This window comes from Mycolicibacterium frederiksbergense (assembly GCF_012223425.1).
Lineage (GTDB): Bacteria > Actinomycetota > Actinomycetes > Mycobacteriales > Mycobacteriaceae > Mycobacterium > Mycobacterium frederiksbergense.
Map to the genome: position 1 here is coordinate 4051460 of NZ_CP038799.1, position 230686 is coordinate 4282145.

Below are 230686 nucleotides of genomic sequence, written 5' to 3' on the forward strand. Positions count from 1 at the left end.
GTGCAGGCGCTGGCCCAGGCGATCGTCGACGACTACGACGGTGATGTCACCGCACTGTGGACCGGCGGTGAGCCCGACGGCGCCGAGGTGCTGCGACGGCTCAAGCGGCTGCCGGGCTTCGGCGAGCAGAAGGCCAAGATCTTCCTGGCGCTGCTGGGCAAGCAGTACGGGGTGACGCCCAAGGGGTGGCGGGCCGCGGCGGGGGACTACGGCAAGGCCGGCACCCACATGTCGGTGGCCGATGTCGTCGACCCGGGATCGCTGCAGGAGGTCCGGGCCTACAAGAAAAAGATGAAGGCGGCAGCCAAGGCTGCGAAAGCCTAGAACGCCGGCCCGTCGAACCGTTCCCGGGTGACGAACTCCGAGACCGGTTTGCGGGTGAGCTTGGTGAACTGCTTGACCGGCTTGCCCAGCGGCACCACCGCGGCGATCGCGTAGTCCCCGGGGATCCCGAGCAGTTCTTTCACCTTCGGTTCCTCGGGCACCACCATCGTGGTGAGCACGCCACCGAAGCCCTCGCTACGCGCCGCCAGCAGGATGTTCCACACCAGCGGATACACCGACGCGCCCGCCACCAGGCCGATGCGATCGAGATCCTGATCGAACGCCGCCACCACACCGAGGTCGACGCAGATCACCAGCGCCACATCGGCGTCCAGCAGCTGGGCCGCCCGGGGGACGCGCACCGCGGCCAACTCGTCGGCCGACACACCCATGGGGTGCAGCGGGTTCCACGGGCTCTCCCCGTGGCGTTGCTGGGCGATATAGCGCCGGAACCCGGTATCGGTGAGATCGGCGAGGGCTTGCAGGGTGGCGGGATCGCGAACCGCCACGACATGGGTGCCCTGACGGTTCCCGCCGCTCGGCGCGAAGCGGGCGTTGTCGAGGATCCGGGTCAGCGTTTCGTCGGGCAGCGGTTCGCCGGTGAAGACACGGACCGCCCCAGTTGTGCGCATAACGTGGTAGATGTCCATGCCCACCATCATGCGTATGCGATTGTGGACATATGGCTAAGACACATCTGAACTGCCCGTGCGGCGAGGCGATTCAAGGTGAGAACGAAGACGATCTCGTCGAGAAGGCGCAGACCCACCTCTCGGAGTCTCATCCCGGCCGCGAATACGACCGCGAGATGATCCTCTTCATGGCGTACTAGCGCACCGTCACGACTGTGCGCTCAGATCGCGCATCCGAGCAGAACCGTGATCTGAGCGCACGCTCGCGCTGGGCGGGCGGGTTACGGCACCACCGTCGAACCGATGGTGGGCATGAACTGGCACTGCTTCTCGGTCGTGGAGACCTGACCGAAGATCGTCGACATGATGCTGCCCGAGCCGGTCTCGGCGATGGCGGTCAGCGTGGTCGGTCCTGCGGGGTTGATATCGGCCTGCGGTTTGAGCGTCGCGGTACCGGACTTGCCGGTGGTGAGGTTCACCCATGTCACGTTCAGCGGCAGCTTCTGCTCGGCCGCCGGGCCGGGTGTGCCGACCGCGGTGAACACGTAGGCGGTCTGTCCGGCGACCGGGCCGGGTGCGGGGATCTTCGCGGGGCCGGCGACCGAGATCGCCGTGGCCAGCACGTTGCCGCCGTCCACGCCGCAGCCATTGCTGATCGACGGGTACATGAAGTCCTGGGTGGTCGGCGCGTCGGGGCCGAAGTCGGGCATGGTGCCGGCCGCGGGAGCGGGTGCCGGCGCGGGACCGGGCGCGGGGGCGGCCTCCGGTGCGGGTACCGCCAGCGGCGCGGCCTCGGGAGCAGGAGCTGGTGCCGCTTCGGGAGCCGGTGCCGGTGCATCCACCGGCGGGACGACGGCCTCGGGTGCGGTGGGCACCGCCATGGGGATGGGCCCGACGGAGAAGGCCGGGTCCACCCCTGCGGGCAGATGGGCTTCCGCGCCCGCGCCGGCCGCAGGCACATGTGCCTGCGGCTCGGACACGAACTGGTTCACAGCGGACGCGACATTCAGCGAATCGGACGGCGCCGCCGCGTTTCCGGCGAACGCCGCGGCGGCGGCCATGAGCATCGATGCGGCATTGCCCGGATCAGCAGCGGCCTGCTGGATGGCCGGGCCGAGAGTCTCCATCGCCGGTAGCCCCGGTGCCTGCAGGCCGTTGATCGGCAGCGGCATGGGCGCGGCCGGTTCGGCGTTGGCAGGGATCGCGACTCCGCTGCCCAGCGCCACGAGCGCGCAGGCCGTGGTGCTGGTCAGCATTGTCCGGATCGATGGCATGACTTCCCCCTGGTGAGTTGTTCGGTGACGGTTACGGCCGGCGGTCAGGGCAGCGCGGAGACCGGCAGGAACATCGGCACCAGTGACTGGGCCGCTGCATCGGCCGGAGACGAGGCAGGCACGCCCGGCGCGGCCGGGACGCCCGGCGCGGCCGGCGCGGCAGCACCGGTCTGCGGCAGCAGACCCGCCAGCGGGGTGCCGGCCGGGATCAGGGACGCCAGGCCCTCCGGGACCATGTTCTGCACACCGGCGACTGCCGGAGCGGCAGCCGCCGCCGCGGGCAGCGCGGAGGCCACGCCCGGGGTCGGCGGCAGGTTCAGCGATGCGCTGGCGACCGGAGCGGACGGCGTGATCGGATCGACCGGCAGGGTCGACTGCCCGCCGCCTCCGGTGAACGCCGAGGCGAGCCCCTGGATCAGGCCGGGTGCGGCGGCAGGCAGGCCGGCGAGCTGGTTCATGAACGGAATATTCGGCATGGCGGGTGCCGGCGCAGGTGCGGGCGGCAGCGGGGCCGGTTCGGCGACCGCGGTCGGGCTGAGCATCAGGGCGGTGGCGACGGCGCCTGCTCCGGCAATCATGCTGGCGGCAAACGCTTTTCTGGCTGGTGACACGAGTCTCCCCATTTCGTTGACGGCACGTCTCAACCTGAAGGTACGGAGTTACTGGTGTTACTCAAGTGACAAGAGTGGCATTTATCCAACCGTTACGGAGGTGTACGCCGATGGTGACCGGGCGGGCGAGCAACCGGCAGGTCATTAGAGTCGGAGCCGTAGACACCATCCGCGCCACCGGTCCGACGGCACAGCTGTATCGCTGGGCGCCGCTGTTGATGGTGGTCAGCATCGCCGCGCGCCTCGCCTGGACCTATCTGGTACCCAACGGCGCCAACTTCGTCGACCTGCACGTCTACGTCGGTGGCGCCGAGACTCTGGAGCACCCCGGCGCGCTCTACGACTACGTCTACGCCGAGCAGACGCCGGACTTCCCGCTGCCGTTCACCTACCCGCCGTTCGCGGCTGTGGTGTTCTATCCGCTGAGCCTGCTGCCGTTCGGCATGGTGGCCTTCATCTGGCAGCTCGGCATCTTCGCCGCCCTCTACGGCGTGGTGCGGATCAGTCTGCGGCTGCTCGGTCGCACCGATCTGCGCCCGGCGATGTTGTGGACCGCCGTCGGCATCTGGACCGAGCCGCTGCGCAGCACCTTCGACTACGGCCAGATCAACGTGCTGCTGGTGCTCGCCGTGCTGTGCGCGGTGCAGAGCACCCGATGGTGGTGGTCGGGCCTGCTGGTGGGGCTGGCCGCCGGTGTCAAGCTCACCCCGGCCGTCGCGGGTCTGTACTTCGTCGGTGTGCGCCGGTGGGGCGTGGCGGTGTTCTCCGCGGCGGTCTTCCTGGCCACCATCGGCGTGTCGGCTCTGGTGGTCGGCGACCAGGCGCGCTACTACTTCACCGATCTGCTGGGTGATGCTCGTCGTGTCGGCCCGATCGGCACCTCGTTCAACCAGTCCTGGCGCGGCGCGATCTCACGGATTCTCGGCTACGACGCCGGCTACGGGCCCATCGTGCTCGCCGCGCTGGTGCTGACCGCGTTGCTGGCGTTGCTGGCGTGGCGGGCGATCGGTACCGCAGACCGTCTCGGCGGCATCGTCACGGTCCAGCTGTTCGGGCTGCTGCTCTCCCCGATCTCGTGGACGCATCACTGGGTCTGGCTGATCCCGTTGATGATCTGGCTGCTGCACGGCCCGCTGCGAGGACGGCTCGGCGCCCGCGTGCTGGGCTGGGGGTGGCTGGCGCTGACCCTGATCGGGGTGCCATGGCTGCTGAGCTTCGCGCAGCCGACGATCTGGGAGATCGAACGCCCGTGGCACCTTGCCTGGGCGGGCATGGTCTACCCGGTGGCCACGCTGGCCACCTTGGGGTGGCTTGCCGTTAGTCGCCGAGCAGCTGATCGATCGCCTTCGCCATCTCCAGATCCTGATCGGTGATACCGCCCGCGGAATGCGTGACGAGCGCGAAAGTCACCGTCCGCCAACGGATATCGATATCGGGGTGATGGTCCTTCTGTTCGGCCAGCTCGGCGACGCGGCCCACGGCGTCGACCCCTTCGAGGAACGCCGGAAACTCGATGGAGCGGCGCAGTGCGCCGTCGGATCGCTGCCAGCCGTTCAGATCGGGCAGTGCGGCGTCGACTTGGTCGTTGGTTAACACAGCCATGTCCTCGACGGTATACCGTCAACCGCGATGGCCGGGCAGATCGTCGTTGCGGGAGCGCTCATTTCACAGGGTGCATTGCTGGTCGCACAGCGAAAACGGCCACCCGAGCTGGCCGGCCTGTGGGAGTTGCCGGGCGGCAAGGTCGCCGCGGGAGAGAGCGACGCCGACGGGCTGGTTCGTGAGCTCCGTGAAGAACTCGGCATCGCGGTCACCGTCGGTGCGCGCGTCGGTGCGGACGTGGCACTGCCGAACGCGATGACATTGCGCGCCTACCTGGTCACCTGCGCCTCCGGCAGCCCGCTGCCACACGACCATCGTGCGTTGCGTTGGGTCCGCGCCCACGAATTGGACGACCTGGCATGGGTGCCGGCCGACCGCGGTTGGGTGCCGGATCTGGCTGCGGCACTGGCGTTCTGACTCCGTTTACCAGGCGCCGATGGGCGCGCCCTGGCGGAACTCTCCGTTGGCGCGGACGCCGAACGGGGCCGACGAGGTGCCCGGCACCGCGATCACGCTGTCGCGGACCTCGCCCTGGGCCATGACCCCGCCGCTGCCGGCGCGCCGGTTCTCGGCCCCGGCGCCGCGGGCGACACCCTGCCCCGACCGCCGGAGCGCGTTCTTGTCGACGAGGATCGCCTGGCGACTGGACACGTTGGGCCGGGGTGCGACCTCGGTGACCTCGGCGCTCGCGGTTGCTGCGCCGACGGTCACGAACGCCGCGGCGACGACGGCGGCCCCGATGCCGACAACGGTCAGCCTGGTGGCCATCCGGACAAGGCTCCGGCGGGCAGGAGCGTAGCGACCTGAGGAGTGGTTTCGGGTGGTCACAGGCATCGGCACAAACCCTTCGTCACAGCGGACCGCTCTGGTCGCTCGGTACATCGCGCAGGAGTGGCGAACGTTACCAATTGATTTCGGACGCAAGCGCTTTGGCGGCACCGTGCGCTGTGGAGGGTCATCCAAATCTATTGACGCATAGGTCAATTGAACGAAGCTGAGAGTTTTCGAAGACTTTGCGGGGCATGCGTGTCGGCAGCGGTCGGCGCGGTCCCACCCGTGCTGGTTATGGGCGGGGCTGCACGGATCGTGCTAGTACCGCAGGCGGTCGCCGACCACGCGCACCGGCTGGCCGCGGTGGCCCGCCGTGTAGATCGGGTGCAACAGCGCCGGATGCCGGCAGTGCGGGCAGGACGCCTGCGGGTCCTTGGCCGAAGACAGCGTCAGATGGTGACATGCGGCACACCGCACCACGTACGCGGCGCCGAACCAGTTCAGTAATCCGAGATAGATCGCCGCTGTCGCAGCCAGTGCCAGCACCACGATCACCGCCACTGTGAGTACCTGATAAACCGTCATGATCGATACCTCCAAGAACGTCCGACGGGTACCTCAACGGTACGCCCGCCACGGCGTCAGCGACAGGTATCGACCCAGGTCATTACGTCTTTCGGGCGAGTTTGTACACCTTCTCCAGGTCCTTGCCCCGCATTCCGTTGTGCGCGGCCTTCTGCACCTTGTGCAACACCAGCGGACACTTCTTGCAGCGCGGCTTGCTGCGGCAACACTTCTTCTTCGGCTTGGCCGACAGCAGCTTCTTCACTCACGCCTTCCGCAGAAATCGGTCGTTTTCGTGATCGGGTGCCCACACTGCGACAATGCCCTACGTGGATTCTCGCCCGAACTTTCGCAACGTAGCCATCGTCGCGCACGTCGATCACGGTAAGACAACCCTGGTCGATGCAATGCTGCGGCAGTCCGGTGCGTTGTCGCACCGCGGTGATGATGCCATCGAACGTCTGATGGACTCCGGTGACCTTGAGAAGGAAAAGGGCATCACCATCCTGGCCAAGAACACCGCGGTGCACCGCCGGAACCCCGACGGGTCCATGACCGTCATCAACGTCATCGACACCCCGGGCCACGCCGACTTCGGTGGCGAGGTGGAGCGCGGCCTGTCCATGGTCGATGGTGTCGTGCTGCTGGTCGACGCGTCTGAGGGCCCGCTGCCGCAGACCCGCTTCGTGCTGCGCAAGGCGCTCGCCGCGCACCTGCCGGTGATCGTGGTCGTCAACAAGACCGACCGCCCGGATGCGCGGATCGCCGAGGTCGTCTCCGAGAGCCATGACCTGCTGCTCGATGTCGCCTCCGACCTCGACGACGAAGCCCAGAACGCCGCAGAATTCGCTCTCGGACTGCCGGTCCTGTACGCCTCGGGGCGTGCGGGCATCGCCAGCACCACCGAGCCCGCCAACGGCGAGAACCCCGACGGGGAAAATCTCGACCCGCTGTTCGACGTCCTGCTGGAGCACATCCCGCCGCCGCAGGGCGATCCGGAGGCACCCCTGCAGGCGCTGGTGACCAACCTCGACGCGTCGGCGTTCCTGGGCCGTCTCGCGCTGGTCCGTATCTACAAGGGCAAGCTGAAGAAGGGCCAGCAGGTGGCCTGGATGCGTGAGGTGGACGGCCATCCCGTCATCACCAACGCCAAGATCACCGAACTGCTCGTCACCGTCGGCGTGGAGCGGACGAGCACCGACGAAGCCGTCGCCGGTGACATCGTGGCCGTCGCGGGCATGCCCGAGATCATGATCGGCGACACCCTGGCCGATATCGAGCACGCCCATGCACTCCCGCGTATCACCGTCGACGAGCCCGCGATCTCGGTCACCATCGGCACCAACACCTCGCCGCTGGCCGGCAAGGTGTCCGGGCACAAGCTGACCGCGCGCATGGTGAAGAGCCGCTTGGACGCCGAACTGGTCGGCAACGTGTCGATCAAGGTGGTCGACATCGGTCGTCCGGACGCCTGGGAAGTCCAGGGCCGTGGCGAGCTCGCGCTGGCCATCCTGGTCGAGCAGATGCGCCGCGAAGGCTTCGAGCTGACCGTCGGCAAGCCGCAGGTGGTCACCCAGACCATCGACGGCAAGCTGCACGAGCCGTTCGAGGCGATGACCATCGACACCCCGGAAGAGTTCGTCGGTGCCATCACCCAGCTGATGGCCGCCCGCAAGGGCCGCATGGAGGACATGACCAACCATGCCGCCGGGTGGGTCCGGATGGACTTCATCGTGCCCAGCCGTGGCCTGATCGGTTTCCGCACCGACTTCCTGACGATCACCCGCGGCACCGGCATAGCCAACGCGGTGTTCGAGGGGTACCGCCCCTGGGCGGGCGAGATCCGGGCCCGCCACACCGGCTCGCTGGTCTCGGACCGCTCCGGCAAGATCACGCCGTTCGCCATGACCCAGCTCGCCGATCGCGGGCAGTTCTTCGTCGAGCCCGGCCAGGACACCTACGAGGGTCAGGTCGTGGGCATCAACCCGCGTGCCGAGGACCTCGACATCAACGCCACCAAGGAAAAGAAGCTGACCAACATGCGGTCCTCGACCGCCGACGTCTTCGAGACGCTGGCTCGTCCGCTGGAGCTCGGCCTGGAGCAGGCCATGGAGTTCTGCGCCGAGGACGAGTGCGTCGAGGTCACCCCGGAGATCGTGCGGGTGCGCAAACTCGAGCTCACTGCCAGCCTGCGGGCCCGGGCGAAGTCGCGCGCCAAGCAGCAGAACTCCTGAGATTGCGCCGGCCCGATACCCTGAATCTCGTGCCGTCAGCCCGACACCGCTTCTTCGTGCCCGTGGCAGCGCTGTCGGCGCTGGTTCTGGCCGGTTGCACGGTCAGCCCGCCGCCCGCGCCGCAGAGCACCGAGACGGTGTCGACGCCGCCGCCCGCACCGGCCAAGGCCATGCAGATCATCATGGCCATCGACGCGATCGGTGCCGGGTTCAATCCGCATCTGCTGTCCGATCAGTCCCCGGTGAACGCCGCGATCTCGTCTCTGGTGCTGCCGAGTTCGTTCCGCCCGATCTCGGATGCGGCGACGCTGACCGGATCGCGGTGGGAGATGGACCCCACCCTGCTGGTATCGGCTGAGGTGACCGACGAGAACCCGTTCACCGTCACCTACAAGATCCGGCCGGAGGCGGCATGGACCGACAACGCGCCGATCGGCGCCGACGATTACTGGTACCTGTGGCGCCAGATGGTCAGTCACCCCGGGGTGGTCGACCCCGCCGGCTATGACCTCATCACCGGCGTGCAGTCGGTGGAGGGCGGTAAGACCGCGGTCGTCACCTTCTCCCAGCCCTACCCGGCGTGGCGGGAGCTGTTCAACGACATCCTGCCCGCCCATATCGTCAAGGACGTACCCGGCGGTTTCGGCGCCGGGCTGGCCCGGGCGCTGCCGGTCACCGGCGGCCAGTTCCGGGTGGACAACATCGACCCGCAGCGCGACGAGATCCTGCTCGCCCGCAACGACCGCTACTGGGGTGAGCCGGCGAAACCGGATCAGATCCTCTTCCGTCGCGCCGGATCGCCTGCCGCGCTGGCTGATTCGATCCGCAACGGGGACACCCAGGTGGCCCAGGTGCACGGCGGGCAGGCGGCCTTCGCGCAACTGTCGGCCATCCCGGATGTGCGCACCGACCGCATCGTCGGGCCGCGCGTCATGCAGTTGACGCTGCGCGCCCAGCAGCCGGCCCTGACCGATCTGCGGGTCCGCAAGGCGCTGTTCGGTCTGCTCGACGTCGATCTGCTGGCCGCCGTCGGCGCCGGATCCGACAACACGGTGACCCTGGCGCAGGCGCAGGTGCGCTCACCGTCGGATCCCGGGTACGTGCCGACCGCACCGCCGGCCATCACGTCGGAGGCGGCGCTCGGTCTGCTCGCCGATGCCGGCTACCAGGTGCAGCCGGTGGAGACACCGCAGACGACGACACCCGGAACCCCCGGGCCGGACGAGGCGCGCGGCCAGATCATCAAAGACGGTGAGTCACTGAAAATCGTCCTCGGGGTGGCCGCCAACGATCCGACGTCGATCGCGGTGGCCAACACCGCCGCCGACCAGCTGCGCAATGTCGGCATCACCGCGTCGGTGTCCGCGCTGGATCCGGTGACCCTGTACGGCGAGGCCATGATCGACAACTCCATCGACGCGGTGGTCGGATGGCACAGTGCCGGAGGCGATCTGGCGACCTCGCTGGCATCGCGCTACGGCTGTCCCGCGTTGGAGGCAACCCCGGTGTCCACCGTGACACCCGCACCCAGCGTCACCGCCACCACCTCGCCGCCGCGGACGTCGAGCACCGTCACGTCCGCGCCGCCGGCGTCGACTCCGACCACCACGGGCACCGAGGCCCCCGAATCCCCGGAGAGCACCGGGGAATTGGTGCAGGCGCCCAGTAACCTCACCGGGATCTGTGATCGCAGCATCCAACCGAGAATCGATGCGGCGCTGCGCGGCACCGAGGAGATCGACAAGGTGATCGACGTCGTCGAGCCCCGGCTATGGGATCTGTCCACGGTGCTGCCGATCCTGCAGGACACCACGATCGTCGCGGCCGCCCCGCGGGTGGCCGGGGTCAGCCTGACCGGTCCGGTACCGGTCGGGATCGTCGGCGATGCCGGGGCCTGGGTCAAGCAGCCCTGACGGTTCTGCGCCAGATCTCATGGGCGGCATAGGCGGCGATCGCGAACACCGCGAGTAGCCACACCGGGGGATGTGCGAGTTCCCAGACGAACAGCGCCGCAAACGCCGGCGCGCGCTGGGTGATCGCGAGAACCCCGGCGGCACAGGTGAGTGCGACCGCAGCGACGTTGACGTGCAGGTCGGTGAACTCGTTGAGCGCCAGTGCGGCAACCGATCCCGCCGCGGCGCCGGTCGCCAGGGCCGGGGTGAGCAACCCGCCCACCGCGCCGGCCCGCAGAAACAGTGCCGTCAGTACCGGCTTGAGCGCCAGGATGGCCAGCGCCGCGGTGATGGTCAGGTCACTGTCGACGCTGACCACCAGGATGCTATGGCCGTTGCCGGGCAGCTCCGGCCACCAGATGGAGCAGATCCCGGTGAGCAGGCCGGCCGCGGCGATCCCGGGGATCAGCACCCAGGAGGCGGACGGGGCCTTGCTGGTCGCGGTGATCCGGTTGAACGCGATGCCGACGCCGACCGCCAGCGGCGCGATGACCACAGCGAGTCCGACGAACAGATAGGACAGGCTCGCGTCCGGCCAGCGCAACGAGTTCTCCAGATGCGTGACCGGAGAGGCCACCGCGACACCGAGACTCGAGGTGATCAGGGCGGTGCCGACGACCCGCGGATGCCAGCTGTGCAGCAGGATGCTGATGCTGAACAGGGCGCCGCCCAGCGGCACGCCGTACACCGCCCCGAGCCCGGCACCGGCCGCGCAGCACAGCAGGATCTCCCGGTCGCGTGCCGTCAGGGCCCACCGCGATATCGCCGCATCGCCGAAGACCGCGGCCAGCTGCCGCGGTGCGCCCTCGCGCCCCAGCGATGCGCCGGCGCCCACGACGAGGACCTGCAGGCCGGCGTCGATCGCCATCGACACCCGGGGCAGCGGCCGGTGTGCGGCGATGGTGGCCGACAGTTTCGGGACGGCCGCGTGCCGGCGCAGCAGCCACCAGCCCAGACCGGCCAGCGCGCCACCGACCATCGGGCCGACGGCGCGACGGATGTGGCCGCTGTCATCGACGCCGTCCAGCAGACTGCCGAAACTGTAGTGATAGGTCAGGTGCTCGATGCCGTGCAGCAGCAGCGTCGTCGCGATACCGGCGACCCCGGCGAGCAGACCGATCGCGATCACCGCGCAGCCGAATTCCAGTGCTCGACGCCCGTTTCTCGCGTCCGCTGGCGACACACGGTAAACCTAGGGGAGTGGAGACACCGCGGCTACTTTTTGTCCATGCTCATCCCGACGACGAATCGCTGACCACCGGCGCGACCATCGCGCACTACGCCGCTCAGGGCGCCGAGGTGCGGGTGATCACCTGCACCATGGGCGAGGAAGGCGAGGTGATCGGCGAGCGCTGGGCCGGTCTCGCGGTCGACGCGGCCGACCAGCTCGGCGGGTACCGGGTCACCGAGCTCACCGCGGCGCTGGCCGAGCTCGGTGCGGGAGAACCGCACTATCTGGGCGGGGCCGGACGCTGGCGGGACTCCGGGATGCCGGGGACACCGGCGCGGCACCGCCAGCGTTTCGTGGACGCGCCGCTGGACGAGCCCGTCGCCGAACTGGTGACCGTCATCCAGGAGTTCCGGCCGCACGTGGTGGTCGGCTACGACCCCAACGGTGGGTACGGCCATCCCGACCACATCCGGGTCCACGAGCTCAGCACCGCCGCGGTGGCCGCCTGTTCCGAACTGTCCTGGCCGGTGCCGAAGTTCTACTGGACGGTGATGGCGGCGTCCGGGTTCGTCGATGGCTTCCGCAATATCGGCGACCCCCCACCGGACTGGGTCGTGATCAAGGCCGAGGACTTCTCGTTCGCGTTCCCCGATGACCGCGTCGACGCGGTCATCGACGCGTCGGCGCAGTTGCCGGCGAAGGCCGCCGCGCTGAGAGCGCACGCCACTCAGGTCACCGTGGCGCCCGACGGCCGGTCGATGGCGCTGTCCAACAAGATCGCGTTGCCGCTGTGGGGTGTCGAGCACTACGTGCTGGCCGCCGGGGAACGCGGCGTCGACGGTATCGAGACCGATCTATTGGCCGGGCTGAATCTGCGATAGTGGGGCGCGGAGGCGGTAAGGTCTGCGACATGGACCCGGATTTGGATCCCAACCTGCAGCATCAACAGGACCGCGCCGACAACCTTCAGTGGGTGATCGGCTCCTTGGTCGCGCTGCTCGACAGCATCCCGACCTGACAGCGGAACATCCCGACGGGCCGGCCTGGCTGCCGCCCGTCGTCCTTTCGGTGCTCGCCGTCGACGGCGTGTTGTCCGCTCTGGCGGCGGCCTTTCTGCTGCCGCTGCGGCTTGGTTCGGTTCCGTTTCCGATCAGCATGCTCATCAGCGGTGCGGTGAACGCCGCCCTGGTGTGGGCGGCATTGCACTGGACCACGTCGACGCGGGTCGCCGCGCTGCCGTTGTGGACCTGGTTGATCACCGTGCTCGCGTTGACCTTCGGCGGCCCGGGCAGTGACCTGGTGTTCGGCGGCGTCGGCGTGATGGCCTACGCGGTCCTGTTGCTCATCGTGGTCGGGGCGCTGCCCGCCGCCGCGGTGCTGCGATCGGCGCGACGCGGCGGGCTACTCGTCGGAGCCTGAGCCCGCGTCCTTCTTGGTGTCGGGCTTCGTATCGGGCTTGGTGTCAGGTTTCGTGTCGGGCTTGGTCTCTGGCTTGTCGTCCGGGTCGCTGTCGGCTTTCGGATCCGGCTTGAGGTCGTCGGTCTCGGTATCCGGCTTCTCGATCCCTGCCTCGGCGTCGACGTCGGCTTTGTCCTCGACGTCGGTCTTGTCCTCGAGGTCCACGTCCTGCTCGGCATCCTCGTCGGTGAGGCCTTCGTCGTCCTTCGGGTCTTCGACGTCCTGCAGGTCTTCGTCCTCTTTCGGGTCGACGTCGGCGGGCGGCGTCTCGAACGGCTGGGCAGGCTCGATGTCCTCGGGTGCGGTGTCGATGGGCGTCTGGACGGGCTCCTCGGCCGAGGGCGTCGACGTTTCTTCGGCGGTGCCCTCATCGGCCGGCGCGGTGCCGACCCCCGCGGCGACCTGTACCGCGGTGCGCGCGCCGGTCAGCTCCACAGCTGCGGTCTGGGTTGTCGTCAGCAGGCCGCCACCAATCGGCGGGATCGGTGGCAGTGGCGGCAGCCAGAACGCCAACTGATCGTTCGCGAAGTAGATGAACGAGTTGATGGTGTCCACGGCGACGTTACGCAGCCCTTGCGCGAAGGACACCGATCCGCCGATCCAGTCGGCGATGTTGAAGGTGATGCTGCGGACGATGCGCTCGCCCAGGTAGTAGAAGATCATGATCTGCGGGGAGAGCCAGCCCACCCAGGGAACCCAGCCCACCGCGTAGGCGGCCACCTCGAAGCCCCACTCCACCCAGGGCTCGACGGCGTTGTAGATGTTCTTGATACCGCTGCTCAGGGAGTTGCCGACAACGACCGGCGGAAACTGCGGGCTGGGAAACGATGCCGACGAACTCGGCGGCACGACGATGCGCTGTACGAAGTCGGTGAGAAGGCTCGGAAGGTCGGCCACCGATGCGGTGGCGAGCGGCGTGACCGCGGCGCTCAACTGCACGGGTTGCGCGACGACTCGCACCAGCGGGGATGCTGAGGTGGGGGCCGGGTGATGGCCGGGTTCGGCAACCGACGGGGCGGCGGCGATGGCTACGGCCGAAACGGCGGCAACGGCTGTGGTGAGGCTAGAGCGAACCGAAAATTCCATGGCACCAGCACCTCCGATTGAGATGTATCGGACATCAATTTACGGGACCGGCAGTTGTTTGAGGGCCTATTCGACAGCGGAAGGGACGTGGCTCGCGTCGCGCAGCTCGTGGACAGCTATCGTGACCCTTATGCCAGGCGCAGCTGTTTCAGATAGTGAGACGCGCGGATGATCCGCGTCCATGCCGGGGTTACACGGGAGTGGCTCTGAACCCCCAGCACGGCTCCGATCTGCCCAGCCCGGTGGTCCCGCCGAAGTCCAACCCGTCCGCCCTGCGGCGCGTACTGCGCCGCGCCCGCGACGGCGTCGCCCTGAACGTGGACGAAGCCGCCATCGCGATGACCGCACGCGGCGAGGATCTGGCCGACCTGTGCACCAGTGCGGCCCGGGTGCGTGACGCCGGTCTGGAATCCGCCGGCCGCCGCGGCGCCACCGGCAGGCTGCCGGTCAGCTACTCACGCAAGGTCTTCATCCCGGTGACCCACCTGTGCCGGGACACCTGCCATTACTGCACGTTCGTGACGGTGCCCGGCAAGTTGCGCGCCGAGGGCAAGGGCATGTTCATGGAGCCCGACGAGATCCTCGAGGTGGCCCGCCAGGGCGCCGAGCTGGGCTGCAAGGAAGCGCTTTTCACCCTCGGTGATCGTCCCGAGGCGCGCTGGCCGGAAGCCAAGCAGTGGCTCGATGAACGCGGGTACGATTCCACCCTCGATTACGTCCGCGCGATGGCCATCCGGGTGCTCGAGGAGACCGGGCTGCTGCCCCACCTCAACCCCGGTGTCATGAGCTGGACCGAGCTGTCGCGGCTGAAACCCGTTGCGCCGTCCATGGGCATGATGCTGGAGACGACATCGCGACGGCTGTTCGAGACCAAGGGCCTGGCTCACTACGGCAGCCCGGACAAGGATCCCGAAGTTCGGCTGCGCACCCTGGACGACGCGGGCCGGCTGTCGGTCCCGTTCACCACCGGCCTGCTGGTCGGTATCGGTGAGACGCTGGTCGAGCGTGCCGAGACCATGCATGCGATCCGCAAGTCGCACAAGGCGTTCGGTCATGTCCAGGAAGTCATTGTGCAGAACTTCCGGGCCAAGGATCACACCGCGATGGCCGCGGTGCCCGACGCCGGGATCGAGGACTTTCTGGCCACCATCGCGGTGACCCGGCTGGTGCTGGGTCCCAAGATGCGCATCCAGGCGCCGCCGAATCTGGTGTCCCGGCAGGAATGCCTGGCGCTGATCGGTGCCGGTGTGGACGACTGGGGTGGCGTGTCGCCGCTGACCCCCGACCATGTCAACCCGGAGCGGCCGTGGCCGAACCTCGACGACTTGGCCTCGGTGACCGCGGCCGCGGGATACGACCTGGTGCAGCGGCTCACCGCGCAACCGCAGTACGTCCAGGCCGGTGCGGCCTGGATCGATCCCCGGGTCCGGGGGCATGTCGATGCGCTGGCCGACCCCGACACCGGTTTGGCGCGCGATGTCAATCCGCAGGGCCGGCCGTGGCAGGAGCCCGACGAGGCATCCGAGTCCCTGGGCCGGACCGATCTGCATGAGGCGATCGATTCCGAGGGCCGTCTCACCGAGACCCGCAGCGATCTCGACAGCGCGTTCGGTGACTGGGAGTCCATCCGGGAGAAGGTGTCCGAGCTTGCGGCCCGTGCCCCCGAGCGGATCGACACCGATGTGCTGGCCGCCTTGCGCGCGGCCGAACGCAATCCCGGCGGGTGCAGCGACGACGAGTACCTGGCGCTGGCCACTGCCGACGGTCCCGCGCTGGATGCCGTTGCCGCACTGGCCGACTCGCTGCGCCGCGACGCCGTCGGCGACGACGTCACCTACGTGGTGAACCGCAACATCAACTTCACCAACATCTGCTACACCGGCTGCCGGTTCTGCGCGTTCGCGCAGCGCAAGGGCGATGCCGACGCGTTCTCCCTGTCCACCGAAGAGGTCGCCGAGCGGGCCTGGCAGGCCCATGTCGTCGGCGCCACCGAGGTCTGCATGCAGGGCGGGATCGATCCCGAGCTACCGGTCACCGGCTACGTCGACCTGGTGCGCGCGGTGAAGGCCCGGGTGCCCTCGATGCATGTGCACGCGTTCTCTCCGATGGAGATCTCCAACGGCGTCACCCGCAGCGGACTGTCATTGCGGGAGTGGCTGACCAGCCTGCGCGAGGCCGGGTTGGGCTCGATCCCGGGCACCGCGGCGGAGATCCTCGATGACGAGGTGCGCTGGGTGCTGACCAAGGGCAAGTTGCCCACCTCGGAATGGATCGACGTGATCAGCACCGCCCACGAGGTCGGGCTGCGATCGTCGTCGACGATGATGTACGGCCACGTCGACACCCCCAAGCACTGGGTGGGGCACATCAATGTGCTGCGCGGTATCCAGGACCGCACCGGCGGATTCACCGAGTTCGTGCCGCTGCCGTTCGTGCACCAGTCCAGCCCGCTGTACCTGGCCGGTGGCGCGCGTCCGGGCCCGACCCACCGCGACAACCGCGCGGTGCATGCGCTGGCGCGGATCATGCTGCACGGCAGGATCTCCCACATCCAGACCAGCTGGGTGAAGCTGGGTATCGAGCGCACTCGGGTGATGCTCAACGGTGGTGCCAACGATCTGGGCGGAACGCTGATGGAGGAGACCATCTCGCGGATGGCGGGCTCGGAAAACGGGTCATCGAAGTCGGTCGAGGAATTGACGGCGATCGCCGAGGGCATCGGCCGTCCGGCCCGGCAGCGCACCACCACCTACACGCCGCTGGCCGCCTGAGCTCGTCGGCCATGTCGACCGGGCTGCGCGGCCGAGACCGTGATCGCACAGTCCTGGACAACCTGACTGCGCAAGCACGTACCGGCAGCGGCCAGGTGCTGGTCCTGCGCGGTGAAGCCGGTGTCGGCAAAACCGCACTCCTGGAGTATGTTTCGGAGCAGGCGACTGGCTTCAGTGCGATGAGGGTGGCCGGCATCCAGGAAGACATGGAACTGGCATACGCCGGCCTGCAGCAGCTGTGTCTACCTCTGACGGGTTATCTCGACGTGTTGCCGCAACCGCAGCGCGAGGCGTTGGACGTCGCGTTCGGCTACGGCACCGGCCCGGCCCCCGATCGGTTCCTGGTGGGCCTGGCGGTGCTGAGCCTGATGGCCGCGGCCTCCGCGGAACGTCCGCTGCTGTGCATCGTCGACGACGCCCAGTGGCTGGACCAGGTGTCGGTGCAGACGCTGGCCTTTGTGGCGCGCCGACTGCTGGCCGAGAGGGTCGCCATGGTGTTCGCCGTCCGGGACGGCTACCCCGATGTGCTGGCCGGTCTGCCCGACCACAGCGTGGGCGTGTTGTCCGACCCAGCAGCGCGCGAACTTCTGGAATCGGTGCTGATCGGCGGGATCGATCCGCTGGTCCGCGATCGGATCGTCGCGGAGACCCGCGGCCTGCCACTGGCGATCCTGGATGTGCCGCGCAGCGTCTCGGCGGCCGAGTTGGCCGGCGGATTCTGGATCTCCGGCCGACGCTCCTCGACCACGGCGATCGAGGATGGTTTCGTCGCGCGGATCCAGGCGCTGCCGCCGGATACCCGGCAGCTGCTGCTGGTCGCCGCCGCCGAGCCGGTGGGCGACGCTGCGCTGTTTCTGCGCGCCGCTGCCCAGCTGGGTGTGCCGATCGACGCGCTTGCCCAGGCTGAGGCCGCCGGCCTCATCGAATTCGGGCCCCGCATGCGATTTCAGCATCCGCTGATGCGCTCGGCTGCCTACCGCGCGGCCGACCTCGCACAGCGCCGGGCCGTCCATCGGGCGCTTGCTGCGGCGACGGACGCGCACGCCGATCCCGACCGGCGGGCCTGGCATGCGGCCAACGCGGCGACGGGTCCCGACGACGCGGTGGCCGCCGAACTGGAGGTCTCCGCGGACCGGGCTCAGAATCGGGGCGGCATGGCCGCCGCGGCAGCATTTCTGGAGCGCGCAACCGTGCTCACGATGGATCCGCAACTACGGGGATCTCGGGCCATCGCGGCCGCGCAGGCCAAACGTGAGGCGGCCGCGCCGGACGCGGCCTATGCGCTGTTGTCGATCGCGGAGTCGGCGCCGCTCACCGCGCTGCAGCAGGCTCTGGTGGCCCGGATGCGGGCGCAGATGGACTTCGTACGCAGCAGGGCGGGAGCGGCGGGTGCCCCCACGGTCGGCGAGGCCAGTGCTCAGTTGCTCGGCGCGGCGCGGCGACTTGAGAACCTCGACGACGAGCTGGCCAGGGAGACCTACCTCGAGGCGTTGACGGCCGCGATGTATGCCGGACGCCTCGGTGCGCCGAGCCTGCTGTGGGAGGTGGCCTCGGCGGGTGCCGGCGCGGTCGGGCGGGTCACCGATGTGCAGCGGCCGATCGACTATTTGCTCCGGGGTATGGCGGCGCGCATCATCGACGGTCCCGGCGCCGGAGCCGGCGATCTGCGGGCGGCGCTGGAACTGTGGAATGCTGCAGCGCAGCAGAATCCGGGCGGATGGCTGTACTGGCCGTTCCCGATCGCGCAGGAATCCGCCGCCCACGAGATGTGGGATGACCAGGTGCTGGAACGCATCGCCACCGGCATCCTGCGCCGGGCCCGAGATGCCGGTGCACTGGCCGCGCTGCCACCGGCACTCGGTTATCGGGCCGGCGTTCACTTCTACCGCGGTGAGTTCGCTTCTGCGGCAAGACTGATCGATGAGTCGGCATCCATCACCGCGGCCATGGGCAGCGCGCCGGTGCGCTATCACTCGTTGACGCTGGCGGCCTGGAGCGGCGCGCCCGCGGCAGCGGTCGGCATCGTCGAGTCGGCCGAAGCCGACGGCGCGGCACGAGGTGAGGGGCGACTGCTCGGTCTGGCCGCGTTCTGCAGCGCCGTCCTCTACAACGGGCTGGGTCGTTACGAGGAGGCGCTGACGGCGGCGCGCCGCGGGTGTGAATACGAGGATCTCGGCTTTCACAGCTGGTGCCTGTACGAACTGATCGAAGCCGCCGCCCACACCGGTGACCGGGACAGCGCCGCCGACGCGCTGCCGAGGCTGCAGGAACGTGCGGGTGCCAGTGGGACGGACTGGGGGCTGGGGGCGGTGGCGGCGGCGCAGGCCCTGTTGGCCGATGACGCCGTGGCCGAGGCCAAGTTCGTGGAGGCGATCGAGCGGCTCGAACGGGCCGACATCGCGCTGCACCTGTCCCGGGCCCGGCTGTCCTACGGGGAGTGGCTGCGCCGGGCGAACCGCCGCAACGACGCCCGCACCCAGCTCGGTGCCGCCCACGACACCTTCACCAACATGGGTGCGCAGGGATTCGCCGAAAGGGCGCGCCGCGAACTGGTGGCGACGGGGGAAAAGGTGCGCAAGCAACCCCTGAAATCCGGTGACGGGCTGACGGCCCAGGAAGCGCAGATCGCCGGCCTGGCCCGCGACGGCCTGACCAATTCCGAGATCGGCGCGCAGTTGTTCATCAGCGCCCACACCGTGGAGTGGCATCTGCGCAAGGTGTTCGTGAAGCTGGGCATCACGTCGCGCCGGCAGCTGCGCACCCTGTCCTGGGCGGAATGACCCAGGAGGTCGACCGATTCGCCGGTGGCGTGGAACAGTGTAGGCTGGCCTAACTGTCTGGGCGTGAAATTGGTTGTGCCCTTTTGTCTTTCGCATGACTGCCACAGTCGGTATCTTGGGTTGTCGCCGAGCCCGGGAGTGTCATGAACACCATTGCAGGAATTCCTGCCCATCCCTGTTGGTGCACGGGTGGTGGCGCTGGCGCCGTTGACGGCGCTGCTCCTGATCCTTTGTGCGTTCTGGGCAGGGGCGCGCCGACGGCTGGTGTGGTTGGTGTTGGCGCTGGCGTGTGTGGTCGCGGCGCTCACGCCGATCACGGCGTCGGCGGGGCAGTGGCTCTACGACCGGGAAAGCGAGCACCGTCCGATCCTTGAGCTGCATCAGGAGCGCGGCGAATGGATGATCTACTTCGCGGTCGGACTGCTCGTCGTGGCGACCCTGCAGGTTGTCCAGCACCTGATGGAGTCGCGGACCGAGAAACCGGGCAGGGCGCTCCCGGTGGTCGCGGCGGTTCTCGCCGTGGTCGTCGGCGTGTCGTCATTGGTCGGCGTAGTGCTGATCGGGCATTCGGGAGCGGAAGCGAAGTGGGGCACCATCGCGGAATGAAATCGGACCATAGTCCGTTTACTCTTGGTGAGGGTGTCGGGAAGGCCGCACCCGCCGAGCAAGGAGATGTCATGACCGCAGCAGTAGCCACCGACCTGACCGTAGGCACCTGGGCGCTGGACCCAGTGCATTCCTCGGTCAATTTTTCGGTTCGCCACCTGGTGGTGAGCAAGGTCCGCGGTACGTTCGACACCTTCGAAGGCGCCATCACGGTGGCCGCGGACGGCACCCCGTCGGTGACCGCCACCATCGACATCAACTCGGTGAACACCCGCAACGAGCAGCGTGACGCCCACCTGAAGGCCGCCGACTTCTTCGACGCCGAGCAGTTCCCGACCGCGTCCTTCGTTTCCACCGCGGTGCGCGCCGACGGTGAGGACTATGTGCTCGACGGTGACTTCACCCTCAAGGGTGTCACCAAGCCGGTCTCGCTGAAGCTGGAGTTCCATGGCGTTAATCCCGGCATGGGGCATGGCGAGGTCGCCGGGTTTGAAGCCTCGGTGGTGTTGAACCGCAAGGACTTCGGCATCGACATCGACATGCCGCTGGAGACCGGAGGCGCCGTGGTCGGCGACAAGGTCACCATCACCCTGGAGATCGAGGCGCTCAAGCAGGCCTGAGCTACAGCTTGGCGGCCAGCTCGGTGCCCTGGCGGATCGCGCGCTTGGCATCGAGCTCGGCCGCCACGGCCGCCCCGCCGATGACGTGCGCGGTGATCCCGCGCGCCCGCAACTCGTCATCGAGCCCGCGCACCGACTCCTGGCCCGCGCAGATGACAACATTGTCGACGGCCAGCAGGCGCGCCCCGGTCCGGTCGGATCCGAAGCTGATGTGCAAGCCGTCGTCGTCGATGCGCTCGTAGTTGACTCCGGAAAGTTGCTGCACGCCTTTGGCTTTCAGCGACGCCCGATGCACCCAGCCGGAGGTCTTGCCGAGGCCGCGGCCCTGTGCGCCCTTGGTCCGCTGCAGCAGGAACACCTCGCGGACCGGCGGCAGCGGGATCGGCGTCGTCAGTGCACCGCGGACCGTCGGCGCATCCTGGGGGTCCAGCGCGCCCCATTCGGCCTGCCATTCCTTGCGGTTCAGGGTGGGGGACTGGCCGGTGACCAGGAACTCGCTGACATCGAACCCGATACCGCCCGCACCGATGACCGCCACCGAATCGCCGACGGCGGCACCGGAAAGTACCTGGGCGTAGGAGAGCACCTTCGGATGGTCGATACCGGGGATGGCCGGTATGCGTGGTGTCACACCGGTGGCGAGCACGACATCGTCGTAGCCGGCGAGATCGTCCACCGTGGCCCGGGTGCCCAGGCGTACGTCGACGCGGTTCACCTCCAGCATGCGCGTGTAGTAGCGGACCGTCTCGTTGAATTCCTCTTTGCCGGGAACCCGTCGGGCCAGGTCGAATTGGCCACCGATGGTGGCGCCCGCCTCGAAGAGGGTGACACGGTGCCCGCGCTGGGCGGCGGCCACCGCGGCCGACAGCCCGGCCGGGCCGGCGCCCACGACGGCCACCGATCGTGCGTGCCGGGTCGGGCCGAGCACCAGGGTCGTCTCGTGTCCCGCGCGTGGATTGAGCAGACACGACACCGTCTTGTGCACGAAGGCATGGTCCAGGCAGGCCTGGTTGCAGGCGATGCAGGTGTTGATCTGATCGGCGGCGTCCTCGGAGGCCTTGCGCACCCAGTCCGGGTCGCTCAGCAGCGGCCGGGCCATCGAGATCAACTGCACGCCGGTGTCGGTGAGGATCTGCTCGGCAGCTTCGGGCATGTTGATCCGGTTGGAGGCCACCACCGGAACGTCGACATGTTCGGCGAGTGCACCGCTGATATCGACGAAGGCGCTGTTGGGCACCGAGGTGACGATGGTCGGCACCCGGGCCTCGTGCCAGCCGATGCCGGTGTTGAGAATGGTGGCGCCGGCAGCCTCGATTTCTTTTGCCAGAGAGACGATTTCGTCCCAGGTCTGGCCGTCCTCGACATAGTCGGCCAGTGATATCCGGTAGACGATGATGAAATCCGCCCCGACGGCCTCGCGTACCCTACGCACGATCTCGACGGGGAAGCGCCGCCGCTTCTGCGGTGTGCCGCCCCAGCCGTCCGTGCGCTTGTTGGTGCGCGGCGCCAGGAACTGGTTGATCAGATACCCTTCGCTGCCCATAATCTCCACGCCGTCGTATCCGGCCGCGCGGGCCAGCAGCGCGGCACGCACGAAATCGTCGATGGTGCCCCCGACATCGCGCAACGCACGCGGCCGGAACGGGTTGATCGGCGCCTTGATCGAGGATGCGCTGACCGAAAGCGGATGGTAGGCATAGCGTCCGGCGTGCAGGATCTGCAGCGTGATCTTGCCGCCCTCGTCGTGGACGGCGGCGGTGATCCGGCGATGCCGTCGCGCATCGGCCGCGGAGAGCATCTCGGCGGCGAACGGCAGCAGCCAACCGGTCCGGTTCGGGGCGTACCCGCCGGTGATGATGAGGCCGACGCCGCCGCGGGCGCGCTCGGCGAAGTAGGCGGCCAGCTTGTCGGTGTCGCGAGCGCGATCCTCCAGGCCGGTGTGCATCGAGCCCATGATCACCCGATTGCGCAGGGTGGTGAAACCCAGATCCAACGGGGACAACAGATTCGGGTAATTCACAAGACCTCCAAGGCCGACCGGGCTTTGAGAACTCACAGTGCCTCCAGTACTTCGGAAAGCCACTCGATGGCGCCCTCTTCGGCGCGGATACCGCCGCGCAGCACCAGGTACTGATGCAGCTCGGAGCCGGCCAGGCCGGCGGGGTTGGGGAACTGCTCTTTCTCGAATCCGCGATAGGCGTCCAGCAGTGCGGCTCGTTCGGCCCGCAACTGAAGGGCCTGCGCCCGGATGGCGGCGGCATCGCCGTAGCCGGCGGCCCGGATCTTGACGGCCAGGTCGCGGGTGCGGTTGTCGGCCGTCGAACCAGGAGCGGCGCTGCCTCTGGTCTTGAGCGGTTCGGCGATCCAGCGGGCGAGTTCGGCCCGTCCGGCCGGTGTCACGGAGTGCACCTTCTTGTCGGGGCGACCATGCTGTTCGACCTCACGGACGCGTACCCAGCCGTCGTCCTCCATGGCACGCAGCGTGCGGTAGATCTGCTGATGGGTGGCGGACCAGAAATAGCCGATGGACCGGTCGAAGCGGCGGGCGAGCTCATAGCCCGAACTCGTCTGTTCGCACAGGGACACCAGGATGGCGTGCGGGAGTGCCATGGCCGCAGCGTATGCGGAACCGATGGTCCTATGCAACAAGGTGCACTGCAGTGTGCATAGTGCGTGGCTACTAGGCGGGTTGTATCTGCAACGGCTAGTATCAGCAAACGCGCCACCCATTGAGGGCGGCGCGCGAAGTTAGGGCACACTGAGACGCACGTCCAGTTACGGGCCATTCATACTGGCCCGCGGGACGCTCGCTCACGACTCCCGACCCAGAACTGAAAACCCGACCAGCAGCCCACTGGACAGGAGAGACATCAGTGACGTACACGATTGCCGAACCCTGCGTCGACGTGAAAGACAAGGCATGCATCGAGGAATGCCCTGTCGATTGCATCTATGAGGGTGCACGCATGCTGTACATCCACCCGGATGAATGCGTCGACTGCGGCGCATGCGAACCGGTGTGCCCGGTCGAGGCCATCTACTACGAAGATGACGTCCCCGATCAGTGGAGCAACTACACACAGATCAACGCGGACTTCTTCAGCGAGCTCGGCTCCCCGGGCGGCGCGTCGAAGGTCGGTCAGACCGACAACGATCCGCAGATCATCAAGGATCTCGAACCCAAGGGCGAGTGAACTCACCTAAATCGACGTCACTGCCAGTGTTCCCGTGGGACACCCTGGCAGACGTCACTGCCACCGCGCGCGCTCATCCCGAGGGCATCGTCGACCTGTCGGTCGGCACCCCCGTGGATGATGTCGCCCCGGTGATTCGTGCGGCGCTGGCGGACGCGAGCGCCACCCCGGGGTACCCGACCACCGCGGGCACACCCGAACTGCGCGCATCGATCCATGCTGCGCTGGAACGCCGATTCGGTATCACCGATGTGGCTCCGGCCGCGGTGCTGCCGGTCATCGGCACCAAGGAGCTCATCGCCTGGCTGCCGACGCTGTTGGGTCTGGGATCCGATGACACCGTGGTGATCCCGGAGTTGGCGTACCCCACCTATGACGTGGGTGCCCGGCTGGCCGGAGCCCGGGTGCTCGCCGCGGATTCGCTGACCCAGATAGGCCCGCAGACACCGGCGCTGGTGTTCCTGAACTCGCCGAGCAATCCCTCGGGCAAGGTGCTCGGTGTCGACCACCTGCGCAAGGTGGTGGGCTGGGCCCGCGAGCGTGGCGTACTGATCGCCTCCGACGAGTGCTATCTCGGGTTGGCCTGGGATGCCCAGCCGCTGTCGGTGCTGCATCCGTCGGTGTGCGACGGCGACCACACCGGTCTGCTGGCCATTCACTCGTTGTCCAAGACATCCTCGCTGGCGGGTTACCGGGCCGGCTTCGTGGCGGGTGATCCCGCCGTGGTGGCCGAACTGCTGGCGGTGCGCAAGCACGCCGGGATGATGGTGCCCGGGCCCATTCAGGCGGCCATGGTCGCGGCGCTGGACGATGACGACCACATCGCGGTGCAACGCGAGCGTTACGCCCAGCGGCGTGCGGTGCTGCTGCCCGCACTACGCGGCGCAGGCTTCACCGTCGACCACTCCGAGGCGGGGCTGTACCTGTGGGCGACCCGCGGCGAGCCCTGCCGGGACACCCTGGCCTGGCTGGCGCAGCGCGGAATCCTGGTGGCGCCCGGCGAGTTCTACGGCCCGGCCGGCGCCCAGCACGTGCGGGTGGCGCTCACGGCGACCGACGAACGGATCGCCGCCGCGGCGGCGCGGCTCTGAACCCTGCGCCGAGCGGCCGGCTATGGCACGTGGATCGGCCGTCTGGCGTGTGACAACTGGCCACCGGGCAGTGTGAGCTCAGGCCGTTGACATCACGCGGCTGGACTGGTTAGTTCTCGAAAGACCGTAATTCCGGTCAGCTCTGCCAACTTCGGTTCGATGAGGAGCCAGCTGCCGACATGTCTGCCAGCGCGCGCCAGATCGAGAACCTGCTGTACACCTACGCCGAGCGCATCGACGCCGGCGACCTGGATGGTGTGGCCGAACTTTTCGCGCACGGCCGGATCTGCGGAGTGGAGGACGGCCCGCCCGAGACGGTGTTCAGCGGAACCGAACGCGTCCGGCAGATGTATGACATGGCGACCCGGCTGTACGAGGACGGCACCCCGAAAACCAAGCATCTGACCAGCAATGCGCGCATCGAGGTCGACGAGGTGGCGGGAACCGCGCGGAGTCGGTCCAATTACCTGGTCACCCAGGCGACACCGGACCTGCCGCTGCAGGTCATCGTGACCGGCCACTACCGCGACACCTTCCACCGGGTCGACGGTCGATGGTGGTTCGACACCCGGACCATGTTCATCGATCAGGTCGGCGATGTCAGCCACCACCTGAAGTTCTGACCGCCGTGCCCCGAGGTTCACCGTTCGACGCGGCAGACCTCATGGCGGCCGCCCGGGGCAAGGAACGGCTGGACGATTGGGGGCCGCTGGCGTTCGAGACACCGCTCGCGGTGCTGGCCGGCAGTTACGCCGAAGCGGACCTCAACCAGATCGGGGAACACCTGCTGCGGTCGGGGCTGGTGCACGGCCTGCGGATGCGATTGCGTGCGCAGGAATGGATCCGGCGACATCCCGAGATTCTCTCCGAGACGATCCTCGCTCCGATCGTGGTGGTCGGGATGATGCGCAGTGGAACAACGCTGCTGCAACGATTGCTGGCCGCCGACCCGCGCTTTCACTGCGCCTACGGCTGGGAGGTGGTGGAGGTTGGCCCGAAGCTGGACTACCGGTGGTCGGGGCCCGAGGATCCCCGCATCCTGATCAGTGCGGCGCGCGAGGCGAAATCGCGGGAGATGGCACCGGAACTGTTCGCGATCCACCCCATGTACGCTCGCGAGCCCGAAGAGGAGATCGTCTTCCTGTCGGATGCTTTTCTGTCCCATGTGCCGGAGTCGGGCGCCCACCTGCCCACCTACCGGTCCTGGATCGACGGGCAGGACTTCACCCCCGCCTATGAGCACCTGTACCGGATGCTGCAGTTCCTGCAGTGGCAGAAGCGCCAGGCCGGCCGGGCGGATTCGGGCACCGCCCGGCGGTGGGTGCTGAAAACGCCCGCGCACCTGGGCTATCTCGATACGCTGCGGGCCCGGTTCCCCGATCTGCATCTGGTGCACATGCACCGTGATCCGCGCGACACCATCCCCTCCGGTGCGAGCCTGAACGCCACATTGCATGCCATGCACGCCGACCGCGTCGATCCGGCGCGGGTCGGAGCCCAATGGCTGGCCCGGATGGGCTGGACCAACGATCGCGCCATGGCGGTCCGGGACGGCTGGGTCGACGAGGACGTGCGTGTCACCGATGTCGACTTCGGCACCGCGGTGGCCGATCCGATCGGACAGGTGTCCCGGGTGTACGACGCGATCGGTGAACCGCTGACCGCCGACGCCGAGCGCGCGATGCGGCGCTGGTTGGCCGAACGCCCCCGCGAGACGGCGCGACCGTCATACACGGCCGCCGACTACGGACTCAGCGGCGCCGAGATCGACGAGCGGTTCACGGCCTACAACAGACGCTTCCGCGGCGCCGTCCCATCCACCCGAGGAGAATGAATGCCCGAACACCCGGTGGCCACGACGGCCCAACACGAACAGGAGCTCGCGGCGCTGAACCTGCTGGAGCATCCGACGGTGCAAGCCGCCTACCGCAGTGTCGCCGAGACCTGGCTCGGGCGGGCCAAGGCCTCCGAAGCGATGCGGGCACGCTTTGACGACGCGTTCGCAGAGGTGATGTTCTCGGCGGCGGTATGGTCGTCCAACCAGGACACGCTGCGACCGAAGGTCAGCTGCATCACCCGGCTGGCACACCCCGTGCAGGGTCGTGCGATACCCGGATCACGCTGGGGCATCGACAATCCCGACAGCGTGTACCGGGTGATCCCGATCTCCGGTGACGAGCGCTACGAGATCCACGGGCGCGTCGGGCACAACCGGATGACGGAGAACTACTTCACGCTGTGGGACGCGAACATGGGCACTGTCGCCGTGCTCAACGGCCGCACCATGGAGGTCGACCCCGACGGGTCGTTCACCATCACCGTCGACGCCGATCCTGCGGGCGGCCGGCCCAATCACGTGCAATCCACCCCCGAAGCGCACGAGTTCTACATCCGTGACGTCCTGCTGAACTGGGACCGCGACGATCCGAATCACCTTTCCGTGCAACGGCTCGGCGGGCCACCCGCACGACCGGCCCGCACGCTCGACGAGCAGGCCGACGCCACCGCCGACATGATGGCGCATTTCGCGAACTTCACCGGCAAGCTCAGCCACGGGATCTACAAGATGGCGCCCAACGAGTTCAACCTCGCCTGGTCGGCCGACAAGGTCGGCGCGATGCGCAATCAGGTGTATGTCATGGGCCGTTTCGATCTCGGCCCCGGCGAGGCGTTCGTCGTCGACGTCGGCGACGGTGGCGCCGAGTACTTCACCGTTCCGCTGAGCAACATCTGGGGGACCACGCTCGAACTCGTCGACCGGACGGGGAGTCTGAACAAGGCGCAGTCGACGCCCAACGACGACGGCTCCTACACCTACGTCATCGCCCCGACCGATCCCGGCGTCGCCAACTGGATCGACTCCGACGGCCTGGACGAGGGCATCCTGACGCTGCGGATGGCCGAGTTCGGCGAGGAAGGACCCAAAGAGGACCTCGGCGCGCGCGGGCGGGTGGTGAAGCTCGACCACCTCGAACGTGAAGTCCCGACGCTGCGCCGGGTGACCGCGCAGGAACGGGCCACCGAACTCGCCGAGCGCCGTGCGGCGTATCTGCGCCGCCTACCCGAGGGGACCGCCTGATGGCCCGCTGGCTGATCACCGGATGCTCCACCGGCATCGGTCGCGAGATCGCCCGCGCCGCACTGGAGGCCGGGCACTACGTGGTCGTCACCGCACGGCGCGCGGAGGCAGTCGCCGACCTGGTCGGCACGTTCGGTGATCGCGCCGTGGCCGTCGCCCTGGACGTCACCGACAAGGATCAGATCGCCGCGGCGGTCGCGGCGGCCGACGACGCATTCGGCGGTGTCGATGTCCTGGTCAACAACGCGGGCTACGGCTACATGTCGGCGGTCGAAGAAGGTGACGACGCCGAGGTGCGGAAACTGTTCGACACCAACTACTTCGGAGTGGTGGACACCATCAAGGCGGTGCTGCCGGCCATGCGGGCACGCAAATCCGGCCACATCGTCAACATCTCGTCGATGACCGGTCTGGTGGCCAACCCGCCCAACGCGTACTACTCCTCGACCAAGTTCGCCCTGGAGGCGCTCACCGAGGCACTCGCACAGGAGGTCGCGCCGCTGGGGATCAAGGTCACCGCCATCGAACCCGGTGCCTTCCGTACCGACTGGGCGCGGCGCTCCATGCAGGAATCCGGCACTCCGATCGGTGATTACGAAGAGGGCGTGGGAACACGCAAGACACTGATCAAGGAGTTCGCCGACCACCTGCCGGGTGACCCGCGCAAGGTCGCCGAGGCGGTGCTGACGGTGACGACGCTGGAGGAACCGCCGCTGCGCCTGCTGCTCGGGCGTGATGTGCTCAAGGCGGTGCGGCACAAGATCGCTGCGCTGTCTGCGTCCATCGACGAGTGGGAAGCCGTGACCAAGGACGTCGACTTCCCGAAGGGCACCTAGTGGCCCGGCACGCGGGCAAGGTGGCTTTCATCACCGGCGCGGCCCGGGGGATGGGCCGTGCGCACGCCGTGAAGCTCGCCGGGGAAGGGGCCGACATCATCGCGCTGGATGTCTGCGGGTCCTTCGAGTCGACCGATTACCCGGGATCCAGCGCCGATGACCTGGCGATGACGGTGCACCTCGTCGAGAACCAGGGACGCCGGATCATCGCCCGCCAAGCCGACGTCCGCGATCCCGACGCGGTGGCCCAGGTGGTCGCCGCGGGCGTCGCGGAGTTCGGGCGCATCGACATCGTCATCGCGAATGCCGGCATCATCCGGCTGACGGAGTCCGACAACCGCGCGCAGGTCTTCAAGGACGTCGTCGATGTGAACCTGACCGGCGCGTGGAACACGGTCGAGGCTGCGCTCCCGACGATGATCGCCGGTGAGCGGGGCGGGGCGATCGTGCTGGCGAGTTCGACAGCCGGTATCCGAGCCTCCGGTACCGACCGCCCCGGGCTGCAGGCCTACGCGGCATCCAAACGCGGGCTGGTGGCCCTGATGCAGGGCTGGGCCAGTGACCTTGCGCGGCATTCGATCCGGGTGAACACCATCCACCCCTCGGGTGTGGCGACCGACATGATCATCAACGAGACCACCATCGGCTTGGCGCAGGAGGCCGACCCGTGGTTGGGCACCCAGCGCAACGCGCTGCCCATAGCGTTGTTGCAGCCCGAGCAGATCGCCAACGCGGTGGCGTGGTTGGTGTCCGAGGAGGCCGAGTTCATCACCGGTGTGGCGTGGCCGCTGGACGCGGGGTTCGGCATCCGGACGTACTAACGGGTGGCGCGCAGGCTCAGCGTAAGCAGCAGGCGCAGTTCGGCATCGTCCAATGACGCGGCGATGAGCTTCTCGATGCGGCGCACCCGGTAGCGCACCGTGTTCGGATGGACGTGTAGGTGCTCGGCGACCGCAGCGATGTCGCCAAAGCAGTCCAGGTACGCCGCCAGCGTGTCCGCCAGCATCGGCTGGGTGTCACGCAGTTGCCGTATGCGGGGGTCCACCAGGCGCCCGTCGGCCTGGATCAACGACACGATCTCGTCGAGCAGAACGGTGGTGCGGGCGTCATCGAGTGAGGAGACCTGGGCGATGGCCCCCGGGTGGCGCTGTGCGCTGTGAAACACCCTGTCCACCTGGGTGCGGGCGGGCGCGATATCGGCGAGTCCGGTCAGCGGCGCCGCGATCACGGCGTGCACGGTCAGCCCCATCTCGCGCTGCAGCGCGGCCACCACGCCCCGCACCCAGGATGTCACCGATCCCGGCGCGCCGATCTTCGGGAACACCACATAGACCCGGCCGTCGTCGGCGGTCACCTGCGCGTCGGCGCGGAAAGCGCCGGCGCTCAGTGCCAGCACATCCGGCGGGGCGCCCGCGAATGCCACCAGTGCGGCGCGGGCGTCTGCGGTGATGCCCAGGCCTCCGGCGACGGCCGCCACGTCGACCTCGGTGCCGGCCATGCCGAGTAGTTCGCGCACCAGGACCGTGTGGGTGGAGGGTGTCGCCGCCAGCCGGGACATGATCCGGGCCGCCAGCACGGCTGCGCCGCGCAGCACGTCCTCGACGTCATCGGCCAACGGTTGCGAACCTTGTTGTAACCAAATGGTTCCGGCGAACTCGGCCGCCCGCCGGCCATCCGGTGACCGACGATGCACGCCGACGGCGAGTCGGGGGCGCAGGCCGAGTTCGGGCCGCGCGTCGACACGGACGACATCGGTGGACGCGCGTAGCGCATCGAATACACCCCACTGCCCGAGCCATTCGAGGTGCGCGGCGGGCCCGGCCCGGCCCATGATGGACAGTCGGCGCAATTCGTCGGCCTCGTCATTGGAGGCCGAGTAGGCCAGCACGTGGGATGCCGTGTCCTCGATGCTCACCATGCCGCGGGTGCGTTCGGCGATCGACTGGGCGAGCCCGAACAGATCGGTGCCCGAATCCGACAGTGGATCGGCGCGGTCCCCGTGGTGTTCGAAGACGTGATTGACCAATCGGAACAGCCGTTCCCAGCGAGCGCGGGGTTCGACGGCCACCACGGCGACCCCGGTTGCGGTGGCCCGGGCGACGACCGACGGGTGCGGTTCCTTGACGAAGATCGCGACCGGTTGACGCGCCTGCCCAGCGAGCCAGTCGATCGCATCCGCCGGGCTGATGCCGAGCAGGAAGAACACATCCGCTGCGCCGGCCGCGGCCGCCAGGCCCAAGCGCACGTCGTCGGTGTCGAGCAATGCTGCCGAGGCCACCGGCAGGTCCAGCCCGCGCGGGGCTTCGATGAGGTTGACCAGGGTGGTGTCCAACGCCAGCAGGAGCCGGCCGAGGCCGACACCGGTTTCCACCATGTTGTCGGATCCTACTAGCTCGCGCTTTGATGCCTGGCGAATCGCACAGTATATGAGGCGGTGGGATCAGTCATCGTTGCGGGTATGGACGCCATCACCGAGGTACCGCTGCCACAGAACGAGCCCATCCACGATTACGCGCCTGCCAGCCCCGAGCGGGCCCGACTCGCCGCCGCGCTCAGCGATCTCGCGAGCGCACCCATCGACCTGCCGCACGTGATCGGCGGCAAGCACACCATGGGTGCGGGCGACCGCATCGACGTCGTCCAGCCACATCGGCGCCACAGCGTGCTCGGCACGCTGACCAACGCCGGCCACGGTGAAGCCGGCGCCGCCGTCGACGCCGCCATCGCCGCCAAGGACGCCTGGGCGGACACCCCGTTCGACGAGCGGGCGGCGGTGTTCCTGCGCGCCGGGGACCTGATGTCGGGCCCGTGGCGCGAGAAGATCGCCGCGGCCACCATGCTCGGCCAGTCCAAGACCGCCTACCAGGCCGAGATCGACTCGCCCTGCGAGCTGGTCGACTTCTGGCGCTTCAACGTGGCGTTCGCCCGCCAGATCCTCGCGCAGCAACCGATCAGCAGCCGCGGCGTGTGGAACCGCACCGACTACCGCCCGCTCGAGGGTTTCGTCTACGCGATCACGCCGTTCAATTTCACCGCCATCGCGGGCAACCTGCCGACCGCACCCGCGCTGATGGGCAACACCGTGGTGTGGAAACCGTCCATCACCCAGACGTTTTCGGCCTATCTGACCATGCAGCTGCTCGAAGCCGCCGGCCTGCCGCCGGGGGTCATCAACCTGGTCGCCGGGGATGGGTTGGCGGTGTCCGATGTGGTGCTGGCCGATCCGCGGCTGGCCGGTATCCACTTCACCGGGTCCACCGCGACGTTCCAGCATCTGTGGCGCGAGGTCGGCACCAACATCGACCGCTACCGCACCTATCCGCGGCTGGTGGGGGAGACCGGCGGCAAGGACTTCGTCGTCGCACACCCGTCGGCGCGACCGGATGTGCTGCGCACCGCGCTGATTCGCGGCGCCTTCGACTATCAGGGGCAGAAATGTTCGGCGGCATCGCGGGCGTTCATCCCGCGCTCGGTGTGGTCGCAGATGGGCGACGACTTCCTGGGCGCCACCGAGGCGCTGAAATACGGCGACGTCACCGACCTGTCGAACTACGGTGGCGCCGTCATCGACGAGCGCGCCTATGCCAAGAGCGCGCGCGCCATCGAGCGGGCCAAGGGTGCGGCCGGCGTCACGATCGCCGTCGGCGGTGAATGCGAGGACAGCGAGGGCTATTTCGTGCGGCCCACCGTGCTGCTGTCCGACGACCCGACCGATGAGGCGTTCCGCGACGAGTACTTCGGGCCGATCCTGGCCGTGCACGTCTACGACGACGACAGGTGGGACGACGTCCTCGGCGTCGTCGACGGCGGTTCCACGTACGCGCTCACCGGTGCGGTGATCGCCGATGACCGCACCGCCGTGCTCGATGCGCAGCAGCGGCTGCGCCACGCGGCGGGCAACTTCTACGTCAACGACAAGCCCACCGGCGCCGTGGTGGGTCAACAGCCCTTCGGCGGGTCACGGGCCTCGGGGACCAACGACAAGGCGGGGTCGGCGCTGAACCTGCTGCGGTGGACCTCGGCGCGCTCCATCAAGGAGACCTTCGTCCCGCCGACCGACCACCACTACCCGCACATGGAGGTCTGACGATGAGCGTCTTCCAGAAGCTGGCACGGCCCGCGATCCTCGCGGCCAGTAGGTCCGACGCGCTGCGGCGCACCGCGGAGCGGATGCCCGTGACCCGCGATGTCGTGCACCGTTTCGTGCCCGGCGAGACGATCGACGATGCCATGGGTTCCGTTGCTGTGCTGCGGGATTCACGGCGTTTCGTCAGCATCGACTACCTGGGCGAGGATGTCACCGATGTCGAGGCGGCCAACGCGACCGTGCAGGCCTACCTCGACCTGCTGAACGCGCTGGAGCGACGGGGCGAGACCGGGCCGGAACCACGGTCTTTGGAGGTATCGCTGAAGCTGTCGGCGCTGGGCCAGGCGCTGCCGCGGGACGGTGAGAAGATCGCCATGGAGAACGCACACACCATCTGCACCAAGGCCCGTGACGTCGGTGCCTGGGTCACGGTGGACGCCGAGGACCACACGACGACCGATTCGACGCTGTCCATCGTGCGGGACCTGCGCACCGATTTCGACTGGCTCGGCACGGTGTTGCAGGCTTACCTCAAGCGCTGCGAGGGCGATTGCCGGGAATTTGCGGAGTCCGGGGCACGCATCCGGTTGTGCAAGGGCGCCTACGACGAGCCCGCGTCGGTGGCGTTCCGCGAGCGCGCCGAGGTCACCGACTCCTACCTGCGGTGCCTGCGTATCCTGATGGCTGGTGGCGGCTACCCGATGGTGGCATCGCACGACCCGGAGATCATCGACGAGGTCCCCGCGATGGTGCGCGAATTCGGCCGTGGTATCGCCGATTACGAGTACCAGATGCTGTACGGCATCCGCGATGCGGAGCAACGCCGGCTGGTCGACAGCAGCCACGTCCGGGTCTACGTGCCGTTCGGCACGCAGTGGTACGGCTACTTCGTGCGCCGCCTCGCCGAGCGTCCGGCCAACCTCGCGTTCTTCGTGCGGGCGCTCGTCGACTGAGCTAGGTCGTGTCGGGGAATGAGTGGTGTTCGTGGGCGATCAGCCATTCCCCGCCGATCCTGCGTAGGCCCATGGACAGGCGCAGCCGGTTGTCCGGATTCTCCGCAAACTCCTTCTCGCCACCGCAGCGCAACAGCCCGTAGGCAAAGGCGACGTCCTCGCCGGCGTCGACGTTCAGCTCGACAAGCTCGAAAGTGGCTCCGCTGCGGATGAATTCGAAGAACGGTGGCCAGCTCTCGCGGTAGGCCGGCTTGCCGCGGATCCCTTCGTAGGGCGGCGGCACGTCGAACATGACGATGTCATCGGAATGCGCGGCGGTCACGGCGTCGAGGTCACAGGCCCTGACGCCGTCAACCCAGCGGGCGATCAGCATTCGGATATCGGTTTCGGCACTCATGCCGGTACTGACCGCGGCCGACGGGACAACTCATCGGTCAGCCTCCGCGGGTGGAGAACCTGCCCTCGGTGACCTCGTCCCATTTCTGGCATACCGTGGCCACCTGCTCGTCGCCCTGGTCGCGGATCCACGCACACGTCTCCCGGTCCGTGGACGGGTTGGTGACGATGATGGTGCGCAGTTCGGGGCGGTCCTCGGCGAGTTGGCGCAGGCGCTGCGGCGGTGTCGACGGGTCGGCGGCGCGCAGTGCGTCCAACGGATCGGGCAGCGCACCCCGGGGAGCGTCGTGCGCGGACAGTTCGTCGGCGTCGGTGTCGGCGCCGCGGCTGTTCAGCAGCAGGTTCAGCAGGATCGCGGCCAGGGCGCCCGCCGATATCCCGGAATGGAAGATCGTCTGGAACCAGTCCGGGAACTGGTGGTACAGGTCCAGCGAGACGTTCACCGGGGTGTCGCCCAGCGTGCGGTCGGTGTAGTACAGCTTGGCCTCGGTCAGCATCGCCACCCCGACGGAGATCGCCACCACCAGGATGTTGGTGTTGGTGAACTTCACCCTGGTCAACGTCCGGACGCCGCTGGCGGCCACCATGCCGAACAGGGCCACCCCGGCGCCACCGAGCACCGGCAGCGGGATGCCCTCGACGACGGCGGCCATCTTGGGCAGCAGTCCGAGCAGGATCAAGATGATCCCGGCGACCGTCGCCACGTGCCGGGTCCGCACGCCGGTGATGGCGACCAGCCCGACGTTCTGGGCGAACGCGGTGTACGGGAACGTGTTGAAGATGCCGCCGATGACGGTGCCGAGGCCGTCGGCGCGCAGCCCGTCGGCGAGCTTGCGCGGGGTGATCTTCTCCTCGACGATCTCACCGACCGCGACGATATCGCCGGTGGTCTCGGTCATGATCACGATACCCACGATGAGCAGCGCGATGATCGAGCTGATCTCGAACGTCGGGGTACCGAACTGGAACGGGGTGACAAAGCCGACCCAGCTGTAGTCACCCATGTGCTCCCAGTCGGTGAGGCCGAACGGGACCGCCACGATCGTGCCGATGAGCAGACCGAGCAGGATCGACACCCGGCGCATCGCCTCGGGCGCGAACCGCTCGATGACGATGATCGTCGCCAGGGTGAAGAATCCCAGCCCGATCGCCGTCGGTGAGCCGAAGTCCGGGCCGGCGGCGTTGCCGCCGCCGAACCAGCCGGCAGCCACCCGCATCAGCGAGACGCCGATGATCAAGATGATGGTGCCGGTCACCAGGGGTGGGAAGAACCGGATCAGCTTCCCGAACACCGGGGCGAGCAGCATCATGAAGAGACCGCACGCGATCACCGAGCCGTAGATGGTGGTGATGCCGTGATTGATACCGATGGTGATCATCGGGCCGACCGCGGCGAACGTGACGCCCTGCATCAGCGGCAACCGAACACCGAAGCGCCAGAAACCCACTGACTGGATGATCGTCGCGATCCCGGCCACGAACAGGTCGGCCATGATCAGGTGCACGATGTCGGACTGCTCGAGTTGGCCGGCGCCGACCATCGCGCCACCGACGATCAGCGGTACCGCGACCGCGCCGGCATACATCGCCAGCACGTGCTGGATGCCAAGGGGCAGCAGTCGTTTCAGCGGCGGGACTTCGTCGACCGGACGGACGGTGGGCGTGGGTACTGCCATCCCGTCATCCTCGGAGAGTGACGTTTCGCAGGGTTTCCCCTGAGATGACCGACGTATTACGGCCCTACGGCGCGGGGAACGCCGCGGCCGGCATCAGCACGTTGCCACGGCAGGGCCCGCTGAGGATGTCGGTGTACCAGCTGCCCTGCAGGGTCCCGTCGGGCTGAGGTGTGTAGCTGACCCAGGACTGCGCCGGGCTGAACACCCGCGGAGTGCTGTCCCCGAGGTAACACTCCCACTGCCAGTTGTAGGCGAAGGTCCACTTCTCGCCGTTCCACTTGTAGCGCTGCGGCTGCGGAATCGTCGGGTTCGACGGCGCGGGCCCGTCCAGCACGGTGGCGACACAGGCGCTGCCGGCGCAGGCCGTGGAGAACGTGTAGACGGCACTGAGATCGCCCTCGGCCTGGCGGGCGGCGACGCTGGTGCCGTTCTTCTGCGATGCATAGGTCACGACGTTGTAGCGGCCGTTCCACCCCTGGCCGACTGCGGCGGCAGCGGGCATGGGTGCGAGGCCGGCCACCAGGACGGCTGCCAACGCAGTGCACAGTCGACGGACCAACATCCCTTTCCCTATTCAGTCAAAAAGATCAGCTGACCTCAAGGTAGCGGGGGGTGATGACAAAACCGCTGATCGTCATGTCTGCTGCGTCAATTAGAGACCACATTGTGACGGTGAACGAGTTTCAGCCGCGGCCGGCCAGCGTCACCATTGTCCACGCGGCGATCGTCTGTGCATCCGTGATGTCTCCGTCCCGGATCATCTGTTCGATCTGCGCGCCGGTGAACCAGGCGCTGTGCATGTCCTGCTCTTCGTGCTCGCGCTCATGCTCACCCTGGGTCAGCCCGGTCGCCAGGAAGACCCAGCCGCGCTGGCTGCTCATCCCCGGCGCGACATCGAGTTGCCCGAGCCGGATCAGCGAGTCCGCCCGCAGCCCCGTCTCCTCGCGAAGTTCGCGGGCCGCCAGTTCGAGCGGCTCCAGATCGGCCCGGTCCGGCGCGGTACCTTGTGGGAACTCCCAGCGCCGCAACCCGATCGGGTAGCGGTACTGCTCGACGAGATGGAACAGATCACCGTCGCGCGCGACCACCAGCGCGTAGGTGGGCTTGTCGATCACGCCGTAGATGCCGTGGCTGCCGTCGGGACGCCGGATCGCGTCCTCGCGCACCGTCATCCAGCTGTTGCGGTAGACCTCACGACTGGACATCCGCTCGATCGGTGACATGGCGCAAGGGTAGCCTCGCAAGAATGTCTACGGTGTTGCTGACCTCGCTGGACCCCGCCGCCGTGGCCGCCGGGCACGACCTGGCCGACGCGGTGCGTATCGACGGTGTGTCGCTGAGCCGCAGTGACCTGGTGGGGGCGGGCACGTCGGTGGCCGAACGTGTCGCGCGGGCGCAGCGGGTCGCGATCCTGGCCACACCCACCGCGACGACGGTGCTGGCGGTCATCGGATGCCTGATCGCCGGTGTGCCGTTCGTGCCGGTGCCAGCCGATGTGGGGGCCGCCGAGCGGGCACACCTGCTCGGCGATTCCGGCGTACAGGCCTGGCTCGGCGAGCTACCCGCCGAAAGTGAAGGGTTACCGCATATTCCGGTGCGTATGCACGCCCGGTCCTGGCACCGCTACGCCGAGCCGCGACCCGAAGCGACGGCCATGATCATGTACACCTCCGGCACCACCGGGCTGCCCAAGGGCGTCACGATCAGTCGGCGCGCCATCGCCGCCGATATCGACGCGTTGGCCCAGGCCTGGGACTGGACGGCCGCCGACACCCTGGTGCACGGTCTGCCGTTGTTCCATGTGCACGGGCTGGTGCTCGGATTGCTGGGTTCGCTGCGTATCGGAAACCGGTTCCTACACACCGGGAAGCCGACACCGCAGGCCTATGCCGAGGCGGCAGGCACGCTGTATTTCGGGGTGCCGACGGTGTGGTCACGCATCGCCGCCGACGCCGATGCCGCCCGTGCGTTGTCCTCGGCTCGGCTGCTGGTATCGGGCAGTGCGGCGCTGCCGACCCCCGTATTCGAGGATCTGGTGAAGCTGACCGGGCACGCGCCGGTGGAGAGATACGGCAGCACAGAGTCTCTGATCACCATCAGCACCCGGGTCGACGGGGAACGCCGACCGGGCTGGGTGGGTCTGCCGGTGGCCGGCGTGCAGACCCGGCTGGTCGACGACGAGGGTCGGCCCGTCCCGCACGACGGGGAAACCATCGGGCAGCTCCAGGTGAAGAGCCCGACGAACTTCAGCGGCTACCTCAACCGGCCCGACGCGACGGCCGAGGCGTTCGACGCCGAAGGCTGGTACCGCACAGGTGATGTCGCGGTGATCGACGCCGACGGTATGCACCGCATCGTCGGGCGCGCATCGGTCGACCTGATCAAATCGGGTGGGTTCCGGATCGGCGCCGGCGAGATCGAAGCCGTCCTGCTGGGTCATCCCGGGGTGGACGAGGCGGCGGTGGTCGGCGTGCCCGATGACGACCTGGGGCAGCGGATCGTGGCCTTCGTCGTCGGCGACGCGGATCCCGACCTGCTGATCCAGTTTGTCGCCGAACAACTTTCGGTGCACAAGAGGCCCAGGGAGGTGCGCATCGTGGAAAGCCTGCCGCGTAACGCGATGGGCAAGGTGCTCAAGAAGGAACTGGTGGCACGGGGAGTCGACCCGTGTTGAGGCTGACCCAGATCTGCATCGACGCCCACGATCCCGAGGCGCTCGGAGCATGGTGGGCCGAGGTGCTCGGCTGGCCGCACCACACCGATGCCGACGGCGATGTGGTGCTGACCCCGCCGCCGGGGCACGGCCCCGAATGGTTGTTCCTCGCCGTCCCCGACGACAAGGTGGTCAAGAACCGGCTGCACCTGGACTTCACGCCGCAGGACCAGCAGGCCGAGGTCGACCGGGTGATCGCCCGGGGCGCGCGCCGGGTGGACATCGGTCAGGGCAAGCAGAGCTGGGTGGTGCTCGCCGATCCCGAGGGCAACGAGTTCTGCATCCTTGCCCCGGAGTGAGCGCCCAACGTCGACTTGTCGTCGGCGATTCTGCGAGAGCCCACCGATAAGTCGACGTTGGGCACGGCCTCAGTTGGCGTGCAGCGCGTCGTTCAGGGTGATGCCGGTGCCGTCACGGTTGACCACCTCGACCGCCCCGGACAACGAGTTGCGGCGGAACAGCAGATTGTTCGAACCGGACAGATCCTTGGCCTTCACGGTCTGCCCGTCGGCGGTGGTGACCTTGGTGCCGCCGGTGACGTAGAGGCCCGCTTCGATGACGCAGTCGTCGCCCAGCGAGATGCCCAGCCCGGCGTTGGCGCCCAGCAGGCAGCGCTTGCCCACCGAGATGACCTCCTTGCCGCCACCGGACAACGTGCCCATGATCGACGCGCCGCCCCCGACGTCGGAGCCGTCACCGACCACCACACCGGCGGAGATACGGCCCTCCACCATGGAGGTGCCCAGCGTCCCGGCATTGAAGTTGACGAAGCCCTCGTGCATGACGGTGGTACCCGGCGCCAGGTGCGCGCCCAGACGGACACGGTCGGCGTCGGCGATGCGCACGCCGGTCGGGGTCACGTAGTCGACCATCCGTGGGAACTTGTCGATGCCGTACACCGTGACGGCCCCACGGCGGCGCAGCTTGGCGCGTACCAGCTCGAAGCCCTCGACCGCGGCGGGACCGAAGTTCGTCCACACCACGTTGGCCAGCAGCCCGAAGATGCCGTCCAGATTGGCCTCGTGGGGGACGGTCAGCCGATGCGACAGCAGGTGCAGTCGCAGGTAGGCATCGAAGGTGTCGACGGGTTTGTCCTCCAGCGAGGCGATGGTGGTGCGCACCGCGACGACCTCGACATCGCGGTCGGTGTCCGGGCCGGTGAGGTCGGCCAGGTTGTCCGTCAGCTCGGCGACCGACAGTCTCGTGGTCCCGGAGACCCCGTCGCCGGTCAGCTCGGGAGCGGGAAACCAGGTGTCCAGGACAGTTCCGTCGGCGGCGATGGTGGCCAGGCCGAAGCCAGATGCAGCAGTCACGTTGGGCAAGGTTACTGCACCAAATCCCCCGGTCGCTTCGCTCCTGCCCACCGGACTAGCCTCGATCACCATGGGGCTAGACCTGCGCGCCGATCCGATCGCACTGACCGCCGCGTTGGTGGACATCCCCAGTGAGTCGCGCCATGAGCAGCGCATCGCCGCCGAGATCGAGGCCGCGCTGCGCGAGCAGGCGCCGCATTTCGAGGTCATCCGCAACGGCGACGCGGTGCTGGCCCGCACCCACCTGGGCCGGGGATCGCGGGTGCTGCTGGCCGGGCACACCGACACGGTGCCCGCCGCCGACAACCTGCCCAGCCGCGTCGAAGACGGCCGGATGTACGGGTGCGGCACCTCGGACATGAAGTCCGGCGATGCGGTGTTCCTGCACCTCGCCGCCACCATCGCCGAGCCCGCCCACGACCTCACCCTGGTCATGTACGACTGTGAGGAGATCGAGGCCGGCGCCAACGGGTTGGGCCGTATCGAGCGCGAACTGCCGGACTGGCTGGCCGCCGACGTCGCGATCCTGGGCGAGCCATCCGGCGGGTTCATCGAGGCGGGCTGCCAGGGCACCATCCGGATCGTCGCGAGCGCGGCCGGCACCCGGGCTCACTCTGCGCGATCCTGGCTGGGCGACAATGCCATTCACAAACTGGGCGCCGTGCTCGATCGGCTGTCGCGGTACCAGGCCCGCAGCGTGGACATCGACGGGTGCGTGTACCGCGAGGGACTCTCGGCGGTGCGCATCGACGGCGGTATCGCGGGCAACGTCATCCCGGATGCGGCGACGGTGACGGTCAACTTCCGGTTCGCGCCCGACCGCAGCGTCGAGCAGGCGGTCGCGCACGTGCACGAGGTGTTGGCCGGGCTGGACGTGTCCCTGCAGGTCACCGATGCCGCCGCGGGAGCGCTGCCCGGGCTGGCCAACCCCGCGGCCGCCGCGCTGGTGGCCGCGGCCGGGGGACAGGTGCGCGCCAAGTACGGCTGGACCGATGTGTCGCGGTTCGCCGCACTGGGCATCGCCGCGGTCAACTACGGGCCGGGGGATCCGAACCTGGCGCACAAGGTCGACGAGCACGTCGACATTGCGGCGATCACCGCGACCACCGCGACGTTGCGGGCCTACTTAACCGCTTGACCGGATTCGGTAGCATGGTGCACGTGCTGGGAATCGACGACATCTCCGGGTAAGTCCCGAGATCTCCTCTGTCGTCCTAGAAAACCTCTCCTCACTGTGGAGTTCCCGCATGTCGATTGTCTGTTCCCATCTTTCGTTCCAGTGGCCCGATGACACCCCGGTATTCACGGATCTGTCCTGCTCATTCGGGCGCGGCCGGTACGGGCTGGTGGCCCCCAACGGCGCCGGTAAGAGCACGCTGCTGCGGCTGATCGCCGGCGACCTCACACCTTCGGCCGGTGCCGTGGTGGTCGACGGGGTGCTCGGGTATCTCCCGCAGAATCTGCCGTTCCTCGGCGAGCACACCGTGTCCGATGTGCTCGGGGTGGCTCCGGTGGTCGCCGCGCTGGACGCGCTGGCGGCCGGGGACGCCAGTGACGCCGTGTTCGCCGCCATCGGTGAGGACTGGGACATCCAGGAACGCTCCCGCGCAGAGCTGGATCGGCTCGGCCTGGACCTGGAGCTGGACCGCCCGTTGTCGACGCTCTCGGGTGGGCAGGTGGTATCGCTGGGGCTGACGGCGCAGCTGTTGCGCCGCCCCGACGTGCTGCTGCTCGACGAGCCCACCAACAATCTGGATACCGTTGCTCGACAACGGCTCTACGGCGCACTGGAGAGTTTTGGAGGATGCCTGCTGGTGGTCAGCCATGACCGGGTACTGCTGGACCGGATGGAGGCGATCGCCGAGTTGCGGGCCGGCGAGGTGTCGCTCTACGGCGGCGGATTCAGCGATTACCAGGTGGCGGTGCAGGCCGCCCAGGAAGTCGCGGCGAGCAATATCCGCAACGCCGAGCAGGAACTCAACCGGCACAAGCAGCAGATGCAGCAGGCGCGTGAGCGAGCCGACAAGCGGGCGTCGACCGCCAAGCGCAATCTGAAGGACGCAGGCCTGCCGAAAATCTTTGCCGGCAAGCTGAAACGGGACGCTCAGCAGTCGGCGGCCAAGGCCGACGATGTGCACGCCCGGCGGGTCGGCGACGCCCGCGACCGGCTCGCTGATGCCGAGCGGACGCTGCGGGATGACGATGTGCTGGCCCTGGACCTGCCCGATACCGAGGTGCCTGCCGGCCGGGTGGTGTTCACCGGATCCGGTTTGGGGTCAAGGGTGTTCACCGGTCTCGATATCGACATTCGCGGTCCGGAGCGGATCGCACTGACCGGTGCGAACGGGGTGGGCAAGTCGACGCTGCTCCGGATCATCTCCGGTGACCTGCAGCCCGACGCCGGGGAGGTGCAGCGCGGTGGCGGTCGTATCGCGTATCTGTCCCAGCGGCTGGATCTGCTCGACGAACAAGCGTCGGTGGCCGATTGCCTGGCGGCCTACGCGCCCGGGCTGTCGGTGACCCGGCGCCGGCATCTGTTGGCGCAGTTCCTGTTCCGGGGTGACCGCGTCGACCTCCCGATCGGTGCGCTCTCGGGTGGGGAACGTCTGCGCGCGACACTGGCGTGTGTGCTGTTCGCCGAGCCGGCGCCGCAACTGCTGCTGCTGGACGAGCCGACCAACAACCTGGACCTGTCCAGCGTCGCCCAGCTGGAGTCGGCCCTGAACGCCTATCGCGGAGCGTTCGTGGTGGTGAGCCACGATGAGAGCTTCCTGGCCGGCATCGGTGTCCAGCGCAGTCTGCTGCTGGCCGGCGGAGCGCTGGTGGCGACCTAGTCGACCTGCGGGCGGGTCGGCGCCGGCCGGACCGGCGGGGTCGTCTCGATGGGCGCGGGACCCGACGGGGAGCTCTGGGCTGCCTGTGCCTGCTGGACCGGGGCCGGTTCGGCCTTCTCGCGCTTGTCGGCTGTGTCTTCGCGCTCGGACTCGGCATCGCGTTCGCCCTCGGGCTTCTCGCCCTCGTCGGGCTCGGTCGCCTGGGCGGCCTGGGAAATGCCCTGCACGAGTTGTTGTGGCACCTGCTGCAGGCCCTGTGCCAGGCCTGCCAGCGGGGCGGTGACGGCCTGGACCAGCTGGGCGACCTGTTGGCCGACCTGGCCCATGATCTGGCCCATCTGCCCCGCCATGTCGGCGCCGCCACCGGCGGCGGGGACGCTCGATCCGGCCGCGCCGGCTGTCCCGGGGGTTCCGCCGCCCGGCCCGCCCCGGCCTTCCAGCGCCGCGGCCGCCGCGTGCAGGCGGGAGCCCCCATCCTCGTCGCCCGCGGCGTACGCGCGGGCCGCCTTCTGCAGCAGATCGGCGATGGTGGCGGCGGAGGTCGATGTGACACCCAGGGTGCTGCCGCGTCCGTCGAGGACATCGGTCAGCGCGCCGCTCACCGACGAGGCGATGGCACCGTGACTGTTCTGCACGCCGGTGCCTTCGGCGCCGGTCAGCCCGGCGAGCCCGGAGACCACCTGGGAGTGCCGTGCTGAGTGGTTTTGCACGCCATCGGTCTGGACGAAGAGTGGATCGGTCATGTGTCGGCCCCTGTCGCTCGCAGCCAATTCTATGGCCGGTGTGTGGGCCAGTCGGGCGGAACTTTCGGCGCGCGGGCAACCGCCCGGGTGACGATGCCGGGCTCGCACGAAAGACATTGGCCCAGCCCGTTCACGGATGCGGCAGAGCGGCATGTCGCCTATGCGTGTTGCGCAGCTTCAGGAACTCGAACGGGGCCCGTGATATTCGTGGGCACTCGGATCCCACGCGTAGCGGCGGGAGGCCCAGTCCTTCGGCCGATACGGTGTGACGAGTATGAGCGCGCCGATGGCGGTCACGACGGCCCCCGTCGTCATGGTTTTTCTCTTCAACGCCTGCCCCCAGGTCCACGTTGCTGCTGTGCGCGCCGCCCCGGCCGTCCCCTCGACCGTGCCGACCGCGTTCATGGCATCGCTGCCAGTCACAACCGTACCGCAGCGCGCTCGACGTGTCGGGCGAACAGGCGCCTACCCGGTGCCCGGGCGGTGTGCGTGCCGCACGCTGTGGGTCATGCCTCGGGGCGCCATGTGCGGGTCACGGTCCAGGTAGTGCAACTGGAACCGGTGGTGAATCACCTTGGTGCCGGACGTCTCCGACGTGGTGCCCGGTTCGTCGGCCTGGGCAGGTGCCGCGGTGAAGAGCACACCGGCTGTCACGGCGATCGTTGCTGCGGCCACTGCAATGCGTCTCATTGCCTGCTCCTTCTGCCAACGTTCACAGTAGGGCGGCAAACTTATGGCTCACTGCGGCCTGACGCCGGGTTGGCTGAACAATTCAGACATGTTGGGCGCGAGCCAATTACCTCAGTTGACGCCCACCGGCCGAAGCGGCGCGGGCCGGGTGCCCTTGAACATGGTGAGGATGTCCTGGCGCGGCGGCGCCGGGCCCGTCGCGGGCGGGCGCAGGTAGCTTTCCGCCGCGGCGATGAATGCGCCCGAGAGCACCCGACTCATCTCCGTCGTGATGTGACTGCCGTCCCGGTACACCAGTGTGTCGCCAATGACGCTGGGGCACATGGTGGCATTGCAGAACAATTCGGTGAAGTCGATATAGGACACGTTCTCGTACTTCTCCGCGACGGCGCGCTCCGCGGCCCGCAACTCGGAGTCCATGGCCTTGGTCCTGTCCAGTCCGCAGTAGTCGGCGTCATCGGTGAAGCGGGCCAGGCAGATCGAGGGTGTCGTTCCGGTGGACGGGGTGTCGGCGAGCAGGACCAGATGCGACCGGGCGGGCAGCCGTTCGATCGCCGCGGTGAGCGCTTCCCGCCAGCGCTGCCCGCGGTTCTCCCCGTCGGTGAAGTAGAGCTTGCCGAAATTGCCGAGTATCACCAGCGCCGGCGGGTCTGCGGTGAGCCGGCGCGCCACATTCTCGACCCAGTTCGGGCAGCTGGTCGAGGCGATATCGGGTGGCGGCGCGGCCGGGCAGCCGCTCTTGGTGTGCGCCTCCAGTCGCACCTCGCCGCTTTCGGCGAGCGGTCGCAGCGCCGGATACCACTGCGCGGCGTGGGAATCGCCGAACAGCACGACGCGTGGGGCGCCACGGTTGGGCCCGATGACGCAGTCGGCGAGGTCGGTCTCGCTCAGATTGCGGTGACATCCGTTGTCGTAGAGCACGGGATGGTCGTTGTCCGCCTCGGCCAGTGTGGGGACCAGATTGGCCGGAACGTACCCGGTGCCCGCGGGACTGGCGCTGAGCACGATCGGCTCGGCGGGCCGGCCGCTGTCCAGCCTGGCCTGGACGACCACACCGGCGGTCACGGCCGTCACGACGACAGTCGCCATCGCGGCTGCTGCCACACCGAAGGTGCGGCGCGGCCGCGATGTGGTGAGCCAGCCGATGCGCTGACCGGGTATCTCCACGTAGGTGTAGAGCAGCCACGCCAGCGGCACGCAGGCCATGGCGAGCGCGATGCGCGCCCACATCGGCAGGTGTTCCATGTAGGCGCCGGCGGCGACCGGCAGCATCAGCACCGGCCAGTGCACGAGGTACAGGGAGTAGGAGATGTCGCCGATCCAGGTGACCGGCCGCACGCTCAGCATGGCCGCCGGCCCGCCCGGCGCGGTGCCCGCCGCGATCAGCAGGGCGGCACCCAGGACGGGGATCGCCACCGCCGAGCCGGGATAGACGGTCATGGTGGTGAACACCACGGCGGCGCCGATGATCGCGAGCAGCCCGACCCACCCCAGGGCTGCGGCGATGCGGGGTGCGAACAACTTTCGTCCGTCGAGCAGGGCGAGTGCCACCAAGGCGCCGAGCCCGAACTCCCATACGCGAGCGGGTAGCAGGAAGAACGCGTCCGGCTGGGCGTAGGTGGTGGAGTACAGGCAGACCGCGAAGGACACGACGATGAGCGCCGACATCGCGATCGCCAGCGTCCAGCGCGCCGTGAAGAACCGGAACAGGATCGCCAACAGCACCGGCCACAGCAGATAGAACTGTTCCTCGACCCCCAGGGACCAGTAGTGCAGGAACAGCGACGGCGTCTTCTCCGCGAGGTAGTCGGTGGCGTTGTAGGCGAACCAGAGATTGGGGATGTAGAAGGTCGCGGCGATCGCGTCCTTGACCACGTAGCCGAACTGGATCGGTGACACCAGCAGTCGGGCGGCCAGCACGGTGGCGATGATGACGACGAAAGCGGCAGGCAGCAGGCGACGGGCCCGGCGGGCGTAGAACGCGCCGAACCCGACCCGGCCGTGATCACGCAGGGATTTGAGCAGATGCGTGCTGATGAGGAAGCCGGATATGACGAAGAAGACGTCGACGCCGACATAGCCGCCACCGAACCCGGGGATCTCGGCATGAAAGAGCACGACGAGCAGCACCGCGACAGCCCGCATGCCCTGGATATCGAGGCGTTTCTCGTTGATGCCGACCACCCCTCTCTGTGACCCTGAGCACTGGGAGGCGATCACTGTGACCCCCGACACATAATTGACGTTGCCGTCACAATAGCGTTGCTCCGGGGCGACCGGCACGCCGAGGTACCGATGCGCGCTCGGGGGCCGGCAGGCCGATGCGCGACGTGGCGCGTCCAACGGTGCCGACTTGCGGTCCGGCCCGGGGTCTGCGGTTGTCGCAGGCGAGTAGTTCGCAGGCCCGGTCGGGCGGTTTGCGGTGACCCGGGGCTCAGTGCCCGACGAACACTCGACCTTGCCGTCGGCAAACGATCACGCGCGCCCATCTGACCCCCGGTCGCCATCCTTGCTGCGTTGATCCTAGGCGAGCAGGCGTACCGGTGTGTGAGTTGGCCCGCCGCCAATCACCAAGTGAGCGGCGGCAATTGGGGTTGTGTGCGGGATGGCGTTCTCGAATAACCGCGCTCGGCGTAACTTTTGGCAACCGAGGCGAGCCCGGCCTCATCGCCGTCTGTCAGCGCTCGCGCATGCTCGAGCGTCAAACGAGCGAACACGCAATCCATTTCGAGTGCGGCGAGGGTATCGCCAGCGCGGGCATCGCCCAGACGAACCGCGTCGTGCAGTGCGCGCACCGCCACAGCGGATTGACCGCCGCGCGATGCGGCCCTGGCCGCCTCGCGCGCCGCCGCGACCGCTCCCACCGGATCGCGGCGCGCCGCGCAGGTCCAGGCCCGGGCCAGCGCCAACTCCGGGGCGAACAGCATCGACTTCAAGCCGTGCCGGGACTCGGCCCGCGACAGTGCTTTGGCCGCCTCGACCACCAGCCCCTGCTGCCCGAGTGCCTGAGCCAGCAGCATCCACGCCAGCGGCCCCCACGAGTATCCGGTCACCGCCAGCGCGGCCGCAGACTCCCGCAACAACGACACCGCCTCGTCGAGGGCGCCACGGATCAGCAGCACGTCTGCCACCAGCAGCTGCCCGATCGCCCGCGAAGGTGGCGCACCGGCCACGAGGTCACGGGCCAGCGCCTCGGCGCGATCCGGTGCGCCGTCGAGGACCAGCGCCGTGGTCTGCCCGAAGGCGGAGGTGAACCGCAGCAGCCCGGGATTGCCGGACTCGATGGCCTGCGCGGCCAGGGTGTCCACCGCGGAGAACAGGCCCATCCGGGCCGATGACAGTGCTGCCGCCGATGCCGCCCAACCGATCGCCCGGTGGTCGGCGTCCGGCGTCGAGAGCACGGAGCCGGCGAGGTCCAGCGCGCGCTGCAGGCTGCCGGCGTTCATGGCGAAGGTGCTCAGCAACGCGTCGACGGTCGTCGCGGAACGCAGCCGGGCGCGGGTCGCGCGCAGGAAGGCGGTGGCCTGCTCGGGTTCGTCGAGCATCCAGAACTGATTGGCTGCCCGGGGCAGCGCCCACGCGATCAGGTCGGCCTCGTCCAGCGAGCCGGGGTCAACCTCGGCGAGCACCGCGTCGGCTTCGTGGCCGCGGCCCTGCCAGGCCAGGGCCTGTGCCAACGTCAACCGGGCCGCCAGCGATCCGCTCTCGGCCAACGCCGCCCGGGCCAGCGCCTCGGCGGCGCCGAGATCCGCGCGGCCCAGCGCGTCCGCAGCAGCGTCGCTCGGCGGCTCAGGCACAGCCGCAGTGTAGGGCGGGCGGCCATCCGGCCACGGCGAAACCGGCGGTACGTTCTCCACTGTGTCCGAAACCAGCCCGTGGGCGGTCTGCGTGTACTGCGCGTCCGGCCCGACGCACCCTGAACTGCTCGAACTCGCCACCGAGGTGGGCCGCGCGATCGCCGACCGCGGCTGGACACTGGTCTCCGGAGGCGGCAACGTCTCAGCGATGGGTGCGGTGGCCGACGGGGCTCGGCAGCGCAACGGACGCACCATCGGCGTCATCCCCAAAGCCCTGGTGCACCGTGAACTCGCCGACATCGCCGCCGACGAACTGGTGGTCACCGACACCATGCGGGAACGCAAGCAGGTGATGGAGGACCGGGCCGACGCGTTCATCGCCCTGCCCGGGGGGATCGGCACCCTGGAGGAATTCTTCGAAGCCTGGACCGCGGGCTACCTCGGCATGCACGACAAACCGATCGTCATGCTGGACCCGTTCGGGCACTACGACGGCCTGCTGAGCTGGTTGCGGGGCCTGGTCGACACCGGTTACGTCGGTGAACGTGCGCTGGACCGGCTGGTGCTCGTCACCGATGTTGAGACGGCTCTCAGCGCTTGTAGCCCCAGTCACTAGGCTTGACGGCCATGAGTGACGACACAACGCGTACCAGCGTCGGCCTGCTCGATATCGCCACCAAGATCCCGGGGCTGCTGATGGACGCGCCGGCGATCGTGCGGGGTGTGGTCACCGGGATGGGTGCCCGGCCCACGGCCAAGACATCGATCGGCAAGGTCTTCCAGGACCGGGCCGCCCAGTACGGCGACCGGGTGTTCCTCAAGTTCGAGGACCAACGGATCACCTACCGGCAGGCAAACGAGACCGTCAACCGCTACGCCGCGGTGCTGGCCGCCAGGGGCGTGGGCCACGGTGACGTCGTCGGCATCATGTTGCGCAACTCCCCGGACTCGGTGTTGCTGATGCTGGCCACCGTCAAATGCGGGGCCACCGCCGGCATGCTCAACTACCACCAGCGGGGCAACGTGCTGGCGCACAGCATCGGCCTGCTGAACGCCAAGGCCGTCGTCGCCGAAGCAGACCTGGTGGAACCGATCACCGAGAGCGGCGTGGAAACCGAAGGCCTGGTCACCCTCGACGAATTGCGGCAGGCCGCCACCACCGCGCCCACCACCAACCCGGCCGCGACGGCGGCGGTGCTGGCCAAGGACAAGGCCTTCTACATCTTCACCTCGGGCACCACCGGAATGCCCAAGGCCAGTGTGATGACCCACTACCGCTGGCTGCGCGCGTTGGCCGGATTCGGCGGCCTCGGACTGCGCCTGAACAGCAACGACACCCTCTACTGCTGCCTGCCGCTCTATCACAACAATGCGCTGACGGTGTCGGTCGGTTCGGCGCTGAACGCGGGAGCGTCACTCGCCCTGGGCAAGTCGTTCTCCGCGTCGCGGTTCTGGGACGAGGTGATCGGCCACGAGGCCACCGCGTTCGTCTACATCGGCGAGATCTGCGGATACCTGCTCAACCAGCCGCCCAAGCCGACCGACCGCGCCCACAAGGTGCGGGTCATCGTCGGTAACGGGCTGCGCCCGGCCATCTGGGACCAGTTCACCAAACGCTTCGGCATCGGCCGGGTCTGCGAATTCTACGGCGCCAGTGAGGGAAACACGGCTTTCGTCAATGTGTTCAATGTTTCCAAGTCGACCGGCATCTGCCCGAGCCCGGTGGCGTTCGTCGAATACGACCTCGACACCGGGGAACCCGCACGCGCTGCGGACGGCCGGCTGCGCAAGGTCAAGCGCGGCCAGCCCGGCCTGCTGCTGAGCAAGGTCAGCAGCTTCCAGCCGTTCGACGGCTATACCGACAAGTCGGCATCCGAGAAGAAGCTCGTGCGGGACGCCTTCAAGGACGGCGACGTCTGGTTCAACACCGGGGACCTGATGCGGTCCCAGGGTTTCGGGCACGCCGCCTTCGCCGACCGGCTCGGCGACACCTTCCGGTGGAAGGGCGAGAACGTCGCGACCACCGAGGTGGAGGCCGGCCTGTCCGGCGATGCGCAGGTGGAGGAGGCGACCGTGTTCGGCGTCGAGGTGCCCGGTGCCGGTGGCCGCGCGGGCATGGTGGCGCTGCAGCTCAAGTCCGGCGCCGAGTTCGACGGGGCCGCCCTGGCACGAACCGCCTATGCGCACCTGCCGCCCTATGCGGTGCCGCTGTTCGTGCGGATCGTGCCGGAGCTGGCGCACACCTCCACGTTCAAGAGCCAGAAGGTCGAACTGCGCAAGCAGGGGTACGGCGAGGACATCGAGGACCCCCTGTACGTGCTGGCCGGCCGCGAGGAGGGTTACGTGCCCTTCTATCCGGAGTACGCCGACGAGGTCAAGGACGGGAAGCGCCCCGCGTCCTGAGCGCTAGCCTGGACAGCGTGCAGTCGACCTTCCTGGGCCGCCCGGTCGCCGGTGACCGGGCGATGATCATGGCGATCGTCAACCGCACGCCGGATTCCTTCTATGATCGTGGCGCGACGTTCACCGACGAGGCCGCCATGGAGGCCGCCCACCGCAAGATCGCCGACGGTGCCGACGTCATCGACATCGGCGGGGTGAAGGCCGGCCCAGGCAACACCGTGGACGCCGACGAGGAGATCGCGCGGGTGGTGCCGTTCATCGAATGGTTGCGCGGCGCCTACCCCGATCAGCTGATCAGCGTGGACACCTGGCGCGCGACGGTGGCCAAGCAGGCCTGTGCGGCGGGCGCGGACCTCATCAACGACACCTGGGCGGGCGCTGACCCCGGCCTGCCGGAGGTCGCCGCGGAGTTCGGCGCCGGGCTGGTCTGCTCACACACCGGCGGGGCGGTCCCGCGGACCCGGCCGTTCCGGGTGAATTACGGCACCAGCGAACGCGGTGTGGTCGACGATGTGATCGCCGAAGTGACCGCTGCCGCCGAACATGCCGTGTCGGTGGGGGTGTCGCGGGACGCGATCTTGATCGATCCGACCCACGATTTCGGCAAGAACACTTACCACGGTCTTAGTTTGTTGCGCCACGTGAAAGATCTTGTAAACACGGGATGGCCTGTCCTGATGGCCCTGAGTAACAAGGATTTTGTCGGGGAGACTCTGGGTGTGGGACTGACCGAACGCCTGGAGGGCACGCTGGCGGCGACGGCTCTGGCCGCCGCCGACGGAGCCGCCATGTTCCGGGTGCATGAGGTCGGACCCACTCGACGCGTACTGGAAATGGTCGCGTCGATCCACGGATCGCGTCCACCGACGCGCACGGTGAGGGGACTGGCATGACGGTGCTATCTGAGCTGACACCAGAACTGACCGCAATGAACGACACTGACGCTGTGTCAGGGCACCGCTGGATGGCAGACCACAGCTTTGGTCGGCCGTCCTGGACCGTGGAGGAGCTGATCGCCGCCAAGGCGGGCCGCACCATCTCGGTGGTGCTGCCGGCGCTCAACGAGGAGGAAACCGTCGCCTCGGTGGTGGAGACCATCACCCCGCTGCTGGGCGGGCTGGTCGACGAGCTGATCGTGCTGGACTCCGGCTCGACCGATGACACCGAGATCCGGGCGGTCGCCGCGGGCGCCCGCGTGGTGACCCGTGAGCAGGCCCTGCCCGAGGTGCCGCCCAACCCCGGCAAGGGTGAGGTGCTGTGGCGCTCGCTCGCCGCCACCACCGGCGATCTGGTCGTCTTCGTCGATTCGGACCTGATCGACCCCGATCCGATGTTCGTGCCCAAGCTGCTCGGCCCGCTGCTGACCACCGATGGTGTGCACCTGGTCAAGGGGTTCTACCGGCGGCCGCTCAAGGTCAGCGGCAGCGAGGACAAGAACGGCGGCGGGCGTGTCACCGAACTCGTCGCGCGGCCGCTGCTGGCGGCACTGCGACCGGAGCTGACCTGTCTGCTGCAGCCGCTGGGCGGCGAGTACGCGGGCACCCGCGAGCTGCTGACCTCGGTGCCGTTCGCGCCCGCCTACGGTGTCGAGATCGGTCTGCTGATCGACACCTACGACCGCCTCGGCCTGGACGGTATCGCTCAGGTCAACCTGGGCGTGCGCGAACATCGCAACCGCCCGCTGACCGAGCTGGCCGCGATGAGCCGGCAGGTGATCGCCACCCTGCTGAGCCGCTGCGGCGTTCCCGACTCGGGCGTGGGGCTGACGCAGTTCTTCGCCGACGGTGACGACTACACCCCGCGCACCTCCACGGTGTCGCTGGCCGACCGGCCGCCGATGAACACCTTGCGGCCGCGTTAGGCGGTTTCCTTGTCACACCGGTAGGGCAGTATCGAGGCGTGACGCTGATACTGATGTACCTGGTGGTGCTGATCCTGGTCGGCACGGTGTTGTTTGCCCTGGGCAGTGTGTTGTTCGGCCGCGGTGAGCAGTTGCCGCCGCTGCCGCGCGCCACCACAGCGACCGTGCTGCCGGCGTCGGGAGTGACCGGAGCCGACGTCGACGACGTCAAGTTCACCCAGACGCTGCGCGGGTACAAGACCAGCGAGGTGGACTGGGTGCTCGACCGCCTCGGCGCCGAACTCGATTCGCTGCGTGGTGAGTTGGCCGCGGTGCGGGCCGCCCACGGGCTCGAGGGCAGCGAGGACCGGCCGGCGGTCCACGAGGCCGCCCACGCCAGACCGGACGAGTCATGAGCGTGCCGGTCGCCGATGACGGACAGGTCCGATGTGGCTGGGTGCCAACCGATTCCAGCCCCAACGGGGTGCTCTACCGGCAGTATCACGACACCGAGTGGGGCAAGCGGCTACGCGGGACCGTGCCGCTGTTCGAGCGGGTCAGTCTGGAGGCCTTCCAGAGCGGTCTGTCCTGGCTGACGATCCTGCGCAAGCGCGATGGGTTTCGGCACGCGTTCGCGGGGTTCGACATCGAGAAGGTCGCGCGGTTCACCGACCGCGACATCGCCCGTCTGATGGAGGATGCCGCCATCGTGCGCAACCGCGCGAAGATCGAGGCGACCATCAACAACGCCCGCGCGATCGCGGAGCTCGATATCGACCTGTCCGATTTGCTGTGGTCGTTCGCGCCGCCGCCAAGGGCCCGCCCTGCGGAACTGTCCGAGGTGCCCGCGGTCACGCCGGAATCCACCGCCATGGCCAAGGAACTCAAGCGCCGGGGCTTTCGTTTCGTGGGCCCGACAACGGCCTATGCCCTGATGCAGGCGACCGGGATGGTCGACGATCACATCGCCTCGTGTTGGGTGCCCGCGGCGGCGTGAGCGTTATCTTTCCGGTCACGGTCCGCGCGTTTCGCCGGGTCTTTTCACATCGCAGCGGCGCTATAGGGAACAATAGGATTAGTTCAGTAGCAATTCTGTGCCGGTTGACGCCGGCTTGATCGGGTCCGTTCAGTGCGGGCCGGCTCATGCGGAGGGAGCACACGATGGCGGCGATGAAGCCCCGGACCGGTGACGGTCCATTGGAAGCGACCAAAGAGGGGCGCGGCATCGTGATGCGGGTACCACTGGAAGGCGGAGGTCGGCTCGTCGTCGAGCTCACCCCCGATGAGGCCGCCGCGCTCGGCGACGAACTCAAGAACGTGACGAGCTAGCTAGCTCGTCACCAGGTTGTAGATCTGAAGGGTCTCCTCGGCGATACGCGCCCAGGAGAACTCTTCGATACAGCGCTGCCGCCCGGCCTCGCCGTAGCGGCGTGCGCGGTCCGGTTCGGCGACCAGCGCGTTGACCGCATCGGCCAGCCGCGTCTCGAAGGACACCGTGTCGTTGGCGTCGTAGTGCACCAGCAGCCCGGTTTCGTCATCGGCGACCACCTCGGGAATGCCGCCCACATCGGAGGCGACGACGGCCGTCGAACAGGCCATCGCCTCGAGGTTCACGATGCCCAGCGGTTCATACACCGAAGGGCAGACGAAAACCGTTGATGCCGACAATATTTCGCGAATCTTGCCGACAGGCAGCATCTCTCGCACCCAGAACACGCCCGAACGCGCGGCCGCCAGCTCCTGGACCGCTGAGCCGATCTCCGCGGCGATCTCGGGAGTGTCGGGGGCGCCGGCGCACAGCACCAGCTGGATGTCGGGGTCGAACCGGTGCGCCGCGGCAACCAGATGCGCCACCCCCTTCTGCCGGGTGATCCGGCCCACGAACGCGACGATCGGGCGGCTGGGGTCGACACCCAGCTCGGCCAGCACCGAACCCTCGGCTTCGGGCGGGCTCGGGAACCAGACCGTCGTGTCGATCCCATTGCGCACCACATGCACCCGGGCCGGATCGAGGGCGGGGTAGGTGGCCAGCACGTCGCTGCGCATCCCGGAGCTGACGGCGATCACCGCATCGGCGGCTTCCACGGCCGTGCGTTCCACCCAGGACGACACCCGGTACCCACCGCCTAGCTGCTCGGCCTTCCACGGCCGCATCGGTTCCAGCGAATGCGCGGTCAGTACGTGCGGGATGCCGTGCAGCAGCGAGGCCAGATGCCCGGCCATCCCGGTGTACCAGGTGTGCGAGTGCGCGACGGTCGCCCCGGCCGCGGCATTGGCCATCACCAGGTCGGCCGACAGCGTGGACAGCGCCGGATTGGCGGCCGCCAGTGCCGGGTCGGGTGCGGCGACGATCGCGGTATCGCGCGGTGCGCCCATGCAGTGCACGTCGACCTCGCAGAGTTTTCGCAGCTGGGCGACGAGCTCCGTCACGTGCACGCCTGCTCCGCCGTAGACCTCCGGCGGATACTCCCGAGACATCATCGCCACCCGCATGGTGTGCACCGTAACCGGCGAGACTTCGCCGCGCACCCCTCATCCAGTTCCCGAATCATGATCATCGCCCCAACGCCTGCACGAGTGCCCAAACTCCTTGACTTGCAGCACTTCGATCGGGCGATTGGCTAGCCGCACTGCCGCAGGCCAGATAGGTTGGCAGCATGAGGGAAGCGCCACATGTGCTGGGAATCGTCCTGGCTGGGGGGGAGGGTAAGCGCCTTTACCCGTTGACGGCGGATCGCGCGAAGCCGGCGGTGCCCTTCGGCGGCGGTTACCGGTTGATCGATTTCGTGCTGTCCAATCTCGTCAACGCGCGATTCCTGCGGATCTGTGTTCTGACGCAATACAAATCGCATTCGCTGGACCGGCACATCTCGCAGAACTGGCGGCTGTCGGGTTTGGCGGGTGAGTACATCACCCCCGTCCCGGCGCAGCAGCGACTCGGTCCGCGTTGGTACACCGGCTCCGCCGATGCGATCTACCAGTCGATGAACCTGATCTACGACGAGGACCCGGACTACATCGTGATCTTCGGTGCCGATCACGTGTACCGGATGGATCCCGAGCAGATGCTGCAGCACCACATCGAGAGCGGCGCCGGTGCGACGGTGGCCGGCATCCGGGTGCCGCGGGCGGAGGCCTCGGCCTTCGGCTGCATCGACGCCGACGAGTCGGGCCGGATCCGTGGCTGGGTGGAGAAGCCCTCCGACCCGCCCGGCACCCCCGACGATCCCGAGTCGACATTCGCCTCGATGGGCAACTACATCTTCACCACCAAGGTGCTCATCGACGCCATCAAGGCCGACGCCGACGAGGACACCTCCGATCACGATATGGGCGGCGACATCATCCCGCGGCTGGTGGCCGACGGGATGGCCTCGGTCTACGACTTCAAGGACAACGAGGTGCCCGGCGCGACCGAGCGTGACCACGGGTACTGGCGCGATGTCGGCACCCTGGATGCGTTCTACGACGCGCACATGGACCTGGTGTCGGTGCATCCGGTGTTCAACCTCTACAACAAGCGCTGGCCGATCCGCGGCGGCTCGGAGAACCTGGCACCCGCCAAGTTCGTCAACGGCGGCTCCGCGCAGGAGTCCGTGGTGGGCGCGGGCAGCATCATCTCGGCGGCTTCGGTCCGTAATTCGGTGCTGTCGTCCAACGTGGCCATCGACGACGGAGCGATCGTCGAGGGCAGCGTGTTGATGCCCGGGGTCCGCATCGGCCGTGGTGCGGTGGTGCGCCGGGCGATCCTGGACAAGAACGTCGTCGTCGGCCCCGGGGAAATGGTCGGTGTCGACCTGGACAAGGACCGCGAACGGTTCTCCATCAGCTCCGGGGGCGTGGTCGCCGTCGGTAAGGGCGTGTGGATCTGACGGCCCACGCCGCACCCGTTCTTCGACGCGCTGTGCCGCCGGGTGCCCTGCTCGGCGATGAAGGCACATGAGCTGGTGGGCAAGCGCGCCAGTGAGAACATGCATCCCGATGGGTGTCGGTGCGCGACACCTCGCGGCGCAAGGAACTTGAAACAGAGTTGGTACACAACGCATCCCACGATGTGTTGACCGGACTGCCGCACCGGGCGCTGCGCTACGAACGGCTGGCAGCCGAGATCGAGCACGGCGGTGAGTTCGCGGTGCTTTGTGTCGACCTCGACGGGTTCAAACGGGTCAACGACGAGTTCGTCATCATCCACGTCACCGACGCGCCGCCGCTGGAATCGGCAGTGGCTTTGGCGCAGTGCGTGATCGAGGCCGCATCCGCCCCGATGGCCGTGGCCGAATGGTCCGGAAGTATCGGGATCGCCCTCGCGGCGGGTTCGCCCGCGCACGGCGAGGACATCCTGCGCGCTGCGGACAGGGCGATGTATGAGGCGAAGGCCTCGGGGCGCAACGCCTACCGGATCGCCGGGTCCGTGTGACGGCGCCTTCGCCACCGCCACACTCCGAACGCCGCGAACGCGACGGCCGCCAGCGCGACGAGGACCAGCAGTGGCAACAGCAGTGACACGAAGACCAGGCCCACACTGGTGATGTCCTCGGCGGTGCTCAATACCGGGGCGGCCATCCCCGCCGACCCGATGTTGGCGACGGGGCGCACCGCCGATTTGGTCAACGAGACGATCAGCGCGGTGACGATGCCGATGACGACCCCGATCCACTGACCCGATGAGGCGAATGCGCCCGGGTCGGCGACCACGGCGGTCTGCGCGGCGGTGCCGGACCCGAAAACGATGCCACCGGCGGTCGGCCGCACAAACGTCTGGACGGCGTCGTTCACCGAGTCCAGCGCCGGAATCTTGTCGGCAACGATCTCGACGGCCAGCAGCACTCCGACGATGAGCATCACCCAGCCGTTCTCCAGCCAGGCCCACCCCACGGGCAGCGATACCAACTCGGTGTATCGCGACAGCAGTCCCAGCGCCAGCAGCGGAATGTAGGCGTTCAGCCCCGCCGCTGTGGCCAGCCCGAAACCGGTCAGCAACTCCATGGATTCAGTATGTGGCCGACGCCGCCGGATCGGATCAATTCGGGCGGCGGGTGTTCCTGGTGGTGGTCCGGGACGGCTTCTCGTGCCGGGGCACCGCCGGCAGATCCCTGATCTTGCGGCCCTTTCCCGCCACGGTGGCCAGCGAGCGGCGGCATCGGGGGCAGATCGGTTTGCCCTCGATATCGACCGTCCAACTCTTCCCGCTGCCCGGGCATGCTTTGTCGGTCATGACCAGCACTGTATCCAGGGCAACGGGGTCACCTCAATCGGCGGTCGCTCACCACAGGTAGGGCACCAGCCGATACCGCACCCGCGTCCGGTATTCGGGGTAGCCGGTCAGTTCCTCGGTGAGCATCTGCTCCTCATCGCGAATGCGTGCCACGATCACCGGTGCCGACGCCGCCACACCGAGCAACCCCCACAGCGAGCCCAGGGCCAACGGGGTGCCGACCATCATGACGGCCGCGCCGGTGTACATCGGGTGACGCACCAACCCGTAGAGCCCGGTGGACACCAGTGGCTGGTCGGCCTCGACCCGGACCGTCGCCGCCGCATAGTGGTTCTGCATCACGACGAGCTGGGCGACACTGAGTCCGGCGGCGACCAGGACGTTGCCGGTGACGACGAGCCACATCGGCACCTGCGACCAGCCGAAGCGGTGATCGAGCGACGAGAGCACGAATGTCGCGACCACCAGGGCCACCGTGAGGGTCATGATGATCCGTTGCGCGGGACGGGTTTCGGCGGAGGGACCGGCCTTCAGCCGCCGGGTCAGTGCGTCCGGGTGGCGGACCGCCAGGTAGATGCTCGGCAGGATGGTCGTCGCGATGAACACCGCCAGGAAGACCCAGGCCTGCCAGTAGTCGAAGGTGCCTGCCGGCCAGAACAACACGGCGATGAAGAAGGCGAGCCCCAGGACGGTCTGCACGATCAGTTTCATACGGCGTCCCGCGTTCGATAGATCGAACCGGCGAGCAGCGTCCCGGCGGTCGCGACGGCCAGCATGGTCACCAGCGCGGTGACCGGGAAGTCGGTGGGTGCCGTGGTCTGCCCGACGGGCGAGGCGTCCAACAGCCACTGCGGCAGTCGCAGCAGCGCACCGAGATACAGGCTCAGCACGACGAATGTCACAGCCAGCCAGCCGATCCAGGGCTTGCGCAGGGCGACGGCAAGCGCAGCGACCGCGGAAAGGACCGCCATGGCCGGAAGGAAGGTCAGCCCGGCGAGAGTCAGTCGCCAGACGGCGGCCGGCTCGCCGACGGACAGGGCGGCGCCCAGACCGTTGCCCAGACCCGCGCAGAACAGCAGTGCGGCCGCACCGGTCAGCGCCGCGGCCACCGATGTCAGCAGCCACTGCCAACGCGACACCGCGGCGGCCAGCACCGGCTCGGACAGACCGGATTGCTCGTCGCTGAACGTGCGCAACACGGCGGACACCACGTAGGCGCCGACCACGGCGGCCAGGAACTGCGACATGGTGGTGTGCACACCGTCGGTGCCCGACACTGCGAGCATCCGGGCCAGCAACTCGTTCTGCTGCGCGGCATTCAGCAGTGATTTCGTCATGGACCCGAATGCCAGGCCGGCCAGGAACAACCCGGTGCCCCAGCCGATCAACTGGCCGCGCTGCAGGGTCAGATGCAGGACGAAGACGTTCGGGATCGGGTGCGCGTCCGGACGTTCACCGCTGGAGGCGATGATGCCCTCGTCGTACTGACGCCGGGATTCCAGCACCGCGGCGGTGACCACCAGCGTTGCGGTGAGTCCGATCAGCAGCAGCAGCGGCCACCAGCGCAGGTCCACGAAGGACCGCATCTGCTGAGCCCATGCGATGGGGGAGAACCAGCTCAGCACGCTGCCCGAGTTGTCGATGACATCACCGATGCCGCGAACCAGTGCGGCCAGCGCGAGGGCGCCCATCGCCGCACCCATCGCGGTGCGAGCCTGCCGCCACAGCTGGGCGGTGACGGCCGCCAGTGCACCAAAAACCGTTGCCGCACCGGTGATACCGAGGCTCATCGCGGCACTGTCGGTGACACTGAAGCCGTTGCCGACAAGCGCCACGGTCATGGTGACGGCGAGAACGGCATTGACGGCACCCACCAGGATCAGCGCGGCGCCCGTGCGGGCGTGGCGGCCGACCACCGAGGACAGCACGAGTTCGGCAGCACCGCTTTCCTCGTCACGGCGGGTGTGCCTGATGACGGTGAGGACGGCCAGGATCGAGCTGGCAACGATCATGGTCAGCATCAGTTCATTGGCGATCATGGCACCCAGCGCGGTCTCGTTGCCGCCGAACATCGGGCCGCTCATCATGATCCCGGCCGGGGTCTGCATCAGGCTGACGCGGGCCAGGCGCTGTTCCCCGGCCGGGTAGGCCATCTCGAGTGCACCCGGGGTGTACGCCATCAGCAGGGTGAGCAACGCGAGCCATACCGTGAGCCGGATACGGTCGCGGCGCAACGCCAACCGCAGCAGTGGGGCAGTGCCGGTCAGTGGTGACCCCGCCGCGCCGGCCCGGTGACTGGTCTGCGATGCGGCGGTGCTCACCTAACTCACCCCCTGGTACTCGCGCAGGAACAGGTCTTCCAGTGAGGCCGGCGCCACCGCGAGTTCGTCGATGCCGAGTCCGGCGAGACGGTCCATGGTGGTGCCGAGATCGGCACGGTCCACCGAGAAGCTGATCTGCCCGTCGTGTGCGGCGAAGTCGTGGACGAAGGGCAGCCGGTGCAACTGGGCGCCGTCGCCTCGGGTGCGGGCGGTGACGGTGGTGCGCATCAGATGGCGCAGTTCGGTGAGGGTCCCCGAACGCACGGTGCGCCCGGCCCGGATGATGGTGACGTTGTCGCAGAGCTTCTCGACCTCGGCGAGGATGTGACTGGACAACAGCACCGCCGCGCCGCGGTCGGCCACCTCGGCGACGCACTGTTGAAAGTTCTTCTCCATCAAGGGATCCAGGCCCGATGTCGGCTCGTCGAGGATGTACAACTCTGCATCGGTGCTGAAGGCGGCGACGATGGCGACCTTCTGCCGGTTGCCCTTGGAGTAGGTGCGGGCGGATTTGTGCGGGTCCAGTTCGAAACGCCGGATCAGTTCATCGCGACGCCGGATGTCGACACTGCCGCCGCGCAGCCGTGCCAGGAAGTCGATGGCCTGCGCGCCGGTGAGATTCGGCCACAGCGTGACATCGCCCGGCACGTAGGCGATCCGGCGGTGCAGCGCGACCGCGTCGCGCCAGGGATCGCCGCCCAGCAGTCGCACCGTCCCGGCGTCGGCGCGCAGCAGGCCGAGCAGGATCCGGATGGTCGTCGACTTTCCGGCGCCGTTGGGTCCGAGGAATCCGGTGACATCGCCGGGGGCGACGGTCAGGTCCAGACCGTCGAGTGCCGTGCTGCGGCCGAATCTCTTCGTGAGCCCGCTGATCTCGACTGCGTTGGTCATCACTGCTCTCCTTGTTCGGGTGCGCTGAATGCGACGCCCTGCTCGCGTTTGGCCACGAAGGCGTCGTACATCGTGGAGTCGGTCATCAGGCCGTTGGTGTAGACCTCAAGGGCCGGCAGCACCATGTCTTCGGCGTAGTCGCGCAGGACCGCCCGCACGTCGGTCGGGTTGTCGTGCAGCTGCAGATAGAGCAGGAACCCGCCGCCGCCCATCATCCCCAGGTATCTGGCCCGCGCCTTGGGATCTCGGCTCGGCTTGAGCGTCCCGGCTTGCACACCCGCCTCGAGGTATTGCTCGGTGTTCTCGATCATCCTGTGCCAAAGCGACTTTGCAAGATCGTTGCCGGACTGCATGCTGCGCACCAGGTAGGCCATCATCGGCGCGTAGTCCTCGATCTCGGCCATCTGGGCGAGCCATGTTGCCGGATCCGAGGACTGGATGGATTCGGATTTTGCGCTGCGGATCTGCTCGGCGATGTGGTCGTCACAGGCCTTGCGCAGGCCGTCCTTGGAGCCGAAGTGGTGGATGACCAACCCCGCGCTGACCCCGGCGGCGGTCGCGATCGCGCGGACGCCGGTGCTGAACCCGTGTTCGCCGAACTGCCGGATCGCCGCGTCGCGGATACGTGCGGTGGTCGTCAGATCATCGGCTGAACGCATGTTCAATAGGCTAAACGCGCGTTCAGTGCAGGGTCAAGGGGTGGCCGCGAGATTGCGGTTACCGCGTGAAAGTGCGAGTGGACCCCGCGAGAAGTGCAATCTCGCGGGGAACTGCGCGCGAAAAAGGGAAGCTAGTCGCGGGCGGCGGCGAGCAGCCCGTCGCCCAGCGGGATCAGCACCGGAATGAAGCGCTCGTCCTCGGCGATCAGGCGGGCGGCCTCACGCACCGCGGCGACCTCGGCGTCGTTGGCCGACGCATCACCGGCGCGCCCGCCGAGTGCGGCGCGGTGCACCACGATCGCCCCGCCGGGGCGCAGCAACCGCACACCCTCGGCGACATACTGCGGCTGATCGGCCGGGGCGGCGTCGACGAACACCAGGTCGTAGGACTCATCGGCCAGCCTGGTCAGGACGTCCTGGGCGCGTCCGCTGATCAGCCGGGTGCGCGACGCGCCGACGCCGGCCTCGGTGAATGCCTGCTTGGCCAGTCGCTGGTGCTCGGGTTCGACGTCGATCGTGGTCAGCACACCGTCCTCGCGCATACCGGCCAGCAGCCACAGCCCGCTCACACCGGCCCCGGTGCCCACCTCGACCACGGCTTTCGCGCCGGTCAGCCGGGCCAGCACGCTCAGCAGCGCGCCGACGGCCGGCGTCACCGCACCCGCGCCGCTGTCCACCGCACGTTCCCGTGCCGCGGCGGTCACCGCGTCCTCGGAGATCGACGCCTCCGCGTGCGAGACGATCGACTGGGCGGCGTCGTCGGTGCTGGCCATGCCCGCAGCGTAGAGCGAACAACGACCGGTGCGACCCCGACACGCCCGCCCCTGATACGAGAATCACACCGGATCTCACCTGGTTTTACCTGGTCGAACCGTGGGTAATCCGCATTCTCAGGAATTGTTCAGTTTGCTCATATGCCAGGCACACCCCGGTCGGAGACGGTACTTCCCATGGAACACGGCGAAAGCTTGCGATCACGGAATACGGACGGCCTCGGCCACGTTTCCAACGACAACGCGCAGACGCCGACCAAAACGGCCTGCCACCTTGATACGGAGGATCCGACGATCGCCAACGCTGCAGCTTCCGCAAGCGCGGGGAGCCCTGTTGCCAGCCCCGTCTCCATGCCCCATCTGGAGCAGTACACCGACGGCGATTGGGTCGAACCCTCCGACGAACTGACCGGTACCGCCGTGTTCGATGCCACCGGCGACAAGGCCGCCATGCCGTCCTGGGACGAGCTGGTCCGCCAGCACGCCGACCGGGTGTACCGGCTGGCCTACCGCCTCTCGGGCAACCCTCAAGACGCCGAGGACCTGACCCAGGAGACCTTCATCCGGGTCTTCCGCTCCGTGCAGAACTACCAGCCCGGCACCTTCGAGGGCTGGTTGCACCGCATCACCACGAACCTGTTCCTCGACATGGTGCGGCGCCGGACCCGGATCCGCATGGAGGCGCTGCCCGAGGACTACGACCGGGTGCCGGCCGAGGACCCCAACCCCGAGCAGATCTATCACGACTCGCGCCTGGGCCCCGACCTGCAGGCCGCCCTTGACTCGCTGCCGCCGGAGTTCCGCGCGGCCGTCGTCCTTTGCGATATCGAGGGTTTGTCCTACGAGGAGATCGGCGCCACCCTCGGTGTGAAGCTCGGCACCGTCCGTAGCCGCATCCACCGTGGTCGGCAGGCGCTGCGTGAGCATCTGGCCAAGCATTCGGATCAGCTGACCGCCTTCGCCTGAGCGTCACGGGTGTGAGGGGCGGGATACCGCGCTACATTCAAATGAGCAGTGTGTGTTCAAAGGCGCGGCGTTCCGAGAGGAGTCGGGTGATGGCTGACCCGGGCGATGTGTTCCGTCGCGCTTTCTCGTGGCTGCCTGCCCAGTTCGCCTCGCAGAGCAGCGAGCCGGTGGGGCCGCGCCGTTTCGGCTCCACCGAGCACCTCTCCACCGAGGCCATCGCGGCCTTCGTCGACGGAGAACTGCGGATGACCGCGCATCTGCGCGCCGGACATCACCTCTCGTTGTGCCCATTGTGCGCCGGCGAGGTCGATGCCCAGCGCCAGGCCCGCTCGGCGCTGCGCGACGCCTGTCCGATCGCGATGCCCAATTCTCTGTTGGGTCTGCTGTCTCAGATTCCGGACCGCAATCCCGAGACGCCAGTCCCCGAGGAAGCCACTCAGCAGGTGGCCGAAGGCGCAGGTCGCGCCCGGCGCAAGCGCCGGTAGGCTTGGTGCAAGAGATTCAGTCGCGGGTGCCGTCGGTGGCGCGCGCTTGAGCGGGGAGTGATGCACGGGTGACCAATCAGGACCAATCGGGCACTAACCCGCGTCTGGCGCCTCGTCCGGTTTCACGTCCGCCCGTCGACCCGGCGTCACAGCGCGCCTTCGGCCGGCCCGACGGTGTGTCCGGCTCGTTCCTGGGCGCGGACAAGCATCGCGATCAGGGCGACTACACCCCGAAGAACCAGTCGCCGGATCCCGTACTGGCCGAGGCCTTCGGTCGGCCCTACGCGGGCGGTGACTCCCTGCAGCGTCACCCGGCCGACGCCGGCGCGCTGGAGGCCGAACGCGATATCGACGCCGAAGACGTCGACGATCCCTGGCGCGACCCGTCCGCCGCCGCGGCACTCGGAGCGCCGGCGGCGGCGCCGAGCGCTCCCGTGGTGGTGCAGGCGCCGCAGGGCAAGCTTGGCGTGCGCGACGTGCTCTTCGGCCGCAAGGTGTCGATCACCGCGCTGGCGATCCTGGCTATCATGGCGCTGGTCATCGGCGCTCTCGGCGGCGTCGTCGGCCGCAGGACCGCCGAGGTGGTGGAGGCATTCACCACCTCCAAGGTCACCCTGGAGACCAGCGACCGGCCCGCTGAGCCGGCCGGACAGTTCGCCGACGTTGCCGCCGCCGTCGCCGATTCGGTGGTCACCATCGAAGCGACCAGCGACCAGGAGGGCTCGCAGGGCTCCGGTGTCGTGATCGACGGGCGCGGCTACATCGTGACCAACAACCACGTCATCTCCGAGGCCGCGATCAACCCGAGCAAGTACAAGATGACCGTCGTGTTCAACGACGGCAAGGAGGTCCCGGCCAACCTCGTCGGTCGTGACCCCAAGACCGACCTGGCGGTGATCAAGGTCGACAACGTCGACAACCTCAGCGTCGCGAAGCTGGGCGATTCGGAGAAGCTCCAGGTCGGCGAGCAGGTGATCGCGGCGGGCGCCCCGTTGGGGCTGCGCAGCACCGTCACCCACGGCATCATCAGCGCGCTGCACCGCCCGCTGCCGCTGTCCGGCGACGGCTCCGATACCGACACCGTCATCGACGGTGTGCAGACCGACGCCTCGATCAACCACGGCAACTCCGGCGGCCCGCTGATCAACATGGCCGCCGAGGTCATCGGCATCAACACCGCCGGCAAGTCACTGTCCGACAGCGCCAGCGGTCTGGGCTTCGCCATCCCGGTCAACGAGGTCAAGGATGTGGCGCAGAAGCTCATCGAGGCCGGCAAGATCTCGCACCCCACCCTGGGTCTGACCGCCCGTTCGGCCAGCAACGACCTGGCCTCCGGCGCACAGATCGCCGATGTCAAGGTCGGCGGTCCCGCGGAGCGGGGCGGGATCCTGGAGAACGACGTGGTCGTCAAGGTCGGGGACCGCGATGTCGCCGACGCCGACGAGTTCGTCGTCGCGGTGCGTCAGCTCAAGATCGGTGAGCCCGCCCCGATCGAGGTCGTCCGCGACGGTCGCCGCGTCACCCTGACCGTCACTCCGATCGGTGACGGCGCCGCCTGAGATGTTCGCGAATGTCGGCTGGGGCGAGATGCTGTTGTTGGTGGTGGCCGGGCTGGTCATCCTCGGCCCCGAACGACTGCCCGGAGCGATCCGCTGGACCTCCGGCGCGGTCCGCCAGGCCCGCGAGTACCTCAGCGGGGCGACCAGCCAGCTGCGACAGGACCTCGGGCCGGAATTCGAGGATCTGCGTGAGCCGCTGAGCGAGCTGCAGAAGCTGCGCGGGATGACACCGCGTGCGGCGCTGACCAAGCATCTGCTCGACGGCGACGACTCGTTCCTGACCGGCAACTTCGACAAGCCGGTCAAGCCGGTGTCCCCGGACGCACCTCAACCCGCGCCGGACCCGACGCCGCCGGTCGAGGGCGGCCCGCCGGTCACCGGTGCGCGCTTCGACAGCGACGCGACCTAACGTCCGGCGGGGTCCAGCCCCAGCGACATCCCGGCCAGGCCACGCTTGCGTGCCCCGAGCGCGTCGGCGACCTTGCGCAGCTCCTTGGCGGCCGGGGAGTCGGGAGTCGACAACACCAGCGGAATGCCGGAGTCGCCGGCGGATACCAGGCTGGGTTCCAGCGGAATCTGGCCCAGCAGCGGCACATCGGCGCCGATCGACCGGGTCAGTGACGCCGACACCTGCGCGCCGCCGCCCGACCCGAAGATGTCCATCACGGTGCCGTCCGGCAGGGTCAGCCCCGCCATGTTCTCCACCACGCCGACGATGCGCTGACGGGTCTGCAGGGCGATCGCGCCGGCGCGTTCGGCAACCTCGGCCGCTGCCGACTGCGGGGTGGTGACCACCAGGATCTCCGCACCCGGGATGAGCTGCGACACCGAGATGGCGATATCGCCGGTGCCCGGCGGCAGGTCCAGCAGCAGCACGTCCAGATCGCCCCAGTAGACATCGGCCAGGAACTGCTGCAGCGCCCGGTGCAGCATCGGTCCGCGCCACACCACCGGGGTGTTGCCCTGGGTGAACATCGCGATCGAGATGACCTTCACCTCATGCGCGATCGGAGGCAGGATCATCGAATCGACCTGGGTGGGCCGGTCCACCACGCCGAGCATCCGCGGCACCGAGTGGCCGTAGATGTCGGCATCGAGCACGCCGACCGACAGGCCGCGGGCGGCCATCGCCGCCGCCAGATTGACGGTGACACTGGACTTTCCGACGCCACCCTTGCCGGAGGCCACCGCGTAGACGCGGGTCAGCGAGTTGGGCTGGGCGAACGGGATCACCGGCTCACGCGAGTCGCCGCGCAGCAGCTTGCGCAGCTCGGCGCGCTGCTCGTCGTTCATCACGTCGAGGCTGACCTTGACCGCACCGGTGCCCGGGACGTCGGTGACGGCGGCGGTCACCTTGTCGGTGATCTCGTTCTTCTTCGGGCAGGCCGAGGTGGTCAGATAGATCTCGACGTGCACGCCGGCGTCGGCGTCGACGGTGACGCCTTTGACCATGCCCACTTCGGTGATCGGGCGCCGCAGTTCGGGATCGACGACCTTGCTCAGCGCAGCACGAACCGCGGCTTCCAGGTCGGTATGTGTCGATGACATCACCCGCGAGTCTAGACGGTATGAGGTGACCGTCGGCTGTTATCGGGGGTTGCGGGCCGGGGCCTCGCTCACCCATGTTCGTGGGTTACCGGGTGGGTAGTGGGCCCGCCCGGTCTATCCAACAGTGGTGGGAGGCCCCGGTGTTCACTGAGCGTACGAGTATTGGGCTGGACGTGCACGCACGTTCGGTCGCGGCGGCAGCAATCGATGGGATGACCGGTCAGGTGACCCAGACCCGGTTGACGCCGTCTTACGAGCACATCCAGGACTGGATCAAACAGGTGCCTGGTCCGGTGGCGGTTGCCTACGAGGCCGGCCCCACGGGTTTTGGACTGTATCGCGCACTGACCAGTGCAGGAATTCGGTGCGAGGTGGTCGCACCATCGAAGCTGCAGAAACCCGCCGGAGATCGGGTGAAGACCGATGCTCGCGACGCCTTGCACTTGGCCCGGCTGCTGCGCTTAGACGAGGTCACCTCGGTGGCGATCCCGAGCCTGAACCAGGAAGCATGCCGCGATTTGGTGCGCGCCCGCGAAGACTGCCGCGGTGATCTGATGCGGGCCCGTCATCGACTGTCCAAGCTGCTGCTGCGCCACGGCATCGTCTACTACGGCGGCCACGCCTGGACGGGTACCCATGATCGCTGGCTGCGCACTGATGCTGTGACCCGGCTGCAGATGCCAGCCACACGGATGGCCTTCGACGCCGATTACGAGCATGTACTGATGCTGCAGGCCCGACGCGACCGCTTGGACGCAGCGATCCACGAAGTCGCCGCCAACAGCGAGTTCACCCCCATCGTGCGTCGGGTGTCGTGTCTTCGCGGCGTAAGCACCTTGACCGGCTTCGCACTGGCGGTTGAGATCGGCGACTGGAACAGATTCACCGGCAACACGATCGGCTCCTTCGTCGGACTGGTGCCCTCGGAACACTCGTCGGGTTCGGCACGGGTGCAGGGACCGATCACCAAGACCGGCAACACCCACGTACGCCGCCTGCTCGTCGAAGCAGCCTGGCATCACCGACCTCGCTATCGTGTCGGACCGGTGATGCGGTCACGGTGGGAACTGGCCCCGGTCGCCGCCCGTGCCCGTGGTGACGAGGGCAACCGACGCTTGCATCACCGGTGGGTGGGCTTTCTGGCCCGCCGCAAGCGGTCCACGGTGGCCAATGTTGCGGTCGCCCGCGAACTGGCCGGCTGGTGCTGGTCGCTGGCGGTCATGGACGACTAACCGCCACCCAAGCTGCTTCCTTGGTCACGGTGGTGGCAGCGCGTGGATCGACCCGCGACCGGCCTATGAGCAGACCCCTGAAAGGGGGCCGACGCTCGATTCTAGACACGCGGATACGATCCAGCCGAAACACCGTCCTGCGGTGACCAATCCGCGAATATCAGTCTGACCGCGCGTCGCCAACCGACACGCTCACCACACGGACCCAGGAAGCAACGAGGCGCCGCCGGGGATAACTTTCCCGGCGGCGCCTCACCCTGCCTATTGACAAACTTCCCTACATATCAGGCCGCGACGACGGACCTTCGGTCCGCCGGGCCGACTACGCGGCGGGGCCGGGTGCGGGACCGAGCGCGGCTGGCACCGCGGGAGGCGCCGGAGCCGCGGGGGGAGGCGGGGCAAACGGGTTGAACGGCGCGGGCGGTGCGGCGGCCGGCGGTGGCGGTGCGAACGGGTTGAACGGCGCCGCCGGAGCGGCCGGGGGCGGCGGTGCGAACGGGTTGAACGGTGCGGCCGCCGGGGGTGGCGGTGCGAACGGGTTGAACGGCGCCGCCGGAGCTGGCGTGTTCTCACCGAGACAGAACACCGCACAGTTCGGGACGGCCGCAGGCTCACCGGGCCCCGGTGGCACCGGCAGGCGGTCGGCCACATCGGCGCGGCCCAGGTCGAAGAACGGCATGACGGCCATCGGGTCGGTCGACGGTAACCCCAGTGCGTTCAACGGCAACCCGGGTCCAAGGCCCTCTGCATTGGTGTCCAGGTGCACGTTGCCCATGCCCAGCGCGGGAACGGGTCCGGTGATGGGCGGCAAGTTCACCGGCACCACGCCGGTGGCGTACGCGGCGGCCCAGCCCAGCACATTGCGCGCGTAGGCAACCGAGTTGTTGTAGCGCAGGATCGACGTCATGACCTGACTCTGATCGCGCATGTTCAGGCCACCGCTGCACAGATACCGGGCCGCGGCCAGCGTCGCGTCGTACAGGTTCTGCACTTCGGCCTTGCCGTCACCGTTGCCGTCGGAGGCGTACCGCGACCAGGTGCCCGGCAGGAACTGCATCGGGCCCATCGCCCGGGCGTAGGTGACCCGGTCGTTGTTTCGGCTCTGCACGATGATCTCGTTGCCGGGCAGGGTTCCGTCCAGGGCGGGCCCGAGAATGGGTTTGACCGCGGTGCCGTTGACATCGGTGGCGCCACCATTGGCGTGCATGGACTCGATACGGCCGATGCCGGCGAGCAGGTTCCAGCTCATCCCGCAGGTCGGCGCCGCAGAGGCCATCATCCGCTCGGCGTTGCGGTAGGCGTTCAGGGCGACCGTCGGAATGCGGAGGTTGCCGGGGGCACTCACCACGGCGGCCGGTGGCGGCGCGGACAGCGCGGTGCCCGCGGTCTGGAACGGGCGCGGTGTCTTCATGGCGGCCACCACGCTGACACCGGAATCGCTTTCGGGGGTGGTGACGACGGCCGCGAGCGGGGTCACGGTGGTCTCCAGCACGGGCTTGAGCACGGGAGCCGAAGCGCCCACGCCCAGCGTCAGGACCAGTGGGGTGAGGATGGCAATACCCAGCAACCCGCGGGTGGACGGCGCCGAATCAGCCACCGTGCGCATCAGTCGCCCTGCTCCGTGCCGCGCTGCAGCGAGGGCGGAGGCTCCCCCTTTGACCACTCAACCGTCCTAGATTTGCGGTACCCGACCGTTTGTGAACCAGGTCACCATACCCAGTCGCATGTCTTCGTGGTGCGGCAATGGGTGGCAAGGATTTTCATGCGCCCGGAGTCGGCTCGGAATCCGCTTCCGGCTGATCGCTCGGTGCGACCGGTTCGGCCGCGCGTTTGCCCTTGTTCTTCTTCGGTTTGGGCGGCACCAACTCCACCAGCATCTCGCGCAGCTCCTCGAGTTCGCGGCGCAGATAGTCGCGCGTGGCCATCTCGCCCACCGCCAGCCGTAGCGCGGCAAGTTCGCGGGCCAGGTATTCGGTGTCCGCCTTGGTCTGTTCGGCGCGCCGGCGGTCTTCTTCCAGCGAGACCCGGTCGCGGTTCTCCTGGCGGTTCTGCGCCAGCAGGATCAGCGGCGCGGCGTAGGCGGCCTGAGTTGAGAAGGCCAGGTTGAGCAGGATGAACGGGTATGGGTCCCACTGCAGGGCGAGCGCCGAGACGTTCAGCAGGATCCAGATGATGACGAACACGGTCTGCATCGCCAGATAGCGACCCGTGCCCAGGAACCGCGCGAAGGACTCGCCGAAACGGCCGGCCGCCTCGACGTCGAAGCGCGGGGTGAAGCGCCTACGCGACGAGCGCGGGGTGTCGATCCTGTCGCTCACGTTGACTTCTCCGTGGTGACGATCAGTGGCTCGGCCTCACGTGCGCGCCAATCGTCGGGCAACAGGTGATCGAGCACATCGTCGACCGACACCGCGCCGAGCAGATGGTTCTCCTCATCGACCACCGGCCCGCAGACCAGGTTGTAGGCGGCGAAATAGCGGGTCAGCGCGCCGAGTGTCTCCTCGGGGCGCAGGCTGGGCAGGTCCTTGTCCACGATGCCGCTGACCAGCTCGGCCGGTGGCTCCCGCAGCAGCCGCTGCAGGTGCACACAGCCCAGGTAGCGCCCGGTCGGTGTCGCGGTCGGTGGTCGCACCACGAATACCAGCGAGGCCAGTGCAGGTGTCAGGTCGGGGTCGCGGACCCGGGCCAGCGCCTCGGCGACCGTGGTGTCCGGTGCCAGCACCACCGGCTCGGAGGTCATCAGGCCGCCGGCGGTGTTGGGGGAGTGGCTGAGCAGGCGCCGCACATCCTCGGAGTCCTCCGGGTCCATCCGGCGCAGGAACTGTTCGGCGTCGGCCGGCGCCATCGACCCCAGTAGGTCCGCGGCGTCGTCGGGATCCATCGCCTCCAGCACGTCGGCCGCGCGTTCGGTCTTGAGCTGACGCAGCAGCGCAGCCTGTTCGTCCTCGGGCAGCTCCTGCAGTACGTCGGCGAGGCGTTCGTCGTCGAGGGCGTTGACCACTTCGAAGCGCCGTTTGGCGGGCAGCTCCCGGATTGCGTCGGCGACCTCGATCGGACGCTGGCCCTGGAACTGCTCGAGCAGCTGCGCGACACCCTGGTCGGGCATGGCCAATCCGGACGGTGTCAGCCCGTGCACGTGCTTCCAGTCGACAGGATAGATATTGCTGCGGCGCCCCAGCCGGCGCTGCGGGCGGACCGCCACCTTGGTGACCACCCAGTCCCGGGTGCGGGTCTGCTCGATACCGAGATCCACCACGACCACATCGAGACCGGCGAGCTGTTCGAGGTCGGGATCGTCGACCCGCACGCGTGTCTCCAGCACCTGACCCAGGGCGAGCACCTCACCGGGGCGCTGGGAGAACCGGCGCAGCGACACGTTGCCGGTGGTCAGGGTGACGGCGCTGGGCTCGATCGCGGTCACCCGCAGGATCGGCACGAAAATCCTTCTGCGGGTAAGCAGTTCGACGACCAGTCCGAGAACTCGCGGTTGTTGGCGGACGATGCTGATGCTGACCACCACATCGCGGACACGCCCGATCGACTCGCCGTCCGGGCCGAGGACGACCATGCCCGCCAGGCGGGCCGCATATACCCGGGTAACCGCCGCCATGGGTCAAAGCGTAGAGACTAGGGGCGTGGACAACGTGTATCGCCCCCGCCGAACATGTCTTTCGGTTCCGGGCAGCAGCGAGAAGATGATCGAGAAGGCCAAGACGCTGGCCGCCGATCAGGTGTTCCTCGACCTGGAGGACGCGGTGGCCGCCGACGCGAAGGCCGAGGCCCGGACCCGGGTCGCCGCGGAGTTGGCCGGGCCGGGCTGGGCAGGCGGATCGCTGCGCGGGGTGCGGGTCAACGACTGGACGACACCGTGGACCCATGCCGATGTCATCGAGGTGGTGGCCCGCGCCGGGGCGCATCTCGACATCATCGTGCTGCCCAAGGTGTCCGATGCCACCCATGTGCACGCACTGGACATGCTGCTCACCCAGTTGGAGAAGACCCACGGTCTGCCGTTGGGCCGCATCGGGATCGAGGCGCAGATCGAAGATGCGCAAGGTCTGACGAATATCGACGCGATCGCCGCCGCGCCGCGGATGCAGGCATTGGTGTTGGGCCCCGGTGACATGGCGGCCAGCCTCAACATGCGCACCCTGGAGGTCGGCGGGCAGCCCGAGGGATATGACATCGGCGACGCCCACCATCACGTGCTGATGCGGATCCTGGTGGCCGCCCGGGCACGCGGCCTGAATGCGATCGACGGCCCCTATGTGAAGGTGCGCGATGTCGACGGGTTCCGGCGGGTGGCGGGCCGGTCGGCCGCGCTCGGGTATGACGGTAAGTGGGTGCTGCACCCGGACCAGATCACCGCAGGCAACGAACTGTTCAGCCCGCGGCAGGCCGATTACGATCGCGCCGAACTGATCCTGGAGGCCTACGAGTGGCACACCTCGGCGGCCGGCGGCGCGCGCGGAGCGGTGATGCTCGGCGACGAGATGATCGACGAGGCCAGCCGCAAGATGGCGTTGGTGGTCGCGGGGAAGGGACGCGCCGCGGGGATGACGCGCACCGGCGAGCCGTACCGGCCGCCCGCCTAGACCAGGCTGAAGCCGCTGGCGAAGACACCGATCCACAACAGGACCATCAGCACCAGGCCGGCGGTGACCAGACCGCCGATGATGGCCGCGGCCAGGGCAAGACCGTATCCGTCCTGGCCGGTGCGCCTGGTCTCGCGCATGGCGATGACGCCGAGCACCAGGCCCGCGACCGACGGGAGACCACAGAACAGCAGGCCGATCAGGGCGGCGATCAGTGCGCCGACGGCCTTGCCGTTGGTACCGATCGGCTTCGCCGGCCGGTACGGGTCGTAGCCGGGGTACGCGGGGTAACCGGGCGGCGGATAGCCGGGTGCGCCCGGATAACCCGGCGGCCCGGGGAAACCGGCGTGCGGTCCCGGATAGACCGGCGGCGGCAGACCCGGATCGGCCGGGTAGTCCCACGGTGCGTTCGGATCGCCGGCAGGCGGCTGCGCAGGGCCCTCGCTCACAGCACCGCGACGGCGACGATGAGGCTGAACACCAGCGTCAGCGCGCCGACCGCGATGCCCGCCACCGCGAGTCCATGACCGCCCTGCTGGTTCTGCTTGATCTGGTTCAGCGCGACGAAGCCGAGCACGATGCCGATGATCGAGCCGATCCCGCAGAGGACCCCGGCAAGGGAGGCAATCAGCGAGCCGATCGCCAGGGAGTTCGTCCCGGGCTGCGGCGCAGGCCCGTAACCCCCGTAGCCGGGCGCCGCGCCGTAGGGCGGCGCCGGCGGGTAACCCGGAGGCGGCCCGCCGTACGGGGCGGCCCCGTACGGCGGCGCCGGCGGGTAGCCCGAGGGCGGCGGTGCGCCCTGGGGTGCGCCGTACCCGGGAGGGGGCGGGGGATAGCCGGTGGACGAATAGTCCGGTGGGGTGAATCCGGGCGGGGGATAGCCGGCGGACGGGCCGGGCTGCGCATAACTCGGCGGGGCGTCATAGCCGCCGTACGCGGGCGGTGGGGAGTAATCGGGGTAGCTCGGCGGCGGTGCGGGCTCGCCGGGCGCCTGCTCGATCGGCGGCGCCTCGTAGCCACCGGAGGCCGGCTCGGAAGCACTGTCGGCGGCATTCGGTTCCGAGCCCGAACGTGCATCCGATGGTGGGGTTGACCCTGCGTTCTCACCCGGATTGGTCATCCTGCAAACCTAGCGTACGTGCTGGTACCCGGGGTGATTCGAGTGCGGGGCGGCGCCGCGTGCGCACCCGCCGGGGGTTAGGGTTGTGGCATCGAACCCGCAGGTTGCGTGCCCGTCTGCACAGGTCGTGCAGCGCTGACGCGAACGAAGGAGAACGAGTAGCTATGACCGGTCCCCTCCAGCCCGGCAAGGACCCCGTCGGCAGACCGGGTGTGCGTGGCCCGTCGGCATTGCCGACCCCACCCAAAGGGTGGCCGATCGGGGCCTACCCGACCTACGCCGAGGCGCAGCGCGCGGTGGATTACCTCTCCGATCAACAGTTTCCGGTGCAGCAGGTGACCATCGTGGGTGTGGACCTGATGCAGGTCGAGCGGGTCACCGGCAGGCTGTCATGGCCCAAGGTGATCGGCGGTGGCGTGCTCTCGGGCGCCTGGCTGGGCCTGTTCATCGGCCTGATTCTCGGGTTCTTCAGTCCGAGCCCGTGGGGCGCATTGGCCACCGGGCTGATCGCCGGTGTGTTCTTCGGCCTCATCACCTCGGCCATTCCGTATGCGATGGCCCGCGGCACAAGAGATTTCAGCTCGACCATGCAACTCGTCGCGGGCCGCTATGACGTGCTGTGTGACCCGCAGAGCGCGGAGCAGGGGCGGGATCTGCTGGCGCGCTTGACGATCTGATGGGCGACGCGCCCAGGAAACGGTTGCATATTACGCGCTTGTAGCCCTAGGTTTGCCCCGCGGGATGTTCTCGCCCGGAGCCGCTCCGGCGGTGCCATCAACGCAGACGGAGGCCGGAAGTGCTGAAGCGACGACTCTGCGCCGGGGTGATGGCCGCGCTGACGGTCGGTTCGGTGGTCACGGCGTGCGGCGAGGCCGAGGACGGCGTCGTCATCAGCTACTACACACCGGCCAACGAGATGGCAACGTTCACCGCGGTGGCCCAGAAGTGCAACGAGCAGCTCGGCGGCAGGTTCACCATCAAACAGGTTTCGTTGCCCAAGGGCGCCGATGATCAACGTCTGCAGCTGGCCCGCCGACTCACCGGCAACGACAAATCCCTGGACGTGATGGCCCTCGACGTGGTGTGGACGGCCGAATTCGCCGAAGCCGGTTGGGCGTTGCCGTTGTCCGACGATCCCGCGGGCCAGGCCGAATCCGATGCAGCAGCCAATACGCTGCCCGGGCCGCTGGAGACTGCCAAGTGGCAGGACAAACTGTATGCGGCGCCGATCACCACCAATACTCAATTGCTCTGGTACCGCGCAGATTTGATGTCCGCACCGCCGTCGAACTGGGATGCCATGGTGGCTGAGGCGAAGCGTCAGTACGCCGCGGGGGGCCCCAGTTGGATCGCTGTACAGGGCAAGCAGTACGAAGGTCTGGTCGTGTGGTTCAACACGCTGCTGGAAAGTGCCGGGGGCCAGGTGCTCTCCGATGACGGCAAGACCGTCACGCTGACCGACACCCCCGAGCACCGGGCGGCCACCGTCAAGGCACTGCAGATCATCAAAGACGTTGCCACCGCGCCGGGTGCGGACCCGTCGATCACCCAGACCGATGAGGGCACCGCACGCCTGGCGCTGGAACAGGGCAAAGCCGCGCTCGAGGTGAACTGGCCGTTCGTGCTGCCATCCATGCTGGAGAATGCCGTCAAGGGCGGCGTCGCGTTCCTGCCGCTCAACGAGGACCCCGCCCTGGCCGGCGCGATCAACGATTCCGGCAGCTTCTCGCCGACCGACGAGCAGTTCGACATCGCCTACGAGGCCAGCAAGAAGGTCTTCGGTTTCGCGCCGTTCCCGGGGGTGCGCGACGGTGAGCCGGCCCGGGTGACCCTGGGTGGTCTGAACCTGGCCGTCGGCAAGAACACCCAGCACAAGGCCGAGGCGTTCGAGGCCATCCGCTGCCTGCGCAATGTCGACAACCAGCGCTATACGTCGGTCGAGGGCGGTCTGCCCGCGGTGCGGGCGTCGCTGTATGACGACCCGGCGTTCCAGGAGAAGTACCCGCAGTACGAGATCATCCGTCAGCAGCTCACCAATGCCGCGGTGCGCCCGGCGACACCGGTGTACCAGGCAGTGTCGACCCGGATCTCCGCCGCGCTGGCGCCGATCACCGATATCGACCCCGAACGCACCGCTGATGAACTCGCCGTGCAGGTACAGAAGGCCATCGACGGCAAGGGGCTCATTCCGTGACGACCCAGACCCAGGGCAGCGATGACACGCGCGCCGAACGGCGGTTGGCCTTCTGGCTGATCAGCCCGGCCGTCTTCCTGATGCTCGCGGTGACGGCCTACCCGATCGTCTACGCCGTCTGGCTCAGCCTGCAGCGCTACAACCTGGCCGCGCCCGATGACGTCGAGTTCATCGGGCTGGAGAACTACCAGACGATTCTCACCGACCAGTACTGGTGGACGGCGTTCGCCGTGACGCTGGGCATCACCATCGTGTCGGTGGCCATCGAGTTCGCGCTCGGTATGGCCCTTGCACTGGTCATGCACCGCACCATCTTCGGCCGGGGAACGGTGCGCACCGCAATCCTGGTGCCCTACGGCATCGTGACCGTGGCGGCGTCCTACAGCTGGTACTACGCCTGGACGCCCGGCACCGGATACCTGGCCAACCTGCTGCCGACCGGCAGCGCGCCGCTGACCGAACAGCTTCCGTCGCTGGCGATCGTGGTGCTCGCCGAAGTGTGGAAGACCACGCCGTTCATGGCGCTGCTGCTGCTGGCCGGTCTGGCGCTGGTTCCGCAGGATCTGCTGAACGCGGCACAGGTCGACGGGGCCGGCGCCTGGAAGCGATTGACCAAGATCATCATTCCGCTGATCAAACCCGCCATCCTGGTGGCGCTGTTGTTCCGCACCCTGGACGCGTTCCGCATCTTCGACAACATCTATGTGCTGACCGGCGGCGCGAACGACACCGGGTCGGTGTCGATCCTCGGTTACGACAACCTGTTCAAGGCGTTCAACCTCGGCTTGGGTTCGGCCATCAGCGTGCTGATATTCCTCTGCGTCGCGGTGATCGCCTTCATCTTCATCAAGATCTTCGGTGCCTCAGCACCCGGCGCGGACGAGGAGGGCCGCTAGATGGCGGAGAACGTGGGTGCCCGCCGCGCGACCGGTTGGGCTGTCATCAATGTCATCGTCGTGCTGTACGCCTTGTTCCCGGTGCTCTGGATCCTGTCCCTGTCGCTGAAGCCGACCTCAACGGTCAAGGACGGCAAGCTCATTCCGTCGGAGATCACCTTCGAGAACTACAAGGCCATCTTCGAGGGCAACATCTTCACCTCGGCGCTGGTCAACTCGATCGGCATCGGCCTGATCACCACGTTGATCGCGGTCGTCATCGGCGGCATGGCCGCCTATGCGATCGCGCGGCTGGCCTTCCCCGGCAAGAAGGTTCTGGTCGGGGTGGCCCTGCTGATCGCGATGTTCCCCCAGATCTCCCTGGTGACACCGATCTTCAACATCGAGCGCCGGCTCGGACTGTTCGACACCTGGCCGGGCCTCATCATTCCCTACATCACCTTCGCATTGCCGCTGGCGATCTACACCATGTCCGCGTTCTTCAAGGAGATCCCCTGGGATCTGGAGAAGGCCGCCAAGATGGACGGCGCCACGCCGGGGCAGGCCTTCCGCAAGGTGATCGCACCGCTGGCGGCGCCCGGCATCGTCACCGCGGGCATTCTGGTGTTCATCTTCGCGTGGAATGACCTGCTGCTCGCGCTGTCGTTGACGGCGACCGAGCGGGCGATCACCGCGCCGGTGGCGATCGCGAACTTCACCGGCAGCTCGCAGTTCGAGGAGCCGACCGGCTCGATCGCGGCGGGCGCGATGGTCATCACCGTGCCGATCATCATCTTTGTGCTCATATTTCAGCGACGGATCGTGGCCGGGTTGACCTCCGGCGCGGTGAAGGGGTAATTCATGGCCGAGATCGTGCTGGAGAACGTGTCCAAGAGTTACGCCGGCGGCGCGGCGGCGGTGAAGGACCTGTCGCTGACCATCGCCGACGGCGAATTCATCATCCTGGTCGGACCGTCCGGGTGCGGTAAGTCGACCACCCTGAACATGATCGCGGGCCTGGAGGACATCAGCTCCGGAGACCTGCGCATCGGCGGTGAGCGGGTCAACGACAAGGCGCCCAAGGATCGCGACATCGCGATGGTGTTCCAGTCCTATGCGCTGTACCCACACATGACGGTTCGGCAGAACATCGCGTTCCCGTTGACCCTGGCCAAGCTCGGCAAGGATGAGATCGCCCGCAAGGTCGAAGAGACCGCGGGCATTCTCGATCTGGCCGAGCTGCTGGATCGCAAGCCCGGGCAGCTGTCCGGTGGGCAGCGTCAGCGCGTGGCGATGGGGCGGGCGATCGTCCGTAACCCCAAGGCCTTCCTGATGGACGAGCCGCTGTCCAACCTGGACGCCAAGCTGCGCGTGCAGATGCGTACCGAGATCGCGCGCCTGCAGGACCGGTTGGGCACCACCACGGTGTATGTCACCCACGATCAGACCGAGGCGATGACGCTGGGGGACCGGGTGGTGGTGATGCTGGCCGGCGTGGCACAGCAGATCGGCACGCCCGAGGAGCTCTACAACACCCCGACCAATCTGTTCGTCGCCGGTTTCATCGGCTCGCCGGGCATGAACTTCTTCCCGGCGACGCTGACCGACGGTGGTATCAAGCTGCCGTTCGGTGACGAAGTGGTGCTCACCGATGAGGCGCAGCGGATCCTGGGGCAGCATCCCAAGCCCACCAACGTGATCGCCGGCCTGCGTCCCGAGCATTTCGACGACGCCGCGCTGGTCGATTCCTACACCCGCATCAAGGGTCTCACCTTCGAGGTGGACGTCGACCTGGTGGAGTCCCTGGGCGCGGACAAGTACCTGCATTTCCGCATCGAGGGGTCCGGGGCGAAATCGGCTCAGCTCGCCGAACTGGCCGCCGAATCCGGTGCCGGCGAAAACGAGTTCGTGGCACGGGTTTCGGCGGACTCGAAGGTCTCTGCCGGCAAGAAGGCGGAGCTGGCGGTGGACACCTCCAAACTGATCATCTTCGACGGCGACACCGGGGTGAATCTGTCCATCCCGCCCGCCGGCTAGTGGTCGACGTACCAGCCGAGGTGCGCAACCGGCTGCGGGCGCACTTCACCGCGGCCGGTGTGCTCGGCGAGCCGGCCGAGGCGAGCGTCACCTTCCTGGGCGCGGACCGGATCTCGGTGCTGCGCTACGGACCCGACGGCGGCGGCGTCAACCACTTTGTCTCGGTGGGCTGTTCGCGTTATCCGATGGTGGACCCGACCAACTTCGTCACCGACACCGAGCACGGGCCGCGGGCCGAAGTGGTGGTGTCACTGCGGCCACCGAGCCCGGCCGGTCTGGCCCGGTCGATGGCGGTGTTGGCGGCCGCGCCGTCGGTGGAGGGTCTGGTGCTGGAACCCGACGCGCTGATCGATCTGAGCGGACCGCTGTTCGAGGGCGCGCCGTTCACCGCATTCCTGTTGGGCCCCAGCACCATCGACGATGTCGCGCTGCCGGATCCGCTCTCCGACGTGACGATCCTGCAGGCCACCCCGATCACGCCGACGGAGGCGGCCTGGGTGCGGCTCAAGGGCGCCGAGGCGATGCGCGAGGCCTGGCGCACCGACGGCGTCGACGTCTTCGACGCGAACCGGCGGGCCTCCGAGCCGTCCTAGGCCACGTCAGAGCCAGTGATTGCGCCGGAACGTCCGGTACAGCAGCGTGCACACGCCCAGCATGAGCAGCAGCACCGCCGGGTAGCCCCACGGCTGGTGTAGTTCGGGCATGTAGTCGAAGTTCATCCCGTAGATGCCGGCCAGCGCGGTCGGCACCGCGGCGATCGCCACCCAGGCCGAGATCTTGCGCATATCGGTGTTCTGCTGCATCGAGACCTTGCCGACCGCAGCCTGCACCAACGAGCTGAGCACCTCGTCATAGCCCTCGATGCGGTCGGCTGCCTTGATCGTGTGGTCGAGCACGTCGCGCATGTAGCGCCTGACCTCCTTGGAGATCAGGTCATTGTGATCGGTGGTGATGCGCTGCAGGTCGGTGGCCAGCGGGCTGACCGCCCGGCGAAGCTCGACGACCTCGCGCTTCATCAGGTAGATGTGCTCGATCTCGGTGGCGCTGTTGGGGGAGAAGACGTTCTCCTCCATCTCGTCGATATCCTTCTCGACGAGATCGGTGACGTCGAGGTAGTCGTCGACGACATGGTCGGCGATGGCGTGCATGACGGCGTACGGGCCCAGCTTGCAGCTCGTCGGGTTGGTGTCGATGTGCTTGCGCACCGTGGCGAGTCCACCGTGCTCGCCGTGCCGAACCGTCACGACGAAATCGGCACCGACGAACACCATGATCTCGCCGGTCTCGACGATTTCGCGGGTCTTGGCCACCGAGTCGTGCGCCACGTACTTGACCGTCTTGAGCACCAGGAACAGCGTGTCGTCGTAGCGTTCCAGCTTGGGGCGCTGGTGGGCGTGCACCGCGTCCTCGACGGCCAACTCGTGCAGACCGAACACCTCGGCCACGGCCTGCATCTGATGCTCGTCGGGTTCGTGCAGGCCGATCCAGACGAACGCGCTGCCGCCGCCGGCCTCGATCTCGTGCACCTTGTTCAGCGCCGCCGCGTGGGTGTATCTGCCCGGTAGGCGGACACCGTCGCAGTAGACGCCGCAGTCGACCATCGCCTGCGAAACCGGCACATGGATGCCGGATGCGTCGGCAGCGGTAGTGACCCGGCGTCCCGCCGGCCTCAGCATCGACGGTGGCAGGGGGCGGAAAGACGGCATCGCGACCTCCATCGTCTAGGGCCGCGACCGCGTGCCCCGTGGCCGAATGTTACTCGTCAGTCGCGTTTCCAACCTCTCACGGTCAGGGAACCGGTGCCTGTGAGTTCCTTGGGTGAAGTAACGTGACGGCCGTGTCGGAATTGGTCAAGACCCCACAGGTTGTCATTGATGACGCGGAGATCTTCGCGGCCCACGAGGGGGGCAAGCTCTCGGTCGAACTGAAGGAACCGCTGGACACCCAGCGTGCGCTTTCCATCGCCTACACCCCGGGCGTCGCTCAGGTGAGCCGCGCCATCGCCGCCGACGCCACCCTGGCCAAGAAGTACACCTGGGCGAACCGCCTGGTGGCCGTGGTCAGCGATGGCAGCGCGGTGCTCGGCCTCGGCGATATCGGCCCGGCGGCCTCGCTGCCGGTCATGGAGGGCAAGAGCGCGCTGTTCAAGACCTTCGGTGGGCTCAACTCCATCCCGATCGTGCTGGACACCAAGGATCCCGACGAGATCGTCGAGACGCTGATCCGGCTGCGGCCGACGTTCGGCGCGGTGAACCTGGAAGACATCTCCGCACCCCGGTGCTTCGAGATCGAGCGCCGCGTCATCGAGGCGTTGGACTGCCCGGTGATGCACGACGACCAGCACGGCACCGCCATCGTGGTGCTCGCCGCGCTGCTGGGTGCGGTCAAGGTGCTCGAGCGCGACATCCACGATCTCAAGGTCGTGGTGTCCGGCGCCGGTGCGGCCGGCGTCGCCTGCACCAACATCCTGATCAACAGCGGTATCAGCGACATCGTGGTGCTGGACAGCAAGGGCATCGTGGAGAGCGGTCGCAGCGACCTGAACTCCTTCAAGGCCGAACTGGCCCAGCGCACCAACCCGCGCGGGCTCACCGGCGGGGTGGCCGAGGCGCTCAGCGGCGCCGATGTCTTCCTGGGGGTTTCGGCGGGTCTGGTCCCCGAGGAGTTCATCGCGACGATGGCGCCGGGCGGCATCGTGTTCGCGCTGTCCAACCCCGACCCGGAGATCCATCCCGACGCCGCGCGCAAGTACGCCTCGGTGGTGGCCACCGGTCGCAGCGACTTCCCGAATCAGATCAACAATGTGCTGGCCTTCCCCGGTGTGTTCCGGGGCGCGCTGGACGCCGGTGCGCGCCGCATCACCGAGGAGATGAAAGTCGCTGCCGCGCATGCGATTTTCTCGGTCGTCGGCGATGACCTGGCGACCGACCACATCGTGCCGAGCGCGCTGGACCCGCGGGTGGGTCCCGCGGTCGCCGCCGCGGTCGCGGAAGCCTCCGGCGTCTGAGATCCGGTCGACGATGCGGCGGTTGGCAGTCGCACTGGTCGCGCTGCTGATCGCCGGGTGCGCTGGGCAGGCGCCGCCACCGGCATCGGTGTCGGTCGGCGCCGACGGTCAGTCGGCGCTGCTCGCGCACCTGTATGCCGCCGCGCTGCGCTATTACGGCAGCCCGGCGCATGTGCAGAACACGCCGGATCCCTTGGCGGCGCTGGATTCCGGGGACGTCGACGTGGCACCGGCGTTGACCGGTGAGGTGCTGGCCCGGTTCGCGCCGGACGCACCGGCACGGTCGGCGGCCCAGGTGTACCGCGCCATGGTCGGAGCGCTCCCGGAAGGGCTGGGCGCCGGTGACTATGCCGACGGCGCATCCGACAAACCGGTCATCGCGGTGACCGGGCCGACCGCTGCGGACTGGGGTGCACGTGACGTCAGCGCGCTGATCACCCGCTGTGATGCGCTGAAACCCGGTGTCGTGGAAGGGGTTCGAGTGCCGGAGTCGTTCGGCACCTGTACGCCGGCCGCGCCCGAGGAGTTTTCCGACGCCGAGGCACTGTGGGCGGCGTTGCGCAGCGGCGCAATCGACATTGCCTGGACATCGGCGGCAGCACCGGATTTCCCCGAGGATCTGACCATGCTGGCGGACCGGACGGCACTGATCCGCGCCGAGAACGTGGTGCCGGTGTTCCGGCGGAACACCCTGAGCCAGATGCAGTTACGGTCGGTCAACGAACTGGCCGGTGTGCTCGACACCGACGCCCTGGCACAGCTGCGCGCCGAGGTGGCCGCCGGCGCCGAGCCGGGGGCGGTGGCCAACGCCTGGCTGGACACCCACCCGCTCGGTCACTAGATCACTTCGGGATCAGGCCGTTGGCCACCGTCGAGAACAGCTTCTGATAGCCCGAACCGGTGATCCGGACGAACACGTCGAGGATCTTCGCGTCGGCGCCGACCAGTACCCGGGCGCGATCCTTGCGGACCGCCTCCAGGATGATCTTGGCGGCCTTCTCCGGGCTGGTCTTGGCGAGCTTCTTGTCGAAGGCGTTGGCCATCTTCTGCACGTCGATACCCTCGGCGGCGGTGGCGTTGCGCGCGATCGCGGTCTTGATGCCGCCTGGGTGCACGCAGGTCACCTTGACCGGGTGCTTGGCCACGGCCATCTCCTGGCGCAGGGCCTCGGTGAATCCGCGCACCGCGAACTTCGCCGCGTTGTAGGCGGCCTGGCCGGGCACCGAGAAGATGCCGAAGAGGCTGGAGACGTTGACGACGTGCCCGTCACCGGATTCGATCAGGTGCGGCAGGAAGGACTTGGTGCCGTTGACGACGCCCCAGAAGTCGACGTCCATAATCCGCTCGATGTCCTTGTAGGAGCTGACCTCGATATCGCCGGAGTACGCGATCCCGGCGTTGTTGTAGATCTGGTTGACCTTGCCGAAATGCTCCTTGACCGCGCCGGCGTACAGCTCGAAGGCCTCACGCTCGGTGACGTCGAGGCGATCGGCCTTGACCGGTGCGCCGATGGCCTTCAGACGCTCCTCGGTGACTGCCAGCCCCTCGGTGTCGACATCGCTGATCGCCAGCTTGGCGCCGGAGCGGCCCAGCTCGACGGCCAGTGCCTGCCCGATGCCCGAGCCGGCGCCCGTCACGACGCAAACTTTTCCGGCAAAGCCCTCCATGCGCACACTCCTGTCGTGACCAACTGTTGTTCGATTGTGTTCGACCTTAGCCGTTACCGGCGGTACCGCAGCCGACCGGGTCGGTCCGTTCTCCACGAACGCGGTGACGAGGTCGGCGAACTCGTCGGGCCGCTCGATCTGCGGCATGTGTCCGGCACCGGCGAACAGGTGGACCTGAGCGTCGGGAAACTGCCGCCGGGCCGCGCCGAGGTGAACCGCTGGCAGGATGCGGTCGCGGTCGCCCCAGATCAACAGGGTGGGCCGGGGATGCGCGGCCACCGCCGCCAACAGACCCTCGCGCCACTGCGGGCGGACTCCGCGCGCGGTGCCGAGCTGGTTGGCGATCTCGTGCAGAAATGCCCCGGCGCCGGGCTGCGCAGCGATCCGCAGCGCATGCTCGACGCGTTCGGGGGTGGCCAGTGCCGGGTCGGCGAAGATCCGGCGTTCCATCAGCCGGGCGCCGGCCGCGGTGCTGTGGGTGGCGGCGTAGCGGCCGAGCCCGGGCAGCGACAACATCTTCAGCAGCGGGGTGACCTCGGCGCCGAAACCGGCACTGTTGACCAGGGTCAGGCTGGCGACCCGGTCGGGGTGGGCGGCCAGGAGCTGCATGGCGACCGCACCGCCGAGCGAGTTGCCGATGACGTGGCATGGCCGGGTTTCGCCGAGCTCGGCGAGGGTGCCGGCCACCCCGTCGGCCAGGGCGCCCAGATCGGCGGGTCCCTCCCGGCGGGCCGAGAACCCGAACCCCGGCTGGTCCGGGGCGATCACATAGAAGCGTCGCGACAGTCGCTCCACCTGCTCGGACCAGTCCTCGAGACTGCGGGAGATGCCGTGCAGCAACAGCACCGGCCTGTTCTGGGGGTCACCGGCGGTCTGGACTCGGACGGCACGGTCATCGACCGTCAGAAGGCGCATCCAACCATGATGTGACAATCATCTCGCGAAGCCCAGTGGCAGAACGCATCTCATTGGACCACCGATGGTGCATTTTGTGCGCTGGGAGTGTAACGATGCCCGCGCGCGCAGCGATGCCCCCATCATGATGCGTTTGCGATTCGCGGTTGCCGCCGGTGCCGTCCTGTCCGCCGGTCTGCTGGCCGCCGCCCCCGCCCAGGCCGATCCGGCCACCGACTTCCTGAACACCCTGGACGGGTCGGGTCTGAGCGGCATCAACCCGGCCGACGCAGTCTCGGCGGGGCAGTCGGTGTGCCCGGTGCTGGCAGACGGCGGCCAGAACCTCGCCGATGTCGCCGGGCAGGTCTCGGACACGATCGGGCGTCCGCTCGGGCCGGCCACCATGTTCACCGGGTTCGCGATCTCGGCGTTCTGCCCGGGCGCGATGACATCCCTGGCCAACGGTGAGTCGCCGATCCCCGGTCTTTTCTGACCTCGCACGTGCAGAAGGTCGCGAGAATCATCCGGATTCTCGCGACCTTCTCCACGTCGGGCGGAACTACGGCGCGAACGCTTCGTCGATGATCTCCTGCTGCTCGACCGCGTGCACCTTCGAGGAACCCGAGGACGGAGCCGACATGGCGCGCCGGGAGATGCGCTTGATCCCGGTCAGCTTCTCCGGCAACAACTCCGGCAGGGAAAGCCCGAACGTCGGCCAGGCACCCTGGTTGGCCGGCTCCTCCTGCACCCAGAAGTACTGCGACACATTGGGGTACTCGTCGAGGGTCGCGTTAAGCCGGCGCCGCGGCAGCGGGTAGAGCTGCTCGATGCGGATGATCGCCACATCATCACGCTTCTCCTTGGCCTTGCGGGCCACCAGCTCGTAGTAGATCTTGCCGCTGGTGAGCAGCACTCGCTTGACCTTCGACCGCTCGCCGATGCCCTCTTCGTAGGTGGGCTCTTCCAGCACCGAGCGGAACTTGATCTCGGTGAAGTCCTTGACCTCGCTGACCGCGGCCTTGTTGCGCAGCATCGACTTCGGGGTGAAGACGATCAGCGGCCGGTGGATACCGTCGAGGGCGTGCCTGCGCAGCAGGTGGAAGTAGTTCGCCGGGGTCGAGGGCATTGCCACGGTCATCGAGCCCTCGGCGCACACCTGCAGGAAGCGCTCGATACGGCCCGACGTGTGGTCGGGACCCTGGCCCTCGTGACCGTGTGGCAGCAGCAACACGACATCGGAGAGCTGGCCCCACTTGGCCTCGCCAGAGGAGATGAACTCGTCGATGATCGACTGCGCGCCGTTGACGAAATCGCCGAACTGGGCCTCCCACAACACGATTGCCCCGGGGTTGCCCACCGAGTAGCCGTATTCGAAGCCTACCGCCGCGAACTCGGACAGTGCCGAGTCGTACACCATGAAGCGGCCACCGGTCGGGTTGCCGTCGGTATCGGCGGTCAGCAGGTCCAGGGGGGTGAACTCGGCGCCGGTCTTGCGGTCGATGATCACCGCGTGACGCTGGGTGAACGTGCCGCGCCGGACGTCCTGGCCGGTCAGGCGGACCGTCTTGCCTTCGGAGACAAGCGATCCGAGGGCCAGCAGCTCGCCCATGGCCCAGTCCACCTTGCCCTCGTAGGCCATCTCGCGACGCTTGTCGAGCACCGGCTGCACGCGCGGATGCACGTTGAAGTTCTCCGGCACGGCCAGGTGCGCATCACCGATCCGCGCCAGCACCGACTTGTCGACGGCGGTGTTGAGGCCCTTTGGTGTCTGCTGGTCGGCCTCGACCGATTCGCTCGGCTCGATCTCGTGCTTCTCCAGCTCGCGGACCTCGTTGAACACCCGCTCCAGTTGGCCCTGGTAGTCGCGCAGCGCGTCCTCGGCCTCCTTCATCGAGATGTCGCCGCGGCCGATCAGCGCCTCGGTGTAGGACTTGCGGACACCACGCTTGGTGTCGATCACGTCGTACATGCCGGGCTGCGTCATCGACGGGTCGTCGCCCTCGTTGTGCCCGCGGCGGCGGTAGCACAGCATGTCGATGACGACGTCCTTGTTGAACTTCTGCCGGAAGTCGATGGCCAGCTTGGCCACCCACACACACGCCTCGGGATCGTCGCCGTTGACGTGGAAGATCGGCGCGCCGACCATCTTGGCGACATCGGTGCAGTACTCGCTGGAGCGCGAATCGTGCGGCGAGGTGGTGAAGCCGATCTGGTTGTTCACGATGATGTGGATGGTGCCGCCGGTGCGGTAACCCCGCAGCAGCGCCAGGTTCAGCGTCTCGGCCACCACACCCTGACCGGCGAACGCGGCGTCACCGTGCAGCATCATCGGCACCACCGAGAAGGCGGCATGCCCCTCCGGGGAGGTGAAGTCGATGATGTCCTGCTTGGCACGGACCAGGCCTTCGAGCACCGGGTCGACGGCCTCGAGGTGGCTCGGGTTGGCCACCAGCGACACCGCAATATCGTTGTCGCCGAACATCTGCAGGTAGGTGCCGGTCGCGCCGAGGTGGTACTTGACGTCACCGGAGCCGTGCGCCTGACTCGGGTTCAGGTTGCCCTCGAACTCGCCGAAGATCTGGCTGTAGGGCTTGCCGACGATATTGGCCAGCACGTTGAGCCGGCCGCGGTGCGGCATGCCGATGACGACCTCGTCGAGACCGTGCTCGGCGGCCTGGTCGATCGCGGCGTCCATCATCGGGATGACGGTCTCGGCGCCTTCGAGCGAGAAGCGCTTCTGCCCGACGTACTTGGTCTGCAGGAACGTCTCGAACGCCTCGGCCGCGTTGAGCTTGCTCAGGATGTACTTCTGCTCGGCGACGGTCGGCTTGTCGTGCTTGGTCTCGACGCGCTCCTGGATCCAGCGCTGCTGCTCGGGTTCCAGGATGTGGGTGTACTCCACGCCGACGTGGCGGCAATAGGCGTCGCGCAGCACCGAGAGCACATCGCGCAGCTTCTTGTATTCGGCGCCGGCGAAACCGTCGACCTTGAACTCGCGGTCCAGATCCCACAGCGTCAGGCCGTGGGTCAGCACGTCGAGGTCGGGGTGGCTGCGGAAGCGGCCCTTGTCCAGTCGCAGCGGGTCGATATCGGCCATCAGGTGACCGCGGTTGCGGTACGCCGCGATCAGTTCGATGATCCGGGCGTTCTTGTCGTAGATGGAGTCCGGGTTGTCGGTCCGCCAGCGCACCGGCTCGTGCGGGATGCCCAGTTCGCGGAAGATCTCGTCGTAGAACTCGTCGTCGAGCAACAGGGTGTGGATGGTGCGCAGGAAGTCACCGGACTCCGCACCCTGGATGATGCGGTGGTCATACGTCGACGTCAGGGTGATCAGCTTGCCGACACCCAGTTCGGCGATGCGCTCCTCGGAGGCGCCCTGGAACTCGGCGGGGTACTCCATGGCGCCGGCGCCGATGATCGCGCCCTGACCGCGCATCAGTCGCGGCACCGAGTGCACGGTGCCGATGGTGCCCGGGTTGGTCAGCGAGATGGTGACACCGGCGAAGTCCTCGGCGGTGAGCTTGCCGTCGCGCGCGCGCCGGACGATGTCCTCATACGCGGCGATGAACTGACCGAACGCCATCGTCTCGCACTTCTTGATGGCGGCCACGACCAGCGATCGGTTGCCGTCCTTACCGGCCAGGTCGATGGCCAGACCCAGATTGGTGTGCGCCGGGGTCACGACATTGGGCTTGCCGTCGACCTCGGCGAAGTGCCGGTTCATGTTCGGGAACTTCTTGACCGCCTGCACGATGGCGTAGCCGAGCAGGTGGGTGAAGCTGATCTTGCCGCCGCGGGTGCGCTTGAGGTGGTTGTTGATGACCACCCGGTTGTCGATCATCGCCTTGGCCGGGATGGCCCGCACGCTGGTGGCCGTGGGCACGTCCAGTGAGGCGTTCATGTTCTTGACGACGGCGGCCGACGCGCCACGCAGCACGGTGTTCTCATCGCCCTCGGCCGCGGGGGCGGCGGGTGCGGGCTTCTTGGGGGCCGGCTCCGCCTTCGTGGCCGGGGCGGCGGCCTTCGGCGTCGCGGCCTCGGCCTTCGGAGCGGCCTTCGGAGCGGCCTTGGCCTCCGTCGTGGTCTCCGCCTTTGCTTCCGTCTTCGCCTCAGCCTTTGCCGGGGCAGACGGGGCGGGGGCGGCCTTTGCGGGCGCCGACGGCTTGGCCGCGGCGGGCTCGGATTTCTGGGCCGGGGTGTCCATCGACTCGGGGGCGTAGTCCACCAGGAACTCGTGCCAACTCGGATCCACCGACGAAGGATCCTCGCGGAACTTGCGATACATCTCTTCGACGAGCCACTCGTTCTGTCCAAATGGTGATGGTGAACTGCTCACAGCAGCGTTTCGCCCCGATTCCTCTGTCCCAGCAGGCGAAGTCCGGCGTCGCCCGCGCGCTGTTTGTCTGCGGTTGCCCGCATTTGGCCGACTAAAGGCTACGCCTCGGAACACACCCCCACCACGAGAGTGCTACTTGTCACTCCAGCTGGGCTGAAGGCAGCACGTGTAGGGTCGACGGCCACCTCGGCGGCGGGCTGCCGAACGCGAGGCTCGCATTCTTGACGATTCGCTTGCCCATCAAGCGGTTACCGACACCTCCGACGACGGCGCCCACACCCACCGGCAGCAGTTTGCCGAAGGCGATGGCCCCGCGCTTGAGGGCGTACTTCTTGACGAAGTACTTCACCAGCCGGTTGTTGAGCTGGGACACCGCGGGCAACGGCAGGGTCGCGGCGCCGTCGGAGATCCACGCCCCGCTGGTGCGACCGCCGCCGACCAGATCGGCCACCGCACGCTTGCCGTCTTCGCCGACGAGGACGGCCAGCACCAGCGCCCGCCGCCGTTCCCGGTGTTCGGCGGGAATGCCGTGCACCTCGGCGACCGCCAGCACGAACACCGCCGTCGCCTCCAGGAACACCAGGGTCTCCCCGGCTACCGCGGACATCGCCACCAGCGTGCCGATACCCGGGAACGCGGCGGCCGAACCGACCGCCGCGCCGCTGGCCATCACCGCGGCCAGGTAGTGCTTCTCCAGCGAGGTGATGATCTCGGCCGGCGTCGCATCGGGCCGCTGCTTGCGCAGCCGGTCCACATAGGCGGTGACGGCGGGCGCCTGCAGCCGTGTGCTGCGTTCGAGGATCTGGGACAGGGCCTTGGCAGCGGCACTGGGGTCGTCGTCAGCCCCCTCGCGGACCGCGGGCAGATTCTTGCTGCTGGACCGAGCGTTCATCGGTGGTTCTCCCATCGCATCCCCGGGATCGGCTCCCACGGTGCCTGTCGAATACCCAGGTTAGTGCTCGTTCAACGAGTGGGGGCGCAGTCCGGGTGCCCGCCCGCGCAGTGACGGCGGTCACCGCCCGATCCGGGAAGAAAAAACCGCGGTGCGACGCTGGCCATAGTCGTGGCAACATCCCTGGGCGTGACAACCGAGCCAGTGGCGCCCAGCAGGCTCCGGATGATCACCGTCCTGGGACTGATGATCGCGCTCGGCCCGCTGACCATCGACATGTATCTGCCCGCGCTGCCGCGGATCGCCGAGGACCTCTCGGTGTCCTCGTCGGTGGTGCAGTTGACGCTCACCGGCACGCTGGCCGGGCTGGCCTTCGGGCAGCTCATCATCGGGCCGCTCTCGGACTCACTGGGGCGACGCGTTCCGCTGATGGCCGGTATCGCGCTGCACATGGCGGCCTCACTGGTGTGCCTGTTCGCGCCGAACATCGAGGTGCTCGGCGCCGGGCGTGTGCTGCAGGGATTCGGTGCCGCCGCGGCGGCCGTGGTGGCCGTCGCCGTCGTCGGCGACCTCTACGTGGACTCCGCGGCCGCCACCGTGATGTCCCGGCTGATCCTGGTCCTCGGTGTCGCGCCCGTCATCGCGCCGTCCCTGGGCGCGGTGGTGCTGCTGAAGGCGTCGTGGCACTGGATCTTCGCGGTGCTCGTGGTGCTGGCCGGGCTGCTGTTCCTGCTGGCCGCGCTGGCGCTGCCCGAGACGTTGCCGACATCCCATCGGCGCCCGCTGCACGTGCGCTCCATCGTCGCCACCTACGGCGAACTGCTGCGCGACTTCCGTTTCGTCACGCTGGTGCTGGTGGCCGCGCTGAGCATGGCCGGGCTGTTCGGTTACATCGCCGCGGCGCCGTTCGTGCTGCAGGGTGACTACGGGCTGAACCAGCAGTCCTTTGCGCTGGTGTTCGCCGCCGGCGCGATCATCCTGATCGGCGCCACCCAGTCCAATGTGGTGTTGCTGCGCCGGTTTGCGCCGCAGGCGATCATGCTCGTCGCACTGGTCATCTCCGTCATCGCCGCCATCGTGTTCGTCGTGCTCGCGGTCACCGGGGTGGCCGGCCTGGCCGGCTTCCTGGGCCCCGTGCTGGTCATCCTGGGCGGGATGGGCCTCGTGCTGCCCAACGCGCCCGCCGTCGCGCTGTCGCGGCATCACGATGCCGCGGGCACCGCGGCCGCATTGCTGGGCGCCGCGCAGTTCGGGCTGGGCGCGGTGACCGCGCCGGTGGTCGGCATGCTGGGCAACAACGAGTTCGCGCTGGCGCTGGTGATGCTGGTCGGGTCGGCCATCGCGTTGGCGGCCATGGTGTTCGTCGGTGTGCCGTCGCGTGCTGAGCACGTCGCGGGCGAGCCCGAGGTACTCGGCGATCCGCTTTCCGAACCGGCCTGATCGCCGGCCGCCCGGTTTCGTGGTGTGACCGGCCCTGACTTGTCGGGATTCGGGCGGGTCCGTAGCGTCGGGCAGATCGCCGATCTCCCGATGACCAAGTAGATGTCCGAGAACTTCACTGACCGACGCGCGCCCGAGGCCCCCCGGCTGACCGAGGGGGCCCGCCAGGCCAACCCGTGGCATGCCCTCTGGGCGATGCTCGTCGGGTTCTTCATGATCCTGGTCGATTCCACGATCGTCGCCGTCGCCAACAAGCGCATCATGGAGGCGCTGAACACCGACTACGACGGTGTCATCTGGGTCACCAGCGCCTACCTGCTTGCTTTCGCCGTGCCGCTGCTGGTGGCGGGCAGGCTCGGTGACCGTTTCGGCCCGAAGAACCTGTATCTGATCGGGCTGGCGGTCTTCACTGTCGCCTCGTTGTGGTGTGGGCTGGCCGGCTCCATCGAGGTGCTCATCGCGGCGCGGGTGTTGCAGGGTCTCGGCGCCGCGCTGCTGACGCCGCAGACATTGTCGATGATCACCCGGATCTTCCCGGCCGCCGGCCGGGGCGTGGCGATGAGCGTGTGGGGCGCGACGGCCGGGGTGGCCACCCTGGTCGGTCCGATCGCCGGCGGACTCCTGGTCGACGGACTGGGCTGGCAGTGGATCTTCTTCGTCAACGTGCCGATCGGCATCATCGGTCTGGGCCTGGCGCTGTGGCTGGTGCCGACCCTGCCCACCACCCTGCACCGCTTCGACATCCTGGGTGTCGCGCTGTCGGGCCTGGCGATGTTCCTGATCGTCTTCGCGCTGCAGGAGGGCCAGTCGCACCAGTGGGAGCCGTGGATCTGGGCGGTGATCGCGACCGGAGCCGCACTGCTGGTGGCCTTCGTCTATTGGCAGTCGGTCAATCCCCACGAACCGCTGATCCCGCTGACGATCTTCCGCGACCGCAACTTCACGCTGTCCGCCCTCGGCGGTGCCGTCATCGGTTTCGTGGTGACCGCGATGATCCTGCCGGTGATGTTCTACGCGCCGGTGGTGGCGGGCCTGTCCTACACCAGCTCGGCATTGCTGACGGCACCGATGGCGATCGCCTCCGGTGCGCTGGCGCCGTTGGTGGGGCGCATCGTCGACCGCACCCACCCGACGCCGGTCATCGGGTTCGGCTTCTCCACGGCGGCCATCGCGCTGACCTGGCTGTCGTTCGACCTGACGCCGGCGACGCCGATCTGGCGGCTGCTGTTGCCGCTGACCGCGATGGGTATCGGCATGGCGTTCATCTTCTCGCCGCTCGCGGCGACCGCCACCCGGAACATGTCGCCGGAGTCCGCGGGTGCGGGATCTGGGGTCTACAACGCGACGCGGCAGGTGGGCGCGGTGCTCGGCAGTGCCGCGATGGCGGCGTTCATGACAACCCGGATCAGCGCGGAACTGTCCGCCGCGGGAGTCGAGGTGACCGCCGACGGGCCGGCCCCCGAGCTGCCCGGGTCACTGCACGGCGCCTTCTCCGAGGCGCTGGCGCAATCGTTGTTGCTGCCGGCGTTCATCGCCCTCGTCGGAGTGGTGGGTGCGATCTTCCTGCGCGGCTTCGCGACCGGGCCGACCGCACCGAGCGCCGTCGCACCGGTACCTGAGGTGCAGCCGGTCGATGAGCAGCACTCGCTCGACGAGCACTGGGACGACGAAGACGATTACGTCGAGTACACGGTCGACTGGTCGCGGGCGGCCCGCGCCGCCGACCCGCCGACCGATCTGATCCCGGCCGTCAGCGACGAACCTGTCGAGCCGCCCACCGATCGCCTCTATGAGCATGTCGAGCATCCACTGCATGCGCCCGCCGACACCTGGCATCCCGGGCCGGTCGAGACATGGGAGCACGTCACCGACGAGGCGGAGCCGGTCCAGGAGCCGGAACCCGAACCGGAACCCGAACCCGAGCCCGTGCCCGTGCCCGAACCCGAGGAGCTGCCCCACGACGCGGCGTGGCGCAGCATTCTCGACGATCTGCTTACCGCACCGGCCGACGATCAGATAGGGCACGCGCGCAACGGTTTTCACACCGACCAGCAGGGCTGGTTCCAGCCGCTGGATCCGCCTTCGGTTCACGAGCAGGCCGAGTCCTCGGGCCGGCATTCCCGGCCGAGTCGCGGCCGGCACTCCCGCGAGGACTGATCGGCGGGGCGCCGTGCTGGCGGGTCCGGCGGCGGGTTCTGCCGCCGGACCCGCTGCGCGGGCTGTTTCACTGTGGAGTTGTCAAGGTGCGGTGCGGTTTTGGTTATGCGGCGGTGGGCAGGTCGGTCATGGTGCGTCGGGCATGCGATCGCAGGTGTGCCGGTTCGGGCCCGGCCGGGTCATGCGGTGGGATGAACCAGGGGTGGCGGTCAGCGCCGAGGTAGACCTGCCAGCCACCGTGATGGATCGCGGTGTGGTGCAGTCGGCAGAGCAGCACGCCGTTGTCCAGGCAGGTGGTGCCCCCACTTGCCCAGGGGGTGATGTGGTGGGCATCGCACCAGGACACCGGCCTGCCGCAGCCGGGGTGCGCGCACCCACCGTCGCGTACCGCCAACCCTTTACGGATCAAGGGTGTGAACAGCCGTTCGGCGCGCCCCACATCCAGTGGGGCGCCGGCGTTGTCGACGGTCACCGAGGTGAGGGTGCTGTCGCAGCTGATGAGGTCTGCGGTGCGGGTGCTGACGGGACCACCGAACCCAAGAACATCCACGCCCTGTGCTGCGGGGCGGATGAGGGTGACGTGCGGGAGCACACCACCGCTCATCGGGCGCTGTGAGCCCGACAGATAGGTACGCATGATCTGTCCGAAGGCGTCGGCGCGGCGCCGCCCGACCGGGCGTGGGTCCGGGGATCCGTCCGGCAGCGGGACCGGCCGGCACAACGGGTCCAGCGCAGTGAGCAGTTCCTCCCCGGTGAGCCCGTCGAGATCCAGGGTCGCGGCGACCCGCCCGTCCTCGGTCTGCACCACGGTCATGTCGTTGAGGTCGGCGTTTTCCGCGACCGGCACCACATCCTCGTCCTGCGGCGATGTGGCGGCCTGCGCGATGGCGATCTCGCGGGCCTTCTTGGCCACCCGGGACGGGGTGGTCTGGATCATCAGCGTCGTCACGACGCCCGCCCGGTCTTCCTCGGACAGGGGGACCCGGCTGTTGATGTGGGTGACGCCGCGTCCGATGGCGTCGGCGAATTGGATGTCGATCCCACCGAGACGCTGGGCCCGGGTCAGCGCGGGCAGGCTGTGTGCCGCGCGCCCCACCCGCGCGGCCCGGTACGCCGCACCCGGCGCCACACCCAGGGCGGTGAGCAGATCGGCCCCCGAACCCAGGTGCTTACGCGCCGGGATCCCGGCCCGTTCGGCGGCCGCGACGGCCTGGGCGATCACATGATCGAACAGATTGCGGGCGGTGACCGCGGCTACCAGCACCGCGAGCAGGGGTTGTTCATCAATCACCCGGCGCGGACAGTCCAGCAGATGAAACAGAGTGCGATCCTCATCCCGCGCGGGTGTGGGCGTGAGGTCATCGATCAGCGCATCAATGAACGTGTCGAGATGGGTGGCGTCCATGTGGATACCGGCTTTCACAGAAGGTGCCCAACGGGCACGATCAGTCAATACGGTTCGCATAGTCCCTTGGGACCATCGAACCTCGCGGCGACCGGAGTCGCGGTCTGTGCTCACCGGATGATGATGGGAGCAACGTCGCATTCGAACTTGTGTTCGATACTACGCCGAATCAAGGCCCCGCGCAAGGGAAATATTGAGGATATGGTGACAGTTCTGCCGGTTTGGTGGTGACACTTCTGTATCGACCTGAGAGTGGTGGCCGCCAGTGAACCCATCGATCCTGTCGTTCGGCTTCCGATTGCACAGTGGCCGATGACGCGCCCTGCGGGCGGTCTCGGCGTCGAGTGCCAAATCTGCCGCGCATTGCATACGCGCAAAGTCCTGCGGACCTATTGCGTTGTGCGAGCACGAAACCCGAAGACCTGTCAGGTGAACAGCACCGCCGGGTTCAGATATCCCGTCGGGTCCAGCGCAGATTTGACCGTGCGCATCGCGGCGATGTCGGCCTCGGTGCGGGCCATCGGCAGGTAATCCCGTTTGCGGGAACCGACCCCGTGTTCGGAGCTGACGTTGCCGCCGTGCTCGGCGATCAATGCCATCATCGCCGAATACAGCGCCTTCTCCCGATCGCCGTCGAGTGCGCACCGCACCAGGTTCAGGTGCAGGTTGCCCTCGCCGATATGGCCGAATAACACCGGAATCGCCTCGGGGGCATGCGCGGCGACCAGATCGACGGCGGCGGCGCTGAACCCGGCGATCGCCGCCAGTGGTAGGGATACATCGAATTTCAGCGGCGGGCCGTAGGCGCCCAGCACCTCGCCGACGGATTCACGGACCTGCCACAACCGTTGGGAGGCAATGGTATCCATGCCGACGGCTGGTTCACCGCTGAGTTCGGCATCCTCCAGCGCCTCGGCCAGGCGCTCGGTGCGGTCGCTGTCACCGGCCAGTTCGATCAACAACATCCAGGCTCCGCTCACCGGGGCGGGCACGCCGAGGTGTTCTGCGGTCAGCGCGGCCGCGCGGGCATCGATGAGTTCCAGCGCCGCGATACCATCGGCGTCACGGAACCGGCGCCCGACCGCGATCAGCGCCTCCAGATCGTCGAACCCGGCCACCGCGGTAACCCGATGCGCCGGAACCGGATGCAGGCGCAGATCCAGTGCGGTGATCACGCCGAGGGTGCCCTCGGCGCCGACGAACAGAGCGGTCAGGTCGTAGCCGGTGTTGTCGCTGCGGACCTCGCTGTGCCTGCGCAACACCGTCCCCTCGGGCAGCGCCACGTCCAGCCCGATGACCTGCTCGCCCATGTTGCCGTAGCGCACGGTGCGCAGGCCGCCGGCGTTGGTGGAGGCCATCCCGCCCACTGTCGCGGAATCCCGGGCGGCCAGATCGACCCCGAACAGCAGGCCGGCCGCGCCCGCCGCGCGCTGTACCGCCGCCAGGGTGGCTCCGGCGCCCACCCGCACCCGGCGTTCGACGGTATCGACCGGGTCGATGGTGGTGAGCCGCTCGGTGGACAACAACACATCGTGGTGTTCGGGCACCGTGCCGGCCACCAGCGAGGTGCGCCCGCCCTGCACCGTCACGAACACCCCGGCGTCACGGCAGGCCCGCAGCACCGCGGCCACCTCGTCGGCGGTGCCGGGCCGCACCAGCGCGCCGGCCCGGCCGCGGTAGCGGCCGGTGTGGTCGACCGCACGGCCGGACAACACATCGGGATCGGTGCTCACCTGACTCGCCCCGACGATCGCGGCGAGCTGCTCGATCAGTGTGGCGGAAAGCGGTTCGGTCATCCCGTCGGTGTATCACATGCGGTGAGGGCGAGAAACGCGCCGAGTTCGATGAGCCCGTCCGGCTTGCCGGGCAGGTAGTCGGTCAACTGCGCCGAACGCACCAGCACCGCCGCATACTTGGCGCGGCTGATCGCCACGTTGAGCCGATTCCTGTTCAGCAGGAAGCCGATACCGCGCGGCACGTCGTCGATCGAGGACGCCGTCATCGACACGAAAACCACCGGGGCCTGCCGGCCCTGGAACTTGTCGACGGTGCCGACCTGCACATCGGGCAGCCCCGCCGCGTCGAGGCGCCTGCGCAGCAGCACCACCTGGGCGTTGTAGGGCGTCACGACCAGGATGTGCTGCTGACCCAGCGCGACCGTGCCGTCCTCGTCGGTCCACGCGGCGCCCAGCAGCGCGACGATCTCGGCGATGATCGCGTCGGCCTCCTCGGGGCTCTCGGTCGAGTTGCCGCTGTGCTCGACGGCCAGCACCCGCACCCCGGGCGCGACACCGTCGAGGCGCCGGGCCGCGCTGACCTCCTCGTAGGCCTGCAGCCGGCCGTCATAGGACAGCCGGGACACCGGCCGGCACACATCGGGATGCATCCGGTAGGACACCTCCAGGAAGTACCCGCGCTCCGGCGGCAGCGTGTGGTGGCCCTCGACCAGCCAGCCCAGCGCCGATTCGTTGACCGGTTCGGGGTGGGTGCCCTGGCTGACCTGGGGCAGCTGCTGCGGGTCGCCGAGCAGCAGCAGGTTGCGCGCGGCGGAGGCCACCGCGACGGTGTTGGCAAGGTTGAACTGCCCGGCCTCTTCGACGACCAGCAGATCGAGACTCTGCCGCGGCACCCGCGCGTCGTTGGCGAAATCCCATGCGGTGCCGCCGATCACACAGCCGCCATCCGCGGCGATGAAGGCCGGGTAGTCCTTTTCGGCGATCTGGCTCCATGCGGCGCCCTCGCGGCCCTTCTTCTTGCCGACGCGCTGCGGGTCGGCCCCGGCGGCGACCACACCGTCGAGCAGGTTCTCCACCACCGCATGCGATTGCGCGACCACCCCGACCCGCCACCGGTGCTCGGCGACCAGTCGCGCGATCACCGCCGCCGAGGTGAACGTCTTACCGGTCCCGGGCGGGCCGTGCACGGCAAGATACGAGCAATCCAGGTCGAGCAGTGCGGCGGTGATGGCGTCGGCGTTGTCGGCCGGGGTGCCCGGCCGCGGCAGCGGATCCCCGCTGACGGTCCGCGGCGGCCTGCGCAGCAGCACATCGGTCACCGCGTCGGCCGGCAGGGTGGGCAGCCCGGCGGCCACCAAAGCCGCTGTGGCATCGATGGACTCCTGTAGCGGGCGGGTGTTGATCGGCGGGCCCGGCGTCAGCGCGAACGGCAACTGGTCGAAGACCTCCCCGTCCTTGGGTTGGCGCTCGCAGACGACCACCGCGGTCGGCACCTCCGGGTCATCGCATTCGAGCACCGCCACCGACCCGAAGGCGCGGCGGTCCGGATCATCGGCCAGCCCCTGCGGTGCGGGCGGGTCGTAGAGCGCGTACATGTCACGGGCGAGTTCGCCGTTGGCCAGTTCGCCGGTCAACCGGATGTGCCGTTGCGGCTTGCGCGCCCTGGGCGGCTGGTGCCAGTCGTTGACGACCTCGGCGGCGTCGGCGACGAACACGCCGCTGTTGTCCGACCATTCGTCGACCGGATTGTTGACGCGATCGAAGTGGCTCCACCAGAACGGTTTGTCCTCGCGCTTGTGGAAGCCGCGCGCCGCGGCGACCATCGCCACGGCACTCTGCTCGGCGCTGCGTTCCTCGACACCATCGCCTGCGAACTTCATCAGCTTGCGGTTCAGGTCGTCGGAGATCTCGGCGGTGATCCCGGCCTCGTCGGCACGCACCGGCTGCGGGCCGCGTGGGGGCACCTCCGATTCGATGGCCCTGGCCACCAGCCAGTCCCGTAGCCGACGGGTCGAGCGGCAGTCGTACCGGTTGTAGTCCTCGATCTCCTTGAGCACCACCTCCGCGTCGTCGGTGCGGCCCTGCTCACTCAGCGCGCAGAACTTCGCATATTGGGTGATGGAGTCGGTGGCGGTGGTGACCTCACCGCTGCGCAGCTCGTTGCCCATGTAGAGCGGTTCGAGGTACTTGATGCTGTAGCTTTCGGCGCCGACCCGAATGCTCTTGCGCACCAAGGGGTAGAGGTCGACGAGCACACCGTTGCGCAGCAGGTCGTCCACCGCGTTCTCGCCGACGCCGTAGCGTCCGGCCAGCCGGAGCAGGGTGCTCTTTTCGTAGGCCGCGTAATGGTAGATGTGCATCTTCGGGTAGCGCCTGCGGCGCTTGCGCACCATCTCCAGGAAGTCGACCAGCGCCTGACGTTCACTGGCCCGGTCGTGCGCCCAGTACGGGGTGAACTCATCGGTGACGGTCAGGACGCCCCAGAGGTACTCGAGGCCCCAGTCCCGGCCATTGTTGGTCCACAGCGGGTCGCCCTCGAAATCGAAGAACAGGTCCCCCTTGTCGGCGTCGGGCAGCACCATCAGTGGCTGTGCATCGACGACCTCGAACGGTGGCTTGCCGTCGACCCGATCGGCGATCTGGAGGCGGGCCTGCCCGCGGAGCGCGGTGACGGTGCGTGTGGACAGTTCGGGGACGGGCCCGTCGTGGGCGGCCAGATCGTGCACCGTGCTGATGCCGGCGTCGATGAGCCGGGCACGCTGGCTGGTCCGCATGCCGGCGACCAGTAGCAGGTCGTCGGATTCCTTGACCTGCACGCTGCACTCGGGGCAGCGGAAGCAGGCCCGCACCCCGGCGTCGGCCCAGGACACCGCGACGCCACCGGCCAGGTGCCCGTCGAGCAGTCGCTGCAGCGCATCGCGGCGCGGCAGGTAGACCGGCAGCAGTTCGTCGACGCGGTAGCTGGAGACCGCGCCGTCACCGAGGACCAGGTCGACCTCCTCGGCGACCGGGACGCCGGCGGTGGCCAACGCGTCGGCGTAGGCCGCCAACTGCAGCAGCGCCTCCACCTTCACCGAGCGGGCCAGCTTGGTGTCGCGCAGCCGGTAGTGCCCGCCGCCGGGGCCGGCTTGCAGAGTGAGAAAGTCGGCGAACCCGGCGAATCTGCCGTCGAACATGGCGGCCTGATAGATGGCCGGATCGCCGCGGCGGACCGCGGCCATGGTCTGCTCGGCGGCCGCGGTGAGACCGGTCACCGTGTAGGCGGGCCTGCCGATCACCGTGACCTCGGTGGCCTCGCGGATCTCGGCGAGGTGGCGCTGCTCGTGCTCGTGGCCGAGGTCGGCCGTGCGGGCCAGCAGGGCGTCGTCGGTGGAGACGCGCGGACCCCACCCGAGATGGGCGTCGAAGGAACGCAGCAGCGCGTATTCGCAACGCGCGGCGGCCGCGAGGTCGGAGGCGCTGTAAATCACTTGCCCCTCGGCGCCATCGTCTCGGAACACCCACCCAGGCTAGGGGAGAGCACCGACACATGTGCCCGGGCCGGGCGGTGTCAGCCGGTGTTGCCGATCAGCTCCACACCGTTGCCGTTCCAGCGGAACCGCACGACGCTGTCGAGCCCGGGCACACCACCGGTGAACTTCAGGGCGATGGTGTCGCCGGTGCTGTTGGTCTGGTCGATGTCGTTGAACCCGTAGGTGTCGGGCACCCCGGTCGGGATGAACTTACCGAGGTGGAACATCACCGCGCGGGTGTTGGCGTTTTCGGCATTGGTGTTGGCCTTGACGATCACCACCGACAGCGGGGCGCACTCGTTGTAGTTGCCCGCCAACGGTTCCGGGCTCCACGGCTGGTTGCTGCGGGGGTCCTTGGGCAGCGCGGACACGGCCCGCGCGATCTCGGGGGCGGCAAGATTCACCGCGCACGGATCGGCTTCGGGAGTGGCTGTGGGCGGGGGCGGCGGCACCGGCGCGGCGACGGTCGTGCTGGCCGGTGCGGCCGCAGTCGGACGGTCGTCCGGGGTCTTGGAGACGGTGGAATCACTGGACCCGCACGCCACCAGCAGCAGGGCCAGAATGGGGGCGGCTGCCAGAACTGGAGCTCTCAACGCAAGCACCTCACAAGACCGAACCGTACCCGTGACGGCCATCCGTCCGGCCGATGCCCGGTCACGCTCTAGACTGCTCTTGAAATGACGTCGCCTGATGAACCCACCCCCACTGCCGAGCTGACCTTCGCTGACCTGCAAATTCACCCTGCGGTGTTGCAGGCCGTCACCGATGTCGGCTACGAGTCGCCGTCGGCGATCCAGGCTGCCACGATTCCGGCCATGCTGGCCGGCTCCGATGTGGTCGGCCTGGCCCAGACCGGAACGGGCAAGACCGCCGCCTTCGCCATCCCCATCCTGTCCAAGATCGACCCGACCAGCAGGCACACCCAGGCCCTGGTGCTGGCACCCACCCGTGAGCTGGCACTGCAGGTCGCCGAGGCATTCGGCCGTTACGGCCAGCACCTGCCCGGCATCAACGTGCTGCCCATCTACGGCGGCTCGTCGTATGGTCCGCAGCTGGCCGGGCTCAAGCGCGGGGCACAGGTCGTGGTCGGTACCCCGGGCCGGGTGATCGACCACCTGGAGAAGGGTCGCCTGGACCTCTCGCACCTGGATTACCTGGTGCTCGACGAGGCCGACGAGATGCTGCAGATGGGGTTCGCCGAGGATGTCGAGCGCATCCTGTCCGACACCCCCGAATACAAGCAGGTGGCGCTGTTCTCGGCGACCATGCCGCCGGCCATCCGCAAGATCACCAGCAAGTACCTGCAGGACGCCGTCGAGGTCGCGGTCAAGACCAAGACGGCGACCGCGGAGAACATCACGCAGCGCTTCATCCAGGTCGACGGCCGCCGCAAGATGGACGCGCTGACCCGGGTTCTGGAGGTCGAAGAATTCGACGCGATGATCATCTTCGTGCGCACCAAGCAGGCCACCGAGGAGGTCGCCGAGAAGCTGCGGGCGCGCGGGTTCTCCGCCGCCGCCATCAACGGTGACATCGCGCAGGCGCAGCGCGAACGGACCATCGCCAACCTCAAGGCGGGCGGCGCCAAGGGCATCGACATCCTGGTGGCCACCGATGTGGCCGCCCGCGGCCTGGATGTCGACCGCATCACCTATGTGCTCAACTACGACATCCCGCACGACCCGGAGTCCTATGTGCACCGCATCGGGCGCACCGGCCGGGCGGGCCGCTCGGGCACGGCGCTGCTGTTCGTCTCACCCCGGGAACGCCATTTACTCAAGTCGATCGAACGGATCAGCAGGCAGAAGCTGATCGAGATCGAACTGCCCAGCGTCGACGACGTCAACGCCGGTCGGGTCGCGAAGTTCAACGATTCGATCAGCGATGCGCTCAACGCGCCGGGGATCGAGCTGTTCCGCAGGCTCATCGAGGACTATGAAAAAGACCACGATGTGCCGATCGCCGATATCGCCGCCGCGCTGGCGCTGGAGTCGCGGGACGGCGAAGCCTTCCTGATGACCGAGCCGCCGCCGGAGAAGCGCCGCGAGCGCGAGGAACGCGCGCCACGCGAGGACGGGCCGGGACGCAAGAAGCACAGCACCCGGAGCGATCTGGCGACCTACCGCATCGCGGTCGGCAAGCGGCACAAGGTCATGCCCGGTGCCATCGTCGGCGCCATCGCCAACGAGGGCGGCCTGCACCGCAGCGACTTCGGCCACATCGCCATCAAGGTCGATCACTCGCTGGTGGAACTGCCCGCCAACCTGCCCGGCAAGGTCTACAAGGCGCTGGAGAACACCCGCATCCAGGGCATCTTGATCAACCTGCAACCGGAACGGAGCAGCAAGCCCCGTCGCAAGGACTCGTGACGGCGCAACAACAAGCCCAGGGTGGTCTGGAGTCCGTCTCGACCACTGATCGGGTCGCTGCCCTCACCGGTGTCCGTGCCGTTGCTGCCCTGCTGGTGGTGCTCACCCACGCCGCATACACCACGGGGAAGTATCCGCAGGGTTACACCGGCCTGGCGCTCTCGCGTGCCGAGATCGGTGTGCCGATCTTCTTCGTGCTCTCCGGGTTCCTGCTGTTCCGGCCCTGGGTGAAGGCCGCCGCCGCCGGGACGGCACCGCCGTCGGTGCGCCGGTACGCCTGGCACCGGGTGCGCCGGATCATGCCCGCCTATGTGGTCACCGTGCTGGCCGCCTACGCGCTGTACCACTTCCGGCATGCCGGACCGAACCCCGGACACACCTGGGAAGGGTTGCTGCGCAACCTTTCTCTGACGCAGATCTACGCCGACAACTACGTCTACCGGTTCCTGCACCAGGGCCTCACCCAGATGTGGAGCCTGGCGGTCGAGGCCGCGTTCTACGTGGCCCTGCCCGCGCTGGCCTGGCTGCTGCTGGTCCTGCTGTGCCGGCGCACGTGGCGCCCGGGGCTGCTGTACTTCGGGCTCGCCATGCTGTTCGCGGTCAGCCCGGGCTGGCTCGTGCTGGTGCACACCACCGATTTTCTGCCCGACGGCGCGCGGCTCTGGTTGCCGACGTATCTGGCCTGGTTCGTCGGCGGGATGCTGCTGGCGGTGCTGGAGGCCAGGGGTGCACGGGCCTACGCCATGGTGTGCATCCCGCTGGCGGTGGTCAGCTATTTCATCGCCTCGACCCCGATCGCGGGGGAGCCGACCACATCGCCGGCGCTGCTGAGCGAGGCCATCGTCAAGACGATCTTCTACGCCGGCATCGCCACCCTGGTGGTGGCGCCGCTGGCGCTGCCCGGACCCACCCGGGCCGGGGACAAGGGCTGGTATTCGCGGCTGCTGGCCAGTAGGCCAATGGTGTTCCTCGGCGAAATCTCCTATGAGATCTTCCTGATCCACCTGGTCATCATGGAGCTGGTGATGGTCGAGATCCTGCGCGATCCGGTCTACACCGGATCGATGACGGCGCTGTTCCTCGGCACCATGGTGGCGACCGTTCCGCTGGCCTGGTTGCTGCATCGCTTCACCCGGGTGCGCGACTGACGACAGAGCCCCTCCGGCTTAGGTTAGGCTAAGCTAACCTAAGTTGAACCGAGGAGGGACGATGATCGAAATCAAGCCGCAACGCGGTATCGAAGGTGTGCTGGTCAAGCTGTGGCGGGGCGGCGACTACGAACTCACGGTCACCGGCCGCACCGAGATCACCCCGAACTTCCTGCGTCTGCACTTCACCGGGCCCGAACTGCTCACCGAGCGTTCGATCCATCCGACGATGTGGGTCCGCGGCTGGTTCCCGGACGGCTCGCGTTCGCATCAGCGCGGCTACACCCTGGTCAACCCGGATCCCGAAGCCGGAACCGTCGATATCGACTTCGCCATGCACGACGGGGTCGCCACCCGCTGGGCGCGCGAGGCACAGGCCGGCGACACCCTGGAGGTGACGGTGTTGGGCAGCGATTTCGCCATCCCGGAACCGGCGCCGGCCGGTTACGTCATCGTCGGCGACACGGCGTCACTGCCGGCCATCAACTCCCTGCTGGAGGCCATCGGTGATGCCCCCGCCCAGGTCTTCCTGGAGTCCTCGCATGATGACGATCGCGAGTTGCCCACCGGCAGAACCGATGTGACGTGGGTTGACCGCGCGGATGACGGCGGTGCCCTGGTCGATGCGGTGGCCGCGGCGGCCTTTGATGCCCCGGACCATTTCGGCTGGGTGGCCTGTGACAACCGGACCACCCGGGCGGTCGCCCGGGTGTTGCGCGACGACTACAAGATCCCGCGCAAATCGGTGAAGGCCCGAGCCTACTGGGCGGCCTGAGTCGCGGCTGCCACCAGTGGCACCACGAACGTCTCGAGCATCATGCGTTCGTCGGCCTCGTCGCGGCCGGGAAACTGCAGCAGCGAGATCAGCACCCGCACCAGCCAGCGCGCCCGTAGTTCCACATTGCCCTGATCGAGACGGCCTTGCTCGCCCATCGACGCCAGGAATGCCTGCACCAGTGACCGGATCACCTCTGAACGTTCGGCCATTTCGCCACCGATCGGGCGGGCGGTACTGGCGAACCACGAAGCGAGTGCCGGGGTTTCACGCACCCGGTGCAGCGCGGTCAGCGCACCCTCGGTGACCCGTTGGTGCGGATCGGTCACCCCGGCCAGTCGCTCGCCGATCTCCCCGAACAGCCGGTGGGTCTCCCGGTGCACATAGGCGGTGTAGAGCACGTCACGGTTCTCGAAGTAGCGGTAGAGCGTGGCCCGCGAACAGCCTGCGGCACGGGCGATCTCGTTCATGCCCACCGCCGCGGCGTCGTGTCTGGTGAACAGCTCCTCGGCGGCGTCCAGAATGCGTTCGGCGGCGGCCTCGGTGCGTCGCTCGGCCAGCCAATCGGTACCCATCAGGTCACTGTAAAGGGCACCGACAGCGGGCGTCGCACATAGCCGCCGCCGGCCCACACGACGTTGTCCTCGTCGACCTCGAAATCCGGTATGCGGGTGAGTAGTTCCTCCAGCGCGACGCGCGACTGCATGCGGGCGGCCGCCGCGCCCAGGCAGTGGTGCGCGCCGTGGCTGAACGTCAGGATGTTGCGCGGCTTGCGGGTGATGTCGAGTTCGGCGGCATCCGGGCCGTACTGGCGTTCATCACGATTGCCGGAGCCGTACAGCAGCAGCACCCGGCGCCCCGCCGGGATGGTCGTCTCGGCGACGGTGACATCGCGGGTGGCGGTGCGGGCCAGGCCCTGCACGGGCGAGGTGAGCCGCAGGAACTCGTCAACGGAATCCGGGATGAGTTGCGGGTTTTCGGCCAGCATGCGGCGCTGGTCGGGGTTGCGGTGCAGCAGTTGCACCGAGCCGCCCAGCATTCCGGTGGTGGTGTCGTTGCCGCCGGTCACCATCGTGAAGGTGAACGCCAGGATGGAGAGCACGCCGGCGATGTCACCGTCGGCTCCCACGCCCGCGGCCACCAGGTGCGACACCGTGTCGTCGGCCGGTTCGACGCGCCGGCGTTCGATGAGTGCGGTGAAGTAGGCCATCATCCCGCCGAGTGCATCGCCGAGGGTCTCCAGCGCACCGCCGATACCGCCCTCGGAGGTGTTGGCCGCCACGATGGCATCGGTCCAGCCGTCGAACTGACCGCGATCCTCCTCGGGCACACCCAGGTAGTGCGCCACCACCATGGACGGCAGCGGTTTGAACAGCTGGGCGACGATGTCCCCGCCGCCGTTCGCGCGCAGTTTCTCGATGCGTTCGATGACGTACTCGCGGACCTTCGGTTCCACGGACTCCACCTGCCGGGGGGTGAATCCCCGTGAGACGAGCTTGCGGAATTCGGTGTGCACCGGCGGATCCTGCATCACCATCGGCGGATTGTCGGCCAGGCCGATCATCTCCAACTCGCCGTAGTTGACGGTCAGGCCCTGCGCCGAGGAGAAGGTCTGGTGGTCACGCGCGGCGGCGAAGATGTCGGCGTGCCGGGACATCACGTAGTAGTCGCCCGCCGGATCCGGTGTCGCGACATGGTGCACCGGGTCGTGGTCGCGGAGCGCGCGGTACATGGGGAACGGGTCGGGCCAGGTTTCGGCGGTGCCGAGTCGGAACACGGCCGGAGCTTCGTGAGACATATCAGCTGACATGTCTCATAAATATGACAATTGAAGTTAGATGTCAAGGTTGGGGCGTCGAACCGCAGCGCAGTACGGAAGCGGCGCGTTGCGGTCGTTCGCCGTGGATCGCGCCCCGTGCGGCGCTGCACACCCGAGCTCCCGACGATCACCGGCCGAAACGAACCGCGCCGGGCTGCCCATCGCCACCTCGCGTCGCTGCAGCGGCGCGCTCCCGGTCAGCACCAACACGACCGCGAAACCGTCGTGATCACCCGTCGTGGTGGTGGGGGTGTTGTACGCGTTCTCCAGCGGCACGAGGCCGCCGTAGGTCGCCTGACCGCCCGAGATCAGCGCCGTGGCTAGTGCGTCGCGTGCCTCGTTGGACGACACGTAGACGTGCCCGGGCAGCAGTCCGGAGAACCCGACCCGCTCGGTGCTGAAGGCGCCGCTCCACACGAAGCCGGCGTCGGTCTGGATCGGATCGGGCCCGAAGAACCGGCCGTGATCGTTGCGGAACAGGAAGAAATTGTTGGAGTAGGCCAGCAGCGGACCCTTGGGCTTCTGCCCGTAGGTCACGCCGTCGATGGCGCCGCGGAACCCGACATTGTGCAGGGGTTGCGCGGGAAACCGGGATCGCAGCATGGCGTTGTTGAGCCCGCGATTGGCTTGCGCGCCCGTCGTCGAATGCGGGTCGACGATGATGACGTTGACGGTCTCCAGCAGCTTCTTGCCGCCGAGGCGCTTTCCGCCCCAGTCCGCGATCTGACCGTTCGCCTTCAGCATCCACTTGCCGATATCGCCGTACGCGGTGGAGATGGCGTCCGCAGGGGTGGGAGTCGAGGGTTCGGCAATGCCCGCGATGGCCGCTTCCTCGCGGGCCGCCGTGAAAACGTCGGCCGCCGCGCGGCTCGGCGCGGCAGCCGTCATGCTGCGGCGCACCGCCGTCTTCGGTGTCGCGGGTTTCCTCGTCGAAAGTTCGGCCGTGGTGGGCTTTACGGCCGAGGGTGACGCCGAGCTTTCGGCCGACGTGGCGCCACCGGTGGGACCGTCCGCGTGCGCAGAGCCGATACCGCCGGCGATCGCGGCGCCGATTCCGAGGGCCACCGCCACCGACCCGACGACACCGGCGCGCTTCGAGGTGCCGTGCCCGCCTGCGGTCATGTCGAATACCCCCCGGCGGGGAGCGTATCCCGGGTTTTGGTCGCAGGAATGGATGTTGAGCAAAGATCCGGGGTCGGTCGAACGGTCACCGGGGACACCACCCGCGGGATGGGTAAGGCTAGCCTTAGCCCAGACGTTCGCAGCACTTGCGACGGGGGAGGAGATCGCCGATGGCACGCGGCTTCCAGGGCGTGATGATGCGCGGCTTCGGCGCGCGTGACCACGAGGTGACCGTGCTGGGGGCCGAGCGGCTGGCGCCGCACTGCCTGCGGATCCGGATGGTCTCGGCCACGGTGTTCGAGGACTCCAATACCGACCCGACGTCCTGGCTGCGCTTCTGGTTCCCCGACCCTGAGGGCACCGACACCGAATTCCAGCGGGCCTACACCATCTCGGAGTCCGATCCCGAGACCGGGCGTTTCGCCGTGGACGTGGTGCTCCACGAACCGGCCGGGCCCGCGTCGGCCTGGGCGGCCACCGTCGAACCCGGCGCGACCATCGCCGTCATGGTGATGGGGTCCAAGGGGTTCTCGGTACCCGAGGCCGTCGAGGACCGGCCGGCCGGCTACCTGCTCATCGGTGACGCGGCCTCCCAGCCGGCCATCAACGGCATCATCGGTGCTGTCCCGCACGACATCCCGATCGAGCTCTACCTTGAGCAGCACCACGACGATGACGCGCTGATCCCGCTCGCCGAACATCCGCGCCTCACCGTGCACCGGGTCCCGCACCGGGATGCGGAGTCCCTGGCCGCCGCCATCGAGGCCCGCGACTGGTCCAACTGGTATGCGTGGGCCGGGCCGGAAGCCGGTGTGCTCAAACGCCTGCGTACCCGGTTGCGGGACGAGTTCGGCTTCCCCAAACAGGAGATCCACGCCCAGGCGTACTGGACCGAGGGCCGCGCCATGGGCAGCAAACGCGGTGACGACACGCCGCAGACCTCCGCACACCCGCCCCAGGTTGAGCCCGCCGCCCCAGCCGCTGCGGCCGCCACCCCGACGGGCACCTGGCGCGCGCAGGCGGCCGGCCGGCTGCTGGCCCCGCTGAAGAAGACGCTGATCATCTCCGGGGTGCTGCAAGCCCTGATCACCCTGATCGAGCTCGCACCCTTCGTGCTGCTGGTCGAACTGGCCCGGCTGCTGCTCATCGGTGCGGACTCCGTTGAGTTGTGGAACCTCGGCATCGCCGCGGTGGCGCTGCTGGGCACCGGGACCTTCCTGACCGCCGCGCTGGCGCTGTGGCTGCACCGGGTGGATGCCCACTTCGCGCGCGAACTGCGCGGGCGACTGCTGACCAAGATGTCCCGGCTTCCGTTGGGCTGGTTCACCGCCCGCGGGTCGGGGTCGATCAAACAGCTCGTCGCCGACGACACCCTGTCGCTGCACTACCTCATCACCCACGCCATCCCCGATGCTGTCGCCGCGGTCATCGCACCGGTCGCGGTGCTGGTCTATCTGTTCGTCGTCGACTGGCGCATCGCGCTGGCGCTGTTCGGCCCGGTGCTGGCCTATCTGGTGCTGATGTCGGTCATGTCGATCCAGTCGGGCAGCAAAATCGCCGCCGCCCCGCGCTGGGCGGAGCGGATGAACGGCGAAGCCGGGGCCTACCTGGAAGGCCAACCGGTGGTCCGCATCTTCGGTGGCGCCGCCTCCTCGAGCTTCCGCAACCGGCTCGACGAATACATCGGCTTCCTGGTCGACTGGCAGCGGCCCTTCGTCGGCAAGAAGACCCTGATGGATCTCGTCACCCGGCCCACGACGTTCCTCTGGCTGATCATGATCGTGGGCACCCCGCTGGTGGTCGGCGGCCGGATGGATCCGGTGAACCTGCTGCCGTTCCTGTTGCTGGGCACCACCTTCGGGGCCCGGCTGCTGGGCATCGGCTATGGGCTCGGCGGTATCCAGGGCGGCATGCTGGCCGCCCGGCGGGTGCAGAGTGTGCTCGACGAACCGGAGCTGACGGTGCGCGAGGGTTCCGCACCCGGCACGGCCGACGGCACCGTCGTCTTCAGCGGTGTCACCTTCGGGTATCGCCCCGAGGTGCCCGTCATCAAGAACGTCAGCCTGACGCTGCGCCCGGGCACCGTGACCGCACTGGTCGGTCCGTCGGGCTCGGGAAAATCCACGCTGGCCGCACTGCTGGCCCGCTTCCACGACGTGCAGCGAGGGGCGATCACCGTCGACGGTGCGGACATCCGCACACTGTCCGCCGACGAGCTGTACCGCCGAATCGGCTTCGTGCTGCAGGAAACTCAGCTGGTGCACGGCAGCGCCGCGGAGAACATCGCGCTGGCCCGACCGGACGCCGACACCGAGGCGATCACCGCGGCCGCGCGGGACGCCCAGATCCACGAACGCATCCAACGACTGCCCGGCGGGTATGACACCGTGCTCGGTGCGGGCGTCGGGCTCTCCGGTGGTGAGCGTCAACGCCTGACCATCGCACGGGCCATCCTCGCCGACACTCCGGTGCTGATCCTCGACGAGGCCACCGCCTTCGCCGACCCGGAATCGGAATACCTTGTCCAGCAGGCATTGAACCGGCTGACTCGGGACCGCACGGTCCTGGTCATCGCGCACCGGCTGCACACCATCGCGCACGCGGATCAGATCATCGTGCTCGACGACGGTGAGGTCGCCGAGACCGGCACCCACGACGACCTGCTCGCCGCGGGCGGGCGGTACCGGGCGCTCTGGGATTCCGGCAGACCGGTTCGTGCGGGACAGGAGGCGGCCCGATGATCCGCACTCTGCTGGCGCTCATCCCCGGCGATCGACGCGGCCGGGTCTGGCTCTACACCGCGCTCACCGTCTTCTCGGTGCTGCTGCGCGCAATCGGGGTCGTGCTGCTGGTGCCCTTGGTGGCAGCACTTTTCAGCGACACCCCGGCCGACGCCTGGCCGTGGCTGGGCTGGCTGACCGCGCTGACCGTGACCGGCTGGCTGATCGACACCACCACCGCGCGGCTGGGTTTCGACATCGGCTTCGCGGTGCTCGACGGCACCCAGCACGATATGGCCGATCGACTACCGGACATCAAGCTGGACTGGCTGACCCAGGAGAACACCGCCACCACCCGGCAGGCGATCGCCGTAACCGGCCCCGAGCTCGTCGGCCTGGTGGTGAACCTGCTGACGCCGCTGATCGGTGCCGTCTTGCTGCCCGCGGCCATCGCGGTGGCACTGTTGGTGGTGTCGGTCCCGCTCGGGCTGGCGGCCTTCGCCGGTGTAATGATCCTGCTCGGTGCGCTGTGGCTGGCCGGGCGGCTCAGCCGGACCGCGGACCGGGTTGCGGGGGAGGCGAACTCGGCTTTCACCGAACGCCTCATCGAGTTCGCCCGCACCCAGCAGGCGCTGCGCGCGGCGCGCCGGGTCGAACCGGCGCGCAGCCTGGTCGGCGCGGCGCTGCAGGCCCAGCACGGCGCCGGTCTGCGGCTGCTGACCATGCAGATTCCCGGTCAGCTGCTGTTCAGCCTGGCCAGCCAGCTCGCGCTGATCGTGTTCGCCGCGGCGACCACCGTGCTGACCCTGCGCGGGGATCTCACTGTCCCGGAAGCCATTGCGCTGATCGTGGTCATCGCCCGCTATCTGGAACCCTTCACAGTGCTCAGCGAACTGTCCGGCGCGCTGGAATCCACCCGCGCGACGCTGGCCAGGATCCAACAGGTGCTCGACGCACCGACCCGCTCGGCAGGCGCCGCGGTGCTCACCGATGATGGAACACCGCGGATCGCGTTCGAAGGCGTCACGTTCGGCTACGACGGCGAGCCGGTGCTGCAGAACCTCAGCTTCGCGCTGGAACCCGGCACCACGACGGCCATCGTCGGACCGTCCGGTTCGGGCAAGAGCACCATCCTGGGCCTGATCGCCGGGCTGCACGAACCCGACCGGGGTCGCGTGCTGTTCGGCGACGTCGACCTGGCCACCCTGCACCCCGAGTCCCGCCGCGCCGCGGTGAGCGTCGTCTTCCAGCAGCCCTACCTGTTCGACGGGTCGTTGCGCGACAACATCCTCGTCGGTGACCCGGCCGCCGATGCCGACACGCTGGCCGGCGCGACCCGGCTGGCCCGGGTCGACGAACTGTCCGCCCGGCTTCCCGACGGGCAGCGGACCGCGGTCGGGGAGGCCGGGTCCGCGCTGTCCGGCGGCGAGCGTCAGCGGGTCAGCATTGCCCGCGCGCTGGTCAAACCGGCGCCGGTGCTGCTGGTCGACGAGGCCACCAGCGCGCTGGACACCGAGAACGAAGCGGCGGTCGTGGACGCACTCACCGCCGACCTGCGTCCCCGCACCCGGGTGATCGTCGCGCACCGGCTGGCCAGCATCCGGCGCGCCGACCGGGTGTTGTTCGTCGAGGACGGTCGCATCGTCGAGGACGGCACCATCGAGGATCTGCTCGCCGCGGATGGCCCGCACCACCGGTTCCGGGAGTTCTGGAGCCGGCAGCACGCCGCGGCCGACTGGCAGATCACCGTCTGATCCCCGCGATTTCCTCCGCGCAGCACCTCGATGAGGAAGGTTGTTCTCATGCGTGAATACCTCCAGTTCTTCATCGACGGTGACTGGGTCGACCCGGAACAGTCCGCCACCCTCGACGTCGACAATCCGCGCACCGAGCAGGTGTCGGGCCGGATCGCCCTCGGGTCGGCCGCCGATGTGGACAAGGCCGTGCGGGCCGCCCGGGGCGCGTTCCCGGCCTGGTCGGCGACCAGCCGCGAGGATCGCCTGGCCGTGCTGGGTGCCATCATGGCCGAATACCAGAAGCGCATGGGAGACCTTGCCGACGCGGTCGGTGAGGAGATGGGCGCCCCGCCCGGGCTGGCCGGCGGCCCCCAGGTCAACCTGGGTCTTGGTCACCTCGCCGCGGCCATCGAGGCTTTGACCCATTTCGAGTTCGAATCCGATCGCGGGGCCACCCGGGTGATCAAGGAGCCGATCGGGGTGTGCGGGCTCATCACGCCCTGGAACTGGCCGCTGAACCAGATCGCGGCCAAGGTGTATCCGGCGCTGGCCGCGGGCTGCACCATGGTGCTCAAACCGTCCGAGGTGGCCCCCTACTCCGGCCAGATCTTCACCGAGATCATCAGCGCCGCAGGCATTCCCGCCGGCGTCTACAACATGGTCTTCGGCGACGGTCCCGGTGTCGGTGCGGCGATCTCCAGCCACCCGGGTATCGACATGGTGTCGTTCACCGGGTCCACCCGCGCCGGTATCGAGGTCGCCCGCAACGCCGCACCCACCGTCAAGCGGGTGAGCCAGGAACTCGGCGGCAAGAGCCCGAACATCGTGCTCGACGATGAGGCCTTCGCCAAGGGGGTGGCCGCCGGCGTCTCGGCGATGATGCTCAACAGCGGCCAGAGCTGTAACGCACCGTCGCGGATGCTGGTGCCCAATTCCCGGATGGACGAGGCGATTGCGATCGCCCGTGAGGTCGGCGCCGCGGTCACCGTCGGCGATCTGGAGGACAAGACGGCCATCGGGCCGGTCGCTTCCAAGGTGCAGTTCGACAAGATTCAGGGCCTGATCCAGCAGGGTGTCGACGCCGGCGCCGATCTGGTCGTCGGTGGCACCGGGCGCCCCGAGGGGCTGGACACCGGCTACTACGTGCGGCCCACGGTGTTCGCGAATGTCACCAACGACATGGTGATTGCCCGCGAGGAGATCTTCGGCCCGGTGCTCTGCATCCTGGGCTACGACGATCTCGATCAGGCCATCGAGATCGCCAACGACACCGATTACGGCCTGGCCGGCTATGTCTGGGCCGGTGACATCGAGAAGGCCCGCGAGGTCGCCCGCCGGATCCGCGCCGGCTCGGTGGCCATCAACCATGCCTTCGACATCGCGGCACCGTTCGGCGGGTACAAGTCCAGCGGAAACGGCCGCGAGTGGGGCGATTTCGGCTTCCACGAATACCTGGAAGTCAAGGCCGCCCTCGGATACTCGCGCTAGGCCCTCAGTCCCGGGCGAACGCCGTGTCCACCACGGCCCGGGTGTCCGGCTCCGCGGTCTCGGTGGTGAAGTCGAGGACCACCTCGTCGAACGCGCCACCGGTGAAGGGGAACGGTGAGCGGTAGCGCGCCGATACGGAGTGGGTGACGCTGCGGCCCGCGCAGGTCCGTTGCATGAGATCCAACCCGGTCATGCGGACCGCGTCCGCCGCGCCCACCACACGGTCATCGATGGTCATCGTGACATCGCCGAGCATGTCGAGGGTGCCCTCGACCGGCCCGGTACGGCGGAAGCTGACCTCGAATATGTGTCGCCCCACAGTGATCGGTTCGTCGGCCACGACGGTGTGCTCGGCGCCCGCGCTACTGCACACGTACTGCAGGCGGCCGTCGCTGATGAAGAGGGACTGGCCGGATGAGCGGTTGCCCTGCGAGAACAGCACCCCTTCGGCGTCGGCGCGCTCGACCGAGACCGGGACCCGCAACCTGAAAGACCGGCCTCGGACCAGCCCGCGGAACCCGGTGTTGCCTGCGGGTGCGCCGGAATAGAAGGACGCGCTCGAGGGCGTCTCGCCGACCTCGTCGGCGGCCAGCATCACGATCTCCATGACGCTCAAGTCGGCCAGCGGATAGGCGTGATGCTCCGACGCCTTCTCGTGCCACAACTGCTTCAGATCGGCAAGTTTGTCCGGCTGTTCGGCGGCCAGGTCGTGGCACTGGCTGCGGTCGGTGGCGATGCGGAACAGCTCCCAACGGTCCCGGTCGAATGCCGACCAGCCCTTCGGCCCACTCGCGGTCGGTGGGTGCACGGTGCCGGCGAACCAGCCGTCGTGCCAGATGCCGCGAGTGCCCAGCATGGTGTAAAACTGGGTGTGCTTTCCCGTCTCTGCGTCCGGGTCATCCAGTGCCGCAGCGAAACTCGTTCCCTCCAGTGGGGTTTGGGCAATTCCGCGGGCGGTCTGCACCTCACCGAGGCCGAGCAGCTCGTACACCGTCGGCGTGACATCGCTGACATGCACGTATTGCTCACGCACCACACCACGCGCCGACAGCCCGGCCGGCCACGAGACCACGCAGGGATCAGCGATACCGCCCTCGTGTGAGGCATAGCGTTTGTACATCTTGTAGGGCGTGTTGAACGCCATCGCCCAGCCGTTCGAGTAGTTCATCTGCGTTGCCGGGCCGCCGAGCTCGTCGAACATCCGCAGGCCGTTGCGGGTGGTGTCGCCGCCACCGAACATCGGCAGAACCTCATCGAGCGCGCCGTTCGGCCCGCCCTCACCGCTGGCGCCGTTGTCGGACATGATCACGACGATGGTGTTGTCGAGCTGACCGGTGGCTTCCAGATAATCCACCACGCGACCGATCTGCGCGTCGGTGTAGGAGAGGAATCCGGCGAACACCTCGGCCATCCGGCACGACACCCGCCGGTCGTCCTCGGACAATGAGTCCCAGGGCCGGACGTTCTCGTCCTGCGGCCACGGCAACCCATCCGGGCTGACCGCGTCGGCGTACGGATTCATCGGGGACAGTTCGGTGTCCGCCGGGAGCAGACCGAGTTCCTGCTGCCTGGCCAGCACGATCTCCCGATAGCGTTCGTAGCCCATATCGAAGCGCCCCCGGTACCTGTCGGCCCACTCGGGGGCGACCTGATGCGGCGAGTGGCCCGCACCGGGGCACAGGTACATGAACCACGGTTTGTCGGGTGCGATCCCACGGTGGTCGCGCAGGAAGCCGATGGCGTTGTCCGCGAGATCTTTTGACAGATGGTAACCCTGCTCGGGGGTGGCGGGTGGGTCGATGAGCTCATTGTCGCGAACCAGGCTGGGGTACCACTGGTCGGTCATCCCGTCGAGAAAACCGTAGAAACGGTCGAATCCGCGGCCCAGCGGCCAGTAGCGCCGTGACCCCGCGGCGTGGCAGTCCTCAAGCGGTGCCAGGTGCCACTTTCCGACGGCGTAGGTGGACCAGCCGCGTTCGCCGAGAACCTCGGACACCAGCGCGGATTCGGCCGGGATGCGGCCGTGGTGTCCGGGATAGCCGCGGGCCATGTTGAGCACCGAGGCCACCCCGACGCTCGTCGGGTTGCGGCCGGTCAGCAGGGCCGCCCGGGTGGGTGAACACAACGCGGTGGTGTGGAACTGGGTTAACCGGACACCGCGATCGGCGATCCGGTTGATGTTGGGCATCTCGACCAGTCCGCCATAGCAATCCCAGGTGGCGATGCCGATGTCGTCCCACAGCAGATACAGCACATTGGGCGCTCCCGGAGGCGCGGTGGCGCCGCGGTACGGCGCCCAGTCGGGAGTGGATTCCCTGATGTCGATCGACACGCTGCCCTGAAAGCCCACGGATTCCACCATGCTCCCGTCTAGATCGCCGCCCCCGGGTTCAGTATGCCCGCCGGGTCGAGTGCGGTCTTGATCTTGCGGTTCAGTTCCATCGCTTCGGGGCCCAGATAACCTGCCAGCCAAGGCTTCTTGAGCCGTCCGACACCATGCTCGCCGGTGATGGTGCCGCCCAATGACACCGCCAGATCCATGATCTCGCCGAACGCGACATCCGCGCGGCGCGCCATATCGACGTCGGCGGGATCGAAGACGATCAACGGGTGGGTGTTGCCGTCACCGGCATGGGCGATCACCGAGATCAGCAGATCATGATGCGCGGCGATCTTCTCGATCCCGGCCACCAGCGCGGCCAGTGCCGGCAGCGGCACCCCGACATCCTCCAGCAACAGTGACCCCTTGGCCTCGACCGCGGGAATGGCGTAGCGGCGCGCCACCACGAACGCCTCGCCCTCGGCTGGGTCGGAGGTCGAGAACACCTCCGTGGCACCGGCTTCGGTGAACACAGCCGCCATGAACTCGGCGTCCTCGGCTCCGGCGGGCCCGCGGTCGTCGGAGGCCGCGACCATCATGGCGGCCGCGCTGCGGTCCAGGCCCATCTTCAGTTTGTCCTCGACGGCGTTGATGGCCACCGAGTCCATGAACTCCAGCATGGACGGCCGGATACGCCCGGTGATGGTGACGACGGCATCGGCGGCGGCCTGCACCGAGTCGAACGTGGCGACCACGGTGCACGGTGTGTGCTGCGGGGGCAACAGCCGCAGTGTCACCTCGGTGATCACCCCGAGGGTGCCCTCGCTGCCGACGAACAACTTCGTCAGGCTCAGCCCCGCAACATCTTTGAGCCGCGGCCCGCCCAGACGTACGGCGGTGCCATCGGCCAGCACCACCTGCAGGCCCAGTACGTAATCGGTGGTGACGCCGTACTTGACGCAGCACAGCCCGCCGGCATTGGTGGCGATGTTGCCGCCGATGCTGCAGATCTCGAAGGACGACGGATCCGGTGGGTACCACAGGCCGTATTCGGCGACCGCCGCCTTGACCTCGGCGTTGAGCAGACCCGGCTGAGCAACGGCGGTGCGGGTCGCCGGGTCGACGGCGATATCGCGCATCCGTTCGGTCGACAGCATGATCGCGCCGTCCAGGGCGGTCGCGCCGCCGGAAAGACCGGTGCCCGCCCCTCGCGGCACCACGGCGATCCCGTTGGCGGTGGCCCAGCGCAGCACGGTCTGCACCTCCTCGGTGCGCCGGGGACGCACCACGGCCAGCGCGGTACCGGCGTCGGGGTCGGCGGCGCGGTCGTGGCGGTAGGACGCGACGATATCGGGGTCGGTGACGACGCTGCCCTCGGGGAGAGCGGCCACGAGGTCTTGCAGCGCGGAACTCACGGCCGCCAGTCTAGGGCTGACGGTCCCGGTCGAGGTCGCGCAGCGAAGGTAGCCCGATGGCCACCACGCCGAGCAGCAGCATCGGCAGCGACAACGCCAGGAACGTCGTCTGCAACCCCGCCGCGTCGGCGAGTGGACCGGCGAGTAACAGCCCGAGCGGGCCGGCCGCGTAGGCCAGCGAGCCCATCACGCCGACCACCCGGCCGCGCAGGTGTGGCGGGGCGTTGGTCTGCATGACGTAGTTGTAGATCGGCTGGATCGGCCCGTAGACGAAACCGACCACCGCGGACAGCGAGAGGATCACCGGCAGCGGCGGCAGGAACGCGATGATCGTCATCGCGACACCGAGGGTGATGACCGCGATCAGCATGGTGATGCGGCGTTTGACGAACTTGGCCAGCACCGCATAGCTGAGGGCACCGATCAGACCACCGATGGACAGCGCCATCAGCACCCAGCCCAGCTGGGCCGGCTCGTTGCGGTCGGTGAAGTACTTGGGGAACAACACCGCTTCCATCGGCATGTAGAGGCCGGTGGCCGCGAGGTCGATGAAGGCCAGGGTGCGCAGCACCTTGATGTTCCACACGAACTTCAGGCCCTCGACGACACCGGCCCACACCCGGTCGGGCAGTTCGCTGCGGTCCGGCTTCCCGGCGCCTTCGAGCTTCAGCACCGAGATGGCCACGATGGAACAGCCGAAGGCGGCCGCGGTCACCCACATGGTCTCGATACCGCCGAGGGTGGCGATGAGCATGCCGCCGATACCGGGGCCGACGATATAGGCCAGGTTGAAGACCGCCTCGTAGACGCTGTTGGCGTGATCCAACGTCCAGCCGGCGCGTTTCGCCGCCTCGGGCAGCATGGTTTCCCGGGCTGTCATGCCGGCCGGATCGAACGCCGCACCCAGCGCCGCCAGTCCGGCCAGCACCGCGACATTGATGGCGTCGACCCCGAAGATCAACGCCACCACCGGGACGGCGGCCACCGACAGCGCCGACAGCAGATCGGAGATCATCGAGATCCGGCGGCGGCCGATGTAGTCCACCGCGGCACCGGCGATCACCGTGGACGCCAGCAGCGGCAGGGTGCCCGCCATCGCCACGATGGACGCCTCGACGGCTGAACCGTTGCGCTGCAGCACCAGCCATGGGAACGCGATCATCGAGATACCGTTGCCGGCGCCGGCCATGAGGGCGGCGAACAGGATCAGGAACGCCGGACCGCGGCTGCGAGTGTTCATCTTCTATCGCGGCGAATCTAGCAGCGGGATCGCCCGCCCGGCCATCGAATTTCTCGCCACGGGTGCAGGATGGACGGGTGCCTGTGGGACAGCCGGGGGAGCGCGGGCTCCCGCATCCGCGGACCGGACGGCGATTCCCGTCACCGGTGCCGCCCGGTTCGGGTTGGCCCGGCGATCCCGCCCGTCCGGACACCCCGGTGGCCCAGGATGCGGCCGGGGTGGCCGACCTGGCGGCCCGGCTGGGCACCGTCGCCGAGTTGGACGCCGAGAGCAGCGTGTGCCGGGCCTGCCCGCGGCTGGTCGACTGGCGCGAGGAGGTGGCGGTCACCAAACGACGGGCGTTCGCCGAGGAGCCGTACTGGGGGCGTCCGGTGCCCGGGTGGGGAGCCCGCCGGCCGAAGGTGCTGATCGTCGGGCTGGCGCCGGCCGCGCACGGCGCCAACCGCACCGGCCGGGTGTTCACCGGGGACCGGTCCGGGGATCAGTTGTTCGCATCGCTGCACCGGGCCGGTCTGGTGAACTCGCCGCTGAGCGTGGATGCCGCGGACGGATTGCGCGCCAACGGGGTTCGGATCGTGGCGCCGGTCCGGTGCGCCCCGCCGGCGAACAAGCCGACCCCGGCCGAGCGGGCCACCTGCGCGCCCTGGCTGCAGGCCGAATGGCAGCTGGTGTCCCCGCACGTACGGGTCGTGGTGGCCCTCGGCGGGTTCGCCTGGCAGGTGGTGCTCGGCATGCTGGCCGATCAGCTTGCCGGGCAACCGAAGCCGGTGTTCGGGCATGCGGTGCAGTACCCGTTGGCCTCGGGGACGACCCTGCTGGGCTGCTATCACCCCAGTCAGCAGAACATGTTCACCGGCCGGCTCACTCCGGCGATGCTCGACGATGTGTTCACCCTCGCCGCGGGACTTGCGCACATCCACCGGCGGTGAGCGCCGGTATGTGTGCGCGAATCGACGGGCCGGGGAACGAACCGGCGGGGGCCGGCGTTACACGGATAATGCGTCTTTCCGTTCTCGACCTCGTCCCGGTCCGCAGCGATCAGAGCACCTCCGATGCGCTGGCGGCGACGGTGCGACTGGCTCAGACCGCCGACCACCTCGGATACACCCGCTACTGGGTGGCCGAGCACCACAACATGGCCTCGGTCGCCGCCACCAGCCCGCCGGTGGTGCTGGCCTATCTGGCCGCTCAGACCGCCCAGATCCGGCTGGGTTCGGGCGGGGTGATGCTGCCCAACCATGCGCCGCTGGCCGTCGCCGAGCAGTTCGCCCTGCTGGAGGCCGCCGCCCCCGGCCGTATCGACCTGGGCATCGGCCGGGCGCCGGGGTCGGATCCGGTGACGTCGATGGCGCTGCGCGGTGCGCGCGCCCAGAACGACGAGGACATCGAGCGTTTCCCGGAGTACCTGGACCATGTCGCGGCGCTGATGAGCACCCGCGGCGCCAGGGTCGAACTGTCCCGGGGCATGCTGGCCCAGCAGGAATATGTCCTCAAGGCCACCCCGGCCGCGCTCGGTGAGCCCCGGCTGTGGCTGCTGGGGTCCTCGATGTACTCCGCGCACCTGGCGGCGGCCAAGGGCCTGCCCTACGTGTTCGCCAACCACTTCTCCGGGCAGGGCACCGCCGAGGCGCTGGCCGCCTACCGTGCCGAATTCCGGCCCAGCGAGCTGCTGGCCGAACCCAGCACGTTCATGACGATCAACGCCTCGGTGGCCGATACCCGCGATGAGGCGCTGCGACTGTTGTTGCCCAACCTGCAGATGATGGCCCGACTACGGACCGGGCGCACCCTGGGCCCGCTCGATATCGTCGAGGACGCCGAAGCGGCGCAGCTCTCCGCGCAGGAACAACTGATCGTCGACTCGGGGCTGGCCCGCACCGTGGTCGGTGATCCGGCCGAGGCGGCCGAGGCGATCCGTTCGGTGGCAGCACAGTTCGATGTCGACGAGGTGATGGTCGCACCCGTCGCCTCGGCGTTCCGGGGCACCGATGCGCGTACCGCGCCGGGCCGTGAGCTGACGCTGGAACTGCTCGCCAAGGAACTTCTCTAGGGCGAGAGCACGACCACCGGAATCGGCCGGCTGGTCCGCTTCTGATAGCCGATGTAGCGGTCCTTGTTGCCGCGCATGTCGTTGACGATCCGCCACAGGCGGGCAAAGTCGGGATCGTCGGGAAACACCGCCCGGGCGGTCACCGGAAACCTCTTGGGGCCGACGTTGATCTCGACCTGCGGGTTGGCCTTGAGATTGTGGTACCAGCCCGGCGCCTTGGGTTCACCACCCTTGGAGGCCACCACCAGGTAGTCGGCGCCGTCGCGGGCGTAGGTCAGCGAGTTGGCGCGTTCCAGCCCGGTCTTGGCGCCCACGGTGTGCAGGATGAGCGCCGACGGACCGAAGGGGATGGTGTGCCCGATCCGCCCGTCGGTCGCCTTGTAGAGCTTGTCGTGCAACAACAGCATTGGGAGGCCGAGATAACGCTCCCACGGAGGCATACCCATGAGCTCAATCCTGCGCGGCTTCGTCGAGTTGCGCCAGTGCCGCCCGGAGCAGCCGTCCGGACTCCTCCCGATCGCTGTCGCGGCGCAGCAGCATGCCCTTCGCGAAGGACAGCTTGTCGCCGTTGTGCCGGGGCACGACGTGCAGGTGGAGGTGGAACACGCTCTGAAACGCCGCCTTGCCGTCGTTGATGGCGATGTTGTTGCCGTCGGCGTGCAGGCCCGACACCCGGGCGGCCTGCGCGATGCGCTGCCCGAGCACGGCCATCGCCGCGAGGGTCGCAGGCGGGGTGTCGGTCAGATCCACCGTGTGTTTCTTGGGGATCACCAGGGTGTGCCCGCGGGTGAACGGCCGGATATCGAGGATCGCGAGCAGGTCCTCGTCCTCGTGGATGCGGATGGCGGGAGCATCGCCGGCAACGATGGCGCAGAACACGCAGGACATGCCGTCACCGTAGCCGGTGGGCGCCGAACCTCGATGGGCTGCGTGCGGCCAGGGCTGATCTAAGCGCTCAGCGCGGTCCGCCAGTGCGCGAGTTTGTCGGCGAACCGCATGGTGTGGGCGGGGCTTGTCGAGGGCAGCCGGATGCCGGGGATGCTCGCGGCGTCCCGCACGAGCCGGTGGTAGTTGGCTTCGGCGGCGGCCCCGTTGAACAGCAGCAGACCGATGCGCGGACGATCTCGCAGGAACGCCCCGAAATCGTTGGCCACCATGCTGTCCCGCTCCACCGCGGAGTCCAGGCTGCCGGTGCGCCGGCAGCATCGCAGCACATCCCATACCGCGATACCGTGTCCGGTGAGTTCGGCGACCCGTTCGTCGTATGGTGCCGCCGCGTCGAATCCGAGGATCTCCGCGGTGATCGGCCAGAAGGCGTTGCGCGGGTTCCCGTAGTACTGCCCCGAAGCCAGGGACATCACACTGGGCATATTGCCCAGGATCAGCGTTCGTGGCGCCGCTGCGGTCAGTGGCGCGAGCCCGTGCAGGAGTTCACCCATCACCGGAGATGATGCCCGCCGCCGGTATAGGTTGGCCACGTGGGTGCGGACTTCGATCTTGAGTCATCCGGGTTGCTCGACGGGTTGGAGGGCCAGGCCAGGGCCGAGCGTGCCGAACTCATACCGTGGCTCCTCGACCACGGTGTGACCGTCGATCAGATCCGGGAATCCTATGCGCCGGTGCTGCTGGCGTCGCGCCGCATGCTCGGCGATGACGGTGACTACGTGTCGGCGCGGGAGATCAGCGAGCACACCGGGATCGATCTCGAGTTGTTGCAACGTATCCAGCGGGTGCTCGGACTGCCCAGGGTCGACGATCCCGACGAGCGCGCGCATCTGCGGGTTGACGGCGAGATTGCCAGGTATGCAAAACAATTCGTCGACGCAGGTATTGACGTGGACAATATGGTGATGGTGGTGCGGGCACTGGCCGACGGCTTGTCCCGGACCGCGGAGGCGATGCGGTTCACCTCCATGTCGGCGGTCATGGCGCCCGGAGTCACCGAGCTCGAGGTGGCTGCTGCCTCCGAAGCGCTTCTGCGGCAGGTGGGTCCGCTGCTGGGCCCGATGATCCAGGACATGCTGCGCCTGGAATTGCGGCGCACGATGGAAACCGAAGCGGTGACGGCGGGGGAGCGGGCCGAGGGTCTGCCGCTACCCGGTGCCCGGCCGGTGACGGTGGCGTTCGCGGACCTGGTGGGTTTCACCCGCCTGGGGGAGGCGGTGCCGCCAGAGGAATTGGAGGGGCTGGCCAACCGTCTCGTCGAGTTCACCCACGAGGTGGTGGCACCGCCGGTGCGGTTCATCAAATCGATCGGTGACGCGGTCATGCTGGTCAGCCCCGATCCGGTGCCGTTGCTGAGCGCGATGTTGGCCTTGCTGGATGCCGCCACCGTCGACGACGAGTTCCCCAGGCTGCGGGTGGGTCTGGCGTCGGGGATGGCGGTCAGCCGTGGCGGCGACTGGTTCGGCAGTCCGGTCAATCTGGCCAGCAGGGTCACCGGCGCGGCCCGCCCGGGAGCGCTGCTGGTGACCGAGGCGGTACACGACGCGGTGGGCGATGACGCCGGTGTGGAATGGTCGTTCGCCGGCGCCAAGCGGCTGAAGAACATCAAGGATGACGTGAAGCTGTTCCGGGCGCGCCCGACGAAGTAGAGAACCGTCGCAACCGCAGGCTGTTCGTCACCACGAACACCGAACTGAAGGCCATCGCGGCGCCGGCGATGAGCGGATTGAGCAGCCCCGCGGCCGCCAAGGGCAGCGCGGCGATGTTGTAGGCGAACGCCCAGAAGAGATTGCCCTTGATGGTGCGCAGCGTGGCCCGCGACAACCGGATCGCATCGACGGCGGCGCGCAGATCCCCACGCACCAGCGTCAGATCCGAGGCTTCGATGGCCACATCGGTGCCGGTTCCCATGGCGAGCCCCAGATCGGACTGTGCCAGTGCCGCAGCGTCGTTGACGCCGTCGCCGACCATCGCGACCACCCGGCCGTCGGCCTGCAGGCGGGTGATCTCGTCGACCTTGCCCGCGGGCAGCACATCGGCGACCACCCGCTCGATGCCCAGCTTCGCCGCCACCGATTCCGCGGCGCGGCGGTTGTCGCCGGTCAGCAGCACGGGTGTGAGCCCGAGCGCCCGGAACCCCGCCACGGCCTCGGCGGCGTTGTCCTTGATGGTGTCCGCGACCACCACCACGGCCCGGATCCTCCCGTCGGCGGCGAACCAGATCGGGGTGTGGCCCTGCTCGGCGGCCGCATCGGCAGCGTCTGCCAGCTGCTCCGGGGGTGTCAGCGACCATTCGTCGCGCAGCCAGCTCACCCGGCCGGCGGCGGTCGTCGTGCCGTCCACCACACCGGTCACGCCGAGGCCACCGTGATTCTCGAAATCGGTGACCGCCGGCAGCGGCCCGCGCTCGCCGGCGTGGCCCGCGATGGCGCGGGCGATCGGATGTTCGGAGCCGTTCTCCAGAGCACCGACCCACCTCAGGACGTCATCGGGGCGTTCGCCGTCGGCGATGTGCACGGCCACCACCGACATGCGTCCCGTCGTGACGGTCCCGGTCTTGTCGAGCACCACGGTGTCCACCCGCCGGGTCGACTCGAGCACCTGCGGCCCCTTGATCAGGATGCCCAGTTGCGCGCCGCGCCCGGTGCCGACCAGCAGCGCGGTCGGCGTGGCCAGGCCCAGTGCGCAGGGGCACGCGATGATCAGGACGGCGACGGCGGCGGTGAACGCCGCAGCGACCGAACCGTCGCCGAAGACCAACCAGCCCACCAGGGTCAGCAGCGACAGCGCCATCACGATCGGCACGAAGACCGCCGAGACGCGGTCGGCGAGGCGCTGCACTTCCGCCTTACCGCTCTGGGCCTCGGAGACCAGGCGGGCCATCTGCGCGAGCTGGGTGTCCGATCCGATATGGGTCGCCCGGACCTCGAGGCGCCCGCCCACGTTCACCGTCGCGCCGACGACGCTGTCGCCCTCGGATACCTCGACCGGTACCGGTTCGCCGGTCAGCATCGACGCATCGACGGCGGACGTGCCCGCGGTGACGACTCCGTCGGTGGCGATCTTCTCGCCGGGGCGCACCACGAAGACGTCGCCGACGGCGAGTTGGCTGATCGGAATGCGGATTTCGGTAGCGGTACGTCTTCCCGTCGCTTCGCTCGCCCCCGCATCACGCAGCACGGCGACGTCCTTGGCACCCATGTGCAGCAGCGCCCGCAGCGCGGCACCGGACTGGCGTTTGGCGCGGGCCTCGAAGTAGCGCCCGGCAAGCAGGAAGGTCGTCACCGCCGCGGCGACCTCCAGGTAGAGGTGTGGTTCGGAACTGGTGGAGATCAGCTCGAACGGCATCTTCATCCCGGGCATCCCGGCGTGGGTGAAGAACAGCGCCCACACCGACCATGCAAAGGCGGCGATCACACCCACCGAGATGAGGGTGTCCATCGTGGCCGCGCCGTGGCGCAGGTTCGTCCAGGCGGCCGTGTGGAAAGGCCAGGCCCCCCACACCACCACCGGTGCGGCCAGCGTGAACGCCAACCACTGCCAGTTGGTGAATTGCAGCACCGGGACCATCGACAGCACGACGACCGGTAGGGCCAGTGCCGCCGAGATCAGCAGCCGCTGGCGCCAGGGCGCCGACTCGTCGGGTTCCTCGGATTCGGCGGGCGCGGTGTCATTTTCGGGCGGCAGAGCCGCGGTGTATCCGGTCGCTTCGACCGCGGCCACCAGTTCCTCCGGTGAGACGCTGTCGGGGAAGTCGACCCGGGCCTGCTCGGTGGCGAAGTTGACGCTGGCCTGCACACCGTCGATACGGTTGAGTCGCTTCTCGATCCGTGCGGCGCAGGACGCGCAGGTCATGCCGCCGACGTCGAGGGTCAGGGTGCTCATGCTGATGGGGCGGGACTCACGTCGTAGCCGCTGTCCTCGATCGCGGCGGTGACGGCATCGACATCGACGCTGCCGTCCACGGTGACCTTGCCGCCGGCCAGGTCGACATCGACCGACGTCACACCGGTCAATGGGGTGACCGCGGCGGTGATCGCCGACACGCAGTGGCCACAGCTCATACCTTGGACCTCAAGAACGATGCTCATACCCAACATGATATACCGGTAGGGGGTATGGGTAAACAGGTTCGTTCTGCGAGGAGGAACACATGATGTGCACACCGGCGAAGGCGATCGCGACGGCCGCGGTCGCCGCGCTGCTGCTGGCCGGCTGTACCGATCAGCCGGCGCAGACCAGCGGGGACGGTCACACCGAGCATGACCACGGGACCAGTCACAGTGGCAGCGGTGCCGACCCTGGGCCGGGTGCCGAGGGCTCGTCGGCGCACAACGGCGAGGACGTCATGTTCGCCCAGCACATGATCCCGCACCATAGCCAGGCGGTGGAGATGACCGACATCCTGCTGGCCAAGGATGACGTCGACCCACGCGTGATCGAACTCGCCAGGGAGATCAAGGCCGCGCAGGCTCCCGAGATCGAGCAGATGCAGGGCTGGCTGACCAGTTGGGGTAATCCGCCGATGCCGGCGATGGACCACGGCTCGATGGAAGGGATGGTGGCGCCCGCCGATATCGAGAAGCTGAAAGCAGCGCCGGGCCCGGAGGCCACCAGACTGTTCCTGGACCAGATGATCGGTCACCACGAGGGCGCGATCACCATGGCACAGGACGTGATCGACGGCGGTCGGTTCGAGCCGGCCAAGACCATGGCGCGGGCCATCATCGACAGCCAGCAGCACGAGATCGACGAGATGAAGTCGATTCTCGACTCGCTCTAGGCGCTACTGCACGGGGTAGGTGATGCCCTCCGAGGGCTGCACGATCACGAACCCCTGACCGTGGAAGGCGACCTGCACCGCCTCGCCGGACCCGCGACCGATCAGCGCGCCCGCCTTGAAGCTGGTCTTGAGCTGGGTCTGCAGGTTCGCCGACCATGCCACGACCGCATTGGTGTCGGCGAACGTCGGCGCCTCGGCGGCGTTGAGCACCACCGGTGGTCCGTCGGTGGTCAGGGCGACCCAGCCGCTGCCGCGCAGCGTGGTGTTGAACAGCCCGCCGGTGGCGATGCTGCCGCCCTTGACCCGCTCGATGTTCCAGTCCAGGCTCGCCGAGAAGGCCAGCACGTTCTTGCCGCTGATGGACAGACCCGAGTTGGTCAGCTGCAGTAGGTGCACGTAGTTGGCCTGTTCGGCGAGGAAGACATCGCCCTGGCCCTGGCAGCGCATCAGCGGCAGGCCCTCGCCGGTCAGCGCTTTCTTCAGGAACTTGCCTGCGCCGCCGCCCTCGAAGGCGAAATCCACATTGCCCTGATAGGCGACCATCGAGCCCTGTCGCGCCATGAACGGCTCGCCGAGTCGGACCCGGAGCAGCCGCTCGTTCTGCAGGGCGATCGCCGTGGATTCCTTCTCACTGAACCGCCCGTCGATCAGGTCGCCGCTGATCCCGGCGAAGCCGTCGCCCTGGGGCTGCGGGGCCTGAGGTTCGTGGTGCTGGGCGGCCTGCGGGGCGCCCTGGTGTTCGTGCTGCTGGACGGCCTGCGCGGGCGGAGCGCCCAGCGGCGCGGTGTGCACCTGCCCCTGGTGGGACACCTGGTCCGTCCAGTTCTGGCCGTCATACCAGCGGTACTCGAAGCGGCCCTCGGGGTCGCGCAACCATTGACCACTCACCGTGCACTCCTCAATTTGTCACCGATTCGACGCGTACAGAATCACTTTAGGCTGGCATTGTTGGAGATATGGCAGGTGACGAGATCGACCGGGTGCGGGCCAAGAGCGCGCTGGCAGTGGTCAAAGAGCATCCGGGGATGGTGCTGTTCCTGGCCTCGCCGGCGATCATCGCGGTGGCCGCGGTCTGGTGGCTGGCCGGTGCCGGCTGGGCCGGACTGTTGTTGGTGGCGCTGGTGCTGGGCAGCGGCGCGGCCCTGCTCAAAAAGCGATAGTCGGCGATCAACAGGGCTTTCGCCGTGTGAGAACACCACGCCCTGGTCGATGTAACGGTGTAATCATGTAATCATGAGACATCATCAGCATGGGCGGCGCGGATCCACCGCCGCCGTTACCGATGCCGCTGACTGGTTCGCCGGGCGCCTGCCCGACGGCTGGTTCGCCGGTGATCCGACCGTCGTGGTCGATCGCGAAGAAATCACGGTGATCGGGCAGTTGCCCGAAGCCGACAGCGATGAAAGCACGGCCCGCGCATCCGGACGGGTTGCCAAGTTCCGGGAGGAAACCCGCGGCGAGCGCATGCGCATCGCCGACGAGGCGCAGGACAGGTTCGGCCGCAAGGTCTCGTGGGGCGCACAGGTCGGGGAGGAACGCACGTTGTTCACCCATATCGCCGTCCCGGTGATGACCAGGCTCAAACAACCGGAGCGCCAGGTGCTCGACACCCTGGTCGATGCCGGGGTGGCCCGGTCCCGTTCGGATGCCTTGGCGTGGTCGGTGAAACTGGTCGGCGAGCACACCGAGGAGTGGCTGGCCAAACTGCGTGAGGCCATGACCGCGGTCGACGACGTCCGCGCCGAGGGGCCGAACCTGCAGTGATTTCGGCGTGATCGGCTGCGCTCACCGCAGCCGATCACGGACGAACTCGCTCGAGGTTGACGCGGGCACCGCCCAGCGCCGAGGTCTGCGACAACGGATCCAGCGCGGCGCCGTCGACCAGCAGATTGCGATTGACACCGTAGGCCTGCGGCGGTGCGCCGGAGCGCGGGTCGAAAACGCGGGAACCCCAACCGTGTTCCATCACCACCAGGCCGCGGCGGGGTCGGTCGGACAGTGCCGCAATGGTGTCCACCGAGCCGACCGCCGATGTCACCCGCACGGCGTCGCCATCGCCGATGTCGAGTGCGGCCGCGTCGTCGGGATGGACAAACACGACATTGCGTTTTCCCGACGGGTGCAGGCCGGGAAGTTCGTTGAGCCACGAGTTCATCCCATGGCGGCTACGCCGATTGCCCAGCAGGAAGGGGAATTCCGGGCAGGTCTGCGGGGCGGCGTCCGCCAGCAGGTCTCGGGTGCGCGCGACGAACTGCGCCGGTGCGACGTGCACCAACTTGTCCGGGGTGCGCAGCGCGGCTCGGAAATGCCCGAATTCACGGGGCCCCAGCACCAGGCCGTGCGGGTTGTCGCGCAGGTCGCGCCATTTGAGCTTGCGGCCGTTGACCTTCCGCGATGTCGCGATCATCAACCGGTTGATCCACTGCGGACCGAACGCCAGGCCGGGACGGCCGGTGACGGCCGCGGCGCGCCGGCTCGACCGGATGAACGCGTTGAGCCCGCGGGCGCCGAACAGCGGCCGCTTCATGGCCAGCGCCAGGTCGACGAAGATCCGCCACTCCTCGCGCACCTGCGGCGGCGGAACGACGGCCCGCGCGCCGAACTGGACGAACGGCTCGTCATGCATGCTGCTGGTGAATGCCAGCAGGTCCTCGCGCTCCAGCCAGTGCGCCGCGGGTAGCAGCCAATGCGCATGCCGATGGCTCTCGCGTTGCACGAAATCGATGGCCACCAACAGATCCAGCCGTTGCAGGGCGCCGTCGAGTCGGGCACCGTCGGGGCCGGATATCACCGGGTTCCCGGAGTTGATCACCAGCGCGCGGATCTGGCCGGGCCCGGGCGTGAGGATTTCATCGGGCAGTTCGGCCAGCGCGTGCGCGCCGGCCACCATCTCGCGCCCGGCGACCCGGCTGCGGTGCGGTGCGGTCTCGGCCAGGCCGGCCAGACGCAGCGTGTCGACATAACCGGGTTCGAACCGGCGTCCGCCGGGCCGATCCATCCGCCCGGTGATGACGTTGAGCACATGCCCCAACCATTCGGCGACGGTCCCCGCCTCCTGCAGGGACACCCCCGTCCGGGTGATCGCCATCGCGCCGGGTGCGGTGGCGAAATCCCTTGCCAACTGCTCGATCTGGTCGCAGGCGATATCGCAGCGGTCGGCCAGATCGGCGAGGTCGCACGCGCCCACCAGCGCGCGGATTTCCGGCATTCCGGCGGCCAGGTCGGCACAGTCGCCGGGGTGTTCGAGTCCGCCGTCCAGGATGACCTTGACCATCGCCAGCAGCAGCGCCCAGTCCTGGCCCGGATGCACGGCGAGATGGATGTCGGCCTTGTCGGCCGACTCGGTGCGCACCGGATCGACCACCACGATCCGCGCGCCACGGCGCTGACGGTCCAGTGCGCGGCGCCACCCGCCGGGCGCGGATTCCAGCCAATTCCAGGCGCTGACAGCCGGGTTCGCGCCGACCAGCAGGAAGAAGTCGCAGTTGTCGATATCGGAGACCGGCACCATCAGGGCCGATCCGTACATCGCCTGCGCGACCACGTGTACGGCATTCTGGTCCACCGACCCGACGGCATAGCGGTTGCGGGTGCCGACCGCGTCCAGCCAGCCGTTCATGAACACCAGGTTCGACGACGAATAGCCGGCCGGGTTGCCGTAGTAGGCGCCGACCGCGTCCGGGCCGTCGGCGTCGATCACACGGTTCATCCGGTCGGCGATATCGCGCAGTGCCTCGTCCCACGAGGCCTCCACATAGCGGTCGCCGACCCGCCGCATCGGTGCCACGATGCGGCGCGGATGCTCGACCACCTCTGCCGCGGTGCGGCCCTTCGCACAGAAATCGTGCCAGCTGTGCGGGTTCAGTTTGTCCGCGGCGATCTTGCGCACCCGGTTGTCCTCGACAGTGACCTCCACACCGCACGACGCCAGACAGTATCGGCAGAAGGTGTGCACGGTCGTCGTGGATTCGGGGCCGGCCATATCGCCATACTGCCCAACGGGTTCCGGCGCTGTCCGGGGATTGAAATTGAGCAGGGTGCTCAAAGCCCTGCTATTGCCCGTCGCCCCGCTGCACCGCGCTCGCCCCAGCCGTCATGGCCCAGTACTCGCCGTGGCGTTCCAGCAGTTCCGCGTGGGTGCCCCGCTCCACGATCCGCCCGGCCTCCATCACCAGGATCTGGTCGGCATCACGAATGGTGGACAACCGGTGCGCGATGATGAAACTGGTTCTGTCTCGCCGCAATTCGGCCATCGCCTGCTGGATCAACAGTTCGGTGCGGGTGTCCACCGAGCTCGTCGCCTCATCCAGTATCAGCAGTGCCGGGCGGGCCAGCACCGCACGCGCGATCGTGATCAGCTGTTTCTCACCCGCGCTGATGGCGCCACCGTCATCGCCGACCCTGGTGTCGTAGCCGTCGGGCAGGGTCTGCACAAATCGCTCGACGTGCGCGGTGCGGGCGGCCTCGTACACCTCGTCGGGTGTGGCGTCGGGGCGGCCGTAGGCGATGTTGTCGTAGATGGTGCCGCCGAACAACCAGGTGTCCTGCAGCACCATGCCGATCCGGGCGCGCAGCACCTGGCGGGGCAGCGACGAGGTATCCACCCCGTCGATCGTGATCCGGCCCGCGTCGATGTCGTAGAAGCGCATCAGCAGGTTCACCAGCGTGGTCTTGCCCGCGCCGGTCGGGCCGACGATGGCCACGGTCGACCCGGGTTCGGCGATCAGCGACAGATCCTCGATCACCGGGGTGTCGGGCAGGTAGCCGAACGAGACGTGCTCGAACTCCACGCGGCCCGCCCCGGCGGCGACTGCCGCGGCGACGGGTTCGGCCGACTCCTCGGCCGCGTCGAGCAGGTCGAAAATGCGCTCCGCGCTGGCGATCCCGGATTGCAGCGAGTTGTACATCGACGCCACCTGGGTCAGCGGCTGGTTGAACTGGCGGACATACTGGATGAACGCCTGGATGCTGCCCAGCGTGATCTGGCCGGTGGCGACCTGGATGCCGCCGACAACCGCGACCGCCACATAGCTCAGGTTGCCGATGAACGTGGTCGCCGGTGAGACCAGCCCGGACAGGAACTGTGCGCCCAGGCTGGCCCGGTGCACCTCGCCGTTGAGTTCGGTGAACCGTTCGGCCGCCGCGGATCGGTGACCGTAGGTCTTCACCACGGTGAATCCGCTATAGGTCTCCTCGATGTGGGCGTTGAGCCGGCCGGTGTTGGTCCACTGCGCCACGAACAGCTTCTGTGAGCGACGGGCGATGGTGCGGGTCGCCAGCAGCGAGGCCGGCACCGTCAACACCGTGATCAGGGCCAGCAGCGGCGATATCGTCAGCATCATCGCCAGCACGGCGACCACGGTGATCAGCGAGGTCAGCAGCTGGCTGATCGTCATGGCCAGCGAGGACTGCACATTGTCGACATCGTTGGTGACGCGGCTGAGCAGTTCGCCGCGCTGCCGACCGTCGACGTAGGACAGCGGTAACCGGTGCACCTTGTGCTCGATCTCGGTGCGCAGCGCGGCCATGGTGCGCTGAACCACCACGTTGAGGATGCGGGCCTGCCCCCAGACCAGCAGCGCGGCAATCAGATACAGCCCCAGCGCCAGAAACAGCGTGTGCGCGACGGCGGTGAAGTCGACGCCCCGACCGGGTACCACGTTCATGCCGGAGAGCAGATCGGCGAAGGTGCCGTCGCCGCGGGCCCTGGCCTCCTCGATGGCCTGATCCTTGGTCAGCCCGGCGGGTAACTCGCGCCCGATCACGCCGTTGAACAACAGGTCGGTGGCGTGACCGAGGATGCGTGGGCCGATGACGCCGATCGCGATACCGCCCACGGCGAGCGTGATCACCAGTGCGGTCAGACGGCGTTGCGGGGCCAGTCGTTTCAGCAGCCGGACGGCCGAACCCTTGAAATCACGGGACCGCGCGGCGGGTGGTTCCGCCATGCCGCGGATCGGGCGGGTCATGCCCGCACCGTCTGTGAGTCCACGAATTCCGCGTAGGTGGGGCAGTCGGCGAGCAGCGTGTGGTGGGTGCCCGCGCCCACCACCCGGCCGTCGTCGATGACGATCACCTGATCGGCCTGTGCCACCGTCGAGATCCGCTGCGAAACGATGATCACCGTCGCCGCCGCGGACACCTCGCGAAGCGCGGCGCGCACCCGGGCGTCGGTGTGCACGTCCAGTGCCGAGAACGCATCGTCGAACAGGTACACCGCCGGTCGCCGGATCACCGCGCGGGCGATGGCAAGTCGCTGGCGCTGACCCCCGGAGAAGTTGATCCCGCCCTGCGCGACGCGCATCTGCAGACCGTCGGGATGCGCGCGCACGAAATCATCGGCGGCCGCTGCCCGCAGCGCGTCCCACATTTCCTCCTCGGTGGCCGAGGCCTTGCCGTAGTGCAGGTTGTCGGCGACGGTGCCGGAGAACAGGTATCCACGCTGGGGCACCAACCCGATTGTCGCCCAGAGATCTTCGGGATCGAAGGCGCGCACGTCGACGTCGTCGAGACGGATGCTTCCCGCCGTGACGTCATAGAGCCTGCTGATCAGGGAGATCAGGGTGGACTTGCCCGAACCGGTGCTCCCCACGATCGCGGTCACGGTGCCGGGGGCGGCGGTGAACGAAACGTCCTGCACCACGGCGCGATCGGCGCCCGGATAGCTGAAGGTGGCACCGGCCAGGCGCAGCCGCCCGGTCACGGGGGCGGGCGCGGGGTCCTCCGGGGCGGTGATTTCCGGTGCGGTGGACAGCACCTCGGTGATCCGTTCCGCGCACGCCGACGCGCGCGGCAGCAGCACCACCAGGAAGGTGGCCAGCAGCACCGCGTACAGGATCTGCATGAAGTACGCCAGGAACGCGATCAGTGAACCCACCTGCATCTGGCCGGCGTCGATGCGCTGCCCGCCGAACCAGATGAGGGCGACGCTGGAGATGTTGATGACCAGCGTCGTCACCGGCAGCATCAGCGCCTGCCAGCGCCCGGCGCTCAGCGCGGTGTCGGCGAGCGCCCGATTGGCCTCGTCGAACCGGCTCCGTTCCAGGGGTTCGCGCGCGAACGCCCGGATCACCCGGATACCGGAAAGCTGTTCGCGCATCACCCGGTTGATGTTGTCGATGACGCGTTGCATGGTGCGGAAGATCGGCATCAGCCGCGACACCAGCCATCCGTTGGCCAGCGCCAGGATCGGCACGCTGATCAGCAGCAGCCAGGACAGCCCGGCGTCCTGGTGGATGGCCATCGCGATACCGCCCACCCCCATGATGGGCGCGGTGATGAGCATGGTGCTGGTCATCTGGACCAGCAACTGGATCTGCTGAACGTCGTTCGTGGTCCGGGTCAGCAATGTCGGCGTCCCGAACCGGGCGGTCTCCACCGCCGAGAAGCCGAGCACATGGGAGAACATCGCCCCCCGCAGATCGCGGCCGAACCCCATGCTCGCCCGTGACCCGAAGAACACCGCCCCGACCGCGCACACCACCTGCAGCGCCGTCACGCCCAGCATCACCAGGCCGAGGTGGACGATCCGCGTCGTGTCGCCCACCGCGACACCCTCGTCGATGATCGCGGCGTTGACCGTCGGCAGGTACAGCGAGGCCAGGGTGCTGATCACCTGCAGGCCCGCGACCACGGAGAGCAACCCGCGATACGGCTGCACGTACCGGCGCAGCAGGGCGAGCAACATCTGGCTACTGTCGCACATCCACCTGCAGAACCCGGTGCGGGACCGGGACACGAAAAGGCAGGTCAGTCGCTATGTCAACGGTTCCGTGCCGGGCGGCCGCTACAGTGCATGTCGTGACCCCCAGAAGCGGCCATTCTATTCCCCGAGGCCGGCTCACCCGCACGGCGAAGATGCTGGTAGCCGTCGCTGCGGTGCTCCCCGTGGTGGCCGCCTGCTCCAGCTCCGATGACCCGAGCACACCGTCGGTGCCGCCGAGCACCGAGTCGGCGCCGGCGGCCCAGCACGGGCCGGACTTCCCCGAATGCGGTGGAGTCAGTGACGAGACGGTCTCGCAGCTGACCGAGGTGGTCGGACTGGTCAACACGGCGCGCACCTCGGTGGGCTGTCAGTGGCTGACCGGCGGCAGTATCGTCGGCCCGCACTTCTCCTTCACCCATTTCCGCGGCAGCCCGATCGGACGGGAACGCAAGACCATGGAACTGTCCAGGGCCAGTGTGGAGGATCTCAGCATCGAGGGCCACGACGGTTTCGTCGGCATCGGTGAGGACCTGGTCCTCGGACAGAACCTGTGCGAGGTGGGTGTGCAGTTCGGCGATGACTTCATCGAGTGGTCGGTCAGCTTCACCCAAAAGCCTTTCCCCGATGCCTGCGAGGTGGCCAAGGAACTCACCCGCCAGTCGATTGTGAACGCCGAGTGATGGGCCGCACCGTGAAACGTCCGCTGACCGTGGTGATTGCGCTGCTCGCCGCGCTGACCATGGTGATCGGCGTGCAGGGCTGCTCCCGCGCGGTCGACGGGGCGGCGATCAAGGCCGGTTCGGGAGCCGGCCCGCGCAACAACGACTCCGAGAAGACCTACCCCAACCTGCTCAAGGAATGTGACGTCCTGACCGAGGACATCCTGGCCGAGACCGTGGGCGCCGACCCGCTGGACATCCAGAGCACCTTCGTCGGTGCGGTGTGCCGCTGGCAGGCCGCCAACCCGGCCGGGCTGATCGACATCACCAGGTTCTGGTTCGAACTCGGTGACCTGGAGAACGAGCGCCAGGCCGCGCAGGCGATGAACTTCCCGATCGAGGATCGCCGGGTCGCCGGTGTGCAGTCGATCGTGATGAGGAACCCGGCCGCCAACGGTGCCTGCGGGGTGGCCAGCGACGCCAGCGGTGTCGTCGGCTGGTGGGTCAATCCGCAGGCCCCCGGTATCGACGCCTGCGCGATGGCCATCAAGCTCATGGAGTTGACGCTCGCCACCAACTCCTAGTCAGCGAGGGATGTGGAACCCGGTCAGTGACGCGCCGCCGAGCTCGAGCTCACGCCACGGCGTAGATACCCGCAGCAGCGCCAGCGCCGAGGTCGGGTACTTCGACTCGATCTCCGCGACCACGCCGGCATCGCTGCGGTCATCGGCGAGGGCGAGTGCCAGCCCCGACATCACCGGCTCGTGTCCGATCACCAGCAGCGTCTGCACGTCATCGGTGACGCCGTTGATCTCCGCCAGGACGATGCCCGGGGTCGCGTCGTAGATCCGGTCCACGAAGCTCACCGGCGCCTCGATCCCGGCCCGCTCCAGGGTCTGTCGGGTGCGGGTCGCCGTCGAGCACAACACCGCGTCGATCGGCGGCGCCTCGGCGCGCAGCCACTCACCGGCGAGCCCGGCCTCCCGGATCCCGCGCGGGGCCAGCGGACGGCCGTGGTCGTCGACGCCGCTCGGGTAGTCCGACTTGGCGTGCCGCAGCAGCAGAAGCGTTCTCATGTCGATGAGGCTAGGCCATGCCGACGCACGTCCCGGGACTTGTCGGATACCGGACCTAGACTCGCCACGAACAACCGACGACGCCCCACGAACCACGATCGCCGACCCGGAAAGGAGCACTGAGATGCGCTTTCTCCATACCGCCGACTGGCAGCTCGGCATGACCCGGCACTTCCTCAGCGCCGGTGGCGGCGAGGCACAGTCGCGCTACGCGGCCGCCCGTCGCGACGCCGTCTCAGGCCTGGGTGCGCTGGCCGCCGAGGTGGACGCCGAGTTCGTCGTCGTCGCCGGTGACGTGTTCGAGGACAACCAGCTTGCCCCCCGCGAGGTGAGCCTGGCCCTGGAGGCCATGCGGGCCATCGGTGTTCCGGTGTATCTGTTGCCGGGCAACCATGATCAACTCGACGCAGGGTCGGTGTACACCAGCACGCTGTTTCTCGACGAGTGCCCCGGCAATGTCACCGTGCTGGACCGCGACGGCGCGTTCGAGGTGCGGCCCGGGCTGGAAATCATCGCCGCGCCATGGCGTTCCAAGTCGCCGACCACCGACCTGGCGGCCGCGGTGACCGCCGGCCTGCCGGTCGACGGCACCGTGCGCATCCTGGTCGCGCACGGCGGGGTGGACGTCCTGGACCCGGATCCGGCCAAACCGTCGCTGATCCGGCTGGCCGGGCTGGAGGCCACCATCGGGCGCGGTGCCGTGCACTATGTGGCGCTGGGGGACAAGCACTCCCGCACCCAGGTCGGCGCCACCGGCCGGGTCTGGTACTCCGGTTCCCCGGAGGTCACCAACTATGACGACATCGAGACCGATCCGGGCCACGTGCTGGTCGTCGACATCGACGAGACCGATCCGGTGCACCCCGTGCAGGTGTCCGCACGCCGCGTCGGGCGCTGGCGTTTCCTCACCTTGCGTCACGACGTGAACGACGATCGCGATATCGCCGGGCTCGACGTGAATCTGGATCAGCTGCCCGACAAGGACCGCACCGTGGTGCAACTGGTGCTCACCGGATCGCTGACCGTCACCGACAAGGCCAAGCTGGACGCCTGCCTGGACCGCTACGCGCGGGTGTTCGCCGCACTGCGGTTGTGGGAGCGGCACTCCGACATCGTGGTGCTGCCCGCCGACGGCGAGTTCGACGATCTGTCGATCGGTGGATTCGCCGCCGGCGCGGTGCAGGAACTGGTCGCCGCCGCGCGTGCCGACGGCACCGAAGCCGAGGACGCCCGGTCGGCGCTCGCGCTGCTGCTGCGCCTGTCCGGCGGCCACCTGGAGGGGAACGTCGCATGAAGCTGCACCGGTTGGTACTCACCAACTATCGCGGGGTCGCCCATCGCGAGATCGAATTTCCCGACCGCGGGGTCGTGGTGATCAGCGGCGCCAACGAGATCGGCAAATCGTCGATGATCGAGGCGCTGGACCTGCTGCTGACCATCAAGGATCGCTCCACCAAGAAAGAGGTCAAGGCCGTCAAGCCCACTCACGCCGACGTGGGTGCCGAGGTCATCGCCGAAATCTCCACGGGTCCCTACCGCTTCGTGTACCGCAAGCGTTTTCACAAGCGTGCCGAGACGGAGCTGACCATCCTGGCGCCCACGCGTGCGCAACTCACCGGCGACGAAGCGCACGACCGGGTGCTGGCGATCCTGTCCGAGACGGTGGACACCGCGCTGTGGGAGGCGCAGCGGGTGCTGCAGGCCTCGGCCACCGCGCCGGTGGATCTGTCCGGTTGCGACGCGCTGTCGCGGGCGCTGGACGTGGCCGCGGGTTCCTCGGGGGCAGACGCGGGCGATGCCGATCCGCTGCTGGTGGACCGGATCGAGGTCGAGTACCTGACCTACTTCACCCCGACCGGACGCCCGACCGGGGCCTGGGCCGCGGCCGGCCAGCGGCTGCGCGCCGCCGACGAGGAGGTGGCGCGCGCGGCCGCCGCGGTCGCCGAGGTCGAACAGGCCGTGCTGCGGCACGGCACCCTGACCACCCAGCTCGCCGTGTCCGCCGCGCAGGTGGAGTCGGCTCAGGCTCGCGCGACCGCGGTGCAGCAGGCTGCCGCGGAGGTGGCGCGGCTGACCCGCGAACGCGACACCGCGCGGGTGGTCGCCGATGCCGCGACCGCGACCCTTGCCGCGTCGCTCGCGGCGGTCAACGAGCGCCGACGGCTGCGCGCGGCGATCGACGAAAGGTCGAAGTCCGCAGCGGATCTGATTGCCGTCGCCGCCGAATCTGCCCGCACCCACGCCGCAGCCCAGCAGGCGAAGGAGGCGGCCGAGACCGCCGCCGAGCAGGCATGTGCCGCCGCGGATGTCGCCGCCACCGCGGTGGATGACGCGCGCGGCGACCTCGCCGCGCTCGTCGCCCGCGACGAGGCGGCACGGCTCACCGTGCAGTTGGGCAAGCTCGACGGTGCCGCAAGCGAACTCGCCGCGGTCGACCGCGAGCTGGTCGGCATCACCATGACCGACGCGCTGATGGCGGAGATCGACACCGCCGGACGGGCCGTGCAGCGAGCGGCCGATCAGGCCGAACTCGCCTCGGCCCATATCGAACTCGTGGCGCTGGCCGACGTGCGCCTGCTGGTCGGCGACGAGGCCGTCGATCTCGCTGCCGGACAGGACTGGTCGGCCAGTGTCGGTACGCCGACCGCTATCGAGGTGCCCGGTGTGTTGCGGGCCCGGGTGGTGCCGGGCGCCGATGCACTCGACACCCACGCCACCCTGGTCGCCGCCGAAGAGGTGCTCGCCGAGGCGCTGCGCCGTGCCGGGGTCGACAGCATCGACGAGGCCCGCGACACGGACGCCCGCCGGCGGGAACTGCGCTCCGCGCGGAGCCGGTTGCAGGCCACCATCGCCGCGCTCACCGGCGATGAGACCCCCGAACAGCTGCGCGCCCGGCACGCAGAGTTGACGGCCGGACAGCCCGACGTCACCGGCAACACCGAGACCGCGCGCGTCGCGCTTACGGCGGCCCGCGCGGCGCACCGGGCGGCAACGCAGCACGCCGACGCGCAGCGCGCGCTCGCCGCGGCCGCGGTCACGGCATGCCATGAGGCCGCCGTCCGCGCCGGTGTGCTGCGGGAGAAGCTCGGCAGCGCGCAGTCCGAGCTCCAGGCGGCCAACGCGCGGCTGGTCTCCGAACGACTCGCCGCGACCGATGATCAGCTCAGCCTGGCGGCCGAGGCGGCCGCCGAGCAGGCGGCCCGGGTCGGTGCCGAGGTCACCCGACTGGACACCGAACTGGCCGCAACCCGGCCCGAGACGGTCGCCGCCGAACTCGACGCCGCGACCCGCTCGCTGCAGGCGCTGTTGCGTGAGCGCGACACCGCCGCCACCGCGATCACCGAACTCAGCGCGACGCTCAAACTGTATGGGACACAGGGACGTAAGGGCACCCTCGATGCCGCCCACGCCGAGCGCGAGCATGCCCACGGTGAGCACCTGCGCATCGAGCGGCGCGCCCGGGCTGCGCAGACACTACGCACGGTGATGCTGCGGCACCGCGAATCCGCGCGTCAGCGCTATGTCGAGCCGTTCCGCGGGGAGATCGAACGGTTGGGCCGCATCGTGTTCGGTGCCGACTTCGAGGTCGACATCGACACCGACCTGACCATCCGCAGCCGCACACTGGGCGGCCGGACCGTCGGCTACGAGTCGCTGTCGGGCGGCGCGAAGGAGCAGATCGGCATCGTGGCGCGGCTGGCGTGCGCCTCGCTGGTGGCCAAGGAGGACACCGTGCCCGTCGTCATCGACGATGCGTTGGGCTTCACCGACCCGGACCGGCTCACCCGGATGTCCGCCGTGTTCGATTCGGTCGGCGGGGACGGCCAGGTCATCGTGCTGACCTGCAGCCCGGACCGGTATGCGGGCATCGGGGATGCGCGGCTGATCGAGTTGACCGCCTAAGCCACGGCCTCGACACGATCGGTCCCGGTGCTGTTTCCCGTCGCTGCGCTCGCCCCGGTGCTGTTTCCCGTCGCTTCGCTCGCCCCGGTGCTCAGCGCGCTCAGCCCGAGGTGATCCCGCAGCGTGTCGCCGGTGTACTCGGTGCGGAACAGCCCACGCCGCTGCAGCTCTGGGACCACATAGTCGACGAAATCGTTGAAGGTGCCCGGGCTTTGGGCCGCCGACACCATGAAACCGTCGGCCTCGCCCGAGGTGAACGACTCCTCGATCTGGTCGGCCACCTGCGCCGCGGTTCCGACGTACTGGGGTAGCAGCACACCCTGGGCGTACCACTTCCCGATATCGCGCAGGGTCAGGTTGTCCCGGTTCGCGACACGGCGCGCGGTGTCGAACAAGCCCTGGGTGCCGGTCACCTGAACCTCCTGCACCGGTGCGTCCAGGTCGTACTGCGAGAAGTCGTGGTTGGTGTGCACGCTCAGCGTGATCAACCCGGAGATGGGATCGGCCAACTCGTTGTGGAAGGCCTGCTTCTCCCTGGCGATGGATTCGGTTTCGCCGATGAACGGGATGAACGCCGGAAAGATCAGCACCCCGTCCGGATTTCGGCCGAAATTGCTTGCCCGCGACTTGATGTCGTCGTAGTAGGCCCGGCGGCCCTCCGGCGTCGGGTCGATCTCGAAGATCGCCTCGGCCCAGCGGGCGGCGAAATCCCGTCCGGTGTTCGAGGACCCGGCCTGGATGAGGACCGGACGGCCCTGCGGTGAGCGCGGCACGTTCAGCGGGCCGCGGGTGCGGAAGAACGTGCCCTCGTGGTCGACCCGGCGGATCTTGTCCGGATCGGCGAACACCCCGGTGGCCTTGTCCGCCACCAGCGCATCGGCATCCCACGAGGACCACAGTTCCAGCGCGGTGCGCACGAACTCGTCGGCCCGTTCGTAGCGGAACTCGTGGTCCAGATGATCGTTCTGGCCGAAGTTCTGCGCCTCGCTGGCTGTCAACGAGGTGACGATGTTCCAGGCGACCCGGCCCCGGGTGATGTGGTCCAGGCTGGCAAAGATGCGGGCCAGCTCGTAGGGGTGAAAGTAGCTGGCGGACTTGGTGATCGCCACACCCAACTTCGAGGTGACCGCGCCGATGCTGGCGGCCACGATCGACGGGTCCAGCGTCGCGGTGGCCTGGGTGCCGCGGCGCAATGGCTCGGTGATGTCGGCGCCGTACTGGGCCGGGGCGGCCAGCAGGTCGGCGAAGAACACGAAATCGAACTTGCCGCGTTCCAGGATGCGGCCGATGCGGTGGTAGTACTCCGGCCTGGTGAAGTCGGTATCGCTGCCGGGATGCCGCCAGGCCGCGTGGCTGTGGGTGACCTGGGAGGCGATCTGGAAGCCGCCGAGGTGCAGTTGCTTGGTCATGAATGGTTACCTTTCTCGGCGATTTGTGGAGCCGCCGTCGTACTCATTCCGACGGCGGCTCCACAAATCGCGATCAGAAGTAGGCGTTGGCCGGGATGGGCGTGCCGTGCAGCAGGTTCTGCCCGATGACCCGGGCCTTGAGCCCCACCGGGTTGTGCAGCGTGATGGTGCGGATATTGCGCCAGTGCCGGTCCAGGTTGCGCTGCCGACTGGCCGCGCTTGCTCCGCCCAGCTCCAACAGGCGGGTGGCCGCGATCGGCGCGATATCGTCCAAGTGCACCTTGACCTTGGCCACCTTCAGCTGCGCCTCGGCGGCCAGGTCTGCGTCCGGCACACCGTCGGTCTCCGAATCGGTGGCGGCGCCGATGGCCGCTGCGGCATCGAGCACCGCCGTGCGGGCGATGTAGGCCACCGACGCCAGCTCGCCGAGTTGACGCTGCAGCAGCGGGTCATCGGTCGGGCGCTCGGCCAGCGCGTGGCTGAAGCTTCGTTCCCGGGAGCGCAGCAGATCGACGCCGTCATCGACGACATCGGCCAGCACGCCGGCCACCACGGCGTGGATATAGAGCTGCAGCGATGCGTACTGGACCGTCGGGGCCGGCTCGGCGTCATACGGGCTGTCGCTGAGCACCTCGTCCTCGGCAACCGTGACCCCGGTGAAGGTGGTGGTCCCGGTGCCGGTGCGGCGTTGCCCGAAGCCGTCCCAGTCGTCGACGATCTGCACGCCGGGCCGGTCTGCGGGCACCACCACGATCGCCACGGAGTCGTGGTCGGTGGTCGCGGTGGCGGTCAGGTAGTCGGCGAACACCGTGCCGGTGCTGTAGAACTTCTCGCCGTCCAGCCGGAAGCCACCGGTCGGGGCGGGCAGTAGACGGGTGTTGAAGACCAGGCTGCCGACGGCCTGTGAACCCTTCTCGCTGAACGCGTTGCCGAAGGTCTTGCCCTGCGCCACCAGGTCCAGCCACCGGCGCGACCGCGTGCGCAGTCGCTCCTCGACGAACCAGAAATGGGCGCGGAAAATGTGCGCGACGATCGGATCGGCATGTGCGACGTCGATCACCGCGGAAAACAGCTGCGGCACGGAGAGTCCCGCACCACCGAGTTCGACAGGAATCCTCAGCGTGCCGAAGCCCGCCCGCTTGAGTGCCGCCACCTGATCAAAAGGGTTCTCGTCGTTGAGGTCTCGGTCTCTGGATCCGGAGCCGATGTTGCTCAGTAGGTCCTTCCACTCGGGAGTCCCTGGCAGGATGCGTTGGTTGTGCGCAACGGTTGTCATGCCGACCATTTCTAGTGGCGGGACCCGCCGGGCCGCACTGCTTGCGATCACCGCGATCCTGAGAGGTCACGCTGTGTATGTTCCGGTCGAACGGGGCACAATGGCGGTGATGACCATGTCCGCCAGGCGCCGCAGGGCCCATGACAAGCTGGCCGCACTGCCCGGCGTGCGCCCGGTACGCCGGCCGGTGACCCGCGCCGGGGACGTGGCGTTTGACCTGTACTACGTGCGTGTCGGCCGCAAGACGGGCCATCCGGTGGTCGTCATCCCCGGCGGCCCGGGGCTGGCCTCGGTGGCGCCGTACCGGGCGTTCCGGCGGCACGCGGCCGCAGCGGGCTTCGACGTGATCATGATCGAGCACCGCGGTGTCGGTCTGTCCCGCCACGACGATGCCGGCGCGGACCTGCCTCCGGAGGCGATCACCGTCAAGCAGGTGGTCGACGATGTGGCGGCGGTGCTCGACGATGCGGGTGTCGAGACCGCGCACATCTACGGCAGTTCGTATGGCTCGTATATCGCAGCGGGTGTCGGCGTGCGTCATCCGGGTCGCGTCGCCGGGATGGTGCTGGATTCCCCGGTGCTCTCGGCAGGAGATATCGACGAGATGCGGACCGCGATCCGCGGCTTGCTCTGGGAGGGCACCGACACTTCCGGCGATGACGCGAACCCCGATCTCGCGCTCAAGGTCCGCACGCTGGCCGACGAGGGGATGAGGCTGGACGGATCAGCGCAGGTCGCCAGCCTGGTCTACGAATACGGGGGTGTGAGTCTGCTCGACCGCCAGCTCGACCTGCTGTTACACGGTCGGACGCTGCTGTGGGCGGGGCTGAGCCGGTTGTTGCGGATCACTCAGCGCAAGACGCCGTACCGGCACGAGGACGATCTGGTGGGGCGAATCGCTTTCCGCGAGCTGAACTTTGCCGGCGAACCCGACGGGCTACCGCTGGACCCGTCGGTGGTGATGCGGGAAATTCACGATCCGGCTCAGGAATTCGAACGTGAGCCGTTCGACCTGGTGACCGCGATGCCTGAATTCGATTGGCCCACCGCGGTGTTGTCGGGTGGACGGGATCTCACCACGCCGCCGGCGGTGGCCCGCCAGGTGGCCGATCTCATCCCGGACGCCACCCTGGTGACACTGCCCACCGCCGGTCACAGCGTGCTGGACACCCGGGAGCGGGCGGCGCTGGAGGTCATCGGTGCACTGCGGATCGGGGCGATCGGCACGCTCGCCGACCGCGGAGTGGAACTAGACAACCTGCCCGTCAACCCGCTTGTGCGCGCCGCGATCGCGGTGATCTCGGCCGCCGCCGCACTGGAATCGAGGCTGCCGGCGGCGGTGCCGCGGATCGTCTCGCGGATCAGGGTTTCATGAACCCGATCGTCGAGTAGTTGATGTCCCCGATGCCGGTGGGTCCGTAGTTCGCCAGGGTGCTGCGGATCGCGACGTTACCGGGGGCCTGGAACAGCGGCAGGCTGTGGCCCTCCGCCCAGATAAGCTTGTCGAGTTCGTTGGCCAGGCCGCGCGCCTTGTCCTGGTCCAGCTCGGAGAGTGTCTCTTCGATCTTGGCGTCGATCTCGGCGCTGCCGATCTGGCCGTAGTTGCTCTCGCCCTGCGATGCGTAGATCTGGGTCAGGCTGGCCAGCGGGAATGCGTCACCGCCCCAACCGAACTGGGCGATGTCGAAGTTCCCGATGGTGACGTAGTCGGGGAACAGCGCCCCCCCGGCGGCCGGCACCAACTCCAGGTTGATGCCGATCTGAGCCAGCTGGTTCTGCGCGATCTGGGCGACCGCGCGGGTGCTCGCACCGTCATAGAAGACATTGCGGATCTTGAGTTGCCTGCCGTCCTTCTCCCGGAACTGGCCGTTCTGCGTCCAGCCGAGCGCATCGAGTTCACTCTTGGCCGCCTCGGGGTCGAAGGCGACGCTGTTGTCCTGGTAGCCCTCCTGGCCGGCCAGATAGATGTGGTTGTTCAGGGCCGCCGGATTGTCGGCGAGGCCGCGCTGGGTGACCGCCGCGATGGCCTGGCGGTCGAGTCCCTTCGCGACCGCGGTGCGCAGCCCGGGATCGGACAGGATGGCGCCCTCGCTGCCGTTGATGGTGAAGTGGTACCAGTTGGGCGCCGGCGCCCGCCGGATCGTGATGCCCGCGGTGCGCTTGGCATTCTCCAGATCGTCCAACGATGCCAGCCCGACCGAGTCCAGGGCGTTGTTCTGTAGCGCCGGGATCACCGCGGCATCGTCGAGCACGGTGTAGGTGATGGAATCCAGCAGCGGCGGCATTCCCCACCATTTCGGGTTGCGGGTCAGGATGATTCGCTGAGCGCCCCGGTCGACGGTGCTGATGATGAAGGGTCCCGCCGACACCGACGGCCCGTTGAGGAAGCCCGTGTTGAACGTCTCCGGGTCCGACGTGATCGCCTTGGGTGCGAGCATGGCGTTGCCGGCGAACATGCCGCGCCAGTCCGCGAAGTGCCGCTCGAAGGTGATGACCGCCTGCCGGTCGTCGACACCCTTGGTCACCGACGCCACCCGCTCGCTGCCATTGGGCGAGGCGAACAGGAATCGCTTGTCCTTGCCGCTGGTGGCGTTGATCTGGGCGGCCATGTCCTCCCAGGTGATCGGTGAGCCGTCGGACCATACCGCCTTGGGGTTGATCGTGTAGGTGACGATCTGCGGTTCGGTGCTGGTGAGTTCGACGCTGGTGAAGTAGTCGCTGTTGACCGTCATCTCGCCGTTGGGCTTGATGACGAACGCGCGCGGCAGCGTCGCCCGCAGCATCCTGCCGTAGTCGGCAAGGTTGCCGTCGATGTGCAGGTAGTTGAAGTTCGGCGGGAAGCCGGTCAGCGCGAGCCGCAGATTTCCGCCCTGCTGCAGTGTGGTCGGGTCCTGCGGGTTGATATCGGCGGTCGCGCCGATCTCGGCATTGCCTCCCGCCGATGGCACCGAGGTGTCCGGGCTCGAACAACCGGTCAGGGCCATCACCATCACCGACGCGGCGGCGAGCAGACGTGAAATCGCACTCATGCGCATCGACTCTAACCGTGATCGGGCTGGTGGCGGGGGACCGCCGACAGCAGACGGCGGGTGTAGTCGTGTTGCGGTGCGTCGAACACAGCCTCGCTGTCGCCCTGTTCGACGATGCTGCCCTTGTGCATGACGGCCACCCGGTGCGCCAGGTGCCGCACCACCGACAGGTCGTGGGAGACGAACAGGTAGGCCAGCCCGAAACGCTCCTGCAGGTCCAGCAGCAGGTTGATGATGCCGGCCTGGATCGACACGTCCAGGGCCGACACCGGCTCGTCCAGCGCCAGGATCTTGGGCTGCAGCGCCAGTGCCCGTGCGATGCCGATGCGTTGTTTCTGCCCGCCGGAGAACTCCGCGGGGTAGCGGCCGGCGTCCTCGCGGCGCAACCCGACCAGGCTCAGCAGCTCGGCTACCCGTTCCTCGGTCGCTGCGCGATCGAAACCATTGGCGCGCAGCGGTTCTGCGAGCACATCCAAGACCGGTAGCCGAGGGTCCAGGGACGCGACAGGATCCTGGAACACCACCTGCAGATCGCCGCGCAACCGCCGCCGGCCGCGGCTGTCCAGTGTCGCCACATCGGTGCCGAGGACCTCGATGCTGCCGGACTGCGGGGCGGTGAGTTCGAGAATCTGATGCAGCGTCGTCGATTTGCCGGACCCGGATTCGCCCACGATGCCCAGGGTGCGGCCCTGGTGCAGGTCGAAGCTGACACCATCGACCGCGCGCACCTCGCCCACGCGGCGACGGAACACCACGCCCTTGGTCAGCGCGTAGGTCTTGGCCAGTTCGCGCACCCGCAGCACGATCTCGCCGGTGCCTGCGGCCGAATCCGCCGGCGGCGTGCGTGGCACCCCGTAGATATCGGCCGCGCTGCGCCCGCCGACCTGGTCGCTGTGGATGCAGGCGACCTGGTGGGTGGGGCCGATCGTGACGAGTTCCGGTTCGGCGGTGCGGCACTCGTCGGTCGCCAGCGGGCAGCGCGGGGTGAACGGGCAGCCCGGTGGCAGAGCCGCCAGCGACGGTGGCGCCCCCGGGATGGGCACCAAACGCTCGCCGCGGGGTGCGTCCAGGCGCGGCGCCGAGCCGAGCAACCCTGCGGTGTACGGCATCCGGCGGTTTCGGTACAGCTCGGCCACCGGTGCGGTCTCGACAGCACGGCCGGCGTACATCACCAGTGCGCGGTCGGCGAACTCGGCGACGACCCCGAGATCGTGGGTGATGATCAGCACGCCGGCGCCGGTGACATCGCGTGCCGTGCGCAGCACGTCGAGAATCTGGGCCTGCACGGTCACGTCGAGCGCCGTGGTCGGCTCATCACAGATCAGCAGGTCCGGGTCGTTGGCGATGGCGATGGCGATGACCACGCGTTGCCGCTCGCCGCCGGACAATTCGTGCGGGAACGCCCGGGCGCGTTGTTCGGGCTGGGCGATGCCGACCAGTTCGAGCAACTCGATCGCGCGGGTCCGGGCCTGCCGGGCGCCGATATCGCGCCGGTGGATCCGGATGGCCTCGGCGATCTGATCGCCGACGGTATAGACCGGGGTCAGAGCCGACATGGGATCCTGGAAGACGGTGCCGATCCGGGCGCCGCGGATGCGCGACATCTGCGCGTCCGGCAGCCCGATGAGCTCATCCCCGTGCAGCTTCACCGAACCGGATACCTCGGCGAATTCGGGCAGCAGCCCGATGACAGCCATTGCACCGGCTGATTTTCCCGCCCCGGATTCCCCCACCAGCGCGACGACCTCGCCGGAGTCCACGTGATAGTTCAGGCCGCGCACGGCGGCGACGGTTTCGGTGTCGGTGGGAAACTCGACCCGCAGGTCGCGCACGTCCAGCAGCGTCATGAGCGCCGCCGCCTCGGCCGTGCCGCCGGGTCGATCGCGTCACGCAGGCCGTCGCCGATCAGGTTGGCGCACAGCACGATCAGTACCAACACCCCGGCCGGGAACAGGAATACCCAGGGGAACGTCGTCACGGATCTGGTGCCGTCGGCGATCAGGGTGCCCAGCGAGACGTCGGGCGGTTGCACACCGAACCCGAGGAAGCTCAGCCCGGTCTCGGCCAGGATCGCGATGCCGACGTTCAGCGCGGTGTCGATGATCAGGATGGATGCCACGTTCGGCAGGATGTGGCGGACGATGATCCGCCAGTTGGACACGCCCATGTACCTTGCTGCGGAGACGAATTCGCGTTCCCGCAGGCTCATCGTCATGCCGCGTACGATGCGGGAACTGATCATCCAGCTGAACACCGAGAGCAGCAGGATCAGCCACAGGACGCTCCCGGATTCGCGGGTACGTGGCGTCACGATCGCGATCAGCAGGAAGCTCGGGACAACCAGCAGCAGATCGACGATCCACATCAGGGCGCGGTCGCGCCAACCGCCGAAGTACCCGGCCACCGCGCCGACGGTCGCGGCGATCACCGTGGAGATGAACGCCACGGCAACGCCGATCAGCAGCGACTTCTGCATCCCGCGCAGGGTCTGGGCCAGCAGGTCCTGGCCGATCGAATTGGTGCCGAACCAGTGCGTCGTCGACGGCGGCTGCTGCAGCGCGTAGTAGTCCAGATCGGTGTGGGAGTAGGGCAGCAGTGGCGGCAAGACCCAGCAGCTGACGAACAGCAGGCTCAGCAGGGCGAGCGAAATCACCGCGGGCCGGTTGCGCAGGAACCGGCGCAGCACCAGAGTGCGCCGGGACACGAATTGGTACTCGGTGTCTGTCATCCCACGCGCACCCTGGGGTCGAGGGCCGCATAGATGACATCCGACAGCAGACCGGCGAGCAGGATCGTCACCCCGGTGAAGACGGTGATGGCGACGACGATATTGGTGTCCTGGGTGGTGATGCCCTGAATCACCCACTCGCCCATGCCGTGCCAGCCGAAGATCTTCTCGACGAACACCGCGCCGGTGAACAGTCCGCCGACGCTGTAGGCGAACAGCGTGGCCATCGGGATCAGCGCGGTGCGCAGGCCGTGTTTGAACAGCGCCTGCCTGCGGGTGAGCCCCTTGGCGCGCGCCGTGCGGATGAAGTCCTGCCCCAGCACATCCAGCATGGCGTTGCGCTGGTAGCGGCTGAACCCGGCGATGGAGGCCAGCGCGAGGGTGAAGGTCGGCAGCACCAGATGCTGTACCCGGTCCACGAACTGGTTCCACCACCCGCCCATCGCGTCGGGCGATGTCTCCCCGGTGTATTCGAACAATTGCACCCCGAGTATCGAATTCACCTTCAGCGCGCCGAGGATCAGCAGGTTGGCCACCACGAACGTCGGAGCGCTGAGGATGAGCAGCGAGGCCACCGTGATCGCGCGGTCGGAGAAGCGGTACTGCCGGATGGCGCCCCACGCGCCGACGACGACGCCGATGAGCGTGCCGATGACCGACCCGATCAGCACGAGCCGCAGGCTCACCCCGATGCGCCGCCACAGTTCGTCGGTCACCGGCTGCCCCGTCACGGTGGTGCCGAAATCGCCGTGGACGGCACCGCTCACCCAGTCGAGGTAGCGCACCGGAATCGGCTTGTCGAGATTGAGCTCGGCGGCCTTGGCGTCGATGACGACCTGGGGCGGGCGCGGGTTGCGTTCCAGCAGGCTGTCCAGTGGGGAGAATGTCAGCGATGTCAGCGTGAAGGTGAGGATCGAGGCCAGCGCCAGCAGCACGACGTAGTTGAGCAGCCGGCGCGCCAGGAACCGGGTCATGCGGTGGCTCCGCTGCTGGGCTGCATGCGGACAGGGTAGGAGATGGACGCATCGCTGGTGCGTGAGGCGCGGCCAAGGGTGCATTTCGGGCGCGGGCTTTCCCAGGTGAACCGGAGGTGAAATCCGGGGTCCGGGGTTTCACGCCCGGGGTCGGGGGTAACCCAGCACCCATGACATCGAACAAACTGAAACTGCTGTTTGCAGGCGCGGGCGTCGGTGCAGTACTGGCCATGACCGGCCTCACCGCCGTCCAGACCACCACGTTCAGCGCTGATCCGGCGTTGCCCGAGCCCACGGTTCCCGGCGTTGTCACCGAGGTGACCGAGGCGCCCACCGAGGGGCCCACGCTGGAAGCCGAGACCCCGACCTACACCACGACCACCTCGTTGTTCCCGGCTCCCTGATCGCTATCTGACCAGTGACCTCGGCGGCGGGCCGGGCGGCCCGAAGCCGCCCGGCCCGCCGTTCTGGTCAGCGCGGTCGGTGGCGGCGTAGATCGCCCCACCACCGATCACTCCGATCACCACGGCCACCAGCACCGCCAGTACGCGCTGGCGTGCGTTCCACTCACCTGCCATACGGCCACCCTGCAGAACGCAGCTGGGTACCGGCTGTGCGCGCGCAATCGGAAGGTGATGAGCGGACATCTCACAGCCTGCGCATAGGAATGGCACAGGGTACGCCCACCGGGGTGCCAATAATGGAGGTATGACGTCCCACGAGGCAGCGGCACGTGCGGTGATGCACCGCGCCGACGGCCGGCCGATCCAGGTTCTCGTCGTCGACGACGAACCGGTGCTGGCCGAGCTGGTGTCGATGGCCTTGCGCTACGAGGGATGGGATATCGCGACCGCCGGTGACGGCGCCGGGGCCATCGAACTCGCCCGTGACAACCCGCCGGATGTGGTGGTGCTCGACGTGATGTTGCCGGACATGAGCGGGCTCGACGTGCTGCGCCGGCTGCGGGAGATGCAGCCCGGTCTGCCGTTGCTGCTGCTCACCGCCAAGGATTCGCTCGAAGACCGGATCGCCGGGCTGACCGCCGGTGGCGACGACTACGTCACCAAACCGTTCAGCATCGAGGAGGTCGTGCTGCGGCTGCGGGCCCTGCTGCGCCGCACCGGGGTGGCCAACGACGCGAGCGACGCCCAGATCGTCGTCGGAGACCTGGTGCTCGACGAGGACAGCCACGAGGTGACCCGGGCAGGGGAACCCATTTCGCTGACCGCAACGGAATTCGAGCTGCTGCGGTTCATGATGCGCAACGCCAAGCGGGTGCTGAGCAAAGCCCAGATCCTGGACCGGGTGTGGAGTTACGACTTCGGTGGCCGGTCCAACATCGTCGAACTGTACGTGTCCTACCTGCGCAAGAAGATCGACAGCGGGCGCGAACCGATGATCCACACCCTGCGCGGCGCCGGTTACGTCCTGCGCCCGCCGCGCTGATCCGATGAGGAGCCGGCTTCTCGCACCGCGCACCTGGTCGCTGCGGATGCGGCTGCTGGTCACCCAGGTGCTGCTGTTGGCGCTGGTCTGTGTGGCCATCGGGGTCGCCACCGAATTCGCGTTGCAGCGCTTCCTGATGCGTCAGCTGGACACCCAGGTCGTCGAGGCCGCTCGTCGCTCGGTCGGGATCATGGAATTGCCGCCGCCGCCGTTCCATCTGCCGCCCCCGCCGCCGGGTAGGCCGGCACCGCAGATCCGGTTCCGCTTCGATCCCGAGCAGGGCCCGGGCCCCGGGTTTCTCAACGCCCCGGGGCAGGCGATCAACACGGTCGGCGCGGTGATCGGGCCGGAGCGCAGCGTCCGGGCACATGAGATCGACAGCGGCGTGATCACGTCCGAGGGCGCCACCGCCGATATCAGCACCGCGGCATCGGCGCAGTTGACCCAGGTGCCGCCCGATGGCAACCCGGTCACCATGGATCTCGACGGGTTGGGTTCCTACCGGGTGATATCGGAGCAGCCGAGGCGCGGCGCGCCGACCGTCGTCGTCGGGCTGCCCACCACCGTCGTCGACGAAACCCTGTGGTGGGTGTTGCTGATGTTCTGCGTCGTCTCCGCGGCCGCGTTGGCCGCTGCCACCGCCGCCGGGATCTGGATCATCCGACGCCAATTGGAGCCGCTGTCAAAGGTTTCCGCGGCGGCACGCAAGGTTGCCGACCTCGAGCTCGACAAGGGGGAGGTGCGGTTGCCGACACCGATCGTGCCGGTCGATCCGGACAGCGCGCACACCGAGGTCGGTCAGCTGGGCTCGGCGCTGAACCGGATGCTGGACCGCATCGCCGGGGCGTTGTCCGCGCGCCACGCCAGCGAGACCCGGGTCCGGCAGTTTGTCTCCGATGCCAGCCATGAGCTGCGCACCCCGCTGGCGGCCATTCGCGGCTATACCGAACTGGCGCAACGCAAACGGGATGAGCTTCCCGAGGATGTCGCGCATGCGATGAGCCGGGTGGAATCCGAGACCCAGCGTCTCACCACCCTGGTGGAGGACATGTTGCTGCTGGCCCGCCTCGACGAGGGGCGTCCGCTGGAACGGGCCACGGTCGATCTGGTCCAGGTGGTGGCCGACGCCGTCAGCGACGCCCATGCCGCCGGACCCGAGCACGAATGGATGCTCGAGCTGCCCGATGACCCCGTGCAGGTCACCGGCGATCAGGCGCGCCTACACCAGGTGCTGGCCAATCTGCTGACCAACGCCCGGGTGCACACCCCGGCAGGCACCACCGTCACCACGTCGGTGACGATGAGAAACGATGGAAGCGCGGTGCTGTCGGTCACCGATGACGGACCCGGTATCCCGGAAGCGCTGCAACCGGAGGTCTTCGAGCGGTTTGCCCGCGGTGACTCGTCGCGCTCCCGGCGCGGGGGCAGCACCGGGCTCGGCTTGGCGATCGTGGCGGCCGTGGTGAAGGCGCACCGCGGCACGATCGACCTGCACAGCGTTCCCGGCGATACCCGGTTCGTGATCACCCTGCCGGCCGACGGTCACAGCTGACGCACAGCTCGGGCACATACGGGGCGTAGCGGCGCCCACCAGAATCGTCGGATGACTGCCGTACTGACGCGCGCTCCCGTCACGACATCGCCGCCGCGGCGTCCGGGCGGCGAACGCCTCGCGTTCGGGATCCTGCTGCTCGCCACCGCGGCGCTGTACCTGTGGAATCTGTCGGTCAGCGGCTGGGCCAACAGCTTCTACTCCGCGGCCGTGCAGGCTGGGAGCCAGAACGCGACGGCGTGGGTCTTCGGGTCCAGCGATGCGGCCAACGCGATCACCGTCGACAAGACCCCGGCCGCGCTGTGGGTGATGGGACTGTCGGCGCGGCTGTTCGGATTCAGTTCGTGGAGCGTGCTGGTCCCGCAGGCCTTGATGGGGGTGGCCTCGGTCGCACTGCTGTACGCGGGCGTGCGGCGGGTCAGCGGGTCCGGCGGGGCCCTGTTTGCCGGCGCGGTGCTCGCTTCGACACCGGTGGCGGCGTTGATGTTCCGGTTCAACAACCCTGACGCCCTGCTGGTGCTGCTGCTGGTGGCCGCGGCGTACTGCGTGCAGCGCGCCTGCGCGCCGGACGCCGGACGGTGGTGGCTGGTCGCCGTCGGCGGGCTGGCCGGATTTGCCTTCCTGGCCAAGATGTTGCAGGCCTTCCTGGTGCTGCCCGCGTTCGCCGCCGCCTATCTGATCTGTGCGGCCGCTCCGCTGCGGACCCGGCTGCTGCGACTCGGCGCCGGTCTTGCGGCACTGGTGGTTTCGGGTGGCTGGTATCTGCTGCTGGTCGAACTGTGGCCGGCCGAGCACCGCCCGTTCATCGGGGGATCGCAGCACAACAGCATCGTCGAACTGGCACTCGGCTACAACGGTGTGGGCCGGCTGACCGGGGCCGAAACCGGCGGGCTGGGAAACCTGAACTTCGACGTCGGCTGGGGGCGGCTGCTGGGCAACGGGATGGGCGCCGATATCGGCTGGCTGCTGCCCGCCGCACTGATCTGCGCCGGCGCCGGCTTCGTCCTGACCTGGCGGGCGCCGCGCACCGACCCGACCCGGGCGGCGTTGATCATCTGGGCCGGCTGGCTGGTGGTGACCGCCGCGGTGTTCAGCTACGCCAACGGCATCGTGCACTCGTACTACACCGTGGCCCTGGCGCCCGCGATCGCCGCGTGCCTGGGTATCGGATCGGAATTGTTGTGGCGCAACCGGAACAGGCCGCCCGCTGCGACCGCGTTGGCCGCGACGGTGCTGGTGACGATCACCCTGGCGGTGGTGCTGCTGGCCCGCAGGCCGGACTGGATGCCGTGGCTGCGGCCCTCGATCGCGGTGGTCGGCGTGACCGTGGCCGCCCTGCTCCTGGTGTCCGGTCGGCTGCCGAGACCGCTCGAGAGCCTCGTCGCCGTCCTGGCGGCCACGGCGGTCCTGGCCGGGCCGGTCGCCTACTCGGTGGCCACCGCCGCGGCCCCGCATCGGGGGGCGATCCCGATGGTCGGACCGTCGCGCGGCGACGTCGGCCCGGCATTCCTGGATGCGCCGGAGCCGGCGCCGGAGCTCACCGCGCTGCTGACCGACGGCGCCGCGGGCTACACCTGGCCGGCCGCGGTGGTCGGCTCGAACAATGCGGCGGGCTATCAACTGGCCGCCGGTGTCCCGGTGATGGCCGTCGGCGGGTTCAACGGCACCGACCCCGCGCCCACGCTGGACGAATTCCGCGGGCTCGTCGCTGACGGGCGCATTCACTACTTCATCGAATCGCACATCATGGCCAGTTCCCGCACCGACCACGGCGGCAGCGATGCCGCGGTTCACATCGCGGACTGGGTGGTGCAGAACTTCGTCCCGAGGACCGTCGGCGGCACCGTCGTCTATGACCTCACCGACCACGACCTCACCGACGACGGCGTCGACTCATAGCCGGCACACAGCTTGCGCCAACGGACGGCACACCGTGGGCGCCGAGCATGGACACCATGACCGAGATCCTCTCCGCGGCACGCCCCAATGTCGCACTGACCATCCCCGGTGTGCCGGTCGTCGACATCGTGGTGCCGGTCTTCAATGAACAGGCGACTCTGGAGAATTCGGTGCGCAGGCTGCATCGGCACCTGCGGGACAATTTCACCTTCGCCGTCCGCGTCACCATCGCCGACAACGCGAGCACCGATGACACCCCCCGCATCGCCGCCGCACTCGCCGGTGAGCTCGAGGGTGTGCGCATGGTGCGGCTGGAGGAGAAGGGCCGCGGGCGCGCACTGCACAAGGTCTGGACCGAATCGGACGCGCCGGTGCTGGCCTACATGGACGTGGACCTGTCCACCGATCTGGCCGCGCTGGCACCGCTGGTGGCCCCGCTGCTGTCCGGCCATTCCGACCTGGCCATCGGCACCCGGCTCAACCGGAGTTCACGCGTCGTCCGCGGCGCCAAGCGGGAATTCATCTCACGCTGCTACAACCTGATCCTCAAATCGACGCTGTCCGCCGGCTTCTCCGACGCGCAATGCGGTTTCAAGGCGATCCGGGCCGATGTCGCCCGTGAACTGCTGCCCTATGTCGCCGACACCGGCTGGTTCTTCGACACCGAACTGCTGGTGCTGGCCGAACGCAGCGGTCTGCGGATCCACGAGGTGCCGGTGGATTGGGTCGACGACCCGGACAGCCGGGTCGATATCGTCGCCACCGCGAAGGCCGATCTGCGTGGCATCGGACGTCTGCTGCGCGGGTTCACCGACGGCTCGATTCCGGTCAACACCATCGCCGCCCAGCTGGGTTCGCGCCGCGCGGCGGCTCCGGGATCGCTACTGCGCCAAGTGGTGCGGTTCGGCACCGTGGGAGTGCTCTCCACCGCGGCCTACCTGCTGCTGTTCCTGATGTTGCACGGACTCCTCGGAGCCCAGCTGGCCAATCTGCTGGCGCTGCTGCTGACCGCGATCGGCAACACCGCGGCCAACCGGCGGTTCACCTTCAGCGTGCGCGGCGCCGGTACGATCGCGCGGCACCACGTCGAAGGCCTCATCGTGTTCGCCATCGCGCTGGCCATCACCAGTGGCTCGCTGGCGGGTCTGCACGCCGTGACCGATCAACCCGACCAGTTGCTGGAGACATCCGTGCTGGTGATCGCCAATCTGGTGGCCACCGTGGCGCGCTTCGTACTGCTGCGCGGCTGGGTCTTTCACCCGCGCCGCCGCTGACACCCCTGACGCTGATAAGGATTGACATGACGATGACTGCAGACGCTCAGACGACGGCGGACCGGGCACCCGTGCCCGAGGTCCGCCCGCGCTGGGAACGTCCAGGTCTGCCGGCGTTGCTCGCCGGCACCGCGGTGCTCTACCTGTGGGGGCTGGGCGCCAACGGCTGGGCCAACAGCTACTACGCCGCCGCTGCGCAGGCAGGTACCCAGGACTGGAAGGCCTGGTTGTTCGGGTCGTTCGACGCGGGCAACGCCATCACGGTGGACAAACCGCCGGCTGCACTGTGGGCAATGGCCCTGTCCGGCAGGCTGTTCGGTTTCAGCGAGTTCACCATGCTGTTGCCGCAGGCGCTGATGGGCGTGGCCTCGGTGGCGGTGTTGTACGCCGCGGTTCGACGCAGCAGTGGACCCGCCGCGGGGCTGATCGCCGGTGCCGCGCTGGCGCTGACGCCGGTCGCGGCGCTGATGTTCCGGTACAACAATCCGGACGCGCTGCTGGTGCTGTTGCTGGTGGTGGCGGCGTACTGCATGGTGCGGGCCACCCAGCAGGGCAGTATGCGGTGGGTGGCACTGTCGGGGTGCGCGGTCGGTTTCGCGTTCCTGACCAAGATGCTGCAGGCGTTCCTGGTGGTCCCCGCGCTGAGCGTGGTGTTCCTGGTCGCCGCACCGATGACCTTCTGGAAGCGCATCGGCGGACTGCTGGTCGCGCTGGTGTCCGCGGTGATCTCGGCGGGCTGGTACATCGCGCTGGTCAGTGCGTGGCCGGCGGATGCCCGGCCCTATATCGCCGGGTCGAGCGATAACAGCCTGCTGCAGTTGGCATTCGGCTACAACGGTATCGACCGCATCGTCGGTCAGGATCAGCCCGGTGGTGGGCCCGGGCGGGGTGGCCCCGGCGGTGGGGGAGCGAACCTGTTCTTCGGCGGTGATCCGGGCATCGGCAGGCTCTTCGGGGCGTCCATGGGCGCCGAGGCGTCCTGGCTGCTGCCGGCGGCCCTGCTCGGTCTGATCGCCGTGCTGTGGCTCACGCGGCGCGCCGCGCGTACCGACATCGTGCGGGCCTCGACGTTGATGTGGGGCACCTGGCTGCTGATCACCGGTGCGGTGTTCAGCCTCATGGACGGCATCATCCACCCGTATTACACGGTCGCCCTCGCGCCGGCGACCGCTGCGCTGGTGGGGATTTCGGCGGTCGAGTTGTGGCGGCGCCGGGAACACCCGGCTGCGCGGGCGGTGCTGGCGGTGGGCCTGGCCGGCACCGTAGGGTGGGCCTTCGCCCTGCTGTCCCGCCATCCGGAGTGGTGGCCCGGGGTGCGGTGGTCGGTGCTGACCGTGTCGGTGCTGGTCGCGGTCGCATTGGCCGTCGGCGCCCACCGGCTGGGCCGGGCGGCCACGGCTGCGCTGGTGGCCGCGGCCCTGCTGGCCGGCGGTGCGGGCAGCGCCGCGTGGGCGGTGGCGACCGTCGCCGCCGGGGGCAGCGGTGGACCGATGGCCATGTCGGGTCCCGCCCAGCAACACGACGACTTCGGGCCCGGCGGTCCGGGTGGGCCGGGCCGGCCGGGTGCGCGCGTCGACGACGCGGCGTTGGCCGAGCTGGTGACCGGGCTGGACAACCGTTGGGCCGCGGCCACAGTCGGTTCGATGATGGCCGGGGACCTGGAACTCCGCAGCGGTGCCTCGATCATGTCGATCGGCGGATTCGCGGGCGGTGACGATTCGCCGACACTGCAGCAGTTCCAGGATTACGTGGCGGCCGGGGATGTGCGGTACTTCATCGCCGGGGAGCGGTTCGGCCCGGGCGGGCAGCGGGACGGGGCGGGCACCCAGATCACCGAATGGGTGCAGCAGAACTTCCGCAAGCTCGATGTCGGCGGCACCGCGGTGTACGACCTGGGCAGCCCGCTCGGCTAGATTTCCTGCGGTGTCAGCGCCCCAGCACCGGCCGCCGTTCCCCCGCGGGATGGCCCTGTTGGTGGCCGGCGCGTTCTTCATGGAGATCCTCGACGCCACCATCATCACTCCCGCCATCCCGCTGATCGCCGCGTCCTTCGGCGTGGATGCCGTGGACGTGAACGTGGCGATCTCGGCCTACCTGGTCACCGTGGCGGTGCTGATTCCGGCCACCGGGTGGATGGCCGACCGGTTCGGCATCCGGCGGGTGTTCCTGGCCGCGATCGCGGTGTTCACCCTGGCCTCGGTCGGCTGCGCGCTGAGCACCTCGCTGCCGATGCTGGTTGGGATGCGCATCCTGCAGGGCATCGGCGGCGCCATGATGGTGCCGGTCGGCCGGCTGGCGGTGCTGCGCTACAGCGCCAAATCCGATCTGGTGCGTGCGATCGCCCTGCTCACCTGGCCGGCGCTGGCGGCCCCGGTGCTCGCACCGGTGCTGGGTGGCGGCATCGCGACGGTCGGCAGCTGGCGGTGGATCTTCATCGTCAACATCCCGCTGGGCATCATCGGTTTCGCGTTGGCACTCAAGCTGGTTCGCGGCGGTCCCGCCGCTTCGGTCCGCAAGCTGGACTGGCCGGGCATGGTGTTGCTCGGCGGTGGTATCGCGGCGGCGCTGATCGCGCTGGAGAGCATCCGCCTCGCCGGCACGGACTGGCTGCTGGTGGGTGCCTGCGGAGCGGGCGCGGCGGTGCTGCTCGGACTGGCGTTGTGGCATCTGCTGCGGTCGGCCTCGCCGTTGATCAAGCTTCCGGTGCTGCGCGTGCGGACGTTGCGCATCACGGTGACCGCGGGGTCGCTGTACCGGATGGTGATCACCGCGGTGCCGTTCCTGTTACCGCTGAAGTTCGTGCTGGAGTTCGGGTGGACGCCGCTGCAGGCGGGGCTGATGGTGGCCGTGCTGTTCGCAGGAAACCTGACCATCAAGCCGGCCACCACCCCGCTGATGCGCAGGTTCGGGATCCGCGCGGTGCTGGTGGTCAACGGCATCGCCTCGGTGCTGTGTTTCGGGCTGCTGGCGCTCGTCCACCCCGGCATGCCGGTGGTGCTCATCGGGATCGTGCTCTATGTCAGCGGTGCCCTGCGCTCGATCGGCTTCACCGCCTACAACAGCCTGGCGTTCTCCGACGTCGACGGTGATGACCTCACCCACGCCAACACGCTGAACGCGTCGGTGCAGGAACTGGCGGCCGGTCTGGGTATCGCGGTGGCGGCCCTGCTGGTGAGCCAGCTGGCGTCCTATTCGGCGACGTTCCTGGTGCTGGGGGCGGTGCTCGCGGTGACGCTCGTGGAATCGCTCCGGCTGCCCCGTGCAGCCGGTGCCCATGTGACCGGGCAGTGAGCCGAATCGTTGACATCAGCGCCGCATGGCGGTTTAATACCCAACCATGATTGCAATTCTGGTCATATCTACCAACTTTACGGAGATGCGATGACGGCTTCCGCCGACCTCGACCCGGCAGCCGCCCGCTACGAGCTCAGCCACCTGCGTGCGCTGGAGGCCGAGGCGATCCACATCATCCGCGAGGTGGCCGCGGAGTTCGAGAAGCCGGTCCTGCTGTTCTCTGGCGGCAAGGACTCCATCGTCATGCTGCACCTGGCCATCAAGGCGTTCGCGCCCGGCCGGCTGCCGTTCCCGGTCATGCACGTCGACACCGGGCACAACTTCGACGAGGTGCTCCAGGTCCGCGACGAGATGGTGGCCGAGCACGGTGTGCGTCTGGTCGTGGCCAAGGTGCAGGACGATATCGACGCCGGCCGGGTCGTCGAGACGATTCCGTCGCGCAATCCGATGCAGACCTTCACGCTGCTGCGCGCCATCCGCGAGAACAAGTTCGACGCCGCGTTCGGCGGCGCCCGCCGCGATGAGGAGAAGGCCCGCGCCAAGGAGCGGGTGTTCTCCTTCCGTGACGAGTTCGGGCAGTGGGATCCGAAGGCGCAGCGACCGGAACTGTGGAACCTGTACAACGGCCGTCATCACAAGGGCGAGCACATCCGTGCGTTCCCCATCTCGAACTGGACCGAGTTCGACATCTGGTCCTATATCGGGGCCGAGAAGATCACGCTGCCGTCCATCTACTACGCGCATCAGCGCCAGGTGTTCGAGCGCGACGGCATGCTGCTGGCGGTGCACAAGTTCCTGCAGCCGCGCAAGGACGAGCCGGTGATCGAGAAGACCGTGCGGTTCCGCACCGTCGGCGACGTCACCTGCACCGGTTGCGTGGAATCGTTGGCGGGCACCGTGTCCGAGGTGATCGCCGAGACCGCGGTCTCCCGACTCACCGAGCGCGGCGCGACCCGCGCCGACGACCGCATCTCTGAAGCAGGTATGGAAGATCGCAAGCGCGAGGGGTATTTCTGATATGGCAACGCTTCTTCGCATCGCGACCGCCGGGTCCGTCGACGACGGTAAGTCGACGCTGATCGGCCGGCTGCTGTTCGACTCCAAGGCCGTCATGGAGGATCAGCTCGCCGCCGTCGAGCGCACCTCCAAGGAACGTGGCAACGACTACACCGACCTGGCGTTGGTGACCGACGGGCTGCGCGCCGAACGGGAGCAGGGCATCACCATCGATGTCGCCTACCGGTACTTCGCCACCGCCAAGCGCAAATTCATCATCGCCGACACCCCCGGGCACGTGCAGTACACCCGCAACATGGTGACGGGCGCCTCGACGGCGCAGTTGGTGATCGTGCTGGTCGACGCCCGGCACGGGCTGCTGGAACAGTCACGCCGGCACGCCTTCCTGGCCTCGCTGCTGGGTATCCAGCACATCGTGCTGGCCGTCAACAAGATGGACCTGGTGGATTGGGATGAGCAGCGGTTCAACAAGATCCGCGATGATTTCCACGAGTTCGCGGCGCGTCTGGACATTCACGATGTGACCACCATCCCGCTGTCGGCGCTCAACGGCGACAACGTCGTCACCAAATCCGATGTGGCGCCCTGGTATGAGGGTCCGGCGCTGCTGAACCACCTCGAAGAGGTGTACGTCGCCGGTGACCGCAACCTGGTCGACGTCCGCTTCCCGGTGCAGTACGTCATCCGGCCCCAAACCCGCGAGCACGCCGACCATCGCAGCTACGCGGGCACCATCGCCGGCGGTGTCATGCGTCCCGGTGACGAGGTCGTGGTGCTGCCTGCGGGGAAAACCACTCGTATCACCGAGATCTCGGGTCCGTCAGGTCCGGTGGATGAGGCATTCACCTCGATGGCGGTGTCGATCAGCCTCGCCGACGATATCGACATCTCCCGTGGCGACATGATCGCCCGGCCGAACAATCAGCCCGACGTCACGCAGGAGTTCGACGCCACCGTGTGCTGGATGGCCGACGGCGCGGCGCTCGAACCGGGCCGCGACTACATCATCAAGCACACCACCCGCACCACCAGGGCGCGGGTGACCGCACTCGACTACCGACTCGATGTCAACACCCTGCATCGCGACAAGAGCGCGACAGCGTTGAAGCTCAACGAGCTCGGCCGTGTCACGCTGCGTACCCAGGTTCCGCTGCTACTCGACGAGTATTCGCGCAACCCGGCCACGGGGTCGTTCATCCTCATCGATCCCGACAACAACGGCACCGTTGCCGCGGGCATGGTGCGCGACACCGAACCGGCGGCCAACCGCGCCGCAAGCCCCAACGCGGTGCGTCACCAGAACCTGGTGAGCGCTGACGACCGGCTGTCCAAGGGCTCGACGGTGTGGTTCACCGGTCTGTCCGGCTCCGGAAAGTCCTCGGTGGCAATGCTTGTCGAGCAGAAGCTGCTGGCCGCCGGGCGGCCGGCCTATGTGCTCGACGGCGACAACCTGCGTCACGGGCTCAACGCCGACTTGGGCTTCTCGATGGATGACCGCGCCGAGAACCTGCGCCGGCTCGCGCACATCGCGACGCTGCTCGCCGACTCGGGGCAGATCGTGCTCGTGCCGGCCATCAGCCCGCTGGAGGCGCACCGCGAGCTGGCCCGCACCGTGCACGCCGAGCAGGGCTTCGACTTCTACGAGGTGTTCTGCGACACCCCGCTGGAAGACTGCGAACGCCGCGACCCCAAGGGTCTCTATGCGAAGGCTCGCCGCGGTGAGATCACCCACTTCACCGGTATCGACAGCCCCTACCAGCGACCGAAGAACCCGGACCTGCGGTTGACGCCGGAGCAGTCCGCGGACGAACTGGCGCAGCAGGTGGTCGACCTGTTGGGTAGTCGGGAATGAGCGACGATCACGAACTCGCCGGCAGGCTCGCGACCGAGGCCGGTGAACTCCTGCTGAAGGTGCGCGCCGAGTTCGCCGACGCCGAGTCCGCGGACCGGAAGGCGGCGGGGGACAAACGGTCCCACGATTTCCTGATGGCCGCGCTGGCCGAGCACCGGCCGGGTGACGCGGTCCTCTCCGAGGAGGGCGCCGACGACAAGGTCCGGCTGAGCGCCGAGCGGGTGTGGATCGTCGACCCGCTGGACGGCACCCGTGAGTTCTCCGAACTCGGCCGCCAGGATTGGGCGGTGCACGTGGCGCTGTGGGAGCGGGGTGAACTGGTCGCCGGTGCGGTGGCATTGCCCGCACAGGGCGTCACGCTGGCCACCCCGACGGTCATCGCACCCCCGGCGGCGCCCGATGCACCGCGCGTCGTGGTCTCACGCACCCGGCCTCCCGCAGTCGCGCTCGCGGTGCGGGAGGCGCTCGGGGGCACTCTGGTCGAAATGGGTTCTGCGGGAGCCAAAGTCGCCTCCGTGGTGCAGGGCATCTCCGATGTCTACGTGCATGCCGGCGGTCAGTACGAGTGGGATTCGGCGGCGCCGGTCGCCGTGGCCCGCGCGGCGGGGCTGTTCACCTCGCGGATCGACGGGTCCCGGCTGGTCTACAACCAGTCCAACGTGTCGCTGCCCGACCTTATCGTGTGCCGCCCCGAGTTGGCCGACGCGGTGCTGGCGGTCACCAAGTCGCACTAGCGTCCGGTCGCGCCGTCGATCAGTTCGCGCAGAATGTCGGCGTGGCCGGCATGGCGGCCGGTCTCCTCGATCATGTGGGTCAGCGCCCAGCGGACGCTGGGGGAGTCCTTTCCCGGCACCGGATCTGCCACATCGGTACAGCGGTCGAGCACACCGTTGGCCTCCCGTACCGCCGCCCGGTAGCGGTCGACGATGTCGGCCACGGTGTCGCCGGGGTCGGCGTGAAACGTTGCCGGCCAATCGGTGACCCTGTCGCCGAGGAAGATCCAGCGTTCGACACAGGTGACATGGTGGAGCAGACCGAGCAGATTGGTGCCCGATGGCACGAGGGCGGTCCGCACCTGCGGTTCGGGGGCACCGTCCACCTTCGCGGCCAGCGAGGTCCGCAGATAGTCGAGAAAACCGCGCAGCGTCTCGACCTCACTGCCGCCGGCTCGGGGCGGTGGGACATCGCGTCGTCGGGCCGGCACCGCACCAGTCTGGTGCACGGCAGTGCTCGGAAGGGAGCACCCTTGCCGTTCTGGCAAGGGCAACTAGGCTGAACCCCATGAGTCGCCCCACCCTGCGCAACTTGGTCGACCTGCCGTCTGCACCGCCCCCGCTTCGGGATTCGGCGCTGGTGCTGGTGGACTGCCAGAACACCTACACCTACGGGGTGATGGAACTCGACGGCGTGCAGGCCGCGCTCGAGGAGACCGCCGCGCTGCTGGACCGGGCCCGCACCGCGGGCATCCCGGTCATCCACATCCAGCACAACGGCGGGCCGGGTTCGCCCTATGACATCACCGCGGAGGTCGGAGCCATCGTCGATTCCGTCGCCCCGCGCGACGGCGAGCCGGTGGTGGTCAAGCAGTTCCCGAACTCGTTCGTGCAGACCGATCTCGACGAACGCCTCAAGGCCGTCGGCGCCACCAACCTGGTGCTGGCCGGATTCATGACGCATATGTGCATCAACTCCACCGCGCGCGGCGCGTTCAGCCTCGGCTACGCCCCGACGGTCGTCGCCAGTGCCACGGCCACCCGGCCGCTGCCCGGCGTGGGCGGTGAGACCGTGGCCGCGGCCGCGCTGCAGTCGGCCAGCCTGGCCGCCCTGTCCGACCTGTTCGCCGTGGTGGTCCCCGACGTCGCTGGGGTGCCCGACTGAACACCGTGCGCCAGGCGAGGTAGGCATGGCTGCAGCGCGTGACTGGATACTCCGGCAGTGGCATGACTTCGTCGGGCCCGAAGCCACTCGCACCGACAACATCTGCACGCTGACGCTCGCTGCGGTGGGCGGGCTCGCGGCGCGCCGCCTGTCCCGGCATGACGTCTGCGCCACCGACGGGCTGGTGCTCGACGGTGTGGCCGTGGACCTGTGGGGCGGCGCGTGGGCCAACAACACCCGCGCGTGTGCGCGCTGGTACGAACGGTCCGGCCAGACCGATCGGCATCACCTGACGTTCGCCGCCGCGCACCTGCATCCGCTGGTCTACGCCTGGATCGACCGCCACCACCGGGCGAACCCGACCGTCTGGGCGGCTACGCACTATGGGTACCTGCTGGTCGCCACACTGGTGATCCGCGCGCGGCCGCGGCACCGCCGCCTGCTCGGTGTCCTGACCACAGTGGGTGGGGTCGCCCTGGACCGGGCGCTGGGTCCCTCGAGCGCCGCGCCGTGGTTCGGCCCGGTGTTCTACGCCAAGCTGCTCCTCGGACATGCGTCGGCGGCCCGGTGGTCCGATGCGGAACTCGCGGCACCGCCGGATCTCGGCGCAATCGGGTGATCGCCGAAAATTACCGTGCAGAACCGCACGACTGCGGCCAAGCTGGTACCCGTGAACACCGAGCCCGCAGCAGGTCAACCGTCCACCCGGGTCAGCCGGTTGCGGGAGAAGCAACGCACCGAACGCGACGGGCTCGACGATCTGCTCGACAGCACACCGCTGGCGACGGTGGCGCTGATCCGCGATGGCCATCCGGTGGTCTTCCCGACTGGATTCGCCCGCCTCGGTGACGATCTGGTGATCCACGGGTCCACCGGTTCGCCGTGGATGCGGGCGCTGGCGGCCGGCGCCCAGGCCGCGGTGTCGGTGACCACGCTGGACGGAGTCATGGTGGCGCGCAGCGGCTTCGAGTCGTCGTTCCACTACCGCAGCGCGACGCTGTTCGGCACATTCGCGGTCGTGCCCGACGCGGACAAGAACCGCTATCTGGCAGCGCTGACCGATGCCTTCATTCCCGGGCGGGTGGCCGAGTTGCGCGCCAGCACCGACCGGGAACTCGCGGCCAGCCTCGCGCTGCGACTGCCGATCGTCGCCGACAACTGGTCGCTGAAGGTCAGCGCCGGCTGGCCCGAGGACCCCGAGTCCGACGTGGCCGCCGGCGCCTGGGCCGGGGTGGTGCCGCTGACCGTCGGCTACGGCACCCCGCAACGCGCACCGGACTGCGATCCGGCGACCCCGCTGCCCGCATCGGTGCACGCCATGACCGGTCCGCTGCGCAACGCCGCACCGCCACTTCGCTGATCAGCGGGACCGCAATGGCACAATTCGCGGTATGCGGATGTCGGCGAAGGCGGAATACGCCGTCCGCGCCATGATCCAGCTGGCCACCGTCGAGGACGGGTGCCTGGTGAAGACCGACGACCTGGCCAAAGCGCAGGGCATTCCCGCGCAGTTCCTGGTCGACATCCTGTCGGACCTGCGGACCGATCGGCTGGTGCGCAGCCATCGCGGCCGCGATGGCGGCTACGCGCTGGCCCGCCCGGCCGCCGATATCAGCATCGCCGACGTGCTGCGCTGTATCGACGGGCCGCTGGCCAGCGTCCGCGATATCGGGCTGGGTGACCTGCCGTATTCGGGTCCGACGGCGTCGCTGACCGATGTGTGGCGGGCGCTGCGGGCCAGTATGCGTTCGGTGCTGGAGGAAACCAGCCTGGCCCACGTGGCCGCCGGCTCCCTTCCCGAGCATGTCGGGTCGCTGGCCCGCGTCTACCTGGACCAGGAATCAGACCGGGGCCACGCGGCCAACTGAGGGCCCTGTCGCAATGTCACCCTGAGAGCGACGCCGCGCATATATATCCACGGCGGCGCTCTCAGGGTGACATTGCATCAGCCCGCCACGTCAGCGGCCGATGGACCGCAGCGTGTCGACCGAGATCTCACCGTCGCGCGTGGTCGCGGTGACCGTGGCGGCCGCCCGCTCAGAATCGGTGGTCTGGGGCACCCGCACCGACGCCGAGCCGTCATCGGATTGGGCGCGCACCAGGTAGGGGCCCGGGGTCGGCAGCGCGAGGTCGACGTCACCGTCGCGGGTGGTGGCCTCGATTGTCGGCGGTGCGTCGGTGAACCGCACCTGCACATCGCCGTCCCGTGTCTCGGCGGTGAACGACTCACCGACCGAGATCGGTTGGCGGGTATGAATTCCGCCGTCCCGGGCGCGTACCTGGATCCGGCGCACCGTGCCGCGCAGCAGCACCATGCCGTCGGTGGTGGTGGCGGTCAGCTCGTCCAGGTCGGCCTCGGCGATCAGCACGCCGTTGTCCTGACGCACCGTCACCGCCAACTGGCGGCCCAACTCCGGGGGCACGGTGACGGTGAGTTCACCGGGATCACCCCAGGCCAGGAAGCTGCTCGGCGCGTCGACACGCAGCAGGGTGCCGCCCGCATCGGTGCTGACGGTCAGCTCTTCGCGATCACCACGGTCGGTGGTCACCATGCGGACATCCACCCGCGGTGTGGTGGCGTCCCGGTCGCTGACGATGCGCACCGCCATCGGAGATGACGCGGTCTCGACCGTGAGCGCACGCATGTTTGCGGGTAGGTCCCGATGGTCGGTGACCAGCCGGAACGCGCTCAGGCCCACCGCGGCCGCAGTCAGCAGGGCCAGGGTGATCGCGATGACGGTGACGGCCGCGATCACCAGCGCGGCGCGTGCCGCCGTGCGTCCGCCCGGTGACAGGGCGGCGGGCCGGGGGAGTGAGTGTGGTGGTCATGTGGTTCCCTCTCGGGGTCGGCACGGATCAGGATTCGAGGTAGCGCAGAACCGCGAGCACCCGCCGGTTCTCGCTGTCGTCGGGAGCCAGTTGCAACTTGGCGAAGATGGAGGCGATGTGCTTCTCGGCAGAGCCGACCGAGATGTGCAGGGCCGCACTGATCGCCGAATTCGTCTTGCCCTCGGCCATCAGTTGCAGGACTTCCTGCTCGCGCGGGGTCAGCGCGTCCAGCGTGGCGCGCCGCCGCGAACGCACCAAGATCTGGGACACGACCTCGGGGTCCAATACGGTGCCGCCGGCGCCGACGATCCGCACGGCGTCGAGAAAGGCCGGTACATCGGCGATCCGATCTTTCAGGAGGTAGCCGAAACCCTTTGTGTCCGAGGCGATCAGGTCGGCGGCGTAGCGCTCCTCGACGTAGTGCGAGAGGACCAGTACCGGTGAATCCGGGTTCTGGGACCGCAGCAGTGCGGCGGCGCGGATGCCCTCATCGGTGAAGGAGGGCGGCATCCGCACATCCAGGATGGCCAGATCGGGGTTCTGGTCGTTGACGATGCGCAGCAGCTCAGTGGCATCCGGGACGCCGGCGACGATCTCATGCCCGGCATCGGCGAGGATGCGTTCGATCCCGGCGCGCAGCAGCGCGGAGTCCTCGGCGATCACGATGCGCATGGCAGCACCGCCGTGACGATCGTGGGGCCGGTGACCGGACTGGACACCGTGAAGGTGCCACGGGCCGCCCGCACCCGTTCGGCCAGGCCGCGCAGGCCCGTCGAATCCTCGTCGGTGTCGATGTGCGCGCCGCCGCGACCGTCGTCGAACACCGAGACGTGCAGGGTGTTCGCGGCCTCGTCGGTGCGCACCGTCACCACCGCCTGGGTGGCGTCGGCGTGCCTGGCCACATTCGTCAGCGCCTCGGCGACGACGAAGTAGGCGCACGCCTCGACCTCCTCGGGCAGCCGGGCCGGCAGGTGGATGTCGAGAGTGGTGGGCACACCTGAGGTTTCGGTTCGCTGCACCACCGCCGAGAGTGCGGCGTCCAGACCGCGATCGGCCAGGATGGTCGGGGCGATACCGCGCACCACGTTGCGCAACTCGGCCAGTGCGCTCATCGCGTCACCGTGGGCCTCGGTGATCAGCTTGCGTGCGGTGGGCAGGTCGGTGTCCAGTTTCGTCTGGGCCAGCCCGATGGTCATGGCCAGCGACACCAGTCGCGGCTGCACGCTGTCGTGCAGATCGCGTTCGATGCGGTGCCGTTCGGTCTGTGCGGAGGTGACCGCGCCCGCACGCGCCTGCGACAGCGCACTCACCTCGTGTTGGAGCGCCGCGGTCGGCGAGGCCGACAACAGCCAGCGGTCGATCCTGGCATCCAGGGCGGGCGCGAAGACCAGGATCGCCACCGCCGCCACCAACCCCAGCACCGCGAGTAGCCACGCGAGCGCCGGCGAGATGAACCGCAGCCCGGCGTCGTCATCGCTGCGCTGGATCGCCAGGGCGGCGGCCGGGCCGAGGAAGGCGAAGGTGAGCAGCGCGACCGCGAGCCCGGTGACCAGTAGGTCATAGGTCATCCGCAGGAAGTGCTGGCCGGTCGCCTTCCAGAACCGGGCACTGCTGATGTCGAGCCACAGCTGGTGGGCCCACCCTTGAAATCCGGTGTGGTGCGACAGTGCCCGCGCCGGCACCGGGATCTGCAGGCCGAAAACCGCTTCGCTGCGCAGCCGTTCCACTCGTTCGACTCCGCGCATCAGATAGACGAACACCACGCCCGCGAGCAGGAATCCGACGATGGAGAAGATCGACGAGATCCCGATGACCATGATGGACAGTGGAATCCAGAACCACACGACGGCCAGGACGGCGCCGGTGATCATCGACGCCGTCGGCACGACGCCGATGTGGCGGAAGCGTTGTTGGGGGGCAGGCTCCGCGGGGGCGGTGACGGGAGCAACCGACGTGATGGCGACCATGCCACCAACCTATGGACTCCCGCGCCGCGGCAACACCGCGTTTCCCCGCCGGCCTGGTGGGGGTTAACCCCCGGATCGGCCGATCCCGGTGTCGATGTGGCGCTCCCGTGCCAGAATCGCCGACGTGCGAGTCGGAATGACGATGCCGGTCATGGAACCGGACCTGGACGCGGTGACCCTCAAGACCTGGGCGAAGGTGATCGATGACGGCCCGTTCTCGTCGCTGTGCTGGGGCGAACGTATCGCCTTCGACAACCCGGACTCGATGACGCTGCTCGGGGCGCTGGCCGCCTGGACCGACCGGGTGCGGCTGGTGACGACGGTGGTGGTGCCGCAACTGCACGATCCGGTGGCACTGGCCAAGGCGCTGGCCACCGGTGATGTGCTCAGCGGTGGCCGCCTGACGGTGGGCCTGGGCGTCGGTGGCAGACACGAGGACTACGAGGCGGTCGGCGCCGACACCGCCACTCAGACCATGCGCGCCATGGCCGAGCGGGTCGCGGTGATGAAGCGGGTCTGGGCGGGGGAGAAGGTCACCGACTCGGTGTTGCCGGTGGGTCCGCCGCCGGTGCAACCGGGCGGTCCCGAGCTGCTGGTGGGCACCATCGGCCCCAAGACGGTGCGCAGCGCGGCGGGCTGGGCGGCCGGGCTGGCGGGCACCACCCTGGACCTCGACGCCGACCAGCAGAATGCCCTGTTCGACGTGGCCCGGGAGGCCTGGGATGCGGCAGGGAAGCCGAAACCGCATCTGGCGACGTCGTTCTGGTTCGCGATCGGTGAACCGGACGCTGCGCGCGAGCAGGTGCGCCATCACCTGCTGCGGTACATGAACTGGATCCCCGAGGAGTTCGTCGACGCGATAGCCCCGACCACGGGATGGTCGGGCAGCCAGGACGAACTACTCGCCGTGCTGCGCCGTTTCGAGAGCATCGGCGCCGACGAGGTGCACCTGATCCCGACATCGGATGACATCGAGCAGGTGCACCGCGTCGCCGAGGTGATCGGCGATCTCGGCTAGACCGAAACCACGGCCAGTCCCGGAACGTCGCGACTGAACGGACTTACAGTGTTGTTCGGGCGGTGTCGAGTGTTCGATCACCATGCGCCGATCGGCGGGTCGAACACGAAGGAGCCATTCGATTCGAGGTTGAACGGCGCAGCCTTGGAGCCGACAACCGCCTTGGTGGAGTCGTGGACCTCGCCTTGGGCGTTCACCACACCCAGATCGCCATTCCTGGTCTCACCCAGGCCGCGCGCCTCCCCGTAGTCGGCGGAGCGCAGGGCGTTGTCGTCGATCAGCAACGCCTGGCGGCTGGTGACCCGCGGGGAGGGTGCCACCTCGGTGACGTCAGCGTTGGCGACCGCACTACCGATGCTCATGAACGCCGCGGTGGCGGCGAAGGTGCCGAGACCGAAGGCGGTGATCTTCGTGGTGGCAATCATCTCTGGGTGTCCCCTTTGGTCTGGCGGCCTGTGGAGGCCGGATACCTGGGAACGCTACGGCCCGAAAGCGCCACAACGGCGGGTGGGCAAGGCTATTCCCAACCACTTCACAGGCGGCGGCTGACTAACTGTCAGGAACGGCGTCCTCTCCTCAGGCGCCGGTGAGGTCATAGACGTGCTCGGGCGTGACGAGCGCTGTCACGGCCTTGGCGATCTGTGGCCGCATGGTCCTCGGGGACATCGGAGTTGACCGAAACCGACAGCGTCGCATCCATTTCCGGCAGATAGACCAGTACCGTCGTGAACCCGGGGGGCTGGGGCGGCCAACCGGAGCGCCTGAGTTTCGGGCCTCAACAGCGCACCGGTGCCCAGCGTTCTTGCCCACCTGCTCAAGTCCGCGGTGGTCGACACGATCTTGCCGGCAGCGTCGGCCCAGGACGGATTGCAGAACGTCGCGTCAATGACAGGACCGTCCGGCAGCTCCAGGTAGCCGTGCGTGTGCGGGCCGGTTAGTGCCCCGTTGTCGGGGTAGGAGGTCCGGGAGAGCCCGGCGGGTACGAAGATGTGCTGCCGCAGGTATTCACCGAACGGCAGGCCGCTAATCTTCTGGACGACAAGTGCCGGAGCACGGTGTTGGTGTTGCTGTACCGATAGTCCGAGCCCGGCGCGAAATGGGGCGGGTGCGAGAAGGCGACGTCGACCAGTCGCTACGGAGTCTGAGCGAAGGCGTCGGGTCCGCCGGAGGACTCGGCCAGGAGCGCGCCGACGAAAGCGCCGTCATCGCTTAGTCGAACGGGCCGCTGCGCATGCGTCCCAGCATGTCCAGGGTGATCGTGTCGCCGTCGGGGACACCGCCGACGTAACGCGAGGTCGGATGGCTGAGGCTGATGCGGCCTTGATCCACCAGCTGCAGCACGGCGGTACCGGCCGGCGCTCAACTCCGGCTAGGCGGAGGCGGGCGGTGCGACGGGCCCGCACACCGCCATGAGAGCGCAGGGCGATGGTGACGGCAAACCGGATGCCACGCACGGACGACCTCGCTTCTCGCGACAGAGCGTAGTCCGACTAAATCAAGATGGCGGTGAGAGGGTGGGTTTATTGGCTGGTGAGAGCCGATCTCCGGCTATGCCGCGGGTAGCGGGTCGGGCCGATCGACGCACCTTTCGCAAACGCTGTCTCGGTGGCTGTGCACGGTCACAAGAAGATCATTCATCCACACCGTCGCCGACTACGGTCACGACTTCCCCGATCAGGCCACCATGGGTCTGTTCCGGGAGGATTGGACACCCAAACCGGTGGTCGCGGTGGTCACCCAGGTGATCGCGGAGAACCACGCGATCAACGCGGCGGGTGCCCTCTCGGTCTAGGCGGCTAGGCTGAGGGACATGGCTGAGTCGATATCCGCGAAGAAGAGTGCCGCCGCGGTGGCGAATTTCCTTGCTGCTCAGCTGTATACGCGGGATGAGGTGTTCCGCGACCTGGATGTGGTGCCCGCCGCGGCCGGTGCCTACGGGTGGTGGTTCCGCGAGATTCCGGGCGGTATCGACACCGCCGGCTGCGAACAACGTGACGGATTCACGTTGCTGTACGTCGGTATCAGCCCCGGGCCGCCGCGGGCCGACGGCAAGCCGCGCGCTCCCCAGGATCTGCGCAAACGCATCCGGTACCACTTCGGTGCGAGCAATGCCGGCGCAGACGGGTCCACGCTGCGCAAATCGCTCGGCGTGCTGCTCGGTGAGCAGCTCGGCTTCGCGCTGCGCCGGATCGGCTCGGGCAAAAGGCAGACCTTCGCCGGCGGCGAGGCCGTCCTGACCCAGTGGATGGCCGAGAACGCCGCGGTCTCCTGGGTGCTGCATCCCGAGCCGTGGTTCCTGGAACCCAAGCTGATCAGTGCGCTGGTGCTGCCGCTGAACTTCCAGGACAACGACCGCAACGCCTTCGCCCCGGAACTCAAGAGGCTCCGCAAGGACGCCGGGGTGAAGGCCGGCAAGATGCGCGTGCTGGCGGAGTGGACTTAGCCGGCTAGGACGTCGCTCGCTGGCGCGCCGCCTTGAGTTCGGCGAGCAGCGCGTCCACCTCTGCGCGCCGGTCGGCGGGAACCATCAACGAATAGAACGTGCCGACCGAGATCGTGAGCTGCAGAAGCTCCTCGCGGTCGCCACCGAACAGTTTCTTGCGCCGGCTGAACTCCTTGACCTCGGTGCCCGCGTACTTGTCGGCGGGATTGCGTCCGATCGAGTTGTTGGCACGCAGTTTCTCCACCCACACGCCGTCGATCACGATGCTCTCTCCGTTGATTCCGTCGATGCGAAACATCAGCAGATCGTAGCCGCGGGGCGCGTTATCGACCTGCCTTCGAGCGCGCTCGAAGGCAGCAGGGTAGAACGGAGCCATGTGGCGAGTTGCTTCCCGGTCGGTGCTGACATCTCTGGTTCTCGCCGGGACGGTGGTCGTCGCACCCGTGGCGCAGGCCGAACCCGTGCCCGTCATCGTGCCCACCGTGGTGGCGGTGGTGCCCCATGATCCCGGCGCCTACAGCGAGGGGCTGGAGTTCGATGGCCCGGCGCTGTATGAGGCCACCGGCGAGGTGGGCAAATCGGAACTGCGGCAAGTTGATCCGGCCACGGGAGCGGTGATCCGCGCGGTGCCGCTGCCGAATGACTATTTCGGGGAGGGCATCGCCGTCGTGGGGGACAGCATCTGGCAGCTGACCTATCGGGACGGCGTTGCCATCGAATGGGACAAGGCGACGTTCACGCCGCGTCGCGAGGTACCCATTCAGGGGCAGGGCTGGGGCCTGTGTCATGACGGAGCCCGTTTCATCGCGAGCGACGGCAGCGACCGGCTGCGGTTCTTCGATCCGGCCTTCACCGAAACCGGCAGCATCCAGGTGACCCGCGACGGTCAACCCCTGAGCGGTCTGAACGAACTCGAGTGCGTCAACGGCCAGGTGTGGGCGGCCGCGTGGCCGGACGACACCTTCGTCCGGATCGATCCCGGGACCGGGGTGGTGAATCTGGTCGCCGACGTCTCCACGCTCTGGCCCGCCGAGCAACGCAATTCACGGCTGGTCGTCAGCGGGATCGCGCACATCGCCGGCTCTGAGTACCTGATCAGTGGCAAGGAATGGCCGCAGAGCTACCGGGTGCTGCTGCCGTAGAGCAGCTGTGCGCTCGTCTCCCACAGGTCGCGTGCCTTGTCGGTGTCATAGGACTCCATCGAGGACCGGATCGGTGTGGCGCCCTCGAAGTACTCACCGGTGACCCCGTCGAACTCCGGGTCGGTGGCCAGCGCGGCCAACCGTGCCCCCGATATCGCGACGGAGTTGACGTTGGGCAGCGCGCGTAGCAGCGGAGACACGATGCGCCACAATACTTTTTGCGCCGGGGTGTAGTCGCGGGACAGACCCGAGGACGGCATCAGTCCGGGGTCGAATGCCGTGACGGTGACGCCCTGGGCGCCGTGGCCGAGCCGGCGGTCGATTTCGTAGGTGTAGAGCACATTGCACAGCTTCGAGGTGGTGTAGCGACGCCGGCCGTCGACCGGCTCGCCGGGCTGCGGGTGGGCGAGTGCCGCCGCCGAGGTGTAGTGCGGGTGTGGCATCCCGGTGAACTTCTTGGGATCGTGAGTTCCGCTGGCGACCATCACGATCCGGGCCGGCGTGACGAGGTGCTCACGCAGCCCCTCGATCAGCGCGAAGTGCCCCAGATGGTTGACACCGAACGTCGTCTCCACACCGTCTTCGGTCTGTTGGAGGGCGGACACCACCTGAAGGCCTGCGTTGCCGACGACCGCGTGCAACGGCGGCAGGCCGGCTGCAGCGAACGCGACGGTGAAGTCGCGCACCGAACGCAGCGACGCCAGATCACAGGCCAGCACCGTGCACCGGTCGGGGGAGCCGAGCTGGGCGACGGCCGCCTCTCCACGAGACACGTCGCGGACGGCCAGCACGACATGCCATTCGTCGCGTGTCAGGATCGCACGTGCGCACTCGAGTCCCAGGCCTGCGCTGGCCCCGGTGATGATGACCGATCTGGTGTTCATTTCTCCTCCAACAGGATTGGGATCAGCGCCTCGACGGCTTGGATCAACCGGACGTACATCCGGTCGACATCGGTAGAGTCGGGTTCGAGCTGCTCGGCGAAGAACACGCCGTCCGACATCGCGGTGGCGACGGCGGCGAGTTCGGTGACCACCCGTTCGGCCTGCTCCGGTGTCACGCCGTCGGGCAGCATCTGGCGGATCACCTCGGCGAATCCGGCGATCGCGGTGTCGCGGACCCGCCGGATCGCCGCAGCCACGGCGGGATGGTCGCCGCGTTCGAGCGACAACATGTACATCAGCCGGAAGAAGTCCGGGTTGGCGACCATGAGTTTCGCGACGGCGGCTCGTTGGGTCTCGATATCGGGGCTGTTGCGCGGGATCTGCGCGAAGTACCGCTCGGCGCCGCGCTCCATGACGGCGGCCAGCACGCCCTCCTTGGAGCCGAAGTGCCAGTAGATGGAACTGGCGGGCAGGCCGGTTTCTCGGCGGATGTGGCTGATCGAGGTGGCCGCGTAGCCCTGGGTGGACATCAGTCGCTCGGTCGCGTCGAGGATCACCTCGCGGGAGTCCTCGCCCTGGCGTTGGCGCTTGGTCGGTGTCATCGGCGTCGATTCCTGTCTGTAAGGATCGTTACAGACACGGTAGCAGAGAGCCGACCGGCGGGCAGGATAGGTACGCCGCGCTGACCGCATTGCAGGGTCGCCAATCTGCACGGATTACCGGCCAGGCGGGTGACATCTCGACCGGTGCCGCCGCCTATGCCCGGACCGACTCCGACGGATCGGATGCCATCACGTCGGTGGAGGTGTGAGCACGGCTGCCCCGGCGGTCGCCATACCCACGCGTTCGGAGATCGAGGCCTGGACCACCAGTCATCTTGCTGACGCCGCGACCAGCTGGCGTGCGGCAGCCGAGGCGTCGGAGGACGCCTTCGATCAGCATCGGCAGAACATCTCGTCCCCGGGTGGCACAACCTGGGAGGGCGACGCGAAAGACGCCGCGCTGGACCGAGTCGCCCGTGACATCGCCGTCGTCGGCACCCAGAACGAGGTACTTCTCGCAGCCGCCGGCGCCGCCGAGAGCGCCGTCAGCGACATCAACTCTGCGCAACGTGAGGTGCTGGCGGCCATCACCGCGGCCGAGAGCGACGACTTCACCGTCGGAGATGACCTCTCGGTCACAGACAACCGTCCATGCGACGAGGAAGCCGCCGCAGCTCGCGCGACCGCCGCCATGGAGCACGCCGAGGACATTCGCTGGACTGCCGAGCGCCTCGTCCAGGCCGACAGCCTCGCCGGGTCGCAGTTGCAGGCCAAAGCTGCTGACTTGGAGGGGATCCGGTTCGACGGCGAAGGCGAGACTGGCGGCGACCCGACGATCCAGCTGGTCGACAGTAAGACCGAGGCCTCCGGTCCGGACGGCGATAAGCCCGCGAAGTCGTGGGAGGACATGCTGCTCCCGCCGGAGGCCACAGCCGAGGCGGAGCCCGGTGCGGAAGGTGCACCGAAGCCCGACGCCGCGACCGCGGCTGATGATGCCTCGAAGGGTCCGCTCGACGAGTTCCTGGTCCCCGAGAAGACCACCGATCCGGATCAGCCCGAGACCCTCAATGAGGCCCTGGACAAAGTGGCGGGCCAGCCGGTGCCCGAGTCGCCGACACTGGCCGAGCAGATCCTCAATCCGCACACCGGAACAGGTAAGCCCGGCGATCCCCGCTACACGAAGTCGCCGCTGGAGTCGCCGATCGTCAATGCCGACCCGTCGGTGATCGAGCAACAACACGCCAGAGTCACCGCAGCCGAACAGAACCTCGCCGCTGCGCAGGCCGCCGCCGATTCCACCGCCCGACAGGACTACATGGACGGAGCGGGCCCTGGCCCTCGCACCGGCGAAGCGGTTCCCCTGGCACAGGACGTGTTCGACGCCCGCGCCGAACTCACCGAACAGCGCGACCTACTCGTCTCGCTCAATGAGGCCGCCGCCGAAACCGGCCTGCCGACCGCAGCGGTATCCGACCTGCCGGCCAACGCCGACGTGCAGGCGTTCCCGGCCGAGCCGCCGGTCCTCGACCGCGCCACCGACGCGCTGACCGAGGGCACCAAGGACGCCGCCAAAACCGCCTGGGATGCCACGATGCCAGACGTGGCCAACATGTACGACGTGGTCACCGACTATGACAACGCCACTGACGCCGACAAGCTCCAAGCCGGCACCGACCTCGCCGGCATGGCCCCGATCCCGGGAGGCAAGCTATTCGGCGAGGGCATCGAACACGGACTGGACGCCCTCGGCGTGGCCGGGCGACATTCCGACGACATCCCCACTGGAGCGGTCGACGACGTCGCCGACACCGCCGGCGGCGCAGCCCACTCAGTGCCTGACGCACCGTCAGTTCCCCATGTTGATAGCAATGTAGGGCCAGTTACCTCGTTCGGCGTCGAGGACGCTACCCATCTCTTGGCTACGAGTGAGGCCAACGGTGGGCACCTCATGGAGCGTCACGTAGGCCAAACATGGGAGGATCTCTCGGCACGCCTGGAGACAACTCGGCTGCCGGCAGCCTCCTCTTTCGACACGATCGACGAAGCAGGGACTATCTCGTTAACGGTGTTTCCGGCGGTTTCCATCAGTAGGTTTCGGCTGCCGGGAATCGGTCGCTGAAGGTGATTGCGAACGCATTCAGGGCAGGTTTCCACCGCATAGTCCATCGTGCCCTGCCGACACCTGTCGGGTCCAGCGATCGGGTCACCAAATAGAGGCACTTGAGCGCGGCCTGCTCGGATGGGAAGTGCCCACGGGCCTTGATCGCGCGGCGGTAACGAGCATTGAGCGACTCGATCGCATTCGTCGAGCAGATCACCCGCCGGATCTCCACGTCATAGTCCAGGAACGGGATGAACTCGCTCCACGCGTTGTCCCACAACCGGATCACCGCCGGGTAACGCTCCCCCCATTTCTCGGTCAGCTCGTCGAACGCCGACCGTGCCGCGGTAGCGTTGACCGCGGTGTAGATCGGCTTGACATCGCGCTTAATCTCATCCCAGTACTTGCGGGATGTGAGCCGAAATGTGTTGCGCAGCAAGTGGATGATGCAGGTCTGCACGATCGCCTGTGGCCACACGTTGCCGACCACCTCGGGCAGTCCCTTGAGACCATCACAGACCACGAAGAACGTGTCCTTGACCCCGCGGTTGCGCAGATCGGTGAGCACGCTCATCCAAAACTTCGCTCCTTCACCGCCGGTACCGGCCCACAATCCGAGGATGTCGCGTTCCCCGGCCAGGGTGACCCCGATCGCGGCGTAGAACGGCCGGTTGGCGACCTGGCCGTCGCGGACCTTCACCACGATCGCGTCGATGAAGATCGCGGCGTAGGTCTCATCCAGAGGCCGCACCGCCCAATCGTTCATCTCCTCGAGTACCTTGTCGGTGATTCGGCTGATGGTCTCCTTGGACACCGACGCACCGTAGATCTCGGCGAAGTGCGCCGAAATCTCCCCAGTGGTAAGCCCTTTGGCATACAACGACAACACGACCTCATCAACCCCAGACAGCCGGCGTTGACGCTTCTTGACGATCTGCGGCTCGAAGGTCGCTGCCCGATCCCGGGGCACGTCGATCTCGACCGGGCCGGTGGTGTCGGTCAGCACCGTCTTGGATCGGGTGCCATTGCGAATGTTGCCAGTCCCCGCCTCGGGCGGGTCGTGTTTCTCGTAGCCGAGGTGCTCGGTCATCTCCTCGTTAAGAGCCGTTTCGAGCACTGTCTTGGTCAGCTGTTTGATCAACCCGTCGGGTCCGGTCAGCGACAGGCCTTGTTCCTGGGCCAGTCGGACCAGCTCGACCGCAGCCTTCTGCTCTGCGGACTGCTCGGCCGCCTTCTTCTTCGCCACATCTTCCAGTGTCGTCATCACGGCACCTTTCTCGCCGAGCATCGCTCAGCGTGTCAGTGCCGGAAACACCGTTATTTCCACAGTCCCACGAAGCAGCAGCAGCTGTCAGCACAACGCTCCAACGGAACAGTCAAGTCATCGACGAGTGGCTGGCAAACGGAGCCGTCCGTTACCTCGAACTCGATGCGCCTTTCAATGGTGGAGCAGTGCTAGATCGTATGAGGAGGCTGGGGCCTCACTGCATGTGAACGTGGGTTGCCGACAGGAATTGGGTCAAGTCCAGGGACGTGGTGTACGACGTTGTCGTGTGATTCTTCGAGGTGGTGGTTCAGGCGGTCAGTGCCGCCGGCACGTCCTCCTGTTCGGTTGGTGAGTTCTGGTCGGCTCGGGATTTGCTCAGGACGTCGAGGCCGAGGTAGCGCCGGGATTCGGCCCATTCGTCGTGCTGTTCGGCCAGGACCGCTCCGACGAGGCGGATCAGGGCGCCTCGGTCGGGGAAGATTCCGACGACGTCGGTGCGTCGCCGGATCTCCTTGTTGAGTCGTTCCTGGGGGTTGTTCGACCAGATCTGGCGCCAGATCTGTTTGGGAAACGCGGTGAACGCGAGCAGGTCCGCGCGGGCGTTCTCCAGATGGTCGGCGACTTTGGGCAGCTTGTCCGATAGTGCATCGATGATGCGATCATATTGTGCAGCAACGGATTGCGCGTCGGGCTGATCGAACACCGAATGCAGCAGGGTGCGTACCCATGGCCACGACGACTTCGGGGTGATCGCCATCAGATTGGTCGTGTAGTGGGTCCGGCAGCGCTGCCAGGCAGCTCCGGGCAGAGTCGCCCCGATCGCAGCCACCAGCCCGGCGTGCGCGTCGGAGGTGATGAGCTTGACCCCGGACAGGCCGCGGGCGGTCAACGACCGCCAGAACGTCAGCCAGCCCGCCCCGTCCTCGGCGGTGCTGACGTCGATGCCCAGGATCTCGCGGTAGCCCTCGGCGTTGACCCCGACGGCGATCAGCGCGTGCACGTTGACCACACGTCCCTGCTCGCGCACCTTGAGCACCAGCGCATCGGCGGCGACGAACGTGTACGGGCCGGCGTCCAGCGGGCGGCTGCGGAACGCCTCGACTGCGGTGTCGAGTTCCTTGGCCATCACCGACACCTGCGACTTCGACAGACTGGTGATGCCCAGGGTTTCGACGAGCTTGTCCATCCGCCGGGTGGAGACTCCGAGCAGGTAGCAGGTGGCCACCACGGTGGTCAGGGCCCGCTCGGCGCGTTTGCGGCGTTCCAGTAGCCACTCCGGGAAGTAGGAACCGTGGCGCAGCTTGGGAATTGCGAGATCCAATGAACCTGTGCGGGTGTCGAATTGGCGGTGCCGGTACCCGTTGCGGGAGTTCGTCCGTTCGGTACTGCGTTCACCGTATCCGGCGCCGCACAGCGCGTCGGCTTCCGCGCCCATCAGCGTATGGATGAACGTGGCCAGCAGCTCACGCAGCACGTCGGGGTGGGTGGTGGTGAGTCGTTCGGCAAGCACGGTGGGCAGGTCGATATTGTGGGCAGTGGTCATCGCGTGTGTTCCTTCTTTGCTCGAGTGACTTTGGTCGGTCTCTCGAAGAATCACGCGATGACCTTCAATCATTCGGCTACGACACGCCGGTACCGCCGATCAGGTCCGACTCGTACACCACTCTGCTGGACGCAACCAGGAATTGGGTCCTGGCCGGTAGAGCCACAGATGTAGGAGGCCCCAGTGGTGAGTCAGCGTACGAGCGTTGGGTTGGATGTGCATGCACGTTCGGTTGTCGCGTGCGGTTTGGACCGAGAAACAGGTGAAGTCGTTGAGCGGCGGCTGACGCCGGATCATCACGACATTCTGAGCTGGATCAACGGGTTGCCCGGTCCGGTGTCGGTGACTTATGAGGCCGGTCCCACCGGATTTTGCCTGGCCCGGGCTCTGGCGGTGGCGGGGATAGAGTGCCAGGTCGCCGCGCCCTCGAAACTGATCCGTCCCGCTGGCGATCGGGTCAAAACCGACGCTCGCGACGCGGCGCATCTGGCTCGTTTGTTGCATCTGGGCCAGATCACCGCGGTTGCGGTTCCCACTGCCGATCAGGAAGCGGCTCGTGATCTGGTGAGGGCCCGCGAGGACTGCCGCGGCGATCTGATGGCCGCTCGGCACCGACTATCGAAACTGCTTTTGCGGCAGGGCATCGTGTACTACGACGGCGCGGCCTGGACCAATCGTCACGAACTGTGGCTGCGCAAGCAGCGCTTCGACAACAGGGCACTGCAGTTGACCTACGACGCCGCATTCGACGCCATGAGCGCCTGCATCGACCGGCGGGAACGCCTGGAGGCCGCGATCGACGCGATGGCCGCCGACAGCGAGTTCACTCCGGTAGTCCGACGGCTGGGGTGCATCCGCGGGATCGCCACGTTGACCGCGTTCGGGTTGGCCACCGAGATCGGCGACTGGCGCCGACTAACCGGACGAACGATCGGCGCCTACCTGGGGCTGGTCCCGTCCGAATTCTCCTCCGGTGGCAGTCGGGTCCAGGGCGAGGTGACCAAGACCGGCAACAAACACGTACGGCGCCTGTTGGTCGAAGCGGCATGGCACCACCGCAGCCCGTATCGGCCGGGGCAGGTGTTGCGACGACGATGGGACCTGGCCTCCCCGGCGGCACGGGCTCGCGGACAGGCCGCCAACCGACGCCTGCACTACCGCTGGACCGGCTTTGATCAACGCCGGAAGCGATCCGTGGTCGCCAACATCGCGGTGGCCAGGGAACTGGCCGGCTGGTGCTGGTCGCTGGCGGTCCTCGACGAGTAGCCGGCCCACAATTTTCCAGATGACGACCTCAGTGGTGACGGCAAGCGTCTTGGAGTGATCCGCGTCCGTTCTATGAGCAATCACGTTGCACGGCAACATGATCACGCTCGACTCTAGATGGCGGCCAACTCCGACTCGAAGTCCCGATCCTGCGGTAACCAACCCGCGCATATCAGACTGACAACGCGTCGACACGACACGCTCGACAGCACCGAGACACTCATCTGGTCAACGAAGCGGCGGCCACGGCGACGGTCGCGGCCGCCGCTTCACCCTGCCTTGTTGACAATCAGCTCCCCATATCAGAACGAGGAAGCGCGCAAGCGGTGGCAGGGACCGGAGCTAGGGTTGTGCTCAAAGGCGATGGAAATGGCGGATGGCTCGTGTTGACAGGATTTCCCACACCATGAACGACGGCTCGATCTCGACAGATTTGTACCAGTTCTTCGCGGCGTACTTCCACCAAGACTGGGATTTGGAGTCGGATGACTGGCAAGGAGTCGTCGATAACTACATCAACGCAGATCCCGTCGCGGAGCCTTTAAGGACGTTGGCTCAACAAGTTGACGATCTGCGCAACAGTCGGCCCGAACCGGATCTCGAACAGTACCTGGTGCGCACAGTCGGCGTTTATTACGTTCCCGATCCTTTGACCTACAAGGAGTGGCTAGGCCAGATCGCGGACCGCTTGCGCGCGCAGGCTGCCCGCATCGACGGTGAAGGCGCGGCACTGCGTTGAGCCGCACCCTGACACAGCGGCGCCGGGCATTCGACATTCCCTGTCGGGAGGATAATTCGGACCCCAGGCGAGGCTCTGGTCTATGGGTTACGCCGCGACCTCTGTCAGTGGCCGGTAGCCCGTCGCGCGGCTAGCGCTGAGGCTCAACCACTCAGCTGTGACCGCGATGAGCGCGCAGTGGAGGTGCATCAAGTTGACGCAGCTGCTGAACGCCGGACTGTGATCACGTCGGGCGATACAGAGGAAAGCCGTGGGTCACTCAGCGGCACCAGAATGGCATTGAATCTCGAATGTGTCCCTTTGAGTCGACAGCGCTACTGCCGCCATGGGCCGACCAACTAAAACCGCCTGGTCAAATACTAGTCAAGTGGTGCCCCCGGCAGGATTCGAACCTGCGGCCTTCCGCTCCGGAGGCGGACGCTCTATCCCCTGAGCTACGGGGGCGCGAACACGATGTGCTGCGCCGCTTGGGCGTGCACAGCGTAACGCATCGGGAACCGGTAATGGATTCGGGACCTGAGTGCCCCAGACCATAGGATGGTCCCTCGTGACACCTGCCGACCTGGCTGCCCTGCTGAAGACCACCGCTGCCGCGGTCCTGGCCGAGCACGGCCTCGACACCAGCGCGCTGCCCGAGACGATCACCGTCGAGCGCCCGCGCAACCCTGAGCACGGTGATTACGCCACCAACGTTGCCCTGCAGCTCGCCAAGAAGGTCGGGGTCAACCCGCGCGAGCTGGCCGGCTGGCTGGCCGCCGCCCTGGCGCAGGCCGACGGGATCGCCGCCGCCGAGATCGCCGGGCCCGGGTTCGTCAACCTACGCATCGAGGCGTCCGCGCAGGGCGTCGTCGTCACCAACGTGCTCGCCGCCGCGGCCGACTACGGCCACTGCGCCGACCTCGCCGCCCAGAACATCAACCTGGAGTTCGTGTCGGCCAACCCGACCGGTCCCATCCACATCGGCGGTACCCGCTGGGCCGCCGTCGGTGACGCGCTCGGCCGGCTGCTCAGCACCCAGGGCGCCCAGGTCACCCGCGAGTACTACTTCAACGACCACGGCGCCCAGATCGACCGGTTCGCGCGCTCGCTGGTCGCCGCGGCCAAGGGGGAGCCCGCTCCCGAGGATGGCTACGCCGGCAGCTATATCAACGACATCGCCGCGGCGATCCTGGCCCAGGCGCCCGACGCACTGAGCCTGCCCGCCGATCAGCAACAGGAGACCTTCCGCTCCATCGGTGTGGACCTGATGTTCACCCACATCAAGAAGTCGTTGCACGAGTTCGGCACCGACTTCGACGTCTACACCCACGAAGACTCGATGCACACCTCCGGGCGGGTCGACCAGGCCATCGCGCGGCTGCGCGACAACGGCAGCATCTACGAGAAGGACGGCGCAACCTGGTTGCGCACCACCGCATTCGGCGACGACAAGGACCGGGTGGTCATCAAGAGCGACGGCAATCCGGCCTATGTCGCGGGCGATCTCGCCTACTACCTGGACAAGCGCGAGCGCGGCTTCAACCTGTGCATCTACATGCTCGGCGCCGACCACCACGGCTACATCGCCCGGCTCAAGGCCGCGGCCGCGGCCCTCGGTGACGATCCGGCCACCGTCGAGGTGCTGATCGGGCAGATGGTCAACCTGGTCCGCGACGGTCAGCCGGTCCGGATGAGCAAGCGGGCGGGCACCGTCATCACCCTCGATGACCTGGTGGACGCCATCGGCGTCGACGCCGCCAGGTATGTGCTGATCCGGTCCTCGGTGAACAGCCCGATCGACATCGACCTGGCGCTGTGGTCCTCGGCGTCCAACGAGAACCCGGTGTACTACGTGCAGTACGCGCACGCGCGACTCTCGGCGCTGGCGCGCAATGCGGCCGAACTGGGGCTGGCCGCCGACACCGCGCATCTGGACCTGTTGACCCACGACCGCGAGGCCACCCTGATCCGGACCCTCGGCGAGTTCGGCAGGATCCTGAACACCGCTGCCTCGCTGCGGGAGCCGCACCGCGTGTGCCGGTATCTGGAGGATCTGGCCGGGGACTACCACCGCTTCTACGACTCCTGCCGGGTGCTGCCCCAGGGCGACGAAACGGCCGGCGAACTGAACGCGGCGCGGCTCGCGCTGTGCGAGGCCACCCGACAGGTCATCGCCAACGGTCTGACCATCCTCGGTGTCAGCGCCCCGGAGCGGATGTGAGCGCCCAGCCTGGCAGCGGCGTGCCGCCCCAACCCCAGAGCGCCGACGAGATCATGCTGTTGGCCCCGAATGTCTGGCCGCAGAACCTGGTTCGCGGATCCGATGGCGTCGTGTCGGTGGCCGGAGTCTCGGTGGCCGACCTGGCCGCGCAGTTCGGCACCCCACTGTTCGTCATCGACGAGGACGACTTCCGGGGACGTTGCCGCGAGATCGCCTCGGCCTTCGGCGGCGGGGAACACGTGCACTACGCCTCCAAGGCGTTCCTGTGCAGCGAGGTCGCCCGCTGGGTGCACCAGGAGGGTCTGTCGCTGGATGTGGCGACCGGCGGCGAGCTCGCCATCGCCTTGCACGCCGACTTCCCGGCCGAGCGCATCACCGTGCACGGCAACAACAAATCCGTCGAGGAACTGCGCACCGCGGTGAACGCCGGCGTCGGGCACATCGTCGTCGACTCCGAGATCGAGATCGAGCGCCTGGAGGCGGTGGCCGGCGCGGCCGGCATCGTGCAGGACGTGCTGGTGCGGGTCACCCCCGGGGTTGAGGCGCACACCCACGAGTTCATCTCCACCGCGCACGAAGATCAGAAGTTCGGGCTGTCGTTGGCCAGCGGTGCCGCACTGGAGGCGGTCCGACGGGTGTTCGCCACCGACAATTTGCGCCTGGTGGGCCTGCACTGCCACGTCGGCTCGCAGATCTTCGACGTGTCCGGCTTCGAAATCGCCGCGCGCCGCCTGCTGGGCCTGCTGCGCGATGTGGTCGCCGAGTTCGGCGTCGAGAAGACCGCACAGATGGACATCCTCGATCTCGGTGGCGGCCTCGGCATCTCGTACTTGCCGCACGACAATCCGCCGCCCATGCAGGAACTGGCCGACAAGCTCAAGGCCATCGTGAAGAACGAATCGGCCGCGGTCGGACTGCCCACCCCGACGCTGGTGGTCGAACCCGGCCGCGCCATCGCAGGTCCCGGCACCATCACCCTCTACGAGGTCGGTACCGTCAAGGATGTGGCCATCTCGGCCGACAAGCACCGGCGCTACGTCAGCGTCGACGGCGGCATGAGCGACAACATCCGGCCCGCCCTGTACCACGCCGAATACGACGCACGGTTGGTCTCCCGGGTCAGCGGCGCGTCCGCGGTGCTCGCCCGCATCGTCGGAAAGCACTGCGAGAGCGGCGACATCATCGTCCGCGACACCTGGGTGTCCGAGGATCTGATTCCGGGGGATCTGCTGGCTGTCGCCGCCACCGGCGCGTACTGCTATTCGATGTCGAGCCGGTACAACCTGTTGCGGCGCCCGGCCGTGGTTGCGGTGAAGGACGGAAGTGCGCGGCTGATCCTGCGCCGGGAAACCGTCGAGGATCTTCTGAGCTTGGAGGTTGGCAATGAGTGAAAAGGCGATCGGCGTAGCGGTTCTCGGACTCGGCAACGTCGGCACCGAGGTGGTGCGCATCATCGAGGAGAGCGCCGCGGATCTGGAGGCGCGCATCGGTGCCCCGCTGGAACTTCGCGGGGTCGGGGTGCGCAGGGTCGCCAAGGACCGTGGGGTCCCGGTCGGCATGCTCACCGATGACATCGACGCACTGGTCTCGCGCGACGACGTCGACATCGTGGTGGAACTGATGGGTCCGGTGGAACCGGCCCGCAAGGCCATCATGGCCGCGCTGGAGCGGGGCAAGTCGGTCGTCACCGCCAACAAGGCGTTGATGGCCCAGTCCACCGGTGAGCTTGCCCAGGCTGCTGAAAAAGCGCGCGTGGACCTGTATTTCGAGGCGGCCGTGGCCGGCGCGATCCCGGTGATCCGGCCGCTGACCCAGTCGCTGGCCGGCGATTCGGTGCTGCGGGTGGCCGGTATCGTCAACGGCACCACCAACTACATCCTGTCGGCGATGAACGACACCGGGGCCTCCTACGAGGACGCCCTGGCCGATGCCAGCGCCCTGGGCTACGCCGAGGCCGACCCGACCGCCGATGTCGAGGGCTACGACGCCGCGGCCAAGGCGGCCATTCTGGCCTCCATCGCGTTCCACACCCGGGTGACCGCCGATGACGTGTACCGCGAAGGCATCACCAAGGTCAGCGCCGCGGACTTCGAGTCGGCCAAGGCGCTGGGCTGCAACATCAAGCTGCTGGCCATCTGTGAGCGGCTCACCAGCGGTAAGGGCAAGCAACGGGTTTCGGCCCGGGTCTACCCGGCGCTGGTTCCACTGGATCATCCGTTGGCATCGGTGAACGGCGCCTTCAACGCTGTGGTCGTCGAGGCCGAAGCGGCCGGCCGGCTGATGTTCTACGGCCAGGGCGCCGGCGGTGCACCGACCGCCTCGGCGGTGATGGGTGATCTGGTGATGGCCGCCCGCAACCGCGTGCAGGGCGGCCGCGGCCCGCGCGAGTCCAAGTACGCCAAGCTGCCGATCGCGTCCATCGGAGCCATCCCCACCCGGTACTACGTCAACATGAACGTCAAGGACCAGCCCGGCGTACTGTCCGCCGTCGCAGCGGAATTCAGCCGACACGAGGTCAGCATCGCCGAGGTCCGGCAGCAGGGGATGACCGACGACGAAGGTGAGCCGTGCGGCGCACAGATCGTCGTCGTCACCCACCAGGCCACCGACGCCGCCCTGTCGGAGACCGTCGAGGCGCTCGCCGAGCTCGACGTCGTGCAGAACATCAACAGCGTGCTTCGTATGGAAGGAACCACAACATGACCAACGGAGCGGCGGGACATAACACAGCGGGACCAGTGCACCAGGCATGGCCGGGACTGATCGCCGCCTATCGGGATCGGCTGCCGGTCGAGGACACCTGGACCCCGATCACGTTGCTGGAGGGCGGAACTCCACTGATCCACGCCAAGCGGCTGTCCGAGCAGACCGGGTGCACGGTGCACCTGAAGGTGGAGGGACTCAACCCCACCGGCTCCTTCAAGGACCGTGGCATGACGATGGCGGTCACCGATGCGATCGCCCGCGGCCAGCAGGCCGTGTTGTGCGCATCCACCGGCAACACCTCGGCCTCGGCGGCGGCGTATGCGGCCAAAGCCGGCATCACCTGTGCGGTGCTGATCCCGCAGGGCAAGATCGCGATGGGCAAGCTCGCCCAGGCGGTCATGCACGGCGCCAAGATCATTCAGGTCGAAGGCAATTTCGACGACTGTCTGGAACTGGCCCGCAAGCTGACCGCGGACTACCCGACCATCGCACTGGTCAACTCGGTGAACCCGGTGCGCATCGAGGGGCAGAAGACCGCCGCCTTCGAGATCATCGACGTGCTGGGTACCGCGCCGGACGTGCATTCGCTGCCGGTCGGCAACGCCGGGAACATCACCGCGTACTGGCGCGGCTATCGCGAATACCACCGCGACGGCCTCTCGGACCGGTTGCCCCGCATGCTCGGCACCCAGGCCGCCGGCGCCGCGCCGCTGGTGAGCGGACACCCGGTGAGCAACCCGGAGACCATTGCCACCGCGATCCGCATCGGTTCGCCGGCGTCCTGGAACTCCGCGGTGGAAGCCCAGGAACAGTCCGACGGACGCTTCCTCGCGGCGACCGACGACGAGATCCTGGCCGCCTACCGTCTGGTGGCGGCGGCCGAGGGTGTGTTCGTCGAGCCCGCATCGGCGGCCAGCATCGCCGGTCTGCTGAAGTCGATCGATGACGGCTGGGTCAAGCCCGGGTCGACCGTGGTGTGCACCGTCACCGGTAACGGCCTGAAGGATCCCGACACCGCGCTCAAGGGCATGCCCGAAGTCACCCCGATCCCGGTCGACCCGGCCGCGGTGGTGGCGAAACTGGGTCTGGGCTGACGGTCGGATCGTTGGTGAGCAAAAGTCTGCCGGCCGGGCTGCGGGCCCGTGCTGTCGTCGCGGCCTCCAGTGCCAACCTCGGACCGGGGTTCGACAGTCTCGGTCTGGCGCTGAGTCTGTATGACGAGATCATCGTCGAGACAACAGATTCCGGTCTCGTCATCGAGGTGGAGGGTCAAGGTGCCGGGCAGGTCCCGCTGACCGCCGAACACCTGGTCGTGCGGGCTGTCGAGCGCGGTCTGGCCGCCGCCGGTCTGCACGCTGGCGGGCTGAACGTACAGTGCCACAATGCGATTCCGCATTCACGGGGACTCGGATCGTCCGCCGCTGCCGTCGTCGGCGGTTTGGCGGTGGTCAATGGTATTGCGGTGCAGGTTGATTCTGCGGAACTGACGATCGACGAGTTGGTGCAACTCTCCTCGGAGTTCGAAGGTCACCCCGACAACGCGGCGGCCGCTGTGCTCGGCGGTGCGGTCGTGTCCTGGACGGAAGACGGCAGCGACCCGGCCCGCTACGACGCGGCCCATCTGCAGCTTCACCCGGACATCCGGCTCTTCCCGGCGATCCCCGAGACCCGGTCCTCGACGGCGGCGACTCGGGGGCTGTTGCCCGAGCAGGTCAGTCACAGCGATGCGCGGTTCAATCTGGCCCGGTCGGCGATGCTGGTGGTGGCGCTCACCCAGCGCCCGGATCTGCTGCTGGAGGCGACCGCCGACCGGTTGCATCAGACGCAGCGGGCGCCGGCCATGCCTGCCTCGGCGGAATATCTCGCGATGCTCCGGCGTTCTGGGGTGGCAGCGGTGCTTTCGGGTGCCGGGCCAGCGGTGATAGCTCTGACCAGCGGATCCGATTTGCCGGCCGACGTGCTCGAATACGGCGCCGCGAACGGTTTCACGGTGACCGAGATGTCGGCGGGAGACGGCGTGCGCTGGAATGCGGAGACCCCCGCCCAAACCCTGTCGGGGTAACACGCGAATACGTGGCGCTCCTTGCTTCCAGCTCTGATGCGGGTTATTCTCGCTTTCGTCCAGCAATCGCAGCGGTTCTACCTGCGCCGACACTAGGACGACTACCCAATCTTTCGTTTCACTCGTGGACTGATGGTTCGCCGCACGCCGGTGGGCCCTGGTGATCACTGTTGCTCAGGCGATGGTGGCGCCGCGGAAGAACGCGCGTTCAGCTCTTCGGCTGAGCGCAGATGACCTTCGGGGAACCCCTCGTGCGCTTTGCGATATGCGAGGGAAAGAAAGGAAATCCGTGACTGATACGGACCTCTTCACGGCAAGCGACAGCGGCGAAGCAGCCGCAGATTCCGCTGCCGTGGATTCAGGCAAGGCCGCGCGGAGCGCAGGCGCACGCGGCGGGCGTTCCGGCTCGCTGACGTCGATGCTGCTCCCAGACCTGCGCGCGCTTGCCGGTGAAGTAGGTGTCAAGGGCACCTCGGGCATGCGTAAGGGCGATCTGATCGCCGCCATCAAGGAACGTCGCGGTGAGGGCAACGGCGGTGCACCTGCACCTGCTGCGGCACCCAAGGCCGCCGAAGCGGCCCCGGAGGCGGAGTCGGCACCAGCCGCGCCGCAGGCCGACGCCGGTGCGGCGCCGCAGCAGAGCAACCCGCAGCGCCGTGAGCGCCGCAGCGCTGCGCGCCAGACCGGTGCGCCCGAAGGCCAGAAGGCGCAGGACGCCAATGGTGCCAAGGCCGAGAACGAGGGCGCGCAGGATTCCGCGCGCTCCGAGAAGCCCGACAACCGCAATGCCGACAACGCCGGCAACCGCAATGCGGACAACCGCGGTGCCGAGAACCGCGGTGTCGACAACTCGGAAGCCCGCTCGGAGACGCGCGAGAGCCGTCCGCCCAGGAACTCAGAGGGCGGCGACCAGCAGGGCGGCGGCCAGCAGAACCGCAACAGCGGTGGCGGCAACAACAGTGGCGGCGGCAACGCCAACAACTCGAACAACAACAATGACGACGGTGACGACCGCCAGGGCCGTCGCGGCCGGCGGTTCCGTGACCGCAAGCGCCGCGGGGAGCGTGGCGATGGTGGCGGCGATCGCGGAGACCGCGGCGATCGCGGAGACCGCGACACCGAACTGCGCGAGGACGATGTCGTCCAGCCGGTGGCCGGCATTCTCGATGTGCTGGACAACTACGCGTTCGTGCGGACCTCCGGCTACCTGGCAGGCCCCAACGACGTCTACGTGTCGATGAACATGGTGCGCAAGAACGGTCTGCGCCGCGGCGACGCGGTGACCGGTGCGGTGCGGGTGGCCCGCGAGGGTGAGAGCAGTGGCGGCGGCAACAACCCGCGCCAGAAGTTCAACCCGTTGGTCCGCCTGGACACCGTCAACGGTGGCCCGGTGGAGAACGCCAAGAACCGGCCCGACTTCCAGAAGTTGACCCCGCTGTACCCGAACCAGCGGCTGCGCCTGGAGACCACTCCGGACCGCCTCACCACCCGCGTGATCGACCTGATCATGCCGATCGGTAAGGGTCAGCGCGCGCTGATCGTGTCACCGCCCAAGGCCGGTAAGACCACGATCATGCAGGACATCGCGAACGCGATCACCAAGAACAACCCGGAATGCCATCTGATGGTCGTGCTCGTCGATGAGCGCCCGGAAGAGGTCACCGATATGCAGCGTTCGGTCGTCGGCGAGGTCATCGCCTCGACGTTCGACCGTCCGCCGTCAGATCACACCCAGGCCGCCGAACTGGCCATCGAGCGGGCCAAGCGCCTGGTCGAGCAGGGCAAGGACGTCGTGGTGCTGCTGGATTCGATCACTCGCCTGGGCCGCGCGTACAACAATGCGTCGCCGGCATCGGGTCGAATCCTGTCCGGTGGCGTCGACTCGACCGCGCTGTATCCGCCCAAGCGTTTCCTGGGCGCGGCGCGCAACATCGAGTTCGGTGGATCGCTGACGATCATCGCCACGGCCATGGTCGAGACCGGCTCCACCGGTGACACCGTGATCTTCGAGGAGTTCAAGGGCACCGGTAACGCCGAGCTCAAGCTGGACCGAAAGATCGCCGAGCGCCGCGTGTTCCCGGCCGTCGACGTCAACCCGTCGGGTACCCGCAAGGACGAGTTGCTCCTGGGTGCCGACGAGTTCGCGGTCGTACACAAGCTGCGTCGGGTGCTCTCGGGTCTGGATCCGCATCAGGCCATCGACCTGCTGATGAGCCAGCTGCGCAAGACCAAGACCAACTACGAGTTCCTGGTCCAGGTCTCCAAGAACACCCCCGGTGGAAACAGCGACAACGACTGACCCACGCTGCGCGAGCAGTCCCCCGCAAGCGGGAGGTACCCCCAACAAAAGGCCCCGTTTCCCTGGCGAAACGGGGCCTTTTGTGTCTGCTCGGCCACAGTGCGGCCCTGCTAGTCAATGTTGAGTAGTCTGGAGTGGTGTCCACCACCACCGTCCCGCTGCTGCCCTGCGTCGCGCCCGAATCGACCGTCGAGTTCTACGAGACGCTTGGCTTCGATACGTCCGATCGCCAGACCAAGCCGTACCTCTACCTGGCGTTCAGCTTCGAGGGCGTCGAACTGCATTTCAAGGAGGCGGCACCCGACCTCGACGTCAGCCACGAGCTGACCGGCGGGTGCCTGTTCTTCGTCGACGCCGTCGCCGGATACCACAAAGCCTTCAGTGAGCGCTTGCGCCGGCGCTACGGGCGCATCCCTGCCACGGGCCTGCCCCGCATCGAACGACTCCGTCCCGCGCAGAGTTGATTCCAGATCCTGGACCCGTCCGGAAACTGCGTCGTGTTCATCAGCCGCGCCGAGGAGACCATCGAATACGGGGGCTCGACAGCGCTCTCGGGGCTGGCCAAGGCGCATGACAATGTGCTGATTTTCCGCGATTTCAAGAACGACGACGAACTCGCCGCCCGCGCGCTGGACACCGCCCTGCGCAGGTTCGGCGACACGGCAGACCGGGTGGACCTCGCCCGCGCCCTGGCCGACCGGGTGGAACTGGCCATCGCGCTCGCCGACACCGGGGCCGAAGCCACTGCGGCAGCGGCGCTGGAATCGATGGCGCTGACCGACAGCGAAAGCGAGGCCATCGCCCTGGAGCTCACGGCGATCGCCACACTGAGGCAATGGCTGGCGTAACCGCACCCACCGTCCGGCTGCTCGTGCTCGGCATGGTGCACACCCGCGCTGACCGCGGTGGCATGCACGGCTACGCCATCCACAAGGAGCTGATGTCGTGGCGGGTCGACACCTGGACGGCAGTGAAACCGCCGTCGATCTATCACGCCGTCAAACAACTCACCCGGGAAGGACTGCTGAGCGCAGCCGAACCCGCGAACAGCCCGCGCGGCCCAAGTCGGGTGTCCTATGCGATCACCCCGGCCGGTGTCGAGGAGTTCCTCCGGTTGCTGGAGAGTGCGCTGATCAGCCCCGATATCGAGGAGCTCGGTGCGGGTATCGCTTTTATGCGATGCCTGCCCCGCGCGAAGGTCGCGACTCTGCTGGGCAGTCAGCTGGCGACCACCCGCGATATCGGTGAGCAGTTGCACGAGATGAAGTCGTTGTGGCCCGAGCCCGGTGAGCCGCCGCATGCCCGGCATCTGCTGGATCTGTGGCGGCGGTCATTCGCCGCGCACGCCGGGTGGACCGCCGACATGCTCGAGCGGATCGCCGCGGGGGAGTTCCGGTTCGCCGACGAGTCGTGACCCACGACTCCATGCGAAAACGTCAGCGGCGCGGGAGGAATCACGCCGAAGTCAGTCACCCGTTGACGAGGTTGTTCTCCCGCGTGCTGTTGTCCAGGGGTTGGCCCCTCATCACCAGCATGTGCAGTCCCGCTCCCAGCGCGGCGCCGAACACCCAGGCGAAGCCGGCCAGCGAATGCAGGGCGGGGGTCCACACCGCGGCGATCGCGAACACTGCCGACAGCCCGAACGCGCACAGCGCCCGGACATTCCAGCCCTTGGTGAAGTAGTAGGTGCCTGCCGGATCCGCCGAGTAGAGCTCCTGGATCTGGAGTTTCTGCTTCCGGAGCAAGTAGAAGTCGGCGATCATGATGCCGTACAGCGGTGCCAGTACCGCTCCGAGCGTATCGACGAACTTGGGCAGCCCGGCGTTGCCGATCACCGACACCCACAGCGCGCCGATGATGAAACCCAGCCCCGCCGTGATGAATCCGGCGATCTTGAAGTTCAGCTTCGAGGGCTTCAGGTTGACGATGTCGTATACCGGCGGGATGAAGTTCGCCACCAGATTGATCCCGACCGTGGCGATGAAGAAGGTGACGGCGGCCAGGATGCTCAGCCACACGTTGCCGACCTGACCGACGATATCGGCCGGATTCGTCAGCGGTTCGCCCTGACCGTCCTGGAAGACGATGTAGGCACCCGCGGTGATGAACAGTGACAGGAACGTGAAGAAGGTGAGGCTGACGGGTAGGCCCAACAGGTTTCCGCGTCGCATCTCCTTGTCGCTGCGCGTGAAACGGGCGAAGTCACCGAAGTTGATGATCACTGCGGCGAAGTAGGCGATCATGGTGCCGACCACGGCGAAGAACGCGCTGACCGCCGCGAGACCTTGCTTCTCACCGGCGAAGAGGTCCCCGACCGAGCTCAGCAATCCCGAACCTGCCTGCCACCAGATGGCGACGAGCAGCAGGATCATCACGCCGTAGACAGCGGGTCCGGCGAAGTTCAGGAACTTGACGATGCCGTCGAGTCCGCGGACGAACAGCCAGATCTGGAATGCGGCGACCACCGTGTAGGACACCCAGTCGACCCACGTCATACCGAGGAAGGTCCCCGTCGGCGCGGCCCCCAGCACGGCATTGATGGCCAACGCGACCGCGGTGGAGGCGAAATAGGTCTGCGCCCCGTACCAGAAGATCGCCACGATCCCCCGCACCGTGGCCGGGAACATCGCGCCACGCACACCCATCGAGGCGCGCGCGATCACCGGGTACGGCACGCCGTACTGGACGCTGGGGCGGCCCGACAGATTGACGAAGACCATGACCAGGGCGCCGGCCAGGATGATCGCGGCGATGACGAACCAGCCGTTGATACCTGCCGTGATGAACAGGCTGGCGGCCAGTGTGTAGCCCGCCAGGCTCTGCACATCGTTGGTCCAGATGTTGAAGATCTCGAACCAGCCCCATTTTCGCGCCGAGGGCGGCGTCGGTGCGAGTTCGTCGTTGTGCAGCGACCCGTCGACGGACGCGATGACGAAGTCGTGGTCGACGTAGGCCGCCGACGGGGACGCTGAGGTGATGCCGGCGGGTGGATGCACCCCGGCCGGGAGTTCGTCGGCCATCTATGTTCCTCCAATTGGCGCCCGGGCCCGTGCGCGGCCTTCCCGCGGCACGCCCTCCGCGTCTCACGCTAGGAACGTGCTGTGTCCGGCGCGTGCACCTGAGGTTTCCGGAGCGTTTCGACCCCTCCGGGTGTGGATTCCTGTCGCGGGTGCGCGGCGTGGGCTCGTCCGCGCCGCGATCACACTGCGGGATCGCTGCGCAGCGCCGGGATCAGATACCGCCGGACATGGGTGAGCAGCTGCGCCGAATCGGTCGGATCCAACGTGTCGCCCGGCACGGTCGCCAACGAAATCACAATGCGGGCAACCCACTCGGAAGCTTCGGCGACGACGATGTGGGCGTGGATCTCGCCGTTGTCCCGTGCGGCGATCAGGTAGCGCGACCAGAACCCGGCGAGATCGGGAACCAGGCCCTGCACCCCGGCGCCGGCGCAGGCGGCGAACTCCTCGGGCTCGTCGACGCGCAGCTTCATCAACAGGGCGCCCGGATCGTCATAGGCGGTCCGGCCGTGCCGGATCCCCGCGACGATCTGCTGGTCGAGTCCCTGGATCTCTTCCAGGACGGCGTGGGCCTGTGACCAGTACACCTCGTTGAGGCGCACGATCGCGGCGCCGAGCAGCGTGACCTTGTCCGGGAAGTGCCGGTAGAGCCAACCTCGCGACACACCGGCGGTCTCGGCCACCTCCGAGACGGTGGTGGCCCGGATGCCCTTGGCGTGCAGGCAGGCCTCGGCCGCATCGATCAGGCGATCGCGGACGGTGGCCGTGCTGGTCGGCACTTTGCGGGCTCCTCGGCGGTGGGGATCTGCGGATTAGCAGACGTGTTGTTGCATTCTGCCAACAACCCCACCGATACCGTGGAGCAGGCCGTCAATGGTAGACAGTCTGCAGAATCTGTTCACCGAAACGGAGGTGCCCGGGTATGGCGGACACACTGCAGCAACTGCTGCGCACCCGAGCCGATCTGGACACCGCCGCGGTGAAATACGGCGATCGCGTCTGGACGTGGCGCGAACACATCGCCGACGCCGGCCGCCAGGCCGCCGCACTCATCGCGCTCGCCGACCCCGCGCGACCGCTGCACGTCGGCGCGCTGCTGGGCAATTCCCCGCGGATGCTCACCGCACTGGCCGCCGCCGGGCTCGGCGGTTATGTGCTGTGTGGCATCAACACCACCCGCCGCGGGCCGGCCCTGGCCCGTGACATCGCCAAGGTCGACACCCAGATCCTGCTCACCGACGACGAGCATCGTCACCTGCTCGAGGAGGTGGATCTGCCGGGTGTCACGGTGATCGACACGACCGGGCAACGGTGGGCACAGCTGCTCGCCGAGGCCCCGGAGCTCACCCCGCACCGCGAATGCGCGCCGGATGACACGTTCATGATGATCTTCACCTCGGGCACCAGCGGCGAACCCAAGGCCGTCGAGGTGCCGCATTCGACGGTGCTGTTCGCCGGCAGCGCCCTGGTGCAACGCTACGAGCTGAGCGATCAGGACACCTGCTACCTGGCCATGCCGCTGTTTCACTCCAACGCCGTCTACGCGGGGTGGAGCGTGGCGCTCGGTGCGGGTGCGGCGATGGCCCCCGCGACGTTCTCCGCATCGTCGTTCCTGCCCGACATCCGCCGCTACGGCGCCACCTACATGAACTACGTCGGCAAGCCGCTGGCCTACATCCTGGCCACCGCCGAAGGCCCCGACGACGCCGATAACCCGCTGCGCGTCGCCTTCGGCAACGAGGCCGCCGACCGTGATATCGAGGCGTTCGGCCGACGATTCGGTTGCACGGTGTGGGATGGGTTCGGGTCCACCGAGACCGCCGTCATCATCACCCGACTGGAGAACTGCCCGGCCGGCTCGATCGGTCAGGGCTTCCCGGGAGTCGCGATCTACAACTCGGAGACCGGCCAGGAATGTGAGGTCGCCCGTTTCGACGCTCATGGCGCCCTCCTGAACGCCGACGCCGCGACGGGGGAGTTGGTCAACGCAGGCGGCAGCGGGTTGTTCCGCGGCTACTACAACGATCCGGACGCCACCGGTGAACGGCTGCGCGGCGGCATCTACTGGTCCGGGGACCTGGCCTATCGTGATGCGGACGGCTGGATCTATCTGGCCGGCCGCACGGCGGACTGGATGCGTGTCGACGGGGAGAACCTGACGACGGCACCGATCGAACGGATCCTGCTGCGACTGGACGCGATCAACCGGGTCGCGGTCTACCCCGTTCCCGACGAGCACGTCGGCGATCAGGTGATGGCGGCCATGGTGCTGCAGGACGGCGCGGAGCTCACCCCCGCGGCGTTCGCCGAGTTCCTCGCCGCCCAGGCCGACCTGTCGCCGAAGGCGCGGCCCCGCTACGTCTGGATCGCCGACGATTTGCCGAGCACCGCGACCAACAAGATCTTGAAACGCGAACTCATCGCCCTCGGGACCGCACCGCACGGCAGGTGCCTCTGGAAACGCGACGGTCAGACGTACACACCGCTGACCCGGGAATAGCAGCCGGTGGTGAGGCGTTTTCGCATTCGACGGTTGACCTGGCATAATTCACCGTCGACCCTCGGTTCCGGTTCACGCTCGAAGACTCCCAGGTCTGGGCTCGGGCGACCCGGCGGCCAACGATTGCAGAGGAAAGCCATGAAATCGGGTATTCACCCCAACTACGCCGAGACCAATGTGGTCTGCGGCTGCGGTAACACGTTCACCACGCGCAGCACCAAGGACAACGGCCACATCGTGGTCGAGGTCTGCTCGCAGTGCCACCCGTTCTACACCGGCAAGCAGAAGATCCTCGACAGCGGCGGCCGCGTTGCCCGCTTCGAGAAGCGCTACGGCAAGCGCGCTGGGGCGGGCGCAGCGACGGAGAACGCAGAAGCCAAGGCTGCTGCAGACAACTAGCTGTCCCATCGGCGCCCGAACCTGGCACATGTGTCAGGACCGGGCGCCGATTTGCGTCTGCCGGCCGTTTCTTGAGGAGTCCAGGTGACCGATACCGCACCCGCGATCGAGGCGTTGCTCGCCGAGTGCGCCGACCTGGAGACCCAGCTCGCCGATCCCGCCCTGCATGGTGACGCCGGCGCGGCACGCCGCGTCGGAAAGCGGTTCGCGCAGGTCTCACCGATCGTCTCGACGTACCGCAAACTGGAAGCCGCGCGCGGTGACCTGGAGGCCGCCCGCGAGCTGGCCGCCGAGGACGAGGCCTTTGCCGCCGAGGTGCCCGAGATCGAGGCGCGGGTTGCCGAGCTCGACAACCGGCTGACCGATCTGCTCGCCCCACGCGATCCACACGACGCCGACGATGTCGTGCTCGAGGTCAAATCCGGTGAGGGCGGCGAGGAATCGGCACTGTTCGCCTCCGACCTGGCTCGCATGTACATCCGCTACGCCGAGCGGCACGGCTGGACGGTCACCGTGCTCGACGAGACATGGTCGGACCTCGGCGGTTACAAGGACGCCACCATCACCATCGCCAGCAAGGGCGATTCCGCCGACGGCGTGTGGTCGCGGATGAAGTTCGAGGGCGGGGTGCACCGCGTGCAGCGTGTGCCCGTCACCGAATCCCAGGGCCGGGTGCACACCTCGGCTGCCGGCGTGCTCGTCTACCCCGAGCCCGACGACGTCGAGGCCGTCCAGATCGACGAGTCCGATCTGCGCATCGACGTCTACCGCTCCTCGGGCAAGGGCGGGCAGGGCGTCAACACCACCGACTCCGCGGTCCGGATCACCCACCTGCCCACCGGCATCGTCGTCACCTGCCAGAACGAGCGCAGCCAGCTGCAGAACAAGGCGCGCGCCATGGTGGTGCTCGCCGCCCGGCTACAGGCACTCGCCGAGGAGCAGGCCTCGGCGGACGCGTCGGCGGACCGGGCCAGCCAGATCCGTACCGTGGACCGTAGCGAGCGGATCCGCACCTACAACTACCCCGAGAACCGGATCGCCGACCACCGCATCAACTTCAAGTCGCACAACCTCGATCAGGTGCTCGACGGCGATATGGATGCGCTGCTGGACGCACTTGCGGCCGCCGACAAGCAGGCGCGGCTCCAACAGGCGTGATGAACGCGTTGCAGCAAGCGATCTCGGATGCGGCCACCGTGCTCGCCACCGCGGGCATCGACTCCGCGCGCGCCGATGCCGAACAGCTGGCCGCCCATGTGCTCGGCGTCGACCGCGGGCGGCTGATGTTCGCCGATCCCGAACCCCGGGTCCTGGACGAATTCCGCACCCTCGTCGGGCAGCGCGCGCTGCGAATCCCGTTGCAGCACTTGTTGGGTACCGCCGTCTTCGGTCCGCTGACCCTGGCCGTCGGGCCCGGGGTGTTCATCCCGCGGCCCGAGACCGAGGCGCTGCTGGAGTGGGCGCAGACAGTCCCCGTCCGCCCGGGCGGCGTGATCGTGGACCTGTGTTCGGGTTCGGGCGCGCTCGCGCTCGCACTTGCGCGCTACCGCCCCGATGCCCGTGTCATCGCGGTGGAGCGGTCCGAGGAGGCGCTGCGCTACGCCCGCGCCAATGCGGACGGAACGACGGTGGAGTTGCTGCACGCCGATGTCACCGACCGCGATGTGCTGGCCGACCTCACCGGCCAGGTTGATTTGGTGGTCGCGAACCCGCCCTATATCCCTGACGGTGCAGAGCTGGAACCAGAAGTGGCAGAACATGATCCGCGCGCCGCGCTATTCGGTGGCCCGGACGGGATGGCCGTCATCGAGCCGATCGTCGAGCTGGTCTCCCGGCTGCTGCGGCCCGGCGGGCAGGTGGGGGTCGAACATGACGACACCACGTCGGTGGCCACCGTCGAACTCTTCGGTGCCGCCGGCGTCTTCACCGGTGTCGCGGCACGCCGCGACCTGGCCGGTCGACGCCGGTTCGTCACCGCGGTGAGAAGCTGAGTGGTATGAGAGGCGACGAGCGCTTGGGCGGGGAGTCATGACACAACTCTTCGACTGCGCGGACCCCGAACAACGGGCGACCGGGCTCATGTCGGCGATCAGCGCCGTCAAGGGTGGGGGACTGGTCGTGCTGCCCACCGACACCGTCTACGGCATCGGTGCGGACGCCTTCAACAGCGAAGCGGTGGCCGCGTTGCTCGCGGCCAAGAACCGGGGCCGCGATATGCCGGTCGGTGTGCTCGTCGGCTCCTGGCACACCATCGACGGGTTGGTCTATGCGGTGCCGCCCGCCGCGCGCGAACTCATCCAGGCGTTCTGGCCGGGCGCGCTGAGCCTGGTGGTGCGGCATGCGCCGTCGCTGCACTGGGACCTCGGCGACGCAGGAGGCACCGTCATGTTGCGCATGCCGCTGCAGCCGGTGGCCATCGAACTGCTGCGCGAGGTCGGCCCGATGGCCGTCTCCAGCGCGAACGTCTCCGGGCAGCCGGCCGCGGTCACCGCCGCGGACGCGCAGGCTCAGCTGGGTGCGCGGGTCGAGGTCTACCTCGACGGGGGCCCGTCGCCGCAGGGCGCGGCCTCGACGATCGTGGACGTGTCCGGTCCGCAGCCGCGGGTGCTGCGCGAAGGGCCCGTCTCGGTCGCCGACGTCGCCCGCGTGCTCGGCGTGGAAGCCCAAGCCCTCACACCCGAGGACGCCCGTGGGACCACCCCTTAGGCCCCAGCCAATTCGCGTACGGTTCAGCACGTGGTGAGCGAATCGGTCTGGATGGCTGACGGTCTGCTCGCCCTGTCGGACCGCGGCGCCGGTGTCCCGCTGCGCGAACTCGCGCTCGTCGGGCTCACCGCCGCGATCATCACCTACTTCGCGACCGGTTGGGTGCGGGTGTTCGCCATCCGGGTCGGCGCGGTCGCCTACCCGCGCGAACGCGATGTGCACGTCCAGCCGATCCCACGGATGGGTGGATTGGCCATGTACATCGGCGTGGCCGCCGCGGTGCTACTCGCCTCCCAGTTGCCCGCCCTCAACCGTGGGTTCGTCTACTCGACCGGCATGCCCGCGGTGGTGGTCGCAGGCGGACTCATCATGCTGGTGGGCCTCATCGACGACCGGTGGGGTCTGGACTCGCTGACCAAGTTCGCCGGCCAGATCACCGCCGCCAGCGTGCTGGTCACCATGGGCGTGGCATGGAGCGTGCTGTACATCCCGTTCGGTGGCGTCGGCACCATCGTGCTGGACCAGGTCACCTCGATCCTGCTCACCTTGGCGTTGACGGTTTCGATCGTCAACGCCATGAACTTCATCGACGGTCTCGATGGGCTGGCCGCCGGGCTCGGCCTGATCACGGCGCTCGCCATCTGCATCTTCTCGGTGGGCCTGCTCCGCGATCACGGGGGCGATGTGCTGTTCTACCCGCCGGCCATGATCTCGGTGGTGCTCGCCGGTGCGTGCCTGGGCTTCCTGCCGCACAACTTTCATCGCGCCAAGATCTTCATGGGCGACTCGGGTTCGATGCTGATCGGCCTGATGCTCGCCGCGGCCTCGACGACGGCGGCCGGCCCCATATCGCAGACCGCCTACGGGGCGCGCGATGTGTTCGCGTTGCTGTCGCCGTTCCTGTTGGTCGTGGCGGTGATGTTCGTGCCCGCCCTGGACACGCTGCTGGCGATCGTGCGCCGCACCCGCGCGGGTGTTCATTTCTCGACTCCGGACAAGATGCATCTGCATCATCGATTGCTGCAGATCGGGCATTCGCACCGCCGCGTCGTCCTGCTGATCTACATGTGGGTCAGCATCGTCGCACTGGGCGCGGCAAGCACGATCTTCTTCGATCCGCGCTACACCGGCGCGGTGATGCTGGCCGCGATTCTGGTCGCCGGCGTGGTGACCCTGATACCACTGCTGCGGGGTCGAAACGGCGCGGTCGAAGACCCGTGAAAGCCGTTGTACGACAAAAAGTAGTAGGCCTGTTTTTGTGCCTCCTACCTTGTGGTACGGTTCTGCGCATAACCCGAAAACCTCGCGGGTTGCCGGCCCGGCCCATCGGTCCACCCGACCGATCGGCGCCGATACACGACCGACAAAAGGGAGCTACCCCTTGGGTGATTCCAGCGCGCCCGCTGCCCTCCGATACTCTCGTCGGGCATGCACAGGAATTTTGCAGTTTTCTGAGCTATTGCAGTTTTCGATCAGTACCCCCCTCGACGACGCGGGATTGAGGTGAACGACGTGACGACGCCAGCGCATGATGCGCCCCTGGTGTTCCCTTCCGTCGCCTTCCGTCCGTTGCGGCTGCTGCTGATCTGCCTGGCGTTCACCGCAGTGGCCATCGCGGCCGCCGGATTCGTCGGCAACATCTTCTTCGGTGTGTTCTTCGGGATCGGGCTCGCTCTCGGTTTGCTCAACGCGCTGCTGGTGCGCCGAGCGGTCGAGTCGATCACGATGGAGGACCACCCCCTCAAGAAGAAAATGGCCATAAACTCCGCGATGCGGCTGCTGATCATCACCGCGATCGCACTGGCGGTGGCACTGTTTTTCAAGGAACACGGCGGTATTGCCGTGCTGTTCGGGCTCGCGATCTTCCAGGGTCTGTTGGTGTTGAGCACCAGCATCCCGGTCATGCGGAAGATCCGCGCCAACGGTTTGGACGTCGAGGGCGTCTCCACATCGGATTCGAAGGATTGAGCTGACCCGAATGACTGAGACTGTTCTGGCCGCGGAAGAGGGTGGCGTCGCCATCCACGTCGGGCACCACGTCATGGTGTTCGAACTGTTCGGCATGACCTTCAATGGCGACACGATCATGGCCACCGCGATCACCGCGTTGATCATCATCGGACTGGCGTTCTACCTGAAATCCAAGGTCACCTCCACCGGCGTTCCCGGTGGCGTGCAGCTGTTCTGGGAGGCGCTGACCATCCAGATGCGCCAGCAGATCGAGGGCTCGATCGGCATGAAGATCGCCCCGTTCGTCCTGCCGCTGGCCGTCACGCTGTTCGTCTTCATCCTGATCTCCAACTGGCTGGCTGTGCTGCCATGGCAGTACGGCGGCTCCGACGGCGCCGCCGCCGAGCTCTACAAGGCCCCGGCCTCGGATATCAACTTCGTGCTGGCCCTCGCCCTGTTCGTCTTCATCTGCTACCACGCGGCGGGCATCTGGCGGCGCGGCCCCATCGGCCACCCGATCGCCGTCGTCAAGGGTCACGTCCCCTTCCTGGCGCCGATCAACATCGTCGAGGAACTGGCCAAGCCGATCTCGCTGGCACTGCGACTCTTCGGCAACATCTTCGCCGGCGGCATCCTCGTGGCGCTGATCGCGATGTTCCCCTGGTACATCCAGTGGCTGCCCAACGCCATCTGGAAGACCTTCGACCTGTTCGTCGGCCTGATCCAGGCCTTCATCTTCAGCCTGCTGACGATCCTGTACTTCAGCCAGTCGATGGAAGTTCACGACGACCACGACACCAAAGAGCACGCGCACTGACGTTTCTACCCGTTTGACCAAACTGCACGGACACGTACGAACAGAAGTCCTGGTGGCACCGCCGCCAGTTACAAGGAGGAAAAAGGAATGGAACTCGATCCCAACGCTCTCATCACCATGGGCGCGCTGATCGGTGGCGGTGTGATCATGGGTGGCGCTGCCATCGGTGCCGGTATCGGTGACGGTATCGCGGGTAACGCGCTGATCTCCGGCATCGCCCGGCAGCCCGAGGCCCAGGGCCGGCTGTTCACCCCGTTCTTCATCACCGTCGGTCTGGTGGAGGCCGCGTACTTCATCAACCTGGCGTTCATGGCGCTGTTCGTCTTCGCCACGCCGGGCCTGCAGTAGTCCGACAGCATGGACCAGCTGACCGTATCCATCGTGGCCGCGGAAGAGGGCGGGGGGACCAGTAACTTCCTGGTCCCCAACGGCACCTTTTTCGCCGTGCTGCTCATCTTCCTGATCACGCTCGGCGTGATCTGGAAATGGGTGGTGCCGCCGATCAGCAAGGTGCTCGCCGAGCGCGAGGCCATGCTGGCCAAAACTGCTGCCGACAGCCGTAAGTCGGCTGAACAGGTGGCAGCCGCTCAGGCCGACTACGACGAGGCGATGGCCGGCGCACGCGCCGAGGCATCGGCACTTCGTGACGAGGCACGCGCCGAAGGCCGTCAGGTCGTCGACTCGAAGCGGGCCGAGGCCAGCGGTGAAGTCGCCGAGACGGTACGCCAGGCCAACGAGAAGCTGTCCCAACAGGGTTCAGCGGCTCAAGCCGAGCTGGCCTCGTCGGTGGATGGCCTGTCGGCCACCCTGGCGAGCCGCATCCTCGGCGTCGACGTGAATTCGGGACGGAACAACTAGATGTCGACATTCATCGGACAGCTGATCGGCTTCGCCGTCATCGTGTTCATCATCACCAAATGGGTGGCGCCCCTGGTGAAGGGGTTGATGGTCAAGCAGCAAGAGGCCATCCGGGTTGCCCTGGCCGAGAGTGCCGAAGCGGCGAAGAAGCTCGCCGAGGCCGATGCCATGCACGCCAAGGCACTGGCCGACGCCGAGGCCGAAGCCGGCAGCGTCACCGGTGAGGCGAAGCAGGATTCCGAGCGCATCAAGGCCCAGCTGGAAGAGCAGGCCGGAGTCGACGCCGAGCGCATCAAGGCCCAGGGCGGGCAACAGGTTCACCTGTTGCGCCAGCAGCTGGTGCGGGAACTGCGGCTCGGGCTCGGCGATGAGGCTGTCACCAAGGCCGCGGACCTGGTCCGTGCCCACGTGGCCGACGCGGGCGCGCAGGCGGCCACCGTCGACCGCTTCCTCGACGATCTCGACCAGATGGCCCCGTCGGCCGCGGTGATCGAGACCGGTGCCACGGCGGGACTGCGGGCGGCCAGCCGTGAGGCACTGGCCAACCTGGTCTCGGAGTTCGACAGCGTGGCCGGTGGTTTGGACGCCGAGGGTCTGACGGCCCTGGCCGACGACCTGGCCGCGGTGGCGAAGCTGCTCATCACCGAGAGCGCCCTGACCAAGCACCTGGCTGAGCCGGCCGATTCCGCCGCGGCGAAGGTCGCGCTGGTCGACAAGCTGCTGACCGGCAAGATCGGTGAGCCTGCCCTGAAGCTGGTTCGTACCGCCGGATCCCAGCGCTGGTCCACCGAGGCCAACCTGGTCGACGGGATCGAGCACATCGCGCGGCTGGCCCTCCTGCAGCGTGCGCATGCCGCCGGCGAGGTCGACGAGGTGGAGGACCAGCTGTTCCAGTTCGGTCGGGTCCTCGACGCCGAGCCCAGGCTGTCCGCGCTGCTGAGCGACTACACCACCGATGCAGCGGGTCGAATCGCGCTGCTGGACAAGGTGGTCGGTACCGGAAGCAGCGCCAACGGCACTGCCGCCGCGTTGTTGTCACAGACCATCGGCCTGCTCCGCGGGGAACGTGCCGATGAAGCTGTCATCGATCTCGCCGAGCTCGCAGTGGCCCGTCGCGGAGAGGTCGTGGCTCACGTCAGCGCCGCTGCGGATCTGACCGATGCCCAGCGCGACCGCCTGGCGGCCGTGCTCACGCGCATCTACGGGCACCCGGTGTCCGTCCAGTTGCATGTCGATCCGGAACTGCTCGGTGGTCTGTCGATCACCGTCGGTGACGAAGTGATCGACGGATCCATCGCGTCCCGCTTGGCTGCCGCGCAGACCCAGCTGCCGGACTGACCCCGAAGACTTATCACCCAGATCAAAAGGTAGGAAGACGAAAAACCATGGCAGAGTTGACAATCTCGGCTGCTGATATCGAAGGTGCCATCGAGGGCTACGTATCCTCGTTTTCCGCCGACACCGAGCGGGAAGAGGTCGGCACCGTTGTCGATGCCGGTGACGGCATCGCCCACGTCGAGGGCCTGCCCTCGGTCATGACACAGGAGCTGCTCGAATTCCCGGGCGGCGTTCTGGGCGTGGCGATGAACCTCGACGAGCACAGCGTCGGCGCCGTGATCCTGGGTGACTTCGCGAAGATCGCCGAAGGCCAGCAGGTCAAGCGCACCGGCGAGGTGCTCTCCGTGCCGGTGGGTGACGCCTTCCTCGGCCGCGTGGTGAACCCGCTGGGCCAGCCGATCGACGGCCAGGGCGACATCGCCTCGGACACTCGGCGTGCCCTCGAACTGCAGGCCCCCTCGGTGGTGCAGCGCCAGGGCGTCAGTGAGCCGCTGCAGACCGGTATCAAGGCCATCGACGCCATGACGCCGATCGGCCGCGGCCAGCGCCAGCTGATCATCGGTGACCGCAAGACCGGCAAGACCGCCGTCGCCGTCGACACGATCCTCAACCAGCGTGGGGCGTGGGAGACCGGCGACCCCAAGCAGCAGGTGCGCTGCGTCTACGTCGCCATCGGCCAGAAGGGCACCACGATCGCCTCGGTGAAGCGGGCGCTCGAAGACGGCGGTGCGATGGAGTACACCACCATCGTCGCGGCCCCCGCCTCCGACGCTGCCGGCTTCAAGTGGCTGGCGCCCTACACCGGTTCGGCCATCGGCCAGCACTGGATGTACGACGGCAAGCACGTCCTCATCGTGTTCGACGACCTGTCCAAGCAGGCCGACGCCTACCGCGCCATCTCGCTGCTGCTGCGGCGCCCGCCGGGTCGCGAGGCATTCCCCGGCGACGTGTTCTACCTGCACTCCCGCCTGCTGGAGCGTTGCGCCAAGCTGTCCGACGAGCTCGGCGGTGGATCGATGACCGGCCTGCCGATCATCGAGACCAAGGCCAACGACATCTCGGCGTTCATCCCGACCAACGTCATCTCGATCACCGACGGCCAGTGCTTCCTGGAGTCGGACCTGTTCAACCAGGGCGTGCGACCGGCCATCAACGTCGGTGTCTCGGTGTCCCGCGTCGGTGGTGCCGCCCAGATCAAGGCGATGAAAGAGGTAGCGGGCTCGCTGCGCCTCGACCTGTCGCAGTACCGCGAGCTGGAGGCCTTCGCGGCCTTCGCCTCGGATCTGGACGCGGCCTCCAAGGCGCAGCTGGACCGCGGTGTGCGTCTGGTCGAGCTGCTCAAGCAGCCCCAGTACAGCCCGCTGGCCGTCGAGGATCAGGTCGTCGCGATCTTCCTCGGGACCAAGGGCCACCTGGATTCAGTTCCCGCCGAAGACGTCTCGCGCTTCGAGACCGAGCTGCTGGAGCATGTGAAGGCCAGCCACTCGGACATCCTCAACGGCATCAAGGAGAGCAAGAAGCTCTCCGAGGAAGCCGAGGAGAAGCTGGTCACCGTGATCAACGACTTCAAGAAGGGCTTCTCGGCATCTGACGGCAGCTCGGTCGTCGTCAACGAGGCCGACTCCGAGGCCCTCGATCCCGAGGACCTGGAGAAGGAATCGGTCAAGGTCCGCAAGCCTGCTCCCAAGAAGGCCTAGGTAACCAATGGCAGCCACACTGCGCGAGCTACGCGGACGTATCCGCTCGGCCGGGGCGATCAAGAAGATCACCAAGGCTCAAGAGCTGATCGCCACGTCGCGGATCGCCAAGGCGCAGGCTCGGGTCCAAGCGGCCCGGCCCTACGCCACCGAAATCACCAGCATGCTCACCGAGCTGGCCGGCGCCAGCGCGCTGGATCACCCGCTGCTCGTCGCGCGGGAGAACCCGAAGCGGGCCGCCGTGCTGGTGGTGTCCTCGGACCGTGGCCTGTGCGGCGGCTACAACGCCAACGTGCTGCGTCGCGCCGAGGAACTGTTCTCACTGCTGCGCGACGAGGGCAAGTCCCCGGTGGTCTACGTCATCGGCCGGAAGGCGCTGGGCTACTACAACTTCCGCCAGCGTGACGTGGTGGAGTCGTGGACCGGCTTCTCGGAGCGACCCACCTACGAGCACGCCAAGGAGGTCGCCGACACCCTGGTGACGGCGTTCATGTCGGGCGCCGATGACGACGGCGACGACGGCGGTGCGGACGGCATCCTCGGTGTCGACGAACTGCACATCGTGTCGACCGAGTTCCGGTCGATGCTGTCGCAGACCGCGGCGGCACTGCGGATCGCCCCGATGGTCGTCGAGTACGTCGAAGACGCACCGGATGAGGGCCCGCACACCCTGTTCTCGTTCGAGCCGAACGCCGAGAACCTGTTCGACGCGCTCCTGCCGCGCTACATCGCCACCCGCGTGTACGCGGCACTGCTGGAGGCGGCCGCCTCGGAGTCGGCTTCACGCCGGCGCGCCATGAAGTCGGCCACCGACAACGCCGACGATCTGATCAAGGCACTCACGCTGGCGGCCAACCGCGAGCGTCAGGCGCAGATCACCCAGGAAATCAGCGAGATCGTCGGTGGCGCCAACGCGCTGGCCGACGCCAAGTAAGCCCCGTAGGAAGCGAAAAGAGATATGACTGCTGTCGCAGAAAAGACCACGACGGGTCGCGTTGTTCGTATCACCGGCCCCGTGGTCGACGTGGAGTTTCCGCGTGGCGCGGTACCCGACCTGTTCAACGCCCTGAACGCCGAGATCACCTACGGCGAGCTGGCCAAGACCCTGACACTGGAGGTCGCCCAGCACCTGGGTGACAACCTGGTCCGCACCATCTCCATGCAGCCCACCGACGGCCTGGTGCGCGGCACCGAGGTCTCCGACACCGGCGCCTCCATCTCGGTGCCCGTCGGCGACGGCGTCAAGGGCCACGTGTTCAACGCCCTCGGCGACTGCCTCGACGAGCCCGGCTACGGCGAGGACTTCGACCACTGGTCGATCCACCGCAAGCCGCCGGCCTTCGCCGACCTGGAGCCCCGCACCGAGATGCTGGAGACCGGTCTGAAGGTCGTCGACCTGCTCACGCCGTACGTGCGTGGCGGCAAGATCGCCCTGTTCGGCGGTGCCGGCGTCGGCAAGACCGTGCTGATCCAGGAGATGATCAACCGCATCGCCCGCAACTTCGGTGGCACCTCGGTGTTCGCCGGCGTGGGGGAGCGCACCCGTGAGGGCAACGACCTGTGGGTCGAGCTCGCGGATGCCAACGTGCTCAAGGACACCGCCTTGGTGTTCGGCCAGATGGATGAGCCGCCGGGCACGCGTATGCGCGTCGCCCTGTCCGCGCTGACCATGGCGGAGTACTTCCGCGATGAGCAGAACCAGGACGTGCTGCTGTTCATCGACAACATCTTCCGGTTCACCCAGGCCGGCTCCGAGGTGTCGACCCTGCTGGGCCGTATGCCTTCGGCCGTGGGTTACCAGCCGACGCTGGCCGACGAGATGGGTGAGCTCCAGGAGCGCATCACCTCGACGCGTGGTCGTTCGATCACCTCGATGCAGGCCGTGTACGTGCCCGCCGACGACTACACCGACCCGGCCCCGGCGACCACCTTCGCCCACCTGGATGCCACCACCGAGCTCTCGCGTGCGGTGTTCTCCAAGGGCATCTTCCCCGCGGTGGATCCGCTGGCATCGTCCTCGACGATCCTGCACCCCAGCGTGGTCGGCGACGAGCACTACCGCGTCGCCCAGGAAGTCATCCGGATCCTGCAGCGCTACAAGGATCTTCAGGACATCATCGCCATCCTCGGTATCGACGAGCTGTCCGAAGAGGACAAGGTGCTGGTGTACCGCGCCCGTAAGATCGAGCGCTTCCTGAGCCAGAACATGATGGCGGCCGAGCAGTTCACCGGGCAGCCCGGCTCGACCGTGCCGCTCAAGGAGACCATCGAGGCCTTCGACAAGCTGTCCAAGGGTGAGTTCGACCACCTGCCCGAGCAGGCGTTCTTCCTCATCGGTGGCCTGGACGACCTGGCGAAGAAGGCAGAAACCCTCGGCGCCAAGCTGTGACCGGTCTAGTGGCCCGAAAGGTGGTGTGGCATGGCTGAACTGGACGTCGAGATCGTCGCCGTCGAGCGTGAGTTGTGGTCCGGCAAGGCCACGTTCGTCTTCACCCGCACCACTGCGGGCGAGATCGGCATCCTGCCGCGACACATCCCGTTGGTGGCCCAGCTGGTCGACGACGCCATGGTGCGCGTCGAGCGGGAGGGCGAGGATGACCTTCGCATCGCCGTCGACGGTGGATTTCTGTCGGTGACCGAGTCCGGGGTGAGTCTCTTGGTGGAGAACGCCCAGTTCGAGTCGGAGATCGATGCCGACGCGGCCAAGCAGGACTCCGAATCCGACGATCCTGCCACCGCAGCCTGGGGCCGCGCGCGGCTGCGCGCGGTCGGGCAGATCGACTAGTAGGAACCGCCGATGAGCGCGTCCATGTTGTTCATGGTCGCGCTCGTCGGCGTTTTGCTGTTGGCGGTGGTCGCCCTCGGCTACCGCCTGTGGAAGCTGCGCCAGGTGGGCGGTACCGCCGCCATCCTGCGCGACTATCCGGCCGAGGGCGGAGCCGGCTGGCGCCATGGCGTGCTGCGTTACCGCGGTGGCGAGGCCGAGTTCTACCGGTTGTCGAGCGCACGCTGGTGGCCGGATCGCCGGCTGAGCAGGCTGGGACTTGAGGTCGTCTCCCGGCGCTCCCCGCGCGGCGACGAGTTCGACATCATGACCGAAGAGATCGCCGTGCTCGAACTGCGCGATGTCAGCCCCGAACGCGGGCGCGGTTATGAAGTGGCGCTCGACCGCGGGGCATTGACGGCCTTCACCTCATGGGTGGAATCACGGCCGTCGCCGCGGGCGCGGCGGCGTAATTGAATCCCGGGTCGCTTGGCTCTCCCCCCGGTGGTGATTAGGTTCGCTGGCCGCCGGGCTGCCATTTCACATCGCCGTCCGGGTTGGCCACCCTCGACAGGATGAAGAGCAGGTCAGACAGCCTGTTGAGGTATTTCGCCGGTAGCACATTCACGGATCCACCGTGCTGGTCGACCGCCCGCCACGCGGAGCGCTCGGCGCGGCGGGTGACGGTGCGCGCCACATGCAGCAGCGCCGACAGCGCGGTCCCGCCCGGCAGGATGAACGAGTCGAGTTTGGGCAGGTCCTCGTTGAAGTCGTCGCACCAGCCTTCGAGCCGGTCGATGTAATCCTGCAGAACCCGCAGCGGCGGATATTCCGGGTTGTCGACCACCGGGGTGGAGAGGTCGGCACCCGCGTCGAACAGGTCGTTCTGGATCTGCAACAGAACTGCGCGGATCCGGTCATCGGGCCGGCCCAGCGATACCGCAACACCGATGGCCGCATTGGCCTCATCGCAGTCCGCGTAGGCCTCGAGCCGGGCGTCGTTCTTGGAGACCCGGCTGAAATCGCTCAGCCCGGTGGTGCCGTCGTCGCCGGTCCGGGTATAGATGCGGGTCAGGTGCACGGCCATGGTTCAACGGTACCGGTCCATCCAGCGCCGATGTGGCCGCAGCGTTCTGTAACCAGGGCCAGGTCTGCTTACACTGGCCCGCGTGAGCGATCGATTCGTGGTGACGGGCGGAAGCCGGTTATCGGGTGAAGTCGCCGTCGGGGGAGCAAAGAACAGCGTGCTCAAGCTGATGGCGGCAACGCTGTTGGCCGAGGGCACCAGCACGATCACCAACTGCCCGGACATCCTGGACGTTCCGTTGATGGCCGAGGTGCTCCGGGGCCTGGGCGCCACCGTCGAGCTCGACGGCTCGACGGTCCGCGTCACCTCGCCCGACGAGGTCAAGTACGACGCGGACTTCGCCGCGGTGCGCCAGTTCCGTGCGTCGGTGTGTGTGCTCGGCCCGCTGGTCGGGCGGGGTAAGCGCGCCAAGGTCGCGTTGCCCGGCGGCGATGCGATCGGATCTCGCCCGCTGGATATGCACCAGTCCGGACTGCGACAGCTCGGCGCCCGCTGCAATATCGAGCATGGCTGCGTGGTCGCCGAGGCCGATCAGTTGCGCGGCGCGGAGATCCAGCTGGAGTTCCCGTCGGTCGGCGCGACCGAGAACATCCTGATGGCGGCGGTGTTGGCCGAGGGTGTCACCACGATCCACAACGCCGCCCGCGAGCCGGACATCGCGGATATCTGCACCATGCTCAACCAGATGGGGGCGCAGGTCTCCGGCGCCGGCTCATCGACCTTGACCATCACCGGAGTGGACCGGCTGTACCCCACCGAACATCGGGTGATCGGGGATCGCATCGTCGCGGCAACCTGGGGTATCGCTGCGGCGATGACCAAGGGGGACATCTCCGTGACGGGTGTGGACCCCGCGCACCTGCAGTTGGTGCTGCACAAGTTGCACGACGCCGGAGCGACAGTCACCCAGCATGACAACGGCTTCCGGGTGGTCCAGTACGAGCGGCCCAAGGCCGTCAACGTCGCCACCCTGCCGTTTCCGGGGTTCCCGACCGACCTACAGCCGATGGCGATCGGATTGGCATCCATCGCCGAAGGCACATCGATGATCACGGAGAACGTGTTCGAAGCACGCTTCCGCTTCGTCGAGGAGATGATCCGGTTGGGGGCCGATGCTCGTACTGACGGTCACCATGCCGTCTTGCGTGGTCTTCCGCAGTTGTCGAGCGCACCCGTGTGGGCTTCGGACATCCGGGCCGGCGCGGGCCTGGTGCTCGCCGGCCTGGTCGCCGACGGCGACACCGAGGTGCACGACGTCTTCCACATCGATCGGGGCTACCCGTTGTTCGTGGAAAACCTGGTCAGTTTGGGTGCCGAGGTTGAGCGGGTAAGCTAGGTCCAACCGGCCGGTGCAGCGATACCGAGCCTCTGACCAGCGGATTTGACTTCGCAACGAACGAAGTCCTAATCTAATCGAGTTGCCCCGGACACGGGGGACAGAGAAGTTTGACTCCCCGGCTCAGATAGTTTAAGCTGGCAGGGTTGCCCCGAAACGGGAAACTTCGAAACAATCTGGTCTGTTGTTTGAGAACTCAATAGTGTGTTTGGTGGTTTTTGTTTGTTGTTTTTATGCCATCTTTGTGGGGGACTTCCCGTCTTCCTGCTACGTGGGATGGTTTGTTTTTTTGATGCCAGTTTTTGGTGTCTTTTGTTTGGATATCAGGTTTTTCTGATTCGAATTCCACCTGGCCTTTGGGTTGGGTTGTTTTTGTTTGGAGAGTTTGATTCTGGCTCAGGACGAACGCTGGCGGCGTGCTTAACACATGCAAGTCGAACGGAAAGGCCCTTCGGGGTACTCGAGTGGCGAACGGGTGAGTAACACGTGGGTGATCTGCCCTGCACTTTGGGATAAGCCTGGGAAACTGGGTCTAATACCGAATATGACCATGCACTTCCTGGTGTGTGGTGGAAAGCTTTTGCGGTGTGGGATGGGCCCGCGGCCTATCAGCTTGTTGGTGGGGTAATGGCCTACCAAGGCGACGACGGGTAGCCGGCCTGAGAGGGTGACCGGCCACACTGGGACTGAGATACGGCCCAGACTCCTACGGGAGGCAGCAGTGGGGAATATTGCACAATGGGCGCAAGCCTGATGCAGCGACGCCGCGTGAGGGATGACGGCCTTCGGGTTGTAAACCTCTTTCAGCACAGACGAAGCGCAAGTGACGGTATGTGCAGAAGAAGGACCGGCCAACTACGTGCCAGCAGCCGCGGTAATACGTAGGGTCCGAGCGTTGTCCGGAATTACTGGGCGTAAAGAGCTCGTAGGTGGTTTGTCGCGTTGTTCGTGAAAACTCACAGCTTAACTGTGGGCGTGCGGGCGATACGGGCAGACTTGAGTACTGCAGGGGAGACTGGAATTCCTGGTGTAGCGGTGGAATGCGCAGATATCAGGAGGAACACCGGTGGCGAAGGCGGGTCTCTGGGCAGTAACTGACGCTGAGGAGCGAAAGCGTGGGGAGCGAACAGGATTAGATACCCTGGTAGTCCACGCCGTAAACGGTGGGTACTAGGTGTGGGTTTCCTTCCTTGGGATCCGTGCCGTAGCTAACGCATTAAGTACCCCGCCTGGGGAGTACGGCCGCAAGGCTAAAACTCAAAGAAATTGACGGGGGCCCGCACAAGCGGCGGAGCATGTGGATTAATTCGATGCAACGCGAAGAACCTTACCTGGGTTTGACATGCACAGGACGACTGCAGAGATGTGGTTTCCCTTGTGGCCTGTGTGCAGGTGGTGCATGGCTGTCGTCAGCTCGTGTCGTGAGATGTTGGGTTAAGTCCCGCAACGAGCGCAACCCTTGTCCTATGTTGCCAGCGGGTTATGCCGGGGACTCGTAGGAGACTGCCGGGGTCAACTCGGAGGAAGGTGGGGATGACGTCAAGTCATCATGCCCCTTATGTCCAGGGCTTCACACATGCTACAATGGCCGGTACAAAGGGCTGCGATGCCGTGAGGTGGAGCGAATCCTTGTAAAGCCGGTCTCAGTTCGGATCGGGGTCTGCAACTCGACCCCGTGAAGTCGGAGTCGCTAGTAATCGCAGATCAGCAACGCTGCGGTGAATACGTTCCCGGGCCTTGTACACACCGCCCGTCACGTCATGAAAGTCGGTAACACCCGAAGCCGGTGGCCTAACCCCTTGTGGGAGGGAGCCGTCGAAGGTGGGATCGGCGATTGGGACGAAGTCGTAACAAGGTAGCCGTACCGGAAGGTGCGGCTGGATCACCTCCTTTCTAAGGAGCACCACGAGACTTGGCCAGCCCCGTAGATTGCGGGATCAGCTGTTGCCAGGCGATTCGTTGGATGGACTGTCCTCTGTAGTGGAGGCAGTTCTGGTGCAACTCAACAAACTTTGGTCCTCCGGGGCGAGATCATCAGACACACTATTGGGCTTTGAGACAACAGGCCCGCGGGACATCTGCGTTGGTGGGTGTTGCCGGCCGTGAGTCCGTGAGTTCCCAAGTGTTGGGGGTGATCGGTGAGCGGTTCTTGTTGTTGCCCCGCTTTGGTGGTGGGGTGTGGTGTTTGATTTGTGGATAGTGGTTGCGAGCATCTAGCACGCAAGGAGATTGGTTCTTCGGGCTCCCTTTTTGAGGGGGTGTGGGGTTCTGGTTTTGTTGTGTGTGTTTGATGTGCAATTTTTTTCTTTATTTGGTTTATCTGTGTTGTAAGTGTTTAAGGGCGCATGGTGGATGCCTTGGCATTGGGAGCCGATGAAGGACGTGGGAGGCTGCGATATGCCTCGGGGAGCTGCCAACCGAGCGTGGATCCGAGGATGTCCGAATGGGGAAACCCAGCACGAGTGATGTCGTGTTACCCAACGGTGAATATATAGCCGTTGGGGGGAACGCGGGGAAGTGAAACATCTCAGTACCCGTAGGAAGAGAAAACAAAAGTGATTCCGTGAGTAGTGGCGAGCGAAAGCGGAGGATGGCTAAACCGTATGCATGTGATACCCGGCGGGGTTGTGTGTGCGGGGTTGTGGGGCGTTTCTTCTCTGGTCCGCCGACCAGGGCAACAGTGAGAAAAGTGTGTGTTAGCGGAAGTGGTCTTGGGATGGCCTGCCGTAGACGGTGAGAGCCCGGTACGTGAAAACACATGCTCTGTTGTGGGACTGTCCCCGAGTAGCAGCGGGCCCGTGAAATCTGCTGTGAATCTGCCGGGACCACCCGGTAAGCCTGAATACTTCCCAATGACCGATAGCGGATTAGTACCGTGAGGGAATGGTGAAAAGTACCCCGGGAGGGGAGTGAAATAGTACCTGAAACCGTGTGCCTACAATCCGTCAGAGCCCTCGACTTGTCGTGGGGTGATGGCGTGCCTTTTGAAGAATGAGCCTGCGAGTCAGGGACATGTCGCGAGGTTAACCCGTGTGGGGTAGCCGCAGCGAAAGCGAGTCTGAATAGGGCGTATCCAATCCAGAGGGGTTGGTGTAGTGGTGTGTTCTGGACCCGAAGCGGAGTGATCTACCCATGGCCAGGTTGAAGCAGCAGTAAGATGTTGTGGAGGACCGAACCCACTTAGGTTGAAGACTGAGGGGATGAGTTGTGGGTAGGGGTGAAAGGCCAATCAAACTCCGTGATAGCTGGTTCTCCCCGAAATGCATTTAGGTGCAGCGTTGCGTGTTTCTTACCGGAGGTAGAGCTACTGGATGGCCGATGGGCCTCACAAGGTTACTGACGTCAGCCAAACTCCGAATGCCGGTAAGTGAAAGCGTGGCAGTGAGACGGCGGGGGATAAGCTCCGTGCGTCGAGAGGGAAACAGCCCAGATCGCCGGCTAAGGCCCTAAGCGTGTGCTAAGTGGAAAAGGATGTGCAGTCGCGAAGACAACCAGGAGGTTGGCTTAGAAGCAGCCACCCTTGAAAGAGTGCGTAATAGCTCACTGGTCAAGTGATTGTGCGCCGATAATGTAGCGGGGCTCAAGCACACCGCCGAAGCCGCGGCAATCAACTTTGTTGATTGGGTAGGGGAGCGTCCTGCATCCAGTGAAGCAGCGGAGTGATCCAGTTGTGGAGGGTGTGGGAGTGAGAATGCAGGCATGAGTAGCGATAAGGCAAGTGAGAACCTTGCCCGCCGAAAGACCAAGGGTTCCTGGGGCAGGCCAGTCCGCCCAGGGTGAGTCGGGACCTAAGGCGAGGCCGACAGGCGTAGTCGATGGACAACGGGTTGATATTCCCGTACCCGTGTGTGCGCGCCCATGATGAATCAGCGGTACTAACCGCCCAAAACCGTCGTTACCGATCGCCTTCGGGTGTGAGGATTGGCGGGGCTGCGCGGGACCTTCGCTGGTAGTAGTCAAGCGATGGGGTGACGCAGGAAGGTAGCCGTACCAGTCAGTGGTAATACTGGGGCAAGCCTGTAGGGAGAGGCCTAGGTAAATCCGGGTCTCATATATCCTGAGAGGTGATGCATAGCCGATTGAGGCGAATTCGGTGATCCTATGCTGCCGAGAAAAGCCTCTAGCGAGCTCACACACGGCCCGTACCCCAAACCAACACAGGTGGTCAGGTAGAGAATACTAAGGCGTACGAGTGAACTATGGTTAAGGAACTCGGCAAAATGCCCCCGTAACTTCGGGAGAAGGGGACCTCTTACTGTCATGGCCTTTGCGGCCGGCAGCGGTGGGGGTGGCACAAACCAGTGAGAAGCGACTGTTTACTAAAAACACAGGTCCGTGCGAAGTCGCAAGACGATGTATACGGACTGACGCCTGCCCGGTGCTGGAAGGTTAAGAGGACCCGTTAACTCGTAAGGGTGAAGCGGAGAATTTAAGCCCCAGTAAACGGCGGTGGTAACTATAACCATCCTAAGGTAGCGAAATTCCTTGTCGGGTAAGTTCCGACCTGCACGAATGGCGTAACGACTTCTCAACTGTCTCAACCATAGACTCGGCGAAATTGCACTACGAGTAAAGATGCTCGTTACGCGCGGCAGGACGAAAAGACCCCGGGACCTTCACTACAACTTGGTATTGGTGCTCGATACGGTTTGTGTAGGATAGGTGGGAGACTGTGAAGCATGCACGCCAGTGTGTGTGGAGTCATTGTTGAAATACCACTCTGATCGTATTGGGCCTCTAACTTCGAACCGTATATCCGGTTCAGGGACAGTGCCTGGTGGGTAGTTTAACTGGGGCGGTTGCCTCCTAAAATGTAACGGAGGCGCCCAAAGGTTCCCTCAACCTGGACGGCAATCAGGTGTTGAGTGTAAGTGCACAAGGGAGCTTGACTGCGAGACTTACAAGTCGAGCAGGGACGAAAGTCGGGACTAGTGATCCGGCACCTCTGAGTGGAAGGGGTGTCGCTCAACGGATAAAAGGTACCCCGGGGATAACAGGCTGATCTTCCCCAAGAGTCCATATCGACGGGATGGTTTGGCACCTCGATGTCGGCTCGTCGCATCCTGGGGCTGGAGCAGGTCCCAAGGGTTGGGCTGTTCGCCCATTAAAGCGGCACGCGAGCTGGGTTTAGAACGTCGTGAGACAGTTCGGTCTCTATCCGCCGCGCGCGTCAGAAGCTTGAGGAAACCTGTCCCTAGTACGAGAGGACCGGGACGGACGAACCTCTGGTCCACCAGTTGTCCCACCAGGGGCACGGCTGGATAGCCACGTTCGGACAGGATAACCGCTGAAAGCATCTAAGCGGGAAACCTTCTCCAAGACCAGGCTTCTCACCCATTAAGTGGGATAAGGCCCCCGCAGACCACGGGATCGATAGACCAGACCTGTACACCTAGCAATAGGTTTAGGGAACTGGCACTAACCGGCCGAAAACTTACACACACCCAACCATGTTGGGTAGCAGATAAACCGTGTAAGAAAAAATTTGACGCACAACAAACGCGCTTGCAACCACAATCCACACCATGGAACACACGACATGACCAGCAATGGAAATGTCACACACTCCACCACCAAAACACACTCCCCCCACCCATCGTGTGGGGGCGCCCAGAAAAGGGTGAATAAAGTTACGGCGGCCATAGCGGCAGGGAAACGCCCGGTCCCATCCCGAACCCGGAAGCTAAGCCTACCAGCGCCAATGATACTACCCAAAAGGGTGGAAAAGTAGGACACCGCCGAACACACATTAAGACCCGAGCCCCCCAAAACACACCAATTTGGGGGGCTCGGGCATTTGTGCTTGATGGGGAATTGCATCCCGTTTTTCCATGCGAAATCAGTCGAACAGAGCCAATTCTGAACGGCTTCTTTCCATATCCAACAATGCTCTTTTGCGGTTCAACCCACCGCCATAACCGGTGAGGCTGCCATTGGCGCCGATAACGCGATGGCACGGAACAATGATGCCGATCGGATTATGTCCATTAGCCAATCCGACTGCCCGGAATGCTGTCGGCGATCCGACCTGTAAAGCGATCTCACCGTAGGTTTTGGTCTCCCCATAGGGAATTGTCAGCAGGGCCTCCCACACACGGCGCTGGAATGGTGTTCCGCCGAAATGCAGATCCAGATCGAATTCGGTCAGCGTGCCGGCGAAGTAGGCGGTCAGCTGTTCGACCGCATCCGGGAACGCCGAGTCGTCGATCTGCCAGCCGGCACGGTTCGGCTCGTAGGTCTGGTCTTCCATCCGCAGGTGCTCGAGACGTCCGTCGACGCCGGCCAGGGTCAGCAGCCCCACGGGGCTGTCCACGCATCGGAACTGCATGCCGGTCATGATTTCTCCCGCTGCGATCGTGGTGGCCATTCGTTGACGGCATGGTCGAGTGCTGTCCACAGATGTTGTGTCACATAGGCCCGCCAGGGGCGCCACCGGGCGCTGTGTTCCAGCAGGGCATCTGAGGCGGCAGGTAGGCCGACGGCCTTGGCGGCCGCTCGTACGCCCAGATCGGTCACCGGGAATGCGTCCGGGTCGCCGAACCCGCGCATCGCAATGACTTCGGTGGTCCACGGGCCGATCCCGGGCAACGCCGTGAGCTGAGCCCTGGCTCTGTTCCAGTCCGCTCCCGCGTCCACCTCGACATCGCCGGCGGCCATGGCGGCGACCAAGGTGGTCAGGGTGCGCCGTCGGGAGGCGGGCATGGCCAAGCGGTCCGGATCCAGCGCGGTCAGCTGCTCGGTGGACGGGAAGACATGGGTGAGGCCGCCCCCGGGATCGGTGACCGCCGTGCCGTACGCCTGCGCGAGGCGCCCGGCGTGCGTGCGGGCCGCCTTCACCGACACCTGCTGACCCAGCACCACCCGGACCGCCAGCTCCGCCTCGTCGACGGTGCGGGGGATGCGCTGGCCGGGTGCCTTGGCCACGACCGCGCCGAGGTGGGCGTCCTGGCCCAGCGCGTCCACCACGGCGACCGGGTCCGCGTCCAGGTCGAGCAGGCGCCGGCAGCGGGCGATCGCCGCGGAGAGATCTCGGAAGTCGTCGACGACCAGCCTGCACTGCACATGGTCGGGGTGGGGCGTCAGCGCGACCACCCCGGAACCGGAGGGCAGGCGCAGCGTCCGCCGATAGGCCCCGTCACGCACCTCCTCGACACCGGGCACCGCACTGGCGGCGAGATGCCCGAACAGCCCCTCATAGGAGAACGGTGCGCGTACCGGCAGGCGCAGCGACAGCACGTCGGTACCAACCCGTTCGTCGCCGCCGCGGCTGCGTGCGCGCTGCCGCAGCGCGGTCGGCGTCAACGCACTGACCGCTCGGACGGTCTCGTTGAATTGCCGGATACTGCTGAATCCCGCCGCGAATGCGACATCGCTGAACGGGAGGTCGGTGGTCTCGATGAGCACCCGAGCGGTTTGGCTGCGCTGCGCCCGGGCCAGCGCCAGCGGGTTCGCGCCCACCTCGGCCTGCAGCAGCCGCTCCAGTTGGCGGGTGGTGTATCCCAGGCGGCCCGCCAACCCGGTCACCCCGGACCGGTCCACGGTGCCGTCGGCGATCAGCCGCATGGCCCGAGCCACCACATCGCCGCGCACATTCCACTCCGGGGAGCCTGGGGAGGCGTCCGGGCGGCAGCGCTTGCAGGCGCGGAAACCGGCCTTCTGGGCTGCGGCGGCCGTCGGATAGAACTCCATGTTGCGTGCCAGCGGTGGGCGCACGGGGCAGCTCGGCCGGCAATAGATGCCGGTGCTGAGCACGGCGGTGACGAACCAGCCGTCGAAACGGGCGTCCTTGGACTGGACCGCCCGGTAGCAACTGTCGAAATCGTCGTGCATGTCTTCACCCTTACACCCGAGCACCGACATCACTGGCGGAAAACCGACATCGATGTCGCGGCGTCGGTGACCTCGCGAGCAGCCAAGCTGAGTGCCTCCTCAGCGACCCTTGGCCACACTGGAGATATCTGTCGGGGCGTCCGTCGCCCACCGATCCCGTACGAGCCAAGGAGTCGCTGCGCCATGACCTCGCCCGATGAGGCCATCCAACTCGACGGTGTGGCGGGATGGGCCGTCGATCTCATGGAGACCATGGGTGGCCCGGGAGCAGGCCTGGCCATCTTCGTCGAGAACCTTTTCCCGCCGATCCCCAGTGAGGTGATCCTGCCGATGGCGGGCTTCGCCGCCCGCCTCGGTGAACTGTCGGTGTTGAGCGCGATCGTCTGGACCACCGCAGGCTCGGTGCTCGGCGCCTGGATGTTGTACGCGCTGGGTGCGTGGTTGGGGCACGACCGGATCCGTCGGATCGTGTCCCGGATGCCGCTCATGGACGGCGACGACGTCGACAAGACCAGAGCCTGGTTCGAGAAGCACGGTCACAAGGCCGTGTTCTTCGGGCGCATGCTCCCGCTGTTTCGCAGTTTCATCTCCATCCCGGCAGGGGTCGAGCGGATGAACTTCGCGATGTTCACCGGGCTGACCACGCTGGGCAGCGCGATCTGGAACTCCGTCTTCGTGCTGGCCGGCTACCTGCTCGGCGCGAACTGGCACCGCATCGACCCCTATGCGGCCGCGCTGCAATACGTCGTGCTCGCCGCCGTGGTCATCGGCGCCGGCGGGTTCATCCGTTCGCGGCTGAAGCGCCGTGCCCGATCGGATCGTGCTGGGGATTTCTCGCCCGCGAACTAGGCGGCCGCTGCTATAACCGTGGTGGAGGTGCAGAGATGCCCGGTGGTGCGGTTTTCATAGGACGGGTCGGCGCGCTGGCGGTGGCACTCGGCGTTGGTGCCACAATCGCCTCTGGAGTCGCATCGGCGGACACCGGCGATCAGGGCTCGTCCCCGCGTGCCACGAGCAGCTCGGATTCAGGCTCGTCGCGCGCGTCGACGGCCGGGCGCGAAGCCAAAACGCCGGCACCCAATCGGAAAACAGGCGTGCGGACATCCCGCACGGTGCGCACCCAGGCGACGCCGCAACGTTCCGAGCCGGAAGAGGCACTGAAGCCGGCCGTCCGGGCGAGCAGCGAACCCGACGCGGAGCTGAAGGCGGCGCCCGCACCGGCAGTCACCGACACCCGGTCCTCGGATCGCCCCGTCGAGCCCGCCGAGCACCCGGCAGCGCTGGCCGCGCTCGCAGCGGCCCGCCGGGAGGTCGGGCACGAGGCGCAGACCGCGTTGACCTCGGTGGCGGACAGCCAGACAACCAGTGCGGCCGCCGTGGCCCCGGTCAGCCCGCTGGGTACCCCCGACCAGCTACGCGCCGAGAAGCTGGCGAATCGCATCGCGAATTCGTTGCCGGTGAAACTGATGAAGCTGGTGCTGCGATCCGGGTTCACCTGGGCCGCCGAACGGCAGTTCGACCGTGTCGACGGACCCGATCAGGAGAACATCGACCGCCTCAACGCCGCGGTCGACGCCTACGCGATGGCCTCGGCGTTCCAACAGCAGCTGCTGAACTCCAACAAGCCCACCGTCGTCATGCAGGTCGCGCCGCCGCATGCCTGGTACGGCCAGAATGTCGGGGCCTCCCGGATCCTGTACGACAACCCCGACACCATCTACCGCTTCATGGGCGTCAACGGGGCGTCGTCGTACGTGATCACCGGTAAGTTCGCCGATCTGGCCAACCTGCCCGCCGACACCAGCTTCAGCGTGCTGACGGGCCTGACCGGTAACACCGCCGCGGTGCTCACCAAAGACCAACTGGTCATCGGGGACGACGGCACCTTCACCATCACACTCGACAAGACACCGGCCAACGGTCGGCAGAACCATCTCCAGCTGACCGCCGACACCACCATCGTCGCGACGCGGAACACCTTGTCCGACTGGGCTAATCAGCAACCGATGAGCCTGGAGATCACCCGGGTGGGTGGCCCACCCAACAGCCTGTTCAGCCAGCTCGGTGGATTCGCCATCCCGGGTATCGGCCCGGCGGTGGTGCGCAGCAAGCTGCTGACCACGCTGGTCTCGTTGGTGCCCCCGCTGCCGTTCGTGCCGCCCGTGCTCCGCGGCGCGGTGACCGGGATCATCATGGCCCTCGGCGTCCAGCGTGAGGCGACGTACATGGCCGTCGCGACCACCGACCCGACCACCGGCGAACGCATCGAACCCAATGTGCTGAAGAACCCGACCCGCAATGCGGAATTCCTCGCCACCCAACTGCAGAGCGCGGGGTACTTCCAGCTCGCCGACGAGGAGGCGCTGGTCATCACCATCGACCGCGCCGGTGCCGGATACTTCATCGTCCCCGTCACCGACGACTGGACCATCACCAAGGACTACTGGAACGAGCAGACCAGCCTCAACAACGTCCAGTCGGTGGCCGACGACGCCGGCAACACCACCTATACCCTCGTCGTCTCGCCGAGGGACCCCGGCGTCGCGAACTGGGTGTCGACCGGCGGCCTCAACCAGGGCACCCTCTCGATCCGCTTCCAGGACATCGACCCCGAGGTGGCGCAACTGCCGACGGTGAGCGCGCGCGTGGTTCCGCTGAGCCAACTGGCGTCAGAACTTCCGCCCACCACCCAGTACGTCACCCAGGAACAGCGGGCGGCCCAGTTGGCCACCCGCAAGGCGGGATTCGACAATCGGTTCGCCCCGTATCCGCAGCAGTAGCGCTACTCTGCAGGCGTGTCCCACCAGGTCCAGCGCTACCTCGACCAGATTCGCGAAGAGTTCATCGGGGTCGACGACGGGGAGCTGGCCGACTATATCCCCGAGCTGGCCCGGGTGGACCCGACCGCCTTCGGGCTCTCGCTGTCTTCGGCGGACGGATTTGTCTACGAATCTGGCGATGCTGCAGTCGAATTCACCATCCAGTCGATATCCAAGCCGTTCACCTACGCGCTGGCGCTGGACACGTCCGGCGCCGACGCAGTGGACGCGAAGATCGGGGTGGAGCCCTCGGGTGAGGCGTTCAACGAGATCAGCGTGGACCGGTCCACCAAACGGCCGAAGAACCCGATGATCAACGCGGGTGCCATCGCGGCAGTATCGCTGGTCCCGGCGTCCTCGCCCGATGAGCGGTTCGCGCTCATCCAGGACTACTACTCGGCATTCGCCGGTCGCCGGCTCGAAATCGACGCCGAGGTATACGCCTCGGAGAAGGCGACCGGCGACCGGAACCGTGCAATCGCCTACATGCTGGCCAGTTTCGGTGTTCTCGACGATCCGGACGACGTGCTCGACGTGTACTTCCGGCAGTGTTCGCTGAAGGTGAGCGCGACCGATCTGGCTCGGATGGCGGCCACGCTGGCGCGCAACGGGGTGAACCCGCTGACCGGCCGTCGCGTCACCGATGCCGCGGTGGTGCGCCGGACCCTGTCGGTCATGGTGACCTGCGGCATGTACGACGCGGCGGGGGACTGGGTCAGTGCGGTCGGCATGCCCGCCAAGAGCGGGGTCGGCGGCGGCATCCTGGCGGTGCTGCCCGGCCAACTCGGAATCGGTACCTACTCGCCGCTGCTCGATGCCAAGGGCAACAGCGTTCGATCTGTGCTGTTGTGCCGCAGGCTCTCCGAAGAGCTCGGGCTGCACTTCCTGACGGTGTCCCGGGATGCGCGGGCCACGCTGCGGGCCGTCTACGAGCCGCACGACAACATCCGCGTCTACGAAGCCCACGGCGATCTGCTGTTCTGCGGTGCCGAACAGGTGGTGCGCACCGTCGACCGCGGCTGCGAGGACTTTGTGGTGGGGATCCTGGATGTGTCACGGGCCGACGATGTCGACGAGGCGGCCAAGGCACTGCTGTCCGGGATGAGCACCGCCCTGCACGACCGCGGCAAGGCCGGGTTCATCGTGGACCCCGACCGGCTGGTGATCGGGGAAGGTTCGGAGTTCGAGAGCGTCCGCTTCACCACGGTGGACGATGCCGTGGATGCCGCCGCGACGTTCGTCCGCGGACAACTCTCAGGCGGGTAGCGCCAGCCGGGTCGGCTGATCGAGGCCGCGCAGGCTCACCTGCTCACCCAACGACCAATGCGCACTTTCGGTTTCGCCTGCGTTGGCCAAGGTGTCCGATGAGGCCACCAGATGGCCCGGGACGGACTTCGCATGCTCACAGAGCCGGGCCGCCTCGTTGACCGGCTCGCCGATCACGGTGTACTCGAAACGCTCCTTGGCGCCCACGTTGCCCGCCACGACCTGGCCGGCGGCCACCCCGATGCCGGCGTCGAGTTCGGGTACCTCGGTGCGCAGTCGGGCCGCCATCGCCCGGGCCGCCGACAGCGCCTCCTCGTCGGCGTTCTCCAGTGACACCGGTGCACCGAACACCGCGAGCACCGCATCGCCCTCGAACTTGTTGACGAAGCCGTGATGCTTGTCCACCTCGTCGACGATGACGGCGAAGAACCGGTTGAGCAGTTCGACGACCTCGACGGCCGGCCTGCTGCTGACCAGCGCGGTGGAGCCGATGACGTCGATGAAGATGACCGCGGCATGCCGTTCTTCGCCGCCCAGTTCGGGCTGCTCCTTCTCGGCCAGCAGGGCGACCTCACGGCCGACGTGGCGGCCGAACAGGTCACGCACTCGTTCGCGTTCCCGCAGCCCGGCCACCATCGAGTTGAAACCCCTTTGCAGCTGGCCCAATTCGGTGCCGTCGAACACCACCAGGTTGGTGTCCAGGTCGCCCTGCTCGACGCGGTTGAGCGCCGAGCGCACCACCCGGACCGGCGTGGCCGTCAGCCAGGCCAGAATCCACATCAGGATGAAACCGAATGCCAGTGCGAAGAGCGCGAGGATCATCACCGCCACCGCGAACTGGGTCGGCGACACGATCTGCACCGAGAGCGTGATGATCGCGGCCAGCAGGATGCCCAGCACCGGCACACCGGAACCCAGCGCCCACACCGTCAGCGTCCGGCCCATGATGCCGGGCGCGAAACGGCGAGGGGGAGGGCCGACCTCCAAGGCCTGCGCGGCGACGGGGCGCAGCGCGAATTCGGTGAACAGATAGCAGCTGGCCGAGACGACGATGCCGGGGAAACTGATGCCCAACAGGACCTTTGGGATGTAGTTGGTGTCCTGCAGGCCGTAGAGCAGGGTCAGCACGATGGTGCCACCGCCCCACAGGGCCAGCAACACGCGGCTCAGGCGCCACGGCGCGAAGAAGGTGTTGCGCTGGTCCTCGGGTGTCGGTTCGCGTTCCTCGATGGCCCACCGGACGTTGTTGATGACCCGGTTGGTCGCCCAGATGACGCCGACCACGAAGGCCAGCACGATGTAGGCCGGGGCCACCGCGAAGGTGATCCACAGGACCCGCGAATCGAACACGCTCGGCACCGGGAACGTGACGGTGACCACCAGGCACGCGACCACGACCCCGATCAGGTTCGCGCCCAGCACCACGGTGGTGAGGATCAACTGGATGCGGACACGGCGGCGCTGCTGGCTCTCCGAGACGCGCCCGAGGATCCACGAGCCATACTCGGGTGTCCCCGTGACGCGGCCGGTCTGTCTCGTCATCCGCTCGAGGACCAGGCCGAGACGTTGGGCCGCGCTCTTCTTGTCCGTCATGGTGGCGTCAGCCTAGTGAACCGACGGCCGCAATCTAAGGTGGTTGAGTGCGTCTCGTCATCGCCCAGTGCACCGTCGACTACGTCGGCCGGCTCACGGCACACCTCCCGTCCGCGCGTCGTCTGCTGCTGTTCAAGGCCGATGGATCGGTGAGTGTGCATGCCGACGATCGCGCCTACAAGCCGCTGAACTGGATGACCCCACCGTGCTGGACCACGGAGGAGCTGGCCGAGGGGACAGCGCCGGTCTGGGTGGTGGAGAACAAGGCCGGTGAACAACTGCGCATCACGGTGGAGGATGTCGAGCACGACTCCAGCCATGAGCTCGGCGTCGACCCGGGACTGGTCAAGGACGGCGTCGAAGCCCACCTGCAGGAGCTGCTCGCCGAGCATGTCGAGTTGCTGGGTACCGGATTCACGCTGGTGCGCCGCGAGTACATGACGGCGATCGGTCCCGTCGACCTGATGTGCCGCGACGAGACCGGCCGCTCGGTGGCGGTGGAGATCAAGCGCCGCGGTGAGATCGACGGCGTCGAACAGCTGACCCGCTACCTGGATCTGCTGAACCGCGACACCGTGTTGGCGCCGGTCAGCGGTGTCTTCGCAGCCCAGCAAATCAAACCGCAGGCCCGTACCTTGGCGGTCGATCGTGGAATTCGTTGCGTGATACTCGATTACGACAAGATGCGCGGCATGGACAGCAACGAGTTCCGGTTGTTCTAGTGGGCGGCGCTATCTGATGGGGCGCAGGCGGCCCGACCGTCGTGCGGACAGACCGGTACCGCAGTGGCTGTCTGCGCGGCGGGTGGAATCCGGCCCGGACGGCTACGACTACGAGGTCAAGACGGTATCGGCGGCACGGGCGACCAAGGCCTACCGCTGCCCCGGTTGCGATCACGAGATCGCACCCGGTGTTGCGCACGTGGTGGTGCTACCGGTGGAGTACGGCGATATCGAGGACCGCAGGCACTGGCACACGTCCTGCTGGAACAACCGGGCCACTCGCGGCCCGACCAGACGCTGGTCCTAGTGAGCGGCGTCGGCGTTGGGTTCGACGAGTTCGATGAGCACGCCGCCGGCATCCTTGGGATGGATGAAGTTGATCCGCGAGTCCGCGGTACCGCGGCGCGGTGCGTCGTAGAGCAGCCGCACACCGTCGGCGCGCAACCGCTCCGAGAGGGCGTCGATGTCACTGGTGCGGTAGGCCAGCTGCTGCAGGCCCGGCCCGCGGGTGCTGATGAATTTGGCGATCGTGGAGGTCTCGTCCAGCGGAGCCAGCAACTGGATCTGGGCGCTGTCCTTGGCTGAGCCGCGCACCGAGAGCATGGCCTCGCGCACACCCTGGTCTTCGTTGACCTCCTCGTGCAGCACGATCATGCCGAGGTGGTCGTGGTACCACTTGATGGCCGCATCCAGATCGGGCACGGCGATCCCCACGTGATCGATCGCGGTCACCAGCGCGCTGGCGAGCGCCGGGCGGGCATCGACGTGGTCGGTGGTCATAAAGTAAAAATAACCCGATACGGCACATTTTGCGCCTGTGTGATGGGCCACACCCTGGCTTCTCAAGGCTTTACAAACTTCTTGGAGGATGGAAATGACGACCTCGGTCATCGTTGGGGGAGCACGTACCCCCGTCGGCAAGCTGATGGGCTCGCTGAAGGACTTTTCGGGTAGCGACCTCGGCGCCCTCGCGATCAAGGCGGCGCTGGAAAAAGCGCAGGTCCCGGCGTCGCTGGTGGACTACGTGATCATGGGCCAGGTGCTGACCGCCGGTGCCGGCCAGATGCCCGCCCGCCAGGCCGCCGTCGGCGCCGGGATCGGTTGGGACGTGCCGTCGCTGACCATCAACAAGATGTGCCTGTCCGGGATCGACGCCATCGCACTGGCCGATCAGCTGATCCGCGCCGGGGAGTTCGAGGTGGTGGTCGCCGGTGGGCAGGAATCCATGAGCCAGGCCCCGCATCTGCTGCCCAAGAGCCGTGAGGGCTTCAAGTACGGCGACACGACGCTGGTGGATCACCTGGCCTATGACGGCCTGCACGATGTGTTCACCGATCAGCCGATGGGCGCGCTGACCGAGCAGCGCAACGATGTCGATCAGTTCACCCGCGCCGAGCAGGACGAACTGGCCGCGCAGTCGCACCAGAAGGCCGCGGCCGCCTGGAAGGACGGTGTCTTCGCCGACGAAGTGGTGCCGGTGCAGATCCCGCAGCGCAAGGGTGACCCGATCGAGTTCAACTCCGACGAGGGCGTCCGCGCCAACACGACTGCGGAGTCCCTGGGCGGGCTGCGGCCGGCCTTCCGCAAGGACGGCACCATCACCGCCGGTTCGGCCTCCCAGATCTCCGACGGCGCGGCGGCCGTCGTCGTGATGAGCAAGGCCAAGGCCACCGAACTCGGGTTGAGCTGGCTGGCCGAGATCGGTGCGCACGGTGTGGTGGCCGGTCCGGATTCGACGCTGCAGAGCCAGCCCGCCAACGCCATCAAGAAAGCCATCGCGCGTGAGGGCATCACCGCCGATCAGCTCGACGTCATCGAGATCAACGAGGCGTTCGCCGCGGTGTCCCTGGCGTCCACCAAGGAACTCGGTGTCGACCCGGCGAAGGTCAACGTCAACGGCGGGGCGATCGCCATCGGTCACCCGATCGGCGCCTCGGGTGCCCGCATCACCCTGCATGCGGCGCTGGAGCTGGCGCGGAAAGGCTCGGGCTACGCCGTCGCCGCGCTGTGCGGTGCGGGCGGGCAGGGTGACGCCCTGATCCTGCGCCGCCCCTGACCGCTGAGGATGCACTCAGTTTGAGCAACGACGCAATGTAGTAGCTGGCCGCCCGCTGCGGCACAATGACGCCATGGCAAACAAATATGACGTCCGCAGCGTGGCGGGCTGGTTCCGGATCATCGCGATCGCGGAGGCGCTCAGCTGGGCCGGACTCCTGGTCGGGATGTACTTCAAGTACGTCGGTTCCCCGCAGACCGAGATCGGTGTGAAGATCTTCGGACCGATCCATGGCGGCATCTTCATGGCCTTCCTGGTCGGCGCCCTGCTGGTCGGGATCGCCCGGAAGTGGAACGTCGTGACCTGGGTACTGGCGTTGCTGGGCAGCATCGTGCCGCTGGGAAGTGTGATCTTCGTCATCTGGGCAGATCGGACCGGCCGCATCGGTGGACGTACCGTCGCTGCAAACAGCGGTGAGGACGTGCCAAACTTGGTGGCGTGACACGCCCACGCCCTTCCGTCGGACCGGCCCTGGCCGGTGCATTCGATCTGTCCGCACTCAAGCAGCCACCACCACCGCCACCCGGTGCCGCGGCGCCCGCCGAGGTGACCGGTGCAATCCAGGTCACCGAGGCGAACCTGGAAGCCGAGGTGCTGGTCCGTTCCGGTGAGATCCCGGTCGTCGTCCTGCTGTGGACGCCGCGCAGTGACGCGAGCGTGCAATTGGGGGACGCACTCGGCGCGCTGGCGCAGGCCGATGGCGGCACGTGGTCGCTGGCGATGGTGAATGTCGACACGACCCCGCGGGTGGCCCAGATGTTCGGCGTGCAGGCGGTGCCCACCGTGGTGGCGCTGGCCGGCGGTCAGCCGATCTCCAGCTTCCAGGGTCCCCAGCCCCCCGACCAGTTGCGTCAGTGGATCGACTCGCTGATCAGCGCGACGGCCGGCAAGCTCAGCGGCGTTCCCGAACAGCCCGAGCAAGCCGACCCGGAGTTGGAGCAGGCCCGGGCCTACCTGGACGACGGTGATTTCGACGCGGCGCTGACCGCCTACGAGTCGATCCTGGCGGCCAAGCCCAACGATGCCGAGGCCACCGGCGCTGTCCGGCAGATCAGGTTCCTGCAGCGGGCGACGACCCGCCCGGTCGAGGCGCTCGCGCTGGCCGATGCGGCTCCCGGCGACGCCGAGGCCGCCTTCGCCGCCGCCGACGTCGAGATCCTGCAACAGAACATCGAAGCCGCCTTCGACCGGTTGATCGGGTTGATCACCCGCACCGCCGGTGACGAGCGCACCGCCGCCCGCACCCGGCTGATCGAATTGTTCGACCTGTTCGATGCCGCCGACCCGGAGGTCATCGCGGCCCGCCGCAAGCTGGCGAACGCGCTCTACTGAGTTCTCTTTCTGCGCGAGCAGACACATATGGCCCCTACTTCGCTGGAAGTAGGGGCCATATGTGTCTGCTCGCCGGGTTACTGCTCCAGCTCGAACCAGAGCGCGGCCAGCGGCGGGAGTGCCATGACCGCGGACGCCGGGCGCCCGTGCCAGGGCTCGGCCGACGCCTGCACCGATCCCAGGTTGCCGATACCGGACCCGTTGTAGATCGTGGCGTCGGTATTGAGCACCTCTCGCCACGTCCCGGCCTGCGGCAGACCCAGCCGATAGTGCGCATGCTCGTTGCCGGAGAAGTTGAACACGCAGGCCAGCGCCGATCCGTCGTCGCCGAATCGCAGGAAGCTCAGCACGTTGTTCGCCGAGTCGTTGGCGTCGATCCACGAGTAGCAGTCGGGCACGGTATCGCGGGACCACAGCGCCCGGCGGCTGCGGTACAGCGCGTTGATATCGGTCACCAGGTTGGCGATCCCGGTCGAGAAGCTCTGTTCGGACAGCTGAAACCAGTCCACGCCGCGCTCCTCGGACCATTCGGCGCGCTGGCCGAACTCCTGGCCCATGAACAGCAGCTGCTTACCCGGGTGCGCCCACTGGTAGGCCAGCAACCCGCGTAGGCCCGCCGCCTTGTTGTGGTCGTTGCCCGGCATCCGGCCCCACAGCGTGCCCTTGCCGTGCACCACCTCGTCGTGACTGATCGGCAGCACGAAATTCTCGCTGAACGCATAGAGCAGCGAAAAGGTCAGCTCGTGATGGTGATAGCTGCGGTGAATCGGGTCGCGCTTGATGAACTCCAGGGTGTCGTTCATCCACCCCATATTCCACTTCATCGAGAAACCAAGGCCGCCAAGGTTGGTCGGTCGCGTGACGCCGGGCCACGAGGTCGATTCCTCGGCGATGGTGACGATGCCGGGGGTCACCTTGTGCACCGTCGCGTTCATCTCCTGCAGGAACTGAACCGCCTCCAGGTTCTCCCGCCCGCCGTGGATGTTCGGCGTCCAGCCATCGGCCGGCCGCGAATAGTCCAGGTAGAGCATCGATGCCACCGCGTCGACGCGCAGGCCGTCGACGTGGTACTCCTGCAACCAGTACAGCGCGTTCGCCACCAGGAAGTTGCGGACCTCGGGGCGCCCGAAGTCGAAAACGTAGGTGCCCCAGTCAAGTTGCTCACCGCGACGAGGATCGGAGTGTTCGTAGAGGGCGGTCCCGTCGAAGCGGCCCAACGCCCAGGCGTCCTTGGGGAAGTGCGCGGGCACCCAGTCGATGATGACGCCGATCCCCGCCTGGTGCAGCGTGTCGATCAGATAGCGCAGATCGTCGGGACTGCCCAACCGCGGTGCGGGCGCGTAGTACGAGGTGACCTGGTAACCCCAGGAGCCGCCGAACGGATGGGCGGCCACCGGCAGCATCTCGACGTGGGTGAAGCCGTGCTCGACGAGGTAGTCGGTGAGTTCGACCGCCAGTTCGCGATAGGTCAGGCCCGGCCGCCACGACATCAGGTGCACCTCGTAGGTGCTCATCGGTTCGAAGACCGGATTGCGCAGGGCGCGCCCGGCCATCCATTCGTCGTCGTTCCAGGTGTAATCGCTGGTGCTGACCCGCGAGGCCGTCCGCGGCGGAACCTCGGCGGCGAAGGCGAACGGATCGGCCCGGTCGCTGACCGAACCGTCGATCCCGTGGACCCGGAACTTGTAGAGGCCGTCCTCGGGGAAATCGGGCCAGAACAGTTCCCAGACTCCGGTGGAGCCCAGCACGCGCATCGGCGCCTGGCCGCCGTCCCAGTGATTGAATTCGCCGATCAGGCTGACGCCCTTGGCGTTCGGTGCCCACACTGCGAAGGAGTAGCCCTCCACCACGCCGTCGGGTGTGGTGAAGCTGCGACGGTGCGCGCCCAGGGTCTCCCACAGCCGTTCGTGGCGGCCTTCGGCGAACAGATGCAGGTCGATCTCGCCCAGGGTGGGCAGGAACCGGTAGGCGTCGGCGACCGTGATGGCCGGCGCGCCCGGATACTGCACCTCGAGGCGGTAGTCGATCAGCTCGGTGAACGGCACGGCGCCCGCGAACAGGCCGGCCTCCAGGTGATTGAGCGGGTAGCGCTCGCCGCCGACGAGCGCGGTCACCGATTCGGCGTGCGGGCGCAACGCCCGGATCACCGTGTGGTCGCCGTATTCGTGGGCGCCCAAAACCGAATGCGGGTCATGGTGCTCACCGGCGCTCAACCGGTGCAGATCGTCCGCACCGGGGCGCAGATGAATGTTGGTGTTGGTTTGAGTCACGATGTACTCACTCCCTCCGTAAGAGGTTCAGTCGAGATTCGTACGGGATCAACGGCATATTGAGGATGTGCGCAACCGCCCGTACCGGGTCCAGGCGCACGTAATTGGCCTGACCCCAATGGTATTCGTCGCCGGTGATCTCATCGCGCACCCAGTACCGGTCGTAGGCCTCCATGCCGAGCGCGGCCATGTCCAGCCAGATGGTGCCTTCTTCCGGGCCGAACGGGTTCAGCGAGACCACCACCAGCACGCAGTCGCCGGTGACCGGATCGAACTTGCTGTAGGCGAGCAGCGCGTCGTTGTCGACAGCGTGGAACGTGATGGTGCGCAACTGTTCCAGCGCCGGGTGCAGCCGCCGGATCTCGTTGAGCCTACCCAGGAACGGCTCCAGGGACTGACCGGTGGCCACCGCCGCCTCGAAATCGCGCGGGCGCAGCTCGTACTTCTCCGAATCGAGGTACTCCTCGCTGCCCTCGCGCACCGCCCGATGCTCGAACAGCTCGAAACCGGAGTACACCCCCCACGCCGAGCTGAAGGTCGAGGCCAGCACCGCGCGGATGGCGAACATGCCGGGGCCGCCGTGCTGCAGGCTCTCATGCAGGATGTCCGGAGTGTTGACGAACAGGTTCGGGCGCGCACAGTCGGCGTACTCGGCGATCTGCTCGCCGTACTCGATGAGCTCCCACTTGGCGGTGCGCCAGGTGAAGTACGAATACGACTGGGTGAAGCCGAGTTTGGCCAACCCGTACAACCGCGCGGGCCGGGTGAAGGCCTCGGCGAGGAACAACACGTCGGGATCC

203 protein-coding genes, 1 tRNA gene, 3 rRNA genes and 6 pseudogenes (2 of these 213 cut by a window edge) are annotated in these 230686 nt (G+C 67.6%); 124 read left to right on the forward strand and 89 right to left on the reverse strand.

The window, feature by feature from the left end:
* Positions 1 to 324: the 3' portion of an HhH-GPD-type base excision DNA repair protein gene (locus EXE63_RS22755; RefSeq protein WP_168143793.1), read on the forward strand. It extends 258 nt beyond the left edge of the window; the window shows 324 of its 582 coding nt (coding positions 259–582); its start codon lies beyond the left edge, outside the window; the stop codon is at positions 322 to 324.
* Here EXE63_RS22755 and EXE63_RS22760 read toward each other — a convergent pair.
* Positions 321 to 974 carry a nitroreductase family protein gene (locus tag EXE63_RS22760; protein WP_168143794.1) on the reverse strand — a complete coding sequence of 218 codons (654 nt, stop codon included), beginning with the start codon at positions 972 to 974 and terminating at the stop codon, positions 321 to 323. The genes EXE63_RS22755 and EXE63_RS22760 overlap by 4 nt on opposite strands.
* Positions 975 to 1006: 32 nt before the next feature.
* Here EXE63_RS22760 and EXE63_RS22765 point away from each other — a divergent pair, with 32 nt between their 5' ends.
* Positions 1007 to 1156 carry a DUF1059 domain-containing protein gene (locus EXE63_RS22765; protein WP_105363430.1) on the forward strand — a complete coding sequence of 50 codons (150 nt, stop codon included), beginning with the start codon at positions 1007 to 1009 and terminating at the stop codon, positions 1154 to 1156.
* An 81-nt stretch (positions 1157 to 1237) separates the two neighbouring features.
* On the opposite strand, the gene EXE63_RS22770 is transcribed toward EXE63_RS22765, so the two are convergent.
* Both EXE63_RS22770 and EXE63_RS22775 read right to left on the reverse strand, forming a co-directional pair.
* On the reverse strand, positions 1238 to 2230 hold the full coding sequence (locus EXE63_RS22770; RefSeq protein ID WP_168143795.1) for an Rv1157c family protein: 993 nt from the start codon (positions 2228 to 2230) through the stop codon (positions 1238 to 1240).
* A 44-nt stretch (positions 2231 to 2274) separates the two neighbouring features.
* Positions 2275 to 2808 (reverse strand): hypothetical protein, encoded by a 534-nt coding sequence (locus EXE63_RS22775; protein ID WP_234904238.1) that lies wholly within the window; start codon positions 2806 to 2808, stop codon positions 2275 to 2277.
* Positions 2809 to 2951: 143 nt separating this feature from the next.
* On the opposite strand from EXE63_RS22775, the gene EXE63_RS22780 reads away from it, so the two are divergent.
* Positions 2952 to 4214 carry a mannosyltransferase gene (locus tag EXE63_RS22780; RefSeq protein WP_168143797.1) on the forward strand — a complete coding sequence of 421 codons (1263 nt, stop codon included), beginning with the start codon at positions 2952 to 2954 and terminating at the stop codon, positions 4212 to 4214.
* On the opposite strand, the gene EXE63_RS22785 is transcribed toward EXE63_RS22780, so the two are convergent.
* Positions 4159 to 4443, reverse strand: a complete 285-nt coding sequence (locus tag EXE63_RS22785; RefSeq protein ID WP_168143798.1) for a 4a-hydroxytetrahydrobiopterin dehydratase — start codon at positions 4441 to 4443, stop codon at positions 4159 to 4161. The two genes, EXE63_RS22780 and EXE63_RS22785, sit on opposite strands and share 56 nt — an antisense overlap.
* A gap of 27 nt (positions 4444 to 4470) precedes the next feature.
* Here EXE63_RS22785 and EXE63_RS22790 point away from each other — a divergent pair, with 27 nt between their 5' ends.
* Positions 4471 to 4860 (forward strand): (deoxy)nucleoside triphosphate pyrophosphohydrolase, encoded by a 390-nt coding sequence (locus EXE63_RS22790; protein WP_168143799.1) that lies wholly within the window; start codon positions 4471 to 4473, stop codon positions 4858 to 4860.
* Between the two features lie 6 nt (positions 4861 to 4866).
* Here EXE63_RS22790 and EXE63_RS22795 read toward each other — a convergent pair whose 3' ends face one another.
* The 3 genes from EXE63_RS22795 to EXE63_RS22805 form a co-directional block, all read right to left on the reverse strand.
* Positions 4867 to 5211, reverse strand: coding sequence for a hypothetical protein (locus tag EXE63_RS22795; RefSeq protein WP_168143800.1), 345 nt, complete (start codon positions 5209 to 5211; stop codon positions 4867 to 4869).
* A gap of 321 nt (positions 5212 to 5532) precedes the next feature.
* Positions 5533 to 5799 (reverse strand): FmdB family zinc ribbon protein, encoded by a 267-nt coding sequence (locus EXE63_RS22800; protein WP_168143801.1) that lies wholly within the window; start codon positions 5797 to 5799, stop codon positions 5533 to 5535.
* Positions 5800 to 5881: 82 nt separating this feature from the next.
* On the reverse strand, positions 5882 to 6043 hold the full coding sequence (locus EXE63_RS22805; protein ID WP_105365278.1) for a hypothetical protein: 162 nt from the start codon (positions 6041 to 6043) through the stop codon (positions 5882 to 5884).
* 55 nt (positions 6044 to 6098) lie between these two features.
* On the opposite strand from EXE63_RS22805, the gene typA reads away from it, so the two are divergent.
* Positions 6099 to 8012: a translational GTPase TypA gene (gene typA / locus EXE63_RS22810; protein ID WP_168143802.1), complete on the forward strand. Its 1914-nt coding sequence runs from the start codon at positions 6099 to 6101 to the stop codon at positions 8010 to 8012.
* 29 nt (positions 8013 to 8041) lie between these two features.
* Positions 8042 to 9925, forward strand: a complete 1884-nt coding sequence (locus EXE63_RS22815; protein WP_168143803.1) for an ABC transporter family substrate-binding protein — start codon at positions 8042 to 8044, stop codon at positions 9923 to 9925.
* Here the strand turns inward: EXE63_RS22815 and EXE63_RS22820 are convergent.
* Positions 9912 to 11147 (reverse strand): chloride channel protein, encoded by a 1236-nt coding sequence (locus tag EXE63_RS22820; RefSeq protein ID WP_234904239.1) that lies wholly within the window; start codon positions 11145 to 11147, stop codon positions 9912 to 9914. The genes EXE63_RS22815 and EXE63_RS22820 overlap by 14 nt on opposite strands.
* Before the next feature lie 17 nt (positions 11148 to 11164).
* Here EXE63_RS22820 and mshB point away from each other — a divergent pair, with 17 nt between their 5' ends.
* A complete protein-coding gene (gene mshB / locus EXE63_RS22825) occupies positions 11165 to 12016 on the forward strand; it encodes an N-acetyl-1-D-myo-inositol-2-amino-2-deoxy-alpha-D-glucopyranoside deacetylase (protein WP_168143804.1) in 852 nt (283 codons plus the stop codon).
* 88 nt (positions 12017 to 12104) lie between these two features.
* A complete protein-coding gene (locus tag EXE63_RS22830) occupies positions 12105 to 12554 on the forward strand; it encodes a hypothetical protein (protein ID WP_168143805.1) in 450 nt (149 codons plus the stop codon).
* On the opposite strand, the gene EXE63_RS22835 is transcribed toward EXE63_RS22830, so the two are convergent.
* Positions 12537 to 13679 carry a hypothetical protein gene (locus EXE63_RS22835; RefSeq protein ID WP_168140748.1) on the reverse strand — a complete coding sequence of 381 codons (1143 nt, stop codon included), beginning with the start codon at positions 13677 to 13679 and terminating at the stop codon, positions 12537 to 12539. The genes EXE63_RS22830 and EXE63_RS22835 overlap by 18 nt on opposite strands.
* Positions 13680 to 13879: 200 nt before the next feature.
* Between EXE63_RS22835 and EXE63_RS22840 the strand changes: the two genes are divergently transcribed.
* The 4 genes from EXE63_RS22840 (at position 13880) to EXE63_RS22855 (ending at position 20456) form a co-directional block, all read left to right on the forward strand.
* Entirely contained in the window at positions 13880 to 16450 is a 2571-nt protein-coding gene (locus EXE63_RS22840; RefSeq protein ID WP_168143806.1) for a bifunctional FO biosynthesis protein CofGH, read from the forward strand.
* 11 nt (positions 16451 to 16461) lie between these two features.
* A complete protein-coding gene (locus tag EXE63_RS22845; protein ID WP_168143807.1) occupies positions 16462 to 19230 on the forward strand; it encodes an AAA family ATPase in 2769 nt (922 codons plus the stop codon).
* A 189-nt stretch (positions 19231 to 19419) separates the two neighbouring features.
* Positions 19420 to 19836 carry a hypothetical protein gene (locus EXE63_RS22850; RefSeq protein WP_234904240.1) on the forward strand — a complete coding sequence of 139 codons (417 nt, stop codon included), beginning with the start codon at positions 19420 to 19422 and terminating at the stop codon, positions 19834 to 19836.
* Positions 19837 to 19907: 71 nt separating this feature from the next.
* Positions 19908 to 20456, forward strand: coding sequence for a YceI family protein (locus EXE63_RS22855; RefSeq protein ID WP_168143808.1), 549 nt, complete (start codon positions 19908 to 19910; stop codon positions 20454 to 20456).
* Between the two features lies 1 nt (position 20457).
* On the opposite strand, the gene EXE63_RS22860 is transcribed toward EXE63_RS22855, so the two are convergent.
* Positions 20458 to 22476 carry an NADPH-dependent 2,4-dienoyl-CoA reductase gene (locus tag EXE63_RS22860; protein WP_168143809.1) on the reverse strand — a complete coding sequence of 673 codons (2019 nt, stop codon included), beginning with the start codon at positions 22474 to 22476 and terminating at the stop codon, positions 20458 to 20460.
* A gap of 32 nt (positions 22477 to 22508) precedes the next feature.
* The gene (locus EXE63_RS22865; protein WP_168143810.1) at positions 22509 to 23066 is read right to left on the reverse strand and encodes a PadR family transcriptional regulator; all 558 of its coding nucleotides are present in this window, start codon (positions 23064 to 23066) and stop codon (positions 22509 to 22511) included.
* Positions 23067 to 23329: 263 nt separating this feature from the next.
* Between EXE63_RS22865 and fdxA the strand changes: the two genes are divergently transcribed.
* The 7 genes from fdxA (at position 23330) to EXE63_RS22900 (ending at position 29477) form a co-directional block, all read left to right on the forward strand.
* Positions 23330 to 23650 carry a ferredoxin gene (gene fdxA, locus EXE63_RS22870; RefSeq protein WP_168143811.1) on the forward strand — a complete coding sequence of 107 codons (321 nt, stop codon included), beginning with the start codon at positions 23330 to 23332 and terminating at the stop codon, positions 23648 to 23650.
* The gene (gene dapC / locus EXE63_RS22875; protein WP_168143812.1) at positions 23647 to 24741 is read left to right on the forward strand and encodes a succinyldiaminopimelate transaminase; all 1095 of its coding nucleotides are present in this window, start codon (positions 23647 to 23649) and stop codon (positions 24739 to 24741) included. Before fdxA ends, dapC begins: the two co-directional genes overlap by 4 nt.
* A gap of 179 nt (positions 24742 to 24920) precedes the next feature.
* On the forward strand, positions 24921 to 25364 hold the full coding sequence (locus EXE63_RS22880) for a nuclear transport factor 2 family protein (RefSeq protein WP_168143813.1): 444 nt from the start codon (positions 24921 to 24923) through the stop codon (positions 25362 to 25364).
* 5 nt (positions 25365 to 25369) lie between these two features.
* Entirely contained in the window at positions 25370 to 26575 is a 1206-nt protein-coding gene (locus tag EXE63_RS22885; RefSeq protein WP_168143814.1) for a sulfotransferase family protein, read from the forward strand.
* A complete protein-coding gene (locus EXE63_RS22890; protein WP_168143815.1) occupies positions 26576 to 27820 on the forward strand; it encodes a DUF1214 domain-containing protein in 1245 nt (414 codons plus the stop codon).
* Positions 27820 to 28656: an oxidoreductase gene (locus EXE63_RS22895; protein ID WP_168143816.1), complete on the forward strand. Its 837-nt coding sequence runs from the start codon at positions 27820 to 27822 to the stop codon at positions 28654 to 28656. The genes EXE63_RS22890 and EXE63_RS22895 overlap by 1 nt, the downstream gene beginning before the upstream one ends.
* A gap of 50 nt (positions 28657 to 28706) precedes the next feature.
* Positions 28707 to 29477, forward strand: coding sequence for a mycofactocin-coupled SDR family oxidoreductase (locus tag EXE63_RS22900; RefSeq protein ID WP_234904628.1), 771 nt, complete (start codon positions 28707 to 28709; stop codon positions 29475 to 29477).
* On the opposite strand, the gene EXE63_RS22905 is transcribed toward EXE63_RS22900, so the two are convergent.
* Positions 29474 to 31030 carry a PucR family transcriptional regulator gene (locus EXE63_RS22905; protein WP_168143818.1) on the reverse strand — a complete coding sequence of 519 codons (1557 nt, stop codon included), beginning with the start codon at positions 31028 to 31030 and terminating at the stop codon, positions 29474 to 29476. The two genes, EXE63_RS22900 and EXE63_RS22905, sit on opposite strands and share 4 nt — an antisense overlap.
* A gap of 84 nt (positions 31031 to 31114) precedes the next feature.
* On the opposite strand from EXE63_RS22905, the gene pruA reads away from it, so the two are divergent.
* Together pruA and EXE63_RS22915 are read left to right on the forward strand one after the other, a co-directional pair.
* Positions 31115 to 32743 carry an L-glutamate gamma-semialdehyde dehydrogenase gene (gene pruA / locus EXE63_RS22910; RefSeq protein WP_168143819.1) on the forward strand — a complete coding sequence of 543 codons (1629 nt, stop codon included), beginning with the start codon at positions 31115 to 31117 and terminating at the stop codon, positions 32741 to 32743.
* A 2-nt stretch (positions 32744 to 32745) separates the two neighbouring features.
* Positions 32746 to 33696, forward strand: coding sequence for a proline dehydrogenase family protein (locus EXE63_RS22915; protein WP_168143820.1), 951 nt, complete (start codon positions 32746 to 32748; stop codon positions 33694 to 33696).
* Between the two features lies 1 nt (position 33697).
* On the opposite strand, the gene EXE63_RS22920 is transcribed toward EXE63_RS22915, so the two are convergent.
* The 4 genes from EXE63_RS22920 to EXE63_RS22935 form a co-directional block, all read right to left on the reverse strand.
* Entirely contained in the window at positions 33698 to 34093 is a 396-nt protein-coding gene (locus tag EXE63_RS22920) for a YybH family protein (protein WP_168143821.1), read from the reverse strand.
* Between the two features lie 37 nt (positions 34094 to 34130).
* Positions 34131 to 35768: a nucleobase:cation symporter-2 family protein gene (locus tag EXE63_RS22925; protein WP_168143822.1), complete on the reverse strand. Its 1638-nt coding sequence runs from the start codon at positions 35766 to 35768 to the stop codon at positions 34131 to 34133.
* 64 nt (positions 35769 to 35832) lie between these two features.
* Entirely contained in the window at positions 35833 to 36330 is a 498-nt protein-coding gene (locus EXE63_RS22930) for an Rv2253 family sensor-like surface protein (protein WP_168143823.1), read from the reverse strand.
* 121 nt (positions 36331 to 36451) lie between these two features.
* Positions 36452 to 36991 (reverse strand): NUDIX domain-containing protein, encoded by a 540-nt coding sequence (locus EXE63_RS22935; RefSeq protein ID WP_168143824.1) that lies wholly within the window; start codon positions 36989 to 36991, stop codon positions 36452 to 36454.
* 32 nt (positions 36992 to 37023) lie between these two features.
* Here EXE63_RS22935 and EXE63_RS22940 point away from each other — a divergent pair, with 32 nt between their 5' ends.
* Both EXE63_RS22940 and EXE63_RS22945 read left to right on the forward strand, forming a co-directional pair.
* Positions 37024 to 38442: an acyl-CoA synthetase gene (locus tag EXE63_RS22940; RefSeq protein ID WP_168145721.1), complete on the forward strand. Its 1419-nt coding sequence runs from the start codon at positions 37024 to 37026 to the stop codon at positions 38440 to 38442.
* Complete coding sequence (locus EXE63_RS22945) at positions 38436 to 38780, forward strand: VOC family protein (protein ID WP_168143825.1); 345 nt, start codon at positions 38436 to 38438, stop codon at positions 38778 to 38780. Before EXE63_RS22940 ends, EXE63_RS22945 begins: the two co-directional genes overlap by 7 nt.
* 69 nt (positions 38781 to 38849) lie before the next feature.
* On the opposite strand, the gene dapD is transcribed toward EXE63_RS22945, so the two are convergent.
* Positions 38850 to 39794, reverse strand: a complete 945-nt coding sequence (gene dapD, locus EXE63_RS22950; RefSeq protein WP_168143826.1) for a 2,3,4,5-tetrahydropyridine-2,6-dicarboxylate N-succinyltransferase — start codon at positions 39792 to 39794, stop codon at positions 38850 to 38852.
* A 70-nt stretch (positions 39795 to 39864) separates the two neighbouring features.
* On the opposite strand from dapD, the gene dapE reads away from it, so the two are divergent.
* Both dapE and EXE63_RS22960 read left to right on the forward strand, forming a co-directional pair.
* Entirely contained in the window at positions 39865 to 40932 is a 1068-nt protein-coding gene (dapE, locus tag EXE63_RS22955; RefSeq protein ID WP_168143827.1) for a succinyl-diaminopimelate desuccinylase, read from the forward strand.
* Between the two features lie 109 nt (positions 40933 to 41041).
* Positions 41042 to 42628: an ABC-F family ATP-binding cassette domain-containing protein gene (locus EXE63_RS22960; protein ID WP_168143828.1), complete on the forward strand. Its 1587-nt coding sequence runs from the start codon at positions 41042 to 41044 to the stop codon at positions 42626 to 42628.
* On the opposite strand, the gene EXE63_RS22965 is transcribed toward EXE63_RS22960, so the two are convergent.
* The 4 genes and pseudogenes from EXE63_RS22965 to EXE63_RS22980 all read right to left on the reverse strand — a co-directional run.
* The gene (locus tag EXE63_RS22965; RefSeq protein WP_168143829.1) at positions 42625 to 43371 is read right to left on the reverse strand and encodes a type VII secretion target; all 747 of its coding nucleotides are present in this window, start codon (positions 43369 to 43371) and stop codon (positions 42625 to 42627) included. The genes EXE63_RS22960 and EXE63_RS22965 overlap by 4 nt on opposite strands.
* 465 nt (positions 43372 to 43836) lie before the next feature.
* Entirely contained in the window at positions 43837 to 44061 is a 225-nt protein-coding gene (locus tag EXE63_RS22970; RefSeq protein WP_168143830.1) for a hypothetical protein, read from the reverse strand.
* A 111-nt stretch (positions 44062 to 44172) separates the two neighbouring features.
* Positions 44173 to 46296 carry an acyltransferase family protein gene (locus EXE63_RS22975; RefSeq protein ID WP_168143831.1) on the reverse strand — a complete coding sequence of 708 codons (2124 nt, stop codon included), beginning with the start codon at positions 46294 to 46296 and terminating at the stop codon, positions 44173 to 44175.
* A 332-nt stretch (positions 46297 to 46628) separates the two neighbouring features.
* A pseudogene (locus EXE63_RS22980) lies at positions 46629 to 47855 on the reverse strand (AAA family ATPase); the annotation flags it as partial.
* A 64-nt stretch (positions 47856 to 47919) separates the two neighbouring features.
* On the opposite strand from EXE63_RS22980, the gene log reads away from it, so the two are divergent.
* The 7 genes and pseudogenes from log (at position 47920) to EXE63_RS23015 (ending at position 53430) form a co-directional block, all read left to right on the forward strand.
* The gene (gene log / locus EXE63_RS22985) at positions 47920 to 48474 is read left to right on the forward strand and encodes a cytokinin riboside 5'-monophosphate phosphoribohydrolase (protein ID WP_168143833.1); all 555 of its coding nucleotides are present in this window, start codon (positions 47920 to 47922) and stop codon (positions 48472 to 48474) included.
* 80 nt (positions 48475 to 48554) lie between these two features.
* Positions 48555 to 50192: pseudogene (gene fadD6 / locus EXE63_RS22990) on the forward strand (long-chain-acyl-CoA synthetase FadD6); the annotation flags it as partial.
* A gap of 19 nt (positions 50193 to 50211) precedes the next feature.
* A pseudogene (gene folP, locus EXE63_RS22995) lies at positions 50212 to 51154 on the forward strand (dihydropteroate synthase).
* 35 nt (positions 51155 to 51189) lie between these two features.
* Positions 51190 to 52122, forward strand: a complete 933-nt coding sequence (locus EXE63_RS23000) for a glucosyl-3-phosphoglycerate synthase (protein WP_209999877.1) — start codon at positions 51190 to 51192, stop codon at positions 52120 to 52122.
* A 38-nt stretch (positions 52123 to 52160) separates the two neighbouring features.
* Entirely contained in the window at positions 52161 to 52517 is a 357-nt protein-coding gene (locus EXE63_RS23005) for a DivIVA domain-containing protein (protein WP_168143837.1), read from the forward strand.
* Positions 52514 to 53098, forward strand: a complete 585-nt coding sequence (locus EXE63_RS23010; RefSeq protein ID WP_168143838.1) for a DNA-3-methyladenine glycosylase I — start codon at positions 52514 to 52516, stop codon at positions 53096 to 53098. The genes EXE63_RS23005 and EXE63_RS23010 overlap by 4 nt, the downstream gene beginning before the upstream one ends.
* A 164-nt stretch (positions 53099 to 53262) precedes the next feature.
* The gene (locus tag EXE63_RS23015) at positions 53263 to 53430 is read left to right on the forward strand and encodes a DUF3117 domain-containing protein (RefSeq protein ID WP_005059648.1); all 168 of its coding nucleotides are present in this window, start codon (positions 53263 to 53265) and stop codon (positions 53428 to 53430) included.
* Here the strand turns inward: EXE63_RS23015 and glgA are convergent, their stop codons facing one another.
* On the reverse strand, positions 53431 to 54594 hold the full coding sequence (glgA, locus tag EXE63_RS23020) for a glycogen synthase (protein ID WP_209999881.1): 1164 nt from the start codon (positions 54592 to 54594) through the stop codon (positions 53431 to 53433).
* Between the two features lie 164 nt (positions 54595 to 54758).
* Between glgA and glgC the strand changes: the two genes are divergently transcribed.
* Both glgC and EXE63_RS23030 read left to right on the forward strand, forming a co-directional pair.
* Positions 54759 to 55973 (forward strand): glucose-1-phosphate adenylyltransferase, encoded by a 1215-nt coding sequence (gene glgC, locus EXE63_RS23025; RefSeq protein WP_168143839.1) that lies wholly within the window; start codon positions 54759 to 54761, stop codon positions 55971 to 55973.
* Between the two features lie 119 nt (positions 55974 to 56092).
* Positions 56093 to 56518 (forward strand): diguanylate cyclase domain-containing protein, encoded by a 426-nt coding sequence (locus tag EXE63_RS23030; protein WP_168143840.1) that lies wholly within the window; start codon positions 56093 to 56095, stop codon positions 56516 to 56518.
* Here the strand turns inward: EXE63_RS23030 and EXE63_RS23035 are convergent.
* The 7 genes from EXE63_RS23035 to EXE63_RS23065 form a co-directional block, all read right to left on the reverse strand.
* Complete coding sequence (locus tag EXE63_RS23035; protein WP_168143841.1) at positions 56494 to 57087, reverse strand: DUF4126 domain-containing protein; 594 nt, start codon at positions 57085 to 57087, stop codon at positions 56494 to 56496. The genes EXE63_RS23030 and EXE63_RS23035 overlap by 25 nt on opposite strands.
* Positions 57088 to 57121: 34 nt before the next feature.
* On the reverse strand, positions 57122 to 57316 hold the full coding sequence (locus tag EXE63_RS23040; RefSeq protein ID WP_168143842.1) for a hypothetical protein: 195 nt from the start codon (positions 57314 to 57316) through the stop codon (positions 57122 to 57124).
* Positions 57317 to 57364: 48 nt separating this feature from the next.
* A complete protein-coding gene (locus tag EXE63_RS23045) occupies positions 57365 to 58027 on the reverse strand; it encodes a methyltransferase family protein (RefSeq protein ID WP_168143843.1) in 663 nt (220 codons plus the stop codon).
* Positions 58024 to 59637 (reverse strand): ABC transporter permease, encoded by a 1614-nt coding sequence (locus EXE63_RS23050; RefSeq protein WP_168143844.1) that lies wholly within the window; start codon positions 59635 to 59637, stop codon positions 58024 to 58026. The genes EXE63_RS23045 and EXE63_RS23050 overlap by 4 nt, the downstream gene beginning before the upstream one ends.
* Complete coding sequence (locus tag EXE63_RS23055) at positions 59638 to 60528, reverse strand: ABC transporter ATP-binding protein (RefSeq protein WP_168143845.1); 891 nt, start codon at positions 60526 to 60528, stop codon at positions 59638 to 59640. It lies immediately after the preceding gene.
* Entirely contained in the window at positions 60528 to 61187 is a 660-nt protein-coding gene (locus EXE63_RS23060) for a TetR/AcrR family transcriptional regulator (protein WP_168143846.1), read from the reverse strand. Before EXE63_RS23060 ends, EXE63_RS23055 begins: the two co-directional genes overlap by 1 nt.
* 131 nt (positions 61188 to 61318) lie before the next feature.
* Positions 61319 to 61960, reverse strand: a complete 642-nt coding sequence (locus EXE63_RS23065) for an O-methyltransferase (protein ID WP_168143847.1) — start codon at positions 61958 to 61960, stop codon at positions 61319 to 61321.
* A gap of 351 nt (positions 61961 to 62311) precedes the next feature.
* Between EXE63_RS23065 and sigE the strand changes: the two genes are divergently transcribed.
* The 4 genes from sigE (at position 62312) to tatB (ending at position 65379) form a co-directional block, all read left to right on the forward strand.
* Positions 62312 to 62926: an RNA polymerase sigma factor SigE gene (sigE, locus tag EXE63_RS23070; RefSeq protein WP_168143848.1), complete on the forward strand. Its 615-nt coding sequence runs from the start codon at positions 62312 to 62314 to the stop codon at positions 62924 to 62926.
* Between the two features lie 89 nt (positions 62927 to 63015).
* A complete protein-coding gene (gene rseA / locus EXE63_RS23075) occupies positions 63016 to 63411 on the forward strand; it encodes an anti-sigma E factor RseA (RefSeq protein WP_168143849.1) in 396 nt (131 codons plus the stop codon).
* 68 nt (positions 63412 to 63479) lie between these two features.
* Positions 63480 to 64970 (forward strand): serine protease HtrA, encoded by a 1491-nt coding sequence (gene htrA / locus EXE63_RS23080; RefSeq protein WP_168143850.1) that lies wholly within the window; start codon positions 63480 to 63482, stop codon positions 64968 to 64970.
* A 1-nt stretch (position 64971) separates the two neighbouring features.
* Entirely contained in the window at positions 64972 to 65379 is a 408-nt protein-coding gene (gene tatB / locus EXE63_RS23085) for a Sec-independent protein translocase protein TatB (RefSeq protein ID WP_168145723.1), read from the forward strand.
* On the opposite strand, the gene EXE63_RS23090 is transcribed toward tatB, so the two are convergent.
* Positions 65376 to 66518: an Mrp/NBP35 family ATP-binding protein gene (locus EXE63_RS23090; protein WP_168143851.1), complete on the reverse strand. Its 1143-nt coding sequence runs from the start codon at positions 66516 to 66518 to the stop codon at positions 65376 to 65378. The two genes, tatB and EXE63_RS23090, sit on opposite strands and share 4 nt — an antisense overlap.
* A 140-nt stretch (positions 66519 to 66658) precedes the next feature.
* Here EXE63_RS23090 and EXE63_RS23095 point away from each other — a divergent pair, with 140 nt between their 5' ends.
* Positions 66659 to 67750, forward strand: coding sequence for an IS110 family RNA-guided transposase (locus EXE63_RS23095; RefSeq protein WP_168143852.1), 1092 nt, complete (start codon positions 66659 to 66661; stop codon positions 67748 to 67750).
* 322 nt (positions 67751 to 68072) lie between these two features.
* Here the strand turns inward: EXE63_RS23095 and EXE63_RS23100 are convergent, their stop codons facing one another.
* The 3 genes from EXE63_RS23100 to EXE63_RS23110 form a co-directional block, all read right to left on the reverse strand.
* Entirely contained in the window at positions 68073 to 69356 is a 1284-nt protein-coding gene (locus EXE63_RS23100; protein WP_168143853.1) for a lytic transglycosylase domain-containing protein, read from the reverse strand.
* A 154-nt stretch (positions 69357 to 69510) separates the two neighbouring features.
* The gene (locus EXE63_RS23105) at positions 69511 to 70068 is read right to left on the reverse strand and encodes a DUF1003 domain-containing protein (protein ID WP_168143854.1); all 558 of its coding nucleotides are present in this window, start codon (positions 70066 to 70068) and stop codon (positions 69511 to 69513) included.
* Positions 70065 to 71360: a magnesium transporter MgtE N-terminal domain-containing protein gene (locus EXE63_RS23110; protein ID WP_168143855.1), complete on the reverse strand. Its 1296-nt coding sequence runs from the start codon at positions 71358 to 71360 to the stop codon at positions 70065 to 70067. Before EXE63_RS23110 ends, EXE63_RS23105 begins: the two co-directional genes overlap by 4 nt.
* A 25-nt stretch (positions 71361 to 71385) precedes the next feature.
* Between EXE63_RS23110 and EXE63_RS23115 the strand changes: the two genes are divergently transcribed.
* Positions 71386 to 72345: an HpcH/HpaI aldolase/citrate lyase family protein gene (locus tag EXE63_RS23115; protein WP_168143856.1), complete on the forward strand. Its 960-nt coding sequence runs from the start codon at positions 71386 to 71388 to the stop codon at positions 72343 to 72345.
* On the opposite strand, the gene EXE63_RS23120 is transcribed toward EXE63_RS23115, so the two are convergent.
* A complete protein-coding gene (locus EXE63_RS23120) occupies positions 72342 to 72794 on the reverse strand; it encodes a DUF4190 domain-containing protein (protein WP_168143857.1) in 453 nt (150 codons plus the stop codon). The two genes, EXE63_RS23115 and EXE63_RS23120, sit on opposite strands and share 4 nt — an antisense overlap.
* Positions 72791 to 73465 (reverse strand): DUF4190 domain-containing protein, encoded by a 675-nt coding sequence (locus EXE63_RS23125; protein WP_168143858.1) that lies wholly within the window; start codon positions 73463 to 73465, stop codon positions 72791 to 72793. Before EXE63_RS23125 ends, EXE63_RS23120 begins: the two co-directional genes overlap by 4 nt.
* A 164-nt stretch (positions 73466 to 73629) precedes the next feature.
* On the opposite strand from EXE63_RS23125, the gene EXE63_RS23130 reads away from it, so the two are divergent.
* The 6 genes from EXE63_RS23130 (at position 73630) to EXE63_RS23155 (ending at position 79164) form a co-directional block, all read left to right on the forward strand.
* The gene (locus tag EXE63_RS23130; RefSeq protein ID WP_168143859.1) at positions 73630 to 74142 is read left to right on the forward strand and encodes a YflT domain-containing protein; all 513 of its coding nucleotides are present in this window, start codon (positions 73630 to 73632) and stop codon (positions 74140 to 74142) included.
* Positions 74143 to 74261: 119 nt separating this feature from the next.
* The gene (locus tag EXE63_RS23135; RefSeq protein ID WP_168143860.1) at positions 74262 to 75659 is read left to right on the forward strand and encodes an ABC transporter substrate-binding protein; all 1398 of its coding nucleotides are present in this window, start codon (positions 74262 to 74264) and stop codon (positions 75657 to 75659) included.
* The gene (locus EXE63_RS23140) at positions 75656 to 76555 is read left to right on the forward strand and encodes a carbohydrate ABC transporter permease (protein WP_168143861.1); all 900 of its coding nucleotides are present in this window, start codon (positions 75656 to 75658) and stop codon (positions 76553 to 76555) included. The genes EXE63_RS23135 and EXE63_RS23140 overlap by 4 nt, the downstream gene beginning before the upstream one ends.
* Positions 76556 to 77392, forward strand: a complete 837-nt coding sequence (locus EXE63_RS23145; RefSeq protein WP_168143862.1) for a carbohydrate ABC transporter permease — start codon at positions 76556 to 76558, stop codon at positions 77390 to 77392.
* A gap of 3 nt (positions 77393 to 77395) precedes the next feature.
* A complete protein-coding gene (locus tag EXE63_RS23150) occupies positions 77396 to 78571 on the forward strand; it encodes an ABC transporter ATP-binding protein (RefSeq protein ID WP_168143863.1) in 1176 nt (391 codons plus the stop codon).
* Positions 78571 to 79164: a suppressor of fused domain protein gene (locus EXE63_RS23155; protein WP_168143864.1), complete on the forward strand. Its 594-nt coding sequence runs from the start codon at positions 78571 to 78573 to the stop codon at positions 79162 to 79164. The genes EXE63_RS23150 and EXE63_RS23155 overlap by 1 nt, the downstream gene beginning before the upstream one ends.
* 6 nt (positions 79165 to 79170) lie before the next feature.
* On the opposite strand, the gene corA is transcribed toward EXE63_RS23155, so the two are convergent.
* Positions 79171 to 80277 (reverse strand): magnesium/cobalt transporter CorA, encoded by a 1107-nt coding sequence (gene corA / locus EXE63_RS23160; protein ID WP_168143865.1) that lies wholly within the window; start codon positions 80275 to 80277, stop codon positions 79171 to 79173.
* 131 nt (positions 80278 to 80408) lie between these two features.
* On the opposite strand from corA, the gene EXE63_RS23165 reads away from it, so the two are divergent.
* Both EXE63_RS23165 and EXE63_RS23170 read left to right on the forward strand, forming a co-directional pair.
* The gene (locus tag EXE63_RS23165) at positions 80409 to 81578 is read left to right on the forward strand and encodes an NAD(P)-dependent malic enzyme (protein ID WP_168143866.1); all 1170 of its coding nucleotides are present in this window, start codon (positions 80409 to 80411) and stop codon (positions 81576 to 81578) included.
* Between the two features lie 13 nt (positions 81579 to 81591).
* Entirely contained in the window at positions 81592 to 82419 is an 828-nt protein-coding gene (locus EXE63_RS23170; RefSeq protein ID WP_168143867.1) for a glycine betaine ABC transporter substrate-binding protein, read from the forward strand.
* A 1-nt stretch (position 82420) separates the two neighbouring features.
* Here the strand turns inward: EXE63_RS23170 and EXE63_RS33100 are convergent, their stop codons facing one another.
* Both EXE63_RS33100 and EXE63_RS33105 read right to left on the reverse strand, forming a co-directional pair.
* Entirely contained in the window at positions 82421 to 83245 is an 825-nt protein-coding gene (locus EXE63_RS33100; protein WP_168145724.1) for an SDR family NAD(P)-dependent oxidoreductase, read from the reverse strand.
* A gap of 171 nt (positions 83246 to 83416) precedes the next feature.
* Positions 83417 to 84160, reverse strand: a pseudogene (locus tag EXE63_RS33105) (alpha/beta fold hydrolase); the annotation flags it as partial.
* Positions 84161 to 84284: 124 nt separating this feature from the next.
* Between EXE63_RS33105 and EXE63_RS23185 the strand changes: the two are divergent.
* Positions 84285 to 84632 (forward strand): DUF732 domain-containing protein, encoded by a 348-nt coding sequence (locus EXE63_RS23185; RefSeq protein ID WP_168145725.1) that lies wholly within the window; start codon positions 84285 to 84287, stop codon positions 84630 to 84632.
* Positions 84633 to 84698: 66 nt separating this feature from the next.
* Here EXE63_RS23185 and EXE63_RS23190 read toward each other — a convergent pair whose 3' ends face one another.
* On the reverse strand, positions 84699 to 88475 hold the full coding sequence (locus EXE63_RS23190) for a multifunctional oxoglutarate decarboxylase/oxoglutarate dehydrogenase thiamine pyrophosphate-binding subunit/dihydrolipoyllysine-residue succinyltransferase subunit (protein WP_168143868.1): 3777 nt from the start codon (positions 88473 to 88475) through the stop codon (positions 84699 to 84701).
* Positions 88476 to 88614: 139 nt separating this feature from the next.
* A complete protein-coding gene (locus tag EXE63_RS23195; protein ID WP_168143869.1) occupies positions 88615 to 89367 on the reverse strand; it encodes a hypothetical protein in 753 nt (250 codons plus the stop codon).
* 225 nt (positions 89368 to 89592) lie between these two features.
* On the opposite strand from EXE63_RS23195, the gene EXE63_RS23200 reads away from it, so the two are divergent.
* Both EXE63_RS23200 and EXE63_RS23205 read left to right on the forward strand, forming a co-directional pair.
* Positions 89593 to 90807, forward strand: a complete 1215-nt coding sequence (locus EXE63_RS23200; RefSeq protein WP_168145726.1) for a multidrug effflux MFS transporter — start codon at positions 89593 to 89595, stop codon at positions 90805 to 90807.
* Positions 90808 to 90909: 102 nt separating this feature from the next.
* Entirely contained in the window at positions 90910 to 92964 is a 2055-nt protein-coding gene (locus tag EXE63_RS23205; protein WP_209999899.1) for an MFS transporter, read from the forward strand.
* A 103-nt stretch (positions 92965 to 93067) separates the two neighbouring features.
* Here the strand turns inward: EXE63_RS23205 and EXE63_RS23210 are convergent, their stop codons facing one another.
* The 4 genes from EXE63_RS23210 to EXE63_RS23225 form a co-directional block, all read right to left on the reverse strand.
* A complete protein-coding gene (locus EXE63_RS23210; RefSeq protein WP_168143870.1) occupies positions 93068 to 94369 on the reverse strand; it encodes an HNH endonuclease signature motif containing protein in 1302 nt (433 codons plus the stop codon).
* Positions 94370 to 94794: 425 nt separating this feature from the next.
* Positions 94795 to 96165 carry an FAD-binding oxidoreductase gene (locus tag EXE63_RS23215; RefSeq protein ID WP_168143871.1) on the reverse strand — a complete coding sequence of 457 codons (1371 nt, stop codon included), beginning with the start codon at positions 96163 to 96165 and terminating at the stop codon, positions 94795 to 94797.
* A complete protein-coding gene (locus tag EXE63_RS23220; protein ID WP_168143872.1) occupies positions 96162 to 99605 on the reverse strand; it encodes a TM0106 family RecB-like putative nuclease in 3444 nt (1147 codons plus the stop codon). The genes EXE63_RS23215 and EXE63_RS23220 overlap by 4 nt, the downstream gene beginning before the upstream one ends.
* Before the next feature lie 50 nt (positions 99606 to 99655).
* Positions 99656 to 100252: an LppP/LprE family lipoprotein gene (locus tag EXE63_RS23225; RefSeq protein WP_168143873.1), complete on the reverse strand. Its 597-nt coding sequence runs from the start codon at positions 100250 to 100252 to the stop codon at positions 99656 to 99658.
* Positions 100253 to 100294: 42 nt separating this feature from the next.
* Between EXE63_RS23225 and EXE63_RS23230 the strand changes: the two genes are divergently transcribed.
* From EXE63_RS23230 to EXE63_RS23240, 3 genes are all read left to right on the forward strand, one after another.
* Entirely contained in the window at positions 100295 to 101986 is a 1692-nt protein-coding gene (locus EXE63_RS23230; protein WP_168143874.1) for a DEAD/DEAH box helicase, read from the forward strand.
* The gene (locus tag EXE63_RS23235) at positions 101983 to 103134 is read left to right on the forward strand and encodes an acyltransferase family protein (protein ID WP_168143875.1); all 1152 of its coding nucleotides are present in this window, start codon (positions 101983 to 101985) and stop codon (positions 103132 to 103134) included. The genes EXE63_RS23230 and EXE63_RS23235 overlap by 4 nt, the downstream gene beginning before the upstream one ends.
* Before the next feature lie 61 nt (positions 103135 to 103195).
* A complete protein-coding gene (locus tag EXE63_RS23240) occupies positions 103196 to 103909 on the forward strand; it encodes a siderophore-interacting protein (RefSeq protein WP_168143876.1) in 714 nt (237 codons plus the stop codon).
* On the opposite strand, the gene EXE63_RS23245 is transcribed toward EXE63_RS23240, so the two are convergent.
* From EXE63_RS23245 to EXE63_RS23255, 3 genes are read right to left on the reverse strand one after another with little or no spacing between them, the layout of a single operon-like run.
* The gene (locus tag EXE63_RS23245) at positions 103894 to 104484 is read right to left on the reverse strand and encodes a TetR/AcrR family transcriptional regulator (protein ID WP_168143877.1); all 591 of its coding nucleotides are present in this window, start codon (positions 104482 to 104484) and stop codon (positions 103894 to 103896) included. The genes EXE63_RS23240 and EXE63_RS23245 overlap by 16 nt on opposite strands.
* Complete coding sequence (locus EXE63_RS23250) at positions 104484 to 105719, reverse strand: cytochrome P450 (RefSeq protein WP_168143878.1); 1236 nt, start codon at positions 105717 to 105719, stop codon at positions 104484 to 104486. The genes EXE63_RS23245 and EXE63_RS23250 overlap by 1 nt, the downstream gene beginning before the upstream one ends.
* Before the next feature lie 24 nt (positions 105720 to 105743).
* Positions 105744 to 106850 carry a hypothetical protein gene (locus EXE63_RS23255; protein WP_168143879.1) on the reverse strand — a complete coding sequence of 369 codons (1107 nt, stop codon included), beginning with the start codon at positions 106848 to 106850 and terminating at the stop codon, positions 105744 to 105746.
* Between the two features lie 170 nt (positions 106851 to 107020).
* Here EXE63_RS23255 and EXE63_RS23260 point away from each other — a divergent pair, with 170 nt between their 5' ends.
* The 3 genes from EXE63_RS23260 to EXE63_RS23270 are packed head-to-tail and all read left to right on the forward strand — an operon-like array spanning position 107021 to position 112794.
* Entirely contained in the window at positions 107021 to 109591 is a 2571-nt protein-coding gene (locus tag EXE63_RS23260; RefSeq protein WP_168143880.1) for an ABC transporter ATP-binding protein/permease, read from the forward strand.
* Complete coding sequence (locus tag EXE63_RS23265) at positions 109588 to 111324, forward strand: ABC transporter ATP-binding protein (protein ID WP_168143881.1); 1737 nt, start codon at positions 109588 to 109590, stop codon at positions 111322 to 111324. Before EXE63_RS23260 ends, EXE63_RS23265 begins: the two co-directional genes overlap by 4 nt.
* Positions 111325 to 111372: 48 nt before the next feature.
* On the forward strand, positions 111373 to 112794 hold the full coding sequence (locus EXE63_RS23270; RefSeq protein ID WP_168143882.1) for an aldehyde dehydrogenase family protein: 1422 nt from the start codon (positions 111373 to 111375) through the stop codon (positions 112792 to 112794).
* A gap of 4 nt (positions 112795 to 112798) precedes the next feature.
* Here EXE63_RS23270 and EXE63_RS23275 read toward each other — a convergent pair whose 3' ends face one another.
* Genes EXE63_RS23275 through tap form a run of 3 tightly spaced genes read right to left on the reverse strand, consistent with a single transcriptional unit; the run spans position 112799 to position 117769 of the window.
* Positions 112799 to 115156 carry an arylsulfatase gene (locus tag EXE63_RS23275; RefSeq protein ID WP_168143883.1) on the reverse strand — a complete coding sequence of 786 codons (2358 nt, stop codon included), beginning with the start codon at positions 115154 to 115156 and terminating at the stop codon, positions 112799 to 112801.
* A gap of 8 nt (positions 115157 to 115164) precedes the next feature.
* On the reverse strand, positions 115165 to 116538 hold the full coding sequence (locus EXE63_RS23280; protein WP_168145728.1) for an FAD-binding oxidoreductase: 1374 nt from the start codon (positions 116536 to 116538) through the stop codon (positions 115165 to 115167).
* Between the two features lies 1 nt (position 116539).
* Positions 116540 to 117769: a multidrug efflux MFS transporter Tap gene (tap, locus tag EXE63_RS23285; RefSeq protein WP_168143884.1), complete on the reverse strand. Its 1230-nt coding sequence runs from the start codon at positions 117767 to 117769 to the stop codon at positions 116540 to 116542.
* 83 nt (positions 117770 to 117852) lie between these two features.
* Here tap and EXE63_RS23290 point away from each other — a divergent pair, with 83 nt between their 5' ends.
* Both EXE63_RS23290 and EXE63_RS23295 read left to right on the forward strand, forming a co-directional pair.
* Positions 117853 to 118698 (forward strand): uracil-DNA glycosylase, encoded by an 846-nt coding sequence (locus EXE63_RS23290; RefSeq protein ID WP_168145729.1) that lies wholly within the window; start codon positions 117853 to 117855, stop codon positions 118696 to 118698.
* A gap of 68 nt (positions 118699 to 118766) precedes the next feature.
* Positions 118767 to 119819 carry an LLM class flavin-dependent oxidoreductase gene (locus EXE63_RS23295; protein ID WP_168143885.1) on the forward strand — a complete coding sequence of 351 codons (1053 nt, stop codon included), beginning with the start codon at positions 118767 to 118769 and terminating at the stop codon, positions 119817 to 119819.
* Here EXE63_RS23295 and EXE63_RS23300 read toward each other — a convergent pair.
* The 3 genes from EXE63_RS23300 to EXE63_RS23310 are packed head-to-tail and all read right to left on the reverse strand — an operon-like array spanning position 119816 to position 121258.
* A complete protein-coding gene (locus tag EXE63_RS23300; protein WP_209999901.1) occupies positions 119816 to 120265 on the reverse strand; it encodes a nitroreductase family deazaflavin-dependent oxidoreductase in 450 nt (149 codons plus the stop codon). The genes EXE63_RS23295 and EXE63_RS23300 overlap by 4 nt on opposite strands.
* 4 nt (positions 120266 to 120269) lie before the next feature.
* On the reverse strand, positions 120270 to 120707 hold the full coding sequence (locus EXE63_RS23305) for an HIT family protein (protein WP_168143886.1): 438 nt from the start codon (positions 120705 to 120707) through the stop codon (positions 120270 to 120272).
* A gap of 59 nt (positions 120708 to 120766) precedes the next feature.
* Positions 120767 to 121258, reverse strand: a complete 492-nt coding sequence (locus tag EXE63_RS23310; protein ID WP_168143887.1) for a DNA-deoxyinosine glycosylase — start codon at positions 121256 to 121258, stop codon at positions 120767 to 120769.
* 39 nt (positions 121259 to 121297) lie between these two features.
* On the opposite strand from EXE63_RS23310, the gene EXE63_RS23315 reads away from it, so the two are divergent.
* Positions 121298 to 122413: an adenylate/guanylate cyclase domain-containing protein gene (locus EXE63_RS23315; RefSeq protein WP_168143888.1), complete on the forward strand. Its 1116-nt coding sequence runs from the start codon at positions 121298 to 121300 to the stop codon at positions 122411 to 122413.
* On the opposite strand, the gene EXE63_RS23320 is transcribed toward EXE63_RS23315, so the two are convergent.
* Together EXE63_RS23320 and EXE63_RS23325 are read right to left on the reverse strand one after the other, a co-directional pair.
* Positions 122370 to 124649 carry a heavy metal translocating P-type ATPase gene (locus EXE63_RS23320; protein ID WP_168143889.1) on the reverse strand — a complete coding sequence of 760 codons (2280 nt, stop codon included), beginning with the start codon at positions 124647 to 124649 and terminating at the stop codon, positions 122370 to 122372. The two genes, EXE63_RS23315 and EXE63_RS23320, sit on opposite strands and share 44 nt — an antisense overlap.
* Positions 124646 to 124855: a cation transporter gene (locus EXE63_RS23325; RefSeq protein ID WP_168143890.1), complete on the reverse strand. Its 210-nt coding sequence runs from the start codon at positions 124853 to 124855 to the stop codon at positions 124646 to 124648. The genes EXE63_RS23320 and EXE63_RS23325 overlap by 4 nt, the downstream gene beginning before the upstream one ends.
* 62 nt (positions 124856 to 124917) lie before the next feature.
* On the opposite strand from EXE63_RS23325, the gene EXE63_RS23330 reads away from it, so the two are divergent.
* Positions 124918 to 125547: a DUF305 domain-containing protein gene (locus EXE63_RS23330; RefSeq protein WP_168143891.1), complete on the forward strand. Its 630-nt coding sequence runs from the start codon at positions 124918 to 124920 to the stop codon at positions 125545 to 125547.
* A 3-nt stretch (positions 125548 to 125550) separates the two neighbouring features.
* Here EXE63_RS23330 and EXE63_RS23335 read toward each other — a convergent pair whose 3' ends face one another.
* A complete protein-coding gene (locus EXE63_RS23335; RefSeq protein ID WP_168143892.1) occupies positions 125551 to 126435 on the reverse strand; it encodes an AIM24 family protein in 885 nt (294 codons plus the stop codon).
* 68 nt (positions 126436 to 126503) lie between these two features.
* Between EXE63_RS23335 and EXE63_RS23340 the strand changes: the two genes are divergently transcribed.
* Together EXE63_RS23340 and abmR are read left to right on the forward strand one after the other, a co-directional pair.
* A complete protein-coding gene (locus EXE63_RS23340; RefSeq protein ID WP_168143893.1) occupies positions 126504 to 126707 on the forward strand; it encodes a hypothetical protein in 204 nt (67 codons plus the stop codon).
* 73 nt (positions 126708 to 126780) lie between these two features.
* Positions 126781 to 127311 (forward strand): ATP-binding transcription factor AbmR, encoded by a 531-nt coding sequence (abmR, locus tag EXE63_RS23345; protein ID WP_168143894.1) that lies wholly within the window; start codon positions 126781 to 126783, stop codon positions 127309 to 127311.
* Positions 127312 to 127345: 34 nt separating this feature from the next.
* Here the strand turns inward: abmR and EXE63_RS23350 are convergent, their stop codons facing one another.
* From EXE63_RS23350 to EXE63_RS23360, 3 genes are all read right to left on the reverse strand, one after another.
* Complete coding sequence (locus EXE63_RS23350; RefSeq protein ID WP_168143895.1) at positions 127346 to 129529, reverse strand: molybdopterin-containing oxidoreductase family protein; 2184 nt, start codon at positions 129527 to 129529, stop codon at positions 127346 to 127348.
* Positions 129530 to 129599: 70 nt separating this feature from the next.
* Positions 129600 to 131516, reverse strand: coding sequence for an ABC transporter ATP-binding protein (locus EXE63_RS23355; RefSeq protein ID WP_168143896.1), 1917 nt, complete (start codon positions 131514 to 131516; stop codon positions 129600 to 129602).
* Positions 131513 to 133234 carry an ABC transporter ATP-binding protein gene (locus tag EXE63_RS23360; RefSeq protein WP_168143897.1) on the reverse strand — a complete coding sequence of 574 codons (1722 nt, stop codon included), beginning with the start codon at positions 133232 to 133234 and terminating at the stop codon, positions 131513 to 131515. The genes EXE63_RS23355 and EXE63_RS23360 overlap by 4 nt, the downstream gene beginning before the upstream one ends.
* 104 nt (positions 133235 to 133338) lie before the next feature.
* On the opposite strand from EXE63_RS23360, the gene EXE63_RS23365 reads away from it, so the two are divergent.
* Positions 133339 to 133932, forward strand: a complete 594-nt coding sequence (locus EXE63_RS23365) for a DUF3558 domain-containing protein (RefSeq protein WP_436277722.1) — start codon at positions 133339 to 133341, stop codon at positions 133930 to 133932.
* A 59-nt stretch (positions 133933 to 133991) separates the two neighbouring features.
* Positions 133992 to 134495, forward strand: coding sequence for a DUF3558 domain-containing protein (locus tag EXE63_RS23370; RefSeq protein WP_372513235.1), 504 nt, complete (start codon positions 133992 to 133994; stop codon positions 134493 to 134495).
* On the opposite strand, the gene EXE63_RS23375 is transcribed toward EXE63_RS23370, so the two are convergent.
* Positions 134496 to 134987 (reverse strand): SixA phosphatase family protein, encoded by a 492-nt coding sequence (locus tag EXE63_RS23375; protein ID WP_168143899.1) that lies wholly within the window; start codon positions 134985 to 134987, stop codon positions 134496 to 134498.
* Positions 134988 to 135111: 124 nt separating this feature from the next.
* Between EXE63_RS23375 and EXE63_RS23380 the strand changes: the two genes are divergently transcribed.
* Together EXE63_RS23380 and EXE63_RS23385 are read left to right on the forward strand one after the other, a co-directional pair.
* Complete coding sequence (locus EXE63_RS23380) at positions 135112 to 136281, forward strand: metallophosphoesterase family protein (protein ID WP_168143900.1); 1170 nt, start codon at positions 135112 to 135114, stop codon at positions 136279 to 136281.
* A complete protein-coding gene (locus tag EXE63_RS23385) occupies positions 136278 to 138890 on the forward strand; it encodes an AAA family ATPase (RefSeq protein ID WP_168143901.1) in 2613 nt (870 codons plus the stop codon). Before EXE63_RS23380 ends, EXE63_RS23385 begins: the two co-directional genes overlap by 4 nt.
* Here the strand turns inward: EXE63_RS23385 and EXE63_RS23390 are convergent.
* Positions 138887 to 140299, reverse strand: a complete 1413-nt coding sequence (locus tag EXE63_RS23390) for an LLM class flavin-dependent oxidoreductase (RefSeq protein ID WP_234904245.1) — start codon at positions 140297 to 140299, stop codon at positions 138887 to 138889. The two genes, EXE63_RS23385 and EXE63_RS23390, sit on opposite strands and share 4 nt — an antisense overlap.
* Positions 140300 to 140372: 73 nt before the next feature.
* Positions 140373 to 141584 (reverse strand): acyl-CoA dehydrogenase family protein, encoded by a 1212-nt coding sequence (locus EXE63_RS23395; protein WP_436277759.1) that lies wholly within the window; start codon positions 141582 to 141584, stop codon positions 140373 to 140375.
* A gap of 100 nt (positions 141585 to 141684) precedes the next feature.
* Here EXE63_RS23395 and EXE63_RS23400 point away from each other — a divergent pair, with 100 nt between their 5' ends.
* Positions 141685 to 142950 carry an alpha/beta fold hydrolase gene (locus tag EXE63_RS23400; RefSeq protein ID WP_168143903.1) on the forward strand — a complete coding sequence of 422 codons (1266 nt, stop codon included), beginning with the start codon at positions 141685 to 141687 and terminating at the stop codon, positions 142948 to 142950.
* Here the strand turns inward: EXE63_RS23400 and EXE63_RS23405 are convergent.
* Genes EXE63_RS23405 through EXE63_RS23420 form a run of 4 tightly spaced genes read right to left on the reverse strand, consistent with a single transcriptional unit; the run spans position 142937 to position 148306 of the window.
* A complete protein-coding gene (locus EXE63_RS23405; RefSeq protein ID WP_168143904.1) occupies positions 142937 to 144604 on the reverse strand; it encodes an oligopeptide ABC transporter substrate-binding protein OppA in 1668 nt (555 codons plus the stop codon). The genes EXE63_RS23400 and EXE63_RS23405 overlap by 14 nt on opposite strands.
* Before the next feature lie 11 nt (positions 144605 to 144615).
* Positions 144616 to 146451 carry an oligopeptide ABC transporter ATP-binding protein OppD gene (locus EXE63_RS23410; protein WP_168143905.1) on the reverse strand — a complete coding sequence of 612 codons (1836 nt, stop codon included), beginning with the start codon at positions 146449 to 146451 and terminating at the stop codon, positions 144616 to 144618.
* Positions 146448 to 147332, reverse strand: coding sequence for an oligopeptide ABC transporter permease OppC (locus tag EXE63_RS23415; RefSeq protein ID WP_168143906.1), 885 nt, complete (start codon positions 147330 to 147332; stop codon positions 146448 to 146450). The genes EXE63_RS23410 and EXE63_RS23415 overlap by 4 nt, the downstream gene beginning before the upstream one ends.
* A complete protein-coding gene (locus EXE63_RS23420; RefSeq protein WP_168143907.1) occupies positions 147329 to 148306 on the reverse strand; it encodes an oligopeptide ABC transporter permease OppB in 978 nt (325 codons plus the stop codon). The genes EXE63_RS23415 and EXE63_RS23420 overlap by 4 nt, the downstream gene beginning before the upstream one ends.
* Positions 148307 to 148476: 170 nt before the next feature.
* Here EXE63_RS23420 and EXE63_RS23425 point away from each other — a divergent pair, with 170 nt between their 5' ends.
* On the forward strand, positions 148477 to 148710 hold the full coding sequence (locus EXE63_RS23425) for a hypothetical protein (RefSeq protein WP_168143908.1): 234 nt from the start codon (positions 148477 to 148479) through the stop codon (positions 148708 to 148710).
* Between the two features lie 3 nt (positions 148711 to 148713).
* On the opposite strand, the gene EXE63_RS23430 is transcribed toward EXE63_RS23425, so the two are convergent.
* On the reverse strand, positions 148714 to 148884 hold the full coding sequence (locus tag EXE63_RS23430; protein WP_168143909.1) for a hypothetical protein: 171 nt from the start codon (positions 148882 to 148884) through the stop codon (positions 148714 to 148716).
* Between the two features lie 163 nt (positions 148885 to 149047).
* Between EXE63_RS23430 and EXE63_RS23435 the strand changes: the two genes are divergently transcribed.
* From EXE63_RS23435 to EXE63_RS23475, 9 genes are all read left to right on the forward strand, one after another.
* A complete protein-coding gene (locus EXE63_RS23435; RefSeq protein WP_168145732.1) occupies positions 149048 to 149752 on the forward strand; it encodes a response regulator transcription factor in 705 nt (234 codons plus the stop codon).
* A gap of 4 nt (positions 149753 to 149756) precedes the next feature.
* On the forward strand, positions 149757 to 151304 hold the full coding sequence (locus EXE63_RS23440; protein WP_168143910.1) for a sensor histidine kinase: 1548 nt from the start codon (positions 149757 to 149759) through the stop codon (positions 151302 to 151304).
* Positions 151305 to 151355: 51 nt separating this feature from the next.
* Positions 151356 to 153203, forward strand: a complete 1848-nt coding sequence (locus EXE63_RS23445; RefSeq protein ID WP_168143911.1) for a glycosyltransferase family 39 protein — start codon at positions 151356 to 151358, stop codon at positions 153201 to 153203.
* 56 nt (positions 153204 to 153259) lie between these two features.
* The gene (locus EXE63_RS23450; protein WP_234904246.1) at positions 153260 to 154477 is read left to right on the forward strand and encodes a bifunctional glycosyltransferase family 2/GtrA family protein; all 1218 of its coding nucleotides are present in this window, start codon (positions 153260 to 153262) and stop codon (positions 154475 to 154477) included.
* A 26-nt stretch (positions 154478 to 154503) separates the two neighbouring features.
* The gene (locus EXE63_RS23455; protein WP_168143913.1) at positions 154504 to 156390 is read left to right on the forward strand and encodes an ArnT family glycosyltransferase; all 1887 of its coding nucleotides are present in this window, start codon (positions 154504 to 154506) and stop codon (positions 156388 to 156390) included.
* Between the two features lie 49 nt (positions 156391 to 156439).
* Entirely contained in the window at positions 156440 to 157768 is a 1329-nt protein-coding gene (locus EXE63_RS23460) for an MFS transporter (RefSeq protein WP_168145733.1), read from the forward strand.
* 90 nt (positions 157769 to 157858) lie between these two features.
* On the forward strand, positions 157859 to 158788 hold the full coding sequence (cysD, locus tag EXE63_RS23465; protein WP_105366750.1) for a sulfate adenylyltransferase subunit CysD: 930 nt from the start codon (positions 157859 to 157861) through the stop codon (positions 158786 to 158788).
* Position 158789: 1 nt separating this feature from the next.
* Complete coding sequence (cysN, locus tag EXE63_RS23470) at positions 158790 to 160640, forward strand: sulfate adenylyltransferase subunit CysN (protein ID WP_234904247.1); 1851 nt, start codon at positions 158790 to 158792, stop codon at positions 160638 to 160640.
* A complete protein-coding gene (locus EXE63_RS23475) occupies positions 160637 to 161374 on the forward strand; it encodes a 3'(2'),5'-bisphosphate nucleotidase CysQ (protein ID WP_168143914.1) in 738 nt (245 codons plus the stop codon). The genes cysN and EXE63_RS23475 overlap by 4 nt, the downstream gene beginning before the upstream one ends.
* On the opposite strand, the gene EXE63_RS23480 is transcribed toward EXE63_RS23475, so the two are convergent.
* Positions 161371 to 161844 (reverse strand): DinB family protein, encoded by a 474-nt coding sequence (locus tag EXE63_RS23480; protein WP_168143915.1) that lies wholly within the window; start codon positions 161842 to 161844, stop codon positions 161371 to 161373. The two genes, EXE63_RS23475 and EXE63_RS23480, sit on opposite strands and share 4 nt — an antisense overlap.
* A 77-nt stretch (positions 161845 to 161921) precedes the next feature.
* On the opposite strand from EXE63_RS23480, the gene EXE63_RS23485 reads away from it, so the two are divergent.
* From EXE63_RS23485 to EXE63_RS23500, 4 genes are read left to right on the forward strand one after another with little or no spacing between them, the layout of a single operon-like run.
* Positions 161922 to 162518 (forward strand): cysteine hydrolase family protein, encoded by a 597-nt coding sequence (locus EXE63_RS23485; protein ID WP_168143916.1) that lies wholly within the window; start codon positions 161922 to 161924, stop codon positions 162516 to 162518.
* A gap of 25 nt (positions 162519 to 162543) precedes the next feature.
* Positions 162544 to 163137, forward strand: a complete 594-nt coding sequence (locus EXE63_RS23490) for a hypothetical protein (protein ID WP_168143917.1) — start codon at positions 162544 to 162546, stop codon at positions 163135 to 163137.
* A 51-nt stretch (positions 163138 to 163188) separates the two neighbouring features.
* A complete protein-coding gene (locus tag EXE63_RS23495; RefSeq protein WP_209999903.1) occupies positions 163189 to 163878 on the forward strand; it encodes a pyridoxamine 5'-phosphate oxidase family protein in 690 nt (229 codons plus the stop codon).
* A gap of 31 nt (positions 163879 to 163909) precedes the next feature.
* Positions 163910 to 164386 carry an Rrf2 family transcriptional regulator gene (locus EXE63_RS23500; protein ID WP_168143918.1) on the forward strand — a complete coding sequence of 159 codons (477 nt, stop codon included), beginning with the start codon at positions 163910 to 163912 and terminating at the stop codon, positions 164384 to 164386.
* A gap of 90 nt (positions 164387 to 164476) precedes the next feature.
* Here EXE63_RS23500 and EXE63_RS23505 read toward each other — a convergent pair whose 3' ends face one another.
* From EXE63_RS23505 to EXE63_RS23515, 3 genes are all read right to left on the reverse strand, one after another.
* Positions 164477 to 165274, reverse strand: coding sequence for a DUF4097 family beta strand repeat-containing protein (locus EXE63_RS23505; protein ID WP_168143919.1), 798 nt, complete (start codon positions 165272 to 165274; stop codon positions 164477 to 164479).
* Between the two features lie 100 nt (positions 165275 to 165374).
* A complete protein-coding gene (locus EXE63_RS23510) occupies positions 165375 to 166019 on the reverse strand; it encodes a response regulator transcription factor (RefSeq protein ID WP_168143920.1) in 645 nt (214 codons plus the stop codon).
* Positions 166007 to 167314 carry a sensor histidine kinase gene (locus EXE63_RS23515; protein ID WP_168143921.1) on the reverse strand — a complete coding sequence of 436 codons (1308 nt, stop codon included), beginning with the start codon at positions 167312 to 167314 and terminating at the stop codon, positions 166007 to 166009. The genes EXE63_RS23510 and EXE63_RS23515 overlap by 13 nt, the downstream gene beginning before the upstream one ends.
* A 136-nt stretch (positions 167315 to 167450) precedes the next feature.
* On the opposite strand from EXE63_RS23515, the gene EXE63_RS23520 reads away from it, so the two are divergent.
* The gene (locus EXE63_RS23520) at positions 167451 to 168332 is read left to right on the forward strand and encodes an LLM class flavin-dependent oxidoreductase (RefSeq protein WP_168145736.1); all 882 of its coding nucleotides are present in this window, start codon (positions 167451 to 167453) and stop codon (positions 168330 to 168332) included.
* Between the two features lie 77 nt (positions 168333 to 168409).
* On the opposite strand, the gene EXE63_RS23525 is transcribed toward EXE63_RS23520, so the two are convergent.
* The 3 genes and pseudogenes from EXE63_RS23525 to EXE63_RS33115 all read right to left on the reverse strand — a co-directional run bounded on the left by EXE63_RS23525 (position 168410) and on the right by EXE63_RS33115 (position 169673).
* Entirely contained in the window at positions 168410 to 168757 is a 348-nt protein-coding gene (locus EXE63_RS23525) for a hypothetical protein (RefSeq protein WP_168143922.1), read from the reverse strand.
* 345 nt (positions 168758 to 169102) lie between these two features.
* Positions 169103 to 169360: pseudogene (locus EXE63_RS33110) on the reverse strand (serine hydrolase); the annotation flags it as partial.
* Positions 169361 to 169541: 181 nt separating this feature from the next.
* Complete coding sequence (locus EXE63_RS33115) at positions 169542 to 169673, reverse strand: beta-lactamase family protein (RefSeq protein ID WP_234904248.1); 132 nt, start codon at positions 169671 to 169673, stop codon at positions 169542 to 169544.
* Between the two features lie 469 nt (positions 169674 to 170142).
* On the opposite strand from EXE63_RS33115, the gene EXE63_RS23535 reads away from it, so the two are divergent.
* Positions 170143 to 170775 (forward strand): GIY-YIG nuclease family protein, encoded by a 633-nt coding sequence (locus EXE63_RS23535; RefSeq protein WP_168143923.1) that lies wholly within the window; start codon positions 170143 to 170145, stop codon positions 170773 to 170775.
* Between the two features lie 4 nt (positions 170776 to 170779).
* Here the strand turns inward: EXE63_RS23535 and EXE63_RS23540 are convergent, their stop codons facing one another.
* Positions 170780 to 171073, reverse strand: coding sequence for a hypothetical protein (locus EXE63_RS23540; protein WP_168143924.1), 294 nt, complete (start codon positions 171071 to 171073; stop codon positions 170780 to 170782).
* A 76-nt stretch (positions 171074 to 171149) separates the two neighbouring features.
* On the opposite strand from EXE63_RS23540, the gene EXE63_RS23545 reads away from it, so the two are divergent.
* Positions 171150 to 171917 carry a glutaminyl-peptide cyclotransferase gene (locus tag EXE63_RS23545; protein WP_168143925.1) on the forward strand — a complete coding sequence of 256 codons (768 nt, stop codon included), beginning with the start codon at positions 171150 to 171152 and terminating at the stop codon, positions 171915 to 171917.
* Here the strand turns inward: EXE63_RS23545 and EXE63_RS23550 are convergent.
* Complete coding sequence (locus EXE63_RS23550; RefSeq protein ID WP_168143926.1) at positions 171896 to 172801, reverse strand: SDR family NAD(P)-dependent oxidoreductase; 906 nt, start codon at positions 172799 to 172801, stop codon at positions 171896 to 171898. The genes EXE63_RS23545 and EXE63_RS23550 overlap by 22 nt on opposite strands.
* Complete coding sequence (locus EXE63_RS23555) at positions 172798 to 173403, reverse strand: TetR/AcrR family transcriptional regulator (RefSeq protein ID WP_168143927.1); 606 nt, start codon at positions 173401 to 173403, stop codon at positions 172798 to 172800. The genes EXE63_RS23550 and EXE63_RS23555 overlap by 4 nt, the downstream gene beginning before the upstream one ends.
* A gap of 205 nt (positions 173404 to 173608) precedes the next feature.
* On the opposite strand from EXE63_RS23555, the gene EXE63_RS32540 reads away from it, so the two are divergent.
* Positions 173609 to 175462 (forward strand): hypothetical protein, encoded by a 1854-nt coding sequence (locus EXE63_RS32540; protein ID WP_209999905.1) that lies wholly within the window; start codon positions 173609 to 173611, stop codon positions 175460 to 175462.
* Here EXE63_RS32540 and EXE63_RS23565 read toward each other — a convergent pair.
* Both EXE63_RS23565 and EXE63_RS23570 read right to left on the reverse strand, forming a co-directional pair.
* Positions 175428 to 176711 carry an IS256 family transposase gene (locus tag EXE63_RS23565; RefSeq protein WP_372238610.1) on the reverse strand — a complete coding sequence of 428 codons (1284 nt, stop codon included), beginning with the start codon at positions 176709 to 176711 and terminating at the stop codon, positions 175428 to 175430. The two genes, EXE63_RS32540 and EXE63_RS23565, sit on opposite strands and share 35 nt — an antisense overlap.
* Positions 176712 to 177018: 307 nt before the next feature.
* A complete protein-coding gene (locus tag EXE63_RS23570) occupies positions 177019 to 178254 on the reverse strand; it encodes an IS256 family transposase (RefSeq protein ID WP_168143021.1) in 1236 nt (411 codons plus the stop codon).
* Between the two features lie 183 nt (positions 178255 to 178437).
* On the opposite strand from EXE63_RS23570, the gene EXE63_RS23575 reads away from it, so the two are divergent.
* The gene (locus tag EXE63_RS23575; RefSeq protein ID WP_209999917.1) at positions 178438 to 179520 is read left to right on the forward strand and encodes an IS110 family RNA-guided transposase; all 1083 of its coding nucleotides are present in this window, start codon (positions 178438 to 178440) and stop codon (positions 179518 to 179520) included.
* 376 nt (positions 179521 to 179896) lie between these two features.
* Complete coding sequence (locus EXE63_RS23580; protein WP_234904249.1) at positions 179897 to 180259, forward strand: contact-dependent growth inhibition system immunity protein; 363 nt, start codon at positions 179897 to 179899, stop codon at positions 180257 to 180259.
* Positions 180260 to 180627: 368 nt separating this feature from the next.
* On the opposite strand, the gene EXE63_RS23585 is transcribed toward EXE63_RS23580, so the two are convergent.
* Positions 180628 to 180703, reverse strand: a tRNA-Arg gene (locus tag EXE63_RS23585).
* 103 nt (positions 180704 to 180806) lie between these two features.
* On the opposite strand from EXE63_RS23585, the gene argS reads away from it, so the two are divergent.
* From argS to EXE63_RS23630, 8 genes and pseudogenes are all read left to right on the forward strand, one after another.
* Positions 180807 to 182459 carry an arginine--tRNA ligase gene (gene argS / locus EXE63_RS23590; protein ID WP_168143929.1) on the forward strand — a complete coding sequence of 551 codons (1653 nt, stop codon included), beginning with the start codon at positions 180807 to 180809 and terminating at the stop codon, positions 182457 to 182459.
* A 53-nt stretch (positions 182460 to 182512) separates the two neighbouring features.
* Positions 182513 to 183850, forward strand: coding sequence for a diaminopimelate decarboxylase (lysA, locus tag EXE63_RS23595; RefSeq protein ID WP_234904631.1), 1338 nt, complete (start codon positions 182513 to 182515; stop codon positions 183848 to 183850).
* Positions 183843 to 185162 carry a homoserine dehydrogenase gene (locus EXE63_RS23600; protein WP_168143931.1) on the forward strand — a complete coding sequence of 440 codons (1320 nt, stop codon included), beginning with the start codon at positions 183843 to 183845 and terminating at the stop codon, positions 185160 to 185162. The genes lysA and EXE63_RS23600 overlap by 8 nt, the downstream gene beginning before the upstream one ends.
* The gene (thrC, locus tag EXE63_RS23605; protein WP_168143932.1) at positions 185159 to 186259 is read left to right on the forward strand and encodes a threonine synthase; all 1101 of its coding nucleotides are present in this window, start codon (positions 185159 to 185161) and stop codon (positions 186257 to 186259) included. The genes EXE63_RS23600 and thrC overlap by 4 nt, the downstream gene beginning before the upstream one ends.
* Positions 186260 to 186273: 14 nt before the next feature.
* Positions 186274 to 187227 (forward strand): homoserine kinase, encoded by a 954-nt coding sequence (thrB, locus tag EXE63_RS23610; RefSeq protein ID WP_168143933.1) that lies wholly within the window; start codon positions 186274 to 186276, stop codon positions 187225 to 187227.
* Positions 187228 to 187516: 289 nt separating this feature from the next.
* Positions 187517 to 189526: a transcription termination factor Rho gene (gene rho / locus EXE63_RS23615; RefSeq protein ID WP_209999930.1), complete on the forward strand. Its 2010-nt coding sequence runs from the start codon at positions 187517 to 187519 to the stop codon at positions 189524 to 189526.
* A gap of 137 nt (positions 189527 to 189663) precedes the next feature.
* A pseudogene (locus EXE63_RS33675) lies at positions 189664 to 190374 on the forward strand (DUF8817 family protein).
* Positions 190362 to 190940, forward strand: a complete 579-nt coding sequence (locus tag EXE63_RS23630; protein WP_168143937.1) for a PadR family transcriptional regulator — start codon at positions 190362 to 190364, stop codon at positions 190938 to 190940. The pseudogene EXE63_RS33675 and the gene EXE63_RS23630 overlap by 13 nt, the downstream one beginning before the upstream one ends.
* A gap of 55 nt (positions 190941 to 190995) precedes the next feature.
* On the opposite strand, the gene EXE63_RS23635 is transcribed toward EXE63_RS23630, so the two are convergent.
* Complete coding sequence (locus EXE63_RS23635) at positions 190996 to 192546, reverse strand: NCS1 family nucleobase:cation symporter-1 (protein WP_168143938.1); 1551 nt, start codon at positions 192544 to 192546, stop codon at positions 190996 to 190998.
* A 179-nt stretch (positions 192547 to 192725) separates the two neighbouring features.
* Positions 192726 to 193325, reverse strand: a complete 600-nt coding sequence (locus EXE63_RS23640; RefSeq protein ID WP_168143939.1) for a TetR/AcrR family transcriptional regulator — start codon at positions 193323 to 193325, stop codon at positions 192726 to 192728.
* Positions 193326 to 193468: 143 nt separating this feature from the next.
* Between EXE63_RS23640 and fadD1 the strand changes: the two genes are divergently transcribed.
* The 16 genes from fadD1 (at position 193469) to EXE63_RS23720 (ending at position 208052) form a co-directional block, all read left to right on the forward strand.
* Complete coding sequence (gene fadD1 / locus EXE63_RS23645) at positions 193469 to 195046, forward strand: fatty-acid--CoA ligase FadD1 (protein ID WP_168143940.1); 1578 nt, start codon at positions 193469 to 193471, stop codon at positions 195044 to 195046.
* A gap of 138 nt (positions 195047 to 195184) precedes the next feature.
* Positions 195185 to 195445 carry a 50S ribosomal protein L31 gene (gene rpmE / locus EXE63_RS23650; protein ID WP_168143941.1) on the forward strand — a complete coding sequence of 87 codons (261 nt, stop codon included), beginning with the start codon at positions 195185 to 195187 and terminating at the stop codon, positions 195443 to 195445.
* Between the two features lie 84 nt (positions 195446 to 195529).
* Positions 195530 to 196603 (forward strand): peptide chain release factor 1, encoded by a 1074-nt coding sequence (prfA, locus tag EXE63_RS23655; protein WP_105366719.1) that lies wholly within the window; start codon positions 195530 to 195532, stop codon positions 196601 to 196603.
* Positions 196603 to 197436 carry a peptide chain release factor N(5)-glutamine methyltransferase gene (prmC, locus tag EXE63_RS23660; RefSeq protein ID WP_168143942.1) on the forward strand — a complete coding sequence of 278 codons (834 nt, stop codon included), beginning with the start codon at positions 196603 to 196605 and terminating at the stop codon, positions 197434 to 197436. Before prfA ends, prmC begins: the two co-directional genes overlap by 1 nt.
* A 37-nt stretch (positions 197437 to 197473) precedes the next feature.
* Positions 197474 to 198151 (forward strand): L-threonylcarbamoyladenylate synthase, encoded by a 678-nt coding sequence (locus EXE63_RS23665; RefSeq protein ID WP_168143943.1) that lies wholly within the window; start codon positions 197474 to 197476, stop codon positions 198149 to 198151.
* A gap of 51 nt (positions 198152 to 198202) precedes the next feature.
* Complete coding sequence (locus tag EXE63_RS23670) at positions 198203 to 199372, forward strand: glycosyltransferase family 4 protein (protein ID WP_105366716.1); 1170 nt, start codon at positions 198203 to 198205, stop codon at positions 199370 to 199372.
* A gap of 291 nt (positions 199373 to 199663) precedes the next feature.
* Positions 199664 to 200119, forward strand: a complete 456-nt coding sequence (locus EXE63_RS23675; RefSeq protein ID WP_168143944.1) for an ATP synthase subunit I — start codon at positions 199664 to 199666, stop codon at positions 200117 to 200119.
* A 10-nt stretch (positions 200120 to 200129) separates the two neighbouring features.
* On the forward strand, positions 200130 to 200918 hold the full coding sequence (gene atpB, locus EXE63_RS23680) for a F0F1 ATP synthase subunit A (RefSeq protein WP_168143945.1): 789 nt from the start codon (positions 200130 to 200132) through the stop codon (positions 200916 to 200918).
* A gap of 87 nt (positions 200919 to 201005) precedes the next feature.
* The gene (locus tag EXE63_RS23685; RefSeq protein WP_168143946.1) at positions 201006 to 201266 is read left to right on the forward strand and encodes a F0F1 ATP synthase subunit C; all 261 of its coding nucleotides are present in this window, start codon (positions 201006 to 201008) and stop codon (positions 201264 to 201266) included.
* A 9-nt stretch (positions 201267 to 201275) separates the two neighbouring features.
* Positions 201276 to 201776 carry a F0F1 ATP synthase subunit B gene (locus EXE63_RS23690; protein ID WP_105366713.1) on the forward strand — a complete coding sequence of 167 codons (501 nt, stop codon included), beginning with the start codon at positions 201276 to 201278 and terminating at the stop codon, positions 201774 to 201776.
* Positions 201777 to 203114 carry a F0F1 ATP synthase subunit B/delta gene (locus EXE63_RS23695; RefSeq protein ID WP_168143947.1) on the forward strand — a complete coding sequence of 446 codons (1338 nt, stop codon included), beginning with the start codon at positions 201777 to 201779 and terminating at the stop codon, positions 203112 to 203114.
* Between the two features lie 47 nt (positions 203115 to 203161).
* The gene (gene atpA / locus EXE63_RS23700; protein ID WP_105366711.1) at positions 203162 to 204811 is read left to right on the forward strand and encodes a F0F1 ATP synthase subunit alpha; all 1650 of its coding nucleotides are present in this window, start codon (positions 203162 to 203164) and stop codon (positions 204809 to 204811) included.
* Positions 204812 to 204818: 7 nt separating this feature from the next.
* Complete coding sequence (locus EXE63_RS23705) at positions 204819 to 205745, forward strand: F0F1 ATP synthase subunit gamma (protein ID WP_168143948.1); 927 nt, start codon at positions 204819 to 204821, stop codon at positions 205743 to 205745.
* A gap of 24 nt (positions 205746 to 205769) precedes the next feature.
* The gene (gene atpD / locus EXE63_RS23710) at positions 205770 to 207200 is read left to right on the forward strand and encodes a F0F1 ATP synthase subunit beta (RefSeq protein ID WP_168143949.1); all 1431 of its coding nucleotides are present in this window, start codon (positions 205770 to 205772) and stop codon (positions 207198 to 207200) included.
* 30 nt (positions 207201 to 207230) lie between these two features.
* On the forward strand, positions 207231 to 207596 hold the full coding sequence (locus EXE63_RS23715) for a F0F1 ATP synthase subunit epsilon (protein WP_057165958.1): 366 nt from the start codon (positions 207231 to 207233) through the stop codon (positions 207594 to 207596).
* Between the two features lie 12 nt (positions 207597 to 207608).
* Positions 207609 to 208052, forward strand: a complete 444-nt coding sequence (locus EXE63_RS23720) for a DUF2550 domain-containing protein (RefSeq protein ID WP_168143950.1) — start codon at positions 207609 to 207611, stop codon at positions 208050 to 208052.
* 34 nt (positions 208053 to 208086) lie between these two features.
* On the opposite strand, the gene EXE63_RS23725 is transcribed toward EXE63_RS23720, so the two are convergent.
* Positions 208087 to 208662, reverse strand: a complete 576-nt coding sequence (locus tag EXE63_RS23725; RefSeq protein ID WP_168143951.1) for a cob(I)yrinic acid a,c-diamide adenosyltransferase — start codon at positions 208660 to 208662, stop codon at positions 208087 to 208089.
* Positions 208663 to 208744: 82 nt separating this feature from the next.
* Between EXE63_RS23725 and murA the strand changes: the two genes are divergently transcribed.
* The 4 genes from murA to rrf all read left to right on the forward strand — a co-directional run bounded on the left by murA (position 208745) and on the right by rrf (position 215742).
* Positions 208745 to 209998: a UDP-N-acetylglucosamine 1-carboxyvinyltransferase gene (murA, locus tag EXE63_RS23730; RefSeq protein WP_168143952.1), complete on the forward strand. Its 1254-nt coding sequence runs from the start codon at positions 208745 to 208747 to the stop codon at positions 209996 to 209998.
* Positions 209999 to 210371: 373 nt separating this feature from the next.
* Positions 210372 to 211891 (forward strand): 16S ribosomal RNA (locus EXE63_RS23735).
* Positions 211892 to 212323: 432 nt separating this feature from the next.
* A 23S ribosomal RNA gene (locus EXE63_RS23740) occupies positions 212324 to 215440 on the forward strand.
* A gap of 189 nt (positions 215441 to 215629) precedes the next feature.
* Positions 215630 to 215742: ribosomal RNA gene (gene rrf, locus EXE63_RS23745) — 5S ribosomal RNA — on the forward strand.
* Together the 16S, 23S and 5S rRNA genes form the textbook arrangement of a ribosomal RNA operon.
* A gap of 95 nt (positions 215743 to 215837) precedes the next feature.
* Here rrf and EXE63_RS23750 read toward each other — a convergent pair.
* Positions 215838 to 216335 carry a methylated-DNA--[protein]-cysteine S-methyltransferase gene (locus EXE63_RS23750; protein WP_168145738.1) on the reverse strand — a complete coding sequence of 166 codons (498 nt, stop codon included), beginning with the start codon at positions 216333 to 216335 and terminating at the stop codon, positions 215838 to 215840.
* The gene (locus tag EXE63_RS23755) at positions 216332 to 217828 is read right to left on the reverse strand and encodes a DNA-3-methyladenine glycosylase 2 family protein (protein WP_168143953.1); all 1497 of its coding nucleotides are present in this window, start codon (positions 217826 to 217828) and stop codon (positions 216332 to 216334) included. Before EXE63_RS23755 ends, EXE63_RS23750 begins: the two co-directional genes overlap by 4 nt.
* A gap of 183 nt (positions 217829 to 218011) precedes the next feature.
* On the opposite strand from EXE63_RS23755, the gene EXE63_RS23760 reads away from it, so the two are divergent.
* The 3 genes from EXE63_RS23760 (at position 218012) to glsA (ending at position 221913) form a co-directional block, all read left to right on the forward strand.
* On the forward strand, positions 218012 to 218677 hold the full coding sequence (locus tag EXE63_RS23760) for a DedA family protein (RefSeq protein ID WP_168143954.1): 666 nt from the start codon (positions 218012 to 218014) through the stop codon (positions 218675 to 218677).
* A gap of 245 nt (positions 218678 to 218922) precedes the next feature.
* The gene (locus EXE63_RS23765; protein WP_372513082.1) at positions 218923 to 220608 is read left to right on the forward strand and encodes a hypothetical protein; all 1686 of its coding nucleotides are present in this window, start codon (positions 218923 to 218925) and stop codon (positions 220606 to 220608) included.
* Between the two features lie 15 nt (positions 220609 to 220623).
* On the forward strand, positions 220624 to 221913 hold the full coding sequence (gene glsA / locus EXE63_RS23770; protein WP_168143956.1) for a glutaminase A: 1290 nt from the start codon (positions 220624 to 220626) through the stop codon (positions 221911 to 221913).
* Here the strand turns inward: glsA and EXE63_RS23775 are convergent.
* A complete protein-coding gene (locus tag EXE63_RS23775) occupies positions 221902 to 223506 on the reverse strand; it encodes an adenylate/guanylate cyclase domain-containing protein (protein WP_168143957.1) in 1605 nt (534 codons plus the stop codon). The genes glsA and EXE63_RS23775 overlap by 12 nt on opposite strands.
* A 47-nt stretch (positions 223507 to 223553) precedes the next feature.
* Here EXE63_RS23775 and nucS point away from each other — a divergent pair, with 47 nt between their 5' ends.
* Positions 223554 to 224228 carry an endonuclease NucS gene (nucS, locus tag EXE63_RS23780; RefSeq protein WP_168143958.1) on the forward strand — a complete coding sequence of 225 codons (675 nt, stop codon included), beginning with the start codon at positions 223554 to 223556 and terminating at the stop codon, positions 224226 to 224228.
* 16 nt (positions 224229 to 224244) lie between these two features.
* The gene (locus EXE63_RS23785) at positions 224245 to 224535 is read left to right on the forward strand and encodes an Rv1322 family protein (protein WP_168143959.1); all 291 of its coding nucleotides are present in this window, start codon (positions 224245 to 224247) and stop codon (positions 224533 to 224535) included.
* On the opposite strand, the gene mce is transcribed toward EXE63_RS23785, so the two are convergent.
* Positions 224532 to 225008: a methylmalonyl-CoA epimerase gene (mce, locus tag EXE63_RS23790; protein WP_168143960.1), complete on the reverse strand. Its 477-nt coding sequence runs from the start codon at positions 225006 to 225008 to the stop codon at positions 224532 to 224534. The genes EXE63_RS23785 and mce overlap by 4 nt on opposite strands.
* 94 nt (positions 225009 to 225102) lie before the next feature.
* On the opposite strand from mce, the gene EXE63_RS23795 reads away from it, so the two are divergent.
* The 3 genes from EXE63_RS23795 (at position 225103) to EXE63_RS23805 (ending at position 227616) form a co-directional block, all read left to right on the forward strand.
* Positions 225103 to 226284 carry an acetyl-CoA C-acetyltransferase gene (locus EXE63_RS23795; protein WP_168143961.1) on the forward strand — a complete coding sequence of 394 codons (1182 nt, stop codon included), beginning with the start codon at positions 225103 to 225105 and terminating at the stop codon, positions 226282 to 226284.
* A gap of 73 nt (positions 226285 to 226357) precedes the next feature.
* The gene (locus EXE63_RS23800; RefSeq protein WP_168143962.1) at positions 226358 to 226726 is read left to right on the forward strand and encodes a DUF3817 domain-containing protein; all 369 of its coding nucleotides are present in this window, start codon (positions 226358 to 226360) and stop codon (positions 226724 to 226726) included.
* Positions 226723 to 227616 carry a tetratricopeptide repeat protein gene (locus EXE63_RS23805; RefSeq protein ID WP_168143963.1) on the forward strand — a complete coding sequence of 298 codons (894 nt, stop codon included), beginning with the start codon at positions 226723 to 226725 and terminating at the stop codon, positions 227614 to 227616. Before EXE63_RS23800 ends, EXE63_RS23805 begins: the two co-directional genes overlap by 4 nt.
* Positions 227617 to 227693: 77 nt before the next feature.
* Here EXE63_RS23805 and glgB read toward each other — a convergent pair whose 3' ends face one another.
* Complete coding sequence (glgB, locus tag EXE63_RS23810) at positions 227694 to 229886, reverse strand: 1,4-alpha-glucan branching protein GlgB (RefSeq protein WP_168143964.1); 2193 nt, start codon at positions 229884 to 229886, stop codon at positions 227694 to 227696.
* Positions 229887 to 229893: 7 nt separating this feature from the next.
* Positions 229894 to 230686: the 3' portion of an alpha-1,4-glucan--maltose-1-phosphate maltosyltransferase gene (locus EXE63_RS23815; protein WP_168143965.1), read on the reverse strand. The gene runs 1277 nt beyond the window's last position; the window shows 793 of its 2070 coding nt (coding positions 1278–2070); the start codon falls outside the window, past its right edge; its stop codon occupies positions 229894 to 229896.

Bases quoted from the DNA above. Each gene is read 5' to 3' on its own strand.
- EXE63_RS22760 (WP_168143794.1), bottom strand. From the start codon at position 974: ATGGACATCTACCACGTTATGCGCACAACTGGGGCGGTCCGTGTCTTC.
- EXE63_RS22765 (WP_105363430.1), top strand. From the start codon at position 1,007: ATGGCTAAGACACATCTGAACTGCCCGTGCGGCGAGGCGATTCAAGGT.
- EXE63_RS22770 (WP_168143795.1), bottom strand. From the start codon at position 2,230: ATGCCATCGATCCGGACAATGCTGACCAGCACCACGGCCTGCGCGCTC.
- EXE63_RS22775 (WP_234904238.1), bottom strand. From the start codon at position 2,808: ATGATTGCCGGAGCAGGCGCCGTCGCCACCGCCCTGATGCTCAGCCCG.
- EXE63_RS22780 (WP_168143797.1), top strand. From the start codon at position 2,952: ATGGTGACCGGGCGGGCGAGCAACCGGCAGGTCATTAGAGTCGGAGCC.
- EXE63_RS22785 (WP_168143798.1), bottom strand. From the start codon at position 4,443: ATGGCTGTGTTAACCAACGACCAAGTCGACGCCGCACTGCCCGATCTG.
- EXE63_RS22790 (WP_168143799.1), top strand. From the start codon at position 4,471: ATGGCCGGGCAGATCGTCGTTGCGGGAGCGCTCATTTCACAGGGTGCA.
- EXE63_RS22795 (WP_168143800.1), bottom strand. From the start codon at position 5,211: ATGGCCACCAGGCTGACCGTTGTCGGCATCGGGGCCGCCGTCGTCGCC.
- EXE63_RS22800 (WP_168143801.1), bottom strand. From the start codon at position 5,799: ATGACGGTTTATCAGGTACTCACAGTGGCGGTGATCGTGGTGCTGGCA.
- typA (WP_168143802.1), top strand. From the start codon at position 6,099: ATGCCCTACGTGGATTCTCGCCCGAACTTTCGCAACGTAGCCATCGTC.
- EXE63_RS22835 (WP_168140748.1), bottom strand. From the start codon at position 13,679: ATGGAATTTTCGGTTCGCTCTAGCCTCACCACAGCCGTTGCCGCCGTT.
- EXE63_RS22845 (WP_168143807.1), top strand. From the start codon at position 16,462: ATGTCGACCGGGCTGCGCGGCCGAGACCGTGATCGCACAGTCCTGGAC.
- EXE63_RS22855 (WP_168143808.1), top strand. From the start codon at position 19,908: ATGACCGCAGCAGTAGCCACCGACCTGACCGTAGGCACCTGGGCGCTG.
- EXE63_RS22865 (WP_168143810.1), bottom strand. From the start codon at position 23,066: ATGGCACTCCCGCACGCCATCCTGGTGTCCCTGTGCGAACAGACGAGT.
- EXE63_RS22880 (WP_168143813.1), top strand. From the start codon at position 24,921: ATGTCTGCCAGCGCGCGCCAGATCGAGAACCTGCTGTACACCTACGCC.
- EXE63_RS22890 (WP_168143815.1), top strand. From the start codon at position 26,576: ATGCCCGAACACCCGGTGGCCACGACGGCCCAACACGAACAGGAGCTC.
- EXE63_RS22895 (WP_168143816.1), top strand. From the start codon at position 27,820: ATGGCCCGCTGGCTGATCACCGGATGCTCCACCGGCATCGGTCGCGAG.
- EXE63_RS22900 (WP_234904628.1), top strand. From the start codon at position 28,707: ATGGGCCGTGCGCACGCCGTGAAGCTCGCCGGGGAAGGGGCCGACATC.
- EXE63_RS22905 (WP_168143818.1), bottom strand. From the start codon at position 31,030: ATGGTGGAAACCGGTGTCGGCCTCGGCCGGCTCCTGCTGGCGTTGGAC.
- pruA (WP_168143819.1), top strand. From the start codon at position 31,115: ATGGACGCCATCACCGAGGTACCGCTGCCACAGAACGAGCCCATCCAC.
- EXE63_RS22915 (WP_168143820.1), top strand. From the start codon at position 32,746: ATGAGCGTCTTCCAGAAGCTGGCACGGCCCGCGATCCTCGCGGCCAGT.
- EXE63_RS22920 (WP_168143821.1), bottom strand. From the start codon at position 34,093: ATGAGTGCCGAAACCGATATCCGAATGCTGATCGCCCGCTGGGTTGAC.
- EXE63_RS22925 (WP_168143822.1), bottom strand. From the start codon at position 35,768: ATGGCAGTACCCACGCCCACCGTCCGTCCGGTCGACGAAGTCCCGCCG.
- EXE63_RS22930 (WP_168143823.1), bottom strand. From the start codon at position 36,330: ATGTTGGTCCGTCGACTGTGCACTGCGTTGGCAGCCGTCCTGGTGGCC.
- EXE63_RS22935 (WP_168143824.1), bottom strand. From the start codon at position 36,991: ATGTCACCGATCGAGCGGATGTCCAGTCGTGAGGTCTACCGCAACAGC.
- dapE (WP_168143827.1), top strand. From the start codon at position 39,865: ATGGGGCTAGACCTGCGCGCCGATCCGATCGCACTGACCGCCGCGTTG.
- EXE63_RS22960 (WP_168143828.1), top strand. From the start codon at position 41,042: ATGTCGATTGTCTGTTCCCATCTTTCGTTCCAGTGGCCCGATGACACC.
- EXE63_RS22965 (WP_168143829.1), bottom strand. From the start codon at position 43,371: ATGACCGATCCACTCTTCGTCCAGACCGATGGCGTGCAAAACCACTCA.
- EXE63_RS22970 (WP_168143830.1), bottom strand. From the start codon at position 44,061: ATGAGACGCATTGCAGTGGCCGCAGCAACGATCGCCGTGACAGCCGGT.
- EXE63_RS23000 (WP_209999877.1), top strand. From the start codon at position 51,190: ATGAACGACACTGACGCTGTGTCAGGGCACCGCTGGATGGCAGACCAC.
- EXE63_RS23010 (WP_168143838.1), top strand. From the start codon at position 52,514: ATGAGCGTGCCGGTCGCCGATGACGGACAGGTCCGATGTGGCTGGGTG.
- EXE63_RS23015 (WP_005059648.1), top strand. From the start codon at position 53,263: ATGGCGGCGATGAAGCCCCGGACCGGTGACGGTCCATTGGAAGCGACC.
- glgA (WP_209999881.1), bottom strand. From the start codon at position 54,594: ATGCGGGTGGCGATGATGTCTCGGGAGTATCCGCCGGAGGTCTACGGC.
- glgC (WP_168143839.1), top strand. From the start codon at position 54,759: ATGAGGGAAGCGCCACATGTGCTGGGAATCGTCCTGGCTGGGGGGGAG.
- EXE63_RS23035 (WP_168143841.1), bottom strand. From the start codon at position 57,087: ATGGAGTTGCTGACCGGTTTCGGGCTGGCCACAGCGGCGGGGCTGAAC.
- EXE63_RS23040 (WP_168143842.1), bottom strand. From the start codon at position 57,316: ATGACCGACAAAGCATGCCCGGGCAGCGGGAAGAGTTGGACGGTCGAT.
- EXE63_RS23045 (WP_168143843.1), bottom strand. From the start codon at position 58,027: ATGAAACTGATCGTGCAGACCGTCCTGGGGCTCGCCTTCTTCATCGCC.
- EXE63_RS23055 (WP_168143845.1), bottom strand. From the start codon at position 60,528: ATGACCAACGCAGTCGAGATCAGCGGGCTCACGAAGAGATTCGGCCGC.
- EXE63_RS23060 (WP_168143846.1), bottom strand. From the start codon at position 61,187: ATGCGTTCAGCCGATGATCTGACGACCACCGCACGTATCCGCGACGCG.
- EXE63_RS23065 (WP_168143847.1), bottom strand. From the start codon at position 61,960: ATGGCCAGCACCGACGACGCCGCCCAGTCGATCGTCTCGCACGCGGAG.
- sigE (WP_168143848.1), top strand. From the start codon at position 62,312: ATGCCCCATCTGGAGCAGTACACCGACGGCGATTGGGTCGAACCCTCC.
- rseA (WP_168143849.1), top strand. From the start codon at position 63,016: ATGGCTGACCCGGGCGATGTGTTCCGTCGCGCTTTCTCGTGGCTGCCT.
- tatB (WP_168145723.1), top strand. From the start codon at position 64,972: ATGTTCGCGAATGTCGGCTGGGGCGAGATGCTGTTGTTGGTGGTGGCC.
- EXE63_RS23090 (WP_168143851.1), bottom strand. From the start codon at position 66,518: ATGTCATCGACACATACCGACCTGGAAGCCGCGGTTCGTGCTGCGCTG.
- EXE63_RS23100 (WP_168143853.1), bottom strand. From the start codon at position 69,356: ATGCGCACGGTGGCTGATTCGGCGCCGTCCACCCGCGGGTTGCTGGGT.
- EXE63_RS23110 (WP_168143855.1), bottom strand. From the start codon at position 71,360: ATGGCGGCGGTTACCCGGGTATATGCGGCCCGCCTGGCGGGCATGGTC.
- EXE63_RS23125 (WP_168143858.1), bottom strand. From the start codon at position 73,465: ATGACCAATCCGGGTGAGAACGCAGGGTCAACCCCACCATCGGATGCA.
- EXE63_RS23130 (WP_168143859.1), top strand. From the start codon at position 73,630: ATGACCGGTCCCCTCCAGCCCGGCAAGGACCCCGTCGGCAGACCGGGT.
- EXE63_RS23145 (WP_168143862.1), top strand. From the start codon at position 76,556: ATGGCGGAGAACGTGGGTGCCCGCCGCGCGACCGGTTGGGCTGTCATC.
- EXE63_RS23150 (WP_168143863.1), top strand. From the start codon at position 77,396: ATGGCCGAGATCGTGCTGGAGAACGTGTCCAAGAGTTACGCCGGCGGC.
- corA (WP_168143865.1), bottom strand. From the start codon at position 80,277: ATGCCGTCTTTCCGCCCCCTGCCACCGTCGATGCTGAGGCCGGCGGGA.
- EXE63_RS23170 (WP_168143867.1), top strand. From the start codon at position 81,592: ATGCGGCGGTTGGCAGTCGCACTGGTCGCGCTGCTGATCGCCGGGTGC.
- EXE63_RS33100 (WP_168145724.1), bottom strand. From the start codon at position 83,245: ATGGAGGGCTTTGCCGGAAAAGTTTGCGTCGTGACGGGCGCCGGCTCG.
- EXE63_RS23185 (WP_168145725.1), top strand. From the start codon at position 84,285: ATGATGCGTTTGCGATTCGCGGTTGCCGCCGGTGCCGTCCTGTCCGCC.
- EXE63_RS23195 (WP_168143869.1), bottom strand. From the start codon at position 89,367: ATGAACGCTCGGTCCAGCAGCAAGAATCTGCCCGCGGTCCGCGAGGGG.
- EXE63_RS23200 (WP_168145726.1), top strand. From the start codon at position 89,593: ATGATCACCGTCCTGGGACTGATGATCGCGCTCGGCCCGCTGACCATC.
- EXE63_RS23205 (WP_209999899.1), top strand. From the start codon at position 90,910: ATGTCCGAGAACTTCACTGACCGACGCGCGCCCGAGGCCCCCCGGCTG.
- EXE63_RS23210 (WP_168143870.1), bottom strand. From the start codon at position 94,369: ATGGACGCCACCCATCTCGACACGTTCATTGATGCGCTGATCGATGAC.
- EXE63_RS23215 (WP_168143871.1), bottom strand. From the start codon at position 96,165: ATGACCGAACCGCTTTCCGCCACACTGATCGAGCAGCTCGCCGCGATC.
- EXE63_RS23225 (WP_168143873.1), bottom strand. From the start codon at position 100,252: ATGGCCGTCACGGGTACGGTTCGGTCTTGTGAGGTGCTTGCGTTGAGA.
- EXE63_RS23230 (WP_168143874.1), top strand. From the start codon at position 100,295: ATGACGTCGCCTGATGAACCCACCCCCACTGCCGAGCTGACCTTCGCT.
- EXE63_RS23240 (WP_168143876.1), top strand. From the start codon at position 103,196: ATGATCGAAATCAAGCCGCAACGCGGTATCGAAGGTGTGCTGGTCAAG.
- EXE63_RS23245 (WP_168143877.1), bottom strand. From the start codon at position 104,484: ATGGGTACCGATTGGCTGGCCGAGCGACGCACCGAGGCCGCCGCCGAA.
- EXE63_RS23250 (WP_168143878.1), bottom strand. From the start codon at position 105,719: ATGTCAGCTGATATGTCTCACGAAGCTCCGGCCGTGTTCCGACTCGGC.
- EXE63_RS23255 (WP_168143879.1), bottom strand. From the start codon at position 106,850: ATGACCGCAGGCGGGCACGGCACCTCGAAGCGCGCCGGTGTCGTCGGG.
- EXE63_RS23260 (WP_168143880.1), top strand. From the start codon at position 107,021: ATGGCACGCGGCTTCCAGGGCGTGATGATGCGCGGCTTCGGCGCGCGT.
- EXE63_RS23265 (WP_168143881.1), top strand. From the start codon at position 109,588: ATGATCCGCACTCTGCTGGCGCTCATCCCCGGCGATCGACGCGGCCGG.
- EXE63_RS23270 (WP_168143882.1), top strand. From the start codon at position 111,373: ATGCGTGAATACCTCCAGTTCTTCATCGACGGTGACTGGGTCGACCCG.
- EXE63_RS23275 (WP_168143883.1), bottom strand. From the start codon at position 115,156: ATGGTGGAATCCGTGGGCTTTCAGGGCAGCGTGTCGATCGACATCAGG.
- tap (WP_168143884.1), bottom strand. From the start codon at position 117,769: ATGAACACTCGCAGCCGCGGTCCGGCGTTCCTGATCCTGTTCGCCGCC.
- EXE63_RS23295 (WP_168143885.1), top strand. From the start codon at position 118,767: ATGCGTCTTTCCGTTCTCGACCTCGTCCCGGTCCGCAGCGATCAGAGC.
- EXE63_RS23300 (WP_209999901.1), bottom strand. From the start codon at position 120,265: ATGGGTATGCCTCCGTGGGAGCGTTATCTCGGCCTCCCAATGCTGTTG.
- EXE63_RS23305 (WP_168143886.1), bottom strand. From the start codon at position 120,707: ATGTCCTGCGTGTTCTGCGCCATCGTTGCCGGCGATGCTCCCGCCATC.
- EXE63_RS23310 (WP_168143887.1), bottom strand. From the start codon at position 121,258: ATGGGTGAACTCCTGCACGGGCTCGCGCCACTGACCGCAGCGGCGCCA.
- EXE63_RS23320 (WP_168143889.1), bottom strand. From the start codon at position 124,649: ATGAGCACCCTGACCCTCGACGTCGGCGGCATGACCTGCGCGTCCTGC.
- EXE63_RS23325 (WP_168143890.1), bottom strand. From the start codon at position 124,855: ATGAGCATCGTTCTTGAGGTCCAAGGTATGAGCTGTGGCCACTGCGTG.
- EXE63_RS23330 (WP_168143891.1), top strand. From the start codon at position 124,918: ATGATGTGCACACCGGCGAAGGCGATCGCGACGGCCGCGGTCGCCGCG.
- EXE63_RS23340 (WP_168143893.1), top strand. From the start codon at position 126,504: ATGGCAGGTGACGAGATCGACCGGGTGCGGGCCAAGAGCGCGCTGGCA.
- abmR (WP_168143894.1), top strand. From the start codon at position 126,781: ATGAGACATCATCAGCATGGGCGGCGCGGATCCACCGCCGCCGTTACC.
- EXE63_RS23350 (WP_168143895.1), bottom strand. From the start codon at position 129,529: ATGGCCGGCCCCGAATCCACGACGACCGTGCACACCTTCTGCCGATAC.
- EXE63_RS23355 (WP_168143896.1), bottom strand. From the start codon at position 131,516: ATGACCCGCCCGATCCGCGGCATGGCGGAACCACCCGCCGCGCGGTCC.
- EXE63_RS23360 (WP_168143897.1), bottom strand. From the start codon at position 133,234: ATGTTGCTCGCCCTGCTGCGCCGGTACGTGCAGCCGTATCGCGGGTTG.
- EXE63_RS23370 (WP_372513235.1), top strand. From the start codon at position 133,992: ATGGTGATCGGCGTGCAGGGCTGCTCCCGCGCGGTCGACGGGGCGGCG.
- EXE63_RS23375 (WP_168143899.1), bottom strand. From the start codon at position 134,987: ATGAGAACGCTTCTGCTGCTGCGGCACGCCAAGTCGGACTACCCGAGC.
- EXE63_RS23380 (WP_168143900.1), top strand. From the start codon at position 135,112: ATGCGCTTTCTCCATACCGCCGACTGGCAGCTCGGCATGACCCGGCAC.
- EXE63_RS23385 (WP_168143901.1), top strand. From the start codon at position 136,278: ATGAAGCTGCACCGGTTGGTACTCACCAACTATCGCGGGGTCGCCCAT.
- EXE63_RS23390 (WP_234904245.1), bottom strand. From the start codon at position 140,299: ATGACCAAGCAACTGCACCTCGGCGGCTTCCAGATCGCCTCCCAGGTC.
- EXE63_RS23395 (WP_436277759.1), bottom strand. From the start codon at position 141,584: ATGGTCGGCATGACAACCGTTGCGCACAACCAACGCATCCTGCCAGGG.
- EXE63_RS23400 (WP_168143903.1), top strand. From the start codon at position 141,685: ATGACCATGTCCGCCAGGCGCCGCAGGGCCCATGACAAGCTGGCCGCA.
- EXE63_RS23405 (WP_168143904.1), bottom strand. From the start codon at position 144,604: ATGAGTGCGATTTCACGTCTGCTCGCCGCCGCGTCGGTGATGGTGATG.
- EXE63_RS23410 (WP_168143905.1), bottom strand. From the start codon at position 146,451: ATGACGCTGCTGGACGTGCGCGACCTGCGGGTCGAGTTTCCCACCGAC.
- EXE63_RS23415 (WP_168143906.1), bottom strand. From the start codon at position 147,332: ATGACAGACACCGAGTACCAATTCGTGTCCCGGCGCACTCTGGTGCTG.
- EXE63_RS23420 (WP_168143907.1), bottom strand. From the start codon at position 148,306: ATGACCCGGTTCCTGGCGCGCCGGCTGCTCAACTACGTCGTGCTGCTG.
- EXE63_RS23425 (WP_168143908.1), top strand. From the start codon at position 148,477: ATGACATCGAACAAACTGAAACTGCTGTTTGCAGGCGCGGGCGTCGGT.
- EXE63_RS23430 (WP_168143909.1), bottom strand. From the start codon at position 148,884: ATGGCAGGTGAGTGGAACGCACGCCAGCGCGTACTGGCGGTGCTGGTG.
- EXE63_RS23435 (WP_168145732.1), top strand. From the start codon at position 149,048: ATGCACCGCGCCGACGGCCGGCCGATCCAGGTTCTCGTCGTCGACGAC.
- EXE63_RS23440 (WP_168143910.1), top strand. From the start codon at position 149,757: ATGAGGAGCCGGCTTCTCGCACCGCGCACCTGGTCGCTGCGGATGCGG.
- EXE63_RS23445 (WP_168143911.1), top strand. From the start codon at position 151,356: ATGACTGCCGTACTGACGCGCGCTCCCGTCACGACATCGCCGCCGCGG.
- EXE63_RS23450 (WP_234904246.1), top strand. From the start codon at position 153,260: ATGACCGAGATCCTCTCCGCGGCACGCCCCAATGTCGCACTGACCATC.
- EXE63_RS23455 (WP_168143913.1), top strand. From the start codon at position 154,504: ATGACGATGACTGCAGACGCTCAGACGACGGCGGACCGGGCACCCGTG.
- EXE63_RS23460 (WP_168145733.1), top strand. From the start codon at position 156,440: ATGGCCCTGTTGGTGGCCGGCGCGTTCTTCATGGAGATCCTCGACGCC.
- cysD (WP_105366750.1), top strand. From the start codon at position 157,859: ATGACGGCTTCCGCCGACCTCGACCCGGCAGCCGCCCGCTACGAGCTC.
- cysN (WP_234904247.1), top strand. From the start codon at position 158,790: ATGGCAACGCTTCTTCGCATCGCGACCGCCGGGTCCGTCGACGACGGT.
- EXE63_RS23475 (WP_168143914.1), top strand. From the start codon at position 160,637: ATGAGCGACGATCACGAACTCGCCGGCAGGCTCGCGACCGAGGCCGGT.
- EXE63_RS23485 (WP_168143916.1), top strand. From the start codon at position 161,922: ATGAGTCGCCCCACCCTGCGCAACTTGGTCGACCTGCCGTCTGCACCG.
- EXE63_RS23490 (WP_168143917.1), top strand. From the start codon at position 162,544: ATGGCTGCAGCGCGTGACTGGATACTCCGGCAGTGGCATGACTTCGTC.
- EXE63_RS23500 (WP_168143918.1), top strand. From the start codon at position 163,910: ATGCGGATGTCGGCGAAGGCGGAATACGCCGTCCGCGCCATGATCCAG.
- EXE63_RS23510 (WP_168143920.1), bottom strand. From the start codon at position 166,019: ATGCGCATCGTGATCGCCGAGGACTCCGCGCTGCTGCGCGCCGGGATC.
- EXE63_RS23515 (WP_168143921.1), bottom strand. From the start codon at position 167,314: ATGGTCGCCATCACGTCGGTTGCTCCCGTCACCGCCCCCGCGGAGCCT.
- EXE63_RS23520 (WP_168145736.1), top strand. From the start codon at position 167,451: ATGACGATGCCGGTCATGGAACCGGACCTGGACGCGGTGACCCTCAAG.
- EXE63_RS23525 (WP_168143922.1), bottom strand. From the start codon at position 168,757: ATGATTGCCACCACGAAGATCACCGCCTTCGGTCTCGGCACCTTCGCC.
- EXE63_RS23535 (WP_168143923.1), top strand. From the start codon at position 170,143: ATGGCTGAGTCGATATCCGCGAAGAAGAGTGCCGCCGCGGTGGCGAAT.
- EXE63_RS23540 (WP_168143924.1), bottom strand. From the start codon at position 171,073: ATGTTTCGCATCGACGGAATCAACGGAGAGAGCATCGTGATCGACGGC.
- EXE63_RS23545 (WP_168143925.1), top strand. From the start codon at position 171,150: ATGTGGCGAGTTGCTTCCCGGTCGGTGCTGACATCTCTGGTTCTCGCC.
- EXE63_RS23550 (WP_168143926.1), bottom strand. From the start codon at position 172,801: ATGAACACCAGATCGGTCATCATCACCGGGGCCAGCGCAGGCCTGGGA.
- EXE63_RS23555 (WP_168143927.1), bottom strand. From the start codon at position 173,403: ATGACACCGACCAAGCGCCAACGCCAGGGCGAGGACTCCCGCGAGGTG.
- EXE63_RS23570 (WP_168143021.1), bottom strand. From the start codon at position 178,254: ATGACCACTGCCCACAATATCGACCTGCCCACCGTGCTTGCCGAACGA.
- EXE63_RS23580 (WP_234904249.1), top strand. From the start codon at position 179,897: ATGGCTCGTGTTGACAGGATTTCCCACACCATGAACGACGGCTCGATC.
- lysA (WP_234904631.1), top strand. From the start codon at position 182,513: ATGCTGTTGGCCCCGAATGTCTGGCCGCAGAACCTGGTTCGCGGATCC.
- EXE63_RS23600 (WP_168143931.1), top strand. From the start codon at position 183,843: ATGAGTGAAAAGGCGATCGGCGTAGCGGTTCTCGGACTCGGCAACGTC.
- thrC (WP_168143932.1), top strand. From the start codon at position 185,159: ATGACCAACGGAGCGGCGGGACATAACACAGCGGGACCAGTGCACCAG.
- EXE63_RS23630 (WP_168143937.1), top strand. From the start codon at position 190,362: ATGGCTGGCGTAACCGCACCCACCGTCCGGCTGCTCGTGCTCGGCATG.
- EXE63_RS23635 (WP_168143938.1), bottom strand. From the start codon at position 192,546: ATGGCCGACGAACTCCCGGCCGGGGTGCATCCACCCGCCGGCATCACC.
- fadD1 (WP_168143940.1), top strand. From the start codon at position 193,469: ATGGCGGACACACTGCAGCAACTGCTGCGCACCCGAGCCGATCTGGAC.
- rpmE (WP_168143941.1), top strand. From the start codon at position 195,185: ATGAAATCGGGTATTCACCCCAACTACGCCGAGACCAATGTGGTCTGC.
- prmC (WP_168143942.1), top strand. From the start codon at position 196,603: ATGAACGCGTTGCAGCAAGCGATCTCGGATGCGGCCACCGTGCTCGCC.
- EXE63_RS23665 (WP_168143943.1), top strand. From the start codon at position 197,474: ATGACACAACTCTTCGACTGCGCGGACCCCGAACAACGGGCGACCGGG.
- EXE63_RS23670 (WP_105366716.1), top strand. From the start codon at position 198,203: ATGGCTGACGGTCTGCTCGCCCTGTCGGACCGCGGCGCCGGTGTCCCG.
- atpB (WP_168143945.1), top strand. From the start codon at position 200,130: ATGACTGAGACTGTTCTGGCCGCGGAAGAGGGTGGCGTCGCCATCCAC.
- EXE63_RS23685 (WP_168143946.1), top strand. From the start codon at position 201,006: ATGGAACTCGATCCCAACGCTCTCATCACCATGGGCGCGCTGATCGGT.
- EXE63_RS23690 (WP_105366713.1), top strand. From the start codon at position 201,276: ATGGACCAGCTGACCGTATCCATCGTGGCCGCGGAAGAGGGCGGGGGG.
- EXE63_RS23695 (WP_168143947.1), top strand. From the start codon at position 201,777: ATGTCGACATTCATCGGACAGCTGATCGGCTTCGCCGTCATCGTGTTC.
- atpA (WP_105366711.1), top strand. From the start codon at position 203,162: ATGGCAGAGTTGACAATCTCGGCTGCTGATATCGAAGGTGCCATCGAG.
- EXE63_RS23705 (WP_168143948.1), top strand. From the start codon at position 204,819: ATGGCAGCCACACTGCGCGAGCTACGCGGACGTATCCGCTCGGCCGGG.
- atpD (WP_168143949.1), top strand. From the start codon at position 205,770: ATGACTGCTGTCGCAGAAAAGACCACGACGGGTCGCGTTGTTCGTATC.
- EXE63_RS23715 (WP_057165958.1), top strand. From the start codon at position 207,231: ATGGCTGAACTGGACGTCGAGATCGTCGCCGTCGAGCGTGAGTTGTGG.
- EXE63_RS23720 (WP_168143950.1), top strand. From the start codon at position 207,609: ATGAGCGCGTCCATGTTGTTCATGGTCGCGCTCGTCGGCGTTTTGCTG.
- EXE63_RS23725 (WP_168143951.1), bottom strand. From the start codon at position 208,662: ATGGCCGTGCACCTGACCCGCATCTATACCCGGACCGGCGACGACGGC.
- EXE63_RS23750 (WP_168145738.1), bottom strand. From the start codon at position 216,335: ATGACCGGCATGCAGTTCCGATGCGTGGACAGCCCCGTGGGGCTGCTG.
- EXE63_RS23755 (WP_168143953.1), bottom strand. From the start codon at position 217,828: ATGCACGACGATTTCGACAGTTGCTACCGGGCGGTCCAGTCCAAGGAC.
- EXE63_RS23760 (WP_168143954.1), top strand. From the start codon at position 218,012: ATGACCTCGCCCGATGAGGCCATCCAACTCGACGGTGTGGCGGGATGG.
- EXE63_RS23775 (WP_168143957.1), bottom strand. From the start codon at position 223,506: ATGACGGACAAGAAGAGCGCGGCCCAACGTCTCGGCCTGGTCCTCGAG.
- EXE63_RS23785 (WP_168143959.1), top strand. From the start codon at position 224,245: ATGGGGCGCAGGCGGCCCGACCGTCGTGCGGACAGACCGGTACCGCAG.
- mce (WP_168143960.1), bottom strand. From the start codon at position 225,008: ATGACCACCGACCACGTCGATGCCCGCCCGGCGCTCGCCAGCGCGCTG.
- EXE63_RS23795 (WP_168143961.1), top strand. From the start codon at position 225,103: ATGACGACCTCGGTCATCGTTGGGGGAGCACGTACCCCCGTCGGCAAG.
- EXE63_RS23800 (WP_168143962.1), top strand. From the start codon at position 226,358: ATGGCAAACAAATATGACGTCCGCAGCGTGGCGGGCTGGTTCCGGATC.